Genomic DNA, 227,959 nt, shown 5'->3' with positions numbered 1-227,959 from the left:
CAGCCGGCCCAGCTGGAACAGCTCGCCGCGGAAGTGCCGGACGAGCCAGCCCCGCACCGACACGCCGGTCGTGCCGTGCCGGCTGCGGTGCAGTGCCATGTGCCGGCCCAGGTCGGCCAGGGTGCGCCGGGAGACCTCGGGCGGAATACCGCGTTCCCGGTGCCGGGCGAGGGTGCGCGGGACCGCGGCGATGAAGACGTACGCGGGGAAGACCTGGCTCAGCTCGGCCGGTGCCGCATCGAGGAGCCCGGCGAGGTCAGGGGCGCGGCCCGGCTCCGCCGGGTCGTGGAACAGTTCCTCCACGCACTCCCTGAGCAGCCGCAGCACGCCCGGGTCGCCGGTGATCCGGCTGCGTCGTGCCACCAGGACGTTGATGTCCTCGTGCGGCACGGCCAGGTCGAGGAGCAGTTCGGGCAGGTCGTCGGCGTCCGGCAGCACTGGATCCCCCTTCGGCGAACGTCGGACGAGGGGCGTTGGTGAACGTCGTCACCGAAGAGTACGTTGCAAGGAGGAGTGGTGATCCCATGCGTACGGGCAGTGAACCGACGACCGCGCGCAGTGCGCTGCGGGCGCGTTTCTGGCTGAGCGTGTGGGGGCTGGTCTGGTCGATCTTCGGCACGGCGGCGTTCGCGCTCGCCGGACGCCCCGGCTGGGCGGCGGCCTGCGCGGTGCTGTGGCTGGTGGTCACCGCCGACCTGACCATGATCGTTCGCCACATGCGGCAGGGCCCGCACTACCAGCCGGGCCGTGACATACCGCCGTATCAGCCGCCGGACGACGGGCCGCCGTACCGGCCGCGGGAGACGCGACCGCCGTTCCGGCGCCCGCCGAGGCACCGGCATCCATGACCGGCCCGCAGCGCCGGCGCACCGGCACCCGGGAAGGCCTGCTCGGTCGTCACCCGTGACGGGCCGCTCAGTCGTCGAAGCGTGCCGCCTTCAGATACTCCGGGTTGGGGTCGAGCGCGGCCGCCAGCCGGAAGTGGCGTCTGGCCTGCTCGGGGCGGCCCTGGCGTTCGTAGGTGCGGGCCAGCGCGAAATGGGCGAACGCGTTGTCCGGCTCGCGCTCCAGCACGATGGTGAACTCCAGCTCGGCGGGCCGCAGTTGCGCCGCCGCGAAGAAGGCACGCGCGCGCAGCAGGCGGGCGGCGGTGTTCTCGGGGTGCGCGGCGATGACTCCGTCGAGCAGTTTCACCGCGCCGCGTGGGTCCCGTGAGTTGAGCAGATGCTCGGCTGCACGGAAGTCGATCACATGCGTTTCCGGAGTACGTCCGGTGGAACCGCTGGTCTCGGGCACGGCTGAGTCCTTCCCTCACTCCGGCAGTTCAACGCGCGGACAGCGGGCCGCTATTCCGTGGATGATCCCGCGGACGACTCCGCGGACTCCTCGCGGGCCCGGCGTACGAGCTCGTCCCACACCTGCGCGACCCGCTTGTGCAGCGTGTCCAGGGGGACGTCGTTGTCGATCACGATGTCCGCGATCTCCCGGCGCTGTGCGCGCGTGGCCTGCGCGGCCATCCGCGCGCGTGCGTCCTCCTCGGTCATCCCGCGCAGCCGCGTCAGCCGGTCGAGCTGGGTCTCGGGGCTCGCGTCCACGACGATCACGAGGTCGTAGCGGGGCGCCAGGCCGTTCTCGGTCAGCAGGGGTACGTCGTGGATCACGACGGCGTCGGCGGCCGCGGCCTCCTCCAGCTCACGGGAGCGCACGCCCACCAGAGGGTGCACGATCGAGTTGAGGACGGCGAGCTTCTCGGGGTCGGCGAAGACGATCGAGCCGAGCCGGGGCCGGTCCAGGCTGCCGTCGGTGGCGAGGACGTCCGTACCGAAGGCCTCGACCACGGCCGCGAGGCCCGGGGTGCCCGGCGCCACGACCTCGCGCGCGATGCGGTCCGCGTCGATCAGCACGGCCCCGTGCTCCACGAGCAGCCGCGACACCTCGCTCTTGCCGGCACCGATGCCACCGGTCAGGCCTACTCTCAGCATGAGCGGTAGCTTAGGCCCTGCCGCTGACAGCGGAACCGGCTGAGGTCAGTTGTCGCCTTCCCGCTCCGCCAGGAACCGCTCGAACTCCCGCCCGATCTCGTCGGCGGACGGAATGTCCACCGGCTCGGCGAGCATGTTGCCCCGGGTCTCGGCGCCCGCCGCGGCGTCGTACTGGTGCTCCAGGCCCTGGACGAGCGCGGTGAGCTCCTCGTCGCCCTCCTGGATCTGCCGGTCGATCTCCGTCTGCGTGCGGTGCGCGTCGGTGCGCAGCGCGTGCGCGACGCCCGGGAGGACCAGTCCGGTGGCGGCCGTGATGGCCTCCAGGACGGTCAGGGCGGCGTCCGGGTACGCGGACCGGGCGATGTAGTGCGGGACGTGGGCGGCGACGCCCAGGACGTCGTGCCCGGCCTCGCTGAGGCGGTACTCCACCAGCGCCTCGGCGCTGCCGGGCACCTGGGCCTCGTCGAAGGGGCTGCGGTGGCCGGGGACGAGATCGGTGCGGTTGCCGTGCGGGGTGAGGCCGACCGGGCGGGTGTGCGGGACGCCCATGGGGATGCCGTGGAAGTTCACGGACAGGCGCACGCCGAGCCGCTCCACGATCTGCTGGACGGCCGCCGCGAAGCGCTCCCACTCCACGTCCGGCTCGGGTCCGGACAGCAGCAGGAAGGGGGCGCCCGTGGTGTCCTGGACGAGGCGGACCTCGATGGCCGGGACCTCGTACTCGGTCCAGCGGTCGCGCTTGAAGGTCAGCAGCGGCCGGCGGGCCCGGTAGTCCACGAGCCGGTCGTGGTCGAATCGGGCGACGAGCTGGTGGGGCAGTGAGTCGAGCAGCCGGTCGACGATCTGGTCGCCGGTCTCGCCCGCGTCGATGTATCCGTCGAAGTGGTAGAGCATGACAAGGCCGGCCGACTCCTGGGCGAGCGCCATGTCGACAACGGCGAGGCCCTTCGGCTCCCATGCGTACAAACCCTGCGGATCAAGCACTGTGACCGCTCCTCCTCGTGTTCCTCTTGGTCAACGCGCCCTGGAACACGGGCATTCCCATGACACGCCGCTGATCAGCGATCTCGAACACCCCGGAAGACGGCTGAGGGGCCGCACCTCGAAAGGTACGGCCCCTCAGGACCAGCTATCGGCTAAGCCCAGCGGCTAGCGTTCAGCTCTGGCCACCGGCGAGCTTCTCGCGCAGCGCGGCCAGCGCCTCGTCCGAGGCCAGCGCACCGGAGGTGTCCGCGCCCTCGGAGGAGTACGAGCCACCGGTCGCGGCCGGAGCCGCGGCCTCGCCGCCACCCTCGGCGGCAGCGGCAGCGTCGGCCTCGCGGGACTTGATGACCTGCTGCTGGTGCTGCTCGAAGCGGGCCTGCGCCTCGGCGTACTGGCGCTCCCACTCCTCGCGCTGCTTCTCGTAGCCCGGCAGCCAGTCGTTGGTCTCCGGGTCGAAGCCCTCGGGGTAGATGTAGTTGCCCTGGTCGTCGTACGACGCGGCCATGCCGTAGAGGGTCGGGTCGAACTCGACCTCCTCCGGGTGCGCACCGAAGGACTCGTTGGCCTGCTTCAGCGAGAGGCTGATGCGACGACGCTCCAGGTCGATGTCGATGACCTTGACGAAGATCTCGTCGTTGACCTGGACGACCTGCTCCGGGATCTCCACGTGGCGCTCGGCCAGCTCGGAGATGTGGACCAGACCCTCGATGCCCTCGTCCACGCGGACGAACGCACCGAACGGCACCAGCTTCGTGACCTTACCGGGTACGACCTGGCCGATCTGGTGGGTGCGGGCGAACTGCTGCCACGGGTCTTCCTGGGTCGCCTTCAGCGACAGGGAGACGCGCTCGCGGTCCATGTCGACGTCGAGGACCTCGACGGTGACCTCCTGGCCGACCTCGACGACCTCGGACGGGTGGTCGATGTGCTTCCAGGACAGCTCGGAGACGTGGACCAGACCGTCGACGCCACCCAGGTCCACGAAGGCACCGAAGTTGACGATCGAGGAGACCACACCGGAGCGGACCTGACCCTTCTGGAGGGTCGTGAGGAACGTCTGGCGGACCTCGGACTGGGTCTGCTCCAGCCAGGCACGGCGGGACAGGACCACGTTGTTGCGGTTCTTGTCCAGCTCGATGATCTTGGCCTCAAGCTCCTTGCCGACGTACGGCTGGAGGTCGCGGACGCGGCGCATCTCGACCAGGGAGGCCGGGAGGAAGCCACGGAGGCCGATGTCGAGGATGAGACCACCCTTGACGACCTCGATGACGGTACCGGTGACGATGCCGTCCTCTTCCTTGATCTTCTCGATGGTGCCCCAGGCACGCTCGTACTGGGCGCGCTTCTTCGAGAGGATCAGGCGGCCTTCCTTGTCCTCCTTCTGGAGGACCAGGGCCTCGATCTCGTCGCCGACGGCGACGACCTCGTTCGGGTCGACGTCGTGCTTGATCGAGAGCTCGCGGCTCGGGATGACACCTTCGGTCTTGTAACCGATGTCGAGCAGGACCTCGTCCCGGTCGACCTTCACGATGACGCCGTCGACGATGTCGCCGTCGTTGAAGTACTTGATCGTCTCGTCGATCGCTGCGAGGAAGGCTTCCTCGTTACCGATGTCGTTGACCGCTACCTGCGGGGTGGTGGCGGTGGTCTCGGTGCTGCTCGTCATGTGGGAAAGGGCTCCGGTACGGACATTGAAGTCGTAGGTACTGCTTACGCCGGGAGCCCGTTTCGCTCTGATGAAGCCGGACAGCCAAGGAAGCGCCACACAAAACCGCTGGTGGCGCCTCGACAACCGAGGGGACATACAACAGATGCGAGCGCAGCCTGCTACGTCTGAGGTGCGCAGGCCCGCAGCGCAACTTGTAGCATACGGGGGCAGGCGGGCATGGTCAATGCGCGAAGGCGCACGACGAGGGCGGATCGCCGCATTCCCGGCAGAAGAAACGTCCCACGAGGCCACGCGTGCCTGAGGGGACCCCGTCCATGACGGACCCCCTGACGGGTTGGACGGAAGAGTACGACGAGGGAGCCGATCATCCAAGAGCCGGAAGCCTACGACCCCGACAACGCGGTGGACTCCTCTTCGGAGGCCACGCGGCGTGACGCCGGAGTCGCGGAGAGCGCGCGGGCCAACCGGGGCTGGTGGGACCGCAACGCGGACGAGTACCAGGTCGAGCACGGCACCTTCCTCGGTGACGACCGCTTCGTGTGGGGCCCGGAGGGCCTGGACGAGGTGGAGGCGGAGCTGCTCGGCCCGCCGGAGGAGCTGAAGGGCAAGGAGGTCCTGGAGATCGGCGCGGGCGCGGCCCAGTGCGCGCGCTGGCTGGCCGCCCAGGGCGCCCGTCCGGTGGCGCTAGACCTCTCGCACCGCCAGCTCCAGCACGCCCTGCGGATCGGCGGATCGTTTCCCCTGGTCTGTGCGGACGCCGGCGCGCTGCCCTTCGCGGACGGCTCCTTCGACCTGGCGTGCTCGGCGTACGGGGCGCTGCCGTTCGTCGCCGACCCGCGGCTGGTGCTGCGCGAGGTACGCCGGGTGCTGCGGCCGGGCGGCCGGTTCGTCTTCTCGGTGACGCATCCGATCCGCTGGGCGTTCCCGGACGAGCCCGGCCCCGAGGGCCTGTCGGTGTCCGGTTCCTACTTCGACCGCACGCCCTACGTCGAGCAGGACGAGCAGGGCCGCGCGGTGTACGTCGAGCACCACCGGACCATCGGCGACCGCGTACGGGACATCGTCGCCTCGGGCTTCCGGCTGGTGGACCTGGTGGAGCCGGAGTGGCCGGTCTGGAACACCTCCGAGTGGGGCGGCTGGTCCCCGTTGCGCGGCGGTCTTATCCCGGGCACGGCGATCTTCGTGTGCGAGCGAAGCGAGATGGCGGTCCCCCCGGCCGAAGGCTGGAGGAGGGACTGACCCCTGACGTCTTCCTTCGCGTACGCGCGCGTGGGGTGCGTTTCGCGTCGTACGACACTGGGGGCGTGATCCGTTACGACGCCCTGGACGCGCTGCCCGTGCGTGCCGCCCTGCCCGCCCTGATCGACGCCCTGGAGAGTGACGGTACGGCCGTCCTGGTGGCGCCGCCCGGCACCGGCAAGACGACGTTGGTGCCGCTGGTGCTGGCGGGGCTGGTGGGCGGCGGTCCGGCGCGGCGGGTCGTGGTGGCGGAGCCGCGGCGGATCGCGGCGCGGGCCGCGGCCCGGCGCATGGCGTGGCTGCTGGGCGAGAAGCCCGGCGAGAGCGTGGGCTTCACGGTGCGCGGCGAGCGGGCCGTGGGGCGGCACACGCGCGTGGAGGTCGTGACGACCGGTGTGCTGCTGCAGCGGCTGCAGCGCGACCAGGAGCTGCCGGGCGTCGACGCCGTCGTGCTCGACGAGTGCCATGAGCGGCATCTGGACGCCGACACGGCGGCCGCCTTCCTGTGGGACGTACGGCAGACGCTGCGGCCGGAGCTGCGGCTCGTGGCGGCGTCCGCGACCACGGACGCGGAGGGCTGGGCACGGCTGCTCGGCGGGGCGCCGGTGGTGGAGGCGGCGGGTGTGTCCCATCCGGTGGAGGTGGTGTGGGCTCCCCCGCCGCGTCCGCTACGGCCGCCGCACGGGATGCGGGTCGATCCGGCGCTGCCGGCGCACGTGGCGTCGGTGGTGCGGCGGGCGCTGGCCGAGCGGGCGGGCGACGTGCTGTGCTTCCTGCCCGGCGTCGGCGAGATCGCGCGCGTGGCCGGGCAGCTCGGGGAGCTCGGGGACGTCGAGGTGCTCCAGGTGCACGGGCGGGCGCCGGCCGCCGTGCAGGACGCGGTGCTGGCGGGCGGACGGCGGCGCCGGGTGGTGCTGGCCACGTCCGTCGCCGAGTCGTCGCTGACCGTGCCCGGGGTGCGGGTGGTCGTCGACTCGGGGCTGGCGCGCGAACCCCGGGTGGACCACGCGCGCGGGCTGAGCGGGCTGACGACGGTACGGGCGTCGCGGGCGGCCGGACGGCAGCGGGCGGGGCGTGCGGGGCGTGAGGCGCCAGGTGCGGTGTACCGGTGCTGGACGGAGGCCGAGGACGGGCGTCTGCCGGCCTTTCCGGCGCCCGAGATCAAGCTGGCCGATCTGACCGCGTTCGCCCTTCAGGCGGCCTGCTGGGGCGATCCCGACGCCTCCGGGCTGGCGTTGCTGGATCCGCCGCCGGGCGGGGCGATGGCGGCGGCGCGCTCCGCGCTGGCGGCGGTGGGAGCGGTCGACTCCGTCGGGCGGGCCACGGAGGTCGGTGTGCGGCTGGCTCGGCTGGGTGTGCACCCTCGGCTGGGACGGGCGTTGCTGGACACGGCCGGGGAGGGGGCGGAGGTGGTCGCCCTGCTCTCTGAGGAGGTGCCGCGGGATTACGGGGATGACCTCGGCGGAGCTTTGCGGCGGGCTCGGCGTGGGGGTGACGCCTACGCGGGGCGGTGGGCCGCGGAGGTACGGCGCCTGCGGGCCGTCTCCACGGAGTTTTCCCACCCGCCCGCCCAGGTGAACGCAGAACCCCCTTCGGCCCGGCGCGCTGACGACACAGCCGCTTCCACCCCGGGATCGACCGACGCCGCCGCTTCCTCCTCGGCCGCAACGCCCGGCAGGGCCGGTGCCGGTTCCGGTGCCGGTTCCGGTGCCGGGGAGGACAGGGTGGTCGGGCTCGTCGCCGCGCTCGCCTTTCCCGAGCGGGTCGCCAAGTTCGACGGTGGGTCGTATCTCATGGCCTCCGGGACCCGGGCCGAGTTGGCGGGCGGGTCCGCGCTGCGGGGCGCTGCGTGGATCGTCGTCGCCGTTGCCGATCGGCCCACCGGGAACGGGCACGCGCGCGTGCGGCTCGGGGCGGCCGTGGCGGAGGACGTGGCCCGTGCCGCCGCCCGGTCCCTGCTGAGTGAGCGGGACGAGGTGCGCTGGGCCGACGGGGACGTCGTGGCCCGGCGGGTCGAACGGCTGGGCGCCGTCGAGCTGGCCGTACGGCCGCTGCGGGACGCCGACCCCGCTCTCGTACGCGGTGCCCTGCTTCGAGGGCTCCGGCAGGAGGGGCTGGAGCTGTTGCGGTGGTCGCCGGAGGCGCGGGTACTGCGGCAGCGGCTGGCCTTTCTGCGGGCGCGGCTCGGGGATCCGTGGCCGGACGTGTCCGACGACGCGCTCCACGCGCGCGTGGACGAGTGGCTGGAGCCGGAGCTGGGCAGGGCCCGACGGCGGGCGGATCTCGCGCGGATCGACGCCGGGCAGGCGCTCGCACGGCTGCTGCCCTGGGCGAGCGGGGAGGCCGGGCGGCTCGACGAGCTGGCGCCGGAGCGGATCGCCGTACCCAGCGGGTCCAGGATCCGGATCGACTACGAGGACCCCGAGCAGCCGGTGCTCGCCGTCAAGCTCCAGGAGATGTTCGGGCTGGACACGACGCCGGCCGTGGCCGGGGTGCCGCTGCTGGTGCACCTGCTCTCCCCCGCCGGCCGGCCCGCCGCCGTCACAGCCGACCTCGCCTCCTTCTGGAAGGACGGCTACAAGGGCGTACGGGCGGAGCTGCGCGGGCGGTATCCGAAGCACCCGTGGCCCGAGGACCCGGCCGCCGCCGAGCCCACCCGGCACACCAACGCGCGGCTCAGGCGCTGACCGGTTCGGGTTCCGTCGCCTCCGCGGGGGCCGGGTCCTCCGGGTGGCGGGAGCGGGCCTCCAGGTAGAAGGAGAGAGCCAGGAGGAGCAGACCCAGGATCAGCGAGCCCCAGGGGATGTACGAGGTGAGCAGCAGGACCAGGGTGCGGTTGTGTTCGACCAGGGCGACCGTGTGCTCGATGTAGTCCTCGCGCATCTTCACGTCCCCGGCGAACGCCGTGACCCTGTCCCGGCTGCCGAGGAGGGTGCCCCCGCGCAGTTCCTCCTTGTGGTCCTCCTCGCCGTAGACGGGCGCGCCGGTGACGGGCTCGACCCAGAACGTGCGGACCGTGCTGTACCAGCGGGTGGTGCCGGTCTTGGCGACCGTCTCCGGTGTGATGCCCTGGACCGGCATGGTCTTCGGCATGGGGACCTTGGTCCAGGGGACGGTCTGCTCGAAGCAGTAGACCGTCAGGCCGCGGAAGGTCCGGGTGCCCTTGTAGTGGATGGGGCTGGTGGTGCGGGTCTGCGCGTCGAAGTACTCGTAGTCGCGCTTCTGCGTCAGGAAGGGCCACTTGAACTCGATGCCCTGGCGGGTGACCGGGTCGCCGTCGACCGTCTCGCCGGTGGCGTGCACGGGGTCCTGGGTGTGGGCGTCGAAGATGTAGCGCTCGGGGACCTTGGAGACCATCTTGCCGTCGGGGCCCTGGACGTAGGACAGGCTGTCCCAGACGACGACGGGCCGCCCCGCGGTCTTCTCGATCTTCTTCGCGGCCTCCACGTTCCCCTTGAGGGTCTGCACGATGGTGACCTCGGGGACCTTCTTCGCCCGCATGGTGCCGTAGTCGAGGAGAGTGGCGTCCTTGGCCTCCAGGACCATGTCCTGGTACTGGTTCGCGGGGATCCTGGCCAGGCGCGGGAAGGCGTACCAGCGCATGAGCGGGGACAGCGCCGCGCAGAAGACGGCGCAGGCGAGCAGGACCAGGCTTGCCTTGCGGCGCATGGAGGGCCTCCCTCCCGGTCGGGCGCGGCTACGGGTGCGCGGGCACCGTCGTCAGCAGCGGCTTGGGGGACGTCCCGCCCGTCGGCGTGCCCATGGCGGTCATCGCCAGGACCAGGGCGAGGGCGAGGGCGAGACCGGTCGCGGCGGCGATCAGGGCGCGCATACGGGCCTCCCGGCGGACGGACGGTTCCTGACGGTCGTTGCCGTAAGAGAGTTCTGATGGAGCGTCAGGTTCGGCACCGTAGCAACGGGACGGTGAGATGAGAACAGCGGTGCACGCACGAACGAGGGCGCCCTCCCCGCCGGTGCGGGAAGGGCGCCCTGCTGGTCCGCGTGCGGTCAGGACGAGGGGGACGGGCTCGGGGACGGGCTCGGCGAGGTGTCGGCGGCGGCGACCTTCAGCTCGACGGTGAGCGTCGCGCCGCCGGTGGTGGTGATCCGGAGCAGGAAGGTGCCGGTGGTGTCGTCGGCGTACAGCTTCGGCAGCGTGAGCAGGCCCTTGTCGTCGGTGGTGAGGCCGGTGAGGGTGCGTACGGGCTTGCCGTCGGCGTCCTTGAAGTAGGGGCCCTTGTCGTTCTCCGTGGCGTCGGTGTCCGACTTGATCAGGGCGGCGGTGGCGGCGACCTTGTCCGCGACGGCGCCCTTGTACGTCGCCTTCACCTGGACCTGGTCGGCGAACTCGCCGCCGGGGGTGCAGGTCAGCGGGGTGTCGCTGGTGCGGGCCAGGGCGTCGGCGGCGCGTGCGGTGACGGTGGCCGGGTAGTCCACGCCCTTGACCAGGCGGCCCACGACGGCCGCGGTGACCTTGAAGGCGCCGGTCTTCTCGCCCGCCTGGAGCGCGGGGGCGAGGGCGACGCCCTGGGCGTCGGTGACGACCGTGGCCACGGTCTCGCCGCCGGTGAACGTGGCGTCGGTGTCGCCGCTGATCATGAACCGGATCCGCACCTTGGCCACGGACTTGCCGGCCTTGGTCTCGGCGCGGGTGGAGATCCGCTCGGTGAAGGCGTGGCCGGCCATCGTGGTGAGCTGGGCCGTGCCCGCGTCCTGCAGGTGGTCCACCGTGTCGGTGGGCGTCGGCGAGGGCGTCGGGGCGGGCGGCTTCGGCGGGGTCGGGGTGGGGCTCCCGCTCCCGCCGCCGGGCTTGCCGGGCTTCGGGTCCGGCTTCGGAGCGGGCGTGTTCTTCGGCGGGTCCGAAGGCGTCGGCGTCGGCGCCTGGGCGTGCTTGGTGCCGTCGTCGCTGCGGTGGCTGGGCACGCTGCCGGAGCCGTCGGGCACGGAGTGGGTGCCCTTGCGGTAGTACTCCAGCCAGCTCAGGACCGTGTTCAGGTAGTCCTGCGAGTTGTTGTAGCTGAGGATCGCGCTGTGCAGGTCGTCCTCGTGCGAGAGGTCCCAGCCGTTGCGGCACAGGTAGTGACCGGCGGCGAGGGCGGCGTCGTAGACGTTGTTGGGGTCCTTCTTACCGTCGCCGTTGCCGTCGCGGCCGGCCCAGGCCCAGGTCGACGGGATGAACTGCATCGGGCCGACGGCCCGGTCGTACTCGGCGCTGCCGTCGTACTCCCCGTGGTCGGTGTCCTTGATGAGGGCGAAGCCGTTGCCGTCGAGGACGGGGCCCAGGATGGGGGTCAGCGTGGTGCCGTCGGCGGTGACCCGGCCGCCGTCGGCCTGGCCGGACTCGACCTTGCCGATGGCCGCGAGCAGTTGCCAGGGCAGGTTGCAGCCGGGCTTGGAGGAGCGCAGTTCGGCCTCGGCCTTCTTGTAGGCGTCGAGGACGGTCGCCGGGATGCCGGCCTCGGTGTCGCCCTGGGCGGCCGGGGCACCGGCGGTCGGCGAGGAGCTGGGGCTCGGGCTGGGGTTGGGGCTGTTCAGCGGCGGCAGGTCCGTGTAGTACGGCGAGTTGCCGGTGGCGTTGCCGTCGGAGGCCGTGCCCGGTACGGGGGTGGAGGCGCCGGCCGTCGTCTGTCTGCCGTGGTCCTGGCCGGCCGCTCCCGGAGCCTGGGACGCGGACAGAGCCGCGACCGCTGCCGCGGCCACGGCGGTGGTCGCCGCCCCCTTGCGCAGCCGCTTGCCGAAATGCGCCGCCATAGAGTGAACCCCTCCTGTGGACGCCCCTGCGTCCGTCTCCGTCCGGCTGTCTCGCTCTGGTCTGACGGTTGACCCGGTGTTCCGGTTGCCCTTGGTGCGCCGTTCCCTCTGTGCGAAGTGTGTTCGGCCGGGCACCGGCCGGCGCCGCAGGTGACCCTACGGCAACTCACCTGACACAGGCACCCGTTCACGTCCGATTTTTACCAGTTGGCCAACTCTCGTTGTCGCCCGGGGACCCTGGTGGGGTCCCGCATACTGAACGGGCCTGTCCGCCGGGCCCCGGTGGCCCGGCCGACGACCGTTCGAGGGAGCCCTGTTGCCGTTCACACTCAGCCATGCGGCGGCCGTCCTGCCCGCGGTCCGCCGGGACGGGACCGGCCACGGCCCGCTGCTGCCGGCGGTGCTCGTCGCGGGCTCCTTCGCGCCCGACATGCCCTTCTATGCGGCGAGTGTCCTGCCCGGTGGGATGGAATTCGGCGCGGTCACGCACGCGTTCGCCGGAGTCGTCACGGTCGACGTGCTCATCGCCTGGGTGCTGGTGGGGCTGTGGCTGCTGGTCCGGGAACCGCTGCTCGCACTGCTGCCCCGGCCCTGGCAGGGGCGGCCGGCGGAGCTGCTGCGCTGCGGTGCGGCACGCGCGCGCGTGCGGGCCGCCGCGGTGGGGTGGTGGTACGTCTGCGCGGTGCTGGGCGCGCTGACCCACGTGGTGTGGGACGCGTTCACGCACGACGGGCGGTGGGGGACGCGGCTGATTCCGGCCATCGAGCGGGACCGGCTGCTGGGCGTGCCGCTGTTCACGTGGCTGCAGTACGGCTCGTCCGTGGCGGGCGCGGCCGTGGTCGCGGTGTTCGTCGTACGGGCGCTACGGCGGCTGCCGGGCCGGGAGCAGGTGGGGGTGCCGGTGCTGTCCGTGCGGGACCGGTGGTGGGCCGGTGCGGTCATCGGCGGTTGTGCGGTGGCCGGGGCGGTGCAGCGGGTGGCCGCGGAGGGGGCGGGCGGGGGCGGTCCGGTCCGGCTATGGGATCTGGTGCCGGCCCTGTGCTTCGGGGCGGGCGCGGGGCTGGTCCCTGGGCTGCTGCTGTATGCCGCCGGGGTCAGGGTGTGGCGTCGGAGCCCGGCTCCGCCGGCCGGTCATGGGGGTCCCGGTGAGCAGGTCGCCGCAGATGAGGGGCGGTCGGCCGCTCGCGCTCGCTGAGGGAGGCGACGAAGACCGTGAGGGTCTGGCGGGGGCGGGATCTCGGGATCAGGCTGAGCGCGAGGGCGAGGTAGCCGCGGGCGAGGTCGGCCCACTGGCGCCAGTCCGGGGCGTGGTCGGACCGGGCGGTCAGGCCGGCGAGGCCGCGGCGCAGGCCCGTGGCGGCCGTGCGGACGGTCTCGGCCAGGTCGGCAGGGATGCGGGCGGTGCTGGCGCGGGCCGCGAGGGCCGGAACCGGCGAGGCGGGCATGGTGGCCCGCGCCGAGGTGATGTCCGCCCAGGCCCGGGTGTCTGCGTCGGGCGTCCGGCGGTGAAGCATGCGTATACCCATGCCCGCAGTGTTGCGGCTGCGGGGGGTGGGGGGCGTTTTGGCGGGGGCCACGTGAGTGACGGGCCCTGCGGGGGTTCGGCCGGTTGCGTCGTGCTGGGGCCGGTGGGTCGGGCGGGTGGGGTGAGGGGACGCAGGGGGCCCGGCGCCGCCGGGATGCGCCGTTTCGGCTGAGCGCCGCTTCGGCGGAACGACTTCTGCGTGCGTGGGTGAACTGTGCGGGGGTGGAGGAGGCGACGCCCGTCCACCCCCGCGCCGCGGGCTAGGGGGTGTCGTTTGGATCATCCCGGCGTCGCGGGCCCTGGCACGCACATCTGCGGTGTTGTCGTCACTCGCCGGCTCCCCCACGCTCGGCTTCTCCCCCACGCTCGGCTTCTCCCCCACGCTCGGCTTCGCTCGCGCGGGAGGGACCCCCAGCGCGGGAGGGACCCCCATCGCGGGGGGACCCCCAGCGCGGGGGGACCCCATCGCGTCGCCCGCCGCGGCAGCGGCTGATGTCACGGCCTCCTCCGCCGTGCAGCTGCACGCACCAGACCCCGCTCGGGTCGGCCGGTCCGCACCGTTCGTCACGGCCGGCCTGATCCAAACAACACCCCCTAGTGCGCCGCCGACTCCCAGTCCTCGCCCGCGCCCACCGAGACGTCCAGGGGGGCCTTGAGGTGGACGGCGTTGGTCATTTCACGGCGGACGATCTCCTCCGTGGCCTGGCGCTCGCCGGGGGCGATCTCCAGGACGATTTCGTCGTGGACCTGCAGGAGCATGCGGGACTTCAGGTCGGCCGCGCGCAGCGCGCTGTCCACCTTGAGCATGGCGATCTTCACGATGTCCGCCGCCGTGCCCTGGATGGGCGCGTTGAGGGCCATGCGCTCGGCCGCCTCGCGGCGCTGGCGGTTGTCGCTGTTGAGGTCCGGGAGGTAGCGGCGGCGGCCGAAGAGGGTCGCGGTGTAGCCCGTCGCCCGTGCCTCGTCGACCGCGCGGCGCAGATAGTCCCGGACCCCGCCGAAGCGCTCGAAGTACGCGTCCATCAGGGCGCGCGCCTCTCCCGCGTCGATGTTCAGCTGCTGGGAGAGGCCGAAGGCGGACAGGCCGTAGGCCAGGCCGTACGACATGGCCTTGATCTTGCGGCGCATCTCGGCGTCCACGGCGGCGGGCTCGACACCGAACACCTGGGAGGCGGCCGTGGTGTGCAGGTCCTCGCCGGAGGTGAACGCCTCGATCAGGCCCTCGTCCTCGGAGAGGTGGGCCATCACGCGCAGCTCGATCTGGCTGTAGTCGGCGGTCATGAGCGACTCGAAGCCCTCGCCGACCACGAAGCCCCGGCGGATCGCCCGGCCCTCGTCGGTGCGCACCGGGATGTTCTGCAGGTTCGGGTCCGTGGAGGACAGGCGGCCGGTCGCGGCCACCGTCTGGTTGAAGGTGGTGTGGATACGGCCGTCGCCCGCGATCGTCTTGATCAGGCCCTCGACCGTGACGCGCAGCTTCGCCTGCTCGCGGTGGCGGAGCATGATGACCGGCAGTTCGTTGTCGGTCTGGGTGGCGAGCCAGGCCAGGGCGTCGGCGTCCGTGGTGTAGCCGGTCTTGGTCTTCTTGGTCCTGGGCAGGGCCAGCTCGCCGAAGAGGACCTCCTGGAGCTGCTTGGGCGAGCCCAGGTTGAACTCGTGGCCGGCGGCGGCGTGGGCCTCCTTCACGGCCTGCTGGACGGCGCCCGCGAAGGTCTGCTCCATCGTCTCCAGGTGCGCGCGGTCGGCGGCGATGCCGTGGCGCTCCATGCGGGCGAGCAGGGCGGAGGTGGGCAGCTCCATGTCGCGCAGCAGGTCGGCCGCGCCGACCTCCGCCAGGCGGGCCTCGAAGGCCTCGCCCAGGTCGAGGACCGCGCGGGCCTTGATCATCAGTGCTTCGGCCTCGGCGCCGTCGTCCGCGCCGAAGGCGAGCTGGCCGTCGGCCGCGGCGGCGGGGGCCAGCTCGCGGTGCAGGTACTCCAGGGACAGCGCGTCCAGGTCGAAGGAGCGGCGGCCCGGCTTGACCAGGTAGGCGGCGAGCGCGGTGTCCATCGTCACGCCCTCGACGCTCCAGCCGTGCTCGGCGAAGACGCGCATGGCGCCCTTGGCGTTGTGGAACACCTTGGGGCGGTCGGCGCCGGCCAGCCAGGCCGCGAACGCGTTCTCGTCGGCCTCGTCCAGCTCGGCCGGGTCGAACCAGGCGGCCGCTCCCCCGGGCGCGGCGAGGGCGACCTCGGCGACCGAGCCGGTGCCCAGCGCCCAGGTGTCGACCGTGGCGACGCCCAGGGGCCGGTCGGCGTGCTCGGTGAGCCAGGGGGCCAGCTCGCCGGTGCCCAGGACCGCCCCGTCGATCTCCACGCCCTCCGCCGCGACCGGGGTGGTCTCGGCCTCCTCGGAGCCGGGGTCGACGGCGTAGAGCCGCTCGCGCAGGGACGGGTTGCGGATCTCCAGGGTGTCCAGGACCATCGCGACGGCCTTGCGGTCGTACGGCGCGCGCTCCAGGTCGGCGACCGCCTTCGGCAGCTCGACCTCGCGCTCCAGCTCGGTCAGGACGCGGTTGAGCTTGACCGACTCCAGGTGGTCGCGGAGGTTCTGCCCGGCCTTGCCCTTGACCTCCTCGACGCGCTCGACCAGCTCGGCGAAGGAGCCGAACTGGTTGATCCACTTCGCGGCGGTCTTCTCGCCGACGCCGGGGATGCCGGGGAGGTTGTCGGACGGGTCGCCACGCAGGGCCGCGAAGTCCGGGTACTGGGCGGGGGTCAAGCCGTACTTCTCGAAAACCTTCTCCGGAGTGAACCGGGTCAGCTCCGAGACGCCCTTCGTCGGGTAGAGCACCGTGATGTTCTCGGTGACCAGCTGGAAGGAGTCGCGGTCGCCGGTGACGATCAGCACCTCGAAGCCCGCGGCCTCGGCCTGCGTGGCGAGGGTGGCGATGACGTCGTCCGCCTCGAAGCCCTCGACGGCGAAGCGCGGCGCGTGCATCGCGTCGAGCAGCTCGCCGATCAGCTCGACCTGGCCCTTGAACTCGTCCGGGGTCTTGGAGCGGTTCGCCTTGTACTCGGTGAAGCGCTCGGCGCGCCAGGTCTTGCGCGAGACGTCGAAGGCGACCGCGAAGTGCGTGGGCGCCTCGTCACGCAGGGTGTTGGCAAGCATCGACGCGAAGCCGTAGATCGCGTTCGTCGGCTGGCCGGTCGCGGTGGTGAAGTTCTCCGCGGGCAGCGCGAAGAACGCGCGGTAGGCCAGCGAGTGCCCGTCCATGAGCATCAGCCGGGGACGGGTGCCGCCGGGGGTCTTGTCGGTCTTCTTCGATGCTGTCTCTGCCACGCCCCCGATCCTGCCACGCCGCACTGACACTCCGATCCGGGTCGGCCGAGGGTCGTCGATCCGTTACTCACTGTGCGGGCGTCGGCCGTGGGGTGCTGTGTCACTGGCCCGTGGGAGGATCGTCGGCGTACATCTCACACGCAGTCGAAGGGGAGCGTGCGATGGCGACGAAGCCGCCCAAGGGTGATCCGGTTCAGGACGCGCCGCAGGTCGCGGAGCCGAAGCACGCGGCCGCGGGGCTGCCTGCCATCGGCCACACGCTGCGCATCGCCCAGCAGCAGATGGGTGTGCGGCGCACCATGCTGACGCTGCTGCAGGTGAACCAGAAGAAGGGGTTCGACTGCCCGGGCTGCGCCTGGCCGGAGCCCGACCACCGGCACACGTTCGAGTTCTGCGAGAACGGTGCGAAGGCGGTGGCCGAGGAGGCCACCTTGCGCCGGGTCACGCCGGAGTTCTTCGCCGCGCACCCCGTCGCCGATCTGGCCGGCCGCAGCGGCTACTGGCTGGGACAGCAGGGGCGGCTCACGCACCCCATGTATCTCCCCGAGGGCGGCACGCACTACGAGCCGGTCACCTGGGAGCGTGCCTTCGACATCGTCGCCGAGGAGATCGCCGCCCTCGGCTCCCCCGACGAGGCCGTCTTCTACACCTCGGGCCGCACCAGCAACGAGGCCGCGTTCCTGTACCAGCTCTTCGCGCGCGAGCTGGGCACGAACAACCTGCCGGACTGCTCCAACATGTGCCACGAGTCGTCCGGCTCGGCGCTCAGCGAGACCATCGGCATCGGCAAGGGCAGCGTCCTGCTGGAGGACCTCCACCAGGCCGACCTGATCATCGTCGCGGGCCAGAACCCCGGCACGAACCATCCCCGGATGCTCTCCGCGCTGGAGAAGGCCAAGGCGAACGGCGCGAAGATCATCAGCGTCAATCCGCTGCCCGAGGCCGGCCTGGGGCGGTTCAAGAACCCGCAGACCCCGCAGGGCCTGCTGGAGGGCGCCGCCCTCACCGACCTGTTCCTGCAGATCCGCATCGGCGGCGATCAGGCGCTCTTCCGGCTCCTCAACAAGCTCGTCCTGGAGACGGACGGCGCGGTCGACGAGGAGTTCGTCCGCGAGCACACGCACGGCTTCGAGGAGTTCGCCGAGGCCGCCCGCGCCGCCGACTGGGACGAGACCCTCAGGGCGACCGGCCTCACGCGCGCGGAGATCGAGCAGGCGCTCGGCATGGCGCTCGCCTCGCAGCGCACGATCGTCTGCTGGGCCATGGGCCTGACCCAGCACAAGCACGCGGTGCCGACCATCCGCGAGGTGGTCAACTTTCTGCTGCTGCGCGGCAACATCGGCCGTCCGGGCGCGGGCGTGTGCCCGGTGCGCGGCCACTCCAACGTGCAGGGCGACCGCACGATGGGCATCTTCGAGCGGCCGGCCCCGGCCTTCCTGGACGCGCTGGAGAAGGAGTTCGGCTTCGCGCCGCCGCGCGCGCACGGCTTCGACGTCGTACGGGCCATCCGCGCGCTGCGCGACGGAGAGGCGAAGGTGTTCTTCGCCATGGGCGGCAACTTCGTCTCCGCCTCCCCCGACACCGAGGTCACCGAGGCCGCGATGCGGCGCGCGCGGCTGACCGTGCACGTGTCGACCAAGCTCAACCGCTCGCACGTGGTCACCGGCGCGCGGGCGCTGATCCTGCCCACGCTGGGCCGCACCGAGCGGGATCTCCAGGCCGGCGGCGAGCAGTTCGTGACCGTCGAGGACTCGATGGGCATGGTGCACGCCTCGCGCGGGCGGCTCGCGCCCGCGAGCCCGCGGCTGCGCTCCGAGCCCGCGATCATCTGCGGCCTCGCGCGCCGGGTGCTGGGCGAGGACAGCGTCGTGCCGTGGGAGGAGTTCGAGAAGGACTACGCGACGATCCGTGACCGCATCGCGCGCGTGGTCCCCGGTTTCCAGGACTTCAACGCGCGCGTGGCCCGCCCCGGAGGGTTCGCGCTGCCGCACGCCCCGCGCGACGAGCGCCGTTTCCCGACGGCCACGGGCAAGGCGAACTTCACGGCGGCGCCGGTGGAGTATCCCGAACTGCCCGAGGGCCGGCTGCTGCTGCAGACCCTGCGCTCGCACGACCAGTACAACACCACGATCTACGGCCTCGACGACCGCTACCGGGGCATCACGGGCGGCCGCCGGGTGGTGCTGGTGCATCCCGAGGACGCCCGGACGCTCGGGTTCGCCGAGGGGTCGTACGTCGACCTGGTCAGTGAGTGGAAGGACGGCGTGGAGCGGCGCGCGCCCGGCTTCCGTGTCGTGCACTATCCGACGACCCGGGGCTGCGCGGCGGCCTACTACCCCGAGACGAACGTCCTGGTCCCGCTGGACGCCACCGCCGACACCAGCAACACCCCGGCCAGCAAGTCCGTCGTCGTACGTCTCGAAGATCACACCGGGAGCACGGTGGGCCGTCTGGAACAATCGGCGACCGACTGAGCGTTTGCTCAGCGAGCAGACAGCGCGAGCAGGCAGCTGTGAGCGGACAGCTGGACGACGAACGGAGCCGGGCCCATGGGTGAGCAGCAGCACGTGAAGTTCCCGCAGGAGGTCATCGACGAGTACGCGGCGCTCGGTGTCGATCTGCCCGCCCTGTTCTCGGCCGGACACCTGGGCACGCGGATGGGCGTGCAGATCCTGGAGGCGTCGGCGGACAAGGTCGTCGGGACCATGCCGGTGGAGGGCAACACCCAGCCGTACGGGCTGCTGCACGGCGGCGCCTCCGCGGTGCTGGCGGAGACGCTGGGCTCGGTCGGCTCCATGCTGCACGGCGGCAGCTCGAAGATAGCGGTGGGCGTGGACCTGAACTGCACGCATCACCGCGGGGTCCGCTCGGGCCTGGTGACGGGTGTGGCCACGCCCGTGCACCGGGGCCGCTCGACGGCGACGTACGAGATCGTGATCAGCGACGAGGAGGGCCGCCGGGTGTGCAGCGCCCGGCTGACCTGCCTGCTGCGGGACGTGCGCACGGGCGACGAGGCGCACGCCCGGCCCGCCGCCGACTGATCCGCGCGCTCCGGGCCGTTGCTCCCCGCCGCCTTGCCCCTTAGCTTCGGACCATGGGACGGCGAGGGGAGCCCCGGCCGGGGGTGAGGTTCCTGGTGCTCGGGCTGGCGCTGCCCGCGCTCCTGCTCACACCGTCCTGCGCCCGGCCCGCCGACACAGGGCACCCCTCCCCCAACCCCACCTCCGCCTCCACCTCCGCCTCCGCCGCCGACCTGTGCACCCGCCTCGTCTCCCACTGGTCGCGCGAGGTGCTCGACGGCACCACCTACGGCGACTACCAGTCGATGGGCCTGTCCACCGGCCAGTTCGAGATCCTGCGCACCGTCGTGGACGCGGCACGCGTCGTACAGCGGCGCCAAGGCACGTCCGCCGCAGACGAGTTGATCGGCCGTCAGGCGCGCCAGGCCTGCGCCGAGCGCTACCGGCACGGGACCCCGAGCGGAGGCTCCTGGCAGTGAGCGGCATCGGCCCCCTGGAGCCCGGCGAGGGCACGCGCGCGTGGGACACCGGAGAGCAGCCTGAAGCAACTCCGAATCACCTACGCCGAGTTCGCAGCGCGTTCGCCGTCCGGTACGCCCGTCACCGGCGCGCCACGCTCGCCCTCGCCGCCGCTGCCGTACTCCTGGGCGGTGGCGGCTATCTCTACGCCACCCGGCCACAGCGACCGGCACAGCCCCCGCCGCCGCCAACACCCTTCCCGGCACAGACGGTTGAGGTGGTGTACGCGGGCGGGCTGCCCACCCCGGCCGGCGCTCCACCCCGGAGCTTCAGCTTCGCCGTGCTACTGAGCGTGGAGTCCGGGCCGCCGGTCACCGTGACCCGGGTGACCCAGCCGTACGCGGGACTGTCGCTGGTGACAGACCCGCGGACCCCTTTCCGGACAGCGGAGGGATCCGCCCGCAAGATCACCATAACCATGCACGTGACGGAATGCGGAAAAGTGCCTAAGGACGCCGGACTCCCTTTCCTGGATGTAACTCTGCGTAATACGCGCGCAATGCAGATTCAAAGCTTCATCCTCGGTACGCGCTACGCGCAACACCTCTCCCAGGCTCTGAAAGAGGCCTGCGGCAACAAGATCACGTCATCACCAAAACCCGCGAGACACCTGAATTGATCATGGAGGATCCTGCGGGTTCTCATCATGCGGACAGGGCGAATCGGCCGTAATTCCGCCCTTTCCCCCAGGGCGTACCGCTCTGCATTACGTCGTGTCATAACAAGAGAGTCACAGCCTTGGTCAGACTCTCCTCCACGTTCCCTGCACACGCTTAGAGTCACGGCCAGTCACCGCGCCGACCGATTGCTCTGCGACCCGTCTTTTTTGGGCTTGTCGCTTCGGGCCGGCGCGCGGCTCGGCCGTTTCCAGGGGGAGACGGTCGTCCAGGGGAAAGGACTGATCGTGCGTCAACGTTCGCTCATCGCCATCACCGCCGCGCTGGCAGCGGGAGCACTCACCCTCACCGCCTGCGGCTCGCGCGACAGCGGCGGCGACAAGGGTTCCGACTCCGGAAAGGGCGGCGGCACCACCGTCACCATCGGCATCGACGCCCCGCTGACCGGCGACCTGTCCGCGCTCGGCCTGGGCATCAAGAACTCCGTGGACCTCGCGGTCAACACGGCCAACAAGCAGAACCTGGTCAAGGGCGTCACCTTCAAGATGGTGGCCAAGGACGACCAGGCGCAGCCCTCCTCCGGCCAGCAGAACGCCTCCGCGTTCGTGTCCGACTCCTCCGTCCTCGGTGTCGTCGGCCCGCTGAACTCGTCGGTCGCGCAGTCGATGCAGAAGGTCTTCGACGACGCCAAACTGGTGGAGGTCTCGCCCGCCAACACCAACCCCGCGCTGACGCAGGGCACCGACTGGCAGAAGACCAAGTCGCGCCCGTACAAGTCGTACTTCCGCACCGCGACCACGGACGCCATCCAGGGCCCGTTCGCCGCGCAGTACGTCTTCAACAAGGCCAAGAAGACCAAGGTCTTCGTCATCGACGACAAGAAGACCTACGGCGCCGGTCTCGCCGCGACCTTCACCAGCGAGTTCACGAAACTCGGCGGCAAGGTGGTCGGCACCGAGCACATCAACCCCGACACCAAGGACTTCTCCGCGGTCGCCACCAAGGTGAAGAACTCCGGTGCCGAGGTGGTCTACTACGGCGGCGAGTACCCGCAGGCCGGCCCGCTCAGCAAGCAGATCAAGGCCGCCGGTGCCAACATCCCGCTGATCGGCGGCGACGGCGTCTACGACCCGACCTACATCAAGCTGGCCGGCTCCTCCGCCACCGGCGACCTCGCCACCTCGGTCGGCGCGCCGGTCGAGACGCTGGCCTCCGCCAAGGAGTTCGTCGCCAACTACAAGGCGGGGGGCTACAAGGAGGACTACGCGGCCTACGGCGGTTACTCCTACGACTCGGCCTGGGCGATCATCGAGGCCGTGAAGAAGGTCGTCGACGACAACGGCGGCAAGCTGCCGTCCGACGCCCGCGCGAAGGTGACGGCCGCGGTGCAGAACGTGTCCTTCGACGGTGTGACCGGCAAGGTCTCCTTCGACGAGTACGGTGACGCGACGAACAAGCAGCTCACCGTCTACTCCGTGACGGGCGGAGCCTGGAAGGCCGTGGAGTCCGGCACCTACGCCGGCGGCTGACCCCACTCCCGCACCAGCCGAGCCGCGGGGGGCGCTGTTCCAGGGCGCCCCGCGCGGACTCGCATCCGGCCCCATCCGTCGCACTTTCCGTACGTCTCGGAGGACATGCGGTGAACGAACTGCCGCAGCAGCTGGTCAACGGCCTGCTCCTAGGATCCATGTACGGGCTGGTCGCCATCGGCTACACAATGGTCTACGGCATTGTCCAGCTCATCAACTTCGCCCACGGCGAGATCTTCATGACCGGCGCGTTCGGCGCGCTCACGGTCTACGCGTACATCCTTCCCGACGGCACCTCGATGTGGGTGGCGCTGCCGCTGATGCTGATCGGCGCGATCGTCGTCGCCGTCACGGTCGCCGTCGGGGCGGAACGGTTCGCCTACCGTCCGCTGCGCACCGCACCCCGGCTCGCGCCCCTCATCACGGCCATCGGTCTGTCGCTGGCGCTGCAGCAGGCGGTGTGGGCCTGGTACCCCGAGGCGAAGTCCGCCCGTACCTTCCCGACCATTCCGGGCGGCCCCTTCACCATCGGCAACGTCACCATCCAGACGGGTGACATCTTCCTGGTGGTCGCGGCCCCGCTCAGCATGGCCTTTCTCGCCTACTTCGTGATGCGCACCCGCACCGGCCGCGGCATGCAGGCCACCGCCCAGGATCCGGACACCGCGAAGCTGATGGGCGTCAACACCGACCGCATCATCGTGATCGCGTTCGCCCTCGGTGCCGCGTTCGCCGCCGTGGGAGGGGTCGCCTACGGCCTGAAGTACGGTCAGATCGACTTCAAGATGGGCTTCCTGCTCGGCCTGAAGGCCTTCACCGCGGCCGTCCTCGGCGGCATCGGCAACATCTACGGCGCCATGCTCGGCGGCCTCGTCCTCGGTGTGGCCGAGGCGCTGTCCACCGCCTACATCGCGGACATCCCCGGCATGGACAAGTTCGGCAGCCAGTCCTGGGCAGACGTCTGGGCCTTCATCCTCCTCATCCTCGTACTGCTGTTCAGGCCACAGGGCCTGCTCGGCGAGCGCGTCGCGGACAGGGCGTGACAGCGATGACCACACAGACCACACCGTCCGAGTCCCCCAAGTCCCCCGAGACCCCGGAGACTTCGAGCACCCTGGCGGCTGCCCCGGCCGGCCTGATCCCGCTGCCGGCCCCGCTCGGCCGAGCCCTCGCCACCGGCGGCGGCGCCCTCGCGATCGTCTCCACGTTCATGTCCTGGACCTGGACCACCGACTTCCCCGGCGACCTCACCGTCTACGGCTACCCGGGCGGACTGCAGGTCCTCGTGCTGATCGGCGGCATCCTCACCGTCCTGTTCGGCCTCGCCTCCTACGGCGTCAAGGGCCTCGACCGGCTGACGCCGGGCAGCGCCGACGCCGCCCTGAAGATGGCCGCGCTCGCCGCCTTCGGCACCGCCTGGTACACCGTCATCGCCATCAGCGTGGAGCTCGGCGGCCTGGTGAACCTGGACCCCGGCGGCTTCGTCGTCGCGGTCGCCACGCTGCTCGCCCTGCTCGGCGCGCTGGCCCAGCCGTTCACGCGGCCGGAGCCGGACCCGGTCGACCCGGACGACGCCGGCTGGGAGCTGTTCAAGCACAACGCCCGGCAGAACTGGAACACGTTCCGCGCGGCCTTCGCCTCCGAGACCCCGGCTCCGGCCCGCCCGCTGCCGTCCTGGGCCGAGATCCTCGTCATCGTCGCCGTCATGGCCGTGGGTCTGATCGTCTTCAGCTACGGCGTCGGCACGCCGTACGACGAACTGTTCGTCGGCTTCCTGATCACCGCCGGCTTCGGTTTCGCCGCGGCCGCCAAGGCCGGGCTCGTGGCGCGTGTCTCGGCGCTCACCGCGAAGCACCGGAACATCACCATGACCGGCGCCTTCGTCGCGGCCGCGGCCTTCCCGTTCACCCAGACCAACGACCAGTACGCGACGATCGGCGTCTACATCCTGATCTTCGCGACCGTCGCCCTCGGCCTGAACATCGTCGTCGGCCTCGCCGGCCTGCTCGACCTCGGTTACGTCGCCTTCCTCGGCGTCGGCGCCTACACCGCGGCCCTGGTCTCCGGCTCGCCGTCCTCGCCGCTGCACGTGCACTGGCCGTTCTGGGCCTCGGCGCTGCTCGGCGCGGTGGTCGCCATGATCTTCGGCGTGATCATCGGCGCCCCGACCCTGCGGCTGCGCGGCGACTACCTGGCCATCGTGACCCTCGGCTTCGGTGAGATCTTCCGGATCACCGTGCTCAACATGGACGGCACCTCGGGCCCGGACGTCACCAACGGCTCCAACGGCATCTCCTCGATCCCGAACCTGAACATCCTCGGCTTCGACTTCGGCGCGCAGCACCAGATCCTCGGCACCACCATCGGCCGGTTCGCCAACTACCTGCTGCTGATGCTGATCATCACGCTCATCGTGGTCGTCGTGTTCCGGCGCAGCAGCGAGTCCCGCATCGGCCGCGCCTGGGTCGCCATCCGCGAGGACGAGACCGCCGCGCTCGCCATGGGCATCAACGGCTTCCGGGTCAAGCTCATCGCCTTCGCCCTGGGCGCCTGCCTCGCCGGTCTGTCCGGCTCCGTCCAGGCCCACGTCACCTACACGGTGACCCCGGAGCAGTACCAGTTCGCCTACGCCGTACCGCCCAACTCGGCCTTCCTGCTGGCCGCGGTGGTCCTCGGCGGCATGGGCACCATCTCCGGTCCGCTGGTCGGCGCGTCCCTGCTGTACCTGATCCCGGCCAAGCTCCAGTTCCTGGGCGACTACCAGCTCTTCGCCTTCGGCGTCACCCTCATCCTGCTGATGCGCTTCCGCCCGGAGGGCCTCATCCCCAACCGGCGCCGTCAGCTCGAATTCCACGAGGACACCGAAGCTCCCGCCGTCCTCAGCAAGGCAGGGGTCTGACCACGATGACCACCGACACCACCACCCAGGACACCGCCCCCGGCGCCGCCGCCTCCGGCGAGACCGTCCTCGACGCCCGCGGCGTGACCATGCGCTTCGGCGGTCTGACGGCCGTACGGGGTGTGGACCTGACCGTCAACAGCGGCGAGATCGTCGGCCTGATCGGCCCCAACGGCGCCGGCAAGACGACCTTCTTCAACTGCCTGACCGGCCTGTACGTCCCCACCGAGGGCGAGGTCCGCTACAAGGGCCAGGTGCTGCCGCCGAAGTCCTTCAAGGTCACAGCGGCCGGCATCGCCCGCACCTTCCAGAACATCCGGCTGTTCGCGAACATGACGGTCCTGGAGAACGTCCTCGTCGGCCGGCACACCCGCACCAAGGAGGGCCTGTGGTCGGCGCTGCTGCGCGGCCCGGGCTTCCACCGCGCCGAGGCCGCCTCCCGCGCACGGGCCATGGAGCTGCTGCAGTTCGTGGGCCTGGAGCACAAGGCCGAGCACCTCGCCCGCAACCTCCCCTACGGTGAGCAGCGCAAGCTGGAGATCGCCCGCGCGCTCGCCAGCGAGCCCGGACTGCTGCTGCTCGACGAGCCGACGGCCGGCATGAACCCGCAGGAGACCCGGGCCACCGAGGAACTGGTCTTCGCCATCCGGGACAAGGGCATCGCCGTCCTCGTCATCGAGCACGACATGCGGTTCATCTTCAACCTCTGCGACCGGGTGGCCGTTCTGGTGCAGGGCGAGAAGCTGATCGAGGGCGACAGCGCGACCGTCCAGGGCGACGAGCGGGTGATCGCGGCCTACCTCGGCGAGCCCTTCGAGAACGCGCCCGGTGACGAAGAGGTGGCCGAGGTCGAGGCCGCCGAGGCACACGCCGAGGCCACCACGGATGCCGCGTCCGGCAAGGAGAACGACCGATGACCGCACTGCTCGAAGTCGAGGACCTCAGGGTCGCCTACGGCAAGATCGAAGCCGTCAAGGGCATCTCCTTCACGGTCGAGGCCGGTCAGGTGGTCACCCTCATCGGCACCAACGGCGCCGGCAAGACCACGACGCTGCGCACGCTGTCCGGTCTGCTGAAGCCGGTCGGCGGGCAGATCCGGTTCAACGGCAGGTCGCTGAAGAAGGTCCCGGCCCACCAGATCGTCTCCCTCGGCCTCGCCCACTCCCCCGAGGGGCGGCACATCTTCCCGCGCATGACCATCGAGGACAATCTGCGCCTCGGCGCGTTCCTGCGCAGCGACAAGGCGGGCATCGAGAGGGACATCCAGCGCGCCTACGAGCTCTTCCCCATCCTCGGGGAGCGCAGGAAGCAGGCCGCGGGCACCCTCTCCGGCGGTGAGCAGCAGATGCTGGCGATGGGCAGGGCGCTGATGTCCCAGCCGAAGCTGCTGATGCTGGACGAGCCGTCGATGGGTCTGTCGCCGATCATGATGCAGAAGATCATGGCGACCATCGCCGAGCTGAAGGCCCAGGGCACGACGATCCTGCTGGTCGAGCAGAACGCCCAGGCAGCCCTGTCGCTGGCCGACCAGGGGCATGTGATGGAGGTCGGGACGATCGTCCTGTCGGGCACCGGGCAGGACCTGCTGCACGACGAGTCGGTGCGGAAGGCGTATCTCGGCGAGGACTGATCGTCGTGCACGACGAGGCCCGCACCCCGAAGGAGGGGGCGCGGGCCTCGTGGTGCGAGAGGGGGCTCAGCCCTTCTTGCTCGCCTTCTTCTCCTCGCTGTCCGCGATGACGGCCTCGGCGACCTGCTGCATCGACATGCGGCGGTCCATGGACGTCTTCTGGATCCAGCGGAACGCGGCCGGCTCGGTCAGGCCGTACTCGGTCTGGAGGATGGACTTCGCGCGGTCGACCAGCTTGCGGGTCTCCAGGCGCTGGGTGAGGTCGGCGACCTCCTTCTCCAGCTGCTTCAGCTCGGTGAAGCGGGAGACGGCCATCTCGATCGCCGGGACGACGTCGCTCTTGCTGAACGGCTTCACCAGGTACGCCATCGCACCGGCGTCCCGGGCGCGCTCCACGAGGTCGCGCTGGGAGAAGGCGGTGAGCATCAGGACCGGCGCGATGGACTCCTCGGCGATCTTCTCGGCCGCGGAGATGCCGTCCAGCTTGGGCATCTTCACGTCCATGATGACCAGGTCCGGCTGATGCTCGCGGGCCAGTTCGACGGCCTGCTCGCCGTCCCCGGCCTCGCCGACGACCGTGTACCCCTCTTCCTCCAGCATCTCCTTCAGGTCGAGCCGGATCAGGGCCTCGTCCTCGGCGATGACGACACGGGTCGTCAGCGGAGGCACGTGCGACTTGCCGTCGTCGGGCGCGTCTACGGGCTGGGGCGACTCGGCGGTCACAGGGGCTCCTCGTTCAGGGCAGGGGTACTGCTGACAAGAGCCTACCTAGCTACGGTATGGTGGACGCGCGGAGGGTCGGGGGAAACCTTGGATTCTGCGAGCCCCGGTAGCCCAATTGGCAGCAGGCAACGGATTCAAAACCCGTACAGTGTCGGTTCGAGTCCGACCCGGGGCACTTTTCCTTGGATTCCAAGGTCGGCAATCGGCAAGGCCCCTCCGGTAAGAGGGGCCTTTTCTCATCCCCTGGGACTGTCGTCCTCGCCGATGTGGTGGACCCGGACCATGTTGGTCGCGCCGGAGACCCCGGGCGGGGAGCCGGCTGTGATCACCACGATGTCACCCTTCCGGCAGCGGCCGTATTTCAGCAGCAGCTCGTCCACCTGGTCGACCATGGCGTCGGTGGAGTCGACGTGCGGGCCGAGGAAGGTCTCCGCGCCCCAGGTGAGGCTGAGCTGGGAGCGGGTGGCCGGTTCCGGGGTGAAGGCCAGCAGGGGGATCGGGGAGCGGTAGCGCGACAGCCGGCGCGCCGTGTCTCCCGACTGGGTGAACGCCACCAGGAACTTCGCGCCCAGGAAGTCGCCCATCTCCGCCGCCGCGCGGGCGACCGCGCCGCCCTGGGTACGCGGTTTGCTGCTCTCGGTCAGCGGCGGCAGGCCCGCCGCGAGCATGTCGCGCTCGGCCGCCTCGACGATCTTCGCCATGGTGCGCACGGTCTCGATCGGGTACTTGCCGACACTGGTCTCGCCGGAGAGCATCACCGCGTCCGTGCCGTCGAGGACCGCGTTGGCCACGTCGGAGGCCTCGGCGCGGGTCGGGCGGGAGTTGTCGATCATCGAGTCGAGCATCTGGGTGGCGACGATGACCGGCTTGGCGTTGCGCCGGGCGAGCTTGACCGCGCGCTTCTGCACGATCGGCACCCGCTCCAGCGGCATCTCCACGCCCAGGTCGCCGCGGGCCACCATGATCCCGTCGAAGGCGGCCACGATGCCGTCGAGGTTCGCCACGGCCTGCGGCTTCTCGACCTTGGCGATCACCGGCAGCCGGCGGCCCTCCTCGGCCATGATCCGGTGCACGTCCTTGGCGTCGTCGCCGCTGCGCACGAAGGACAGGGCGATGACGTCGAAGCCGGTGCGCAGCGCCCAGCGCAGGTCGTCCTGGTCCTTCTCGGAGAGGGCGGGGACGGAGACGGCGACGCCGGGGAGGTTCAGGCCCTTGTGGTCGGAGACCATGCCGCCCTCGACCACCCGGGTGTGCACGCGGGGGCCGTCGACGGCGGTGACCTCCAGGCAGACCTTGCCGTCGTCCACGAGGACGCGCTCGCCGGGGGTGACGTCGTCGGCGAGGCCGGCGTAGGTGGTGCCGCACCGGTGGCGGTCGCCGGCGACACCCTCCTCGACGGTGATGGTGAACTCGTCGCCGCGTTCAAGGAGTACGGGTCCTTCGTCGAAGTGGCCGAGCCGGATCTTCGGGCCTTGAAGGTCGGCGAGAACGCCGACGCTGCGGCCGGTTTCGTCGGCCGCCTTTCGCACGCGTCGGTAGCGCTCCTCGTGCTCGGCGTGTGTGCCGTGGCTGAGGTTGAAGCGGGCGACGTCCATTCCGGCCTCGACCAGTGCCTTGATCTGGTCGTACGAGTCGGTGGCGGGCCCCAGAGTACAGACGATCTTTGCTCGGCGCATACGTCGAGCCTAGGCCTTACCGGTGGGTAGACAATCGGCCGCACATGACCACTCAACAACCTTTGAGCAAAGGGTTGTTGACAAGTGTTGAAGTGTGCGACCACTCGCTCCGATGAGCGAATTTCCGCCTCCTGGAGGCTGGCATATCGGGTCATGTTCAGGTCAGAATCTACGCGCGTCGTTGACCCTTTCTCGACCATTCCCTCAGGAGACCATGAGATGCCGTTGAACCGCCGGAAGTTCCTGAAGCAGTCCGCCGCCACCGGGGCGGGGGTGGCGGTCGCCGGCGCGGCGGCGGCTCCGGCGGCCGCGGCCGCGCAGCCCCACCGGCCCGTCCACCCCGTCAAGCGGTACTCGCTGACCGTGATGGGCACCACCGATCTGCACGGCCATGTCTTCAACTGGGACTACTTCAAGGACACGGAGTACTCCGACAAGGCCGGCAACGCGATGGGCCTGGCCCGCATCGCGACCCTGGTCGAGCAGGTACGCAAGGAGAAGGGCCGCCGCAACACCCTGCTGCTGGACGCCGGTGACACCATCCAGGGCACCCCGCTGGCCTACTACTACGCCAAGGTCGACCCGATCACCGCCCAGGACGGCCCGGTGCACCCGATGGCGAAGGCGATGAACGCGATCGGGTACGACGCGGCGGCGCTCGGCAACCACGAGTTCAACTACGGCATCGAGACGCTTCGGACGTTCGAGGAGCAGCTCGACTTCCCGCTGCTCGGCGCCAACGCGGTCGACGCGAAGACATTGCGGCCCGCGTTCCCGCCGTACGTCATGAAGACGTTCCACGTGCCCGGCGCCAGGCCGGTCAAGGTAGCCGTGCTCGGGCTGACCAACCCGGGCATCGCGATCTGGGACAAGGCCTATGTGCAGGGCAGGCTGGCGTTCCCGGGGCTGGAGGAGCAGGCCGCGACGTGGGTACCGAAGCTGAGGTCGATGGGCGCCGACGTGGTCGTGGTCTCCGCGCACTCGGGCACGTCGGGCACGTCGTCGTACGGCGACCAGGTGCCGTACGTGGAGAACGCGGCGGCGAATGTGGCGCGGCAGGTGCCGGGCATCGACGCGATCCTGGTCGGGCACGCGCACGTGGAGATCCCCGAGCTGAAGGTCGTCAACGAGCGGACCGGGAAGACGGTCGTGCTCTCCGAGCCGCTGTGCTACGCCGAGCGCCTCACCCTCTTCGACGTCGAACTCGTCTTCAGCAAGGGCCGCTGGACGGTCGAGTCGGTCTCCGCGTCGCTGCGCAACGCCAACACGGTCGCCGACGACCCGGAGATCACACGGCTGTTGAAGGACGAGCACCAGAAGGTCGTCACGTACGTCAACCAGGTCGTGGGCCGGGCCACCGAGACGCTGACGACGGTCGAGGCCCGCTACCGGGACGCCCCGGTCATCGACCTGATCACCAAGGTGCAGGAGGACGTGGTCAAGGCCGCACTCGCGGGCACGCCGTACGCCTCGCTGCCGGTGCTCGCGCAGGCCTCGCCGTTCTCCCGGACCTCCGAGATCCCGGCCGGCGATGTGACCATCCGGGATCTGTCGGGCCTGTACGTCTACGACAACACCCTGGTCGCCAAGCTGCTGACGGGCGCCCAGGTGCGGGCCTACCTGGAGTACTCGGCGGCGTACTACAACCAGACGGCCGCCGGCGACCCCGTGGACGTCGACAGGCTCACCAACGCGGGCGGCCGCCCGGACTACAACTACGACTACGTATCGGGCCTGTCGTACGACATCGACATCGCCCAGCCCGCCGGGTCCCGGATCAGGAACCTCACCTTCCAGGGCGCCCCGCTGGACGACGCCCGGCAGTTCGTGCTCGCCGTGAACAACTACCGCGCCAACGGCGGCGGTGCCTTCCCGCACGTCGCCGACGCCAAGGAGCTGTGGTCGGAGTCGACGGAGATCCGTACCCGGATCGCGGAGTGGGTCACCGCGAAGGGCGTGCTGGACCCGAAGGACTTCGCCTCGGCGGACTGGAAGCTGGTGCGGAACGGCACCCCCGTGTTCTCGGGGGTGCCGTTTGGATCAGCGTGGCCGTGACGAACGGCGCCTTGTGGCCGACCCGAGCGGGGTCTGGTGCGTGCAACTGCACGGCGGAGGAGGCCGTGACATCAGCCGCTGCCGCGGCGGGCGACGCGATGGGGGCCCCTCCCGCGCTGGGGGTCCCTCCCGCGCTGGGGGTCCCCCGTGCGAGCGAAGCCGAGCGTGGGGGAGAAGCCGAGCGTGGGGGAGTCGGCGACCGACGACAACGCCGCAGATGTGCGTGCCAGGACCCGCGACGCCAGGATGATCCAAACGGCACCCCCTGGCCGCCTGCTAGAGGTCCAGCAGGCTCAGGTCCACGGCGTCGGCGATCGCCTTCGCGCCGGCGTCGTTGACGTGCAGTCCGTCGCCGCTGTTGAACTCCTCGCGGATCCGCTCGGGTTCGGCCGGGTCCGCGACGGCGGCGGCGACGTCCACGATGCCGTCGAAGGGGTGGTCCCCGCTCAGCAGCCAGGCGTTCACCTCGCGCCGCACGGCCTGGCCGGCCTCGCTGTCGTAGCCGTCGTAGACCGTGCCGCGGTACGGGCCGACGGTGGAGCCGAGGACGGTCAGCCCGGCGGCGTGCAGCCGGTCGGCCAGGGCGGTCAGACCGGCGATGAACGCGGCGGCCGTGGGCGGCGTCCCGGGCTCGGGGAAGGCGATGTGGCCGGGCAGACCGAAGTCGTTGAGGCCGATGTGGATCAGGACATGGCTGACCCCGGGCACCGCGAGGACGTCCCGGTCCACGCGGGCGAGGAGGTGCTCGCCGATCTCGTCGGTGAGCAGACGGTTGCCGGAGATGCCCTGGTTGACGATCCAGCCGCGGGTCAGACGGCGGCCGAGCTGGGCCGGGAAGCTGTTGTCGAGGCCGGGCGTGGTGGCCGCGCCCTCGATCCAGGAGTCTCCGAAGGCGACCGCGATCCGGGTGCCCTCGGGCGCGCGGACGTCGGCGCCGATCCCGAAGTGGCCGGTGGGCACCTCCTCGGCGTCCCGCAGGGCCGGTGCGGTCAGCTGGTCGCCGGGGGCCGCGTGACCGGTGTCGTAGGGCACCGCGGAGTACGTGGTCAGGCCGGTGTCGCCGGGCAGGTAGAGGCCGACCGTGAGGACCTGGCCCGCGGTGACGGGCTGCTCGACCGGGTCGGAGACGAGGTCCGCGCCGGCCGGCACCGTGACGGCCTTGGCGCCGTCGAAGGTGAGCGGGGTGTCGATCCCGTCGCCTCGGAGGTGCGCGCCGCCGATCTCCAGGGGCTCCTTGCCGTATCGGTTGCTGAGGATGATCCGTACCGCCTCACCTTCTCCGGCGAGCCGCAGGGTCTGGCGCAGGGTCTGATCGGCGAAGCCTCTGCTCTCGAAGAGCTGGAAACCCTCGTACGGGTCGATGACGGCGGTGCGGTGGGCGGCGATCCATGTCGTTGTCATGGCAACCGCCAACACCGCCGTCAGCGGACTTCTTCCGCTTTTGCCGCCTTATTGCCTTCCCTCGACGAGCGGAGTGAGCTGCTTCGCCTGCCGGGTCTGCGGCACCCGGGTGGGCTGGTGGTGAAGTCCGAAGGTGGTGAAGGCGGTTCGGACCGGTAGCGGGTAAGGGTCCTTCCCCGTGAGCGAGTTGACGATGGTGGCGCTGCGCCAGGCGGCGAGGCCGAGGTCGGGGGCGCCGACGCCGTGGGTGTGCAGCTCGGCGTTCTGGACGTAGATGGAGCCGGTGACGGAAGGGTCGAGGACGAGGCGGAACTCCTCGTCGATGCGCAGGCGTTCGCTGCTGTCGCGGCGCATGTAGGGGTCGAGTCCGGCGAGGATGCGGTCGAGCGAGTGCTCGCGGTAGCCGGTGGCGAGGACGACGGCGTCGGTGGTGAGCCGGGAGCGGCTGTCCTGCTGGAGGTGCTCCAGATGGAGTTCGACCTTGGTGGTCGCGATCCGGCCGGCCGTGCGGACCCGGACGCCGGGGATGAGTACGGCGTCGGGCCAGCCGCCGTGCAGGGTGCGCCGGTACAGCTCGTCGTGGATGGCGGCCAGGGTGCCCGCGTCGATGCCCTTGTGCAGCTGCCACTGGGCGGCGACGACCCGGTCCCGGACGGGCTCGGTGAGGGCGTGGAAGTAGCGCGTGTAGTCGGGGGTGAAGTGCTCCAGGCCCAGCTTGGAGTACTCCATCGGCGCGAACGCCTCGCTGCGGCCGATCCAGTGCAGCTTCTCGCGCCCCGCGGGGCGGTGGCGGAGCAGGTCCAGGAAGACCTCGGCGCCGGACTGTCCGGAGCCGACGACGGTGACGTGTCCGGCGGCGAGGACGCTGTCGCGGTGGCCGAGGTAGTCGGCGGCGTGGATGACGGGCACGCCGGGGGCGTCCACGAGGGGCTGGAGCGGGTCGGGCACATAGGGGGTGGTGCCGACGCCGAGGACGACGTTGCGGGTGTGGGTACGGCCCAGGGCCTCGGCCTCGCCCTCGGCGTCGAGCTGGGTGAAGTCGACCTCGAACACGTCCCGTTCGGGATCCCAGCGCACCGAGTCGACCTGGTGGCTGAAGCGCAGCCCGGGGAGGTGCTGCGCGACCCAGCGGCAGTAGGCGTCGTACTCGGCGCGGTGGATGTGGAAGCGCTCGGCGAAGTAGAAGGGGAAGAGCCGTTCGCGGGACCTGAGGTAGTTCAGGAAGCTCCAGGGGCTGGTCGGGTCGACGAGGGTCACCAGGTCGGCGAGGTACGGCACCTGGATGGTGGCGCCCTCGATGAGCAGGCCGGGGTGCCAGTCGAAGCCGGGGCTCTGTTCGTAGAAGACGGCGTCGAGTTCGGCGAGCGGGTGGGCGAGGGCGGCCAGGGAGAGATTGCTGGGGCCGATGCCGATGCCGACCAGGTCACGGGGGGCGGCGGGCTCGCGGGGTGGGGGGTTGGTCATGCGGGGGTGCCTTCTTCTACGAGTTTCAGGAGCTGGGCCAGGGCGTCCGGCCGGGTGTGGGGATTGAGGAGGGTGGCCTTGAGCCAGAGCCGGCCGTCGAGCCGGGCCCGCCCGACGACGGCCCGGCCCTCGTGCAGCAGCCGGCGGCGTACGGCGGCCACGGCGTCGTCGTCGGCGCCCGCCGGCCGGAACAGCACCGTGCTGATCACGGGCCGGTCGTACAGCTCGAAGCCGGGGTGCTCGTCGATCAGCGCCGCGAACTCGCGCGCGCGGGCGCAGACCTGGTCGACCAGGTCGCCGAGCCCGCCGCGGCCCAGGGTCTTCAGCGTGACGGCGATCTTGAGGATGTCGGGGCGGCGCGAGGTGCGCAGGGAGCGGCCGAGCAGATCGGGGAAGCCGGCCTCGGTGTCGTCGTCGGCGTTCAGGTAGTCGGCGCGCTGCTGGAGGGCGGCGAGTTCGGCGGGGCGGGCGACGGCGAGGAGGCCCGCGGCGACCGGCTGCCAGCCGAGTTTGTGCAGGTCCAGGGTGACGGTGTGGGCGGCTTCGAGTCCGGCGAGCTTGTCGCGGTGCCGGTCGCTGAACAGCAGGCCCCCGCCGTAGGCGGCGTCGATGTGCAGCCGGGCGCCGTGGGCGGCGCACAGGCCGGCGATCTCCGGCAGCGGGTCGATGAGGCCGGCGTCGGTGCTGCCGGCGGTGGCGGCGACCAGCAGCGGGCCGGAGAGCGCGGTGAGGGCCTCGTCCAGGGCGGCCGGATCGAGGACGCCGCTCGGGGTGGGCACGACGACCGGTTCGGGCAGGCCGAGCAGCCAGGCGGCGCGCGGCAGCGAGTGGTGGGCCTGGGCCCCGCAGACCATCCGGACGCCAGCGCCGTGCGTCTCGCGGGCCAGCAGCAGGGCCAGTTGGTTGGACTCGGTGCCGCCGGTGGTGACCAGGGCATCGGCGAGCCCTGCCGTGTGGGCGAGCGCGCGGGTGACGGCGGCTTCCAGGGCGGAGGCGGCCGGGGCCTGGTCCCAGGAGTCCAGGGACGGGTTGAGGGCGCTCGCCGCGAGGTCGGCGGCGGTGGCCACGGCGAGCGGCGGGCAGTGCAGATGAGCCGCGCACAGCGGGTCGGCGGGGTCGGTCGAGCCCTCGGCGAGGGCGTGTACGAGGGCGCGCAGCGCGCCGGGGTCGCCGTCGTCCGGCAGGGCGTCCCCGAGCACGTCGGCGATCCGCGCGGCGACGGCCTCGGGCCCCCCGGCGGGCAGCGGCCCGCCCCGTGCCCGGCCACCGTCCGCGAGCGCGTCGAGGACGGTGCCGAGCAGCGGGCGCAGGGCGTCGGCGCCGTGGGGGCCCGAGGCGAGGGGCGGGGCGGGCGGAGGGACGGGGCGAGAGGCGGGCGGAGGGACGGGGCGAGAGGCGGGCGGAGGGGCGTCACCGGTCATCGGCTGTCCTCCGCTCTCGGGTTGGCCGCGGCTGTCGGGTTGGCCGGCCGGCTTCCAGTTTGGACTGGAAGAGGCCCGTGTGTCCCGAAAGATCGGCGATCAGAACCCGAAAGTGGGTACTGCCGAGCAGGGAAAATGCGTCGGGACTATGCCCGTCCCCCGAAGTCCTCGACGTGGTCCCGGGCCCACTGGGTGAAGGGGCGGGCCGGGGTGCCCGTGAGCTTCTCCACCACGTCGTTGATCTCCGGTGCCACGCCGACGGTGTCCGCGAAGGTCTGCAGCAGCCGCTGAAGCATCTGCGGCGGAACGTGCGGGAACAGCTCCGGGCCCGCCTCGCGGGGGTCCGTCTCCACGAACGTCAGCTCCCGGCCGAGGGCCGCGCCGATCGCCGCGACCTGCTCGGCGTTGCTGATCGCCGCCGGTCCGGTCAGCCGGTACACGGCGCCCTCGTGCCCGCCGTCGAGCAGGGCACGCTCGGCGACCGCCGCCATGTCGTCCTCGTGGATGGGCGCGCTCAGGCCGTCCGCGTAGACGCCGCGGACAGTGTTCCCGGCACGGATCTGCGGGGCCAGCGAGAGCGCGTTGGTGGCGAAGGCGCCCGGCCGCAGGAAGGTCCAGGCGAGCCCGCTGTCGCGGATCTGCCGCTCGGCGGTGGCGTGCATGATGTGGATGGGGTGGGTCTCGTCGGCGCCCTCTTCGATGACGGCGCTGGAGAGCAGGACGACATGCCGGACGCCCTGGGCGCGGGCCGCCTCCAGCAGCGCGGGTGTGGTGGCCTGCGCGTAGAGGTAGAGGGCCGTCGCCCCGTCGAACAGGGCGGCCGGGTCGTCCTGCTGGAACCGCACGACCTCGGCCGCCTCGGGCAGTGCGGCCCGCTGCGGGTCGCGGGTCAGCGCGCGCACGGGCCGGCCCGTGGCGAGAAGACGCTCGACGAGGGCACGGCCGACGTTGCCGGTCGCTCCGGTCACTACGATCACGGTGCTGCCTCTCAAAGGTTCACTCGATCAGTCGTGACCGAGCCTAGGAAGGCGGCCGCCCCCGCCGCATCGTCGGCAGGGAGCAGCCGTGTCCTGGGTCTCCCGTCCTACGCCCCCTGCGCCCCCTGTGCCTCCACCGCCTCCTGCCGCGCTTCTTCCTCTCCGCGCACCCGCAGGGCGCGGGCGAGGTCGTCGAGGCGGTCGGCGAGGGTGCGGCGCAGGGCCGGGGTGGGGTCGGCGTCGCGCAGGCAGGCCTCGCCGAGGCGCAGGTTCTCGGCGTCGACGGCGTGGGCGGGGAAGGCCCAGCGGCCGACGGCCTGCGCGATGGCGGGGCCCCGGCGGGCGCTGACGGCGACCGCGTCCGCGTAGAAGCGCGGCACGTACTGCCGTACCAGCTCGGCCTGTTCGGGCTGCCAGAAGCCCTGTGCGGTGGCCGTGAAGAGGTAGTTCGACAGGTCGTCGCCGGCGAACATCGCCTCCCAGGCCGCCCGCTTGGCCTCCGGGTCGGGCAGGGCGGCGCGGCAGCGGGCGGCGCCTTCCTGGCCCGTGGCGCTGGGGTCGCGCTCCAGCTCGGCGGCGATGGCGGCCTCGTCGGTGGCGCCGAGCACGGCGAGCCTGCCGAGTATGCGCCAGCGCAGCTCGGGGTCGAGTTCCGGCCCGCCGGGCACCGTGCCGTCGGCGAGCCAGGCGGCGATGGTGTCGGGGTGGGCGGCGGCGCTGATCAGATGCCGTACGGCGATCAGGCGCAGGCCGGGGTGGTCGCCGTCCTCGGTGCGGCGCAGCAGGTCGCGGCAGAGGGAGGTGAGGGTGGACAGGGCCGCCGAGCGCTCCTGCGCGCTCAGGTACTGGACGGCGATCTGGCCGGAGGCGAAGGCGAGGACGCCCTGGACGAGGGCCAGGTCGGTCTCGCGCGGGAGGTGGGCGCGGGCCGTCTCCAGGTAGGCGGCGGGCGGCAGTTCGCCGTCGCGCACGGCGTCCCTGAGGGCGTTCCAGACGACCGCGCGGGTGAGCGGGTCGGGCAGGCCGGACAGTCCGGTGCGCACCGCCTCGAAGGACTCGGCGTCGAAGCGGACCTTGGCGTAGGTGAGGTCGCCGTCGTTGAGCAGGAGCAGCGCCGGGCGCTTGCCGATGGGCTGCGGGACGCTCTGCGGGACGTCGAGGCCGAGGCGCTCGCGCAGTACCAGGCGGCCCTCGTCGGCGAGGTCGAGGTCGTACAGGCCGGCGGTGAGGTGGTGCGGGCGGCTCCCCGCGCGGTCGACGGTCAGGGTCCAGGTGCCGTCGGCGGTGGCCACCTGGGGCGTGAGCGTGTCGACGCCGGTGGTGCGCAGCCAGCTGTCGGCCCACGCGGGCACGTCGCGGTCGGTGGCCGAGGCGAGGGAGTCGATGAAGTCGGCGAGGGCGGCGTTGCCGAACTTGTGCCGGGCGAAGTGGGTGTTGATGCCGGCGAGGAAGTCCTTCTCGCCGAGCCAGGCGGCGAGCTGGCGCAGTGCGGAAGCGCCCTTGGCGTAGGAGATGCCGTCGAAGTTGAGCAGCGCGGAGGCCGTGTCGTCGACGTTCTCGGGGGCGACCGGGTGGGTGGTGGGCCGCTGGTCGGCGTCGTAGCCCCAGGACTTGCGGGTGACGCCGAACTCGGTCCAGGGGTCGGCGAACCGGGTGGCCTCGGCGGTGGTCTGGTAGCCCATGTACTCGGCGAAGGACTCGTTCAGCCAGATGTCGTCCCACCACTTGAGGGTGACGAGGTCGCCGAACCACATGTGGGCCATCTCGTGCGCGATGACCATGGCGCGGGTCTGCCGCTCGGTGTCGGTGACGGCGGAGCGGTAGACGAACTCGTCGCGGAAGGTGACCAGGCCCGGGTTCTCCATCGCGCCCGCGTTGAACTCCGGGACGAACGCCTGGTCGTAGGAGTCGAAGGGGTACGGCTCCTCGAACTTCTCGTGGTAGCGGTCGAAGCACGCGCGCGTGACGTCGAAGATCTCCTCGGCGTCGGTGTCGAGGTGGGGCGCGAGGGAGCGGCGGCAGTGGATGCCGAAGGGCAGGCCGCGGTGCTCGGTGCGCACCGAGTGCCAGGGGCCGGCGGCGACGGCGACGAGGTACGTGGAGATCAGCGGGGTGGGCGCGGCCTGCCAGACGCCGTCGGCGCGCCGCTCGGTGACGCTGTTGGCGAGGACGGTCCAGCCCTCGGGTGCCTTGACGGAGACCTCGAAGAGGGCCTTCAGGTCGGGCTGGTCGAAGGCGGCGAAGACGCGCTGGACGTCGTCCATGAACATCTGCGTGTAGACGTACGTCTCACCGTCGCTGGGGTCGGTGAAGCGGTGCATGCCCTCGCCGGTGCGGGAGTAGCGCATGACCGCGTCCACGCGCAGCTCGTGCTCGCCCGAAGTGAGGTTCTTCAGCGGCAGCCGGCCGTCGTCGAGCGACTCCGGGTCGAGGGGCTGTCCGTCGAGCGCGACCGCGCGGAGCTCGGCGGGCTTCAGCTCGACGAACGTGTCCCCGGCGGAGCGCGCGGTGAAGCGGATCACGGTGCGGGAGTCGAAGGTCTCGTCCCCGGTGGTGAGGTCCAGTTCGACCGTGTAGCGGTGGACGTCGAGGAGCTGTGCTCGGAGCTGCGCTTCGTCGCGCGTGAGTACGGACATGCAGGACATGCTGCCTGATAGCACTGACAGCGCACAGGGGGTGGACGACTTCACGATATATGTCCGCCTTGTCGGCCGCCCTTCCGGAGCGGGCGTCAACCGCCCTTCGGGTCCGGCTCAGTCGTCCGCCGACTGCGCGTTGGCGGTGTCCTCGGCGATGCGCTCATGGTGCCGGATCACCTCGGCGATGATGAAGTTCAGGAACTTCTCGGCGAAGGCCGGGTCGAGCTTGGCGTTCTCGGCGAGGCGGCGCAGCCGCTCGATCTGGCGGGCCTCGCGGCCCGGGTCGGCGGGCGGCAGCTGGTGGACGGCCTTGAGCCGGCCGACCTGCTGGGTGGCCTTGAACCGCTCGGCGAGCAGGTGGACGACGGCCGCGTCGATGTTGTCGATGCTGTCGCGCAGCCGCTCCAGTTCCTGGCGGACCCCGGGGTCCATGTCACCGGTGCCGGTGTTGCTGGTGGTCATGGCCCTCAACCCTATGCGGTCGTCGGCCCGCGTCTACGGGGTGTCCGGAGAGTGGATCATCGGAGGGGCGGCGGGGTCCGGGACCTGGTCGCTCCAGCCGCCGGGGACGGTGCGGCCCTGCTGGGCCCGGAAGCGGACCGGGGCGAGCCCCACGCGGCGCGTGAACAGCCGGGAGAAGTAGGCGGGGTCCTCGTAGCCGACGCGGCGGGCGACGGCCGCGACGGGCAGCTCGGTGGCGGCGAGGAGTTCCTTGGCGCGGGCGAGGCGGATGCCGAGCAGGTAGTCCTTGGGGCTGCACCCGGCGGCCCGGCGGACGGCGCTGCGCAGCTCGGCGGGAGTCATGCCGTGCACGCGCGCGTGGTCGGCGACGCTCATCGGGGTGCAGGCGTCGCGGGCGAGGGCCTGGAGCACCTGGTCGCCGTCCGGGGCGAGGTCGGCGCGGGCCCGGCGCAGGGCGACCAGGAGCTCGTGCACGGCGGCGCCGGTCTCCACCTCCAGCAGGGGGTTGCCGCGGCGGGCGGCGCGCACGATACGGGCGACCACCGCGCGGGGCCCGGAGGCGTCGGAGAGCGGGACGACGGGCCGCTCGGGCTCGATGTAGCCGAGTTCGGTGTACGTCGTGGCGGCGGGCCCGGCGAAGTCGACGAAGCCCTCGTCCCAGCCGGTACCGGGGTCGGGCGCGTAGTGGTGGGGCACGCCGGGGGTGAGCCAGAGCAGCGCGGGCGCGGTGACGGTCGTACGGCGGCCGTCGGCGCCCCGGTACCAGCCGCCGCCCGAGCTGATCACCACGGCCACGTGGTGGTCGAGGGTGCGCGGGCCGACCGTGGGCAGCGCGCCGTGCTGGAGACCGACGCCGAGACAGACCAGGCCGAGGCGGTGGTGGGCGGGGCCGGGGCTGAAGAACCGCATCCAGGTCTGGTACATCGGCGCTCCTCCCGGTGTCGGGGACGGCGGACTTTTGTCCAAGCAGCAACGATCTTCGTCCATGGCGCAGGTCGCCGGAAGAGGTGAGGCTTGGGCGCATGAGCGAGTTCACGGTGGGGGAATCCGACTTCCTGCTGGACGGGCGGCCGGTGCGGCTGCTGTCCGGGGCGCTGCACTACTTCCGGGTGCACGAGGCGCAGTGGCGGCACCGGCTGGCGATGCTGCGGGCGATGGGCCTGAACTGCGTGGAGACGTACGTCCCGTGGAATCTGCACGAACCGCGCCCCGGCGCCTTCCGGGACGTGCGGGCGGTCGGCCGTTTCCTGGACGCCGTCCGCGAGGCCGGTCTGTGGGCGATCGTGCGGCCGGGCCCGTACATCTGCGCCGAGTGGGAGAACGGCGGCCTGCCCGCGTGGCTGACGCACGAGGTGGGCACGCGCGCGCGTACCCGCGACGAGCGCTGTCTGCGAGCCGTGCACAGCTGGTTCGGCCGGCTGCTGCGGGAGGTCGTCCCCCGGCAGATCGACCGCGGTGGCCCGGTGCTCATGGTGCAGGTCGAGAACGAGTACGGCAGCTACGGCAGTGACACCGGCCAGCTGACCGCCCTGGCCGAACTGCTGCGGGCCGAGGGGGTCACGGTCCCGCTGTTCACCTCGGACGGGCCCGAGGACCACATGCTGACCGGCGGTTCGCTGCCCGGGGTGCTCGCCACGGTGAACTTCGGCTCGCACGCGCGCGTGGCCTTCGACACGCTGCGCCGCCATCGCCCGGCCGGCCCGCTGATGTGCATGGAGTTCTGGTGCGGCTGGTTCGACCACTGGGCCGGCGAGCACGTCGTACGGGACCCGGCCGAGGCCGCGGAGGCGCTGCGGGAGATCCTGGACTCGGGGGCGTCGGTGAACCTGTACATGGCGCACGGCGGCACGAGTTTCGGCGGCTGGGCGGGCGCCAACCGGGGCGGCGGCGCACTCCACGAGGGCCCCCTGGAGCCGGACGTGACGTCGTACGACTACGACGCGCCGATCGACGAACAGGGCCGCCCCACCGAGAAGTTCTGGCGCTTCCGCGAGGTCCTGGCGGGCCACTGTTCGGTTCCGCTGCCCGAACTGCCGCCGCATCCGCCCGTGTTGGACACACCGGTGGAGGCGGCTCTCACGGCATGGGCGCCTTTGGCCGACGTGCTGGAGGCGCTGGGCGGCGAGGAGACGGTGACGCCGATGCCGCCGTCCTTCGAGGAGCTGGGGATCACCCGGGGTCTGGTGCGCTACGCGGTGGAGGTGCCGGGTCCACGGCAGCCGTACCCGCTCACCGCACGCGGGCTGCGGGACCTGGCGGTGGTGTACGTCGACGGGGCGCGGGCCGGGGTGCTCACCGAGGAGGAGCCGGAGCTGAAGGAGCCCGTCGCGGGCCCCGCGCGCGTGGAGCTGTGGGTGGAGTCCCTGGGGCGGGTGAACTACGGCCCGCGCCTCGGCGAGGCCAAGGGCGTCACCGGCGGCCTCCTGCACGAGCGGCAGTATCTGCACGGGATACGCGCGCGTGGGCTGGATCTGGACGCCTTCGAGGCCGGTGTGGACGCGGTGCCCTTCGGCGCGCCGCCCGGGGAGGGCACGCCGGGCCTGTACCGGGGCACGCTCATGGTCCGCGGGGCCGGGGACGCCCGGCTGGAGCTGCCCGGCTGCACGCGCGGCTTCGTCTGGATCAACGGTTTCGGACTGGGCCGCTACTGGTCGGTGGGCCCGCAGCGGTCCCTGTACGTCCCCGGGCCGGTGCTGCGGGAGGGCGAGAACGAGCTGTGGGTGCTGGAACTGCAGGAAACCGCGCCGGACGGCCCGGCGCCCCGCCTGCTGCCCGCGTGACCGGGTCCCCGCCGCTGCCCGTGTGACCGGCGGTCCGCCGCGCCTACAGTGGAGAGGAGTTCCGGCGTCGATGGGGGTGCGGACGTGGCGAACGGCGGACCGGTCGAGCACGGCTTCCCGCACCTGGAGACGGTGCGGGCGGCGGTCAACGCGCTGTACCGGCGCGTGTCCCGCGACACCGTCGAGACGTTCTCGGCCAGCGTGGCCCCCGCCGACGTGGCCTTCTGCGACACCGACGACCTGTATCTGGGCGCGCAGCGCGTGGCCCGCGAGATCGTGCGGCACTTCCGGCTGCCGGACGCGCGGCTGATCGTCGGCTTCCGGGAGATGAGCCATGCGGCCAACGTCGAACTGGCGGCGGGCCCCGAGTACTTCGTCGAGCTGAACGACCGCTTCCGCACCCACCGCAGGGACATCGGCGCGGCGCTCGCCCATGAGGTGGCCCACGTCTATCTGCACCGCCTGGACCTCGCCTTCCCCACGACGGCCGAGAACGAGATCCTGACGGACACGGTGACGACCTACCTGGGCGCGGGCTGGCTGCTGCTGGACGCCTACCGGGAGGACGCGGTCTCCTCGCAGAAGCTCGGCTATCTCACCCCCGAGGAGTTCGGCTACGTCCTGGCCAAGCGGGCGCTGCTGTTCGGTGAGGACCCCTCGGTGTGGTTCACCAGCCCGCAGGCCTACACCGCGTACGCCAACGGGCTGGCCCGGGCCCGCCGGGACGAGCAGCAGCCGCCGCTGACGGGCGCGGGCTGGGCGGGCCGGCGCCGCTACGCCCACGACCGCCGCCACGCGCCCTCAGCCGCCCCGGACGCCCCCTACACCTTCACCCCCGACCCCGCCGGCCACCTCCGCGTCACCTTCCCCTGCCCGACCTGCCACCAGCGGATCCGGGTACCGGTACGGGGGCGCGTGCGCGCGCGGTGCGGGGTGTGCCGGAGGGTGCTGGAGTGCGACACCTAGGGGGTGTCGTTTGGATCACCCCGGCGTCGCGGGCCCTGGCACGCACATCTGCGGCGTTGTCGTCGCTCGCCGACTCCCCCACGCTCGGCTTCTCCCCCACGCTCGGCTTCGCTCGCGCGGGAGGGACCCCCAGCGCGGGGGGACCCCCAGCGCGGGGGGACCCCCAGCGCGGGGGGACCCCATCGCGTCGCCCGCCGCGGCAGCGGCTGATGTCACGGCCTCCTCCACCTTGCAGCCGGACGCACCAGCCCCCGCTCACCGGTATTGATGAGGCCCCCTTGCCTTGAGCCAGCCTGATCCGCCGGACAGGCTCTAGCAGCCGTACACCGCCCCCGGCGGCTCCGCCCGTGCCAGCAGTGCGCGGGCTGTCTCCCCCGCCTCGGCCGGGGTCCAGCGCGCCCCCTTGTCCGCTGTAGGACCCGGGCGCCAGCCCTCCATGACCGTGATGCGGCCGCCTTCCGCCTCGAAGACCCGGCCCGTCACGCCCGCGCTCGCGGCCGAGCCCAGCCAGACCACGAGCGGGGAGACGTTCTCGGGTGCCATGGTGTCGAAACCGGTCGCCGGCGCCGCCATCGTCTCGGCGAAGGTACGTTCCGTCATCCGTGTACGGGCGGCGGGCGCGACGGCGTTGACCTGGACGCCGTAGCGGGCCAGCTCGGCCGCCGCGACCAGGGTCAGCCCGACGATCCCGGCCTTGGCGGCGCTGTAGTTGCCCTGCCCGACCGAGCCCAGCAGACCGGCGCCGCTGCTGGTGTGCACGACCCGGGCCACCGGGGCACGCCCGGCCTTGGCCTCGGCCCGCCAGTGCGCGGCGGCGTGCTTCAGCGGCAGGAAGTGGCCCTTGAGGTGGACGCGGATCACGGCGTCCCAGTCGTCCTCGCCGAGGTTGACCAGCATGCGGTCGCGCAGGAAACCGGCGTTGCTGACGAGCGTGTCGAGCCGACCGTACGTCTCCACGGCGGCCCGGACCAGGGACGCGGCGCCCTCGGCCGTGGCGATGTCGCCGCCGTGCGCGACCGCCTCGCCGCCGGCGGACCGGATCTCGGCGACGACGGATCCGGCCGGGCTGTCCGAACAGACGCCGGGTGCGCCGTCCGGCCCGACACCCAGATCGTTGACGACCACCCGGGCGCCCTCGGCGGCGAAGGCGAGGGCATGGGCGCGGCCGAGCCCGCGGCCGGCGCCGGTGACGACGACGACCCGGCCGTCGCAGATCGCACTCATCTCACGTACCCCTTCTCACTTCTCGCGGTTGGCTGTCGTGGCGTCCAGGAAGGCGGGCCGCTCCCCGCCGCCGTGCACGTGCAGGCTCGCCCCGCTGATGTAGGCGGCCGCGTCGGAGGCGAGGAAGACGGCCGCGGCACCGACGTCGGCGGGGACGGCCAGCCGGCCGAGCGGGACGGTGCGGGAGACGGAGGCGACGCCGTCCGGGCCGCCGTAGTGCAGGTGCGACAGCTCGGTGCGGACCATGCCGACCACGAGCGTGTTGACGCGGACCTCGGGGGCCCATTCCACGGCCATGGAGGCGGCCAGGTTCGCCAGGCCCGCCTTGGCGGCGCCGTAGGCGGCCGAACCGGGCGAGGGCCGGGTGCCGCTGACGCTGCCGACCATCACGACCGAGCCCCGGCTGCGCCGCAGGTGTTCGTAGGCGGCGAGGGAGGCGGTCAGCGGGGTGATCAGGTTCAGCTCGACGACCCTGGCGTGCCGTTCGGCGTCGGCTTCGGCGAGCAGCCGGTACGGGGTGCCGCCGGCGTTGTTGACGAGCACGTCGAGCCGGGGCAGAGCGGCGAAGAAGGCGCGTACGGCGGGCGGGTCGCGCAGGTCGAGGGGGGCGAACTCCACGCCGTCGAGGGGGCGTTCGGGCGGTCGGCGGGCGCAGGACAGCACGCGCGCTCCGGTCCCGGCGAAGGCCTGGGCTATCCCGGCTCCGACTCCCCGGGTGCCGCCGGTGACGACCACGGTTCTGTCGCGCGACGAGTTGTCCACAGGGCGCGCCGTCGAGTTGTCCACAGGGCCTCCCGCTTGTCCGCGCAGGCTGCTAGCTTCGAAGCCATCGCACCTAACAAATGTTTGGTGGAAAGGTAGCTGATGCGCCCATGGGTGTCTCCCGTTCGTCCCCGGAAAAAGGGATTTCCGTCGTCACGGTCGACTTCCCGCCGGTGAACGCGCTGCCGGTGCGCGGCTGGTCCGACCTGGCCGAGGCCGTGCGCGCGTCCGGCCGCGACGCGGAGGTCCGCTGCGTCGTGCTGGCCGCCGAGGGCCGGGGGTTCAACGCGGGCGTGGACATCAAGGAGATACAGGCGTCCGGGCAGGAGGCCCTGATCGGCGCCAACCACGGCTGCGCCGAGGCCTTCGCCGCGGTGTACGAGTGCGCGGTCCCGGTCGTCGCGGCGGTGCAGGGCTTCTGTCTGGGCGGCGGGATAGGCCTGGTGGGCAACGCGGACGCGATCGTGGCGAGCGAGGACGCCACCTTCGGGCTGCCCGAGCTGGACCGGGGCGCGCTGGGTGCAGCGACCCATCTGGCCCGGCTGGTCCCGCAGCACGTGATGCGCGCCCTGTACTACACGGGGCGCACGGCGAGCGCCGCCGAGTTGCACCGGCACGGCTCGGTGTGGCGGGTGGTGCCGCGCGCGGAGCTGCGGGCGGCGGCGCTGGAGCTGGCCCGGGAGATCGCCGCGAAGGACGGACGGCTGCTGCGCATGGCGAAGGCCGCGATCAACGGCATCGACCCGGTCGACGTCCGCCGCAGCTACCGCTTCGAGCAGGGCTTCACCTTCGAGGCCAACCTCAGCGGCCTGGCCGACCGGGTCCGCGACACGTTCGGGAAGGAGGGCTCATAGGTGGGCGACAAGACGATGACTGCCGACGAGGTGGTCTCCCGGCTGGAGAGCGGAATGACCCTGGGCATCGGCGGCTGGGGTTCGCGGCGCAAGCCGATGGCGCTGGTCAGAGCCCTGCTGCGGACGGGCGTCACGGATCTGACGGTGGTGTCGTACGGCGGCCCGGACGTCGGCATGCTGGCCGCGGCCGGCCGGATCCGCCGGCTGGTCACCGCCTTCGTCACCCTCGACTCCATCCCGCTGGAACCGCACTACCGGGCGGCGCGCGAGCGGGCCGGGTTCGAGCTGACGGAGGTCGACGAGGGGATGTTCCTGGCGGGCCTGCGGGCGGCGGCGCACCGGCTGCCCTTCCTGCCGGTGCGGGCGGGGATCGGGTCGGACGTGCTGCGGATCAACCCGGAGCTGCGGACGGTCACGTCGCCGTACGAGGACGGGGAGACCCTCGTGGCGATGCCGGCTCTGCGGATGGACGCGGCCCTGGTGCACGTGGGCCGCGCCGACCGGCTGGGCAACGGGCAGTGTCTGGGCCCGGACCCGTACATGGACGACCTGTTCTGCGAGGCGGCGGACGCGGCCTATGTCTCCTGCGAACGGATCGTGGACACGGCCGAGCTGACGAAGGAGGCGCCCCCGCAGTCGCTGCTCCTGACCCGCCTCGCGGTGACGGGCGTGGTGGAGGCCCCGCACGGCGCGCACTTCACGTCCTGCGCCCCGGACTACGGCCGGGACGAGGAGTTCCAGCGGCTCTACGCGGCCACGCCCTGGCCGGAGTTCACCGAGCGGTTCCTCGGCGGGGACGAGGCGGCCTACCGGTCGGCGGTGCGTGAGTGGCGGAAGGAGCAGACGGGATGAGCACACCGGAGACGGCGGTCACGCGGGCTGCCCTCCCCCCGCCCACCCGCGCCGAGTACTGCGTGATCGCCTGCGCCGACGCCTGGCGCGGGGCCGGGGAGATCCTGGCGAGCCCGATGGGCCTGATCCCCTCGCTGGGGGCGCGGCTCGCCCGGCTCACCTTCGCGCCGGACCTGCTGCTCACCGACGGCGAGGCCCTGCTGGTCGGCCCGGACGGCGCCCCCGAGGGCTGGCTGCCGTACCGGCGGCATCTGGACCTGGTGGCGGGCGGGCGCCGGCACGTGATGATGGGCGCGAGCCAGCTCGACCGGTACGGCAACCAGAACATCTCCTGCATCGGGGACTGGGCACGGCCTCGCCGGCAGTTGCTCGGGATGCGCGGGGCGCCGCTCAACACGCTGAACAATCCGACGAGTTACTGGATCCCGAGACACTCCCGGCGGGTGTTCGTGGAGCGGGTGGACGTGGTGTGCGGGGTGGGGTACGACCGGGCGGCCGGGCTGGGCGGCGCGGCCCGCTTCCACCACCTGGCCCGGGTGGTCTCCGACCTCGGCGTCTTCGACTTCGCCACGCCGGACCGCACGATGCGGCTGGCCTCGCTGCACCCGGGGGTGAGCGTGGAGCGGGTGCGGGAGGCGACGGGCTTCGCGCTCGCGGTGCCGGACGAGGTGCCCCGCACCCGGGAGCCCGAGGCGGCGGAGCTGCGGCTGATCCGCGAGGTGCTGGACCCGCAGGGGGCGCGCACCCGTGAGGTGCCCGAGAAGGCGAGGGGGTGAGGGACGGATGGAGACCGCGCTGACCCGGCTGGTCGGCGTACGGCGTCCGATCGTGCAGACCGGGATGGGGTGGGTGGCCGGCCCCCGGCTGGTCTCGGCGGCGGCGAACGCGGGCGCGCTCGGCATCCTGGCCTCGGCCACGATGACACCCGATCACCTGCGGGACGCGATACGGGAGGTGAGGTCGCGCACGGACGCGCCGTTCGGGGTGAACCTGCGGGCCGACGCGGGCGACGCGGCCGACCGGGTGCGGATCATGCTGGAGGAGGGTGTGCGGGTGGCCTCCTTCGCGCTGGCGCCCTCGCCGGAGCTGATCGCCCGGCTGAAGGAGGCGGGCGTGGTGGTCATCCCGTCCGTCGGGGCGCGCCGGCACGCCGAGAAGGTGGCCGCGTGGGGGGCGGACGCCGTGATCGTCCAGGGCGGCGAGGGCGGCGGGCACACCGGGGAGGTGGCGACGAGCGTGCTGCTGCCGCAGGTGGTGGACGCGGTGGACATACCCGTGGTGGCGGCGGGCGGCTTCTTCGACGGTCGGGGCCTGGTGGCGGCGCTGGCGTACGGGGCCGCCGGCGTGGCGATGGGGACGCGGTTCCTGCTCACCTCCGACTCGACGGTGCCGGACGCGGTGAAGGCCCGCTATCTGGCCGCGACGGTCCGGGACGTCACGGTCACCCGGGCGGTGGACGGTCTGCCGCACCGGATGCTGCGCACGGAGCTGGTGGACGCACTGGAGCGGTCGGGCCGGATCCGGACGCTGGCCCACGCGGCGCGCAGGGCAGCCGGTTTCCGCCGGCTGTCGGGCCTCACCTGGCGGCAGCTGATCCGGGACGGCCTGGCCACGAGACACGGAAAGGAGCTGACCTGGAGCCAGGTGCTGCTGGCGGCGAACACGCCGATGCTGCTGAAGTCGGCGATGGTGGACGGCCGTACGGACCTGGGGGTGATGGCGTCCGGGCAGGTCGCCGGGGTGATCGACGACCTGCCGTCGTGCGCGGAGCTGGTGGAGCGGATCGAGAAGGAGGCGGAAGAGGCGCTGGCGCAACTGGCGGAGCTGACGGACTGACGGACTGACGGACTGACGGGCCCGGGCGAGCTCAAAGGCGTTCGATGATCGTCACGTTCGCCTGACCCCCGCCCTCGCACATGGACACCACCCCCAACGGCCCCCTCGCACCGCTCGGCCCCAGGGGGCCTCCCAGGCTTCGGAAGCCTGCGCCGGACTCCGTCCGCCGAACCGCGTGGCCACCCACCGCCAGTCCGGTCACACACGCTCGATGATCGTCACATTCGCCTGACCCCCGCCCTCGCACATGGACACCACCCCCAACGGCCCCCTCGCACCGCTCGGCCCCAGGGGGCCTCCCAGGCTTCGGAAGCCTGCGCCGGACTCCGTCCGCCGAACCGCGTGGCCACCCACCGCCAGTCCGGTCACACACGCTCGACGATCGTCACATTCGCCTGACCCCCGCCCTCGCACATGGACACCACCCCCAACGGCCCCCTCGCACCGCTCGGCCCCAGGGGGCCTCCCAGGCTTCGGAAGCCTGCGCCGGACTCCGTCCGCCGAACCGCGTGGCCACCCACCGCCAGTCCGGTCACACACGCTCGACGATCGTCACATTCGCCTGACCCCCGCCCTCGCACATGGTCTGGAGGCCGTAGCGGCCGCCGGTGCGTTCCAGTTCGTGGAGCAGGGTGGTCATCAGGCGGACGCCGGTCGCGCCGAGGGGGTGGCCGAGGGCGATCGCGCCGCCGTTGACGTTGACCTTCTCGGGGTCGGCGCCGGTGTCCTTCAGCCAGGCCAGGACGACGGGTGCGAAGGCCTCGTTGATCTCCACGAGGTCGATGGCGTCGATGGTCAGTCCGGTCCGGTCCAGGGCGTGGGCGGTGGCCGGGATCGGGGCGGAGAGCATGCGGATGGGGTCCTCGCCGCGCACGGAGAGGTGGTGGACGCGGGCGCGGGGGCGCAGCCCGTGGTCGCGTACGGCCCGCTCCGAGGCGAGCAGCAGGGCCGCGGCGCCGTCGGAGACCTGGGAGGAGCAGGCCGCGGTGATGGTGCCGCCGTCGAGGACGGGTTTCAGCGCGGCCATCTTCTCCAGGGAGGTGTCCCGGCGGGGGCCCTCGTCGACGGTGACCTCGCCGTAGGGGACGGTCTCGCGCGCGAAGCGGCCGGTGTCGATGGCCCGCAGCGCGCGCCGGTGCGAGCGGAGGGCGAACTCCTCCTGGTCCTCGCGGCTGATGCCCCACTGGGCGGCGATCAGCTCGGCGCCGGCGAACTGGTTGACGGGCTGGTCGCCGTAGCGGGCGCGCCAGCCGGTGCTGCCGAGGAAGGGGCCCTCGGTGAGGCCGAGGGGGGCGGCGGCCTGTCGGGAGGCGAAGGCGATGGGGATCTGGGACATGTTCTGCACCCCGCCGGCGATCACCAGGTCCTGCGTGCCGGAGAGCACGGCCTGCGCGGCGAAGTGCACGGCCTGCTGCGAGGACCCGCACTGCCGGTCGACGGTCACGCCCGGCACCTCCTCCGGGAGGCCCGCGGCCAGCCAGCAGGTGCGGGCGATGTCCCCGGCCTGCGGTCCCACCGCGTCCAGACAGCCGAAGACCACGTCCTCCACGGCGGCCGGGTCGATCCCGGCCCGCTCCACCAGCGCCGTCAGCACATGCGCGCCCAGGTCGGCCGGGTGGACCGCGCTGAGTCCTCCCCCGCGCCGCCCGACGGGCGTGCGAACCGCTTCGACGATGTAGGCCTCGGCCATGGCAACTCCCTCACAGGAAAGGGGTGTTATGCGAACGGTGTCACTCGCGTACGGCGATCCCGTCGAGCACCATCGACAGGTACTGGCGGGCGATCTCCTCCGGGCTGTGCTGTCCGCCGGGCCGGTACCAGGACGCGGCGACCCACACGGTGTCGCGGACGAACCGGTAGGTGAGGCGGACGTCCAGGTCGGCGCGGAAGACGTGCTCGGCGACCCCGCGCTCCAGCGTGGACAGCCAGGCCTTCTCGAACCGGCGCTGGGACTCGGCGAGGAACGCGAACCGGTCCTGGGCGACGAGTTGCCGGCTCTCCTTCTGATAGATGGCGACGGCCGCGCGGTGCCGGTCGATCTCGCGGAAGGACTCGGTGACGAGCGCCTCCAGCGTCTCGCGGGGCCCGCGCCCGGAGGCGAGGACGGTGTCGTAGCCGTCCCACAGCTCGTCGAGGAAGGTCCGCAGGATCTCCTCAAGCATCGACTCCTTGGAGTCGAAGTGGTAGTAGAGGCTGCCCGCGAGCATCCCGGCGTGGTCGGCGATCTTGCGGACGGTGGTGGCGTTGTAGCCGTGCTCGGCGAAGACCTCGGCGGCGGTGGTCAGGAGTTCGCCGCGCCGGGCCGCTGCCGGGGTCACCTGGGGCTTCTTCTTGGTCGGCACGGACCCATTGTGGTCCCCGCCCCGATCGGCCTAGGCATGCTGGCTGCTGACGGCCACGACCTCGCCGGTCATGTACGAGGAGTAGCCGGACGCGAGGAACACGATCACGTTGGCCACCTCCCAGGGCTCGGCGTACCGCCCGAAGGCCTCCCGCTCGGTCAGCCGCTCCAGCAGCCCGGCCGAGGTGACCTTCACCAGGTGAGGGTGCATGGCGAGGCTGGGGGCGACCGCGTTGACCCGGACGCCGTAGGCGGCGGCCTCGATCGCCGCGCACCGGGTCAGCGCCATCACCCCGGCCTTGGCGGCGGCGTAGTGCGCCTGCCCGGCCTGGGCGCGCCAGCCGACGACGGAGGCGTTGTTGACGATCACCCCGCTCCCGGTCTCCCGCATGGCCCGCAGCGCGGCGCGCGTGCACCGGAAGGTGCCGTTCAGGGTCACGTCCAGCACCCGGGACCACTGCTCGTCGGTCATGTCGACGAGGTCCGACGTCCCGCCCAGGCCCGCGTTGTTGACGACGACGTCGAGTCCGCCGTGCTCCCGTACGGCCGTGTCGAACAGGGTGCGCACCTGTGCCTCGTCGGTCACGTCGCAGGGCACCGCCGCCACCCGGCCCGGGAACTTGCGGCCCAGCTCGGTCTCGTACTCCTTCAGCCGGCGTGTGTGCGCGTCGCTGATCAGCACCCGCGCGCCCTCTTCCAGGAAGCGGTGCGCGGTCGCCCCGCCGATGCCGGCGCCGGCCGCCGCGGTGATGACGGCGGTGCGGCCCCGGAGCAGTCCGTGCCCGGCTACGTAGGCCGGGCTCTCGACGCCTGTCATAGGGCCACGCTAACCTACCAAACACTTGTTAGGGAAGCGGTGGGAGTGAGCGACGGAAGGAAGGCGACGGCGGTGGACCTGACGCACTCTCCGGCCGACGAGGAGTTCCGCGCCGAGGCCCGGTCCTGGCTCCGGGCGCATGTGCCGCGTACGCCGCTGCCGTCCCTGGAGACGGCGGAGGGCTTCGCGGCCCACCGCGCGTGGGAGGCCGAACTGGCCGCGGACCGCTGGTCGGTGGTGTCCTGGCCCGAGCGGTACGGCGGCCGGGACGCCGGTCTGCTGCGCTGGCTGGTCTTCGAGGAGGAGTACTGGGCGGCGGGCGCGCCGGGCCGGGTCGGGCAGAACGGCGTCAGCCTGCTCGCGCCGACGCTCTTCGACCACGGCACGGAGGAACAACGCGCGCGCGTGCTGCCTCCGATGGCCACGGGAGAGGTGGTCTGGGCGCAGGCCTGGTCCGAGCCAGAGGCCGGCTCGGACCTGGCCTCGCTCACCTCCCGCGCGGTCAGGACGGACGGCGGCTGGCGCTTGCGCGGCCAGAAGACCTGGTCCTCGCGGGCGGCCTTCGCGGACCGGGCCTTCGGACTGTTCCGCAGCGAGCCCGAGGCGCCGAAACCCCACCAGGGGCTCACCTACCTGATGTTCGACCTGCGGGCGCCCGGTGTCACCGTCCGCCCGATCGGCCGCCTGGACGGGAAACCGGCCTTCGCGGAGCTGTTCCTGGACGACGTGTTCGTCCCGGACGAGGACGTGATCGGCGAGCCCGGCGAGGGCTGGCGGATCGCGATGTCCACGGCGGGCGACGAACGCGGGCTCACCCTGCGCTCACCGGGCCGCTACCTCGCCTCGGCCGCCCGGCTGGCCGGGCTGTGGCGGGCGCGCGGCTGCCCGGAGCACGCACGCGCGCGCGTGGCCGATGCCCTGATCGGCGCCCGCGCCTACCAGCTGTTCACCTACGCGGCCGCCTCCCGCTTCCTGGACGGCGCCCGGATCGGCCCGGAGTCCAGCATGAACAAGGTGTTCTGGTCCGAGCTGGATCTCGCCCTGCACGAGACGGCGCTGGATCTGCTGCACGGCGAGGGCGAGCTGGCGGACACGGAGTGGGCCGAGGGGTATGTGTTCGCGCTCGCCGGGCCCATCTACGCGGGCACCAACGAGATCCAGCGTGACATCGTCGCCGAGCGGCTGCTCGGCCTGCCGAAGGGACGCCGCTGATGCGCTTCCTGCCCGACGCCGACCAGCGCGCCTTCGCCGGCTCGCTGCACGCGATGCTGACGGCCGCGGACACCCCGGCGGTGATCCGTGACTGGAGCGACGGCGACTCCAGGCGCGGGCGTGCGCTGTGGCGCAGGGTCGCGGAGGCGGGGGTGTTCGGACTCGCGGTGCCGGAGGAGCAGGACGGGCTGGGCCGACATCCGGTGGAACTGACCCTGGCTTTCGTGGAGTTGGGTCGGCATGCGGTGCCGGGCCCACTGGTGGAGACGGTCGCGGCGGCGGTGCTCCTTGCCGAGGCGCCACTCGCGAAGCGGTTCCTGCCGGGGCTCCTGGCCGGTGCGGATCTCGCCACCCTCGCGGCACCCGCCCCCCTCCCCCTCGACACCGGCCCCGCCCGCGTCACCCCGGACGCGGACACAGCCGCCGTCCCGCTCCCCCTCGACACCGACCCCGCCCGCGTCACCCCGGACGCGGACACAGCGGCCGTCCCGCTCGCCCTGGACGCCGACGCGGCCGACCTCCGCCTCGCCCTCGCCCCCGACGGACTCCACCTCGCGTCGCCCGTGGGCCAGGTGCGCCGGTCCCTCGACCCCGCCCGCCGTCTGACCCCGCTCACCCCGGACGGCGAACTCCTCGCTGCCCACCCCTCGTTCGACCTGGCCCTCACCTGGGCCCGGCTGGCCACCGCCGCCCAGGCCCTCGGCGTCGGGCTCGCGCTGCTCGACCGCACGGTGGACCACGTCCGGCGGCGCACCCAGTTCGGCGTCCCGATCGGCTCTTTCCAGGCGGTCAAGCACCGCCTGGCCGATGCCGCGACGGCCCTGGAGTTCGCGCGTCCGCTGCTGTTCGGCGCGGCGCTGTCCCTGCGCCCGGCGGACGTGGCCGCCGCCAAACTCAAGGCGTGCGAGGCGGCGTACACGACGGCACGCGCGGCGCTGCAGCTGCACGGCGCGATCGGCTACACGGCGGAGTACGACTTGTCCCTGTGGCTGACCAAGGCCCGCGCCCTGCGCACCGCCTGGGGCACGCCCGAGGAGTGCCGGGAGCTGTTTCTGGAGGACACGCTCACGGGACGAGCAGGCGCGTGAGCGCATCAAGGCCGGGGCGTGACTCAGGCGGGCGGCCGTACGATCCCGGCGGCGCGTGCGGCGGTGAGCCACTGCGGGAACTCGCCGACGAGCCGGTCGTACAGCTCGGTGTCGGACATGCGCCGGGGGTCCTGGCCGGCGTGGAAGAAGCCGGCGTTGTCCACGATCCGTGCGCCGGGCACGGGCAGCTCGTCCAGCTTCCGCAGGAAGTCGAACTGCCGGCTGTCCGGGTCGCCGAAGCCGACGAACTGCCAGAACAGCGGGAGTTTCGCCGCCTTGCACAGATAGCGCTCGGCGGCGGGCCTGCTGAGGGGGCCGCCGTCGGTCTGGAAGACGACCAGGGCGGGGGCGGTGGCGCCGCTGTCCAGGTAGTGGTCGATGACGGCGTCCATCGCCAGGTGATAGCTGGTCCTGCCCATGTGCCCGAGCCCGGCCACGATCCGCTCGACGCTGCCCTCGTGCCGGTCGAGGGCGATGTCGGTGACCGCGTCGACGTCCGTGGAGAAGAACACCACCGGCACCCGCCCGTCGTCGTCCAGGTGCGCGGACAGCCCCAGCACCCGGTCCGCGAGCGTCTGCACGCTGCCGTCCTGGTAGTACGGCCGCATGGAGCCGGAGTGGTCGACCACGAGATAGACGGCGGCGCGCAGCCTGTCCAGGCCGTGCTTGCGCAGGGACACCCCGGCGCTCTTGTACAGGCTGACCAGCGCGGGCGCGGTCTCCTCCACCGTGCGCAGACCGATCGCGGCCATGATCCCCCCTCGTGCTCGTGCCGGTGGCCGAGCCTACGTGAGGAAGGACTGCGCGCGGACATGCGACGACGCCTGCCCAGGCGTCCGGTCGGGGACAGGGCAGGCGTCGTTCAGTGTTCCGTACGCCTTTGTACGGGACGTCTGTGGCGGGACCTCAAGGTCCCTGGGGTGCCGTCAGACCGCCAGGGCGCGGTCCGTCGGGCGGATCGGGGCCGGCAGGTCGCTGGCACCGGTGAGGTGGCGGTCGACTCCGCGGGCCGCCGAGCGGCCTTCCGCGATCGCCCACACGATGAGGGACTGCCCGCGGCCGGCGTCACCGGCGACGAACACACCCGGCACGTTGGTCTGGAAGTCGGCGTCGCGGGCGATGTTACCGCGTTCGTCGAGCTCCAGGCCGAACTGCTCCACCAGGCCGTTCTCCCGGTCGGTGCCGGTGAAGCCCATGGCGAGGGTGACCAGCTGGGCCGGGATCTTGCGCTCGGTGCCCGGCTTGGAGGTCAGCTTGCCGTCGACGAACTCCACCTCGGTCAGGTGCAGCCACTGCACGTTGCCGTCCTCGTCGCCCTCGAAGTGGGTGGTGGAGACGGAGTAGACCCGCTCGCCGCCCTCCTCGTGGGCCGAGGTGACCTTGTAGAGCATCGGGAAGGTCGGCCAGGGCTGGTTGGTCGGGTGCCGCTCGTCGTTCGGGCGGGGCATGATCTCCAGCTGGGTGACGGAGGCCGCGCCCTGGCGGTGGGCGGTGCCCACGCAGTCCGCACCGGTGTCGCCGCCGCCGATGACCACGACGTGCTTGCCCTCGGCCGAGATGGGCGCCGCCACGTAGTCGCCCTCCTGGACCTTGTTCGCCAGGGGCAGGTACTCCATCGCCTGGTAGATGCCCTTGAGCTCGCGGCCCGGCACCGGCAGGTCGCGGGCGGTCGTCGCGCCGACGGCCAGGACCACGGCGTCGTACCGCTTCTTCAGGTCGGTCGCCTTGAGGTCGCGGCCGATCTCGATGCCGGTGCGGAAGCGGGTGCCCTCCGCGCGCATCTGCTCGATACGGCGGTTGATGTGCCGCTTCTCCATCTTGAACTCGGGGATGCCGTACCGGAGGAGGCCTCCGATGCGGTCCGCGCGCTCGTAGACGGCGACCGTGTGGCCGGCCCGGGTCAGCTGCTGGGCGGCGGCGAGGCCCGACGGGCCCGAGCCGATGACCGCGACGGTCTTGCCGGACAGGCGCTCCGGGATCTGCGGGGCGACGTCCCCGGTCTCCCACGCCTTGTCGATGATCGAGACCTCGACGTTCTTGATGGTGACCGGCGCCTGGTTGATGCCGAGCACACACGCCGACTCGCAGGGGGCCGGGCAGAGGCGACCGGTGAACTCCGGGAAGTTGTTGGTCGCGTGCAGCCGCTCCTGGGCGGCCGCCCAGTCCTCGCGGTAGGCGTAGTCGTTCCACTCGGGGATCAGGTTCCCCAGCGGACAGCCGTTGTGGCAGAACGGGATGCCGCAGTCCATGCAGCGGCTGGCCTGCTTGCTGATGATCGGCAGCAGGGAGCCGGGGACGTAGACCTCGTTCCAGTCCTTGACGCGCTCACCGACGGGACGGGTCTCGGCGACCTCGCGGCCGTGGTTCAGGAAGCCCTTCGGGTCAGCCATTGATCGCCGCCTCCATCATCTTCTCGGTGATCTCGGTCTCGGAAAGACCGGCTCGCTCGGCGGCGTCCTTGGCGGCGAGCACTGCCTTGTACGTGCTGGGGATGATCTTGCTGAACCGCGCCACGGCCGCGTCCCAGTCGGCGAGCAGCTTCTCGGCGACCGTCGAGCCGGTCTCCTCGGCGTGGCGGCGCACCACGTCGTGCAGCCACTGCTTGTCCGTGTCGTCCAGCGCCTCGACCGAGCCGGCGTTGCCGACGTTGACGTTGTCGCGGTCGAGGTCGATGACGTAGGCGATGCCGCCGGACATGCCCGCCGCGAAGTTGCGGCCGGTCGGGCCGAGGACGACCGCGCGACCGCCGGTCATGTACTCGCAGCCGTGGTCGCCCACGCCCTCGGAGACGACCAGCGCGCCGGAGTTGCGCACGCAGAACCGCTCACCGGTACGGCCGCGCAGGAACAGCTCGCCGCCGGTGGCGCCGTAGCCGATGGTGTTGCCCGCGATGGTCGAGTACTCGGCGAGGTGGTCGGCGGCCCGGTCCGGGCGGACGACGACACGGCCGCCGGACAGGCCCTTGCCGACGTAGTCGTTGGCGTCGCCCTCCAGGCGCAGCGTGACACCGCGCGGCAGGAACGCGCCGAAGGACTGGCCGGCCGAACCGGTGAAGGTGATGTCGATGGTGTCGTCGGGCAGGCCCGCACCGCCGAACTTCTTCGTCACCTCGTGGCCGAGCATGGTGCCGACCGTGCGGTTGATGTTGCGGATGGCGACCTGGGCGCGCACCGGCTGGGCCTCGGTGGCGTCGCCGGCGGCCAGGGCGTCGGCGGCGAGCTTGATCAGCTCGTTGTCCAGCGCCTTCTCCAGGCCGTGGTCCTGCTCGATCAGCTGGTGGCGCGCCGCGCCCTCGGGCAGGTCGGGCACGTGGAACAGCGGCTCCAGGTCCAGGCCCTGCGCCTTCCAGTGGTCGACGGCACGCTCGACGTCCAGCACCTCGGCGTGGCCGACGGCCTCCTCGATGGAGCGGAAGCCCAGCTCGGCGAGCAGCTCGCGGACCTCCTCGGCGATGAACCGGAAGAAGTTCACGACGTACTCGGCCTTGCCGGCGAAGCGGTCGCGCAGCACCGGGTTCTGGGTGGCGATGCCGACCGGGCAGGTGTCCAGGTGGCAGACGCGCATCATCACGCAGCCGGAGACGACGAGCGGCGCGGTCGCGAAACCGAACTCCTCGGCGCCGAGCAGCGCGGCGATGACCACGTCACGGCCGGTCTTCAGCTGGCCGTCGGTCTGGACGACGATCCGGTCGCGCAGCCCGTTGAGCAGCAGGGTCTGCTGGGTCTCGGCGAGGCCCAGCTCCCAGGGGCCGCCCGCGTGCTTCAGCGAGGTGAGCGGCGAGGCGCCCGTACCACCGTCGTGACCGGAGATGAGCACGACGTCCGCGTGCGCCTTGGAGACACCGGCGGCGACCGTGCCGACGCCGACCTCCGACACCAGCTTCACGTGGATACGCGCGGCCGGGTTGGCGTTCTTGAGGTCGTGGATCAGCTGAGCCAGGTCCTCGATGGAGTAGATGTCGTGGTGCGGCGGCGGGGAGATCAGGCCGACACCCGGCGTCGAGTGACGCGTCTTCGCGACCCACGGGTAGACCTTGTGCCCGGGCAGCTGGCCGCCCTCGCCGGGCTTGGCGCCCTGGGCCATCTTGATCTGGATGTCGTCCGCGTTGACCAGGTACTCCGAGGTCACGCCGAAGCGGCCGGAGGCGACCTGCTTGATCGCCGAGCGGCGCGCCGGGTCGTACAGGCGCTCCGGGTCCTCGCCGCCCTCACCGGTGTTGGACTTGCCGCCCAGCTGGTTCATGGCGATGGCGAGGGTCTCGTGCGCCTCCTTGGAGATGGAGCCGTACGACATGGCGCCCGTGGAGAAGCGCTTGACGATCTCGCTCACCGGCTCGACCTCGTCGACGGAGATCGACGGGCGGTCGGACTTGAAGCCGAAGAGACCGCGGAGCGTCATGAGCCGCTCGGACTGCTCGTTCACCCGCTCGGTGTACTTCTTGAAGATGTCGTAGCGAGCGGAGCGCGTGGAGTGCTGGAGGCGGAAGACCGTCTCCGGGTCGAACAGGTGCGGCTCGCCCTCGCGGCGCCACTGGTACTCGCCGCCGATCTCCAGCGCGCGGTGCGCGGGAGCGATGCCGGAGGCCGGGTAGGCCTTGGCGTGGCGGGCGGCGACCTCCTGGGCGATGACGTCGATGCCGACGCCGCCGATCTTGGTGGCCGTGCCGTTGAAGTACTTCTCGACGAAGGCCTCGTCCAGGCCGACGGCCTCGAAGACCTGGGCGCCGCGGTAGGAGGCGACGGTGGAGATGCCCATCTTCGACATGACCTTCAGCACGCCCTTGCCCAGGGCGTAGATCAGGTTCTTGATGGCCTTCTCGGGCTCGATGCCGTTGAGGAAGGTGCCGGCGCGCAGCAGGTCCTCGACCGACTCCATCGCCAGGTACGGGTTGACGGCGGCGGCGCCGAAGCCGATCAGCAGGGCGACGTGGTGGACCTCGCGGACGTCACCGGCCTCGACCAGCAGGCCCACGTGGGTGCGCTGCTTGGTGCGGATGAGGTGGTGGTGGACGGCCGCGGTGAGCAGCAGCGACGGGATCGGCGCGTGCTCGGCGTCGGAGTGGCGGTCCGACAGGACGATCAGGCGGGCGCCGTTGTCTATGGCGGCGTCGGCCTCGGCGCAGATCTCGGCGATGCGCGCGGCGAGGCTGTCACCGCCGCCGCTCACCCGGTACAGACCGGACAGGGTCGCGGCCTTGAAGCCGGGCATGTCGCCGTCTGCGTTGATGTGGATGAGCTTGGCCAGCTCGTCGTTGTCGATCACCGGGAAGGGCAGGGTGACCGAGCGGCAGGAGGCGGCCGTCGGGTCCAGCAGGTTGCCCTCCGGGCCCAGCGAGCTGCGCAGCGAGGTGACCAGCTCCTCGCGGATCGCGTCCAGCGGCGGGTTGGTGACCTGCGCGAACAGCTGGGTGAAGTAGTCGAAGAGCAGCCGCGGGCGCGCGGAGAGAGCGGCGATCGGGCTGTCGGTGCCCATCGAGCCGATCGGCTCGGCGCCCGTCTTGGCCATCGGCGCGAGGATGACGCGCAGCTCCTCCTCGGTGTACCCGAAGGTCTGCTGGCGGCGGGTGACCGAGGCGTGGGTGTGGACGATGTGCTCGCGCTCGGGCAGGTCGCCCAGCTCGATCTCGCCGGCCTCCAGCCACTCGGCGTACGGCTTCTCGGCGGCGAGGGTCGCCTTGATCTCGTCGTCCTCGATGATGCGGTGCTCGGCGGTGTCGACGAGGAACATCTTGCCGGGCTGCAGGCGGCCCTTGCGGACGACCTTGGCCGGGTCGATGTCGAGGACGCCGACCTCGGAGCCGAGGACGACGAGGCCGTCGTCGGTGACCCAGTAGCGGCCGGGGCGCAGACCGTTGCGGTCGAGCACGGCGCCGACCTGGGTGCCGTCGGTGAAGGTGACGCAGGCCGGGCCGTCCCAGGGCTCCATCATCGTGGAGTGGAAGTTGTAGAAGGCGCGGCGGTCCGGGTCCATGGAGTCGTGGTTCTCCCACGCCTCCGGGATCATCATCAGCACGGAGTGCGGCAGCGAACGGCCGCCCAGGTGCAGCAGCTCCAGGACCTCGTCGAAGGAGGCGGAGTCGGAGGCGTCCGGGGTGCAGACCGGGAAGATGCGGTCGAGGGCGCCGTCGCCGAACAGGTCGGAGACCAGCTGCGACTCACGGGCGCGCATCCAGTTGCGGTTGCCCTTGACGGTGTTGATCTCACCGTTGTGCGCGACGAAGCGGTACGGGTGCGCGAGCGGCCACGACGGGAAGGTGTTCGTGGAGAAGCGCGAGTGGACGAGCGCGACCGCGGAGCCGAAGCGGCGGTCGGACAGGTCCGGGAAGAAGGGCTCCAGCTGGCCGGTGGTCAGCATGCCCTTGTAGACGATCGTGCGGGCGGAGAGCGACGGGAAGTAGACACCGGCCTCCCGCTCGGCGCGCTTGCGCAGCACGAAGGCCTTGCGGTCCAGCGTGATGCCCTCGCTGGCGCCGTCGGTGACGAAGATCTGCCGGAAGACCGGCATGGTGGAGCGGGCGGTGGCGCCCAGCAGCTCCGGGGCGACCGGGACCGTGCGCCAGCCGAGGACCGTCAGGCCCTCCTCGCCGGCGATCGTCTCGATCTTCGAGACGGCGTCCTCGGTGCCCTCCTCCGGCAGGAAGGCGATGCCTACCGCGTACGAGCCCGCCGCGGGAAGGTCGAATCCGGCCACCTCACGGAAGAAGGTGTCGGGCACCTGGGAGAGGATGCCGGCGCCGTCGCCCGAGTCGGGCTCGGAGCCGGTGGCACCGCGGTGCTCCAGGTTGCGCAGGACCGTGAGGGCCTGTTCGACCAGCGTGTGGGACGCCTCGCCGGTGAGGGTGGCGACGAAACCGACACCACAGGCGTCGTGTTCGTTGCGGGGGTCGTACATACCCTGCGCAGCAGGGCGAGCATCCATGAAGGACCAGTTCTGGCCATTCGCGGAGTGCTGGGACGGCTGGCGCGGCGTACGCATCGGCTCTCCCGTCGTCGTCATGTGGCATGTGGCAGGTGCCGAGGGACGACGTTGGCCCTCTGCGTGTGACTCAAAATTTCGTGCAGGTTACATGATGGAGCGGTTCTCGGGAACCGGATACTCCGTTCCAACATGCGGACGCCACGGGGTACATGGCAGAGGCGCCGCACGGTGACGGCGGGTGCCGCGCGCGGCGGCGGGGTGCCGCGCGTGGCGGCGACATAGGTGGGGACCGTCGGGGACAAGATCGGTCAGATCGGCGTCCGACGGCCCGAGGGGGCGGGGGGAGCGTCGTCACTCACCCCGCGGGGGTGCGGCAGGCGTCATTGCCCGCAGCGCTTACGGCTCATGCCCGGTCGTCAAGCACTCGAAACCAGGGGGTAACGGGTATTTATGCGGCCCATCGCATAAGTACCGGTCGCGCTATCCTACGGCCGTTCCGAACAGGCTGCCCAGGGCGTACGTCACACCGGCCGCCGCCCCACCGAGCGCGAGCTGACGCAATCCGCTGTACCACCAGGTCCGCGCGGTCACCTTGGCCACCACGGCACCGCAGCCGAAGAGGCCGGCGAGGGCCAGCAGCAGGGCCGGCCACAGCGCGGTCGCGCCGAGCAGGTACGGCAGCACGGGCAGCAGCGCGCCGAGGGCGAAGGACCCGAAGGACGACACGGCGGCGACCAGCGGCGACGGCAGGTCGCCGGGGTCGATCCCCAGCTCCTCGCGGGCGTGGATCTCCAGCGCCTGCTCGGGATCCTTGGACAGCTGCCGGGCGACTTCACGGGCCAGCTCGGGCTCCACGCCACGGGCGACGTACAGTGCTGCGAGCTCGTCCTCCTCGTCCTGCGGGTGCTTGCGCAGCTCACGGCGCTCGACGTCGAGCTCGGCCTCGACCAGCTCGCGCTGGGAGGCGACGGAGGTGTACTCGCCGGCGGCCATCGAGAAGGCGCCGGCGGCGAGTCCCGCGAGCCCGGTGATGACGATGGTCTGCTGGCTCACGGCCCCGCCGGCCACCCCGGTCATCAGGGCGAGGTTGGAGACGAGGCCGTCCATGGCGCCGAAGACGGCGGGGCGCAGCCAGCCGCCGTTGACGTCGCGGTGCGTGTGGTTGTCGCGGTGCGCCACGTGCAGCGCGGCCTCGGTTTCGATAATGGCCATCGGAGCCCCCGGGATAGCTTAGCCAAAGCTAACTTTGGACGAGTTCTACTTTTCGACAACACAGAAGGTACGCCGCCGCTTCCCTTCCCGCCAGCAAGGAGAGGCTGGGCTAACCTGCGGCTTTACTTACTTTGCTCATCCGTGCCTGTCTCTGCTCAGATGCCAAGTGGGTGACACGGACGGCCGGGAGGCACGCGGGGCGACGCTCCGGGGGACAGATCCGCAAAGGATCCGCGTGATCCCGCTGAAGGATCCGCGTGATCCCGCTGAAGGATCCGTGTGATCCCGCTGGAGGATCCGCGTGATCCCGCTGGAGGAGGCTGAGGAGGCCGCCCATGGCATCGATCGCCCGAACTCCCCCGGTCCCCGCACCCGGCGACGCCAGGGCCGGACTGCGCGAACGGGCACGCGGCGCGCTGCTCGGCCTCGCCGTGGGCGATGCGCTGGGCGCGCCGGCGGAGAACCTCAAGCCCTCCGAGATCCGCGCCCGCTGGGGCCGCATCACCGGTTACGTCACCGAGGACCCCTGCGGCACGGACGACACGGAGTACGCGATCTTCTCGGGCCTCCTCCTGGCCCGGCACGGCTCGGCGCTCACCCCGGCCCAGGTGGAGGCGGCCTGGCACGAGTGGATCGCCGACCGGGCCGAGGGCCCCTTCCGGGGCGCGGGCTTCAGCGAGCGCGGCACGCTGGAGAACCTGCGCCGCGGTCTGGCGGTCCCCATCTCCGCGCAGCACCGCCACGCGTGGAGCGACGGCCTGGCGATGCGGGCGGCCCCCTTCGGCGTCTTCGCCGCCGGCCGGCCCGCCGAGGCGGCCCGGCTGGTCGCCATCGACGGCCAGGTCAGCCACGAGGGCGAGGGCATCTACGGCGGCCAGGCGGTGGCGGCGGGCGTGGCGGCGGCGATGGCGGGAGCGCCGGTGGCCGTGGTGATCGCCTCCGCCCTCGCGGTGGTCCCGGACGACTCCTGGACGGCCCGCTCCCTGCGGCGCGCGGTGGCCGTGGCCCACCGTGGCGAACGCGCGGTCCGCTCCGCGGTGGTCATCGGCGGCTACCCCTGGACCGACCTGGCCCCCGAGGCGGTCGCCCTCGCCTTCGGCGCGTACGCGGCGGCCGACGGCGACTTCCGGGAGGCGGTGCTCACGGCGGTCAACATGGGCCGGGACGCGGACACGACGGCGGCGGTGGCAGGCGCCCTCTCCGGCGCAACCCAGGGCGTCTCGGCGATCCCCCCGGCCTGGGCCGCCGCCATCGGCCCGGCCCGCGGCCGCTGCCTGCCGTCGATGGCGGGCCATCACGTACTGGAGGTGGCGGAGCTGCTGGTACCGGAGGAGGGCGGGAAGTGGCGGGCAGGGGTCGTACTCCCGGGCTCGCTGCCGGACGGAGTGACGCGGGCGGAGGCCGTCACAGGGACGCGCCGGGAGCCGACGGCGGAGGCGGGTCAGAGGGGTGCGGGGCTGGGACATGCGGCACCGCAGGCCGACCGTCCGGAGGCAGGCCAGGCGGCAACAACACCGGAAGCCGGCCGACCGAAGGCAGGACAGGCGGCAGCAACACCGGAAGTCGACCGTCCGCAGGCAGGACAGGCGGCAGCAACACCCGAGACCGCCCAGCCGCAAGCGGAACAGGTGGCAACAACACCGGAAGCCAGCCGGCCGGCAGCGGAACAGGGCAGAACAGCACCGAAGACTGGCCGGTCGGGGGCACCGCCGGGAAGCCGGCCGAACCGGAAAACCGGACAAGCTCCGGCGGGCGTGGCCATGTGGCCATCAGCGGCCCGCATCACCGGCGCGCCCCAAACGCCCACCCCACACCCCACCGAAACCACCCCACCGCAAACGGAGACCCCACACCCCACCGAAACCACCCCACCCCCGAAACCCGCCTCCGACCCCACACCGGCCCAGCCCCACCCGCCCACCTCCCCACCGACCGAGTCGGGCAGGCGGGCGGACAGGCGGAATCGGCTGGTTGGTGCGGGGAACCCCGGGTACGCGGAAGCGGAGGGCCGGAAATGACAGGACGTCGTATCGAGGGGCTCCTGCTCGGGCTTGCCGCAGGTGACGCCGCGGGCTGGCCTGCCGCCCGGCACCGGGCCGGCCGGATGCCCGAGTGGACCCGCCGCCTCACCCGTGAGCTGGACACCTTCGCGGAGCAGAACGCCACCACCACACTCCCGGTGCCGATCGCCCTCAACCAACCGCCCGAACCCCTCCGCCTCGGCCCCTCCGACGACGCCGAGTGGGCCGCCTTCGCCGCGGAGGCGGTGCTGCGGGCCGGCGACGACGACGTCCTCGGCGACCTCAGCCGAGAGCGCCGTACCCGCGCGGCCATCGACCTCACCTGGACCGCCGTGGCCGCGGAAGTCGCCGCCGCGGCGGACCGCGCGCCCGAGATCGAGTCGGCCGTCCTCCCGCTGCGCGCCCGCATCTCCGTCCGGGCCGGCCTCGGCAATCTCGCCGCCGGCCTGCGCCCGCCCGCCACCGGCCACGACAACCCGCACTACTTCGACGACGCGGCCTGCGTGCGCGCCTGTGTGCTCGCCGTCGCCCACCCCGGCGACCCCGAACGTGCCGCCGCCCTCGCCGAGTTCGACGCCCGCTACACCCAGGACGGCGACGGCGTGCACGGCGCCCGCGCGATGGCCGCGGCACTCGCGCTCGCTCTCACCGGCGCCGGCACCGACACCTGCGTGGCCGCCGCGCTCGCCGAACTCCCGGCCGACACGGAGATCGGCCGCAACACCCGCCACGCGCTCGCCCTCGCCGAGGACACCGACTCCGCCTTCGCCCTCGTCCCGCTCCTGGAGCACCAGATCGTCGACCACGTCTACAGCTACGGCATCGCCGCCGCCGAGACCGTCCCGGTCGCCCTCGCCCTGGCCACCGCGTCCGGCGGCCGGATCGAGGCGGCCGTACCCGCCGCCGCCTGCCTGTCCCGCGTCGCCGACTCCGCCCCCGCCCTCGCCGGCGCGCTCACCGGAGCGCTCGGCGGCGCCGCCGCCATCCCGCAGACCTGGCGGGACGCCTGCCGCACCCTCTCCGGCTGCACCCTGCCCCGCCTCACCGGCACCGACCTGGTGGAACTCGCCGGACTCCTGGAAGCCGCACAACCGGCCCGCCCAGGAGGATGATTCGGGGCATGACGCCCAAGGGTCCCCATGCGCCCACAGAAGATGAGCTGAGCCGCAAAACAGCCGCAAGCAGCGAAAGCTGCCCCGTCGGCCTCGACGAACGCATCACCCGCGCCCTCGTCGGAGCCGCCGTCGGCGACGCCCTCGGCGGCCCGGTCGAGGGGTACTCCCCCGAGCAGATCGCCGAGCGCCACGGCGGCCGGGTCCACGGCATCGTCAGCCCCTGGCACGGCGAGGACTGGCGCACCGCCCGCCCGATCGCGCCGTATCACAAGGGCGACGGCCATGTCACCGACGACACCCTGATGACGCATGCGCTGATCCGGGTCTACGACCGCGTCCGCGACCACCTCGACGCGTACGCCGTCGCCGAGCACCTGGTCCCGGACCTGATGACCAACCCCCGCTGGATCCCGGAGCTCCAGGCCGAGGCCCTGCCCCTGCACCGCCTCTTCCTCGCCGAGAAGTGGCTGGTCGCCCGGCTCGCCTACGGTCACGCCGACCCCCGGGAGGCCGGCGTCGGCAACATCGTCAACTGCGGTGCGGCGATGTACATGGCCCCCGTCGGCCTGGTCAACGCGGCCCACCCGGCCGCCGCGTACGCCGAGGCACTGGACATCGCCGGTGCGCACCAGTCGTCGTACGGCCGGGAGGCGGCCGGAGTCCTCGCCGCGGCCGTCGCCGCCGCGGCCGCCCCGGGCGCGACCCCCGACTCGGTCGTCGCCGCCTGTCTGAGCCTGGCGAAGGACGGCACGCGCGAGGCGATCGAGAAGGTGTGCGAAGTCGCCGTACGGCACCGGGACTTCGAGTCGGCTCTACAGCCGCTGCGCGCGGCGGTCGCCCCGTACGACACCGTCGGCCCGGACTACCGCGCGCCCTCCCTCGCCGCCCGCCGCCCCTCCCGGCTGCACGCCATCGAGGAACTGCCCGTCGCGCTCGGCATGGTGCTGGTCGCCGGCGGCGACTACCGGCACGCCGTGCTCGGCGCGGTCAACTACGGCCGGGACTGCGACTCGATCGCCACGATGGCCGGTGCCCTCGCGGGCGCCCTCGGTTCCCCTGTCCCGGAGGAGTGGGCGAAGACGGTGGCCGAGGCCAGCCGCCTGGACCTGTGGACGCCGGCCCGCACACTCACCGAGGTCACGCGGGAGATCTTCGCGGCGGACGTGCGCCGCCGCCGCGCCCACGAGCGGGCCTTCGCGGCACTCGGAGGCACCGCATGCTCCGACTGACCTGGGTCCAGCCGGAGGACCTGCTGGGGCACGAGCTCCGCCAGGCCCGTCTGGACGGCCGCGAGCCGTCGGCGATCGAGGCCCGCTGGCGCGCGGCGGGCGGCCCGGACGCGCCCGAGCGGGCGGGGGCCTCCCCGCACCGCGCGTCCCGCTATCTGCGTCTGCTGGCAGAGGATCTGCTGGACGAACTGGCCGATCTGCCGAGCAGGTTGATGGAGGACGAGCCGACGGACCTGGAGAAGATCAAGTCCCTGTGCGCCCACTGGCCGGCCACCCCTGTGCGCCGCCGCGGCCCCGACCCGACCGCCCTCGAAGCCGCCTGGCTCGGCCGGGCCATCGGCTGTCTGCTCGGCAAGCCCGTCGAGAAACTGTCCCTCGACGGCATCCGTGCCCTCGCGGGGGCCGCCGGCAACTGGCCGCTCACCACCTACTTCACCGCCGTCGGCGTACCCGGAGACCTCCTCGCCGCCCACCCCTGGAACCGCCGCTCGGCCGCCACCTCCCTCGCCGAGAACATCGACGGGATGCCGGAGGACGACGACCTCAACTACCCCCTCCTCAACCTCCTGCTCCTCCAGCGCCACGGAAGGTCCTTCACGACCATGGACGTGGCCCGGCTCTGGCTGGACGAGCTTCCGCCCGGCCGCGTCTTCACGGCCGAGCGCATCGCCTACCGCAATCTCCTGACCGGCATCGAGCCCCCGCACACGGCCCGGCACCGCAACCCCTTCCGCGAGTGGATCGGCGCCCTGATCCGCGCCGACGTGCACGGCTGGACCAACCCCGGCGACCCGGCTGCGGCGGCCGAACAGGCGTACCGCGACGCGGTGTTGACCCACACCGCCAACGGCGTCTACGCGGCGATGTTCACGGCCGCCGTCATCGCCGTCGCGGCCACCGGCAGTCACGACGTCCACGCCTGCCTGCGCGCCGGCCGCGGGGTGATCCCGCCTCGCTCCCGGCTCGCGAAGGCGATCGACCGCGCCATTCAACTGGCCACGCATCACAGCGACTTCACCGACGTCGTCGATGAACTCCACGCCACCTACGCCCCCGCCCATCACTGGGTCCACGCGATCCCCAACACCGCCCTGACCGTCGCCGCCCTCACTCACGCGGACGGCGACTTCGGCGGGTCCATCTGCCATGCGGTGTCGGGGGGTTGGGACACCGACTCGAACGGTGCCACGGCCGGCAGCGTCGCCGGTCTGCTCGCGGGCGGCCCGGCGGCGCTCCCCGAGCACTGGCGAGCCCCGCTGAAGAACCGGCTCGCCAGCACCGTCGCCGACTTCGACGGCACCGGCTTCGACACCCTCGCCCACCTCACCCATCTGGAGACGGCCCGCCCATGACCCACATCGTCGTCCTCGGCAGCACCAACATGGACCTCGTCACCTACGTCACGAAGGCCCCGCAGCGCGGCGAGACCGTGACCGGACGGGAGTTCCGTACGATCCCCGGCGGCAAGGGCGCCAACCAGGCGATCGCCGCGGCCCGCGCCGGCGCAACCGTCTCGATGATCGGCGCGGTCGGCAACGACGCCTTCGGCCAGCGCATGCGCGAGACCCTCGAACACTCCGGCGTGGACACCGACTTCCTGCGCACGGTCGAGGGCCACTCCGGGACCGCGCACATCGTGGTGGACGACGAGGGTGGCAACGCGATCGTCGTGATCCCCGGCGCGAACGGCACCGTCGACCATCTCTCCCCCGGCGACGAGGGCGTGATCGCCTCCGCCGACGCGCTGCTGCTGCAGCTGGAGATCCCGATGGCGGCCGTCGTCGCGGGCGCGCAGGCGGCCCGCCGGCATGGGGTCCGTACGGTCCTCACCCCGTCCCCCGCCCAGCCGCTGCCGCCCGAACTCCTCGCCGCGACCGAGCTGTTGGTGGCCAACGAGTACGAGGCGATCACCCTCACCGGCCGCACCGACCCGCGCGAGGCCGCCGCCGCCCTGCTGGACCTGGTGCCGGAGATCGTCGTCACCCTGGGCGCGACCGGCAGCCTGTACCGGGCCCGGGGTGCCGAGCCACTCGTGGTCCCGGCGCCGCGGGTGACCGCCGTCGACTCCACGGGTGCCGGGGACACCTTCGTCGGCGCGCTCGCGGTGGCCCTCGCCGAGGAGAAACCGGTGCGGGAGGCCCTGTCCTGGGCGGCCGCCGCCGCGGCGATCTCCGTCCAGCGGGAAGGGGCATCGGCGTCGATGCCGTACCGCCCGGAGATCGAGGCCCAGTACCACGCATGAGTACGACGGCTTCGCCGCTGACCGTTCTGCGGGTGCTGGACCTCGCGGCCCTCTTCGCCGGCCCGACCCGTCCCGGGGACACGGTCCGGCCCGGCATGGGGTCGGGATGTGGTGGAAGCTGCTCGGCCGCACCAGGCGTGCCCCCACCCTCGCCCTGTCCACGCCCGGCGGTCGGGCCACCCTGCTCCGGCTCGTCCAGAGCGCCGACGTGGTGATCGGGAACTTCCGCCCGGGGACCCTGGAGACGTGGAACCTGGGCTGGGACGAAGTGCCGGCCGCCGAGTCACGGTCGGCCCGACCGAACGGCTGACCCGGCCCCCGGACGTCACGAGACCCGGCGGAACCGTGGTTCGCGACCGGCGCGGGCCGGGCCGCCCACGCCGGCGTCCTGGACGAGGCGGTCGGCTCCGCGATCGCCGCCCGTCCCCGTGGCGAGGTGCCGGCGGCCTTCGAGCAGACGGAGGCCGCCGTCGCCCCGGTCCAGGACATCCGGGAGGTCCGGGCCGACCCCCGGTACCAGGTGCTGGGCGCGATCACCACGGTCCCCGATCCCGAAGTGGGCCCGCCGCGCATTCGGAACGTGATCTTCCGGTTCTCCGCGACCCTGGGCGCGATCCGCTGGACCGGCCGTCATCGAGCACACCCACGCCGTCGCCACCGCGCACCCCGCCCTGCGGGGCATCGCCCTCGGCGAGGCGGATCTCCGGGCCGGCCTCGGGCTACGAGCCGACGCGGGCCTCGACCGGCCGCGCTCCCGGTGCCGGCGGAAGCCGGCGCCGACTTGCGAGAGCTGAGCACATATGCCAAGGGCGCCCGGATCTTCCGGGCGCCCTCGCGTCGCACAAGCAGCCGTCAGGTCTTCGTCGTCCCCGACTCGGCCTCGTCCTTCGCCTCCACGGCATCGGGCTCGGCCTTGTCCTCGCCCTCGCCCTCGGCGGCAGCAGCGTCCGCATCGGCACCGGGTGTCTCGGCAACAGCCTCGGGAGCCTCGGGTTCGACCACGGCTTCCCTGCCGGGCCGCATCCTCGACGACACCACCATGTACGTCACCGCCAGCAGGAACACGATCATCGCGGTCCAGTCGTTGAGGCGGAGGCCCAGGATGTGGTGGGCGTCGTCCACGCGCATGTACTCGATCCAGCCGCGGCCCACGCAGTACGCGGCGACGTACAGGGCGAACGCCCGGCCATGGCCCAGCTTGAAGCGGCGGTCGGCCCAGATCACCAGGAAGCCCACGCCGATGCACCACAGGGACTCGTACAGGAAGGTCGGGTGGTAGTAGCCCGGCACCCGGCCGCCCTCGGAGGAGGTGATGTGCAGTGCCCACGGAACGTGCGTCTCGCGGCCGTACAGCTCCTGGTTGAACCAGTTGCCCCAGCGGCCGATGGCCTGTGCGAACGCGATGCCGGGCGCGACGGCGTCGGCGTACGCGGGCATCGGGACGCCCCGGCGGCGCGCGCCGATCCACGCGCCGAGCGCGCCGAGCGCGATGGCGCCCCAGATCCCCAGGCCGCCCTGCCACACCTTGAAGGCGTCCACCCAGTCACGACCCTGGCTGAAGTACAGCTCGTAGTCCGTGATCACGTGGTACAGCCGGCCGCCGACCAGGCCGAACGGTACGGCCCAGACCGCGATGTCGGCGACCGTGCCGGCCCGCCCGCCCCGGGCGATCCAGCGCTTGTTGCCGAGCCAGACGGCGACGAAGACGCCGATGATGATGCAGAAGGCGTAGCCGCGCAGCGGGATGGGGCCGAGGTACAGCACCCCGCGCGACGGGCTGGGAATGTAGGCAAGTTCCATGGCAAGTCCGACGCTACCGTGCCGGGCCGTGGGGACGGCAAGCAGCCCGGCTACGGGTCCATAACGGGGGCGCACGGAAAGGGCCGGTGGGGCGCCTATTTCCGGTCGGCCGCCTCCACCATCTGCTTGAGCTTGGCCGGGGTCATGCTCTGGTCCTGGGCGATGTTCTTCCCGCCGAACAGGACCGTGGGTGTGCCCGTCAGGCCGGCGGACTGGAAGGCCTTGTGGGACTTGTTCACCCAGGCGTCGTGGGTGCCGTCGTTCACGCACTTCTGGAAGGCGGACGTGTCGAGACCGCCCACCTTGCCGGCGAGATCGATCAGCTTGGCGTTGTCGCTGTACGCGTCGTCGGTCTCTTTCGGCTGGTTCGTGTACAGCACGTCGTGGTAGTCGCGGAACTTTCCGGCGTCCTGGGCGCAGGCCACGGCGTTGGCGCCGCGCAGGGAGCCGGTGCCGCCGAGGTTGCCGTCGATCAGGCGGACCAGGTGGTACTCGATTCTGAGCTTGCCCGCGTCGACCAGTTCGTGGAGCGTCGGGCGGTAGGCGATCTCGAAGGCCTGGCAGGCCGGGCAGCGCATGTCCTCCCAGACGGTGAGCGTCGACTTGGCGCTGTCCTTGCCGACCGGGATCGCGAGGCTGTCCTTGCCCTGCGCGCCCGAGGGCGCCACGACCGGGCCCGCCTTCTCGCCGCCCTTGTTCTTGCCGGCATTCGCGGCGAGCACACCGATCACCGCCGCGAGGCCGAGGACGCAGACCACGCTCGCGCTCACGATCAGCGTGCGCCGCCGCCTCTCCGAGGCCTTCTGCTTCTCGCGCTCGACCGCCAGCCGCTCCCGGGCGCTGCGCTTTCCGTCATGGTTCTTCTGGCTCACACCCCCAGAACGAACCGGGGAGGCGCAGCGCGCCTCCCCAGCCTGAGGTCCACCCGTTCGAGTGACCGAATGTTCCGTATTACTGACGGTTCACGAAAGGCTCACCGACGGTTACGCCTGTCCGCGCACACCCTTCGCCAGCTCCCCGGCCAGCTCGCGGACCGCCGTGAGGCCCGCCGCGTGGTCGGAGGCGTCCAGCATCCGCTTCACGAACGCCGAGCCGACGATGACACCGTCGGCGAAGCCGGCCACCTCGGCGGCCTGGGCCGCGTTGGAGACGCCGAGGCCGACGCAGACGGGCAGCTCGGTGCCGGTGGCGCGGGTGCGCTCGACCAGGTTCTGTGCCTGCGCGCCGACCGACTCGCGGGTGCCGGTGACGCCCATCAGCGAGGCGGCGTAGACGAAGCCGCTGCCCGCCGCGGTGATCTGGGCGAGCCGCTCGTCCTTGCTGCTCGGCGCCACGACGAAGACCGTCGCGAGGCCGTGCTTCTCGGCGTGCTCCCTCCACAGCGCCGACTCCTGCACGGGCAGGTCGGGCAGGATGCAGCCCGCGCCGCCCGCCTCGGCCAGCTCGGCGGTGAAACGCTCGACGCCGTAGCGGTCGATGGGGTTCCAGTACGTCATGACGAGGACGGGCTTGCCGGTGGCCTCGTGGGCCTCCTTGACCGTCCGCATGACGTCCGCGATCTTGACGCCGCCGCGCAGGGCGATGTCGTCGGCGGTCTGGATGACGGGGCCGTCGAGGACGGGGTCGCTGTGCGGCAGACCGACCTCCACGACGTCCGCCCCGCCGTCGAAGACGGCCTTGATCGCCTCGATGCCGCCGTCCACGGTCGGGAACCCGGCCGGGAGGTAGGCGATGAGCGCGGAGCGGCCCTCGGCCTTGGCGGCCGCGAGGGTGTCCGACAGCAGCTGGATCTTCCCGCTCACTTGGCGTCCCCCTCGATCTCGGCGGTGTCGGCCGCGTCGGCGGCGACCGCGGCGTCGGTGTCGTACAGCCCGAAGTAGCGCGCGGCGGTGTCCATGTCCTTGTCGCCGCGGCCGGAGAGGTTGACGACGATCAGGCCGTCCTTGCCCAGCTCCTTGCCGACCTCCAGGGCGCCGGCCAGGGCGTGGGCGCTCTCGATGGCCGGGATGATGCCCTCGGTGCGCGACAGCAGGCGCAGGGCCTGCATGGCCGCGTCGTCGGTGACCGCGCGGTACTCGCCGCGGCCCGAGTCCTTCAGGTAGGAGTGCTCGGGGCCGATGCCCGGGTAGTCCAGGCCCGCCGAGATCGAGTACGGCTCGGTGATCTGGCCTTCCTCGTCCTGGAGCACGTAGGACCGGGAGCCGTGCAGGATGCCGGGCTCGCCGGCGGTGAGGGTGGCCGCGTGCTCGCCGGTCTCGATGCCGTGCCCCGCGGGCTCGCAGCCGATGAGGCGGACGGAGGTGTCCGGGAGGAAGGCGTGGAAGAGGCCGATGGCGTTGGAGCCGCCGCCGACGCAGGCGATCGCGGCGTCGGGCAGCCGGCCGGCGCGCTCCAGGAGCTGCCGGCGGGCCTCCACACCGATCACGCGGTGGAAGTCGCGGACCATGGCCGGGAAGGGGTGCGGGCCGGCGACGGTACCGAAGAGGTAGTGGGTGTGGTCGACGTTGGCGACCCAGTCGCGGAACGCCTCGTTGATGGCGTCCTTCAGCGTGCGGCTGCCGGACTTCACCGCGACGACCTCGGCGCCGAGCATGCGCATGCGGGCCACGTTCAGGGCCTGGCGCTTGGTGTCGACCTCGCCCATGTAGATGGTGCAGTCGAGGCCGAACAGGGCGCAGGCGGTGGCGGTGGCGACGCCGTGCTGGCCCGCGCCGGTCTCCGCGATCACGCGGGTCTTGCCCATCCGCTTGGTGAGCAGGGCCTGGCCGAGGACGTTGTTGATCTTGTGGGAGCCGGTGTGGTTGAGGTCCTCGCGCTTGAGGAAGATCCGGGCGCCGCCGGCGTGCTCGGCGAAACGGGGGACCTCGGTGAGCGCCGACGGGCGGCCGGTGTAGTTGACCATCAGGTCGTCGAGCTCTCGGGCGAACTCGGGATCGTGCTTGGCCTTGTCGTACTCGACGGCGACCTCGTCCACGGCGGCGACGAGGGCCTCCGGGATGAACTTGCCGCCGAACACGCCGAAGTAGCCTTCGGCGCTCGGCACCTGGCCGGTGGGGTCAGGGAAGAAGAAATTGCTGGGCATGCCAGAACCTCACGGTGAGTGTGCGTGAAAAGACACTGTTCGCCGTGGGGGCGGAGCTTGTCGTACGACCTCAGGCCGTGTGTGGGTCGCGCCCACGCGACGGAGTCGCACCGTCGGATACAGCCCCGCGCCCCTTCGGGGCGCGCTGCCATCGACGTCCGTTCACCTGCCCAGGCTCGTCACCGATGACATAACGCACGCGACGACCGTGAACGCGCCTCGCCGGCGCTCGGCAGCCCCTTGGGCGGCAGCCGCGCGCCAGGCGGGCGTAGCGGTCCACGGTCGTCACGGTGAGAGTCATCGGTGTCAGCCTACCGGGTGATCAGCTCCGGCCGTGGCGCAGTGCGGGGTGTTCGCCCGCGGCGACCAGGTCGGCGACGGCGGTCTTCGGGTCGCGGCCGGTGACGAGGGACTCGCCGACCAGGACCGCGTCGGCGCCCGCGTTGGCGTAGGCGATCAGGTCGTGCGGGCCGCGGACGCCGGACTCGGCGACCTTGACGATGTGGTCCGGGATCTCCGGGGCGACCCGCTCGAAGGTGGTGCGGTCGACCTCAAGCGTCTTCAGGTTGCGCGCGTTGACGCCGATCACCTTGGCGCCCGCGTCCACGGCCCGCTCGACCTCGTCCTCGTCGTGGACCTCGACGAGCGGGGTGAGGCCGATGGAGACCGCGCGCTCGATCAGCGACTCCAGGGCCGGCTGCTCCAGGGCGGCGACGATCAGCAGCGCGAGGTCGGCGCCGTACGCGCGGGCCTCCCACAGCTGGTACGACGTGACGATGAAGTCCTTGCGCAGCACCGGGATGTCCACGCGCGCGCGGACGGCCTCCAAGTCGGCGAGCGAGCCGCCGAAGCGGCGCTGTTCGGTGAGGACGGAGATGACGGCCGCACCGCCGGCCTCGTAGTCCGCGGCGAGCCCCGCCGGGTCGGCGATGGCGGCCAGCGCGCCCTTGGAGGGGCTGGAGCGCTTGACCTCGCAGATCACCTTGACGCCGTCGCCCTTGAGCGCGGCCACCCCGTCCTTCGCGGCGGGTGCCTTGGCCGCGCGCTCCTTGAGCTCGTCGAGGCTGACGCGTGCCTGCCGCTCCGCGAGGTCGGCACGGACTCCGTCGATGATCTCGTCGAGCACACTCACGCGAGCGGCCCCCTTCCAGACGGTGGTTCCTTCAGGTTCCGGGTTCCAGGTTCTTCAGGTCTGAAAACCCGTGGTCAATGCGATGGTATCCGCAGCGGGCCGGTGCCCCCGCATCCGGTGGACGCCGGTCCCACTACCTGGACGTTCCCCAAGTGATCAAGGATGCAGCCAGCCACCCCAGGGCAGGTTACGGACAGCCGTGAACACCAGCAGCAACACGCCGATCCCCCAGAGGTGGACCCGTCCGAGGTCCGGTCGCAGCGGCCGGCCGCGCACCGTGCGGACCACCCAGACGGCCCACAGCACCGTGAAGCCCAGGTAGCCGGCCACGGCCGGCGCGTTGTCGCGCAGCGCGGTGAGCAGGTCGCCGTGGACAAAGGCGTGCGCGCTGCGCAGCCCGCCGCAGCCGGGGCAGTACAGGCCGGTGAGGCGGTACAGCGGGCAGACGGGGTAGTGGCCGGATTCGTTCGGGTCGACGGCACCGACGTACGCGAAGGCGCCGGCGACGACCGCGAACAGCGCGCCCGGGACGGCGAGCCGTCGCAGGACGGGGGCTGTCGGCGCGGGCGCGGGCAGGGGCACGCGGCTGTCGGCGTTCACCCTGGCATTGTGCAACGCGGCCCGGCCGTCCGCGCGGCGCCGCTGGTGGCGGAAGAAGCGGGGAAAACCCGAGGGGCGGCCCGCACCTGTCCGGGTGCCGGGCCGCCCCTCGCGGGCGGTGTGGTGGCGCTCAGCTCTCCGCGGTCGCCGGCTCACGGGTCGCGACGGGCGCGCCGACCATCTTGAGGGGCTTGGGGTTCTGGCCGAGGCCCATGGCGCGCATGACCCCGCCGACCACCGCGCCGGCGCCGATGAGCACCATGCCGGCCCAGAAGCCGACGGAGTTGGCCATCACCATGAAGGCGCCCGCGACCAGGAAACCGATGAAGGAAATGATGACGCCGGTCCAGGCGGCCGGGGTGTGACCGTGGCCGTGGCTGCTGCCCGCCATGTCTGTGCTCCTCGTTGCTGTGTACGTGTCCCAGGAGAGCGGCGTACGTGTCGTACGGCTCCGAGCCCGCCCGTCACCGTCCGAGCCGGACGCTCGCGGTCCATTGTCCCGTACGCACGCGCGTGCCGGACGCGGGGGTGGCGTCTGGTTCGCCACACCCGCCGCGCCTTGACCGGTGCTTGACCGGCCCTGGGCGGCGGCTCAGGACCCGGTCGGGTCCTCGCCCCGGTCCAGGGCCTTCCAGATCTCCTCGGGCCGCTCCGGGTCGGCCGGCCTGGCCTTGCGGCGCGGGCGGTCGGTACCGCGCTCGTAGCGGCCGGACATGGCGGGCCACAGGCTTCCGTAGCGCAGCGCGAGCAGGCCGGCCAGCAGGATCAGCGCACCGCCGGCGACCGCCACGTAGGGCCAGCCGGTGTGGCTGAGCGAGGCGACCGTGGCGGAGGTGTCTCCGCTCGCCTGGGCCGCCTTGTCGTCCAGCGCGGAGCTGTCGGAGGCGGACACCAGGGCGGCGGCCGCGATCCCGGCGCCGGACAGCGCGAGCAGCCCGGCGACGACGAGGCGGCCGGCCCTGCGGACGGCGAAGACGGCGACGAGCGCGGCGAGGCCCACTATCGCGAGGGCCGCGGGGACGCCCGTGACGTCGCTGCCCTTGGCGGTGAGCGGGAAGGAGCCGCCGGCCACCGTCGCGGTGCCCTCCGCCCAGCGCTGCCGGGTCGCGAGCAGCGTCACGGCCGAGCCGAGCGCACCGCACAGAAGAGCGAGGGCGAGGCTCCGCCGGCCGGACCGGGCGGGTCCGGCCGGGCTGGGGTGAGGTACGGCAGCAGTCATGTACTCCACTATCGCCTGAACCCCGGGCGAACCCTCACCCGGGTCCGTCAACCCATGAGCCGCCCAGGTTTCCATCATGGCCATGCCAGGAACGGGACATGAATTCCTCATGAAAGGCAAAGCAACGTTCCTGCTTCAACAATGACCTTGTTGACGTGGTCCCGACATCCGTACGTTCTCCGCGTCCCTGGCGTACACCACGCGCCGGGGTGGCACCGCGCACCCCCCACAGCCCTTCCCGGTCACCCACTTCGTGGAGGACGTACGTTGCGCAGAACCGCTTCCCTCGCCGCCGTGGCCACGCTCGCCACAGCCGCCCTCGCCCTGGCCGCCCCCGTCGGCCAGGCCGCGCAGGCCACCCACTCCCCCGGCCTCAGCGTCGCCCGCGCCTGCGCGGCCCCGACGCAGAAGGACGTGATGGCCTGCAACGCTCTTCAGGTCACCGCCGGCACCCCGGCGTCGGCGCACGCCGAGAGCGCCCTGACGGCCGCCGCCGCCCCCTCCGGCTTCGGCCCCGCCTCACTCCAGTCGGCATACAACCTGCCCTCCGCGACCGGCGGTTCGGGCCAGACCGTGGCGATCGTCGACGCCTACGACGACCCCAACGCCGAGTCCGACCTCGCCACCTACCGCTCCCAGTACGGCCTGTCCGCCTGCACCACGGCCAACGGCTGCTTCAAGAAGGTCGACCAGAGCGGCGGCACCAAGTACCCGCGCGGCAACTCCGGCTGGGCCGAGGAGATCTCCCTCGACCTCGACATGGTCAGCGCCGCCTGCCCGAACTGCAAGATCCTGCTGGTGGAGGCCAGTTCGGCCAGCATGACCAACCTGGGCGCGGGCGTGAACACCGCCGTCAGTCTGGGTGCGAAGTTCGTCTCCAACAGCTACGGCGGCTCCGAGTCCTCCAACGACGCCACCTACGACTCCACCTACTTCAACCACCCGGGCGTCGCCATCACCGTCTCCTCCGGTGACAACGGCTACGGCGTCGAGTACCCGGCGGCCTCCAAGTACGTGACGGCGGTGGGCGGTACGTCCCTGAAGACGGCCTCCAACACGCGCGGCTGGACCGACACGGTGTGGAGCGGGGCCGGCTCCGGCTGCTCCGCGGACGACGCCAAGCCCAGCTGGCAGAAGGACTCCGGCTGTGCGAACCGCACGGTCGCGGACGTCTCGGCCGTGGCCGACCCCAACACCGGTGTCGCGGTGTACGACACCTACGGCCAGGGCAGCGGCTGGATGGTCTTCGGCGGCACCAGCGCCTCCTCGCCGCTGATCGCGGCGACGTACGCGCTGGCCGGCGCCCCGTCCTCCGGCTCCTACCCGTCGTCGTTCCCGTACGCCCACACCTCGGCGCTGAACGACGTCACCAGCGGCTCCAACGGCAGCTGCTCCGGCTCGTACCTGTGCACCGGCACCACCGGGTACGACGGGCCGTCCGGGCTCGGCACGCCGAACGGCACCGCCGCGTTCACCGGCTGAACCTCCCTATGAGGTAAGCCGGTTGGCCGTGTGCACCGCGCGGAGGACCGCCGCCGCCTTGTTGCGGCACTCCTGGTCCTCCGCCACCGGGTCGGAGTCGGCGACGATGCCGGCTCCGGCCTGGACGTAGGCCGTGCCGTCGCGCAGCAGGGCCGTACGGATGGCGATGGCCGTGTCGGAGTCGCCCGCGAAGTCGAGATAGCCGACGCAGCCGCCGTACAGACCGCGGCGGGACGGCTCCAGCTCGTCGATGATCTGCATCGCGCGCGGCTTGGGGGCGCCGGAGAGGGTGCCCGCGGGGAAGCAGGCGGTGAGCACGTCGAAGGCCGTGCGGCCCGGGGCGACCGTGCCGGTGACGGTCGAGACGATGTGCATCACGTGCGAGTAGCGCTCGATGGACATGAAGTCGACCACCTCGACCGTGCCCGGCCGGCAGACCCGGCCGAGGTCGTTGCGGCCGAGGTCCACCAGCATCAGGTGCTCGGCGCGCTCCTTGGGGTCGGCGAGCAGCTCCTCGGCGAGGGCCTGGTCCTCCTGCGGGGTGGCCCCGCGCGGACGGGTGCCGGCGATGGGGTGGACCATGGCCTGCCCGTCCTCGACCTTCACCAGGGCCTCGGGGGACGAGCCCACGACGTCGAACCCGTCGAAGCGGAACAGGTACATGTACGGCGAGGGGTTGGTGGCCCGCAGGACGCGGTAGACGTCCAGCGCGCTCGCCGTGCACGGGGTCTCGAAGCGCTGGGAGGGCACGACCTGGAAGGCCTCGCCCGCGCGGATGCGCTCCTTGATGTCCTCGACCGCGGTCTGGAAGTCGGGGCCGCCCCACAGCGCGGTGTACTCGGGCAGCTCCGAGGGCGGCAGCACGGCGGGCGGCTGGGCCACCGCGCGCGTGAGGTCGGCCTCCATCGCGTCGAGCCGGGCCACGGCGTCGGCGTAGGCCTCGTCCACCCCGGTGTCGAGGTCGTTGTGGTTGATCGCGTTGGCGATCAGCAGGACCGAGCCCTCCCAGTGGTCCATCACGGCGAGGTCGCTGGTCAGGAGCATGGTCAGCTCGGGCAGCCCCAGGTCGTCGCGCTCGCCGGGGCCGATCTTCTCCAGGCGGCGGACGATGTCGTAGCCGAGGTAGCCCACCATGCCGCCGGTGAAGGGCGGCAGGCCCTCCTGATGCGGGGTGTGCAGGGTCTGCAGCGCGGCGCGCAGCACCTGCAGCGGGTCGCCGTCGACCGGGACGCCGACGGGCGGGGTGCCCTGCCAGTGGGCCTGGCCGTCGCGCGTGGTGAGCGTCGCGGCGCTGCGGACGCCCACGAAGGAGTACCGGGACCAGGAGCGGCCGTTCTCCGCGGACTCCAGGAGGAAGGTGCCGGGGCGCTCGGCCGCGAGCTTGCGGTACAGCGCGACCGGGGTGTCGCCGTCGGCGAGGAGCTTGCGCGTGACCGGGATGACGCGCCGGTCGGCGGCGAGCTTGCGGAAGGTCTCAAGGTCCATGGCCGCTGACCTTACTGATCCGTGCCCGGGGCGCCCGAATCGGCGTCCTTGAGCAGCACGCCCTCGTCGAAGCAGGTGCGCGCGCCGGTGTGGCAGGCGGCGCCGACCTGGTCGACCTGGACCAGCACGGTGTCGGCGTCGCAGTCCAGCGCGACCGACTTCACCCACTGGAAGTGGCCCGAGGTGTCGCCCTTGACCCAGTACTCCTGGCGGCTGCGCGACCAGTAGGTGCAGCGGCCGGTGGTCAGCGTGCGGTGCAGCGCCTCGTCGTCCATCCAGCCGAGCATGAGCACCTCTCCGGTGTCGTACTGCTGGGCGATGGCGGGGACGAGTCCGTCGGGGCTGCGCTTGAGGCGCGCGGCGATCTCCGGGTCGAGGCTGCTGGGCCGGGGCGTGCCGGTCGTGCTGGTCATGGGGCCATTGTGCCGCGCGGCAGTGACAGTCCGAACGGACCGTCCGGTGTGCGGACTGCGCGCCCGGTCGTACGCTGACTCCATGTCGACCTTCGCCAAGCGTGAACGGCTGCTGCTCGCAGACCTGCTGGAGACCGTCGGACCGGACGCCGAGACCCTTTGCGAGGGGTGGCGGGCCCGGGATCTGGCCGCGCATGTGATCGTGCGCGAGCGCCGCCCGGACGCGGCCGGTGGCACGCTGATCAAGCAGCTGGTGCCGCGCCTGGAGAAGGTGATGGCCGAGTACACGGCGAAGCCGTACGACGAGCTGATCCAGCTGATCCGCACCGGCCCGCCGCGCTTCTCACCGTTCCAGCTGAAGCAGGTGGACGAGGCGGCCAACATCGTCGAGTTCTACGTCCACACCGAGGACGTCCGCCGCGCCCAGCCGGACTGGAGCCCGCGCGAGCTGGACCCGGTGTTCCAGGACACCCTGTGGTCCCGGCTGGAGCGCACCGCGCGGCTGCTGGGCCGGGGGATTCCGACGGGTCTGGTGCTGCGCCGCCCGGACGGGCAGACGGCGGTGGCGCACCGGGGCACGCCGGTGGTCACGGTGACCGGTGAGCCGTCGGAGCTGCTGTTGTTCGCCTTCGGCCGGCAGGGCGCGGCCCGGGTGGATCTGGCGGGCGACGCGGACGCCGTCGAGAAGCTGCACGAGACCAAGCAGCTGGGGTTCTGACCCAGCTCGTCCGGGACGGGAGCCACGCCGTGATCAAGGTCGCGATGACGGGTGTGTACGTGGACGACGTGGCGGCGGCGCACGCCTTCTACACGGACGTCCTGGGCTTCGAGACGCGGCTCCACATGGACCTGGGCGACGACACCCTGCTGGTCACGGTGGGCGCGCCCGGCGGGGCCCAGCCGGAGCTGCAGTTGGTGCTGGAGCCCGGGCGGGGCCCGATCGCGCAGTCGTACCGCGGCGCGCTGTACGACGCGGGCATCCCGTGCATCGTCTTCTCCGTGGACGACCTCCGGGCGGAGTACCACCGGCTGCGCGGCCTGGGCGTCCGGTTCACCCACCCGCCGCAGCGGCAGGGTCCGGTCCTCGCGGCGGTGTTCGACGACACCTGCGGCAATCTGGTGCAGCTGATCCAGTCGGAAGGGTGACCCTCAGCGGGGCAGTTCGGCGGTGCGCAGGGCCGGCACGGCGAGGGCGACGACCCCGCCGAGTCCGCAGACGGCTGCGCTGACGACGTAGACCGGGCGCAGCCCCCAGGCTCCGATCGCGGCGGCCGCGAACGGCATGCTGAGCGGGGTCAGGCCGAGGCTGACCAGGCTGGAGACGGCGGTAACCCGGCCGAGGTACGCGGAGTCGGCCTGGGTCTGGAGCAGCGCGCCGCACATGGCCCCGCTGAGCCCGGTGAGCAGGCCGACCAGCAGGGCCGTGTCGACGGCCGCGACCAGGGTGGGCGTGTAGGCGAGGGCGCCGACGGCCACCGAGCCCACGGCGATCGTGCACCCGGCGACGAGCCCGGCGCGCGGCAGCCGCCCCCGTACGGCCAGCAGCAGCGAGGCGGCACCCGCGCCGACGCCGAACCCGGCGAGCACCCAGCCCATGCCGGAGGCACCCCAGCCGCGCCGGTCGGCGAGCAGGGTCAGTCCGACGTTCAGCGGTCCCACGAACCCCAGGTCGCCGAGGGCGATGGCGAGCATCAGCGGGGCGAGGACGCGGTGGCCGCGGATGTGGCGCAGGCCGGCCTTCAGGTCGCTCCACGCGCTTCCGGGTGCCTTGGGCGCGTCGTCCGGCGGCAGGTCCCGTACCCGTACGGAGACCAGCAGCGGCACGGACACGGCGATGAGCAGTCCGGCGAGGGCGAAGGCGGCCGGGGCGCCGCCGAAGGCCACGCCGAGCCCGCCGAGCGGGGCGCCCACGACGGCGGCGAAACGGATGGCGAGGCCGCGCATGCCCTGGACGCGGCCGAGCTGGTCCTTGCCGGTGAGCCGGCGCGGAAGCGCGCCCACGGCGGGCACGAAGACGGCGTCGACCGCCCCGAAGACCAGTGCCAGCACGGTGAGGAGCCACAGTCCGGGGCGGGTGAGGGAGAGCAGGGCGGCCACGGCGAGGACGGCCGCGCAGCGGACGGCGTCGCTGCCGATGACGACCCGGCGCGGCCCGAACCGGTCGGCGACCACTCCCCCGCCCAGCATCAGGACGGCCCGGGGCAGCGCGCTCGCCGACATCACGAGCCCGGCCTGCGCCGGGGTCCCGGAGCGGACGGCGGCCCAGGACAGGGCGAGGTAGTAGATGTTGTCGCCCAGCATCGAGGAGGTGTAGGCGGTGAGCCAGCGGCGGATGTTGCCGTCGCGGTGGGCGGGGAGCGCGGGCGTCGTCCCCGCCCGGGAGACGGCTGTGCCGGAGTCGGTCACCGGGTCAGGCGGCCCACTCGCGCAGCAGTCGGGCGACCTCGGCCAGGTCGGCTTCGTCGCTGCGGATGTCTGCGACGAGTTTCGCCATTTCACCGTACGGCAGCTCGAACGGCATGTCGGACTGCTCCATGTACTCCCAGGCACACGCCACGCCGATCGATGCGTTGTAGTCGCTGAACGGCCTCAGCCTCAAGGCGGTGTGCAGGAACGTCGCGGCCCGCGAGGGCACCTCCTCGTAGTACGGCTCGCCTGCAACGCGCTCGTACTTGTGCCGCTCGACCATGCAGTGGAGGGCACCCCAGTCGCGGATCGGCGTATTCGCCGGGGAGACGTTGACTTGGATGTTGAGGATCCACCCGGCGTCCACGTAGAGCGTCACCGGAGCCCCACCGGGAATCGCTCCTCGAAGTCGGCCATGATCTCGCGAGCCTTCTTCGTGGCCCCCTCGACGAACCGCTGCTTCTGCCGCCGCCGCACGACATCCTCGGTCAGTATGTCGTGCGCCAGCCTCTTGATCGCGACGCCCTGCTCCTTGGCCTCCGCGCGCAGTTCGGCCAGCTCTTCCTCGGTGAACTCGATCGTGATTCCAGGCATATGAGCACCCTAGAGGGACCGCCACCATGATCACTACCACATTCGCTACCAGGGGTGATCTATCGAACTAGCGCACGGGATGCCCCGCCTCCCTCAGCGCCCGCTTCACCTCGCCGATCCGCAGATCCCCGAAGTGGAACACCGAGGCCGCCAGGACCGCGTCCGCGCCCGCCGCGACGGCCGGCGGGAAGTCGGCCAGCTTGCCGGCGCCGCCCGAGGCGATGACCGGGACCGTGACGTGCTTGCGGACAGCGGCGATCATCTCCAGGTCGTAGCCGTCCTTGGTGCCGTCGGCGTCCATGGAGTTCAGCAGGATCTCGCCGGCGCCCAGCTCGGCGGCCCGGTGCGCCCACTCGACGGCGTCGATGCCGGTGCCCTTGCGGCCGCCGTGGGTGGTGACCTCGAAGGACCCCGACTCGGTGCGGCGGGCGTCGACCGACAGCACCAGGACCTGGCGGCCGAACCGCTCGGCGATCTCCCGGATCAGGTCGGGCCGGGCGATCGCGGCGGTGTTCACGCCCACCTTGTCGGCGCCCGCCCGCAGCAGCTTGTCCACGTCCTCGGCCGTACGGACGCCGCCGCCGACCGTCAGCGGGATGAACACCTGCTCGGCGGTGCGGCGCACCACGTCGTACGTCGTCTCCCGGTTGCCCGAGGACGCGGTGATGTCCAGGAACGTCAGCTCGTCGGCGCCTTCGGCGTCGTACACCTTCGCCATCTCGACGGGGTCGCCCGCGTCGCGCAGGTTCTGGAAGTTGACGCCCTTGACGACCCGGCCGTTGTCGACGTCCAGGCAGGGGATGACTCGGACCGCCAGGGTCATGACTGCTCAGGCTCCTCTGAATGCTTCAAGCTCTACTTCGACCAGGATGCGCGGGTCGACGAAGCCCTCGACCACGAGAAGGGTCGTGCACGGGCGCACGGAGTCGAACAGCTCCTTGTGGGCCCGTCCGGCCTCGTCGACGTCGCGCACATGGCTCAGGTACATACGGGTGCGGATCACGGACTCGACGCCGAGCCCGAACTCCTTCAGCGCGTCCAGGGCGTTGCCGAAGGCGACCCTGGTCTGCTCGTACGGATCGCCCTCGCCGTACAGCACCGTGCCCTTGAAGGACGTGGTGCCGCCGACGGACACCCGGTCCCCCGCCGCGACGGCGCGCGCGAATCCGAAGCTCTCTTCCCAGGGACTTCCGCTCTGCACGCGCCGTACGGCATCGGACGTCATGACGACACAGCCTCCAAGGCCTCTTCCAGGGTGAACGCCTTCGCGTAGAGGGCCTTCCCGACGATGGAGCCCTCGACACCGAGGGGTACCAGCTCGGCGATGGCGCGCAGGTCGTCCAGCGACGACACGCCGCCGGAGGCCACGACCGGGCGGTCCGTGGCGGCACACACATTGCGCAGCAGCTCCAGGTTCGGGCCCTGGAGCGTGCCGTCCTTGGCGATGTCGGTGACCACGTAGCGGGCGCAGCCCTCGCGGTTGAGGCGGTCCAGCGTCTCGTAGAGGTCGCCGCCGTCGCGGGTCCAGCCGCGGCCGCGCAGGGTCGTGCCGCGCACGTCCAGGCCGACCGCGATCTTGTCGCCGTGCTCGGCGATGACCTTGGCGACCCACTCGGGGGTCTCCAGGGCGGCCGTGCCGAGGTTCACCCGGGTGCAGCCGGTGGCGAGGGCGGCGGCCAGCGAGGCGTCGTCGCGGATGCCGCCGGACAGCTCGACCTTGATGTCCATCGCCTTCGCGACCTCGGCGATCAGCTCCCGGTTGTCGCCGGTGCCGAACGCGGCGTCCAGGTCGACCAGGTGCAGCCACTCGGCGCCGGAACGCTGCCAGGCGAGGGCGGCCTCCAGCGGGGAGCCGTACGAGGTCTCCGTGCCGGACTCGCCGTGCACGAGGCGGACGGCCTGGCCGTCCCGGACGTCGACGGCGGGGAGCAGTTCGAGCTTGGCCATGGTCTACAGGGTTCCGATCCAGTTGGTGAGGAGCTGGGCGCCGGCGTCGCCGGACTTCTCGGGGTGGAACTGGGTGGCCCACAGGGCGCCGTTCTCCACCGCGGCCACGAACGGCTTGCCGTGTGTCGACCAGGTGATCCTGGGGGCCTCGATCAGCGGGTTGTTCGTCTCCAGCTGCCAGTCGTGGACGGCGTAGGAGTGCACGAAGTAGAAGCGGGCGTCGGCGTCGAGGCCGGCGAACAGCTCCGAGCCGGCGGGGGCGTCGACGGTGTTCCAGCCCATGTGGGGCACGATCTCGGCCTGCAGCGGCTCGACCGTGCCGGGCCACTCGTCCAGGCCCTCGGCCTCCACGCCGTGCTCGATGCCGCGCGCGAAGAGGATCTGCATGCCGACGCAGATGCCCATCACCGGGCGCCCGCCGGACAGGCGCCGGTCGATCACCCAGTCACCGCGGGCGGCCCGCAGGCCCTGCATGCAGGCGGCGAAGGCACCGACACCGGGCACGAGGAGCCCGTCGGCGTTCATGGCCTTGTCGAAGTCACGCGTGATCTCGACATCGGCGCCCACGCGCGCGAGGGCGCGTTCGGCGGAGCGGACGTTGCCGAAGCCGTAGTCGAAGACGACCACTCGCTTGAGAGCGCTCAATTCCACACCTCCAGCCGCAGGACGCCCGCGACGAGGCACATGGCCGCCCCGATGGAGAGCAGCACGATGAGGCTCGTGGGCATCTTCTGCTTGACGAAGGAAATGATGCCGCCGACCAGGAAGAGGCCGACGACGATCAGGATCGTGGACAGACCGTTCATGGGTTTACAGCGCGCCCTTCGTGGAGGGGAGGATGCCGGCCGCGCGCGGGTCGCGCTCGGAGGCGTAGCGCAGCGCCCGGGCGAGGGCCTTGAACTGGCACTCCACGATGTGGTGCGCGTTGCGCCCGTACGGCACGTGCACGTGCAGCGCGATCTGCGCCTGGGCGACGAAGGACTCCAGGATGTGCCGGGTCATCGTGGTGTCGTACTCGCCGATCATCGGCGCCATGTTCTCGGGCTCGGTGTGCACGAGGTACGGGCGGCCGGACAGGTCGACGGTCACCTGGGCGAGGGACTCGTCCAGCGGGACCGTGCAGTTGCCGAAGCGGTAGATCCCCACCTTGTCGCCGAGCGCCTGCTTGAAGGCGGCGCCGAGCGCGAGGGCGGTGTCCTCGATGGTGTGGTGGGAGTCGATGTGCAGATCGCCGTCGGTCTTCACGGTCAGGTCGAACAGACCGTGCCGGCCGAGCTGGTCGAGCATGTGGTCGTAGAAGCCGACGCCGGTGGCGATGTCGGTGCGTCCGGTGCCGTCGAGATCGATCTCGACCAGGACCGAGGTCTCCTTGGTGGTGCGCTCCACGCGTCCAACGCGGCTCATGCCTCAAGCTCCTTCTTGACTTCACGTACCGCGTCGAGGAACGCGTCGTTCTCCTCCGGGGTGCCGGCGGACACCCGCAGCCATCCCGGTACGCCGTTGTCCCGGACCAGGACGCCCCGGTCGAGGATCTTCCGCCAGGCCTCGTGGGCGTTCTCGAACCGGCCGAACTGCACGAAGTTGGCGTCGGACTCGGTGACGTCGTAGCCGATCGCGCGCAGTTCGGCGACGAGCCGGTCCCGCTCCGCCTTCAGTTGCTCGACGTAACCGAGCAGGGTGTCGGTGTGCTCCAGGGCGGCCAGGGCGGTCGCCTGGGTGATCGCCGACAGGTGGTACGGCAGCCGGACGAGCTGGACGGCGTCCACGACCGCCGGGTCGGCGGCGAGGTAGCCGAGGCGCAGGCCCGCCGCGCCGAACGCCTTCGACATCGTGCGGGAGATGACGAGGTGCGGCCGGCCCTCAAGCAGCGGCAGCAGCGAGTCGCCGTGGCTGAACTCGATGTACGCCTCGTCCACGATCACCATCGACGGCTTGGCCGCCTGGGCCGCCTCGTACAGCGCGAGGACCGTCTCCGGCGGGACCGCGTTGCCGGTGGGGTTGTTGGGGGTGGTGATGAAGACGACGTCGGGTTTGTGCTCGGCAATGGCCTCGACGGCCGCCGCGAGGTCGATCGTGAAGTCCTCGTTCCGCGGACCCGAGATCCAGCCGGTGCCCGTCCCGCGCGCGATGAGCGCGTGCATCGAGTACGACGGCTCGAAGCCGATCGCCGTACGACCCGGTCCGCCGAAGGTCTGCAGCAGCTGCTGGATGACCTCGTTGGAGCCGTTGGCGGCCCAGACGTTCTCGATGCCGAGGGGGTGCTTGCCCGTCTTCGTCAGGTAGGCGGCCAGCTCGGTGCGCAGCTGGACCGCGTCCCGGTCGGGGTAGCGGTTCAGGTCGCGGGCGGCCTCCCGGACCCGCTCCGCGATCCGCTCGACCAGCGGTTCGGGCAGCGGGTAGGGGTTCTCGTTGGTGTTCAGCCGTACGGGGACGTCCAACTGGGGCGCGCCGTAAGGGGACTTGCCGCGCAGCTCGTCCCGTACGGGGAGATCGTCGATGCGTGTCACTTGCTCGTCGGAACCTTCCACCCGCTGCGTCCGATTTGTTCGCCTCCGGCAAAACGTGCCTTGATCGCCGCGCCGTGCGCCGGCAGGTCCTCCGCCTCCGCCAGCGTCACCACGTGGTGGGCGACGTCGGCGAGCGCGTCCTTCGTGTAGTCCACGATGTGGATGCCGCGCAGGAAGGACTGGACGGACAGGCCCGAGGAGTGGCAGGCGCAGCCGCCGGTGGGCAGGACGTGGTTGGACCCGGCCGCGTAGTCGCCGAGCGAGACGGGGGCCCAGGGGCCGATGAAGATCGCGCCCGCGTTCCTGACCCGGTCGGCGACCGCCACGGCGTCGGCGGTCTGGATCTCCAGGTGCTCGGCGCCGTACGCGTCGACCACCCGCAGGCCCTCCTCCAGGCCGTCCACGAGGACGATCGCGGACTGCCGGCCCTTGAGGGCGGGCACGACCCGGTCCTCGATGTGCTTGGTGGCCGCCACCTGCGGCTCCAGCTCCTTCTCCACCGCGTCCGCCAGCTCCGGGGAGTCGGTGACGAGGACGGCGGCGGCCAGCGGGTCGTGCTCGGCCTGGCTGATCAGGTCCGCGGCCACATGCACCGGGTCGGCGGTGTCGTCGGCGAGGATCGCGATCTCGGTCGGGCCGGCCTCGGCGTCGATGCCGATCTTGCCGGTGAAGAAGCGCTTGGCGGCCGCCACCCAGATGTTGCCGGGGCCGGTGACCATGTTGGCGGGGGCGCAGGACTCGGTGCCGTACGCGAACATCGCGACGGCGGTGGCGCCGCCCGCGGCGTAGACCTCGTCCACCCCGAGCAGGGCGCACGCGGCCAGGATCGTCGGGTGCGGCAGACCGCCGAAGTCCGCCTGCGGCGGGGAGGCGAGCGCGATGGACTCGACGCCGGCCTCCTGGGCCGGTACGGCGTTCATGATCACGGAGGACGGGTACACCGAGCGGCCGCCGGGCGCGTACAGCCCGACACGCTCGACCGGCACCCACTTCTCGGTCACCGAGCCGCCGGGCACCACCTGGGTGGTGTGCGTGCTGCGGCGCTGCTCGCGGTGGACCAGGCGGGCGCGGCGGATGGACTCCTCCAGCGCGGCACGCACGGCGGGGTCGAGAGCCTTGAGGGCGTCGGTGAGGGCCTGAGCCGGCACGCGGACGGATTCCAGCCGTACTCCGTCGAACTTCTCGGCGAAGTCGATCAGCGCCGCGTCGCCACGATGATGCACGGCCTCGCAGATCGGACGCACCTTCTCCAGGGCGGCCTGAACGTCGAAGTCGGCTCGGGGCAGCAGGTCGCGCAGGGCGGGGCCCTCGGGAAGGGCGTCGCCGCGCAGATCGATTCGGGAGATCACGGACTCAATTCTCTCAGACCGGGGTCGGGAGCCGTGCGCGCGTATCAATGGCTGATACAGAACGTGGCCGAATTCGGAAGATCCCCTTCACCACTGGTGTTCCATCCGTCACTGAACGGGCATGAACGGTTGTACGAAAAGTCCTGATCGGTGAGGGGAGGGGGTACGACGGTGACCGAGGGGGCCGGCTTCGTCGCAGCGGACGCCGGGGACGTGCCGGACGAGCTGACCGCGGCCGAGGCGGGCATGTGGCAGGCCTTCCGTAACGGCAGCGTGTACGACCTGAGCAGCGGGGACGCCGTCGTGGACGATCCGCACGGCGGGCATCCGTGGGGTCCCGAGCGGACCGTGCGGGCGCGGATCGTGTGCTGGCTGCTGTTGGACGGGCCGCCCGCGCTCGCGGGCCGGGTGTCCGCGCTGAAGCTCGTCGGCGTGCGGATCACCGGCACGATCGAGCTGGCGGGCGGCACGGTCACGCCGTACGTGGAGCTGCGCGACTGCCGCTTCGACGACGAGGTACGGCTGCCGGAGGCCCGGTTCACCACCCTGCGACTGGTGGACTGCGCGGTCCCGCGGCTGGAGGCGGCCCGGGTGCACACCGAGGGCGATCTGCATCTGCCGCGCTGCCGCTTCCAGAACGGGATCCGGCTGACCGACGCGCACATCGGCACCGATCTGCTGCTCAACCAGGCGATCGTGTACCGCGACCGCAGCGGACGGTCGATCGCGGGGGACGGCATGACCGTCGGCCAGGACCTCCAGGCGGAGCTGCTGGAATCGCACGGCGAGCTGAGCCTGCGCGGCGCCAAGGTCGGCGTGTCGCTCAGCCTGCGGGGCGCGAAACTCGCCAATCCCTACGCCCGGCTCGCCCTGAACGCACCCCAGCTGACCGTCGAGCGCACCCTGTACCTGACCCCGGCCGGCGTGGGCAGCCCGCTGCTGAGCGGCACGACTCCCGCGCGCGGCACACGGATCCAGCGCTTCGAATGCCGGGGCGGGATACGCCTGGACGACGGGCGGTTCGGGGACGCCGTCGACCTGGAGCGGGCCCGGTTCACCCTCACCGACGACCAGGAGCTGTCGCTGCGCCGGGTGCACTCGCCCGAGCTGCGCTTCCTCGGGGACAAGCCGCAGCGCGGCAAGGTCGTGCTGTCCGGGGCACGGATCGTCAACCTGGTGGACCGCGCGGGCGCCTGGCCGGACGCCGGCAATCTGCACATGGGCGGCTTCGTCTACGAGAACCTGGTGCCGCAGGGTCCCTTCCCGCTGACCCGGCGGCTGGAGTGGATCACGGCGGCCACCGCGGAGTACGCCCCGGAGCCGTACGAGCGGCTGGCGGCGGTGCTGCGCGCGGCCGGCGAGGACGAGGACGCGCGCGAGGTGCTGCTCGCCAAGCAGCGCCGGCGCCGCGAGACGCTGCCGCCGGCCGCCAAGGTCCTGGGGTATGTCCAGGACTGGACGGTCGCCTATGGCTACCGTCCGGGCCGGGCCGCGGTGTGGATGGCGGTGCTGTGGGCGGCCGGCACGCTCGCGTTCACCCACGCGGACCACGCACCGGCGAACCACGACGGGCGTCCGTACTGGAGCCCGGCCCTGTTCACACTGGACCTGCTGCTGCCCGTGATCGACCTGGGCCAGGCCGGCGCGTGGCAGCTCCACGGCGTCTGGGAGTGGCTGGAGAGCGCGATGATCCTGCTGGGCTGGATACTCGCGACGACGGTGGCGGCGGGGGCGACGCGGCTGCTGCGGCGGAACTGAGCGGACGGCACGGCCGGGCCGGGTGGGGCTGCGGCGCACGGTCGATGCGCTGCCGCGCTTTCGCCTTTACCGCTCCTTGACCACGCACCGTACAACTTTCCACGACTTGCCCGAACCCTCTGGCGCGCCCCCGACCTGCGGACTTTCAATGGTCGGCACCATGGTTCCGCTGCCCTCGTTCATCCGCTGCGCCCGGATGAACAAACGCTTCGCGCGCCCGGCCGGACGGACCCCGGCCGGGGACGAGGTCGTGCTCGACGCGCCCGACGACCGCCTCTCCCCCGCGCTGGTCGCGGCCGGCCGGGGCGAGTACGACGCGGCGGCCGGCCTGCTGGCCGCCACCCGCGCCACGGCCGCCTGGGAGAACCACGACCGGTACGTACGGCACCTGGCCGCATTCGCCCGCTCGCGCCCCGAGTGGTTCGAGGCCTGGCGTACGACCGCTCCGCAGGACCCCGGCGCGCTGCTGGTCGGGGCGCAGCTCGCGGTGGACCGCGTCTGGCCCTCGCCGGCCCGCGCCGAGCTGCTGCGCGAGGTGAGCCCGCTCATCACGGCGGCCGCCCGCGCCGACGACCGCGATCCGGTGCCCTGGCGGATCGCGCTGGACCACGCGCGTGGTTCCCGGGCCGGGCACCGCTATGTCGAGGAGCTGTGGGAGGCGGCGGTCCGGCGGGCCCCGCACCACCACGGCTGCCATGTGGCCGCCCTGCGCTATCTGGCCGCGTCCTGGCACGGCGCGCACCGCGAGTGCCTCGACTTCGCCGACCGGGCCGCGCAGGACGCCCCGGCCGACTCGCTGCTCCAGGCACTGCCGGCCCGCGCGGCCTTCGGCTATCTGACCGACGGCTGCGGCCCCGAGGTGCCGCGCGCCCGGCTGGACGCCGCGGCCGACCGCGCGCTCGCCCTGTCGGCGCACTTCCCCGCGGGCGACCCGTGGCCGGCCGGGATCCGCAACAAGCTCCTGTACGTCCTGATCCGCCTGGAGCGCTGGGAGGACGCGCGCGCCCAGCTCGCGCTGATCGGCCCGTACGCCACGTCGTTCCCCTGGGACCGGTTCTCCGACGATCCGCTCGGGCACTTCCTGCGGCTGCGCGAGCATCTGCTGTCGCCCGGTCCGTTCCCGCTCCCCGCGGGGCTCACGCCCCTGCTCCCCGCGCCGCCCGGCGGGCACGGCGGACACGTTCACGCCGGTGACCACTAGGCTGGGGCGCCGTGACCACCGTCCGTCTCCCGCTCTTCCCGCTGAACACAGTGCTGTTCCCGGGACTCGTGCTGCCGCTCAACGTCTTCGAGGAGCGCTATCGCGCCATGATGCGCGAGCTGCTGAAGACCCCTGAGGACACGCCGCGCCGGTTCGCCGTCGTGGCGATCCGTGACGGCTACGAGGTGGCGCCGAGCGCCCCCGGCATGCCGGACCCCACCGCACAGCCCGACCGCGGCCCGGCCGCGGGCTTCGGCCCGGAGCCGCGGGGGGCCTTCCACTCGGTGGCCTGTGTGGCGGACGCGGCGACGATCCGGGAGCGGGCCGACGGCACCTTCGAGGTGCTGGCGACGGGCACGACCCGGGTACGGCTGCTCTCCGTCGACGCCTCGGGCCCGTTCCTCACGGCGGAGCTGGAGGAGCTGGCGGAGGAGCCGGGCGACGAGGCGGGCGCCCTCGCCGAAGGGGTCCTGCGCTCCTTCCGGCAGTACCAGAAGCGCCTGGCCGGCGCCCGGGAGCGCTCGCTGTCCTCGGGTGCGGAACTGCCGGACGACCCCAGCGTGGTGTCGTATCTGGTGGCGGCGGCGATGGTCCACGACACACCGACCAAACAGCGGCTGCTGCAGGCCCCGGACACCGCCTCGCGCCTGCGCGACGAGCTGAAACTGCTGCGCGCCGAGACGGCCATCATCCGTAGTCTGCCGTCGCTGCCCGCGTTCGAGCTGACGCGGACGCCGACAAGCCTGAACTGAGGAAGCCGGATGGCGAAGAAGCAGAAGAAGCAGCAGTCCGGGGGCACGCCCGCGACGGTCGCCCTGACCGCGGCCGGCGTCGACTTCACCGTCCACGCCTACGACCACGACCCCGCCCACCCCTCCTACGGCGAGGAGGCGGCCGAGGCGATGGGCGTCTCCCCGGACCGCGTCTTCAAGACCCTGGTCGCGGACGTGGACGGCACCCTGACCGTGGCCGTCGTCCCGGTCTCCGGCTCCCTGGACCTGAAGGCCCTCGCGGCAGCGGTCGGCGGCAAGCGGGCGACCATGGCCGACCCGGTCCTCGCGGAACGGACGACCGGCTACGTCCGCGGCGGCATCTCCCCCCTGGGCCAGCGCAAACGCCTGCCGACCGTACTGGACGACTCGGCGGAGGCCCACGAGACCATCTGCGTGTCGGCGGGCAGGCGGGGGCTGGAGGTGGAGGTGTCGCCGAAGGACCTGGCGACACTGACGGGGGCGGTGCTGGCGCCTGTCGGACGAGGCTGACGGCCTCTCGGCGGGGTTACGCCGGCGGTGCCCCGTAAGGATCCCGGGCCACCGGTCCCGGCGGGTACGGCGGCTCGGGGTCGCGAGGCCCGAACAGTGCCGTGAGCCCGAGGTGAACGACCAGTGCGGCAAGCGGCCAAGCCAACAGCGCGCCCTTCGCTCCGAGCTTCAGCGGCGCCGAGCCGGACGAGGCCGACGGCCTCACGGCGGGGTTACGCCGGCGGTGCCCCGTAAGGGTCCCGGGCCACCGGTCCCGGCGGGTACGGCGGCTCGGGGTCGCGAGGCCCGAACAGTGCCGTGAGCCCGAGGTGAACGACCAGTGCGGCAAGCGGCCAAGCCAACAGCGCACCCTTCGCTCCGAGCTTCAGCGGCGCCGAGAAGGTGACCCCCTTCCCCGCTGCCTTCGCGTGCGCGATCACGTCGGAGGTGGGCCCGAGCGTCATCCCGAGCCACCAGGCCAGCAGCGACCCGAGCAACGCGCCGACACCCAGCGCCACCACGAGCGGTACACCCCCGCGCCGCCGCAGCAGAAACACGATCAGCCCGCTGACCAGCCCGAAGCCCAGCGCCAGCAGGGTGAACGTGCCGTCCACCCCGATGGCCTGCTCACCCTCGCTGTCCTTGAGGTAGACCACCCAGCTCTTGTCGATCTCGTCGCCGACCAGCGGCACATGCGGGGCCAGCCACCACCACAGCAGCCCCAGCAGCACACCGCCCAGCGCCACGGCCACCGTGATCACGGCGGCCTCCCGCAACTCGGTCTTCATCCCGGGGCCGTCCTGTTCGTACGTGCCCACGCCCGGCGCCCCGGCGGGCGGGGCCTGCCGGACCTGGTGCGCGGAGTCGTCGTGCGGTGGCGGTGGCGGAGTCAGCGGTGCGGTCACCCTGACATCGTGCCAGGTCGCGCTGTGCGCCGCGTCACCGGACGGCGGCCCTGCGATACGCCCAGGTCGCCACGGCCAGCGAGACCACCCCGACCCCGGCGCACACCCCCAGGTCGGCGAGGACGACGGCCCAGTCCGGACGGTCGCCGAACGTCCGGGCGTACGCCTCCACGCCGTACGTCGACGGCAGCAGATCGCGCGCCAGCCGGACGATCTCCGGCATCCGGTCGGCCGGCAGCACCCCGAGCAGCAGCGCCGCCGACATGCCCAGCTGCCCGAGCAGCGTGGCCAGCTCGGGCCGGGGCGCGAGCAGCCCGCAGGCGGCGCCGAGCCCGGACAGCGCGGCTCCGGCGAGCGGGATCACGACCAGCAGGATCCACAGGTTGGACAACGGCAGCCCGAACAGCACACACCCGAAGACGGCCGTCACGAGGGTCCCGGGCACGGTGAAGGAGGCGTAGGCGGCTGCCGCGCCGAGCACCACCGCGGCCGGCGGCACCGGCAGGGTGGCGTAGTGGTCGAGCCCGCCGCTGGCCCGCAACTGCCCGAAGTACTGCGACAGCAGGTTCAGCGCGACGTACGCGACGACCAGCACCGACGACCCGGCCACCACGGACTGGGCCTCGCTCCCGCTGCCGACGACCCCGCGCATCATCACCGTGATGCCCACGGACTGGAAGGTCGCCACGAACAGCAGCGGGATCCTCGCCACCCGGGCCCGGGACAGCTGCGCCCGGTAGACGGCCGCCAGCGACGGCCACAGCCGCGCGGACGGGCCGAGTCCGTCCGTGTCCCGTGCCGTCTCGGGCACGGCCGGGGCACCGCCCGGCAGAACCTCGGCGGGTACGACACTCACGTCGAGCTGCTCCTCTTCCCTACAGCCGGCTTCCCCACGGCCGTCCTCGCCACGGCCGTCGCGTACACCCCGTACACCCCTACGACCGATACGCATTCCGCGGCCCGTGCGCTCATGCCTTCACCAGCCCCTGCCGGGCCGCACCGCCGAGCGCCAGGTAGACGTCCTCCAGACTGGGCGTGGCGAGCGTGAAGTCGTCCAGGGCGGCGAAGGCGGCCCCGCCGGTCACGGTCGCGACGGCGGCGCGGGCCTCCTCGGGCGCGAGCCGCAGCGTCCAGCGCCGGCCGGACTCCACCGCGCGCTCGCGCAGCGCGGCCACCTCGGGCACCTCCAGCGGCGCCCGCTCCCGCCACACCAGCTCGACCCGCACCTCGCCGGCGACCTGTTCCTTCAGCCCGGCCGGGGTGTCGCAGGCGATGACCCGGCCCCGGTCGATGACGGCGACGCGGTCGAGGACGGTCTCGGCCTCGATGACGTTGTGGGTGACGAGCAGCACGGTCGTGCCGCGCTCGGCGCGGCGCCGGTCCACGGCCGCCCACACCGCGCGCCGGGCCACCGGGTCCATGCCGGTGGTCGGCTCGTCCAGCACGAGCAGCGGGCGCTCCCCGACGAGGGCGGCCGCGAAGCAGGCGAGCCGCCGCTGCCCGCCGGACAGCTTCTTCAGCGCCCGCCCGGCGATCGGCGTGAGCCCCAGCTCCTCCAGTACGGCGTCCCGCTCGGCCCGCGCCCGCGGCACGTCCAGGCCGCGCAGGCGTCCGGTGGTCTCGGCGGCGAGGGAGACGGTGAGCTCGTCCAGCGCGGAGGACTCCTGGCCGAGGTAGGCGAGCAGGCGCGCGGCGCGCTCGGGGTGCCGCACGATGTCGTGGCCGAGGATCTCGACGCTGCCGGAGTCCGGCCGCAGCAGTCCGGTGAGCTGCCGGACGAGGGTGGACTTGCCGGCGCCGTTCGGCCCGAGCAGCCCAAAGACCTCGCCGCGCCGGACCGTCAGCTCGACCTCGTCGGTGGCCCGGACCTCGGGCGTGCCGGGCGTACCGCGCCGTCCCTTGACGGCCGGATAGGTCTTGGCGAGTCCGCGCACGCGTACGACCTCGTCATGCCGAAGGGCCTGTACCGCGCGCGTGTTCACAAAGGACGAGGGTACGGGGTCCGGGGCCTTTACTCGCCTTTGGGGCCACTTCCGTACGTGAACGGTAAGCGGACCCCCGGCTCACTCCCCCGCCGAAGCACTCTCGGTGGCCGCGGGCACGTCGATCTCCCGCCAGAAGCCCGCCCGGATGGCGTAACGGTCGTGCTCGTCGATCTGGTCGTCCTTGTGGGCGAGCAGTCCGAACCGGGCCGCGTAGCGCAGCAGCTCCCCGTCGATGCGGTGCGGGACGCGCGGATACATCTGCGACAGCTTCTGCAGATGGCCCTGGTCGCCGAGCCGGGAGATCCAGCGCCGGGCGAAGACCTGGCCCACCTCGTACGGGTCGCCGCCGACGGTGGTGATGTCCTCCTCCCGGTCGGCCCAGCGCTGCTCGGCCGTGGTGAGCTGGGCCAGCGTCGGCATGGCGGCGGCCTCGGGCGGCTCGGGGACCACACCGGGCCGGTCCACCCAGCCCTTGTCGGAGGACCAGCGCAGGGTCGCGGTCGCGGGGTGCTGGACGGGCTGGGCGCCGGGGGCGCGCAGGGCGGCGAGGTCCTTGGGGGTGGGTACGCCCTTGGGTGCGGCGGCCCGCTCCTGGGTGCCGTTGGCCGACCCGGCGGCGTTCTGCGGTGCGCCCTGCCCGGCCGGGCGTTCGGCCGCCGCGGCGAGCGCGGACTCGGGCAGCGGCGCGGAGAGGATCGCGGCGATCTCGGGGCGGGGCGCGGGCGGCGGGGCGCAGACGCCGGTCAGCTCCTTGGCGCGGACGGCCTGGGTGATCCAGGCCCGGTCCAGCACGCGCCGCTCGTCGGCCTCGGCGACCAGGTCCTCGGACTGGTTGTAGTCGCCGTCGGCGGCCTGGACGGCCCACAGGTGGACGGCGACGCCGTGCTCCTTGGCGGCCATCATGCCGGGCAGCAGGTCGCCGTCGCCGGTGACGAGGACGATGTCGGAGCAGGCGCGGTTGCGGGCCAGCTCGGTCAGCTCGGCGTGCATGGCGGCGTCCACGCCCTTCTGTGCCCAGCGGCCGTCGCTGCGGGTGAGGGCGCCGAGCCGGACGGTGACCCGGGGCATCACGCGCAGTCGGCGGTGCTCCGGCTGGGGGACGCGGTCGGGGGCGCCGTCGAACCAGTAGATGCGCAGCAGCGGGCGCTCGGTCTCGGCCTCCGCGCGGTCGCGCAGCGCCTGGATCAGCGCGGTGTGGTCGACGGTGATCCGGGATCGCGAGGGCTCACCGGCGAGGAGGCTGGCGGCTGCGCCCAGCAGATATCCGGCGTCCACCAGGACGATGCAGCGGTCCACGCGACTCACCCTCTTCCCGGGAGGCTTTGCTCAGTGACTTCCTTCGAGTCTGCCCGACCACGCGGAGGTTAACGGTCGGAACTCGATCTTCGGCGTGGCGCTGGCGGAGCGCGTGCCTCCAGCTGCCCTGTCACACACGGTAATTATCCGACATGCGATGGATGTCAGCGTATGTGAATCTGATTCCGGCCCTGGCCCCTAGATCCCCCACAGGAGGCAGATCACCATGGCCAAGAACAAGAAGCAGGACCGCAAGCAGCAGGCCCCGCAGACCGAGCGCAGCCACCAGGAGGCCCAGCATTCCTCCCTGGAGCAGCAGGCGGAGCAGCGGATATCCCACATGTCGACGCCTGCGGACGTGGCGCGCAAGGGCCGGCAGAAGCGGTTCGGCCACAACTGACATCTGCATAAAGGGCGATTGAGCCCAGGCACATGACGAGGGGCGCACCCGTTGCGGGTGCGCCCCTTGTCCGTCTCTGTCGCCTCAGCCCGCCAGGCAGGAGGGGCCGAGCAGCACCTTCAGGTCACCGAAGAGCGCCGGGTCGGGCTTGACCCGGTGCCGGTCCAGGCGCAGCACGGTCGTCTTGCGCGGGCCCTGGAGCTTGATCCGGACCTCGCTGTCGCCCTTGTGGTGGCTGAGGATCTCGCCGAGCCGGCTGACCATGGGCGGAGTGACCCTGGTGGCCGGGATGGTGAGGATCACCGGCGCGTTGGTGCCCGCGTTGGACAGGTCCGGGACCATCAGCTCCATGGCGACGAGCCGGGGCACGTCCTCGCGCTTGTCGAGGCGGCCCTTGACGAACACCACGGCGTCCTCGACGAGTTGGGTCGAGACGAGCTGGTAGGTCGCCGGGAAGAACATGCACTCGATGGAGCCGGCGAGGTCCTCGACGGTGGCGATCGCCCAGGCGTTGCCCTGCTTGGTCATCTTGCGCTGGAGGCCCGAGATGATGCCGCCGATCGTCACCACGGCCCCGTCGGCGTGCTCGCCGCCCGTCAGCTGGGCGATGCCGGCGTCCGCCTTGTCGGACAGTACGTGCTCCAGGCCGAAGAGCGGGTGGTCGGAGACGTACAGACCGAGCATCTCCCGCTCCTGGGCGAGCAGATAGGTCTTGTCCCACTCGTCGTCGGTGAACTGCACGTCGAGCCCGAAGCCGGGCTCGCTGCTGGTCTCCTCGCCCATGCCGCCGAAGAGGTCGAACTGCCCCTCGGCCTCCTTGCGCTTGACCGCCACGACGTTGTCGATCATCGGCTCGTACTGCGCCATGAGGCCCTTGCGGGTGTGGTTCATGGTGTCGAAGGCGCCGGCCTTGATCAGCGATTCGGTGGTGCGCTTGTTGCAGACCACCGCCTCGACCTTGTCGAGGTAGTCGGGGAAGGAGGCGTACTTCCCCTTGGCCTTGCGGCACTTGATGATCGACTCGACGACGTTGGTGCCGACGTTGCGGACGGCGGAGAGGCCGAAGAGGATCACGTCGTCGCCCTGGGCGGCGAAGTTGGCCTCGGACTCGTTGACGTTCGGCGGGAGCACCCGGATGCCCATGCGGCGGCACTCGTTGAGGTAGACGGCCGACTTGTCCTTGTCGTCCTTGACGGACGTGAGGAGGGCGGCCATGTACTCGGCGGGGTGGTTCGCCTTCAGGTAGGCGGTCCAGTACGACACCAGGCCGTACGCGGCGGAGTGCGCCTTGTTGAACGCGTAGCCGGCGAAGGGGACCAGCACGTCCCACAGGGCCTGGATGGCCTCGTCGCTGTAGCCGTTCTTGCGGGCGCCGGCCTGGAAGATGACGAAGTTCTTCTCCAGCTCCTCCGGCTTCTTCTTGCCCATCACGCGGCGCAGGATGTCGGCCTCGCCGAGCGAGTAGCCCGCGATGATCTGGGCGGCCTTCTGCACCTGCTCCTGGTAGACGATCAGGCCGTAGGTGACCGCCAGGACCTCTTCGAGGGGCTCCTCCAGCTCCTTGTGGATCGGCGTGATCTCCTGCTGCTTGTTCTTGCGCAGCGCGTAGTTCGTGTGGGAGTTCATGCCCATCGGGCCCGGGCGGTACAGGGCCGACACGGCGGAGATGTCTTCGAAGTTGTCGGGCTTCATCAGACGCAGCAGCGAGCGCATGGGGCCGCCGTCGAACTGGAAGACGCCGAGGGTGTCGCCGCGCTGGAGCAGATCGAAGGTCTGCGGGTCGTCGAGCGGGAGGGCCAGGAGGTCGATGTCGATCCCCTTGTTGGCCTTCACCATCTTGACCGCGTCGTCCATGATCGTGAGGTTGCGCAGGCCCAGGAAGTCCATCTTCAGCAGGCCGAGCGACTCACAGCTCGGGTAGTCCCACTGCGTGATGGTCACGCCGTCGGTGTGCCTCACCCACACCGGGACGTGCTCGGTGATGGTCTCGCTGGACATGATGACGCCGGCGGCGTGCACGCCCATCTGCCGGACCAGGCCCTCCACACCGCGCGCGGTGTCGATGACCTTCTTCACGTCCGGCTCGTTCTCGTACATCCCGCGGACCTCGCCGGCCTCGCTGTAGCGCGGGTGGCTGGGGTCGGTGATGCCGGACAGCGGGATGCCCTTGCCGAGGACGTCGGCGGGCATGGCCTTGGTGATGCGGTCGCCCATCGCGTACGGGTAGCCCAGCACGCGCGCGGAGTCCTTGATCGCGTTCTTGGCCTTGATGGTGCCGTAGGTGCCGATCATGGCGACCTTGTCGGCGCCGTACTTCTCGGTCACGTACCGGATCACCTCGACGCGCCTGCGCTCGTCGAAGTCGATGTCGACATCGGGCATCGAGATGCGCTCGGGGTTGAGGAACCGCTCGAAGATCAGGCCGTGCGGGATCGGGTCGAGGTCGGTGATGCCCATGGCGTAGGCGACGATCGAGCCGGCCGCGGAGCCTCGGCCGGGGCCGACCGCGATGCCGTTGTTCTTGGCCCACATGATGAAGTCGGCGACGACGAGGAAGTAGCCGGGGAAGCCCATCGAGATGATGACGTCCATCTCGTAGTCGGCCTGCTTCTGGCGGTCCTCGGGGATGCCGCCGGGGAAGCGGCGCTCCATGCCGCGGCGGACCTCCTCCTTGAACCAGGTGACCTCGGTGTAGCCCTCGGGGATGTCGAACTTGGGCATGAGGTCGCGCTTCTCGAACATGCCGTCGGTGTCGACCATCTCGGCGACGAGGAGCGTGTTGGCGCAGCCCTCCTGCCAGGCGTCCGAGGAGTCGATGGCGTACATCTCGTCCGTGGACTTCAGGTAGTAGCCGGTGCCGTCGAACTTGAAGCGGTCCGGGTCGGAGAGGTTCTTGCCGGTCTGGATGCACAGCAGGGCGTCGTGGGCGCCGGCCTCGTGCGCGTACGTGTAGTGCGAGTCGTTGGTGACCAGCGGGGGGATGCCGAGCTTCTTGCCGATCTCCAGCAGGCCGTCGCGGACCCGGTGCTCGATGTCGATGCCGTGGTCCATCAGCTCCAGGAAGTACCGGTCCTTGCCGAAGATGTCCTGGTAGTCGGCGGCGGCCTTGAGTGCCTCGTCGAACTGGCCGAGGCGCAGGCGGGTCTGCACCTCGCCGGAGGGGCAGCCGGTGGAGGCGACGATGCCCTCGGACCACTGCGCGATGGTCTCCTTGTCCATGCGCGGCCACTTCTGCAGCCAGCCCTCGGCGTAGGCGTCGGAGGAGAGACGGAAGAGGTTGTGCAGACCGGTCTTGTTCACCGCCCACATCGTCTTGTGGGTGTAACCGCCGGAACCGGAGACGTCGTCGCGCTTCTGGTGCGGCTGGCCCCACTGGATCTTGCGCTTGTTGCGCCGGGACTCGGGGGCGACATACGCCTCGATCCCGATGATCGGGGTGATCCCGGCCTTCTTCGCGGAGTGGAAGAAGTCGTACGCCCCGTGGAGGTTGCCGTGGTCGGACATGGCGATGTGGGTCATGCCCATCTCGTTGCAGGCGTTGAACATGTCCTTGAGCCGCGCGGCACCGTCCAGCAGCGAGTACTGCGTGTGGACGTGCAGGTGCGTGAAGGGCGGCTTTGACACGGTATGGCCTCCGACGGAAAACACTGGGCATGGGGCGGGCGAACAGTTCTGGGGTCAGCGGGAAGTCTATGCCTCGCCACTGACACTCGGCGGGCACTCCCGCGTACCTTCAGGCGGGAACCGGGCACTCCCGCGTGGCGTCGCCCGTTGAAGACGACAGAAACGCTGTCGTACAGATAATCGCTCCAGGAGGCACCCCGCGATGTCGGTCCACCCGCTCGACGACGAGCAGCGCGGCGAGGAGATCCTCGCCGTCTTCGACACCGCCTTCGGCCGGCTCCTGGCCGCCGACCCGGCCGCGTTCCGGGTGAAGTTCCGGAAGATGGCGGCCTCGGCGTTCGCGTTCTACCGGGGCACGGCGTGCCTCTTCTACCACGACCTGGACGCGGAGAAGCGCGGTGGTCCATTCCTGGACGACCGCACCTCGCGCGTGTGGATCCACGGCGACCTGCACGCGGAGAACTTCGGCACGTACATGGACTCCAACGGCCGCCTGGTCTTCAACGTCAACGACTTCGACGAGGCCTACGTCGGCCCGTTCACCTGGGACCTGAAGCGCTTCTCGGCGTCGATCGCGCTCATCGGGTACGCGAAGGCGCTGAGCGACGAGCAGATCACCGAGCTGGTGCGGATCTACGCGGGCGCGTACCGCGAGCGCATCCACGCCCTGGCCACGGGCGCCAAGAGCGACGAGGTGCCGCCGTTCACGCTGGACACCGCGGAGGGTCCGCTGCTGGACGCGCTGCGTGACGCCCGCTCGCTGACCCGCTTCGGGCTGCTGGAGTCGATGACGGAGATCCGCGACTTCGAGCGCCGCTTCGCGCCGGACGGCGGCTCCATCGAGCTGGACGCCGCGACCCGCTACAAGGTGCTGGCCGCCTTCGACGGCTATCTGGAGACCCTGCCGGACTCCTCGCTGGCCCGGCCCGACTCCTACCGCGTGAAGGACGTCGTCGGCCGCCGCGGCATCGGCATAGGGTCGGCCGGGCTGCCGTCGTACAACATCCTTCTGGAGGGCCACAGCGACGCCCTGGAGAACGATGTCGTGATCTACGTCAAGCAGGCCCAGACCCCGGCCGTCTCCCGGCACATCACGGATCCGGCCATCGCCGGGTACTTCCAGCACGAGGGCCACCGCACGGTGATCTCCCAGCGCGCTCTGCAGGCGCACGCCGACCCGTGGCTGGGCTGGACCGAGCTGGACGGCGCGGGCCAGCTGGTCGCCGAGGTCTCGCCGTACGCCGTCGACCTGGGCTGGGGCGACATCGACGACCCCGAGGAGATCGCGCAGGTCGTCGCCGACCTGGGCCGGGCCACGGCGACCATGCACGCGGCGGCGGACGACACCTCCGGCGAGTCCCTCGTGCCGTTCTCCACCGAGCGGGCCATCGACGCGGCCCTCGCGGCCGACGAGGAGGGCTTCGCACCGCTCCTGGTGGACTTCGCGCACGGCTACGGCGCACGCGCGCGTGCCGACCACCAGATCTTCGTCGACCTGTTCCGCAACGGCCGGATTCCGGGGCTGTAACCTTCGCGTACTCACAGGCACTCTTTAGGGGTCGCTTACTCACGTACGTGACAGACTCTTCTCTCGCTATGGACATATCCGGGACCCAGCTCAGAGCCGTGCGCGCGGCGCTGTTCACGGCCTTCGTCGTGACGCTCAGCACCGCGTCGCACGTGCTGCTGTCCCAGGCTCCGCTGCCGGTGGGCACGGTGCTGGCGGTCTTCGCCGGTGTGTTCGCCGCCGCGTACGCGCTGGCGGGCCGCGAGCGCGGCTTCGGCCGGATCGCGGCCCTGCTGATCCCGCTGGAGCTGACCGCCGACACGGTGTTCACCACGGGCCAGCACGCCTGCTACGGCCGGGCCGGCGGCCCGGTCGCGGGCCCGTTGCGCGCCTTCGGCTTCGACGTGCTGTGCCAGGGCGGTGCCGTCGGCAGCCCGCTGGCCCGGATGGCCGGGGCTCAAGGCCGCCCCGAGGCGCTGCTCGCGCACGCGAGCCCGGCGGCCGCCTGGCTGCTGCTCGCCACGCACGTCGGCGTGGGCCTGCTGGCCGCCGCCTGGCTGCGCCGGGGCGAGCGGGCGCTGGTGCAGCTGCTGCGCGCGGTCGCCGCCACCACCTTCCGGCCGCTGCTGCTGGCGGTGGCCTCGGTCGCCGTACGGCCGGCCCCGGTCCGCCGGCTGCCGCGCCCGGCCCCGCGCCGGACCGCCGCCCGTGACCGGCTTCTCGTTCACTCCCTGGGACGGCGTGGACCGCCGTGCTCCCCCGCCCTCGCCGCCGGCTGAGCGGCGAGACCTAAGCACACCCAGTCCCCCACACGTATCCCGCGTACGGCATGTGCGCGTCCCACACGGAGATCACCACCATGAGCAAGCGGAACAGCCAGTCGGCGAAGACGGCGGCAAGGGAGCGGCTGCGCCAGGAGCGCGAGCGGCAGGCCAAGCGCGACAAGGCCAGGCGGCAGGTCATCGTGGCCGCCTCGGTCGTGGCCGTGCTGGCCGCGGCCGGCGGCATCGGCTACGCCGTCGTCCAGGCCAACAAGCCCACCGGGTGGGACGCCGCGAAGACCAAGCCGCTCGTGAAGCCGGCCAACACCACGGGTTCGGACGGCACCACCGTCGTCATAGGCAAGAGCACCGCCAAGAAGACCCTCACCATCTACGAGGACCCGCGCTGCCCGGTCTGCGCGCAGTTCGAGCAGACGGTCGGCACAACGGTGAAGAAGGGCATCGACGACGGCACGTTCAAGCTCCACTACGTCGGTGCCACCTTCCTCGACAAGAACCTGCCGGGCGTGGGCTCCAAGAACGGGCTCAGCGCCCTGGGCGCCGCCCTCAACGTCAGCCCCGAGGCCTTCCTTGAGTACAAGGCCGCGATGTACTCGACGAAGTGGCACCCCGACGAGCAGGACGACAAGTTCAAGGACGACGCCTATCTGATCAAGATCGCCGACACGGTGCCCGCTCTGAAGGGCAACGCGGCGTTCCAGAAGGACGTGAAGGACGGCACCTTCGACCGGTGGGCGCTGGAGGAGTCCAAGATCTTCGACAAGGACGGCATCAAGGGCACCCCGACCCTGAAGATGGACGGCAAGACGCTGACAGGCCCCGACCACCAGAACCCGCCCATGACCGTGGCCGATTTCAACACGGCGCTCGACGCGGCCCTCAAGGGCTGACGTCCGGGCGGAATCCGGCATTCACATGAAGAGCGGGCGAACATCGGGAGTTCGCCCGCTCCGTCGTTCGTACCGATCAGTAACCTGATCGGTCGTGACCAGTCGATCAAGATCATTTCCGGCCGCCGAAGGCCTCGGCTCCTGCTCTCCCCGCCGCCGTACGGTCGTCAAGGCCGCGGCGGCGTCCGCTGTGCTGGCCGGCCCGCTCGCCGCCCTCCCGGCGCGCGCCGCCGACCGGGCCCCCGCCTTCCTGCACGGCGTCGCCTCCGGTGACCCCCTGCCCGACGGCATCTTGCTGTGGACCCGGATCACTCCGAGCCCGGAGGCGGTACCGGGCTCCGGGCTCGGTCCGGACACCGAGGTGAGCTGGGTCGTCGCCAGGGACAAGGCGCTGACGGCCGTCGTCGCCAAGGGATCCACCACGGCGACCGCCGCCGGCGACCACACCGTGAAGGCCGACATCCGCGGCCTGGAGCCGGCGACCGACTACTGGTTCCGCTTCTCGGCCGGCGGCACCGACTCCCCGGTCGCCCGCACCCGCACCGCCCCGGCGGCGGACGCGGCCGTGTCCGGGCTGCGGTTCGGCGTGGTCACCTGCGCCAACTGGGAGGCCGGCTACTTCACCGCCTACCGCCACCTCGCCGCCCGCAGCGACCTGGACGCCTGGCTGCACCTCGGCGACTACATCTACGAGTACAAGACCGGCGAGTACGCGGCCCGCGGCACGGTCGTCCGCCCGCACGCACCCGCCCACGAGATCATCACACTCGCCGACTACCGGACACGGCACGGCGAGTACAAGACCGATCCCGATCTGCAGGCCCTGCATCTGAAGGCGCCGGTCATCGCGATCTGGGACGACCACGAGTTCGCCGACAACGCCTGGTCGGGCGGTGCGGTCAACCACACCGAGGGCGCCGAGGGCACCTGGACCGCCCGCAAGGCGGCCGCCAAGCAGGCCTACTTCGAGTGGATGCCGGTCCGCCCCGCCGTCGAGGGCACCACCTACCGGCGGCTGCGCTTCGGCAAGCTCGCCGAGCTGTCCCTGCTGGACCTGCGCTCCTTCCGCTCTCAGCAGGCGTCCACGGGCAGCGGCTCGGTGGACGACCCGGACCGGACCATCACCGGGCGCGCCCAGCTCGACTGGCTGAAGGCAGGTCTGAAGGCCTCCGACACGAAGTGGCGGCTGGTCGGCAACTCGGTGATGATCGCCCCCTTCGTCGTCGGCTCCCTCACCGGCGACCTCCTCAAGCCGCTCGCCAAGCTGCTCGGCCTGCCGCAGGACGGCATAGGCGTCAACACCGACCAGTGGGACGGCTACACCCACGACCGCCGCGAACTCCTCGACCACCTCCGCTCGAACGCCATCGGCAACACCGTCTTCCTGACCGGTGACATCCACATGGCCTGGGCCAACGACGTGCCGGTGGACGCGGGCACCTACCCGCTGTCGCCGTCGGCGGCCACCGAGTTCGTGATCACCTCGGTGACCTCCGACAACCTCGACGACATCGTCAAGGTCCCCGAGGGCACGGTCTCCGCGGTCGCCGCGCCGCTCATCGAGGTGGCCAACCGGCACGTCCACTGGGTCGACACCGACCGGCACGGCTACGGCGTGCTGGACATCACCGCCGACCGCGCGCAGATGGACTACTACGTGCTGTCCGACCGCACCGACCCCGACGCGACCTCGGCGTGGGAGCGTTCGTACCGCACCCGCAGCGGCACCCAGAAGGTCGAGCGGACCTACGACCCCGTGTAGGGCGTGCGCCTGCGCGTGATCCCTACGCGTTCTCCAGGCTGTCGAGGAAGCCGAGCGCCACCCGCCAGGTGGCCTCGGCGGCCTCGGCGTCGTAGTCCGGCAGCTCGGGGTCGGTGTACAGGTGTCCGGCGCCGGCGTACCGGTAGACCTCCACGTCCGCGCCCGTCCGGCCCATCTGGAGATACCAGGCGCTCAGCCAGTCGTCCGTCTCGAACGGGTCCGGCTCCGCCACGTGCAGCTGCACCGGCAGCTCGTCCGCCTGCGCGTTCGGCGCGATGTCCGACGTGCCGTGCAGGAGCAGCAGCCCGCGCGCCTTGTCGTCGCCGAGAGCCAGGGTCTGGGCGATCGAGGCGCCGAGCGAGAAGCCCGCGTACACGAGCCCGCGCTCGGAGTACGGCGCCGCCGCCAGCACGGCCCGCTTCAGCAGCTCGTCCTTGCCGATCTCCTCCCGGTACGCCATGCCCTCCTCGACGGTGTCGAACGTGCGCCCCTCGAAGAGGTCCGGCGTCCACACCTCGTGGCCCGCCGCGCGCAGCCGGTCCGCGGCCTCGCGCACCGCGGGCCTGAGGCCGTAGGTCGAATGAAAGAGCATGATGTTCATGAGGCCATGGTGCCAGCCGGTGCCGGTGCGACCGCGCCCGAGCCGCCGCGGACGGGCCCGCGCCGCGTCAGTGACCGCGCTCCGCGCCTCCGTTGACCTGGATCACCTGTGAGGTGACGTGCCCGGCGCCGGGCGAGGCCAGCCAGTGCAGGGTCGCCACCACGTCTCCCGGTCTCCCGGCCCGGCCGGTCAGCGTGTCACCGATGAGCCGCGCCCGCCGGGCCTCGTCCATGGTGTCCCCGAAGAACTCAGTGTCCTCCACATACCCCGGCGCGACCACGTTCACGGTGATGCCGCGCGGGCCGAGCTCCCGGGCCAGGTCGTGGGCGTACGGATGCAGCCCGGCCTTGGCCGCCGCGTAGGCGCCGGTTCCCGAACCGCGGTAGGCGGCGATGGAGCTGACGAACAGCACCCGTCCGCCGGGCTCGGCGAGCCGGCTCTTCAGAGCCTCGGTGAGGAGCGCGGCCGTCAGGGCGTTCTGTCTGAAGTTGACCGTCCAGTCATGGGCCACGCGGTCCAGGGGGTCGTCGCTGCCCGCCGGCGGCTCCAGATGTCCGGCGCCGCCCGCGCCGTGCACCAGGACATCGACCGTACCCAGCTCCGCTGCCACGAACCGGGCCACCCCGCGGACCTGATCGGGCTCGGAGAGGTCAGCCGCATACGTAAGCGCACCGGGCACCCCTGCCTTCTCCAGCACCTCGGCCCGCCGCCCGAGCATCAGCACCCGGTCCCCGTCCGCCGCGAAGGCCTGGGCGGTCGCCAGCCCGATGCCCGTACCGCCCCCGCTGATCACGATGTTGCGCGTCATGATCCGAGAGTAGGCACGCTTCGCCGAGCGGCGCCGGAGTTTTCCACAGGCACCACACATTCGTACGACGAATACGCCACCCCTGCGCGCAAGCGCTTGCGCCCGCTGCCCTCGGACTCGGAACGGCTCACCGCAGGCTCCGTACGTCCAGATGCCGCAGCACCCGGTCCACGATCTCCGGATCCGCCCCCGGCTCGCTGCGCGCCGCCAGTACCTCGTGCCGGGCCGCGCTCATCATCTCGTTCTGGATGCGCCGGATCCGCTTGAGCCGCCTGGCCCGCTGGTGCTGTGCCTCCCGCCGTTCCTCCTCGCCCATGTCCGGGCTGATCCGGATGCCGATGTCGAAGGCGCGCCGCAGCATCTGCTCCGCCAGGTCCTCGGGCAGGTCCTCCACCTGCTCGATCTCCCGCAGCCTGCGCTTCGCCGCCTTCGCCGCGCGCACCGCCAGTTCCTTCTCGAACTCCTTCTCCCGCTCGGAGTCGGCCCGCACCCCGAGCCCCTTCACCAGCGACGGCAGGGTGAGTCCCTGGAGCACCAGCGTGACGATGATGACCCCGAAGGCGATGAAGATGATCTCGTCACGGTCGGGGAAGGGCGAGCCGTCGTCGGTCTTCAGCGGGACGGCCAGCGCCAGCGCCACCGAGGCCACCCCGCGCATCCCGGACCACCACATCACGACGGTCTCCCGCCAGCTGACCGGGATCTCCTCGTCGTAGTCCCGCCGGGCGTGCAGCCGTTTGGTCAGCCAGGTCGCGGGCAGCAGCCACAACAACCGGACGACGATCACCACGCCCACGACGGCGGCGGCCCAGCCGAGCAGCTCGCCCCAGCGGCCCTGGGCGGTACGGATGGCGTTGTGCAGCTCCAGACCGATGAGCCCGAAGGCGACCCCCGTGACGAGGGTGCCGATGATGTCCCAGAAGGTGTGCCCGGCCAGCCGGGTCATCACGTCGTCGGCGCCGGTGGCGTACTCGGAGAGGAAGAGCGCCGTGGTGAGCACCGCGAGCACCCCGGAACCGTGCAGCTTCTCCGCGAGCACGTAGGAGGCGTACGGCACCAGCAGGGTCATGCCGATCTGCAGGGTCGGATCGCCCAGCAGGTCCATCAGCTTGTTCGCGCCCCAGCCGAGCAACAGCCCGACGACCACCGCGACCACGCCGGACAGCACCAGGTCCAGCCCGGCCTGCCAGGCCGAGAAGTTGCCGCTCACCGCCGCGGCGACGGCCACGTGGTACAGCACGATGGCCGTGACGTCGTTGAAGAGCCCCTCGCCCTCCAGGATCGACACCAGTCGGCGCGGCAGCCCGAGTTGTCCGGCGACGCTGGTCGCGGCGACCGGGTCGGGCGGGGCGATAAGCGCGCCCAGGGTGACGGCGGCGGCGATCGACAGCCCGGGCACGATCGCGCCTGCGACGTACGCCACGCACACCGTCGTCACGAAGACCAGGGCGACGGCCAGCAGGAGGATCGGCCGGATGTTGGCCGCGAACTGCCGCCAGGAGGTACGGCGCACGGCGGCGTAGAGCAGCGGGGGCAGCAGCCCGGGCAGGATCAGCTCGGGCGGGATGCTCACATCGGGCACGAAGTCGGCCACCGCGAGGGCCCCGCCGAACAGCGTCATCAGCACCGGCGCCGGCACCCCGAACCTGTCCCCCACCGGCACGCTCACCAGGGCCCCGAGCAGCAGGACGAACAGCAGGGCCAACTGATCCACGGCCGGCGCTCCGGGGTCGACGCTCACACGGCAGACCTCAAGCCTGCCATCCGCCCGCCGGGAGCGCGCGCCGCGCTACAGGGCGCGGCGCATCGCCCGGTGGGGTATCCCGGCGTCCGGGAACTCCGGGCCGTACAGCACGTACCCGAGGCGCTCGTAGAAACCCAGCGCATGGGTTTGTGCGTGCAGGTCGATCGCGGTGAGACCCCGCGCGCGTGCCGCGTCCTCGATGGCCCGGACCAGGGCCACACCGACCCCGAGCCCGCGCGCCGCCCGGGAGACGGCGAGCCGCCCCAGGGAGCCCACCGAGGCGTCCGCGCCGGTCTTCGCCAGGGCCGCCGCGCCGTGCAGCAGCCGGCCGGTGCCGAGCGGCACGCCGTCCTCGCGGACCGCGAGCACATGCACGGCGCCCGCGTCGTAGGCGTCGTACTCCAGATCCTCGGCGACGCCCTGCTCGACGACGAAGACCTCCTTGCGGACCGCGAAGCAGGCCTCGCGGTCGGCGGGATCCTCGGCGACCCGGAGGGTGTACGGCGGCACGCTCACGCGTACGACTCCTCACGGACCTGGTCGAGGGCCTTCTGCAGGTCCTCGGGGTAGTCGCTGCGGAACTCCACCCACTGCCCGTCCGCGGGGTGCTCGAAGCCGAGCCGCACGGCGTGCAGCCACTGGCGGGTCAGGCGCAGCCGCTTGGCGAGGGTCGGGTCGGCGCCGTAGGTGAGGTCGCCGACGCAGGGGTGGCGGTGGGCGGACATGTGGACGCGGATCTGGTGGGTGCGGCCGGTCTCCAGCTTCACGTCCAGCAGCGAGGCGGCGCGGAAGGCCTCGATGAGGTCGTAGTGGGTCACGGAGGCCTTGCCGTCGGCCGTGACCGCCCACTTGTAGTCGTGGTTGGGGTGGCGGCCGATCGGGGCGTCGATCGTGCCGCTCGTCGGGTCCGGGTGGCCCTGGACCAGTGTGTGGTAGCGCTTGTCGACCGTGCGCTCCTTGAACTGGCGCTTGAGCGAGGTGTACGCCCGCTCCGACTTGGCGACCACCATCAGGCCCGAGGTGCCGACGTCGAGGCGGTGCACGATGCCCTGGCGCTCGGCGGCGCCGGAGGTGGAGATCCGGTAGCCGGCCGCGGCGAGGCCGCCGATGACGGTGGGGCCGCTCCAGCCGGGCGAGGGGTGCGCGGCCACGCCGACCGGCTTGACGATCACGACCACGTCATCGTCGTCGTACACGATCTCCATGCCCTCGACCGGCTCGGCGACCACCTGCACCGGCGCGGGCGCCTGCGGCATCTCGACCTCCAGCCAGGCGCCGCCGCGCACCCGCTCGGACTTGCCGACCACCGCGCCGTCGACCTGGACCTTGCCGGCCGCGGCCAGCTCGGCCGCCTTCGTGCGGGAGAAGCCGAACATCCGGGAGATGGCGGCGTCGACGCGCTCACCCTCCAGGCCGTCGGGCACGGGCAGGGTACGGATCTCGGGAATCGTGCTCACCCGTCGAGTATGCCGGACCGGCCGGACGCCCCCGCACGGGCCTGTGGACAACTCGGGAGAACTCCCGGGCGGTCAGTCCTTGTGGACCGTGCCGTCCGGGTCCAGGCCGCGGAAGGACAGCAGCACGATCAGGATGCCGCCGCACACGATCGCCGAATCGGCCAGGTTGAACACCGCGAAGCCCTTCGGCGCGATGAAGTCCACGACCTGGCCCTCGAAGACCCCGGGGGCCCGGAAGACCCGGTCGGTCAGATTGCCGAGCGCGCCGCCGAGCAGCAGGCCGAGGGCGACCGCCCAGGGGAAGCTGTACAGCTTGCGGGCCAGGCGGATGATCACCACGATCACCGCCGCGGCGATCAGCGTGAAGATCACCGTGAACGCGCCCCCGAAGCCGAAGGCGGCGCCGGGGTTGCGGATGGCGTGCAGCTCCAGCAGGTCCCCGACCAGCTTGATCGGCTCGTGGCCCTCCAGCTTGGCGACCACGAGCGTCTTGCTGATCAGGTCGAGGGCGTACGCGAACGCGGCCACCGCGAACAGCACGGCGATCCGGCGCCCCCGGCCGACGCGCGCCTGCGCCGGGGCCTGCTGTGCTCCGGCCGCCGCCGTGTGCTCGCCGCTGTCGTCCGGGGTGTCCGGCGTACCGATGATGCGTTCCGCCTCTGCCACGTGAGTCCCTCAACCTAGGTGCCTGACTGAGGACGAGACTACGGCACGCCCGCCCGGCCCCTCACGCTCAGGAGCGACGTTCCTGCTTCTGCTTGCATTCCACGCACAGAGTGGCCCGCGGGAAGGCCTGCATCCGGGCTTTGCCGATGGGGTTGCCGCAGTTCTCGCACAGACCGTAGGTGCCCGCGTCCAGCCGTTCCAGGGCGTGCTCGTTCTGGATCAGCATCTCGCGCGCGTTGGCGGCCAGCGCCAGCTCGTGCTCGCGCGTGATGTTCTTCGTCCCGGTGTCGGCCTGGTCGTCGCCCGCGCCGTCCCCGGAGTCGCGCATCAGACCCACGAGGGAGGCCTCGGCGGAGCTGATCTCGGTGCGCAGCCGCTCCACCTCGGACAGCAGCTCGGCACGGGCCTCAGCGACCTCTTCCGGCGTCCAGGGTTCCTCTCCGGGACGCACCGCCAGCTCGCCGGGCTCCGCCGCGGCGATCCGTGCCTTGGGAACGGCGGTCTGTGCGGCCGTGGCCGTGCCAGGAGTCTTCTTCGCAACCACTGTCGTGGCTCCCGTCTGCTTCGCGGCCCGCGCCGCGCCCGCTTTCTTGGCCGTGCTCTTGCCGGCCGTCTCCGAGGAGACGCCGGCGGCAGCCGCCTTGACGGCCGCCTTGTCCACCGCCACCCCCTTCACCGCCGCCTTCTTCCCGGCCGCCGGCTTCCTGGCCACCGTCTTCTTCCCGGCCGTCTTCTCGGCAGGCTTCCTGGCCGACTTCTCGGCCGGCTTCCTGGCGTCCGCGGCCTTCGCCGCGGCCTTCGCGTCGGCCTTCCGCACAGCCGTCTTCTTCGCGGCCGTCTCCTTGGCGGCCACCTTCTTGGTGGCCGTCTTCTCGGTGGCCGTCTTCTCGGTGGCCGCCTTCTTCGCAGTCGTCTTCTTGGCGGCCGCGCCCCTGGCCCGGCCGGTCGCCGGATGCTCTACGGCGGTCTTTTTCGCCACCATGGCCGCGGCCCCTTCACATATTGTGATCTTGCTCGCGAATCGTGCTGGGACGATAAATCGACTTGAGTCCCGCGGCAACGGGGCACACCGCCCGATTCGCCCGCCCGCACCCCCCGAGCAGCGGGCCTGCATCCGTTGTGCCCAGCTCCCCGCCGGGTAATCCGCCCCGGCAGACCCCGCCGGACACACGCGCGCGTGCCCTCGCCATTCGGGTCATCCCGCCGGGTCGCCCGGCGCACGGCGGCACCCCGCGGACCACGGGCCCGGAGAAAACCGGTCAGCCACTGTCCGCGCGGCGCCGTACACTGGGCGGAGCGAGAAGCGTGGATGGGGACGAGTAGCGGCGTACGCAGCCCAGAGCGACCCGGGGACGGTGGGAGCCCGGGGGCGAGCGCGACGTGAAGATCACCCCGGAGCCGCCGGAAGAAAGCCCGCACCGGGCGAGTAGAACCGGCTTCGCGACCCCAATGAGGGGGCTCACCGGAGCACAGGGCGCACCGGCGGGCCAAGGAGGGTGGTACCGCGGGAGCGCGCCGCACACGGCGTAGACAGGATCGAAGGCTCTCGTCCCTCCGACGGAAGGCAGCAAGTCCGTTGGAGGATGCTCGCAGATGACAGCGCCGACGTACCGCCAGGTGCCCGCACAGGTCGACCTGCCCGCTCTTGAGCACGCCGTGCTCGACTTCTGGCGCGAGCAGAAGATCTTCGCCAAGAGCCTGGAGCAGTCCGAGGGCCGCCCGGAATGGGTGTTCTACGAGGGCCCGCCCACCGCCAACGGCATGCCCGGCGCCCACCACATCGAGGCGCGCGTCTTCAAGGACGTCTTCCCGCGCTTCCGCACCATGCGCGGCTACCACGTGGCCCGCAAGGCCGGCTGGGACTGCCACGGCCTGCCCGTCGAGCTGGCCGTCGAGAAGGAGCTGGGCTTCTCCGGCAAGCAGGACATCGAGGCGTACGGCATCGCCGAGTTCAACGCCAAGTGCCGCGAGTCCGTGACCCGGCACACCGACGCCTTCGCCGAGCTGACGACCCGCATGGGCTACTGGGTCGACCTGGACGACGCCTACCGCACCATGGACCCCGAGTACGTGGAGTCCGTGTGGTGGTCGCTGAAGGAGATCTTCAACAAGGGCCTGCTGGTCCAGGACCACCGGGTCGCCCCCTGGTGCCCGCGCTGCGGCACCGGCCTGTCCGACCACGAGCTGGCACAGGGCTACGAGACGGTCGTCGACCCGTCCGTGTACGTCCGTTTCCCGCTCACCTCCGGTCCGCTCGCCGGCGAGGCCGCGCTCCTGGTGTGGACGACGACCCCCTGGACCCTGGTGTCCAACACGGCGGTCGCCGCGCACCCGGAGGTCACCTACGTCGTCGCCACCAACGGCGAGGAGAAGCTCGTCGTCGCCGAGCCGCTCGTCGCCAAGGCGCTCGGCGAGGGCTGGGAGAGCACGGGCCAGACCTTCACCGGCGCCGAGATGGAGCGCTGGACCTACCAACGTCCGTTCGAGCTCGTGGAGTTCCCGGCTCCGGCGCACTTCGTGGTGAACGCGGACTACGTCACGACCGAGGACGGCACGGGTCTGGTCCACCAGTCCCCCGCCTTCGGTGAGGACGACCTCAAGGTCTGCCGCGCCTACGGCCTGCCCGTGGTCAACCCGGTCCGCCCGGACGGCACCTTCGAGGAGGAGGTCCCGCTGGTCGGCGGCGTCTTCTTCAAGAAGGCGGACGAAAAGCTCACCGAGGACCTCCAGCAGCGCGGCCTGCTCTTCAAGCACGTCGCGTACGAGCACAGCTACCCGCACTGCTGGCGTTGCCACACCGCGCTGCTCTACTACGCACAGCCCTCCTGGTACATCCGCACGACGGCGATCAAGGACCGCCTGATCCAGGAGAACGAGAAGACCAACTGGTTCCCGGAGACGGTCAAGCACGGCCGGTACGGCGACTGGCTGAACAACAACATCGACTGGGCGCTGTCCCGCAACCGCTACTGGGGCACCCCGCTGCCGATCTGGCGCTGCGAGGACGACCACCTCACCTGCGTCGGCTCCCGCGCGGAGCTGACCGAGCTGACCGGCACGGACCAGTCGGACCTCGACCCGCACCGGCCGTACATCGACGAGGTCACCTTCGCCTGCCCGCACGAGGGCTGCGGCGAGACGGCCACGCGCGTGCCCGAGGTCATCGACGCCTGGTACGACTCGGGCTCGATGCCGTTCGCGCAGTGGGGCTACCCGTACAAGAACAAGGAGCTGTTCGAGAGCCGCTACCCGGCGCAGTTCATCTCCGAGGCGATCGACCAGACCCGCGGCTGGTTCTACACGCTGATGGCCGTCGGCACGCTGGTCTTCGACAAGTCGTCGTACGAGAACGTCGTCTGCCTGGGCCACATCCTGGCCGAGGACGGCCGCAAGATGTCCAAGCACCTGGGCAACATCCTGCAGCCGATCCCGCTCATGGACGCCAACGGCGCGGACGCGGTGCGCTGGTTCATGGCGGCCGGCGGCTCCCCGTGGGCGGCGCGCCGCGTCGGTCACGGCACCATCCAGGAGGTCGTCCGCAAGACCCTGCTGACGTACTGGAACACGGTCGCCTTCCAGGCGCTGTACGCCCGTACGTCCCAGTGGGCACCGAGCGCGGCGGACCCGGCCCCGGCCGAGCGCCCGCTGATCGACCGCTGGCTGCTGTCCGAGCTGCACGCCCTCACCGACCAGGTGACGCAGGCGATGGAGGCGTACGACACCCAGCGCGCCGGCAAGCTGCTGTCCGCGTTCGTCGACGACCTGTCCAACTGGTACGTCCGCCGCTCGCGCCGCCGGTTCTGGCAGGGCGACAAGGCGGCGCTGCGCACGCTGCACGAGGTGCTGGAGACGGTCACCCGGCTGCTGGCGCCGATCGTCCCGTTCATCACCGAGCGGGTGTGGCAGGACCTGGTCGTGCCGGTGACCCCCGGTGCCCCGGAGTCCGTGCACCTGGCGGCCTGGCCGGAGGCGGACCTGTCCGCGATCGACCCGGAGCTGTCGAAGCAGATGGTGCTGGTGCGCCGGCTGGTGGAGCTGGGCCGTGCCACGCGCGCGGAGTCGGGCGTCAAGACGCGTCAGCCGCTGTCCCGCGCGCTGATCGCGGCGACCGGTTTCGAGACGCTGGACCCGGAGCTGCACACCCAGATCACGGAGGAGCTGAACGTCTCCTCGCTGGCCTCGCTCTCCGAGGTGGGCGGCTCGCTGGTGGACACCACCGCGAAGGCCAACTTCCGGGCGCTGGGCAAGCGGTTCGGCAAGCGGGTGCAGGACGTGGCCAAGGCGATCGCGAACGCCGACGCCGCCGCGCTGTCGCTGGCGCTGCGTGCGGGCACGGCCTCCGTGGACGTCGACGGCGAGACGGTCACGCTCGCCCCGGACGAGGTGATCATCACCGAGACCCCGCGCGAGGGCTGGTCGGTGGCGTCCGACTCCGGTGCCACGGTGGCGCTGGACCTGGAGATCACCGAGGAGCTGCGGCAGGCGGGTCTGGCCCGTGACGCGATCCGGCTGATCCAGGAGGCCCGCAAGAACAGTGGGCTGGATGTGGCCGACCGGATCGCTCTGCGGTGGGTGTCGACGGATGCCACGGTGGTCGCTGCGCTGGCTGAGCATGCCGAGCTGATCGCCGACGAGGTCTTGTCGACCGACTTCGGCCAGGGTGAGGCCGACGGCACCTATGGCGAGGCGTTCACCGATGAGGGGCTGTCTCTCACGTTCCGGCTGCGGAAGGCGTAAGCGCCGAGTGGTGTGAGAAGGGCCCGGTCTCCAGGCAGGAGGCCGGGCCCTTCTTCATCGGCTCGGTCGGCCTGAGTACGGTGCGCGGTTCTCCGCAACCCGCGTAAAAAGGGCGCGGCCCCGGACCGAAGTCCAGAGCCGCGCCCTTGAACGCTGCCGACGCCTACGGCGTACTACCCACCGTGCCCGGTGCTCAGTTGTCGTCCTCGTCGATCAGGAACCCGCGCATCGGCGAGGGAGCCTGGCCCATCGGGGACGGGCCCTGCGGGCGGACCGGAGCCATGGGCTGGGTCATGGCCGGGGTCATCTGCTGCTGGCCGCCGTAGGACGGGGCGGACGGAGCGGGGTTGCCGCCCATCGTCTGGTTGCCGCCGTAGGACGGGGCGCTCGCGCCGGCCGGGGCCATGGAGGGCGCCGGGGACGGGGGCAGGGAGGGGGCGGACGAGGTGCGCGGCGGGGCCAGGGAGTCGTCGGCCTGGGTCTCCAGCTGGCGCAGCTGGGACTCAAGGTACGACTTCAGGCGCGTGCGGTACTCGCGCTCGAAGCCGCGCAGGTCCTCGACCTTGCGCTCCAGCGTGGCGCGGGCGGACTCCAGGGAGCCCATGGCGACGCGGTGCTTCTCCTGCGCGTCCCGCTCCAGGGCATCGGCCTTGGCACGGGCGTCACGCTCCAGACCCTCGGCGCGGCTGCGGGCCTCGCCGACGATCTTGTTGGCCTCGGAGCGGGCCTCGGCGATCGCCTGGTCGGCGGTCTGCTGGGCCAGCGAGAGGACACGGGCGGCGCTGTCGCCGCCGGGGCCCTGACCGGGCATGCCGGGGCCGCCCATCGGACCGCCCATGGGGCCACCCATCTGCTGCTGCATGGGCTGGCCACCCATCGGGCCCTGACCCATGGGGCCCTGACCCATGGGGCCCTGGCCCATCGGACCCTGGCCCATCGGGCCGGGACCCTGCGGGCCACCCTGACCGCCGGGGCCGGCGGGCAGCTGCGGGGCACCGCTCGGCAGCTGGGGCGGGCCTCCCATGGGGCCGCCCATCTGCTGCTGCGGCGGGCCCGATATGCCGGCGGGCACCGGCGCGCCGGGGCCTCGCATGCCCTGCTGAGGCATGCCCTGCTGAGGCATGCCCTGCTGCTGCGGATGCTGCTGATCCTGCTCCGGCGGGCCCTTGCGCATGTTCTGCTGGTTCTGCGCGGCCGCACGGGTCGCCGCGGCCAGCTTGGCACGCAGGTCCTCGTTCTCGCGGAGCAGACGGGTCAGTTCGGCTTCGACCTCGTCGAGGAAGGCATCGACCTCGTCCTCGTCATAGCCTTCTCGGAGGCGGACGGTCGTGAACTGCTTGTTCCGCACGTCCTCGGGGGTCAACGGCATCTCTTCACCTCAGCGTAGTCATCGGCAGTCGGCAAGACCGTATCGTCCACCCTCATTACACGAAGCTCCCCGTGATGGAGATGAGGATGTAGACGATGATCATCAGTACGAAGAAGGACAGGTCGAGCGCCACGCCCCCGAGACGCAGCGGCGGGATGAACCGCCGCAGAAGCTTCAGCGGTGGATCGGTGACAGTGTAGGTGGCCTCCAGTACGACCACCATCGCCTTGCCGGGTTGCCACGAGCGGGCGAACTGGAACACGTAATCCATGACGAGCCGGAAGATGAGCACGGCGAGAAACAGCAATAGCGCGATGTGGACCACCTGTGCGAACACGCTCATGGCCTGCGCTTCCCTCTCCCCTGTTCCGTGCTCTTCCGAACGTCGATCTGGTTGTGCGTCTCAGCTCTGGTTGAAGAACCCGCCCTCTGCGATGCGGGCCTTGTCCTCCGCCGTGACATCGACGTTAGCAGGAGACAACAGGAACACCTTCTGCGTCACCCGCTCGATGCTGCCGTGAAGACCAAACACCAAACCGGCCGCAAAGTCGACAAGTCGCTTCGCGTCTGTGTCATCCATCTCAGTCAGATTCATGATCACCGGGGTGCCCTCACGGAAGTGTTCCCCGATGGTACGGGCTTCGTTGTAGGTCCGCGGGTGAAGCGTGGTGATCCGGTAAGGCTCTCGTTCCGACACGACCTTGGGCATGATCACCGGTGCGTTCTTCTCCAGGGACTGACGTTCTTGTGTGATGGATGCCACGGGCGCGATGCGCGCCGGACGTCCGGATTCCGCGGCGAGCGAAGTCGATCGGGCCACCGGCTCGCGGGGTGCGGGCGGTTGGACGATTCGCACCTCTTCGTCCCTTTGGGACTGATGTGCACTGTGCGACTGATGTGACGATTCATGCCGTCGGTGATCCCGCTCGGGCTCCGGGTCCAACTCGGGCTCGAAGTCGTCGTCGGGGTCGAATCCGCGGCCGTCGTACCCATCGTCCTCCACGAGGCCGAGGTAGACCGCCATCTTGCGCATCGCGCCGGCCATGCTCTGAGTCCTCCGCTCTGTGGTGGATCGGCTGACGACTGCCAAGTGCCCGCGATCCACGCGGTCGTTGTGCTCGCCTTCGCGGGCATTGACCATATTTTCTGCTGTGGTCCGACTTCCTGGCGACGTTACCCGAGCCTGGGGCGGACTCCGAGTACCGCAGTGCCGACGCGCACGTGTGTCGCCCCGGCTGCCACGGCCTGTTCGAGGTCCGCACTCATCCCTGCCGACACCATGGTTGCAGCCGGATGAGCTCGGCGCAGGTCGGTCGACAAATCCATGAGCCGCTCGAACGCCGCCTGTTCGCGTCCCGCGTACTCCCCGGTGAGCGGAGCGACGGTCATCAGTCCGTCGAGCCGCAGTCCTGGAGACGCCGCGACGAGGTCGGCCAACTCTTCGATTCCTTCCGGGGCCACACCGCCGCGCTCGCCCCGCCCGCTCGCGCCCGCATCCAGCGCGACCTGGATCAGACAGCCCACCTCGCGCCCCGACCGCACCGCCTCCTTCGACAGAGCCGTGACGAGCCGGGAACGGTCCACGGACTGCACGACATCGGCATAACCGACCACGGAACGCACCTTGTTGGTCTGCAACTGACCAACAAAATGCCATTTCAAGGGCAGATCCGCACACGCGGCGGCCTTCGGTGCCGCGTCCTGGTCGCGGTTCTCGGCGACATGGCGCACACCGAGTTCCGACAGGATCCGCACATCGCTCGCCGGGTAGGTCTTGGTGACCACGATCAGGGTCACCTCCTCCCGCTCACGCCCGGCCGCGACACACGCGGCGGTGATGCGCTGCTCCACTTGCGCCAGATTTGCGGCGAGTTCGGTCTTACGGTCCGTCATGCCCCATCAGTCCAGCCAGACATAGCCCGCGAGCCGCCCGGTGGTGCGGTCGCGGCGGTACGAGAAGTGATCCCCCGACTCCAGCGTGCACACCGGCGACTGCGCCCGGTCGCACACCCCGAGCCGGTCGAGCTGCGCGTGCACCCCGGCGCTCACGTCGACCGCCGGTGTACCCCAGCTCGTCTCGGCGTGCGCCGCCGGCTCGACGGCGGCCACCTCGGCGCGCATCGCCTCCGGCACCTCGTAACACCGGCCGCACACGGCCGGCCCGGTGCGGGCGACGATCCGGCCCGGCTCGGCGCCGAGTTCGGCCATGGCCCGTACGGCGGCGGGGACGACCCCCTTGACCATGCCGGGTCGGCCCGCGTGTGCCGCGGCGACGACCCCGGCGACCGGGTCGGCCAGCAGCACCGGCACGCAGTCGGCGGTGAGGACGGCGAGGGCGACGCCGCGCGTGGCCGTCACGATTCCGTCGGCCTGCGGGGGCCGCTCGACGTGCCACGGTCCGTCGACCTCGACCACGTCGTTGCCGTGCACCTGGTTCATCCAGACCACCAGGCCGGGGTCCAGACCGAGCGACGTGGCCACGAGCTCCCGGTTGGCCCGTACGGCCTGCGCCTCGTCACCGACCGCGCCGCCGAGATTGAGCTCCTCATACGGAGCGGCGCTCACCCCGCCCCACCGGTCGGTGAAGGCGAAGTGCGCGCCGCTCACGCTCTCGCGCCGTCCTATCACTTCAGGAAGTCCGGGACGTCCAGCTCCTCGGCGGCGCTGTCCGCGTAGGTCCGCGACGACGGCAGCGGCGGGGCCGGGATGTCGGCAACCGGCTCGGGCGCCGGCTCCGGCTCCTCCTTCGGCGTCACACTGCCGAGCGAGCCGAAGGTCGGCCGGCTGGGCTCGGACTGCCGTACCGGAGCGGGCTCGTCGCGGCGGGTCGACGTCGAGGCCGAGCCGAGGACGTTGTCCCGGCGGGCCGGCGGCTGACCGCCGTCGAAGCCGGCCGCGATCACCGTGACCCGCACCTCGTCACCGAGGGCGTCGTCGATGACCGCGCCGAAGATGATGTTGGCCTCGGGGTGGGCGGCCTCGCTGACCAGCTGGGCGGCCTCGTTGATCTCGAACAGGCCGAGGTCGGAGCCGCCGGAGATGGAGAGCAGCACGCCCCGGGCGCCGTCGATGGACGCCTCCAGCAGCGGCGAGGAGATCGCCATCTCGGCGGCGGCCACCGCGCGGTCGTCGCCGCGGGCCGAGCCGATGCCCATGAGGGCCGAACCGGCCTCGGACATGACCGACTTGACGTCGGCGAAGTCGAGGTTGATCAGGCCGGGGGTGGTGATGAGGTCGGTGATGCCCTGGACACCGGAGAGCAGGACCTGGTCGGCGGACTTGAAGGCGTCCAGGACCGAGACCTGGCGGTCCGAGATGGACAGCAGCCGGTCGTTGGGGATGACGATGAGGGTGTCGACCTCTTCGCGCAGTTCGGCGATGCCGTCCTCGGCCTGGTTCGCGCGGCGCCGTCCCTCGAAGGTGAACGGACGCGTGACCACGCCGATGGTGAGGGCGCCGAGCGAGCGCGCGATGTTGGCCACGACGGGTGCGCCGCCGGTGCCGGTGCCGCCGCCTTCACCGGCCGTCACGAAGACCATGTCGGCCCCCTTGAGGACCTCCTCGATCTCCTCGCGGTGGTCCTCGGCGGCCTTGCGGCCGACCGCCGGGTTGGCGCCGGCGCCGAGTCCGCGGGTGAGTTCGCGGCCGACGTCGAGCTTGACGTCGGCGTCGCTCATCAACAGCGCCTGCGCGTCGGTGTTGATGGCGATGAACTCGACGCCCTTGAGACCGACCTCGATCATCCGGTTGATGGCATTGACACCACCGCCGCCGACACCGATGACCTTGATGACTGCGAGGTAGTTCTGCGGTGCTGCCACGTCGAAGGCCTCTCGCCTCGAATTACGTTGCCGTCGTCGTGCGGTGCCCCGCGCCGGGACGGCAGATGCCGAATGGGACGGTCCGTAGCGCCGACCCGAACCCTAACCCTGAAGTTTAGGGTTACCAGTGTGTCTGTTCCTTGAAGTCTTCTGAACAGGACACTAAGTCGACAAGTGGCGCCCGTTCAACGAACACGCCGAACCTCCCGTTTTTCTTTTCACCCTATGTGATCAGCCGTAGCAGTGCCCAACCAGGGTGCTGGCCTGCGCTGATGTGCGTCAACTCCCCGATGACGCAGGGGCGGTGGGAACGCTGACGTCGAAGTGCCGCGCGCCGGGAGCTGCTTTCATGAGAGCTGTGAGGGCCCGTGCCTTGGCGCGGCCGCTCTCGCCGCTTCCCCATGCCACCGTGCGGCCGTCGGCCAACTCCAGCGAGATGTCGTCGTAGGAACGGACTTGGACGGTCCGGGCGTCCCGGGCGACGGCGGCCGGCAGATCACCGGCGACCCCGACCGCCTCGCGCACCAGCCGGTCGGTGCCGAAGCGCCGCAGGCTCGCGGCTCCGGAACCCGTGCGGGATACGGACAATTCCAGCGCGGGAACGCTTTTCGGGGCCTGCGAAACCGTGGCGAACCGGACACCTTCGCGGTCGACTTCGGTGAAGTTCCGGCCGTTTCGGAGCAGCAGAACCGGAGTCCGCTCGGTCACTTTCAGACCGATTCCATGGGGCCAGGAACGCACCACGTCAACTGTGTCAATTCGGGGCAATTTCTGGCGGAGTCGGGCTTCGATGCCGTCGGTGTCGACGGAAATCATCGGCGCCCCCACCGGTACGGCCGCCGCGTCGCGCACCTCGTCGGGGGTCAGCACATCCGTGCCGGACACCGAGACATGCTCGACGCGCAGCCAGGTGGAGCCGTACAACAGCCAAGTGACACCGGCCCCGAGGAGTACGGCGGCCACCGCCAGAATGACGATCGTACGAAGGCGCGCTCTTCCGAGCCGCCGGGCGGACGGCGGGCCGGACGACTCCTGCTGGCGTTTCCCGCGCTCGGCGGTAGTCGGTCCGGCCACCCTCACTGCCCTTTCGTCATACGGTCCTAACGGCGCGAGGCGATCGCCTCGTACACCATGCCGACGAGCAGCTCGTCGGCGTCCCGGCGGCCGAACTCGCTTGCCGCGCGGGACATCTCGTACAGCCGGTGCGGATCGGCGAGCACGGGCAGGACGTTCTGCTGTACCCACTCGGGCGTCAGTTCCGCGTCGTCGACGAGGAGTCCGCCGCCGGCCTTGACCACCGGCTGGGCGTTGAGCCGCTGTTCGCCGTTGCCGATGGGCAGCGGGACGTAGGCGGCCGGGAGTCCGACGGCGGAGAGTTCGGCGACGGTCATCGCGCCCGCGCGGCAGAGCATCATGTCGGCCGCGGCGTACGCGAGGTCCATCCGGTCCAGGTAACTTACCGGGATGTAGGGGGGCATCCCCGGCATCTGGTGCACCTGCGGCAGTTCGTTCTTCGGGCCGACCGCGTGCAGGATCTGGATACCGGCCTGCTGGAGCCAGGGCGCGACCTGCTGGACGACCTCGTTGAGGCGGCGGGCGCCCTGCGAGCCGCCGGAGACCAGCAGCGTGGGCAGGTTCGGATCGAGGCCGAAGCGGTGCCGGGCCTCGGGGCGCGCGGCGGCGCGGTCCAGGGTGGCGATGGAGCGGCGCAGCGGGATGCCGATGTAGCGCGCGTCACGCAGCTTGCTGTCCGGGGTGGAGACGGCGACCCGGGCCGCGTAGCGCGAGCCGATCTTGTTGGCAAGGCCGGGGCGGGCGTTGGCCTCGTGGATCACGATGGGCACACCGAGGCGCTTGGCCGCGAGGTAGCCGGGCAGCGCGACATAACCGCCGAAACCGACGACACAGTCCGCCTTGGTGCGCTCCAGGATCTGCTCGGCGGCCTTGATCGTGCCGCGCAGCCGGCCCGGGACGGTGATCAGCTCGGGCGTGGGCTTGCGGGGCAGCGGCACGGCCGGGATCAGCGCCAGCTCGTAGCCGCGCTCCGGGACGAGCCGGGTCTCCAGGCCGCGCTCCGTGCCCAGGGCCGTGATCCCCACGGTCGGGTCCTGCCTGCGCAGGGCGTCCGCGAGGGCGAGCGCGGGCTCGATGTGGCCGGCGGTCCCCCCACCGGCGAGTACGACATGCACCGAAATTCACCGCTCTCCGGACGGACGCGCCACCGAGGCACGCCGTCGCATCGTTTTCCATCTCCGGGGACTCCGACCGGACCCGGAGCCCCCGGCACCCCGTTTTCTACCAAAGCGAGGTTGCCGCATCGCAAGCGCCGCCCGCGCAGCGGGCTCGTCGCGTGCGAAGGCGATCAGCAGCCCGATGGCGAACATGGTCGGCAGCAGGGCGGACCCTCCGTAGGAGAACAGCGGGAGGGGGACACCGGCGATCGGCAGCAGACCGAGCACCGCACCGATGTTGATCACCGCCTGGGCGGTGATCCAGGTGGTCACGCCTCCCGCGGCGTACCTCACGAAGGGGTCCTCCGTGCGTCCGGCCACGCGGATACCCGCATAGCCTAGAGCCGCGAACAGGGCGACCACCGACAGTGTCCCCGCGAGGCCCAGTTCCTCACCGGTGACCGCGAAGATGAAGTCGGTGTGGGCTTCCGGGAGTTGGCCCCATTTTTCCACACTTGCACCGAGACCGGAGCCGAAGAGTCCGCCGGAGGCCAGTGCGTAGATGCCGTGGGCGCCCTGCCAGCACATGTCACCCGGGCCGGGGTCGGTGGCCGCGATGCAGTTGAGGCGGGCGAGGCGATGCGGGCTGGTCTCGATGGCGATGGCGGCGAGGACGACGGCGACGCCCAGCACCCCGGAGAACAGCCGGGTCGGCGCCCCCGCGAGCCACAGCAGCCCGAACAGGATCGCCGTCAGGATGATCGTCGTACCCATGTCGCCGCCCAGCATGATCAGCCCGAGCAGCAGGAAGGCGACCGGCACCAGCGGCACCAGCATGTGCTTCCACTGGGTCAGCAGCTTCTTCTCCTGTTTGCGGGCGATCAGGTCCGCGCCCCACAGCACCAGGGCGAGCTTGCCGAACTCGCTGGGCTGGATCTGGAAGGAGCCGCCGAGGGAGATCCAGTTCTGGTTGCCGTTGACCGCGTGCCCTATCCCGGGGATCTGCACCAGGACCATCAGGAAGACGGCGCCGGCGAGGATCGGGTAGGCCAGCGCCCGGTGCAGTTTCACCGGCATGCGGGAGGCCGCGAGCAGCAGGGCGCCGCCGATGAGCGCGGCGAGGAACTGCTTGCGGAAGAAGTACGACCCCGGCAGCGACAGCTGGAGCGCGGTGATCTGGGAGGCCGAGTAGACCATCACCAGGCCCAGCACGATGATCAGCACGCTGCCGCCGGCGATCAGGTAGTAGGCGGTCAGCGGCCGGTCCCAGGCCTTGCGCGCGCGCGTGTAGAGCCGCTGGAACGGGTTCTCGCGCGGCGGGCGGGAGACCGCGGGACGGCGGGACGCCCGCTGTACGGGCGGCCTTCCGGTACGGCTACTGGGCATCGGCGCCTCCACTGAACGTCGACCGTCCCACGCGTCCCTCCCAAGATCCGCCCGGCGGGCGGCCGGGGTCAGGCGCCGAGTTCGCGGACCGCCGCCGCGAACGCGTCACCGCGCTGGTTGTAGTTGGTGAACATGTCCATGGAGGCACAGGCCGGGGCCAGCAGCACCGTGTCGCCGGGCTGAGCGAGCCGCTTCGCTTCCGTCACCGCCTGGAGCATCGCCCCAGTGTCGGTCCGGTCGAGGTCGACCACGGGTACTTCCGGGGCGTGTCGCGCGAGGGCGTCGCGGATCAGCTCCCGGTCGGCGCCGATGAGGACCACCGCGCGCAGCCGCTTCGCCGACCTGGCGACCAGTTCGTCGAAGGTCGCACCTTTCGCCAGACCACCCGCGATCCATACAATCGGCTCATATGCCGCCAACGAGGCTTCGGCGGCATGGGTGTTGGTCGCCTTGGAGTCGTCCACGTACGCGACACCGTCGAGATCGGCGACGTGCTGGATGCGATGGGCGTCGGGGCGGAAGGCGCGCAGTCCGTCGCGTACGGCGGTGGCGGGCACCCCGAAGGCGCGCGCGAGGGCCGCCGCGGCAAGGGCGTTGGCGATGTTGTGGGGGGCCGGCGGATCCACGTCGGCGACCTCGGCGAGCTCCTGGGCGTTCTTCTGCCGGTTCTCGACGAAGGCGCGGTCGACCAGGATGCCGTCCACGACGCCGAGTTGAGAGGGCGCGGGGGTGCCGAGGGTGAACCCGACGGCCCGGCAGCCCTCCTCGACGTCGGCCTCGCGGACCAGGTCCTCGGTGGCCTTGTCCTCGACGTTGTAGACGCAGGCGACCCGATTGCCCTCGTAGATACGGCCCTTGTCGCGCGCGTATCCCTCCATGGAGCCATGCCAGTCGAGGTGGTCCGGCGCGAGGTTCAGCACGGCGGCGGAGTGGGCGCGCAGGGAGGGTGCCCAGTGCAGCTGGTAGCTGGAGAGCTCGACGGCGAGGACGTCGTACGTCTCCTCGCCGAGGACCGCGTCCAGCAGGGAGACGCCGATGTTGCCGACGGCGGCCGTGCGCAGGCCCGCCGCCGTGAGGATGGCGGCGAGCATGCGGACGGTGGTCGTCTTGCCGTTGGTGCCCGTGACGGCCAGCCAGGGGGCGGCGTCGGGGCCGCGCAGGCGCCAGGCCAGCTCGACATCGCCCCAGACGGGCACGCCCGCCTGCTCGGCCGCCAGGAACAGCGGCTTGTCCGGCTTCCAGCCGGGCGCGGTGACGATCAGCTCGGTGCCCTCCGGCAGGGAGGCGCCGTCGCCGAGGCGCACGGTGATGCCCAGCGCCTCCAGCTCCGTGGCCTGCTCGCGCGCGCGTGCGTCGTCGCCGTCGTTGACGACCGTGACGATCGCCCCGCGCGCGTGCAGCACCTTGGCCGCCGGGACGCCGGAGACACCGAGCCCGGCGACGGTGACGTGCTTGCCCTGGAAGTCGAAGAGCTCCGAGGTGGAGGTCACTTTTCCGCTGCCCATCCCGCATAGAAGAGGCCTAGTCCGACAATCACACAGATACCCTGAATGATCCAGAATCGGACCACCACCAGGACTTCGGACCAGCCCTTGAGTTCGAAGTGGTGCTGGAGTGGCGCCATCCGGAAGACGCGCCTGCCGGTGAGCCGGAAGGAGCCGACCTGGATGACGACCGACATGGTGATCAGGACGAACAGGCCGCCCATGATGGCCACCAGCAGCTCCGTACGGGAGAGGATGGCCAGACCGGTCAGGACACCGCCGAGGGCGAGCGACCCGGTGTCGCCCATGAAGATCTTCGCCGGCGAGGTGTTCCACCACAGGAAGCCCAGGCAGGCACCCATCAGCGCGGAGGCGACCACCGCGAGGTCGAGCGGGTCGCGCACCTCGTAGCAGGCGGCCGGGTTGGTCAGGGTCTGCGCGTTGGCGCAGGACTCCTGGAACTGCCAGACCCCGATGAACGTGTAGGCGCCGAAGACGAGCACGGAGGCGCCGGTGGCCAGACCGTCCAGACCGTCGGTCAGGTTCACGCCGTTCGACATCGCGAGGATCATGAACAGCGCCCAGACGACGAACAGCACCGGGCCGATGGTCCAGCCGAAGTCCGTGATGAACGACAGCTTGGTGGAGGCCGGGGTGTTGCCGCGCGCGTCGGCGAACTGCAGCGAGAGCACCGCGAAGGAGATGCCGACGATCAGCTGGCCGGCCATCTTCGCCTTGGCCCGCAGACCCAGCGAACGCCGCTTGACGATCTTGATGTAGTCGTCGAGGAAGCCGACCAGGCCCATGCCGAACATCAGGCCGAGCACCAGCAGGCCGGAGTAGGTGGGCGGGTAACCGGTGATGAGCTTGCTCAGGAAGTACGCCGCGATCGTCGCCAGGATGAAGGCGATACCGCCCATCGTCGGCGTACCGCGCTTGCTGGCGTGCTCGCGCGGACCGTCGTCACGGATGTACTGGCCGTAGCCCTTGCGCGCGAGGAGCTTGATCAGCAGCGGGGTGCCGATCAGTGTCAGGAAGAGGCCAATGACTCCTGAGAACAGGATCTGCTTCATCATCGGGCGGCAACCTCACCCTCGGCACCGGTCTCGACGAGCGCCTGGGCAACGCTCTCCAGACCCACCGAACGGGACGCCTTCACGAGCACGACGTCCCCCGGGCGCAACTCGCTGCGCAACAGGTCGATCGCCGCCTGTGCGTCGGACACGTGCACCGACTCCTCACCCCACGAACCCTCGTTATATGCGCCCAGTTGCAGCCAGGAGGCCTCAATCCCCCCGACGGCGACGAGCTTGCTGACGTTGAGCCGGACGGCGAGCCGTCCGACGGCGTCGTGCTCGGCGAGCGCCTCGTCCCCCAGCTCGGCCATCTTGCCGAGCACCGCCCATGTGCGCCGCTCCTTGCCCATGGCCGCGAGCGCCCGAAGGGCGGCCCGCATGGACTCGGGGTTGGCGTTGTAGGCGTCGTTGACGATGGTCACGCCGTCCGGGCGCTCGGTGACCTCCATGCGCCAGCGGGAGAGGGAGCCCGCCTCGGAGAGCGCGGTGGCGATCTCTTCCGCGGACATGCCCAGCTCATGGGCGACGGCGGCCGCGGCGAGCGCGTTCGACACGTGGTGCTCACCGTACAGGCGCATGGTCACATCGCTTGCACCGGAGGGTGTGTGAAGCCTGAATGAGGGCTGTCCACTGTCCGTGAGTCGCACGTTCTCGGCGCGTACGTCCGCTTCGGCCGACTCTCCGAAAAGGACCACCTTCGCCTTGGTACGGGAGGCCATGGCCCGGACCAGCGGGTCGTCGGCATTGAGGACGGCGGCACCGTCCTCAGGAAGGCTCTCGACGAGCTCGCCCTTCGCCTGGGCGATCTGTTCCCGGCCGCCGAACTCGCCGATGTGGGCGGTGCCGACGTTGAGGACGAGGCCGATCTTCGGCGGGGTGAGGCCGGTGAGGTAGCGGATGTGCCCGAGGCCGCGGGCGCCCATCTCCAGCACGAGGAACCTGGTCTCCTCGGTGGCGGACAGTGCGGTCAGCGGCAGCCCGATCTCGTTGTTGAGCGATCCGGGCGTGAACACCGTCGGCGCCTTGCGCCGCAGGACCTGCGCGATGAGGTCCTTGGTGCTGGTCTTGCCGGCCGAGCCGGTCAGCGCGACGAGGGTCGCGCCGAGCCGGCGTACGACGTGCCGGGCGAGGGCGCCGAGGGCGGTCTGCACGTCCTCGACGACGATCGCGGGTACCCCGACCGGGCGTGCCGCCAGTACGGCGACCGCGCCCGCCTCGACGACCCGCGGTGCGAAGTCGTGGCCGTCCACGCGCTCGCCGACGAAGGCGGCGAACAGGCTGCCGGGCACCACCTCGCGGGAGTCCCGGACCACCGGGCCCGTGACCTGGACGGACGGATCCGGTATGTCGTGCGTCTGCCCGCCGACGACTGCTGCGATCTCGGCGAGGGAGAGGGCGATCACAAGTTCATCCCTGGGTCTTCTGGATAGCTTCGCGAAGCACCTGGCGGTCGTCGAAGGGACGGATCACGCCGGCGATGTCCTGGCCCTGCTCGTGACCCTTGCCCGCGACCAGCACGGTGTCGCCGGGCGCGGCACGGCCGACGGCGGCGGCGATCGCGGCGGCGCGGTCCTCGAAGAGGAGCACCTCGCCGCGCTCGTGAGCGGGCACGGAGGCCGCGCCCTGGAGCATGGTCGCGAGGATCGCGAGCGGGTCCTCGGAGCGGGGGTTGTCGGAGGTCAGTACGGCCGTGTCGGCGAACCGGGCCACGGCGGCGCCCATCGGGGCCCGCTTGGTCCGGTCGCGGTCGCCGCCGCAGCCGAGGACCACGTGCAGGCGGCCCTTGGTGACCTTGCGCAGCGCCTTGAGCACGGACTCGACCGCGTCGGTCTTGTGGGCGTAGTCGACGACCGCGAGGTAGGGCTGCCCTGCGTCCACGCGCTCCAGGCGGCCGGGGACGCCCGGTACGGCGGCGATGCCGTCGGCCGCGGTCTGCGGGTCGAGGCCGGCCGCGGCGAGGGCGACGAGGGCGGCGAGGGTGTTCGCCACGTTGAAGGGACCGGCGATCGGCGACCTGGCGTGGATCCGCTCACCGTTCGGGCCGACGACGGTGAACGTCGAGTCCATGGGGCCGATCTGGACGTCCTCGGCACGCCAGTCGGCGTCGGGGTGGCCCTCGGCGGAGAAGGTGACGACGGGGACCGTGGCCTCCTTCGTGAGCCGGCGGCCGTACTCGTCGTCGATGTTGATCACGCCGAGTTTGCTGCGTTTCGGTGTGAACAAGTGTGCTTTGGCCCGGAAGTAGTCCTCCATGTCGGAGTGGAACTCCATGTGTTCCGGGCTGAGGTTGGTGAACACGGCGATGTCGAAGACGCAGCCGTCGACCCGGCCGAGGACCAGGGCGTGGCTGGAGACCTCCATGGCGACCGCCTCGACGCCGCGCTCGCGCATGACGGCGAAGAGCGCCTGGAGGTCGGTGGCCTCGGGGGTGGTGCGCTCGGACTTGATGCGCTCGTCGCCGATGCGCATCTCGACCGTGCCGACGAGACCGGTGGACTTCACGGTCCGCAGCCCGCCCTCGACCAGGTAGGCGGTGGTGGTCTTGCCGGAGGTGCCGGTGATGCCGATCTGGAGCAGGTCGCTGCCGGGGCGGCCGTAGATGGTGGCCGCGAGTTCGCCCATCCGCGCGCGCGGGTCGTCGACGACCAGGACCGGCAGTCCGGTCGCGGCGGCGCGCTCGGCGCCCGTCGGGTCGGTGAGCACGGCGGCCGCGCCGAGGCCGGCGGCCTGGGTTACGAAGTCGGCGCCGTGCAGGCGGGCGCCCGGGAGGGCGGCGTACAGGTCGCCGGGGCGGACGGCGCGCGAGTCATGGGTGATCCCCGTGATCCCGGCGGCGGCGTCCGGAGCGGCGGCACCCAGCTGATCGGCCAGTTCCGCGAGGGGTGTGGCGGAGACCTGAACCGGTCGCGGCGGTCCCGGATATGTCACGGAAGCGCCCTTCTGGGTGGTTTGGGACTGATCGGCGTGTGGCACGGCGGTGAGCGTACCGGGCGCACCCGCTCCGGAGCGAAGCGAGGGGCTGGGGACGCCTTGGTTCCCGGGATCCGGGGTGATCGTTGTCACGGTTCGTTCCTGGTGGTCTTACCGCGGTGCCGAAGCGGTGCGGGCGGTGCGGGCGGTGCGGGCGGTGCGGGCGGTGCGGGGGGCTGTGCCGATCAGGGCTTGTAGTCGACGGGCAGGTTGGGGGCCGGCGCCCCGGTCGGCGGGATCTGGAGGGTCTTGAGGGCGAACTCCATCACCTGCTTGTAGATGGGTCCACAGATCTGACCGCCGAAGTAGCTGCCGGAGGTGGCGTTCTGGATGGCGCAGTAGACGGTGATGCGGGGGTTGTCCGCGGGCGCGAAGCCGGCGAACGACGACGTGTATCCGTGGTACTTGCCGGTGGCCGGATCCACGCGATTCGCCGTGCCGGTCTTGCCGGCGACGTTGTAGCCGGGGATGCGCGCCTTGATGCCGGTGCCCTGCTCGTCGTCCACGACGGACTCCAGCATCTGGGCGAGCGCCTTCGCGGTCTTCTCGCTGACGACCCGGGTCTCCTGGGGCTTGGGCGCCGGGGTGAAGCGTCCGTCGGCACCCTTGGTGCCGCGCACCAGGGTCGGCTCGACGCGGACCCCGCCGTTGGCGATGGTCGAGTACACGGAGGCGGCCTGCATCGCGTTGATGGAGAAACCCTGTCCGAAAGGGATCGTGTACTGCTGCGAAGTGGACCACTTCTGGTACGGCGCGAGGATGCCCGGGGTCTCGCCGGGGAAGCCGAGCCCGGTGTAGCCGCCGATGCCGAACTTGCGCAGGTACGAGTAGAGGACCTTGTTGGCCTCCTCCTGGGTCTTGCCGAGCTGGCCGGTGGCCAGGATGGTGCCGATGTTGCTGGACTTGGCGAGGACGCCGTTGAGCGTGAGGTACCAGGTGGCGTGATCGACGTCGTCGGAGAAGAGCCGGTCGCCGCGGTGCAGCCGGTTGGGTACGACGACGTGGGTGAGCGGCGCCGCCGCGTTCTCCTCCAGCACGGCCGCCATGGACATCACCTTGGCCGTGGAGCCGGGTTCGTAGGCGTCCTGGATGGCCGGATTACCCAGGGCCGCGGAGTCGGCCTTCGACAGGTCGTTGGGGTCAAAACCGGGCGAGTTGGCCATGGCCAGGATCTGCCCGGTCCGGGTGTCCTGGACGATGACGTAGCCGCGGTCGGCCTTGGACTTCTTCACCTGCTCGGTGATGGCGTTCTGCGCGGCCCACTGGATGTCGCGGTCGATGGTGAGCTCGACGTCGGAGCCGGGCACGGCGGGCGTCTCGTTGGACCCTGCCGTGGGCACCTCGCGCCCGCCGGACTGGGCGTAGCGGATCTTGCCGTCCTTGCCCGTCAGCTGCTTGTTCAGCTCCTGCTCGATGCCGCCGCCCCCGGTGCCCGCGGCGTTGACCCAGCCCAGTATCCCGGCGGCGAGATCGCCGTTGGGGTACACACGCTGGCTGCTCGGGTCGGCGAAGACGCCGGCGAGCACGTTGACGGTGGTGTGATCCGTTCCCGCCTTCTTGGTGAGCGCGCTCTTGAGGTCCTTGATCTGCTTCCAGACCTGCGGGGTCTGGCGGACGGCGAGCCGGGCGTAGCGGGACTTCCTGTTCGCCGGCCGCAGCTTCTTCACCAGCGTGGCCTGGTCCTGCCCGAGGATGGGCGCGAGCAGCGCGGCGGCCTGCTCCGGCCCGTCGGAGATCTTCAGCTGCTCGGGGCTGAACATCGTCGGGTCGGCCGTGATGTCGTACGCGTCCTCGCTGACGGCGAGCGCGACACCGTTGCGGTCGGTGATCCCGCCGCGCTCGGCGGCCAGGGTGTGCACGACGTACCGGTTCAGCTCGGCCCGCGCCGCATAAGTGCCGGCGTCGACGCCCTGGACCTGGAGCAGCCGCACGACGAAGGCGATCATCACCAGGGTCAGGGTGAGGCTGACCATGCGCAGCCGGGGCCGCGGGCTGCCGAGCCGGAGCGGACGCTGGAGCGGCGGCCGTGCGCCGCTCGGCCGGCGCGCCGGGCGCGCACCGGGCCCGGCCTGCTGCCGCACGGCGCTCCTGGGCCGCTGCGGCCTGGCGGGCCCTGGCACGCGTCGGCGCGGCGGTTCCCTGTCGGACACTTCCGTCACCTGCCGGAGGTCGGGGTGGAGGCGGGCTGGGGGGTGAGCGGTGGCGGTACGGCCGCCGCCGGGGCGGACGGGGCGGGGCGGGTGCCCTGGGGCTGGACCGGGGCGGAGGGGGCGGGGGTGGCCTGGGCCGGGGTCGAGGGTGACGGGGAGACGGGGGCCGGGGTCGCCGCCGGGGGTGCGGAGCGGGCGGCCGGGGTCATGACCTCGGGGGCCACCGGGTCGGTGAAGGCGGCCGACTCGGGGGTGGCGGCGCTCGGGACGCCCTTGACCCTGCCGTCGGGGCCGAGGAAGGCCGGGTCGCCGCCGGGGACCATGCCGAGTTCGCGGGCGCGGCGCTGGAGGGCGTCGGGCGAGGAGTAGGCGTCGATGTCCCGCTGGAGGGACTGCTCCTCGTCAGTGAGGTTCTTCGTCCGCTTCTGCAGGTCGGCGAGTTTGAACGAGCCTTCGCTGAGGGCGGAGTTCAGCACCAGCAGCCCGATGAGGCCGCCGCCGAGGATCAGGACGACGAGGAGGACGAACGGAGTGCGGGCCGCCCGTGCGCGGCCGGCCGGGAAGAGCTGGGCGAGCCGCGCCGCCCGCCCCCTCAGTGCGGGTTTCCTGCTCACTGCTCCCCCGGTGCGTCCGGGAAACCGGCCGGCTTCCCGTGCGAGTGCGGAAGGCCGACCGGTTTCCCGTGCGAGTCCGGGCAACCGGCGGACTCCCTGTGTGAGTGCGAGAAGCCTGCCGACTCCCCGTGCGAGTCCGGGAAGCCGGCCGGTTTCCCGTGCGAGTCCCGGAAGCCGGCCGGCAACCCCTGGTGAGTCCGGAGGTCCGACCAGACTCCTCGCTGAGTCCGGAGGTCCGGCCGACCCTCTCGGTGAGTCCGGAGTGCGACCGGCCCCCTCCGTGGGTTCGGGAATCCAACCGACCCGTCTTCGCTCACTCGGCGTCCTCCCTGATGCGCTCGGCGCCGCGCAGCCTGGCCGGTGCGGCGCGGCGGTTCTCGGCGACCTCTTCCTCGGTGGGAAGTTCGGCACCCCGGGTGAGCAGCTTGAGCCGCGGCTGGTAGCGCTCGGGCACGACCGGGAGGCCGGGGGGCGCAGTGGAGGCGGCGCCGGCCGCGAACACCTGCTTGACCAGGCGGTCCTCCAGCGAGTGGTACGACAGCACGGCGACGCGTCCGCCGACGTCGAGGGCCTTCACCGCGGCCGGGATCGCCCGTTCCAGGACGGACAGTTCGCCGTTGACCTCGATGCGCAGGGCCTGGAAGGTGCGCTTGGCCGGGTTGCCGCCGGTGCGCTTGGCGGCCTGCGGCAGGGCGTCCCGGATCAGCTCCACCAGCCGGGCGCTGTTGCTGAACGGCTCCTTCTCGCGCTCGCGGACGATCGCGGCCACGATGCGCTTGGCCTGCTTCTCCTCGCCGTACGCGCGCAGGATGCGTACGAGTTCGCCCGCCGGGTAGGTGTTGAGGACCTCGGCGGCGCTGATGCCGGTCGTCTGGTCCATACGCATGTCCAGGGGCGCGTCCTGGGCGTAGGCGAAGCCGCGGTCGGCCTCGTCCAGCTGCATCGAGGAGACCCCGAGGTCGAACAGGACGCCCTGCACGCGCGCGAGGCCGAGCCGGCGCAGCACCTCGGGCAGTTCGTCGTAGACGGCGTGCACGAGGGTGGCGCGCTCACCGAAGGGCGCCAGCCGCTCCCCGGACAGCCGCAGCGCCTCCTTGTCCCGGTCGAGTCCGATCAGCCGGGCCTCGGGGAACCGGGTCAGCAGCGCTTCGCTGTGCCCGCCGAGGCCGAGGGTGCAGTCGACGACCACCGCTCCCGGCCGCTCCAGGGCGGGTGCCAGCAGGTCCAGGCACCGCTGGAGCATCACCGGGACGTGTCGACTCTCTCCCTCCCGTCGCCCACCGCCACCCTCATTCGAATGCGCTTCGCGCCCCATTTGATTCCGGGCCTCTCAGATCCCGCGGGCCCTACGCACCGCCGGGTCCCCTCCTGCTCGTGAAGAGGGAGGCCTGCCGGCGCCGGAAGCGTCAGCCGACCGGGAGCGGGAGGAGGCCGAGCCGTACGTACGCGCCGCGCACGTGAGGAGACGGCCCGGGTGCGGTCCGGGGTCTCCGGGGGTTTCACCAGCAGGGAGAGTCAGGTCTCCCGCTTCGCGTCACTTTAGTCCACGCTGTGTCGCGGTCAATCAACCGGCCTGCGCGTCGCGTACCGCATCGCGACGGAAGCCGCAATACGAAGGTTTCACCCGCATGGCCCATGTTTGCCGTCCGTGTGGGTTAGCTCACAACAAGCCACGATGACGTTCTTTGTCCGCTCTCACAGCAGGCCAGGACCGTGGGTGACCAGTAACGTCATGAGTATGACGACTTCCGCAGCAGCTCCCACTGGATCCGAAGACGCCATAACCGACGGCGGCACCGTCACGGACCGCCTGGTGGATGCCAACCAGCGGTACTCCGCCGCGTTCACCGACCCCGGCATGGACGCGCGCCCCGTGCTCCGCGTCGCCGTCGTGGCCTGCATGGACGCCCGCCTCGACCTGCACGCCGCGCTCGGCCTGGAGCTCGGCGACTGCCACACCATCCGCAACGCGGGCGGGGTCGTCACCGACGACGTCATCCGCTCCCTGACCATCAGCCAGCGCGCGCTCGGCACCCGCAGCGTCGTCCTGATCCACCACACCGGATGCGGCATGGAGTCCATCACCGAGGACTTCCGGCACGACCTGGAGATGGAGGTCGGCCAGCGCCCGGCGTGGGCGGTGGAGGCCTTCCGGGACGTCGACCAGGACGTGCGCCAGTCCATGCAGCGCGTGCGGACCTCGCCGTTCCTGGTGCACACCGACGACGTGCGCGGCTTCGTGTTCGACGTGCGCACGGGCCGGCTGCGCGAGGTCGACCCGGCCTGACGCGGCCCCACCGACCGGCCGCCCCGGCAGCACGGCACCCTTTCCCCGCCGTTCCCGTATCGAAAACAGGGTCGAAAAAGCCGTAAGACCGACATCGTTCGGGCAGTTGTCCACAGGCGAGTGACACGAATCGGTAACGGCGGCAAGAATGCGGGGTGTGACAGCACGCGGAACTTTTCCCGCGTGGTGTCCGTGTTTCGGGGTGGGCCGGTTTCGCGCCGTAGAGCGCCGGCCCGGAATGAACGGGCCGAGGAGGGCCGGGTGACGACCTATGACGATCGAGCGAGCCTCACTGATCTGACCGCCACGGTGGAACGGGTGCGCGGTTCGGTGGAGAGCGTGATCGAGGGCAAGCCCGAGGTCGTACGGCTCGCGCTGACCGTGCTGCTCGCCGAGGGCCATCTGCTGATCGAGGACGTCCCCGGAGTGGGCAAGACGATGCTGGCCAAGGCGCTGGCGCGGTCCATCGACTGCTCGGTGCGGCGCATCCAGTTCACGCCCGACCTGCTGCCCTCGGACATCACCGGGGTGTCCATCTGGGACCAGCAGCGCCGTGACTTCGAGTTCAAGCCGGGCGCCATCTTCGCGCAGATCGTGATCGGCGACGAGATCAACCGCGCCTCGCCCAAGACCCAGTCGGCGCTGCTGGAGTCCATGGAGGAGCGCCAGGTCACCATCGACGGGCAGACGTACGAACTGCCCAGCCCCTTCATGGTGGTGGCCACGCAGAATCCGGTCGAGATGGAGGGCACCTACCCGCTGCCCGAGGCCCAGCGCGACCGCTTCATGGCCCGCGTCTCCGTCGGCTACCCGAGCGTGGAGGCCGAGTTGCAGATGCTCGACATCCACGGCGGGGTGAGCCCGCTGGAGGACCTCCAGCCGGTGGCGCACGCGCACGAGATCGTCAAACTGGTCGAGGCGGTGCGCGGGGTGCACGTCTCCGAGCCGGTCCGGCGGTACGCGGTGGAGCTGGTCGCCGCCACGCGCACACACCCCGACCTCAGACTCGGTGCCTCCCCGCGCGCGACGCTGCATCTGCTGCGCGCGGCGAAGGCGACCGCGGCCCTGGCCGGGCGGGAGTTCGCGCTGCCGGACGACGTCCAGGCGCTCGCCGTCGCCGTCCTCGCCCATCGCCTGCTGCCCACCGCCCAGGCCCAGCTCAACCGCCGTACGGCCGAGCAGGTCGTGCAGGAGATCCTCCAGCGCACCCCGGTCCCGGCGGCGCAGGGCCCGCAGAGCGGCTTCGGCGGCCTCGGCCGTGCCGTCCCCGCGTATCCGCAGCAGCCCCCGCGGAGTCTGTGATGAGCGCCGGGGGGACCGGGCCGGCGGAGCCCGACCGGGGGGAGACGGGCGGTGTCCGTACGGCCCTGTCGGGGCTGACCACCCGCGGCCGCTCCTTCCTGGCGGCCGGTATCGCGGCCGCGATCTGCGCGTACGTCCTCGGCCAGAGCGATCTGCTGCGGGTCGGTCTGCTGCTGGCCGTGCTGCCCCTGCTCTGCGCGACCGTGCTCTACCGCACGCGCTACCGGGTGGCCGCCACCCGCCGGCTCGCCCCCGCGCGCGTGCCGGCCGGCAGCGAGGCCCGGGTCCATCTGCGGATGGACAACGTCTCCCGGCTGCCCACCGGTCTGCTGATGCTCCAGGACCGGGTGCCCTACGTCCTCGGGCCGCGCCCCCGGTTCGTGCTGGACCGCGTGGAGCCGGGCGGCCGCCGCGAGGTCTCCTACCGGGTCCGCTCCGATCTGCGCGGCCGCTATCCGCTGGGCCCGCTCCAGCTGCGCCTCACCGACCCCTTCGGGATGTGTGAACTGACCCGCTCCTTCTCGGCGTTCGACACGCTCACGGTCATCCCGCGCGTGGAGCCGCTCCCCCCGGTCCGCTTCAGCGGCGAGGCCAAGGGCTACGGCGACAGCCGGCAGCGCTCGCTGGCCCTGGCGGGCGAGGACGATGTGATCCCGCGCGGGTACCGCCACGGCGACGACCTGCGCCGGGTGCACTGGCGGTCCACCGCGCGCTACGGCGAGCTGATGGTCCGCCGCGAGGAGCAGCCGAGGCGCTCCCGGTGCACCGTGCTGCTGGACACCCGGGGCGGTGCCTACGAGGGCGCGGGCCCCGACTCGGCCTTCGAGTGGGCCGTCTCCGGCGCCGCCTCCGTGCTGGTGCACATGCTCGAACGCGGTTTCTCCGTACGGCTGCTGACCGACAACGGCAGCGCGGTGCCCGGCGAGGGCGGCGACGGTTTCGCGGGCAGCGGCGCGGAGACCGCGGACGCGGCCGGGCTGATGATGGACACCCTCGCGGTCATCGACCACTCCGACGGCTCGGGCCTGTCCCGGGCGTACGACGTGCTGCGCGGCGGCAACGAAGGGCTGCTGGTCGCCTTCCTGGGCGACCTGGACGAGGAGCAGGCCGCGACGGTCGCCAAGATGAGCCGGCGCGCCGGCGGTGCCGTCGCCTTCGTCCTCGACCCGGACACCTGGACACGGGAGGCGACCGCCGTGCCACGGCCCGGTGACCGGCACGCGGAGCGGCTGCGGCTGCTGCGCGAGGCGGGCTGGACGGCGCTGAGCGTGCCGCGCGGCGGCGCGCTGAACGCGCTGTGGCAGCAGGCGGACCGGGAGCGTTCGGGTCTGGCCGGGGTGAGCGGGGAGGCGACGGCATGAGCGGGCGGGCACGACTGGCGCTGTGCGCCGCCGCGGCCACGCTGATGACCTCCTGCGCGCTGCTGCCGCTGGTGGCCGAGCCGACCTGGCTGCTGCAGCTGATCCCGCTGATCGCCGTGCAGACCGGGGTGGGCGCGGCGGCCCGCCGGGTGCCGCTCGGCCGGCCGCTGACCGTGATCGCGCAGGTGCTGGTCACCGTGGTCCTGCTGACCCTGGTCTTCGCACGGCAGCAGGCGGTCCTCGGGCTGATCCCCGGCCCGGGGGCCTTCCGGCATCTGACCGACCTGCTCCAGCAGGGCTCCACCGACGTCAGCGAGTACGCGATACCGGCGCCGCTCACCGAGGGCATCAAGCTGATGCTGATCGGCGGCGTCCTGGGTATCGGGCTGCTGGTGGACACGCTCGCGGTGACCTTCCGCAGCGCGGCCCCGGCCGGTCTGCCGCTGCTCGCGCTGTACTCGGTGGCCGCCGGGCTGTCCGACGGCGGGGCCGACTGGCTGTGGTTCCTGGTGGCAGCGGCCGGCTATCTGATGCTGCTGCTCGCCGAGGGCCGGGACCGGCTGGCGCAGTGGGGCCGGGTCTTCGCCGCCGGGCCCGGCTCACCCGGCGCCCCGGACGGCGGCGCGGTGGCCCCGGTGCGCACCGGACGCCGGATCGGCGCGGTCGCGCTCGGGGTGGCCCTGCTGGTGCCGCTCGCCCTGCCCGCGATGAGCGGCGGCCTGCTGGGCGTCGCCGGCACCGGAATCGGCAGGGGCGACGGCAACGGGGGCACGATCTCCGCGGTCAACCCGCTGGTGTCGCTGCGCGACAGCCTGAACACGAACAACGACCGCCAGGTGCTGTCCCTGAAGACCAGCTCGAACGACGTCTCGGACCTGTATCTGCGGATCGTCTCCCTGGACGACTTCGACGGGACCACCTGGAAGCCGACCCAGCGGCGCATCGTCGGCGTGCCGGACACGTTCCCCTCGCCCCTCGGCCTGAGCCAGGACGTCAGGCGGGACACGGTGACGACGACGATCTCGGCGGCGGACGACTACGCCCAGGACTGGCTGCCGATGCCGTACCCGCCGAGCGGTGTCAACATCGCCGGCCGCTGGCGCTACGAGCCCGTGGGCATGACCCTCGTGGGCGACCACGGCCAGACCACGCGCGGTGAGACGTACCAGGTGACCAGCCTGAACGTGCAGCCGACGGCCGAGCAGCTGGCCTCGGCGCCGGAGCCGCCGGCGGACCTGAAGCGCGCGTACACCCAGGTGCCGTCCGCGGTGCCGAAGGTCGTGGCCCAGACCGCCCGGCAGATCACCGCGGGCGCCCGCAACCACTACGAGGAAGCGGTCAAGCTCCAGGACTACTTCGCGGTCACGGGCGGCTTCCAGTACGACACCCGGGTCGAGGTCGGCCGCGGGCCGGGCGCCATCGCGACCTTCCTGAAGAAGAAGCAGGGCTTCTGCGTCCACTTCTCGTTCGCCATGGCGGCGATGGCCCGCACCCTCGGCATCCCGGCCCGCGTCGCGGTGGGCTTCGCCCCGGGCACCCCGCAGGGCGACGGCACGGTCACGGTGAACCAGAAGGACGCGCACGCCTGGCCCGAGCTGTACTTCGAGGGGGTGGGCTGGACCCGCTTCGAGCCGACCCCGACCCGGGGCACCACCCCGTCGTACACGGTGTCGGACACGCCGGGCACCTCGCTGCCGGACCAGGAACTGCCGTCACACCAGACGTCCACGGCGCCCTCGGCGGCGGCCTCCCCGAGCCAGAGCTGCACGGCCCAGCCGGCCGAGCCGGCCGGCTGCGACACCGCGTCCGCAGCGGCTGCCCCGCACAGCGGCGGCGGGGGCACGGGCCCCTGGTGGGCCGTGCTGATCGGGCTGGCCGCCCTCGTGGTGCCGGCCCTTCCCCTGTCGCCGCTGCTGTGGCGGGCGCGGGTACGCTCGGTGCGGCTGGGGGCGCACGCCCGGACCGAGGAGGGCGCGGCGGCGCACACCCTGGCCGCCTGGCAGGAGCTGACGGACAGTGCCTGGGACCACGGCATCGTGCCGGACGAGTCGCTGACTCCGCGCAGAGCGGCCGACCGGATCGTCCGGCTCGGCGAGCTGGATCCGGCCGCCGGTGCCGCGGTGCACCGGGTGGCGGACGCGGTGGAGCAGGTGCTGTACGCACCGCGACCGCGCCCGGCGGCGGGTGCGGCGGAGGATGTGCGCCGGGTGATCGAGGGGCTGCGCGGCGCGGTCGGTACGGGGGCGCGGCTGCGGGCGCTGTTCCTGCCCCGCTCGTCGGTGCGGGTGCTGTGGGCGCTGTCGGCCCGCTGGTCGGCGCTGCGGTCCCGGGTGGCGTCGGCGAGGCCAAGCCTGCGGCGGCCGTCCGAGCAGCAGAGCTGAGACGCGACAACGTGTGAGGGGCGACCACTTCGGGTGGTCGCCCCTCACACGTTGTCTGTCGGTGTCGGCGGAAATCCGCCGGACGGCGCTAGTGGCCCTGTTCGTCGCGGCGGCGCTGCCAGCGCTCCTCGATCCGGTCCATCATGGAGCGCTTCGGACGCGCCTGCCGGCGAACGGCGCCCGCGGGCTGCTCGCCCGGCTTCGGCGCCTTGCGCCAGCCGGTGACGGCGAGTACGGCGCAGCCCAGCATGACGAGGAAACCCACCACACTGACCCAGATCAGCTGCGCGACCATTCCGGCCATGAGGAGCGCGATACCCACGAGGAAGCCTGCGACCGCCTGGTAGACCCGACGCCGGGTATACGTCCGCAGCCCGCTTCCCTCAAGCGCCGACGCGAACTTGGGATCTTCGGCGTACAGCGCTCGCTCCATCTGCTCAAGCATTCGCTGCTCGTGCTCCGAGAGCGGCACGGAGTCCTCCTCATCGTGCAGTCGCCGGGGCGACCCGGGGGGTCCCTTCAGGATAGGCAGGGAATCGCCCCCGTGAAACCCGCCCCTCTACGCCAGTTGGCCAACCGGAGTCCGTCATGGCCGTCCCGGCTCGCTGAGGCTTCCATTCCCCTGCGGCCGACCCGTCATGCCGGGTGGTGCACCTCGATCATACGGCGCAAACCCCTCGATCGGGGGGTCTTGTGTCGTACTCCATCCGCCGTCGATGCCCTGATCAGCGGCGGATCCCGGCCGTGTGTTCAGGCCCTGGCGGCACCCGGTGTCTCGCCGAGCACATGGAGCTGGGTGGCGACGGAGTGGAACGCGGGCAGCTCGGCCGCGGCGGCCTCCAGCTTGAGGAGGGCGTCGAGGGCGCTGGGCTCGGTGTCCACCAGGACGCCGGGCACGAGGTCGGCGAAGACCCGCACGCCGTGCACGGCGCCGACGGTCAGGCCCGCGCCCTCGACCAGCGCGGTGAGCTGCTCGGCGGTGAACCGGCGCGGCATCGGGTCGCCGGTGCCCCAGCGGCCGTCGGGGTCCTGCAGCGCCTGCCGGGCCTCCGTGAAGTGCCCGGCGAGGGCGCGGGCGAGCACGGCGCCGCCGAGGCCGGCGGCGAGCAGGCTGAGGACGCCCTCGGAGCGCAGTGCGGCGACCGCGTTGCGCACGCCCTCGGCCGGGTCGTCGACGTACTCCAGGACGCCGTGGCACAGCACGACGTCGTAGCCGCCGCGCTCCACCACGTCGAACAGGCCGTGCGCGTCGCCCTGGACGCCCCGGACCCGGTCGGCGACGCCGGCCTCGGCGGTCCGGCGCTCCAGTGCGAACAGCGCGTTGGGGCTGGGGTCGACCACGGTGACGTGGTGGCCGAGCCTCGCGAGGGGCACGGCGAAGTTGCCGCTGCCGCCCCCGGTGTCGAGGACGTCCAGCGACTCCCGTCCCGTGGCCTTGACCCGGCGGTCGAGGGCGTCCTGGAGGACCTCCCAGACCACGGCGGTACGGAGAGAGGCGCGGGGGCGCAAGGGGTCCGACACGGCAGTTGACTCCTCGGCGGGACGGAAGGCTTCAGGCATCTCCACCCTATTGCCTCCGGCGCCCTGCCGGTCACCGTGGCCGGGTAGGTCGCGGTACGTCTCGCCCGCCGGGCAGCCCTTTGGATCGTTCGCCTCCGGGGCGCTCTCAGCCGGTGTCGAGAGCCCGACCGTGCTCAACCCTTCGGGCCTCCGCGCACTCGCGCTCTCGGCACCGGCGCACCCCTCCGGCTCACTCCGGCCCGTGGTCAGCCCGCGTCCGGAAGGTCACCCGGGGCATTCGCACCCGGCGGTTCCCCCGTGTCCCTGCGGGGCTGGGGCAGGACGGGCTGGAGGACGAGCAGCCGCTCCACGATGCGCAGGAACATCTCGACGTCGCGTATCAGGTCGTCGGCGTCGCGCTGTCCCGCCGCGCCCTGGATGCCGGCCTCCGCGCGGGCGCGGCGGGCGGCCCCGGCGGCGAACAGGGCGCTCCACTCGGTCAGTTCGGGGGCGATCTCGGGCAGTACTTCCCAGGCGCTGCGGATCCGGGCACGGCGGCGCGGGTTGGTCTCGGGCCGGCCCCGGGCGGCGAGCACGGCGGCGGCGGTGCGCAGGGCGGCGAGGTGGGCCGTGGCATAGCGCTCGTTCGGCGTGTCCAGCACGGCGGCCTCCGCCAGTCCGGCGCGGGCCTGGGCGAGCAGGTCGAGGGCGGCGGGCGGGGCCGTGGTCCGGCGGAGCACGGGGTGCACGTCGCTCGCCGGGCCGGTCAGTGAGGGGGCAGGGCCGGTGGCGCGGCGCCGGCGGGCGGCGGCGGACGGGTTGGCCATGACGAACCTCCTGTCGTCTGGGTGACGGCACGCCCTCACACGGGGTGTGCCGTATGTGCTCATCGTGCGGTATGCCACTGACAATCCGATCTGACCTGCGGTTTTGCCTCGCTCGTAGGTTCGGGCGTACTTTTGCACTGACCAGTCAGTTCAAAAACACGGGGATCAGGCAGGGGGCCTGTGGACGGCATGAAAGGCATGGCGGACGGCATGGACGGCGCGCACGGCGTGGACGTCACGGTCGAGGGCCTCGGGCTCAGGGGACCGCGGGGGTGGGCCTTCCGCGGTATCACCCTCGGCGCGAGGCCCGGCTCGCTCATCGCGATCGAGGGACCGTCCGGCTCCGGCCGCACGAGCCTGCTGCTCGCACTCACCGGGCGGATGAAGCCCACCGAGGGCACGGCCGCCGTCGGCGGGCTCGCCCTCCCGAGGCGCATGGCCGCTCTGCGCCGGACCAGCGCCGTGGCCAACGTGGCCGGGGTGACGGACCTGGAGCCGGCCCTGACCGTCGGCGAGCATCTGCGTGAACGCGCGCTGCTGCAGAGCCGGTTCGGCGACTCCCTGCGCGATCTGCTGCGCCCCCGCACCCAGCGCGTGCACGAGGCGCGGCTGCGCGTCGACGCCGCCCTGGCCGCCGCCGGGCTCGACCTGGAGACGCTGCCCAAGGGCTCCCGCACGGCCGTACGCGACCTGGAGCGGCTCCAGGAACTGCGCCTGTCCATCGCGCTGGCCCTGCTCGGCCGGCCCGGCCTGATCGGTGTCGACGACATCGATCTCGGGCTCTCGGACGCCGAACGCGCCGAGGCCTGGGACCTGCTGCGCTCCCTCACGCGCGCGGGGACGACGGTGGCGGCCGTCTGCCGCACCGCGCCCGCGGACTGCCTGGCCGTACGCATGGGCGGGACGGACGGGACCAGTGCCGAGCGGAGCGGCCCGAAGGAGGACGCCGATGCGCTCGCCTAGGCTGGCCGCCCTCGAACTGCGCCGCTTCGGGCGCGGGAAGCTGCCCCGGGCCGCCCTGGTCGCGCTGCTCGTGCTGCCGTTGCTCTACGGCGCCCTGTACCTGTGGTCGTTCTGGGACCCGTACGGCCGCCTGGACCGCATCCCGGTGGCCCTGGTGAACGACGACAAGGGCGCCACGGCAGGCGGGAAGAAGATCAGTGCCGGGGACGACATCGTCGCCGGGCTGCGCGACAGCCGGACCTTCGACTGGCACGAGGTGAGCGACGCGCAGGCGCGCGCGGGCGTGGAGAACGGCACGTACTACCTGTCGCTGACCATGCCGGCCGACCTCAGCAGGCGGATCGCGTCCAGTTCCGGCGACGCCCCCGAGACCGGCGCCCTTCAGGTGCGCACCAACGACGCGAACAACTACATCGTCGGCCAGATCTCCCGGACCGTCTTCAACGAGGTGCGCTCGGCCGCCTCCAGCAAGGCCTCCCGCACCTTCCTGGACAAGATCTTCGTCTCGTTCACCGACATCCACGGCAGGACCGTCACCGCCGCCGAGGGCGCCGACCGGCTGAACACCGGCATCGGGAAGGCCGAGAAGGGCTCCAAGGACCTCGCCGACGGGCTGAAGGACGCCAAGAGCGGCAGCGGCAGGCTGGCCAAGGGCCTGAAGAAGCTGGACACGGGCGCCGGTGACCTCCAGGACGGGTCCCGGCAGGTCGCCGACGGCACACAGGCACTCGCCGACAAGGTCGACGGCGTCCACGACAAGGCCGGACCGTTCCTGAGGGACAACGGCAGGACCATCGGGGACACCGCGCGCCTGCTCTCCGACTCGGCGAAGACCGTCAAGGACAACCTCGACGTCCTGATGAAGCTCGCGCCCGCCGCCGACCGGACCGCGCACGGCTCCTCCGCCGTCCTGGACGCGGTCTACCGGGCACGCTGCGAGACCGCGACGCTCCCCGACCCGGCCTGCGCGGACCTGAAGCGCGCCAGGACCGCCGCCGCCGAGGTGGCCGGCGTCGCCGACGACCTCGGCACGCTGGTCGCCGACCAGAACGGCGACCTGAGGACGATGAGAGCCAACCTCGGCACGCTCCAGAAGCAGGCCGACGCCCTCGCCGCGAGCGCACCGCACCTCGCCGAGGACGTCGACGACGCCGTCAAGAAGATCGACAAACTGAACGCCGGCGCCCAGAAGGTCGCGGCCGGGGCGAAAGAGCTGCACGCCGGGCTGGGCACCGCCCGGACCGGCGCCGACACCCTGGACCAGGGCATCGGTACGGCGGCCACGGGCGCCCAGACCCTGAACGGCGGCCTGTACAAGCTGTCCGACGGCTCCGGGAAGCTCGCCGGCGGGCTGCACGACGGCGCGAAGCGGATCCCGGACTACGACAAGCGGGAGCGGGACGCGCGCACCGGCGTGATGGCCGACCCGGTCCAGCTGGCCTCCCATGACCTGCACAAGGCGCCGAACTACGGCACCGGGTTCGCCCCGTACTTCATCCCGCTGTCCCTCTGGGTCGGCGCGATGGTGGCCTACATGCTGATCCAGCCGCTCAACCGGCGCGCCCTGGCGGCCGGTTCGCCGGCCTGGCGGATCGCGCTCGCCGGCTGGCTGCCGGTGGTCGCCGTGGGCGTGCTCCAGGTGGCGGCGCTGATGGCCGTACTGCACTGGGCGATCGGCCTGCAGATGCTGCGTGCGGCCGGCACGATCGGCTTCCTGTTCCTGGTCACCGCGTGCTTCGGGGCGATCGTCCAGTGGCTGAACGCCCGCTTCGGCGCGGCGGGCAGGATCCTGGTGCTGGCCTTGCTGATGCTCCAGCTGACCTCGGCGGGCGGCACGTACCCCGTGCAGACCAGCCCGGGTTTCTTCACCGCGATCCACCCGTTCCTGCCGATGAGCTACATCGTCGAGGCGCTGCGCCGGCTGATCACCGGCGGCGGCCTCGGCCCGGTCTGGCAGGCGTGCGCCGTGCTGGCCGCGTTCACGGCGGGGGCGCTCACCCTGACCGCCCTCGCGGCCCGGCGCCGCCAGGTGTGGACCCTGGACCGGCTGCACCCGGAGCTGAGCCTGTGATCCGGCAGAAGACCCGGCACGCGCGCGTACCTGTGAGAATCGGGGCCATGGAAAGCAGCAGCGCCAGGTCCGGCGGCAGCACGCGCCGCGAGGCCACCCGGCAGAAGCTCTACGAGGCGGCCGTCACACTCATCGCCGAGCAGGGCTTCTCCGCGACGACGGTGGACGAGATCGCCGAGCGGGCCGGGGTCGCGAAAGGCACGGTCTACTACAACTTCGCGAGCAAGTCGGTCCTCTTCGAGGAGCTGCTGCGACACGGGGTGGGCCTGCTCACCGCCTCCCTGAAGGAGGCCGCGGAGCGCACCGCGCGCGAGGGCGGCAGCAAGGTGGACGCGCTGGACGCGATGGTCCGCGCGGGCCTGGTCTTCATCGACCGCTACCCCGCCTTCACCCAGCTGTACGTGGCCGAGCTCTGGCGCACCAACCGGGCCTGGCAGTCCACGCTGATGGTGGTCCGGCAGGAGGCCGTCGCGGTGGTCGAGGGGGTGCTGCGCGAGGGCGTGGCGGCCGGGGAGTTCAGCGACGAGATCGATGTGCAGCTGACAGCGGCCGCGCTGGTCGGCATGGTCCTGGTGGCCGCGCTGGACTGGAAGTCCTTCCAGCCGGAGCGCTCCCTGGACGACGTCCACGCGGCCCTGTCACGGCTGCTCCAGGGGCGGGTCAGCGGAAGGGGCTGAGACACGAGGAGGGCGCCGGCCCGCTGTGGACCGGCGCCCTCCCCCTCCCCGTGCTCCCCGTGCATCCCCGTACTCCCCTGTACGGTTCTCCCCCGTTGGTCCCCCGTGGGTGGTCGTTCCCCCGGGTCCCCCGTCTCGCTTCCGCCGACGGATCGGCGGAAGGAGCGGCCAGGTGGCGGGCGCCGTTCCGCCGCCCCGTGTCGGCGGTGCCGGGCCGCGCCCCCTTGCCGTGCCTCCACTCTCCCGTCCGCGCGGGTCGCGCCCCATCCGCGCGCGTACTCATCTCGCCGCCTAGGTACGGATACTCAGTCCTGCGCACGTGTGCCCCCACAGCGCTCCGCACGGTCGCACGGACCCGCCCCCGGCTCCGGTTGTCAGTGGCGGTCGATAAAGTCGCAGGCATGGCACGGATTGTGGTGATCGGCGCCGGGATGGGCGCGATGGCGGCCGCCGCCCGGCTGGCCGTCGCGGGCCACCGGGTGACGGTGTACGAGCGGACGGACACGTACGGCGGTGCGGTGCGCCGGTTCGAGCGGGACGGGTTCGCGTTCGACACCGGTCCCGGCCTGCTGACGCTGCCCGCCGTGTACCGCGATCTGTTCGTCAAGACCGGCAAGGAGCCGCTGGAGGACTGCGTCGAGCTGGTGCAGGTCGACCCGTCCTCGCGGCATGTCTTCGCGGACGGCACCGAGGTGTCGGTGCCGAACGCCTCGCGCGCGGGCGTGGTCGCGGCCCTGGACGAGGCGCTGGGTGCGAGCGCGGGCGAGCGCTGGGGCGAGTTCCTGGTGCGGGCCCGGGAGGCCTGGGACCGCACCCGCAGACCGCTGCTGGAGGAGCCGCTGTGGCCCAACTGGCGGGTGCTGGCCGACAAGGAGCCGTATCCGGGCGTCCCGCACAAGCGTCTGCTGCGCACCCGGCGCGCGAGCACGCTGGCCGAGGTGGGTGACTGGGAACTGCGGGACGAGCGGCTGACGGCCCTGCTGGAGAGCCACGCCCTCGCTCACGGCCTCGATCCGCGGACCGCTCCGGCGAGCGCGGCCGTGCTGCCGTACATGGAGCACGCCTTCGGCACCTGGTATGTGCGCGGCGGCATGAGGGAGTTGGCGCGCGCGGTGTACGAGCGGTGTGTGCGGCGCAGGGTCGAGTTCGTCTTCGGCGCCGAGGTCGCCCGGGTCCTGGAGAAGGACGGCCGGGCGGCCGGGGTGGAGCTGACCGACGGGACGGTGGCGGAGGCGGACCATGTCGTGGCGGACGTGGACCCGGTACGGCTGCGAGCCCTGACGGAGCATCCGCTGGACGAGGACGGCGATGTACGGGCCGACCTGGTCCAACCCCTGCCCGGTCGGTTCACCCTCCTGCTGGCCCTGCGCGGCGGACGCGGGGCCGGGGCCGCACACCGCACGGTCGTGCACCCGCCCGCCCCCGAGTCGGAGCTGGACTTCCTGGTCTCTCCCGGCGGTGACGAGCCGCCGTTGCCCACGGTGACGGTGCTGCGCCCCGACGACCCCGCTCTCAAACCGGACGAGGAGCACGAGTCCGTGGTGGTCTCCGCCGTGGTGTCGAGCGAGGTCGGCTGGGAGGACGAGGGCACGGTCCGGCGCTACACGGATCTGCTCCTGGAAGCCGCCCGGCCCGCAATACCCGGACTGGCCGAGCGCCTGCTGTGGCACGAGGTGCGCACACCGGAGCACGTCGAGGACGAGACGGGCGCGCGCTTCGGAGCGGTGCCCGCGCCTGCCCTGGCCGCCGGCCGAGGCAGGTTCCTGCACCCGGCGAACACCACGCGGCTGCCCGGTCTGTACCGGGTGGGCGGCTGGTCCCACCCCGGCGGCGGTCTGCCGCACGCGGGCATGTCGGGCGCGCTGGTGGCGGGGCTGATCGTGGAGGGCCCGGAGTTCCGCGGCTCCCAGTGACGGGAGTCCGTCAGAAACGGTACTGCTCGTCGTACCCGGCGCCGGGCTGCGCCTGCTGCGCCTGGCCGTGCTCCTGGCCCTGGTACGGGTAGGGGTACGGCTGCTCGGGCGGGAGTTCGCCGCCGTAGGTCTCGTCGGTGCGCTGCTGCGGCACCCACACCCCGCCGGGCGGGGTCTCGCCGTAGCCGCCGGCGTACGGCTCCTGTGCGTAGCCCTGCTGGCCGTACTGCCCCGCGTAGCCGGTGTCGTACGCGCCGCCGCCGTAGGACTGGGTGCCGATGTACGGGTCGGAGTAGTTGGCGTAGCCCTGCTGGCCCCCGGCGTCGTAGCCGTAGCCCTGCTGGCCGTAGCCGGAGTAGTCGTAGGCGTAGGCCTGCTGCCCGGCCCCCTGGGGCTGGGCCGCGGTCGCGTGGGTGGCGGTGTCGCCGTAGACGCCGTAGGAGCCGGTGTCCTCGGGCAGCGGCTGGGGCTCGTAGACGGTGGTGGGCTCGACGGGGCGGGCCGGGGTGAAGACGTCGTCGCGGTCGTAGTCGTCGTAGTCCTCATGGCCCTGGGCGTAGACGGGCTGTTCGGGCTGCCCGTCCTCCTCGGGGCCGGTGGGCTCCGGGTCGGCCGCCTCCAGTGCCGGGTCCTGCCGCTCCGCCTTGCCGCGACGGCGCTTGCTGCCCCCGCCGCCCGCTCCGGGGTCGGCGCCGCTCTCGTCGTCGGGGCGCTTGACCGCCCAGCCGGCGGCGAAGCCGCGGCGGAACGACAGGGTGACGTAGGTCTGGCCGACGGCGAAGGCGATGGCGCCGATGCCGATGACGATCACGGACGGCAACAGCACACCGATCACGACACCGAGGAACCCGGCGAAGGCGAGCAGCCGCCAGCGCAGCCGCGCCTTGTACTGAAGCAGCACCTCGCCCAGCAACCACAGCGCGACGATGCCGAACGCGATGTAGAGGACCGTCCAGCCCATGTACGCCCCTCTCCCAGTGACCGCTACGCAGTGTGTCGTATCACGGTGCGGCCGGTCTAGGCCTGCGGGGGGTGGTGCAGGCCCAGGTTCTCGTAGATTTCCAGGGTCGCCGTGGAGTTGTTGAGCGTGATGAAGTGCAGTCCGGGCACTCCCTCGGCGAGCAGCCGAGCGCAGAACTCCGTGGCGAAGTCGATTCCGATGGAGCGTACCGCCGCCGGATCGTCCTTGGCTGTGAGGATCCGCTCTTTCAGGGCGTCCGGGAAAACCGCATTGCTGAGTTTGGGCAGGCGTTCCAGCATCTTCACGCTGGTGACCGGCAGGACCTCGGGAATCACCGGGGTGTCACAGCCCGCGGCCACCACGCGGTCGCGCAGCCGGAGATACGACTCCGGCTGGAAGAACATCTGTGTGATGGCGTAGTCGGCGCCCGCGCGGCACTTGTCCACGAAGTGGGAGACGTCGGTGTCCCAGTCCACGGAGCGCGGGTGCATCTCCGGGAACGCGGCGACGCCCACGCAGAAGTCGCCCGACTCCTTGATGAGCCGGACGAGCTCGGCCGCGTAGGTCAGGCCCTTGGGATGCCGGACCCACTCGCCCATGGGGTCGCCGGGCGGGTCGCCGCGCACGGCGAGCATGTTGCGGATGCCCGCGTCCGCGTACTGGCCGATGATGTTGCGCAGTTCGGCGATGGAGTGGTCGACCGCGGTGAGGTGGGCGACCGGGGTGAGCGTGGTGTCGGCGACGATCTGCTGGGTCTCCTTGACCGTGCCCGCCCGGGTGGAACCGCCGGCGCCGTAGGTCACGGAGACGAAGTCGGGCGCGACCGCCTCGACCCGCCGGAGCGCGCTCCACAGGTTCCGCTCACCCTTGGGGGTCTTCGGCGCAGAGAACTCGAACGAGTACGTCTTTTTCCCGGTGGCGAGAATGTCGCGCACGGTGCGTGCGCGATCAGTCCTGGTGGAGGGGGTTCCGAGGGCCATACGGGCAGGTTAGCCAGGGGTGGGCGGTCACCCAACCGGATGCCGGGAATTTGCCCGAATTGTCGGCTTGATGTCCACCCCTTGGACAGAACCCCGGACGGAAACCCGGGCGACGGCGTGTCGCTACGCCTGTCGCAGCCGCTTCGCGAACTCGACGGCGGCCGCTCCCGGGTCGTCGGCCTCGGTGATCGCGCGGACCACGACCACCCGGCGGGCGCCCGCGTCCAGCACCTCGTCGAGGTTGGCGAGGTCGATGCCGCCGATGGCGAACCAGGGGCGCTCGGTGCCCAGGCCCGCCGTGTACCGCACCAGGTCCAGGCCGGGGGCGTGGCGGCCGGGCTTGGTGGGGGTGGGCCAGCAGGGGCCGGTGCAGAAGTAGTCCACGCCGTCCTGCACGGCGGCCGCCGCGGCCTCGGACTCGGCGTGCGTGGAACGGCCGACCAGCACCTCGTCGCCGAGGATGGCGCGGGCCGCCGGGACCGGCAGGTCGCCCTGCCCGAGGTGGAGCACATCGGCGCGGGCGGCGTGGGCGACGTCCGCGCGGTCGTTGACCGCGAGCAGCTTGCCGTGCCGGGCGCAGGCGTCGGCGAAGACCTCCAGGTGCGCCAGCTCCTCGGCGGCCTCCATGCCCTTGTCCCGCAACTGCACGATGTCGACACCGCCGGCCAGCACCGCGTCCAGGAACTCGGGCAGGTCGCCCTGGCGCCTGCGCGCGTCCGTGCACAGGTACAGACGGGCGCCGGCGAGCGCGGTGCGTGCGGTGTCGGACATGCGTGGGTCCCCCCGGGGTGGGTGTCGCTGGCGGCTTTCGCGGGCGGCGTACGGGCTCCTGCTGTGGCTGTGGCCCGTACGCCACCCCTCGTGGTGCGGGTCGGCTCAGACGGCGAGCGCCTGGGCGCGGCGCTTCACCTCCGTGCCGCGATTCTCGCTCAGGGCCTGCGCGGGGGTGCCCGGCAGGGTCGGATCGGGGGTGAAGAGCCACTCGATCATCTCTTCGTCCGTGAAGCCGTCGTCCCGCAGCAGCGTCAGGGTCCCGGACAGGCCCTTGACGACCTTGTCCCCGTCGATGAAGGCGGCGGGGACGTGCAGCGCCCGGTTCTCACCTCGGCGTACGGCGATGAGCTGGCCCTCCTTGACCAGCTGCCGCACACGCGTCACCTCGACGTCGAGCATCTCTGCGATGTCGGGGAGGGTGAGCCAGGCGGGGACGAGAGCATCGATCTTTGCGTCAATCTCGGTCACAGGGACAAGCCTGCCATCCCTCACTGACAGTCGGAAGTCAGGCAGGTCCAGCTGGGAGGGTGTGCTAGTCGGCGGTTGCGTCCTTCAGGGGTTTGCCCGGGTCCGCCAGCGCCTGCGCGTCCATGGCGCGGCCCGCCTCGATCAGCTTCCGGCCCTGGGCCAGATCGCGCGGCCGGCCGACGGCCAGCACGGCCACGAGGCGGTCCTCGCGCAGCCAGCACACCGTCCAGGCGGGGCCCGCCGGGTCGCCGCGCCAGACCAGCCGGTCGGCGGCGGCGTGATGCCCGGCGTACTGCACGAAGCGGCCGAACTGCTCGGACCAGAAGTACGGCACCGGGTCGTACACCCGCGGGGTCTCCCCCAGGATGTTCGCGGCGACCGTGCGCGGGCCCTGCAGGGCGTTGTCCCAGTGGTGGACGAGCAGCCGTTCGCCGTAGCGGGCCGAGGGGAAGGAGGCGCAGTCGCCGACCGCGTACACGTCCGCCACACCGGTGCGCAGGTGGGCGTCGGCGAGGACGTCCCCGTGCGGGCCCAGCTCGATGCCGGAGCCGGCCAGCCAGCCGGTGGCGGGGCGGGCGCCGATGCCGACGACGACGGCGCCCGCGGGCAGCCGTGTGCCGTCGGCGAGCACCACCGCGCCGGGCTCGACGCGCTCCACGCGCGCGTGGGTGCGCAGTTCGGCACCCGCGTCGGCGTACCAGGCGGCCATGGGGGCCGCGACCTCGGCGGGCAGGGCGCCGGCGAGCGGCCGGTCGGCGGCCTCGACGACGGTGACCGCGCAGCCCGCCTCGCGCGCGGCCGTGGCGAACTCGGCGCCGATCCAGCCGGCGCCGACGACCACGATCTCGTGCTGCCGGGCGAGCACCGGCCGCAGCCGTTCGGCGTCGTCCAGGGTGCGCAGCAGATGCACGCCGGGCACGCCCTCGGTGCCGGGCAGGGTGATCGGTTCGGCGCCGGTGGCGAGGACCAGGACGTCGTACGGCACCGGGCCCGCCTCGGTGTCCAGCTCGTGCTCGTCGGTGCGCACGCCCAGCACCTCGCAGCCGAGCCTCAGCTCGACGCCGAGCGAGTCGAAGTCCACCTCGAAGGCGGAGTCCTCGGCCTTGCCGAGCAGCACGGCCTTGGACAGCGGCGGCCGGTCGTACGGCTGGTGCGGCTCGGCGCCGAGCAGGGTGACGGCGCCCTTGAAGCCCTGTTCCCGCAGCGCGACCGCGGTCTGCACCCCGGCCATGCCCGCGCCGACGACGACCACGCGCCGCCCCTGTGCCGTGCCCTCCTGGGCTGTGTGCTCGCTCACCTGATCACCATAGACACGTGACGCAGGGTGAGTCACCGGGCGTACTCGGTGACCTGCTCCACACCGCCCGTACGCCGGGCGGCGGGCGGGGGCTCTCTTACGGGTGGCGGGCGCGGCGGGCTAGGGTGGCCCCCGTACACGCACTCGCGGGAGCCCGGCGCACCGGGCTGAGAGGGAGGCTGGCGGCCTCCGACCGTACGAACCTGATCCGGGTCATGCCGGCGAAGGGAGGGGCTGGACGCCCATGTCGTCACGTACGTCCGACGTCCTCGTCATCGGGGGCGGAATCATCGGCCTGGTCACGGCCTGGCGCGCGGCGCAGCGCGGGCTCACCCCGGCCGTGGTGGACCCCGAACCCGGCGGCGGGGCCGCGCGGGTCGCGGCCGGGATGCTGGCCGCGGTCACCGAACTGCACTACGGCGAGGAGACCCTGCTCGCCCTGAACCTGGAGTCGGCCCGCCGCTATCCGGCCTTCGCGGCGGAGCTGACCGAACTGACCGGCCACGACCTCGGCTACCGCCGCTGCGGCACCCTCCAGGTCGCGCTCGACGCCGACGACCGCGCCCACCTGCGCGAACTGCACGCCCTGCAGCAGCGCTCCGGCCTGGAGTCGGAGTGGCTGTCCGGGCGGGAGTGCCGGCGTCTGGAGCCGATGCTGGCGCCCGGGGTGCGCGGCGGGCTGCGGGTCGACGGCGACCACCAGATCGACCCGCGGCGGCTGGCCGCGGCCCTCGTGGTCGCGTGCGAGCGGGCGGGGGTGGTGTTCCACCGCGCGTGGGCCGAGCGGCTGGACGTCGTGGGCGGCCGGGCCGCCGGGGTCACCACGGCGGACGGCACACAGCTGCGCGCGGGGCGGGTGGTGCTCGCGGCCGGGAGCCTGAGCGGCCGGCTCGCCGGAGTGCCCGAGGGGCTGCTGCCGCCGGTGCGGCCGGTCAAGGGAGAGGTGCTGCGGCTGACGGTGCCGCGCCGGTACGCGCCGTTCCTGAGCCGGACCGTGCGGGCCATGGTCCGCGGCGGCCATGTGTATCTGGTGCCCCGGGAGAACGGCGAGCTGGTCGTCGGCGCGACCAGCGAGGAGCTGGGCTGGGACACGACGGTCACCGCCGGTGGCGTGTACGAGCTGCTGCGCGACGCCCATGAGCTGGTGCCGGGCATCACCGAGCTGCCGCTCACCGAGACCCGCGCCGGGCTGCGGCCCGGTTCGCCCGACAACGCGCCGCTGCTCGGCCCGTCCGGGCTCGACGGGCTGCTGCTGGCCACCGGGCACTACCGCAACGGGGTGCTGCTCACGCCGGTCACCGGCGATGTCATGGCACAGCTGCTGGCCGACGGCGAACTGCCGGAAGAGGCCCGTCCGTTCACCCCGCAGCGCTTCGGCGCCGACGCCGTCCTCCAGGAGCAGTCCGCATGAGCACCTCCGTCACCGTCTCCATCTCCGTCAACGGTGAGCGCCGGGAGGTCGCCGCGGGTACCGCGCTCAACTCCGTCGTACGCTCCCTGGTCGCCGCGCCCGCCGGGGTGGCCGCGGCCGTCAACGAGACCGTCGTCCCGCGCGCGCAGTGGGCGGCCACCGCGCTGGCCGAGGGCGACCGGGTCGAGGTCCTCACCGCAGTGCAGGGAGGCTGAGCCATGGCCGACGATTCCTTGGTCCTCGGGGGTACGGCGTTCTCGTCGCGGCTGATCATGGGCACGGGCGGTGCGCCCAGCCTGGAGGTGCTGGAGCGGGCGCTGCTCGCCTCCGGCACGGAGCTGACGACGGTCGCGATGCGGCGGGTGGACCCTTCCGTGCACGGCTCGGTGCTGTCGGTGCTGCAGAAGCTGGGCATCCGGGTGCTGCCGAACACGGCGGGCTGTTTCACCGCCGGGGAGGCGGTGCTGACCGCGCGGCTGGCCCGGGAGGCGCTGGGCACGGAGCTGATCAAGCTGGAGGTCATCGCCGACGAGCGGACGCTGCTGCCGGATCCGGTGGAGCTGCTGGAGGCGGCGGAGACGCTGGTCGACGACGGGTTCACGGTGCTGCCGTACACGAACGACGATCCGGTGCTCGCGCGGAAGCTGGAGGATGCCGGGTGTGCGGCGGTGATGCCGCTGGGGTCGCCGATCGGGTCGGGGCTCGGGATCCGCAATCCCCACAACTTCCAGCTGATCGTGGAGCACGCGCGCGTACCGGTGATTCTGGACGCGGGGGCCGGTACGGCGTCGGACGTCGCGCTGGCGATGGAGCTGGGGTGTGCCGGGGTGATGCTCGCCTCCGCGGTGACACGGGCGCAGGAGCCGGAGCTCATGGCCGCCGCGATGAGGCATGCGGTGGAGGGGGGCCGGCTGGCCCGGCTGGCGGGGCGGATTCCGCGCCGGCACTTCGCGGAGGCCTCCTCCCCCACCGAGGGACGCGCCCGCCTGGATCCCGAGCGCCCGGCCTTCTGATCGCGCGCGCGTCACAGCTGTGCTGCATTCCGTCGCCGGAATCAGCGCACCGTGCGGCACTGTCGGTCGGTCCTCGTAGACTCCCCTTTCGTGGATACGACCCTTCAGGACCCCCTCGTCGGGCAGGTGCTCGACGGCCGTTATCGCGTCGACGCGCGGATCGCCGTCGGCGGGATGGCCACGGTCTACCGGGCCCTGGACACCCGGCTGGACCGCGTTCTCGCGCTGAAGGTGATGCACCCGACGCTCGCGGCCGACGGTTCCTTCGTCGAGCGGTTCATCCGGGAGGCGAAGTCGGTCGCCCGGCTGGCGCACCCGAATGTGGTGCAGGTCTTCGACCAGGGGGCCGACGGGTCGTACGTGTACCTGGCGATGGAGTACGTCGCCGGGTGCACCCTGCGGGACGTGCTGCGCGAGCGCGGGGCACTGCAGCCCCGCGCGGCCCTCGACATCCTGGAGCCCGTCCTCGCCGCGCTCGGCGCCGCGCACCGGGCCGGGTTCGTGCACCGGGACATGAAGCCCGAGAACGTGCTGATAGGCGACGACGGGCGGGTCAAGGTCGCCGACTTCGGACTCGTGCGGTCCGTGGACACCGTGACCAGCACCACCGGTGCCGTGCTCGGGACCGTGTCGTATCTCGCGCCCGAGCAGATCGAGCAGGGCACCGCCGACCCGCGCGTCGACGTCTACGCGTGCGGTGTCGTGCTCTACGAGATGCTGACGGGCGGCAAGCCGCACTCCGGGGACAGCCCCGCGCAGGTGCTCTACAAGCACATCCACGAGGACGTGCCGCCACCCTCGGCACTGGTGCCGGGGCTGGCGCGAGAACTGGACGGGCTGGTCGCGGTGGCCACCGCGCGCACCCCGGAGGGCCGGCCGGAGGACGCCGTGGCGCTGCTCGCCCGGGTGCGGGAGGCGCACCAGGGACTGAGCGATGCACAGCTGGACGCGATGCCGCCGCAGGCGCTGTCCGCCGAGCACGACAACGCCGGCGACCGTACGAGCGTGATACCGCGCTCGCTCACCGTGCCCCGGCCGCTGCCCGTCAACGAGGACGAGTCCGACGGGGGCGCCGTCCGGCACACCAGCCGGCTCCAGGCCCCGCCGGTGCCGCCCCGGCGGCCGAAGCGGCTGGTGCTGACGGTCGTCGCCGCCGTCCTCGTCATATTCGGCGTCGGCGCGGGGGTCTGGTACATCAACTCCGGCCAGTTCACAAAGGTCCCGCCGCTGCTGTCGAAGACGGAGGCGCAGGCGCGCGAGCGGCTGCGGGCGGCCGGGCTCGACGTCGGCCAGATCAAGCGCGAGTACAACGACACCGTCAGGCGCGGCACGGTCATCGGCACCGACCCGGCGCCCGGCGCCCGCATCCGCGGCCATGACGCGGTGACGCTGACCGTGTCGCTGGGCCCCGAGACGGTGAACGTGCCGGATGTGGCGGGCAAGCCGCTGGCCGAGGCGCGCAGGCTGCTGAGGGCGGACGGGCTGGAACCGGGCATGGTGACCCGGGAGTTCAGCGAGGACGTCGGCGCGGGCTCCGTGATCGGCACGACCCCGCAGGCGGGCACCAAGCGGCACGCGGGCTCGGCGATCGCGCTGACCGTCAGCAAGGGCAGCCCGATCGACGTCCCGGACGTCACCGGAGACGATCCGGCCGACGCCCAGCAGACGCTGACGGACGCCGGGCTGAAGGTGGTCATCGCCCCGGACCAGGTCAATTCCGAGTACGACAAGGGCAAGGTGGCCCAGCAGAGCCCGGGCAACGGCAGCCAGGCCGCCGCGGGCGACACGGTGACGCTGACGCTGTCCAAGGGTCCGCAGATGGTCCAGGTGCCGGACGTGACCGGCGACAGCGTGGACGACGCCCACAAGGCGCTGGAGGGCGCGGGCTTCAAGGTGAGCGACGACCGCGGGATCCTCGGGCTGTTCGGGGACACCGTGAAGAAGCAGTCGGTGAAGGGCGGCGACATGGCGACCAAGGGTTCGACGATCACGATCACCATCCGGTGACCGGGGTCACCGGGGAGCGTGCTCGGCGGCAGGGGCGGACATGACACCCTGAACGGGTGAGCCCCGTTCAGCCGTCCCCTCAGTCGTCCTCCCGGCCGTCCCCCCGGTCGTCCCTCCCCCGCAATCCCGTCGGCGGCCATGTGCCCGTGGCCGGCGGTCTGCACTCGGTCGGGCTGTCGTACGCCCGTGCGCTGCGGGCGGAGACCGTGCAGGTCTTCGTGGCCAACCCGCGCGGCTGGGCCACCCCGGCCGGGAACCCGAAGCAGGACGAGGCGTTCCGCACGGCCTGCGCCGAGGAGTCGATCCCGGCGTACGTCCACGCGCCCTACCTGATCAACTTCGGCTCCCACACCGAGGCGACCGTGGAGCGGTCGGTGGAGTCGCTGCGGCACTCCCTGCGGCGCGGGCGGGAGATCGGCGCGCTGGGTGTCGTCGTCCACACGGGCAGCGCGACCGGCGGACGCGAGCGGTCGGTGGCGCTGCGGCAGGTACGGGAGCACGTGCTGCCGCTGCTGGACGAGCTGACCCACGACGACGATCCGTTCCTGCTGCTGGAGTCGACCGCGGGGCAAGGGGCCTCGCTCTGCTCCCGGACCTGGGACTTCGGACCGTACTTCGCGGCGCTGGACGCCCATCCGAAGCTGGGCGTGTGCCTGGACACCTGCCACATCTTCGCCGCCGGGCACGATCTCACCGGCCCGAGCGGCATGCACCAGACCCTCGATCTGCTGGTGGACACCGTCGGCGAGGGCCGGCTGAAGCTGATCCACGCCAACGACTCCAAGGACGTGGTCGGCGCCCACAAGGACCGGCACGAGAACATCGGCGCCGGCCACATCGGCGAGGACCCGTTCCGCGCCCTGATGACCCACCCCGCGACCGAGGGCGTCCCGCTGATCATCGAGACGCCGGGCGGGCAGGCCGGGCACGCGGCGGACGTGGAGCGGCTGAAGAAGCTGCGGAACGGCTGACCGGCGGGGTGACCGGAGAGCTACAGCTCCGGTCCCTCCCCCGGTTCCTCCTGGTAGGAGTACCGCTGTTCCTTCCAGGGGTCGCCGACGTTGTGGTAGCCGCGTTCCTCCCAGAAGCCGCGGCGGTCGGCGGTCATGTACTCCACGCCGCGGACCCACTTCGGGCCCTTCCAGGCGTAGAGGTGGGGCACGATCAGGCGGACCGGGAAGCCGTGCTCGGCGGTGAGGAGTTCGCCGTCCTTGTGGGTCGCGAAGATCGTGCGGTCGGAGGCGAAGTCCGACAGGCGGAGGTTGGAGCTGAAGCCGTACTCCGCCCAGACCATCACATGGGTGACGTCCGGGGCCGGCGGGGCCAGGTCCAGGATCGCGGCGGCCGGGACACCGCCCCACTCGGCGCCGATCATGCTGAACTTCGTCACGCAGTGCAGATCGGCCACCACGGTGGTGTACGGCAGCGCCGTGAACTCCTCGTGACCCCAGGTGTGCTTGTCGCCGTCGGCGGTGGCGCCGAAGACCCGGAAGTCCCAGCGCTCGGGGCGGAACTTCGGCACCGGCCCGTAGTGCGTGACCGGCCAGCCACGCTGGAGCCGCTGACCCGGCGGAAGCTCGGACCCTGCCGACGCTCCAGACTCTCGCTCCACCGGATGACCCATGTATCCATCCTGACAGACCTCGGGCAGTGCCCTTGACCACCTTGTCCCGAAACGGACAAGGCATATCAACTCTGCCCGTACCTACTAAGTACGCACTTACTGGACGATCTTCCCCACCGGTGCAATCATGCCGCCGCACGCCTCCCTGTCTTTTCCCCGTCTTCCCGTCCGGAAGGAGCCGTTTCGATGCAGGGCGACCCCGAGGTCATCGAATTCCTCAACGAGCAGCTCACCGGCGAGCTGACCGCGATCAACCAGTACTTCCTGCACGCGAAGATGCAGGAGAACTCCGGCTGGTACAAGCTCGCCAAGTACACGCGCCACGAGTCGTTCGACGAGATGAAGCACGCGGAGGTGCTCACCGACCGGATCCTGTTCCTGGAGGGGCTGCCGAACTACCAGCGGCTCTTCCACGTCCGGGTCGGGCAGACCGTGAAGGAGATGTTCGAGGCGGACCGGCAGATCGAGGTGGAGGCGATCGACCGGCTCAGGCGGGGCATCAAGGTGATGCGCGAGAAGGGCGACATCACGTCCGCGAACATCTTCGAGGACATCCTCGCCGACGAGGAGCACCACATCGACTACCTCGACACCCAGCTGGAGCTGCTGGAGAAGCTCGGCGAGGCGCTCTACCTCGCCCAGGTCATCGAGCAGCCGGAGACCTAGGCCGCCCTCGGGATGCCGGGCGCCTCGGATTCCCCGGGCAGCTCCGCCAGCACCGGCCGGCCCTGGTCAGCCAGCTCGCGGCGGGGGCAGGCGCCGCGGCCGAGGAGGGCCTGGATACGGCGGACGCACGAACCGCAGTCCGTGCCCGCCTTGCAGGCGGAGGCTATCTGGCGGGGGGTGCAGGCACCGTCCTCCGCGTGCTGCTTGACCTGGGCCTCGGTGATGCCGAAGCAGCTGCAGACGTACACGCGGATTCACCTCCCGACGGGATTGCCGTATGAGCGCCATCCCCTTGATCGGTGAGGCAAACCTAACCTTACCCGCCGCACGGGGCCCGTAAAAGGGGCGAGGGGCGCGGATCGGGTGTGATCCGCGCCCCAGATCGGCCCAGGGGCGCTTACTGGTCCCGGTACATCTCCGCCACGAGGAAGGCCAGGTCGAGCGACTGGCTGCGGTTCAGCCGGGGGTCGCAGGCCGTCTCGTAGCGCTGGTGCAGATCGTCGACGAAGATCTCGTCGCCGCCGCCCACGCACTCGGTGACGTCGTCGCCGGTCAGCTCCACGTGGATGCCGCCCGGGTGGGTGCCGAGGGCCTTGTGGACCTCGAAGAAGCCCTTGACCTCGTCGAGCACGTCGTTGAAGCGGCGGGTCTTGTGCCCGGAGGCCGCCTTGAAGGTGTTGCCGTGCATCGGGTCGGTCACCCAGGCCACCGTCGCACCGGACGCCGTGACCTTCTCGACCAGCTCGGGCAGCTTGTCGCGGATCTTGTCGGCGCCCATGCGGACGATGAAGGTCAGCCGGCCCGGCTCCCGCTCGGGGTCGAGGCGGTCGATGTACTTCAGCGCCTCCTCGGCCGTCGTGGTCGGGCCGAGCTTGATGCCGATCGGGTTGCGGATCTGCGAGGCGAACTCGATGTGCGCGTGGTCCAGCTGCCGGGTGCGCTCACCGATCCACACCATGTGCGCGGAGACGTCGTACAGCTTGCCGGTGCGCGAGTCGACCCGGGTCAGGGCGGACTCGTAGTCCAGCAGCAGCGCCTCGTGCGAGGAGAACAGCTCGACGGTCTTGAACTCCTCCGGGTCCGTGCCGCAGGCCCGCATGAAGTTCAGCGCGTTGTCGATCTCCCGCGCGAGCTGCTCGTAGCGCTGGCCCGACGGCGAGGTCCGCACGAAGTCCTGGTTCCAGGCGTGCACCTGGCGCAGGTCGGCGTAGCCGCCGGTGGTGAAGGCGCGCACCAGGTTCAGCGTGGACGCCGAGGCGTTGTACATGCGCTTCAGCCGCTCGGGGTCCGGGATCCGGGACGCCTCGGTGAAGTCGAAGCCGTTGACGGAGTCGCCCCGGTACACCGGAAGCGTTACGCCGTCGCGGGTCTCGGTCGGCTTGGAGCGCGGCTTGGAGTACTGCCCCGCGATGCGGCCCACCTTCACCACGGGCACGGCGGCCGCGTAGGTGAGGACGGCACCCATCTGGAGCAGCGTCTTGAGCTTGTTGCGGATGTGGTCGGCGGACACCGCGTCGAAGGCCTCGGCGCAGTCGCCGCCCTGGAGGAGGAACGCCTCTCCCTTGGCGACGGCAGCCATCCGGGCGCGCAGCTGGTCGCACTCGCCCGCGAAGACGAGCGGCGGATACGACTCAAGGTCCGCGATCACTGCGCGCAGAGCCTCGGGGTCGGGGTACTCGGGCTGCTGCGCCGCGGGCAGGTTTCGCCAGGTGTTGCCAGCGCTCGCGCTGGTCTTAGCGTTCACGGTCACCTCGTAAACATTACGGGGTCGTGCGGCATGGGGTTGTTTCCGGCTCGAAGGGTGAGACGCACGGTTTGCCCCCTGGACGGGCGGCGGGTGCGGTAGGGTTCCTCGCATGTTCGCGCTTTCCCACCAGAACTGGTGGTGGACCGCTCCTTCGGCGGCCCACTGACTGCGCGTACCCAGACTTCGCGAAGGCCGCCCGAGGGGCGGCCTTCGGTGTTTCCGGGGCCGTTCCTCCCGTACCTGGCAGAGGAACCATGGACCTGACACAGCTGCTCCACGACGATCGCCCCTTCGCCCTGCTCCGCCGCCGCACGCCCGGCCACGACGAGAGCACGGTGGAGGTCCTGCTCGGCCCGGTCACGCGCCGCGACCGCCTGGCGGACCTGCCCGACGAGGGGCTCGCGCTCATCCCGTTCCGGCAGATCCGCGAGCGCGGCTTCGACGTCCGGGACGACGGCACCCCGCTGCTGGTCCTCACCCCCGAGGAGTCGTACGAGATCCCGCTCGACAGGGCGCTGTCCCAGCTCCCCGCGCACGCCGTGCGGGTCGAGGGCGGCGGCTTCGACGTCGACGACGAGGAGTACGGCGAGATCGTCGGCCGTGTACTGCGCGAGGAGATCGGCCGGGGCGAGGGCGCGAACTTCGTGATCCGGCGCACCTACGAGGGCGAGATCCCCGGGTTCAGCCGGGCCGACGCGCTCGCGCTGTTCCGGCGGCTGCTGGCGGGTGAGCGGGGGGCGTACTGGACGTTCGTCATGCATACCAAGGAGCGCACGCTGGTCGGCGCGAGCCCTGAGGTGCACGTACGGATGTCCGGCGGGACCGTCGTCATGAACCCGATCAGCGGGACGTACCGGTATCCGGCTGAGGGCCCGACGCCCGAGCACCTGCTGGATTTCCTCGCCGACGGCAAGGAGATCGAGGAGCTGTCGATGGTCGTCGACGAGGAGCTGAAGATGATGTGCACCGTCGGCGACATGGGCGGGGTCGTCGTCGGACCGCGGCTGAAGGAGATGGCCCACCTCGCGCACACCGAGTACGAGCTGCGCGGGAAGTCGTCCCTGGACGTGCGCGAGGTGCTGAGGGAGACCATGTTCGCGGCGACCGTCACCGGCTCGCCGGTGCAGAACGCGTGCCGGGTGATCGAGCGGTATGAGCCCCTCGGGCGGGACGGTGTCGGGCGGGGGTACTACGCGGGCGCGCTGGCGCTGCTCGGCCGGGACTCGGGCGGCGCGCAGACCCTCGACTCCCCCATCCTCATCCGCACCGCCGACATCGATGCCGACGGCCGGCTCCGCGTCCCGGTCGGCGCAACCCTCGTCCGCGGCTCGGACCCGGCGGGCGAGGTCGCGGAGACACACGCGAAGGCGGCGGGTGTGCTGGCGGCTCTCGGGGTACGGCCGTCCCGGCCGCGTGAGGAGCACGCGCGCGTGCGTCTCGCCGACGACCCACGCGTGCGTGCCGCGCTCGACGGGCGCCGGGCCGCCCTCGCCCCCTTCTGGCTGCGGATGCAGGAACGGTCCGCGGAGCTCGACGGACACGCCCTGGTCGTCGACGGCGAGGACACCTTCACGGCGATGCTGGCGCACGTACTGCGCTCCGGCGGCCTCGACGTGACCGTCCGGCGGTACGACGAGCCGGGGCTGCGGGACGCGGTGCTCGCGCACGAGGGGCCGCTCGTGCTGGGCCCCGGGCCCGGCAACCCGTCCGACCTGGCCGATCCGAAGATGCGGTTCCTGCGGGAGCTGACGGCGTCCGTGCTCCGGGAGCACCGGCACGGGGTGCTCGGGGTGTGCCTCGGGCATGAGCTGATCGCGGCCGAGCTGGGGCTGGAGATCGTCCGCAAGGAAGTGCCGTACCAGGGGGCGCAGACGACCGTGGACCTGTTCGGGCGGGAGGAGACCGTCGGGTTCTACAACAGCTTCGTGGCCCGGTGCGACGACGAGGCGGCCCGGGAGCTGGCCGCGCACGGGATCGAGGTGAGCCGGGCGGCGAACGGGGAGGTGCACGGGCTGCGCGCGGATCGTTTCGCATCGGTGCAGTTCCACCCGGAGTCCGTGCTGACGCTGAACGGCCGGGCGATCGTGGCGGAACTGCTGAAGGGAGCACTTCTCCAGCAGCCGTGACGCCTGCTGTGGGCCGGGCGTCCGGCCCACAGCTCCGGCGCCGTTCAGCCGAAGAAGACCCCGACCTCCTCGTACCGCTTCGGGTCCACCGTCTTCAGTCTGGCCGTGGCGTCGGCGAGGGGGACGCGGACGATGTCGGTGGCGCGCAGGGCGACCATCGTGCCGAAGTCGCCGTCGTGGACGCAGTCGATGGCGTGCAGGCCGAAGCGGGTGGCGAGCCAGCGGTCGAAGGCGCTGGGCGTGCCGCCCCGCTGGACATGGCCGAGGACCGTGGTGCGTGCCTCCTTGCCGGTGCGCCGCTCGATCTCCTTGGCCAGCCACTCCCCGATCCCGGAGAGCCGGACGTGCCCGAAGGAGTCCAGCGAGCCGTCCTTGAGCACCAGGTCGCCGTCCTTCGGCATGGCCCCCTCGGCGACGACCACGATCGGCGCGTACGACGCCCGGAAGCGCGAGGTGACCCAGGCGCAGACCTGCTCGATGTCGAAGCGCTGCTCGGGGATGAGGATGACGTTGGCGCCGCCGGCGAGGCCCGAGTGCAGGGCGATCCAGCCGGCGTGCCGGCCCATCACCTCCACGACCAGGACCCGCATATGGGACTCGGCGGTGGTGTGCAGCCGGTCGATGGCCTCGGTGGCGATGTTGACGGCGGTGTCGAAGCCGAAGGTGTAGTCGGTGGCCGACAGGTCGTTGTCGATGGTCTTCGGTACGCCGACGCAGGGGACGCCGTACTCGTCGGACAGGCGCGCGGCGACGCCCAGGGTGTCCTCGCCGCCGATCGCGATGAGGGCCTGGACGTCCAGCTTGGCCAGGTTGTCCTTGATCCGGCGGATGCCGTTCTCCGCCTTGAGGGGGTTGGTGCGCGAGGAGCCGAGGATGGTGCCGCCGCGGGGCAGGATGCCGCGCACCGCGGGGATGTCGAGGTGAACGGTGCGGCCCTCCAGTGGACCCCGCCAGCCGTCCCGGAAGCCGGTGAAGTCATAGCCGTACTCCTGCACGCCCTTGCGGACGATGCCCCGGATGACGGCGTTGAGCCCGGGGCAGTCGCCGCCTCCGGTCAGTACTCCGACCCGCATGGAAAAGTCCCTTCGCCGCGGTTTCCTGACATTTGGTCACGCTAACGGTGACCCAGGTCACACCGGGAGGGGCGGGACGGGTGATTCCGGGGCATTCGCGGGGACTTCAGGCCGCGTTCGGGCTCACTCGTCGTCGAGGCCGCGCTCGATGGCGTAGCGCACCAGCTCGACCCGGTTGTGCAGCTGGAGCTTGCCGAGGGTGTTCTGGACGTGGTTCTGCACCGTGCGGTGCGAGATGACGAGGCGTTCGGCGATCTGCTTGTAGCTCAGTCCCTTGGCGACCAGCCGCAGCACCTCGGTCTCCCGGTCGGTCAGCCGGGGTGCGCCGGGTTCGTCGGTGTCCGGGGCGGGGGCCGGTTCGGAGGCCAGGCGGCGGTACTCGCCGAGGACCAGTCCGGCGAGGCCCGGCGTGAACACCGGGTCACCGACGGCGGTACGGCGCACGGCGTCCAGCAGTTCCTCGGTGGAGGCCGACTTCAGCAGATAGCCGGTCGCGCCGGACTTCACCGCCTCCAGGACGTCGGCGTGCTCGCCGCTCGCGGACAGCACGAGGACGCGCAACGCCGGGTTGTGGCCGACCAGTTCCTTGCACACCTGGACGCCGGGCTTGGCCGGCAGGTTCAGGTCCAGCACGAGGACGTCGGGGGCGGTGGCCCTGGCGCGGCGCACGGCCTGCTCGCCGTCACCGGCGGTGGCGACCACCTCGAAGCCGGACTCGGCCAGGTCCCGGGCGACCGCGTCGCGCCACATGGGGTGGTCGTCCACCACCATGACCTTGATCGGGTCCTGCCGCTCGCTCATCGACGCCCTGCCTTCGCCTTCTTCGGTACCTTCAGTTCGACTTCCGTGCCCTGCCCGGGGACGGAGCTCAGCTCGGCGCTGCCGCCCAGGTCGCGCAGCCGGCCCCGGATCGACTGGGCGACCCCGAGCCGCCCCTCGCCCTCGGCCTCGGCGAGCCGGCCCGCGGGGATGCCGGGGCCGTCGTCCCGGACGCTCACGATGATCCCGTCCGGCTCGTCCTCGACCAGGATCCAGGCCCGCGCCTCCTCGCCCGCGTGCACCCGGACATTGTCCAGGGCGGCGCCGACCGCCGCGGCCAGCTCCCGCGCCACCAGGGCCGGCAGCGGCACCGGGGCGCCGGGCTCGGCGAGGCTGACCCGCCCGGACGCATAGGGGGCGAGCAGGGAGCGCAGATCGACGGGACCGTCGTCCTCCGGCTCCTCGACTGCCCGTACGACGGCTCCGGCGGCCGCGTCCTGCGACACCCGGGACACCGGCACCAGGCCGCCGGAGACCAGCGTGCGCAGCGCCACCTCCTGCTCCCCGGCCAGCCGGCCCAGCTCGGCCGCCTCGCCACCGAGGGCCGTGCCCCGGCGCTTCACCATCGCCAGCACCTGGAGCACGCCGTCGTGGATGTCCCGGGCGAGCCGCTCCCGCTCCCGGGTCGCGGCCTCGATCTCCAGGGCGCGGGCCAGGGTGCGCTCGGAGGCGCGGGCGACCTCGACGACGTAGCCGATGGCGATGGAGGCGACCCAGACGAGGATCACGTTGTGCACGGTGTCCCGGGCGGGCCGGCCGCGCTCGACCAGGTTGACGGCGGCGACGGCGGTGGATGCGACGGCGGCCCAGCGCCAGCCGCCCTTGATGGCGAAGGCCAGCACCGAGCCGGCGGTCCATATCGACGGCAGGGTGGGGCCGCCGGTCGCGATCCGCTCGTGGTTGTCGGCGAGCGGGGTGAGCAGGATGCCGGTGAGGGCGACGGCCAGGTCGGCGGCGAGGAAGCGCTTGGTGCAGGCGGCCTCGTTCGCCACCCTGGGCAGGGTGGCGAGGGTCCACACGACCAGGACGGCGTAGTAGGCGACGGCGACCCAGGGGCGCACGAAGTGGGAGTACGCGGTCGCGCACAGGCCGATGGCGTACAGCATGGTCAGGACGCGGTAACCGGCGAGCGCGCGCCACAGCGGCAGCTCGACCGACATCCGCATGACGCCCCTTTGCCTGGCTCGTCCGCCTCCGGGCGCTCCAGCCATTGGCGAGAGCCCGACCGTGCTCAACCCTTCGGGCCTCCGCGCGCCCGGGCTCTCGCCACCGGCGCGCCCTGCGGCTCCCTCGCGTTCACGCTTGGGCATCTCCCCCGGTCCCCCCACAGCCCCTCTGCTAAGCCCCTTGAGACTCCGGCTTCTTCTCGGCCTTCTCGGCCTTCTCCGCCTTGTCGGCCTTCTCGGCCTTCTCCGCCTTGTCGGCCTCCTTGGCCGCCTTCGCCGCCTCCGCGATCTGCCGCTTGGCGGCGGTCGCGTACATGTCGACGTACTCCTGGCCGGAGAGCTTCATGATCTCGTACATGACCTCGTCGGTCAGGGCGCGCAGTACGAAGCGGTCGTGCTCCATGCCGGCATAGCGGCTGAAGTCCAGCGGCTTGCCGATCCGGATGCCGGGCCGCATCAGCTTCGGCATCACCTTGCCGGGCGGCTGGATCTTCTCCGTGTCGATCATGGCGACCGGGATGACCGGCGCGCCGGTGGCCAGCGCCACGCGCGCGAGGCCGCCGGGCTTGCCCCGGTAGAGCCGGCCGTCGGGCGAACGCGTGCCCTCGGGGTAGATGCCGAAGAGCTCGCCGCGCTCCAGCACCTCTATGCCGCTCTTGATCGCGGCCTCGCCGGCGCCGCGCGCCCCGGAGCGGTCCACCGGGAGCTGGCCGACGCCCTTGAAGAAGGCCGCCGTCAGCCGGCCCTTCACGCCCGGGGTGGTGAAGTACTCGGCCTTGGCGATGAAGGTGACCTTGCGGTCCAGGACCGCGGGCAGGAAGAACGAGTCCGAGAAGGACAGGTGGTTGCTCGCCAGGATGGCCGGCCCCTCGGCCGGGATGTTCTCCAGCCCCTCCACCCAGGGCCTGAAGGCGACCTTCAGCGGTCCTCCGATGGCGACCTTCATCGTGCCGTACAACACCCGTGTGCCTCCCGTTTCCGTCGAACAGACCTTAACCCTTCAGGACCGTCAAAGAGCCCGACGACCCTGGTCGGTGTCAGTGCGGTCGCGTACGGTGAAGCACATGCCACTTCTCCCCGGAGCTGAGCCGTACCGCCACGAGGGCGGGGAGGTGGGGGTTCTCCTCTGCCACGGCTTCACCGGCTCGCCACAGTCGCTGCGCCCCTGGGCGGAGCACCACGCGGCCCACGGTCTGACCGTGTCGCTGCCGCTGCTGCCCGGCCACGGCACCCGCTGGGAGGACATGCAGGTCACCGGCTGGCACGACTGGTACGCGGAGGTGGACCGCGAGCTGCGTCTGCTCTCCGAGCGCTGCTCCCGGGTGTTCGTCGCGGGCCTGTCGATGGGCGGTGCGCTGGCCCTGCGGCTCGCGGCCCGGCACGGCGCGCGGGTCACGGGCGCGGTGGTCGTCAACCCGGCGAACAAGGTGCACGGCCTGTCGGCGTACGCCCTTCCGGTGGCCCGGCATCTCGTGCGGACGACGCGGGGCATCGCCAGCGACATCGCCAAGGAGGGCGCGGCGGAGCTGGGTTACGACCGGGTGCCGCTGCACGCGGCGCACTCGCTGCGGGTGTTCCTGCGCCGGCTGGACGGCGAGCTGCCCCAGGTCACCCAGCCGTTGCTGCTGCTGCGCAGCGCCCAGGACCACGTCGTCCCGGCGGCCGACTCGGCCCGGGTGCTGAGCCGGGTGTCGTCCAGGGACGTATCGGAGATCGTGCTGGAACACAGCTACCACGTGGCGACGTTGGACGAGGATGCGGACCGGATCTTCGAGGAGAGCCTCGCCTTCATCGGCCGGCTCGCACCCGGTGCCGGCCAGGACGGCGCCGGGCAGGACAGCGAGGAAGGGACGGCCTCAGTTGGCTGAGCACGACTCGGACCGCGAGGGTCGCGAGCCGGACGAGCAGGGGGTGCCCTTCGACGAGGACGCCGCCTGGCGGGCCATCGTCGCCGGGTACGGCGAGGAGCCGCCGGACCCGCCGGGCGCGAAGCCCTTCAAACCGGTGCAGGACCTCGCGCTGCCGGCGACGGACGCCGGGCCGGACATCGCCAAGGACACGGCGAAGGACGCGGCGAAGGACGGTACGGCCGAGCGGGACGAGTCGGCGGGGGCGCCGCCCGTGCGCCCGCTGGGCAGTTCGGTCTCCTTCGCGCCCGGCATCGGCCCGCGCGACTACACGGCGCCCGAGCCCACAGAGGACGACTTCGACGAGGACGACGAGGGCCACTTCGTCCCGCCGGAGCCGCCCCCGCTGCCGACCGCGGACACCACCGCCAAGTTCGCCTGGCTGGGCGTCGTCGGCGGCCCGGTCCTGCTCCTGCTGGCCGTGCTGCTCGGCTGGGACATGACGTGGTGGCTGACCACCCTGGGCATCGGCGGCTTCCTCGGCGGTTTCGCCACGCTGGTGATGCGGATGCGCACGGACGACGACGAGAACGACGACCCGGGGCGCGGAGCCGTCGTCTAGCGGGGCTTCAGCCGGCCGGGATCCTGAGGGCGGCCAGGACCGGGAGGTGGTCCGTGGCCGCGATCAGGTCGGCGCGGGAGACGCCCGGCTGGTCCAGGGGCACGCCGCAGCCGAGCACCTCGATGCCCTTCGTGGCGAGGACGGCGTCGATACGGCGGTGCGGCTCGCTGTACCGCCAGGTCTCCTCGCCGCCCCAGGGGGCGACGGCCCGGCAGTCCTGGAGGGTGCCGGAGAGCAGGCGGAACGTGCGGCCGTCCGGGCCCTCGTTCAGATCACCGCCCGCGATGGCGTGCTCCACGCCGAGTCCGGCGACGCGGTCGAGGAGCATGCCGCCCTGCTCGTACCGCTCGTCCTTGTCCAGGCTCAGATGGCAGCTGATCACTCCCAGGCGGGCCCTGCCGATACGGACCACCGCCGTGGCGAAGCCGCGCCGGTGCCGGCCGGGGGTGAGCGGGAGGAGGACGTCTTCCGTGCGCTCGACGGTGGCCCGGAGCGAGCAGAGGATCGCCGGGCCGGCGGCGGTGGCTCCGCCGGTGAGGATGACCTGGCCGGAAGCGGCGGCCAGCCGGGCGAGCTTCTTGCGCCAGCGGAAGAAGCGGGGCGCCTCCTGGACGAGGACCAGGTCGGGGGCGCAGGCGGTGATGATCCTGGCCAGGGCGTCGGTGTCGTCGCGCATCGAGCGGATGTTGTAGCTCAGGACGCGGATGACGGCGGAACCGTCGGATTCCGTACGGGAGTTGGGAAGCAGCGTGCTGGTCGCCATACCGATCAACATACGACGATGCCCGCCCGTCCCGGGACCGGACGCGGCGGGCACACAGTCGTACGACCTCGCTACATGATCGGGTCGGGCTCCCGCGCCAGGTCCGCCGCGCCCACCAGGCCCGCCTTGTTGCCCAGCTGGGCCGCGATCACGTCGGCCACCGGGCGCCAGTTGCCGCCGACCAGCCAGCGCTTGTAGGACTTGCGGATCGGGTCGAGGACCAGTTCGCCCTCGTCGGAGAGACCGCCGCCGACGATGAAGGCGGACGGGTCGAAGAGGGAGGCCAGGTCGGCGAGGCCCGCGCCGGCCCAGCGGGCCAGCTCGCGGTAGGAGTCGACGGCGACCGGGTCGCCCTGGCGGGCGGCCATGGAGATGTGCTTGCCCTCGATGCCGTCGGGGGTGCCGTCGCCGAGCGAGAGCAGCAGCTCCGCGTTCTCCGGGGTGGCGTTGGCGCGCTGCTTGGCGTAGCGCACCAGGGCGCGGCCGGAGGCGTACTGCTCCCAGCAGCCCTGCGAGCCGCAGCCGCACAGCAGGCCGTCCGGGACCATCCGGATGTGGCCGAACTCGGCGGCCACGCCGAAGTGGCCGCGGCGCAGCTTGTTGCCGATGATGATGCCGCCGCCGAGGCCGGTGCCGAGCGTGATGCAGATGACGTTGCGGTGGCCCTTGCCGGCGCCGAACTTGTACTCGCCCCAGGCGGCGGCGTTGGCGTCGTTCTCGACCACGACCGGGAGGCCCACGCGAGCCTCGACCTTCTCCTTCAGCGGTTCCTGGCGCCAGTCGATGTTCGGCGCGAAGTACACCGTCGAGCGCTGCCGGTTCACGTAACCGGCCGCGCCGATGCCCACGCCGACGATCTCGTGCCCGGCGCGCGCGCCCTCCACGGCCGAGGCGATGGCGTCCACGATCGCCTCGGGCGTGCCCGGGGTCGGCACCTTGTGGGTCGAGAGGATGTTGCCTTCCTCGTCGACCACGCCGGCCGCGATCTTGGTGCCGCCGATGTCGACGCCGATGGTGAGTCCCATGAATCCCTCAGTTTCGGTCGAGCCCCGCTACGGCCAACCGTACCCGAGGCCCTGCCGGGAAAGCGCTTCAGTCCAGGTCGATCCGCTCCCCGGGACCCGTGCCCTCGCCCCCGTCGCGCCGGCCGTCGCGGTCCTCGCGCCCCTCACGGGTCAGGTCCTCGGCCGTGCGGGCGGTCCAGCGCTGTTCCTGGGCCTGGACGGCGGAGCGGTAGGCGGCCAGCAGCTCGCCGCCGGCCGCGGCCAGGTGGTCGAAGACGTCCGGGTTGCGCTCTATGACGGGCTCGACGGCGGCCTTGGCCTGCTGGACGACCTGCCGTACCACCTGCTGGGCGCCGGGTCCGGCGAGGCCGCCGAGCAGGGGGGACTGGAGGCCGGACAGCTTGTCGGCGACCGTGTCCACGAACTTCTTCAGTTCCTCGGCGGCCGAGCCCGGCCGCGGGCCGTACTCGGCGCGGCGGCGGGCCTTCTCGGCGGCGAGGTCCTCGGCGCAGGCCGTGGCCCAGGCGTCGGCGTCGGTCGCCCTCGCCGGCTCCTCGTACGGATCGCTTACGGGGCGCTCTTCGCTCATGGCGGACTCCTGACTACGGTTCGCCCGTACGACGTTACCCGAACGGGCGTGCCCGTTCACCGTCCGGCGACGGGCCACAGGTCGGGGTCCGGGGCGAACCGGATGCGCAGTTCGCCCTCGCGCAGAGCGGCCCCGGCGACGGTGCAGCGGCGCAGCGCAGAGGGCAGCGGGACGATGCGGCGGAACGGGCCCACGGTGATCACGAGTTCGTCGCCGCGCCGGATGAGGTCCAGCTCGTCCCGTATCGCGCCGGGCAGCGGGATGTGCCAGACCAGCACGCCGTCCTCGGCGATCCGGTCGCCGACGGGCCACCCGACCGGGGCGGGCGCCGGGTTGACGGGCGGTACGGCGAGGGCGGCGAGGTCGTCCTCGCCGCGGGGGTCGCGGCCCAGGTGGGGGACGGGGTGGACGTCGTACGGCAGCTCCTGCCAGTCGGCGAGGGTCTTGCGCTGCTGGGCGAGCAGTCCCGCGAGCCAGCTGTCGGGCGCGGTCTCGGGCAGGGTGCGGTGGGCGATCAGGGCCTCGACGGGCAGGCCGCGCAGGGCGAGGCCGAGGCCGGCGGTGCGGACGGCGTCGGCGCCGGCCGGACCGGGCTCGGCGACCAGGCGTACGGCGGTCGCGCGGTCGGTGAGGACGGCCTCGACGGCGGCCAGCTCGACGTCCCAGCGGGCCGCCGTCTCGTACAGCCAGTCGGCGGGCATGGGCACCCCGGCCAGCCGGCCGAGGACCGGCCGCAGGGCGCGGGCCGCCTGCCGCTCGGGCGGGAGCAGGCGGCGCAGGTAGCGGCGCAGCTCCTCGGGCAGGCCGAGCAGGGCGAGGGCCTGCGGGAGGGGCGGGAGGTCGACGACGAGGACGTCGTAGCGTTCGCAGAGGGCGGCGTCCCGCAGGGCGCGCAGAAAGGACAGCTCCTCGGCGCCGGGCAGCGGGGTGACCTCCTCGGCGTCCAGCCGGGACGCGCCGAGCAGGTCGAGGACGTTCGCGGCGCGGGTCTGGAAGGCGGTGAGATCGTCGCGGAAGCGGTCGGCCGCGTCGGGCCGCCAGACGGTGAGCTGCGGCGCCGCCTCGTGCGGGGCCGGTCCTGTCGGGGAGCCCAGGGCCGCGCCGGGGGTGTCGGTGCGGTCGGCGCTGAGCAGCAGCGTGCGGGTGCCCGCACGCGCCGCGCGCTGTGCGGTCGCGGCCGCGATGGTGGTACGACCGCTGCCGCCGGGGCCCATGATCAGGATGGTGCGCATGAGGGTGAACGGTACCGTCGTGCGCGGGTGGTGTACGGGGCGACTACTTCTCCCCCGACGCCTCCCCTGACGCCTCTCCCGACTCCACCCTCTTCTTCAGACCGGCCAGCGCCCGGTCGATGATGACCTTCTCCGCCTTGCGCTTGATCATGCCGAGCATGGGGATCTTGACGTCGACGGTGAGCCGGTAGGTGACCTCAGTGGCGCCCTGACCGGCCGGCTTCAGCACGTAGGAGCCGTCCAGGGAGCGGAGCATCTGGGACTTCACCAGGCTCCAGGAGACCTCGCCACCGCCGGTCCAGGTGTAGGCGAGGGTCTGGTCGTCCTTGATGGCGCCGGCGTCCATGACGAGGCGGACCTGCTCGGCGCGGCCCTGGTCGTCGGTCTTGAGGACCTCCGCCTCCTTCACCTCACCGGTCCAGTCCGGGTAGCGGGCGAAGTCGGCGATCACCGCCATGACGTCGGCCGGGGCCGCCTCGATCGTGATGGTCGAGCTGGTGTGTTCCGCCATCGCCGTGGCTCCTCCAGATGCGGGCCGTACTGAGGTAGTCGTGCGCACGTGTGTGCAGCGTGAAGGCTACCGCGCCACCGGTCCGCAGCCTTCACCCCGTCCCGCGCCCCGGGACACCGGTCGTCGCCCCGTCACCATTCGAGCGCCCAGGGCTTGCCCGTCCCGGCGAAGTGGCCCACGTTCACGCATTCCGTGGAGCCGATCCGCATCCGGCGGGCGAGCGGCTGATGGACGTGCCCGAAGAGCGCGTACCGGGGTTTCGTGCGGCGGATGGCGGCCAGCAGGGCGCGGCTGCCGCGTTCGAAGCGGCGGGCGACGGTGTCGTAGACCAGTTCGGGGACCTCCGGCGGGATGTGCGTGCACAGCACGTCGACCTCGCCGACCGCCTCGATCTTCGCCGCGTACTCCTCGTCGTCGATCTCGTACGGCGTCCGCATGGGTGTCTTCAGGCCACCTCCGACGAAGCCGAAGACGCGGCCGCCGATCTCCGCCCGCTGGCCGTCGAGGATCGTGGTGCCGGGGCGGGCGTACTCGCTCCACAGCGGCGGCATGTCGACATTGCCGTACGTGGCGTACGTCGGGGTGGGGAACGCGGCGAACATCTCGGCGTACTGCTTGCGCACGGCCTTCTCGATGGCGGCGGCCCGGTCGGTGCCGATGCCGCCCCACAGCCGGGCGCCGAACTCCCGGGCCTCCTCGAAGCGGCGGGCGGTGCGCAGCTCGACGATGCGGTCGGCGTTCTCCTTGCCGAACAGGTCGGGGAAGATGCCGCGCGAGTGGTCGGCGTAGTCGAGGAAGAGGACGAGGTCGCCCAGGCAGATCAGGGCGTCGGCACCCTCGCCGGCCCGGGCCAGGTCCCGGGCGTTGCCGTGCACGTCGCTGACCACGTGGACGCGGGTCCTGCGGCCCGGGGCGGCTCGGTCTGCGGCGGGCGGTTCTGCGGGCGGTGTGGATGCCATGGCGATCAAGCGTAGGCGTGTGCGATGTGCGTGAACAGTGCCGGTCCGGCCTGGGGTTACTCGCCGGTCGGTTCAGCCGTGGACTACTGTGCGCAAAAGGAACGCCAACGTGTGTGACGCAGCGAACATCTGGCTCGAACCCCCTGTCGGGAACGCCATACCGGCGGGTAACGTCCGGGCAGTCCAGTCGTGCTCCGGATTTCAGCCACCGAAAGCCCGAGCATCAGCCCGAGCCTTGGACCACACCGTCGCATCACACAGTGTCGTGGCGCCGGCGCCCTATGAGGAGCAGCAGTCTTGCGCGAGTTCAGCCTTCCGGCTTTGTACGAGGTCCCTGCGGACGGCAATCTGACCGATATCGTCCGCAGAAACGCCGCGCAGCATCCCGACGTCGCCGTCATCGCCCGCAAGACCGGCGGTGCCTGGCAGGACGTGACGGCCCGGCAGTTCCTGGCCGAGGTGCACACCGCCGCCAAGGGCCTCATCGCCGCCGGGGTGCAGCCGGGCGACCGGGTGGGCCTGATGTCCCGCACCCGGTACGAGTGGACACTGCTGGACTTCGCGATCTGGAGTGCGGGCGCGGTCACCGTGCCGGTGTACGAGACCAGCTCGCCGGAGCAGGTGGGGTGGATCCTGTCCGACTCGGGCGCGACCGCGTGCATCGTGGAGCAGGCGGGTCACGCGGCGGCCGTGGAGTCGGTGCGCGAGTCGCTGCCCGCCCTCAAGCACGTCTGGCAGATCGACGCCGGCGGTGTGGAGGAGCTGGGCCGGCTCGGGCAGGACGTCTCCGACCAGACGGTGGAGGAGCGCAGCTCGCTCGCCCGCGCCGACGACCCGGCGACCATCGTCTACACGAGCGGTACGACGGGCCGCCCCAAGGGCTGTGTGCTCACCCACCGCAGCTTCTTCGCCGAGTGCGGCAACGTCGTCGAGCGGCTGCGCCCCCTCTTCCGTACCGGCGAGTGCTCGGTGCTGCTCTTCCTGCCGCTCGCGCACGTCTTCGGGCGGCTGGTGCAGGTCGCGCCGATGATGGCGCCGATCAAGCTGGGCTGTGTCCCGGACATCAAGAACCTCACGGACGAACTGGCCGCGTTCCGGCCGACGCTGATCCTCGGTGTCCCGCGCGTCTTCGAGAAGGTCTACAACTCCGCGCGCGCCAAGGCGCAGGCGGACGGCAAGGGCGCGATCTTCGACAAGGCGGCGGACACCGCGATCGCCTACAGCAAGGCGCTGGACAGCGCCTCCGGCCCGTCGTTCGGCCTGAAGGTCAAGCACAAGGTCTTCGACAAGCTGGTCTACAGCAAGCTGCGCGCGGTGCTCGGCGGCCGGGGCGAGTACGCCATCTCCGGCGGCGCCCCGCTCGGCGAGCGGCTCGGCCACTTCTTCCGGGGCATCGGCTTCACGGTGCTGGAGGGCTACGGCCTGACCGAGTCCTGTGCGGCGACGGCGTTCAACCCGTGGGACCGGCAGAAGATCGGCACGGTCGGCCAGCCGCTGCCGGGTTCGGTGGTGCGGATAGCGGACGACGGCGAGGTGCTGCTGCACGGCGAGCACCTGTTCAAGGAGTACTGGAACAACCCGGGCGCGACGGCCGAGGCGCTGGCCGACGGCTGGTTCCACACCGGTGACATCGGCACCCTGGACGAGGACGGCTACCTCAGGATCACCGGCCGCAAGAAGGAGATCATCGTCACGGCGGGCGGCAAGAACGTGGCCCCGGCGGTGATCGAGGACCGGATCCGGGCGCACGCGCTGGTCGCGGAGTGCATGGTGGTGGGCGACGGGCGGCCGTTCGTGGGCGCGCTGGTGACCATCGACGAGGAGTTCCTGGGCCGTTGGGCCGAGGAGCACGGCAAGCCGGCGGGCTCCACCGCGGCGTCGCTGAAGGACGACCCGGATCTGAACGCGGCGATCCAGGCGGCGGTCGACGACGGCAACGCCGCGGTGTCGAAGGCGGAATCGGTGCGGAAGTTCCGCATTCTGTCCTCCCAGTTCACGGAGGAGTCGGGCCACCTCACCCCGTCGCTGAAGCTCAAGCGGAACGTGGTGGCGAAGGACTACGCGAACGAGATCGAGGCCATCTACGCCAAATAGCCAGGCAGTTGTCTCATGGCGCGGTGTCCTCGGCGAGGACCCGCGCCATCGTGCGTTCGGCGAGCGCGGTGATGGTGACGAACGGGTTCACACCGATGTTGCCGGGCACGAGCGAGCCGTCGGTGACGTAGAGACGGTCGTATCCCTTCACCCGGCCGTAGTCGTCGGTGGCCTTCCCGAGGACGCAGCCGCCCAGCGGGTGATAGGTGAAGTCGTCGGCGAAGACCTTGCTCGTGGAGCCGAAGAGGTCGTAGCGGTAGATGGTGGCGTTGGCCAGGTTGATCCGGTCGAACAGCTTCTTGGCCATGGCCACCGAGACCGCGCTCTGGGCGGGCGTCCAGCCGAGCTTCACCGTCCCGGACGAGGAGTCGTACGAGAAGGACGCCCGCTCGGGGTTCTTGGTGATCGCCAGATAGAGGCTGACCCAGTGCTCGAAGCCCATGGGCAGCGGGGCGATCTCGGCGAAGACCGGGTTGTCGGTGTTGGCCCAGTCGTCGATGCCCATCACGGGCATGGTGGCCTGGTCGGCGCCGACGGTGTCCCAGACGTGGTTGGCGCGGCCGAGCATGGTGTTGCCGTTGGTGCCCCAGCCGGCGCCGACGTCGGCGGTCAGGTCGGGCAGGGTGCCGGTGTCCCGGGCGCGGACGAGGAGTTCGGTGGTGCCGAGGCTGCCGCCGCCGAGGAAGAGGTACGTGCAGCTGTACTGCTTGGTCTCCACGACCGTGCCGGTGATGTCGATCCGGTCGGCGCTCAGCACGTACGACCCGTCGCTCGCCCGGCTGACCGACGTGACCCGCTCCAGGGTGTTGACCGTGACGTTGCCGGTGCCGAGGGCGGCGGCCAGATAGGTCTTGTCGAGGCTGCGTTTGCCGTGGTTGTTGCCGTAGATGACCTCACCGGCGAGCGCGGACCTGGTGGCGGTGCCGGCGGCCTCCTGCTGCATGTAGCCGAAGTCGTAGACGTTCGGCACGAAGGTGGTCTTCAGGCCCGCGTTGCCGGCGGCCTTCCGGGAGGTGCGGGCGAACCGGTACCACTCGGTGGACTCGAACCAGGTGGGGTCGACGGTGTTGACGCCGAGCATGGCGCGGGCGCGCGGGTAGTAGGTGCCGTACATCTCGTCGGCGTCGACGGTCGGGAACTGCTCGGCGAAGTACGACTTCACGGGGGTGACCGCCATGCCGCCGTTGACGAGGGAGCCGCCGCCGACGCCCCGGCCGACGAAGACGGACATGCTGTCGTAGTGCACCCGGTCCAGGACGCCGGGGTAGGCGCTGATGTCCTTGTTGACGACGTCCAGCCACAGGAAGGTGGCGAGCGGGGCCTCGGTGCGGGTGCGGAACCACATGGAGCGCTGGTCGGGGGCGAGGGTGGAGCAGAACACCTTGCCGTCGCCGCCGGCGGTGTTCCACAGCCGGCCCATCTCCAGCACGAGGGTACGGATGCCGGCCTGGCCGAGCCGGAGGGCGGCGACGGCACCGCCGTAGCCCGAACCGACCACGATGGCCGGGGAGTTGTCGACGGAGTCGGGTTCGGCGGCGTGGGCCGACTTCAGGCCGATGCGGGTGAAGCCGAGGGTGGCGGCCGTCTGGAGGGCGACCATACCGAGGATGTGACGTCTCGTCAGCTGACGCTGCATCAGTTGTGCTGTCATGCGCGCAGCATGGGCGGATTTTTCCGTTCCGCCTAGAGCCCCCGGGACGTTTTAGAGGAGGGCTTTGAGCTTCTCCGCGAGCAGGTCCCAGCGCCACTTCTCCTCCACCCACCGCCGGCCCCGCTCCCCCATCCTGCGCCGCAGCTCCGGGTCCTGGAGCAGGGGGACGATGCGGTCGGCCGTCGCGGCCGGGTCGCCGCCCCGGACCACCCAGCCGGTCTCGCCGTCCAGGACCGCGTCCGGGGCGCCGCCGGAGTCGCCCGCCACGACCGGGAGGCCGGTGGCGGAGGCCTCCAGGTACACGATGCCCAGGCCCTCCACGTCCAGGCCGCCGCGCCGGGTGCGGCAGGGCATGGCGAAGACGTCGCCGGCGCCGTAGTGGGCGGGCAGCTCGGACCAGGGGACCGCGCCGGTGAAGCGGACCGAGTCCGCGACGCCGGTCTCCCGGGCCAGACGGCGCAGGTCCTGCTCGTAGGGGCCGCCGCCGACGACGAGGAGCACGGTGTCGGGCTCGGCGGCGAGGATGCGGGGCATGGCCTGGATCAGGGTGTCCTGGCCCTTGCGCGGGACCAGCCGGGAGACGCAGACCACGACCGGGCGGTCGGTGAGGCCGAGGCGGGCGCGGACCTCGTCCCCGCCGGAGCCGGGGTGGAAGGTCTTCTCGTCGACCCCGGGCGGCAGCTGGACCATGCGCCGGGCGGCCGCCGGGGTGAGGGCGGTGGCGATCCTCGACCGCGTGTAGTCACCCAGATAGGTGATCGTGTCCGTGGACTCCCCGATCCGGCGCAGCAGCTGCCGGGCGGCGGGCAGCTGGGCCCAGCCGGCCTCGTGCCCGTGGGTGGTGGCCGCCAGCCGCTCGGCGCCGGCCTTGCGCAGCGCGGGTGCCATGAGGCCGAGCGGGGCCGCCGCCCCGAACCACACCGACGTACAGCCGTGTTCGCGCAGCAGCCCGGCCGCCCGCCGGGTGGTCCGCGGGGTGGGCAGCAACATGGTCGCCCGGTCGCGTACGACGGTGAAGGGCTGCTCGGCGTCGAAGGCAGCCGTGGCCTCGGCACCCTCCCGGCCGCGCTTCCAGGTGGAGGCGTAGACGACCAGCCGGCCGGGCTCCAGGCGCAGGGCCATGTTGTGCAGGAAGGCCTGGATGCCGCCCGGCCGGGGCGGGAAGTCGTTCGTGACGATCAGGGTCTTGCGCATCACCGCCGACCCTACCGAATCGGCCGTCCGGAGCCGGGTACGGCCGAGTCTGTGGCAGGTACACAGCCAGACACGACATCATGGTGACCGACCTGAATGCGAACGGCAGGGGATCACGTGGAGACGAAGGGTGCCGGGCGGTCCCTGGCATGGCTGCTCACGGTCTGGGGCGTCACCCGTCTGGTCCTCCTGCTGTTCGTCTTCCAGGTGTGGGTCTTCCCGGGCCCGGACGTCACCTCCGACGTGTCGGTGATCTACCGCGGCTGGTACGAGGTCCTGCGGCACGGAACGTTTCCGCTGGACGACGTGACCTGGCAGTACCCGCCCGCCGCGGCCCTGCCGGTCCTCGCCCCCGCCGCCCTGCCCTTCCTGTCGTACGCGCACGCCTTCTTCATGCTGGCGTTCCTCGCCGACGCGGTCGTGCTCCAGCTGCTGCTGTACCCGGCGGGGCGCAGCGGCCGGTCGCTGCGCGGGGCCTGGGTGTGGGTGGCGGGCGTGCCGCTGCTCGGCCCGACGGTGTTCGCCCGCTACGACGTGATGGTGACCGCGGTGGCCGTGGCGGCGCTGCTCGCGGGCGTCCGCCATCCGCGGGTGATGGGCGCGCTGACGGCGTTCGGGGCACTGCTGAAGGTGTGGCCGGCGCTGCTGCTGGTGGGCTGCTTCCGGCGCCGGGCGTGGGCGTCGGCGGCGGTGACCGCGGCCGGGCTCGCCGCGCTGTTCGCGGTGTCCATGCCGGGCGCCTTCGCCTTCCTGACCTTCCAGCGGGACCGGGGCACCGAGGTGGAGTCGCTGGGCGCCCTGGTCTTCCATGTGGCCCGGCACTTCGGCTGGGACGGACAGGTGCTGCTGAACTACGGCTCGGTCGAGTTCGTCGGCCCGCATGTGGAGCAGGTCAGCACGGCGGCGCTCGCGCTCACCGGGGCCGCGTTCGGCTGGCTGCTGCTGTGGCGGCTGCGGGTGACGCGCCGGCCGCCGCACACCCTCGCGGACGCGGCGTTCACGGCGGTGCTGGTGTTCACGGTGACCAGCCGGGTGATCAGCCCGCAGTACCTGGTGTGGCTGGTCGGACTGGCCGCGGTCTGCCTGACGTTCCGGGCGAGCCGGATGGGCGCGCCCGCGCTGCTGGTCGTGCTCGCGTCCTTCGTGACGGTCCTGGAGTTCCCGCTCGGCTTCGTGCACGTGGTGACGAGCGACCGGTACGGCGTGCTGCTGCTGGCGGTCCGCAACGGCCTGCTGGTCGCCGCCTCCGTCATGGCGGCCCGCCGCCTGTGGCGCGCGACCGTCCCCCCGGCCCCCGCCGCACCACTGCCGCCCGAACCGGCCCGGCCCCGGGAGACCCCGGTCTCGTCCTGACCCGGCCGGCCCACGCCGGGAGATGACGGCCGGCCCACGACACCCGGCAGACCGCGGCAGCCCGCGGCCGCCGGGGAGACCTCGGCCGCCGCAGCACACCGGACCGACCGCGACGCGGCCCCGGTCCCTCCCGGCTCATCCGGCGCGGGCCAGGGACATCCCGGCCTTCTCGCGGTGGCCGGCCCTGCGCAGCAGCGCTGTCACGGCCGCGCACTGCACGCCCATCGCGAGCGCCAGCGCCAGGCAGACGCCGGGCAGTCCGAGCCCGGTCAGGGCGTACGCCAGCGGCAGCTGGACGGCCGTGCCGAGCAGGGTGACCCGGAGCAGGGCGGGCGCTCCCCCGCTGCCCTCGAAGACCCCGCCGAGCGCGATGAAGCAGGCCATCAGCAGCAGGTAGGGGCCGATGCAGCGCAGGAACAGCACGCCCTGGCGGGCGACTTCGGGTCCGGCGCCGAAGGCGGCCATGATCCAGGGGGCCGAGACGGCGAACAGGGCGGTGGCGGTGAGCCCCAGGAGCCCGGCGAGCAGCACCGCCTGCCGGCCGATCTCCCGCCGCGCGTCCGTGCCGGCGCCCCGGGTGTGCGCGGTGTGGATCGCGGCGGCCTGGCGTACGGCGTAGAAAGCCATGGTGGCGACATACATGACCTTGTAGGCGATGGCGTAGGCGGCCACCACGGTCACCCCGAGCCGGGCCACGATCGCGACCAGGACCAGCGCTCCGCCCTGGCGCACGGTGAAGTCGGCGGACATGGGCAGACCGGTGGCGAGGGTGCGGCGCAGGGCGCCCGTGACCGGTCCGGTGGGCGGGGCCCCGGCCGCCGTCCGCAGCAGGGCGTCACGGCGCAGGGCGCGCAGGCCCACGGTGAGGGCGGCGCAGCGGCACAGCACGGTGGAGGCGGCGGCGCCCGGGACGCCGTAGGCGTGGATGAGGACCGGGTCGCACACCAGGATCAGGCCGTTCGCCAGCAGCGCGAGCCGCATCGGCGTGCGGGTGTCGCCGGCGCCCTTGAGGATGCCGTCGACGAGCTGCTGGGCGAAGAAGACGGCCATGCCGGGCAGGGAGATCGCGAAGTAGGCGCCGGCCAGGCGCAGGGCCGCGCTGTCGTCGCCGCCGAGGACCAGCCCGGCCAGCGGCCCGCGCAGCAGGAAGCCGCCGGCCGCGACCACGGGGGTGACCAGCGCGCACAGCGCCCAGCCCCCGCGTACGGCGGCCCGTACGACAGCCGGGTCCCGGGCGCCCCGGGCATGCGCGACCAGCACCGTCGTACCGGAGGCGAAGACCAGCGCGACCCCGAGCAGCACGTTCTCGGTGTTGGTGGCGACGGCCACGGCGGCGACGGCGGCTCCGCCGAGCCGGGAGACCCAGACGGTGTTGATGATCCCGGACGCGACCGAGGCGAGCAGCGAGAGGTAGACGGGGTGGGCGAGCGCTATGAGCTGTCTGCGGTGGGCGTTCACGAGATTCCCCCTCGTAGCGAGCTACCACGAATCGAGGTAGCTCGATAAGAGGTAACATGGCGTCCGAGGCCGCCGCAAGGGGTCGCCACACGCTGAGGAGAACCGGTGCTGGAGTTGTCGATCCTGGGGTTTCTCGCCGAGGAGCCGCTGCACGGCTATGAGCTGAAGGAGCGGATCAAGGCGCTGAGCGGGCATGTCCGCCCGGTCAGCGACGGTGCGCTCTACCCGGCCATCAACCGGCTGGTCGCCGCCGGACTGCTGGACCAGCACACCGAGGAGGGCGCGAGCGCCGCCCCGCGCCGGGTGCTGTCCCTGACCGGGAAGGGACGCGCGGAGCTGCTGGAGCGCCTGCGCAGCCCCAAGCAGGCGGAGATCACCGACCACGTCCGCTTCAACACCGTGCTGGCCTTCCTGCGGCACCTGGACGATCCCGCCGGGCAGGCCGCCGTACTGCGCCGCCGGCTGGACTTCCTCCAGACTCCGGCGAGCTTCTTCTACCGGCAGGGCGAGCCGGTGCGGGCCGAGGAGGCCGGGGACCTGTTCCGGGAGGGGATGCTGCGGGTGGCCCGGGCCACCGGGCAGGCCGAGCGGGCCTGGCTGCGCGAGGCCCTGGAGACGCTCAGCCGAGCTGACTCCTGACGTACGCCCGCCACCGCTCGGTGAACGCCTCCGGGGTGGTCCCGAGCACGGTCTTCAGCGCCGCCTCGACCGCGCCCGCCCGCTGCTGACGGTCGCCGACGGCCCGGTAGAAGGCGTCGAGCCGGGCCGTGCCCCAGTGACCGGCGATCATCCGGCAGGCCAGCCAGCCGCTCTCGTAGGCCTGGGCCAGCTTGGCCGGGTCGCTGGTGAAGCCGAAGTCCTTGTCGGTGGGCAGGTCGGCGGGGGTGAGACCGTCCCGGACGGCGCGGGTCAGTTCCGGCGCGACCTCGGTGGGGGTGCGGCCGGTGCCGAGGTAGCCGATCCAGTCCGCATACCCCTCGGAGAGCCACAGCGGGGTCGCGGCGGTGGTGTGGGCACGGGTCGCCACATGGGTGGTCTCGTGCGTGAGGACGACCTGTTTGCCGAGGTCACCGAGGACGGCGTACGCCTCCGGGTTGACCACCACCCGGTCCGCGGGCGCCTTCCCGGAACCCCCCACCTCACCGGTGGTGACGGCCGCGATGCCCCGGTAGTTCGCGGCGGGCGAGCCGAGCAGCCCACCCATGCCGGCCAGCGAACGCGGCACGAGCACGACGACCCGGCGGCTCCAGTCACCGCCCCACGCCCGGGAGACGGCCGGCACGGCCCGGTCGGCGAGCCCGGCGTAGGCACGCAGCTCGGCCTGCGTCCGGCCGGTGCCCAGCACCAGACTGTGCGCACCCCGGACGACGGTCACCGGACCCTGGTCCCACAGCTGCTGCCCGGCCTGCCGCGCGGGCTCGTCGGCGGTGACGTACCACTTCCCGTCCGCGGTACGGCCGAGGGTGAGGGTGCGCTGGGCGTCGACCGGGGCGGTGTCGTACCCGGCGACGCGATAGTTCAGCTCGGCGTCGGCCGTGGCGCCGGTGGCGGTACGGCGTACGCCGGTGACCTGATAGGCCCAGGAGGCCAGCGGCAGCGCCCGTAGCCGGGTGTACTCGGCGCGGGTGCCGGTGGCCGCGTACGCCGGCTCGTCGTGCCGGAGGAGGGCGGCCGAGCGCTGGTCGAGCAGGTGCTGCACCTCGGTGCGGGCGGTGTCGGCCGTCGCGCCGCTGCCCGCGCATCCGGTCAGGGGCAGCAGCAGGGCGAGGCCGGCGGCCCCGAGCCACCCCACTCTTCCGCGACCGGTCATTTCCCGATCGTAACGGCGGCCGACACCGTCAGGGCCGGGTCACCGAGGAGATCGGCATCATCCCGACGGGGTCGTACCGCACCGCCGCCCCCGGGTAGGGCGCGTGGATGACCTGGCCGTTGCCGACATACATGGCCACATGGCTGGCGTCGGACCGGTAGACCACGAGGTCGCCGGGCCGGGCCTGGGAGAGCGGGACGTGCCGGCCGGCGAAGCGCTGTTCCTGCGAGGTGCGCGGCAGATGGATGCCGGCATGCGCGTACGACCACTGCATCAGGCCCGAGCAGTCGAAGCCGGAGGGGCCGTTCGCACCCCAGACGTAGGGCCGGCCGAGGGCGGACTGCGCGGCGGCCACGGCGGCCGCGGCACGGGCGTCCGGGGCGACCACGCCGGACAGGTCGGGCAGGTCGGCGCGGGTGTCCCGGGAGGCGCGGTCGTAGGCGGCGCGGGCGGCGGCCGGCAGGGAGTCGATCAGCTGCCGGGCCTTGGCGAGCTTCTGCTCGACGGTCTTCTTGTGCACGGCCACGGCCTTGCGGCTCTTGTCCAGCTCGGCGAGTTTCCCGGCCGCCTCGGAGCGCTCCTGGGCGAGCTCCCGCAGCGCCGACCTCAACTCCCGCAACTGGCCCGCCTGTTGGGTGGTGATGCGGTCGAGGGTGGAGGCCTTGTCGAGGTAGTCGTCGGGGTCGTCGGAGAACAGCAGCGCGACGGCCGGGTCGATGCCGCCGGCCCGGTACTGGGCGCCGGCCAGCGAACCGAGGTGCTCGCGCAGGGTGTTGATGCGCTGCTGCTGGCGGGCCATGTGGTCCTGGGCGCCCTGCACCTCCCGGCGCAGCGAGTCGGCCTGCTCCTCGGCCTTGTCGAAGGCCTGGGTCGCCTGCTCGGCCTCCTGGTAGAGGCGGTCCACCTCGGCGCGGGTGCCGTCGTGCGGCGCCGCCTGCGCGGGTACGGCGCCGAGCGCGGCGGCCGCGGCCGACAGCACGCACAAAGCGGTGGCGCCCCGGTTGAATCCGGTGAATCCAAAGGAGGCAAGGCGGCGGTGAGACCCCACGGCGGTCCTTCTGCTGGCGGACAGATACCGCTCCCCCGGCGCCTGGGGACGGGGAGGCCCCGGCGCCGGGGGAGCGGGCCAGACAGTAGCCGTCCGCGAGGGCCCGGACCAAAGACCGTGACGGCAACACACAGTGACGCCCCGCCGCTGACGCAGGTCATCGGCGGGGCGTGGCGTCAGTTCCGGTTCCCGGGATTCGCCCGTTCGGGCGCCCCGTGTCCGCGTTTCGCGCGTGGTCCGCGGGGGTCCTACCGGTGGGGTCAGACCCGGACGCCGAACTGGAACGGCATGTCGGAGATGGCTTCGTAGCGGACCACGGCGCCGGTGTGCGGGGCGTGCAGCACCTGGCCGTTGCCGGCGTAGAGGCCGACGTGGTGGATGTCGCCGTAGAAGAAGACCAGGTCGCCGACCTGCAGGTCGTTGATGGAGTTGATCCGGGTGCCGATGGTCGCCTGCTCCTGCGAGGTGCGCGGGATGGAGACACCGGCCTGGGCGTAGGCCCAGGAGGTCAGGCCCGAGCAGTCGAAGGAGGAGGGGCCGGAGGCGCCGTAGACGTACGGCGAGCCGATCACGCTCTGGGCGGCGGCGAAGGCGGCACCGGCGCGGCCGGAGGCCGGGGTGCTGTTGCCGAGGTCGACGCGCGAGCTGGAGGAGCGGTCGGCGCGCGCCTGCTGGGCGGCCAGGTCCGCCTTCTCCTTGGCGGTCAGGGTGTTGAGCAGCTTCTGCGCGTCGGCGAGCTTGCCCTGGACGTCCTTCTTGTTCTGCGCCAGCTGTGCGCGCGTGGCGGAGAGGTCCTTGAGCTTCGCCTGGGCCTCCGCGCGCTCCTGGGCCAGTTCGCGCTGTTTGTCCTGGATCTTCTTCAGCGCGTCGACCTGCTGGGCGCTCAGCTGGTCCAGCGTGGAGGCCTTGTCGAGGAAGTCGTCCGGGTTGGAGGACAGGAACAGCTGGACCGAGGGGTCGATGCCGCCGGTGCGGTACTGCGACGTGGCCAGCGAACCCAGGCTGTCGCGCAGCTTGTTGAGGTCCTGCTGGCCTCGGGCGACGTTGTCCTGGATGGTGGAGATTTCCTTCTGCAGCTTCTGCTGCTTGGCCTGCGCCCCGTCGAACTTCTCGGTGGCCTGCTCGGCCTGCGAGTAGAGGTCGTCGACCTTGGCCTTGACCTGGTCCTTGCTGAGCTTCTGGCTCGGCGCGGCGTTGGCGGCGTTCGCGCTCAGCACGACAGCGGCGGCTGCTGCGGTGGTCAGCACGGTCACGCGGGCGCGACTCTGCTGCTTGGGTCGACGGTGGGACGCCACGAGGGACGAACTCCTTCGTGTGAGTGAGTGACTGATCACCCGTTCGGAGGTTCGAGCCCAGACCTTAGTGACCCAGTTGTGATCAGTTCAAATCCTCACACCAGAAAATCCCATCACGCAATGCATTCTTTGCACAGAACTCACATGCAGTGATCCGCGATCGACACTACGTTGCGTGACGATACGGCCAATTCGGGCATTGCATATGCCCGTTGGGCCTTCAGGACAGTCGCTTGAGAAGCACCGCAGAGGCGACGGGACGGGCACCCGCCCTGGCGACCCCGTCGGCCACCTCACGGTCGGTGGAGGCGACGATGACCGGACGGCCCGGCGGCTCCGCGCGCACCAGCTGGCGGATCAGCTCGTCGGCCGTGACCCCCGGCTTGGAGAACAGCACCCGCACCCCGCGCGGCGGCGCGAGCAGCACCGGCGCGGCCAGTTCGGCGCCGTCGAAGACACAGGTCACCTCGGCGCCGGTCTGCGCGGCGAGCGCCGAGAGCTGGCCGAGCAGCCTCAGACGCTGCTTCTCCAGCGGCATCTGCGGATAGCCGGTCTTGGTGACGTTGTAGCCGTCGACCACCAGATGTGCCTGCGGCAGCGCGAGCAGCTGGTCGAGGATGGCCGGATCGTGCTCGGACAGGGCGCGCGCCGCGATGTCCTTCGGGGTCATCCGGCCCGGCTCGACGGCGTCCACGGTCTCCGCCGGCCGCACGGACACCGGCGGCAGGGCCAGCTCGCGCCGCAGGCCCTGGGTGGCGTCCAGCAGGGTGTCCAGCAGCAGCCGTACCCGCATGTCCTCCACGCTGCGGCCCTCGCGGGCGGCGCGGCGGGTGGCCTCCAGCGCCGCCTCGGCCTCACCGAGCCGGGACTTGAGCCGGCGGGACTCGCTCTCGGCGGACGACACCTGCGCCTGCGCCTCGGCCCGTACGGCGTCCATCTCGCCCTGGGCCTTGCGCAGCGCGGCCTCTCCCCGCTTGACGTCGCTGAGGGCGGCACGGAGCTTACGGTGCAGCGATTCCGCTTCCCTGCGCGCCGACTCCAGCTCCGCGCGCAGCCGTTCGGTCTCGGCGCGGGTGTGCTCACGGGCCTGGGCCAGCTCGGCGCGCAGCCGCTCCAGCTCGGCCCGGCTCTCCTCGTCGGCCCGCTCGGCGTCCGCGCGCTGGGCCTCCTCGCCGGCCGCGGCGACCAGCTTCACCCAGCCCGCCGGGCGCAGTACGTAGGCCGCGGCCGCCACGTCGAGCGGGTCCGCGGCCGGGGGCGGGGAACCGGAGTCGAGGGCGCCGGTCAGTTCCGGCTGCGCCTCTCTGAGCTTCTCCCCGATCCGCTGCCGGAACAGCGGATCGGTCTCCAGCGCCGCCGCCATCGCGTTCCCGGCGAACTTCGCCCGGCGACTGGGGGTGAACCGGGCGTACTGCCGCAACTGGGCGGGCAGTTCGGACACGGTCAGCCCGCCGAAGCCGTCCGAGACGATCTGCACGACCCGGCGGCGCACACCGTCGGGCAGCGGACGGTCAAGCACCTCAGCGGTGCCGTCGCCCGGCCCCCCGCCTGCGGTCTCCACCATCCGTCACACCCCACTAGTCCACTTCTTCGGGACCGCTCCGCTCAGGAGTCGGCGCCCGGCCTGTCCACGAGTTCCACCTGGTCCACCGCGTTGCACCAGCGGCAGCGCACCGATTCGATGGTCTCACTGACCACCTCGCGCTCCTCCACCGTGGGCTCTCCGGCCAGATCGAGGTGGACGTACTCGACGACCTTCGACGAACGGGTCACGTCGAACCGGGTCAGGTTGCCGCACAGAGTGCAGCGCCACCGGGTGGTCGCGGTCGGCAGGGGAACCGTCATCGTGGCAGTCCGCTTCCTTCTCGTCTCTGTCCGCGCCGTCGGCCGACGCGTGTGGCTCGTAACCCTACGGCCTGGCGGGTACTCGCCGCCCGTCCGTCCATGACGGCGAGGCGGTCTGTTGGCATGCGTCCCGTTACGTCATGCTCTGTATTCATGATCAGCGAGTGGAGCACCGCGGCCGGCCGGACCCTCAGAGCGGTGCGGAGCACCTCGGCGCCCCTCACCTACGGCCTCATCGCCCTGTGCTGTCTGCTCTTCGTCCTCGGCCCGGCCTCCGGACTCACCCCGGCCTACGGCTCCGGGGACGCCCTCGCGGCCGCGCAGCGGGCCTACTTCCGGCACTGGGGCGTGGTGCCGGCCGAGCTGTTCCACAGGCCGGCCCGCGAGGCCCTCACGCCTGCCACGGCCCTGTTCGTGCACGGCAGCTGGGTCCATCTGCTCGGCAACATGCTCTTCCTCTTCGTCTTCGGGGCGATGACCGAGGAACGCATGGGCCGCGTCGAGTTCACGCTCTTCTACACCGGCTGCGGCTACCTGGCCCTGCTGGGGTACGCGGTCGCCAACGCCGGCTCCGAGCAGTCGCTGGTGGGTGCCTCCGGGGCGATCTCGGCGGTCCTCGGTGCCTTTCTGTATCTCTTCCCCCGGGCCCGGGTGACCAGCCTTCTGCCGTTCCTGCTCTTCCTGCCGCTGCGGTTCCCCGCATGGGTCGTACTGCCGTTCTGGGCGGCGGTGCAGTGGGCGGCGGCCGAGCAGGCGTCCGACGGACCCGGGGTGGCGTATCTGGCGCATCTGGTGGGGTTCGGTCTGGGGTTCCTCTACGCGTGGGTGCGTTACGGGCGTGGGACTAGAGTGAAGTGCACCGCAGCTCCGGCACCCGAGGGAGAGAACCAGCCGTGATCACCGCGATCGTCCTCATCAAGACCAGCGTGGACCGGATCCCCGAGATCGCGGAGCAGATCGCTTCGCTGGAGTCGGTGAGCGAGGTTTTCTCCGTCACGGGCACCTATGACCTGATCGCGATGGTCCGGGTCCGCCGGCACGAGGACCTGGCGGACGTCATCCCCGGCCGGATCAGCAAGATCCCCGGCGTGGAGGCCACGGACACACATGTGGCGTTCCGGACGTACTCGCAGCACGACCTTGAGGCGGCCTTCGCGATCGGGCTGGACTCCTGATCGGCTGAAAGCCGCCTCGAACGGGGGTTCAGTCCCTCACACCGCCGGGACGCAGCGGCCGTCCTCCGTGCGGTACGTCCACTTGGCGCCCTCGGTCACCAGTTCCCGCACCGCGGTCACGAAGCGGTCCACGTGCTCGTCGGGGGTGCCCGCGCCGAAGCTCACGCGGATGGCGTTGAGGGACTTCTCCCCCGGCGCCGCCTCGGGGGCGCCGCACTCGCCCTGGGTCTGCGGGTCGCTGCCGAGCAGCGTGCGGACCAGGGGGTGGGCGCAGAAGAGGCCGTCGCGGACGCCGATGCCGTACTCGGCGGAGAGCGCGGCGGCGAAGTGGGAGCTGTTCCAGCCCTCCACCACGAAGGAGATCACGCCGACGCGCGGGGCGTCGTCCCCGAACAGCGACAGCACCTTCACCTGCGGGACCTCGGCCAGACCCGCCCGGACCTTGCCGATCAGGTACTGCTCGCGGGCGACCAGGGTGTCCCAGCCGGCCTCGGTGAGCGCCTTGCAGGCCGACGCGATGGAGTAGGCGCCGATGACGTTCGGCGAGCCCGCCTCGTGCCGGGCGGCGCTCTCGTGCCACTCCACGGCGACTCCCCCGTCCGGGCGCCGGGTCACCTTGCGGCTGGCGCCGCCGCCCGCGAGGTACGGCTCGGCCGCGCGCAGCCAGTCGGCGCGGCCCGCGAGGACTCCGGAGCCGAAGGGGGCGTACAGCTTGTGCCCGGAGAAGGCGACCCAGTCGACGTCCAGGTCGCGGACGTCCACCGGGTGGTGCGGGGCGAGCTGGGCGGCGTCCAGGACGATCCGGGCGCCGTGGGCGTGCGCGGCGGCGGTCAGCTCGCGCACCGGCCACAGCTCGCCGGTGACATTGGAGGCGCCGGTGACGCAGACCAGGGCCGGGCCGTGCCCCGCTTGAACAGATGCAGTGCGGTCGGCGAGGGCCCGCTCCAGGGTCTCCACGGCCTGCCGCGGGGTGCGCGGGGCGTCGAGGTAGGTGACGTTCGCGTCCTGCCAGGGCAGCAGGGAGGCGTGGTGCTCGGTCTCGAAGACGAAGACCTCGCAGCCGGCCGGGATCGCCCGGGCCAGCAGGTTCAGGGAGTCGGTCGTGGAGCGGGTGAAGACCACCTGGTCGTCGGCGCGGCAGCCGAGGAACTCGGCGACCGTCCGGCGGGCGTTCTCGAACAGGTCGGTGGAGAGCTGCGAGAGGTAGCCGGCACCGCGGTGGACGCTGCCGTAGTACGGCGCGTAGGCGGCGACGTCGTCCCAGACGCGCTGGAGGGCGGGGGCGCTGGCCGCGTAGTCGAGGGCCGCGTAGGTGACCTCGCCACCGGTGACGAGCGGGACCGTGACATCCCGGCCCAGAACGGGCAACGGGGAGCAGACGGACTGGTCGGCGGCAGCGGTGAAGACAGACATGGGGGAACTCCCGTGAGAACGTACGGCGAGACGGCGTACGGAGAAGAGAAAAGGGTGTGCGGAGGCGGGGCTCTGCGGCCCTATCGCATTCGCTTGCTCACGGAAGGCTCCTCGACGACCAGGACCCCTGGCTGATCGAGGGGTCCGCGCTTGCCGTAGACCTCTCTGCCTACGACCTGGTCTTCACCCGGGGCACCCCGCCACGGACGGAGGGTTGCCGGACAGCCGGCCGGGGCCTGAAGGCTGTCACTCATGACCTGATCAGGAAGCTAGCCGAGCTGATCACCGTCACGCAAGTCGTGTCCGTATGCCGGGCACGTTTCTCCGCCGCGACGGCGATCAGCCACGACGGCGCGGTCCGGCGGTGCCGAACTCGCCGTCACCCATGTGTGGCCGGCTAGCGATTCGTGGCGGCCACCCACCGCTCCAGCGCCTGCTTCGCCGCACCCGAGTCGATCGACTCGGCGGCCTGGGCCATGCCGGCCCGGATCTGTTCGGTCAGCGAGGCGTCCACCGGGTTCAGGGCGACCAGGGCCGCCGCCGAGTTCAGCAGCACGGCGTCCCGGACCGGGCCCCGCTCGCCGTCGAGGAGGCGGCGGGCCACCTCCGCGTTGTGGGCCGGGTCGCCGCCGCGCAGGGCCTCCAGGGGGACGAGGTCGATGCCCGCCTCGCGCGGGTCGAAGACCTCCTCGGTGACCTTACCGTCCCTGACGACCCAGACATGGGAGGTGGCCGTGGTCGTCAGCTCGTCCAGGCCGTCGTCGCCACGGAAGACCAGCGCGGAGTTGCCGCGCTCCGCGAGCACGCCCGCGACGATCGGCGCCTCCCGCGCGACGGCCACGCCGACCGCCTGGGAACGCACCTTCGCCGGGTTGGTCAGCGGACCGAGCAGGTTGAACACCGTCCGGATGCCCAACTGACCGCGGGCGGCGCCCACATGACGCAGCGCCGGGTGGAACTTGACCGCGAAACAGAAGGTGATGCCGGCCTCGTCGGCGACCTCGGCCACCCGCCGGGGCGTGAGGTCGAGGTTGACGCCCAGCCTCTCCAGGACGTCGGAGGCCCCGGAGGCGGAGGAGGCGGCGCGGTTGCCGTGCTTGACCACCTTGGCGCCCGTACCGGCGACGACCAGCGAGGACATCGTGGAGATGTTCACCGTCCTCGCCCCGTCACCGCCGGTGCCGACGATGTCGACGGTGCGGCCCGGCACCTCGATCACGTTCGCGTGCTCGTACATCGTGCGGACCAGACCGGTGATCTCCTCGACCGTCTGGCCCTTGGCCCGCAGCGCCACCGCGAACCCGGCGATCTGCGCGTCGGTCGCCTCGCCGCGCATGATCCGGTCCATCGCCCACGCGGTGTCGTCGGCGGACAGGTCCTGGCCGCCGAGCAGGCCGTTCAGCAGGGCGGGCCAGGAGCGGCCCGCCGCGGTGTCGCCTCCAGCGGGGGTCACAGCGCTCATAGCCGCTCCTGGGGTGTCGTACCGGTAAAACCAATGGCTGTTCCCAGCCTATCGGCCCCGGCACACGGCGAAGGGCCCCGTCCGCAAGCCGGACGGGGCCCTTCAGCGTGGCGTGGCGACGCGTGGATCAGTGGTGGCCGTGGCCGCTCGTGATCTCCTTGTATTCCTCGACGGTGGCCTTCGGGATCTGGTTGTCCTCGCCGTAGTAGGCGCTGGACAGCTTCACCCGCAGCTTCTCCGAGGCCGGGATCTTGCGCTCGACACCGTTCTCGTCGACCGCCGGGCCGACCTGGGCCGGCTCGTACTGGTGGTGAGCCGTGAGGGTGTGCAGCTGCTCCTGGCTGAGCGGCTCGTGCACCTCGATGAACTCACCGTGCGGCAGGCGCTTGATGATGCCGGTCTCGCGACCGTGCAGCACCTTCTCGCGGTCCCGGCGCTGCAGACCCATGCAGATCCGCTTGGTGACGATGAACGCGATGACCGGGCCGACGAAGAAGCCGATCCGGACGAACCAGGTGACGTCGTTGATCGACAGGTGGAAGTGGGTGGCCCACAGGTCGTTGCCACCGCCGACCAGGCCGATCATGTAGACCGTCACCCAGGCGACACCGAAGCCGGTACGGGTCGGGGCGTTGCGGGGGCGGTCCAGGATGTGGTGCTCGCTCTTGTCGCCGGTGACCCAGGACTCGATGAACGGGTAGACCGCGATCGCCGCCAGGACGAGACCGAAGAGCACCAGCGGGATGAACACGCCCAGGACGAGCGTGTGACCCCAGAAGTTGATCTCCCAGCCCGGCATGTAGCGGATCAGACCCTCGGCGAAGCCCATGTACCAGTCGGGCTGGGCGCCGGTGGACACCTGGTCCGGACGGTAGGGGCCCATGGCCCAGATCGGGTTGATCTGAGCGACCGCCGCGATGGCCGCGATGACACCGAAGACCAGGAAGAAGAAGCCTCCGGCCTTGGCCATGTACACCGGCAGCAGCGGCATGCCGACGACGTTCTTCTCGCTCTTTCCGGGGCCCGCGAACTGCGTGTGCTTGTGGTAGAAGACCAGGATCAGGTGCGCCACCATCAGGCCGAGCATGATGCCCGGCAGCAGCAGGATGTGGATCGAGTAGAACCGGGCGACGAAGTCGTGACCGGGGAACTGGCCGCCGAAGAGGAACATCGAGATGTACGTGCCGACGATCGGGATCGACAGGATCGCACCCTCGGTGAAGCGCACACCGGTGCCGGAGAGCAGGTCGTCCGGGAGCGAGTAACCGGTGAAGCCGGTGAACATGCCGAGGACGAACAGCAGGAAGCCGAACAGCCAGTTGATCTCACGCGGCTTGCGGAACGCGCCGGTGAAGAACACGCGCATCATGTGCACGAACATGCCCGCGAGGAAGATCAGCGCGGCCCAGTGGTGGATCTGCCGGATGAGCAGACCACCACGCACGTCGAAGGAGATGTGCACGGTCGAGTTGAACGCCTCGGACATCAGCTGTCCCTGGAGCGGGACATACGAGCCGTGGTACACGACCTCGTTCATCGACGGGTGGAAGAACAGCGTCAGATAGACACCCGTCAGGATGATGATGATGAAGCTGTACATGCACACTTCGCCCAACATGAACGACCAGTGGTCGGGGAAGATCTTGCGCATGTTGCTCTTGGCCAGGGAGTAGATCCCCAGGCGGCCGTCGACCCAGTCGGCGACGCGCTCGCCGGCCGGGGCGTTCCCGCGAGAGCGGCCCGCCGCGGCAGCGGCAGATGGGTTCGTGTCGTTCGCGTTAGTGCTCATCCGCGCTCCCAGAATGCAGGACCGACGGGCTCCTCGAAGTCGCCGAGCGCCTGGAGGTAACCGTCACTGTCCACGCCGATGCGCAGCTGCGGCAGGGCGTGGCCGGCGGGACCGAAGATCACTCGGGCACCGTCGGAGAGGTCGAAGGTGGACTGGTGGCACGGGCACAGCACGTGGTGCGTCTGCTGCTCGTACAGCGAGATCGGGCAGCCGACGTGGGTGCAGATCTTCGAGAAGGCGACGATGCCCTCGTGCGACCAGTCGAGCTCGCGCTTGTCCTTGATGTTGCCCGGCTGCAGCCGGACGATCATCAGGGCGGCCTTGGCGATCTCGTTCTGGAAGTCCTCGTTCGTCTCCTCCAGGCCGTCGGGCTTGGCGAAGGTGAGCGAGCCGACCATGACGTCCTCGGGACGCAGCGGCTGGTTCGTGTTCATGTTGACCAGGCGCTTGCCCTTGGCCCACATGGTGTGCCGCAGCTTGGACTTCGGCGCCGGGCCGAGACCGCCGAGCAGGAAGACGGCGGAGAGCGGCATCAGGGTCAGCGCGCCGAACATCGTGTTGCGGATCAGCTTGCGCCGGCCGAGACCGGACTCCTCGGCACCCTGGCGGAAGTCCGCCATGACCTTCGCCTTGAGCTCCGGCGGGGCCTCGATCGCGTGCCGCTCGTCGGCCATCTCCACGTCGGACATCAGGGTGCGGGCCCAGTGGACCGCGCCCGCGCCGATGCAGAACAGCGCCGCACCGAGGGTCAGACCCAGCGCGAAGTTCAGCGCGCTGATGTGCCCGATCGGGAAGACGAAGATCGACTTGTCGTGCGGGATGGCCAGGTAGGAGGCGATGAAGCCGACGGTGGCCAGCATCGACACCGTGAACAGCAGGGCGACGACGCGCTCGGACCGCTTGGCGGCCCGCTCGTCGATGTCCTGGATACGGTGCTCGTGCGGGGGCAGGCCCGGGTCGGCGAACGGGTTCTTCTCGTCCGCCACGCTCACGGCGCCGTGCGCGTGCTCCTGCTCAGCGGGCAGGTTCTCTTCTGGAATGTCTTGGCTACTCATGACTTCTTGGCCTTTGCGGTCCGAGCGGCGACCCAGACGGCGACCGCGATCAGCGCGCCGAGGCCGAAGATCCAGGCGAACAGACCCTCACTGACCGGCCCGATGCCGCCCAGCTCCAGACCGCCCGGGTTCTCCGTCTTGTCGCCGTTGACCGCGTTCAGGTACGCGATGATGTCCTTCTTGTTCTTCGACGTCATCGTGGTGTCGGGGAAGGACGGCATGTTCTGCGGGCCCGTCTGCATGGCCTCGTAGATGTGCTTCGGAGCGACACCCTCCAGGCTGGGCGCGAACTTGCCCTTGGTCAGGGCACCGCCCTTGCCGGTGAAGTTGTGGCACTGCGCGCAGTTGGTGCGGAACAGCTCGCCACCCTTGGCGATGTCCGCCCCGTCCGGGCCGTACTGGTCCTTGGTGGGGATGCTCGGGCCGGCGCCCAGCGAGGCGACGTACGCGGCGAGCTGGTCGATCTGCGTCTGGTTGTAGATGACCTTCTTGCGCGGGACCTGGGCGCCCTGCGAGGTGGCGGCCGGCATACGGCCCGTGCCGACCTGGAAGTCGACGGCCGCGGCGCCCACGCCGACCAGGCTCGGCCCGTCGGAGGAGCCCTGGCCACCGGTGCCGTGGCAGCTGGCGCAGCCGACCTCGTAGAGCTTCTTGCCCTCCTTGATGGTCAGGGACTGGGAGGTTTCATCGGCCTGCGCCTTGCCCGCGGGTGCGAACGCGGCGTACAGCCCCCCAGTGGCCGCCAGCGCGAGGAGTAGGACGACGACCGCCGCCAGCGGATGGCGTCGTCGTGCGGAGAGCTTTTTCACGGATTACCCCGGTGTCAGGATCTTCTGCGTCGATGCTTCTGGATGTGCGGGAGCCGGTCCCGCTACTTGATCAGGTAGATCGTGGCGAAGAGGCCGATCCAGACCACGTCGACGAAGTGCCAGTAGTAGGACACGACGATGGCGGCGGTCGCCTGCTCGTGAGTGAACCTCTTGGCCATGTAGGTGCGGCCGAGGACCAGCAGGAAGGCGATGAGACCGCCCGTCACGTGCAGGCCGTGGAAGCCGGTGGTCAGGTAGAACACCGAGCCGTACGGGTCCGAGGACAGCGAGATGCCCTCGTCCTTCACCAGGCTCGTGTACTCGTAGATCTGACCGCCGATGAAGATCGCACCCATGATGAAGGTGACGATGAACCACATGCGGAGCTTCTTCACGTCACCGCGCTCGGCCGCGAACACGCCGAGCTGGCAGGTGAGCGAGGAGAGCACCAGGATCGTGGTGTTCGTCGCCGAGAAGGGCACATTGAGCGCGTCGGCCATGTGCTTCCAGTGCGCCGGACCCGTCACCGATCGCAGGGTGAAGTACATCGCGAAGAGGGCCGCGAAGAACATCAGCTCGGAACTCAGCCAGATGATGGTTCCGACGCTGGTGAGGTTCGGTCGATTGACCGACGGGTGCGCGTGCCCGGTTTCTACTGTCGTTGCTGTCGCCACGACCGACATTATGTCGGTCGCTTATCCCGCCCTCACTCCGGGGGGTGCCGTTCGGAGTGTTGCTGCCCGCCGAACCAGTGTTGACGTGGTGTTCATGGGGACTTCGACGGGAGTAACATCCGGCCGAACGGCCCTGTCCGTCCCGTCCGTACGACGCTGACGTCCCGGAGGAACCATGCAGCCGACCGCCACCGTGCTGGTCTACAGCGACGACTCCAACACCCGCGAGCAGGTACGGATGGCCGCCGGCCGCAGGCCGGCTCCCGACGTCCCCTTTGTCGAGTTCGTGGAGTGTGCGACGCCCGACGCCGTGCTGCGTGAGCTGGACAAGGGCGGGATCGACGTCTGTGTGCTCGACGGTGAGGCCGTGCCGATGGGGGGCATGGGGGTGTGCCGGCAGATCAAGGACGAGGTGTTCAACTGCCCGCCGGTGCTGCTGCTCATGGGCCGCCCTCAGGATGCGTGGCTGGCCACGTGGAGCCGGGCCGATGCCGCGGTGACCCTTCCGGTGGACCCTGTCGAGTTCGCCGCCTCGCTCGCTTCTCTGTTGCGGCACAAGCGGTTGTTGAGCGCGTAGGAGCTCGGGGCGCCTCACAGTGCCGTCGGCTGAAGGCGTACCGCCTGTCCGGGCGCCTGGCCGTCCGGCGTGGCCTTGGTCAGGGCGCTGCCGGTGCCCCACTTCTTCCAGTCGACGTTCCAGTCGCCGAAGCCGTTGCCGAAGGGCTCCATCTGCCGGCCGCCCGAGTTGACGACCTTGACGATGTCGCCCAGACGGACAGTGTTGAAAAGCCACTCGGCGTTCGCCGTACTCATGCCGATGCAGCCGTGGCTGACGTTCGCATAGCCCTGGGAGCCCACGGACCAGGGGGCGGCGTGGACGTACTCGCCGGACCAGGTCTCCCGGATGGCGTAGTAGACCGACAGGTCGTAGGAGTCCGAGGTGCCCTCGGCGATGCCGACCGTGGTGCCGCGCATCCGTACGAAGTACTGCTTGTCCATGATGACCTTGACACCGTTGCGGGTCTCCCATCCGGGCCTGCCGGTGGTGACCGGGATCTGGTTGATCGCCTGGCCGTTCCTGTAGACCGTCATCCGGTGCGCGGCGGCGTCCGTGACGGCCTCGATCCGGTCGCCGATGGTGAGCTTCAGCGGCTTGGAGGCGCCGCCCCACAGCCGGTCGCCGATCTTGATGCCGTCGAGGTTGCTGTGCACCGAGACGGTGGCGTGGACGGGCCAGTACTCCTTGGGCCGGTAGTGGAGTTCCTTGTCGCTCACCCAGTACCAGGAGCCCTGCACGGCCGGCGTGGAGTCCACCCGGAGGGCGCGCTCCACGACGGCGCGCTGCGCCTTGTCCTTCACCGCCTGGTCGAGTTCGGCGGTGATGGGCTGTCCGACCCCGTACTGGCCCGAGTTCGGGCCGAGCGTGATGTTCAGCCGTTTCTGGGCGGTGGGCTTGCCGGTCTCGAACGTGAGGACCTTGCGGCCGGGCGCGCCGTCGCCGTCCTCGGTGCTCACCGTGACCGTGTAGTGGGCGTTGGCGGCCAGCGGGGAGGTGCTGTGCCAGCGGCTGCCGTCGGCGGCGAGTTCGCCCGCCACATAGCGCCCTGCGGCGTCCTGGACGGTCACGTCGGTGATCCGGTCGTCACTGTCGTTGACGGTGATCTCCAGGGGCTTGTCCGGGTCGGCCTGCTTTCCCGCACCGGTGGGGCCGTTGAAGGAGATCAGGTCCGCCGCGTCGTACGGCTTGGCCGCGAGGGGGTTGCCGCCGTCCGAACCGCAGGCGGTGACGCACGTGCCGAGGGCGGTCAGCAGCAGCGCGCAGCTGACGACGGTGCGGGTCCGCGGAGTGTGGTTCATACGATCACGCTATGAGGCGTTGATCCCATTTGCGCGCCACGTAACCCGTACGAGGGACCGGCACTGCGCCACTTGCGGAAAAACAGGAAGCCCGGACTCTCCTGACGGAGTGTCCGGGCTTCCGGTGCGCTCTCACGTGCTACTGGGTGCGGTTCTCACCGTGGTAGTACTCGAACACCCAGCCGAACAGGCCGATCACGATGAACGGCGCGGAGAAGTAGATCAGCCACCAGCCGACCGCGATGCTGAGGAAGGCGATCGCACCGCCGAAGCCCAGCATGAGCGGCTGCCAGCTGTGCGGGCTGAAGAAGCCCAGCTCGCCCGCGTCGTCCGCGACGTCGGCCTCCTTGTCGTCCTGGGCGCCCGCGTCGACCCGCCGGGCGGTGAAGCCCAGGTAGAAGCCGATCATGACGCTCAGGCCGAAGGCCAGGAAGAGTGCGGTGGTACCGGCCGGCTCCTTCGACCACACGCCATAGACGATCGCCATGACGAGGATGAAGACGCTCAGCCAGATGAACATCCGGCCCTGGATCTTCACTTGCCGGCCTCCTTGCTGCCCGCGATGGCGCCGTGGCCGGCGTGCTCAAGCTGCTCCAGGGCAGCGATCTCGGGGTGGTGCAGGTCGAACGCCGGGGATTCGCTGCGGATCCGCGGCAGGGTGAGGAAGTTGTGCCGCGGCGGCGGGCAGGAGGTCGCCCACTCCAGCGAGCGGCCGTAGCCCCACGGGTCGTCGACCTCGACCTTCTTGCCGTACTTGGCCGTCTTCCACACGTTGTAGAGGAACGGCAGGATCGACAGGCCGAGCAGGAAGGAGCTGATGGTCGAGACCGTGTTCAGGGCGGTGAAGCCGTCGGCCGCCAGGTAGTCGGCGTAACGACGGGGCATGCCCTCGGCGCCCAGCCAGTGCTGGACCAGGAAGGTGCCGTGGAAGCCGATGAACAGCGTCCAGAAGGTGATCTTGCCGAGCCGCTCGTCCAGCATCTTGCCGGTCATCTTCGGCCACCAGAAGTGGAAGCCGGAGAACATCGCGAAGACGACCGTACCGAAGACCACGTAGTGGAAGTGGGCCACCACGAAGTACGAGTCGGAGACGTGGAAGTCCATCGGGGGCGAGGCCAGGATGACACCGGTCAGACCACCGAACGTGAAGGTGATCAGGAAGCCGGTCGCCCAGAGCATCGGCGTCTCGAAGGACAGCGAGCCCTTCCACATCGTGCCGATCCAGTTGAAGAACTTCACACCGGTCGGTACGGCGATCAGGAAGGTCATGAAGGAGAAGAACGGCAGGAGCACACCGCCGGTGACGTACATGTGGTGGGCCCACACGGTCACGGACAGACCGGCGATCGAGATGGTCGCGGCGATCAGACCCATGTAGCCGAACATCGGCTTACGGGAGAATACCGGGATCACTTCGGAAATGATTCCGAAGAATGGCAGCGCGATGATGTACACCTCTGGATGTCCGAAGAACCAGAAGAGGTGTTGCCATAGCAAGGCTCCGCCATTTGCCGCGTCGAACACATGGGCACCGAACTTGCGGTCCGCCTCCAGGGCGAACAGCGCGGCGGCCAGCACCGGGAAGGCGAGCAGGACCAGGACACCGGTCAGCAGCACGTTCCACACGAAGATCGGCATGCGGAACATGGTCATGCCCGGGGCGCGCATGCAGATGATCGTGGTGATGAAGTTGACCGAGCCGAGGATCGTACCGAAGCCGGAGAAGGCCAGACCCATGATCCACATGTCGGCGCCGACGCCCGGCGAGCGGACCGCGTCCGACAGCGGGGAGTAGGCGAACCAGCCGAAGTCGGCCGCGCCCTGCGGGGTGAGGAAGCCACCCACCGCGATGAGCGAGCCGAACAGGTACAGCCAGTAGGCGAACATGTTCAGCCGCGGGAACGCCACGTCGGGCGCGCCGATCTGCAGCGGCATGATCCAGTTCGCGAAACCGGCGAACAGCGGCGTCGCGAACATCAGCAGCATCACGGTGCCGTGCATCGTGAACGCCTGGTTGAACTGCTCGTTCGACATGATCTGCAGGCCCGGCCGGGCCAGCTCGGCGCGCATGAGGAGCGCCATCACGCCGCCGATCAGGAAGAACGCGAACGACGTCGTCAGATACAGCGTTCCGATGGTCTTGTGGTCGGTGGTCGTCAGCCACTTCACCACGACATTGCCGGGCTGCTTGCGCCTGACCGGCAGCTCGTTCTCGTACGAGTCCTCAGCTGCCGCGGCACCCTGGGGTTCGTTGAGGATGCTCACAGGTTGTTCGTCTCCCGGTTCTTCTCGTGGCTCGTCTGCGCGATGCCGGCGGGAATGTAACCGGTCTGCCCCTTCTTGGCGAGGTCCTTGAGGTGCTGCTCGTACGCCGCCGGGGAGACGACCTTCACGTTGAACAGCATCCGGGAGTGGTCGACGCCGCAGAGCTCGGCGCACTTGCCGAGGAAGGTGCCCTCCTGGTTGGGGGTCACCTGGAACGCGTTGGTGTGGCCCGGGATGACGTCCTGCTTCATCAGGAACGGCACCACCCAGAAGGAGTGGATGACGTCACGAGAGGTGAGGACGAAGCGGACCGTCTTGCCCTTGGGGAGCCAGAGCGTCGGACCGGGGTTGCCTGTCTGCGGGTTCCGCGTGGCGGGCGTGCCGGCGTCGTAGACACCGCCGGCGTTCGCCGGGAAGTCCTTCTTGAACCGGTCCGGAATGGCGTCCAGGTTCTTGTCGGTCTTGGCGTCGCCGGGGACACCGGGGACGTTCTCGACGTAGTTGAAGCCCCAGCTCCACTGGTAGCCGACCACGTTGATGGTGACGTCGGGCTTCTTGGAGAGGTCCAGAAGCTTCGACTCGTCCCGTGCCGTGAAGTAGAAGAGCACCGAGATGATGATGATCGGGACCACCGTGTACAGGGCCTCGATCGGCATGTTGTACCGGGTCTGCGGAGGTACCTCGACCTTGGTGCGGCTGCGCCGGTGGAAGAAAGCACTCCACAGGATCAGGCCCCACACCAGCACGCCGACGGCGAGCGCGGCAGCCCAGGAGCCCTGCCACAGGGAGAGGATCCGCGGAGCCTCTTCCGTGGTCGGGGTGGGCATGCCAAGGCGGGGGAAGTCCTTGTATGTGCAACCGGTTGCGGTCGCCAGGACCAGGCCCGCGGTCAGTGCCTGCAGCAGCTTCCGCCGCATCGGGCGCCGCGGCGAGCGGTCGGAGCCGTTGGGACTCACGTAGCGCCTTCCCGAGAGTCTCGCCCGCGCGGTCGGCTGCGGCCTTCTCGCTGGTCGGTCGCCGCCCTGCGTCGGGCAGGGGTTTGGATGTTTATGCGGACCAAACCCTAGCCGACGCCCTCCGGGGGTTCGCGGGGAGGGGGGCCTACTGGAGTGGCTGGTTAGCTGGATTGGCGGCCGCGGGTCCGTTGTGGCTGGTCGCGCCCCGCGGCGGAGCCGCAATGGAAACAGCCCCGCGCCCCTGGGTTTGCTGCCTCCGCCAGGGTCTTAACGTTGCCGTATGGCCTACTTCGACGCTGCCTCCAGTGCTCCTCTACACCCCGTCGCCCGTCAGGCTCTGTTGGCCTCCCTGGACGAAGGATGGGCCGATCCCGCGCGTCTTTACCGGGAGGGCCGTAAGGCTCGGATGCTGCTGGACGCCGCCCGGGAGGCGGCTGCCGAGGCGGTCGGGTGCCGGGCCGACGAGGTGGTGTTCACCTCGTCCGGGACACGGGCCGTACACATGGGTGTCGCGGGGGCGTTGGCCGGGCGGCGGCGGGTGGGACGCCACCTGATCGTGTCATCCGTAGAACACTCCTCCGTACTCCATTCGGCCGACATGCACGAGTCCGACGGCGGGACGGTCACCCGGGTGCCGGTGAACCGGGCGGGCGCCGTGGACCCGTCGGGCTATGCGGCGGCGCTCCGCGAGGACACCGCGCTGGCCGTGCTCCAGTCGGCCAATCACGAGGTGGGGACCGTGCAGCCGGTGGCCGGGGTGGCCGAGGTGTGCCGGGCGGCCGGGGTGCCGCTGCTGGTGGACGCGGCGCAGTCGCTGGGGTGGGGGCCGGTCGAGGGCGACTGGTCGCTGCTCACAGCCAGTGCGCACAAGTGGGGCGGGCCGTCGGGCGTCGGGCTGCTCGCCGTGCGCAAGGGGGTACGGTTCGCCGCTCAAGGGCCGGTGGACGAGCGGGAGTCGGGACGGGCGCCCGGCTTCGAGAACATCCCGGCGATCGTGGCGGCCGTGGCCTCGCTGCGCGCGGTACGGGCCGAGGCGGCCCAGGAGGCGGTACGGCTGCGGGAGCTGACGGCACGGATCCGGGCACGGGTGCCGGAGCTGGTGGCCGATGTGGAGGTGGTGGGCGACCCCGAGCGGCGGCTGCCCGGGACCGTCACCTTCTCGTGTCTCTATGTCGACGGAGAGGCTCTGCTGCACGAGTTGGACCAGGCGGGCTTCTCCGTCTCGTCCGGCTCGTCCTGCACGAGCAGCACGCTGACGCCCAGCCATGTGCTGAAGGCGATGGGCGTGCTGAGCGAGGGCAACGTGCGGGTGTCCCTGCCGGCGGGGACGGCGGAGGAGGACGTGGAGCGCTTCCTGGCGGTGCTGCCGGGGGCCGTGGCGGGGGTCAGGGAGAAGCTGGGCGCACCGGCCCCCGAGACGGCCGTGCACGCCGAGGAACTCGTCGTGGACTCCCTCGGCAGACGCTGCCCCGTCCCGGTCATCGAACTGGCCAAGGTGTTCGACCAGGTCCCGGTGGGCGGCACGGTCCGGGTCCTCTCCGACGACGAGGCCGCCCGCCTGGACATCCCGGCGTGGTGCGAGATGCGGGGGCAGGAGTACGTCGGAGAGGAGCCGGCGGAACGGGGTACGGCGTACCTGGTACGCCGGGTGAGCTGAGGGGCCCTCGCCCCGGCGTCAGCTCAGGTGCGCCTGCACCTCGGCCGCGGCCTCGTCCCCGTACGCCTTGGTGAACCGCTCCATGAAGTGCGCCCGCTGCAACTGGTACTCCTGCGTCCCCACCGTCTCGATGACCAGCGTGGCGAGCATGCAGCCCACCTGGGCGGCGCGCTCCAGCGAGACCCCCCAGGCCAGTCCGGACAGGAAGCCCGCGCGGAAGGCGTCGCCGACACCCGTGGGGTCGGCCTTGCGCTCCTCGTCGGGGCAGCCGACCTCGATCGGGTCGTCGCCGGCCCGCTCGATGCGCACGCCCCGCGAGCCGAGCGTGGTGACGCGGTGGCCGACCTTGCCCAGGATCTCGGCGTCGCTCCAGCCGGTCTTGGTCTCGATGAGGCCCTTCTCGTACTCGTTGGAGAACAGGTACGTCGCCCCGTCCATCAGCACACGGATCTCGTCGCCCTCCATGCGGGCGATCTGCTGGGAGAAGTCGGCGGCGAAGGGGATCGACCGGGAGCGGCACTCCTCCGTGTGGCGGAGCATGCCCTCCGGGTCGTCGGCGCCGATGAGGACCAGGTCGAGGCCGCCCACGCGGTCCGCGACGGTCTTCAGCTCGATGAGGCGGGCCTCGCTCATCGCGCCGGTGTAGAAGGAGCCGATCTGGTTGTGGTCGGCGTCGGTGGTGCACACGAAGCGGGCGGTGTGCAGGGTCTCGGAGATCCGGACCGACTCGGTGTCCACGCCGTGGCGGTCGAGCCAGGCGCGGTACTCGTCGAAGTCGAAGCCGGCGGCGCCGACCAGGATCGGCTTCGTGCCGAGCTGGCCCATGCCGAAGGCGATGTTGGCGCCGACGCCGCCGCGGCGCACGTCGAGGTTGTCGACGAGGAAGGAGAGCGAAACCGTGTGCAGCTGGTCCGCGACGAACTGATCGGCGAAGCGGCCGGGGAAGGTCATGAGGTGGTCAGTGGCGATGGAGCCGGTGACTGCGATGCGCACGACGGGGAAACTCCTGCGGGAGGCTGGATTGACAGTTCACGCTACCGGTTCGGATGCCGGCGCTGTAGGTGGCAAAACTACCCGATAGTAGATCTTTCTTCGCGCACTCGACCATGCTTACGGTGCCGTCATGACGAACCTCAAGGTCCACTCCCCCGCCCCGGCCGACCCGGAGGGCGACCTCGCCGCGCTGCGCGTCGACTGCGCCCGGATGGCACCGCACTGGGCGGCTCCGGCGCACGCCGAGTCACGGCCGGTGCCGCCGTCCCTGATCCACGGCGTGACCGTGCCGGTGCGCTCCGCGCGGCTGCTGGACGCGATGTCCGACTACGGCGACTGACACGCGGGGCGCATGCCCCGGGAACCGCGCGCTCCCCTCCCGCGTCCCATCGCCGTCCCCCACGCGGGGGAGGCGGGATACGACCAGCGAGGAGCGATGCGGTGAACACCGAACGACCCGAGGACCGCGAGCCGGCGACCGCAGCGGCGGACGGTGCGGACAGTGCGCAGGATGCTGACCGTGATGCGCAGGGTGCCGACGGTGAGCGGGGTGCCGACGGTGAGCGGGGCGGGTGGCGTCGGTCCCGGTTCGCCGTCGTCTCCGTGGCCGCCGCCGTGCTGCTGGTCGGCGGTGGTGGCGCCTTTCTCGCGGCGAGCGCCGGCACGGGCGGCCGTACGGAGGGAGCCGGCGCGAGCGGCAGGAACGGCACTCCCCCGCCACTCGCCCTGGACGGTGTCGCCTCCGCCCCCTACGGCGCGACGTACGTCGCCCACGGCGACCTGCCGGCCGGCCCCGGCTCCGCCCCGGTGTACGTGCCGCAGGGCGAGGTCGGCAAGGACGCGGTGGCCCGCCTCGCCCGCGCGCTCGGTGTCGACGGGACGCCGGTGGCCGAGGGCCGGATCTGGCGGGTCGGCGGCAAGGACGGCACCGGCCCGAGCCTCACGGTGAACCGGGACGCCCCGGGCAGCTGGACCTTCAGCCGGTACGCGCCGGGCACCGACAACTGCAAGAAGGGCGTGCTGTGCGCGCACGACCCGATGGGCCCGACGGGCAGCCCGGTGAGCGTCTCCACGGCGACCGCGGCCGCGGCTCCGGTGCTGAAGGCGGCCGGGCTGGACGACGCGAAGATCGACGCGAGCCAGATCATGGGCGTCCAGCGGGTGGTCAACGCCGAGCCGGTGGTCGGCGGGCTGCCGACGTACGGCTGGACCACCGGACTGACGGTCAGCGGGCAGGGTGAGGTGGTCGGCGGGCACGGGCTGCTGGGGACGCCGGTGAAGGGGGCCACGTACCCCGTCCTGAGCGCGGCGAAGACGTTGAAGCTGATGAACGCGGCGCCGAAGAGCGACCACCGGATGGGGATCGGCGGCTGCACGCGTCCGGTGCCGGTGAAGGACCGGTTCGAGCAGCCCTGCGGCGCGTCCACGCCCGGACCCGGGACGGGGGCGGACGCCGGCGCGGACGCGGTCACCGTCGGCAAGGCGGTGTTCGGGCTGGCCGCGCACTCCGTCGCCGGGCGGCAGACGCTGGTGCCGTCCTGGCTGTTCTCGGTGCGCAGGGACGCGGCGGGCGGCGCGTACACGGTGACGTATCCGGCGGTCGATCCCGCCTACCTGGGCTCGGCGACGGCTCCTTCCGGCGGGCCGACCTCGGCGCCGAAGCCGCACAGCGTGAAGGTCGAGGGCTATACGGCCGACGGGCGGGAGCTGACCGTGAGCTTCTACGGCGGGGTGTGTGCCGACTACTCGGCGGCGGCGCAGGAGAGCGGCGACAAGGTGACCGTCACCGTCACCGCGCGGCCCTGGCCGGACAAGGTCTGCGTGATGATCGCCAAGGAGTATGTGAGGGCCGTTCAGCTGAACGCACCGCTGGATGGGCGGACAGTGGTCGGCGCGGACGGGGAAAAGATCCCCCAGGGGAAGCCCGGGGCGCTGCATCCGGGCGCATCGGCGCTGACACGCTGACGCGGCGAGACACGACGAAGACCGCGGCGAGACACGACGAAGGCGGCGGCCCCCGTGGGGGAGGCCGCCGCCTTGTGCGTCAGGCTTTTATGTCAGGGCCGTCGGCTCAGCTGAAGGAGTCGCCGCAGGCGCAGGAGCCGGTCGCGTTCGGGTTGTCGATCGTGAAGCCCTGCTTCTCGATGGTGTCCACGAAGTCGACGGTGGCGCCGCCCAGGTACGGAGCGCTCATGCGGTCCGTGACGACCTTGACCCCGCCGAAGTCCTTCTCCACGTCGCCGTCGAGCGAGCGCTCGTCGAAGAAGAGCTGGTAACGCAGGCCGGAGCAGCCGCCGGGCTGGACGGCGACGCGCAGCGCGAGGTCGTCGCGGCCTTCCTGGTCGAGCAGGGCCTTGACCTTGGCCGCGGCGGCGTCGGTCAGGATGATGCCGTCGGTGACGGTTTTGGTCTCGTCCGATACGGACATCTACATCTCTCCCGGGTTGTACGGAGACTGCTTGCCGACGAGTGCAACCGGCAAGGCCGCGGATTCATTCCGGGCCGGCGCCTGTCTTTCGGCTCCTTCTTCATGCTCGCACATGGTCTCCGGAGCGGAAAACGCCTCAGGGGGATTCATGTCACATCGACGTTATGGCCATCGTCAAAGTGACGTGAAGCAGATATGATAGATAGCGTCAGTTAGACGAAAAGTAGAAAGGGTGCGTGTCGTGACCACCGCCCAGACCCCGGAGCTCGACGTGCAGCCGACTCCGCTCGCCCTGCTGCTGCTCGGCCGTGAGGCCGACCCGAAGAGCGAGCGGGGCGTCGAGTGTCCCGGTGACCTGCCTTCGCCGTCCGACCCCGACCTGGTGATGCGCGCCCGCGCGGCCAAGGAGAAGCTCGGCGACAAGGTCTTCGTGCTCGGCCACCACTACCAGCGCGACGAGGTCATCCAGTTCGCCGATGTCACGGGCGACTCCTTCAAGCTGGCCCGGGACGCGGCCGCGCGCCCGGAGGCCGAGTACATCGTCTTCTGCGGTGTGCACTTCATGGCCGAGTCGGCCGACATCCTCACCTCCGACGCCCAGAAGGTCGTCCTGCCCGACCTCGCCGCCGGCTGCTCCATGGCCGACATGGCGACGGCCGAGCAGGTCGCGGAGTGCTGGGACGTGCTGACCGAGGCGGGCGTGGCCGAGCAGGTCGTGCCGGTCTCGTACATGAACTCCTCGGCCGACATCAAGGCGTTCACCGGCAAGCACGGCGGCACGATCTGCACCTCGTCCAACGCCAAGCGCGCGCTCGACTGGGCCTTCGAGCAGGGCGAGAAGGTGCTCTTCCTGCCGGACCAGCACCTCGGCCGCAACACCGCCGTCCGGGACATGGGGATGTCCCTGGACGACTGCGTGGTCTACAACCCGCACAAGCCGAACGGCGGTCTGACGGCGGACGAGCTGCGGGCCGCGAAGATGATCCTGTGGCGCGGCCACTGCTCGGTCCACGGCCGCTTCAGCCTGGACTCGGTCGACGACGTCCGCGCCCGCATCCCCGGGGTGAACGTCCTGGTCCACCCGGAGTGCAAGCACGAGGTCGTGGCCGCGGCGGACTACGTCGGCTCGACGGAGTACATCATCAAGGCCCTGGAGGCGGCTCCGGCCGGTTCCAAGTGGGCCATCGGCACCGAGCTGAACCTGGTCCGCCGCCTGGCGAACCGTTTCGCTCCCGAGGGCAAGGAGATCGTCTTCCTCGACAAGACGGTCTGCTTCTGCTCGACCATGAACCGCATCGACCTGCCCCACCTGGTCTGGACCCTGGAGTCCCTGGCCGAGGGCACCCTGGTCAACCGGATCGAGGTCGACAAGGAGACGGAGGCGTTCGCCAAGCTGGCGCTGGAGCGGATGCTGGCACTGCCGTAGGGCTCGCGCCGGCATACGCGGTGATCGCGGTGAGGGGCACCCCCTGGGTCAGGGGGTGCCCTTCGTCGTGGGGCTACTCCCCGTCCAGGCCGGGGATGTCGTGATCGAGGTGGGTCGCGATGGCGTCGGTCACGCGCCGGAGGTCGACGCCCAGGCGGGTCAGCCGTCGGACGAGTTCGGGGATCGGCATGCGGGCGCCGTCGATCGTGGGGGCATGGCGGACGATGGTGAGGAAGTCGGCGACGGGGTAGCGGAGGTTCAGGGGCAGGGGCGCCGGTCCGAGGGCCGCCTCGAAGGTGTCCACGCACAGTCGGTGGTCGAGTTCGTCCACGGTCAGTTCGCCTGCGTCAGGGAGCCGGCAGCCGAAGGCACGAAGGCGTTGTGCGACCTCCTCCGGCTCCGTCTCCGCCTCTTCCGCAGCCAGGAACAGATGGTGCAGCGGTACGGGCGTTTCCGTGTTCAGCCACCGTTCCTCCTCCGTCCAGTCGTCCTCCTGCTTCCGGCGCAGGTCGAACAGCCTCACATCGTCCCCGTCGACCGTTCCGGGGAGCGGGCTGGGCAGGATGAGGCCGTAATCGCGCAGCCGGGCCGGCGCGTCCTCTGGTGGCCCGTCGTCCGCAGCCACCAGAAGCACGTGGTGCAGGGGGACCGAGCCGGCCGCCGGAAGCCAGTGACCGCCGTCGGCGGCGGACCAGAGAATCTCCTCATCGCCAGGTTCGGCGCGCTCCGGCAGCGTCGCGGGCGGGGTGAAGCCCAGTTCCCGAAGTCGCTCGGCGATGACACTGAGGAGGACGGGCTCGTCGCCCGAACGAGAGCCCGCAAGCGAAGCGACAGCGAGGAGGCCGGGCGGAACCGGTTCACGGTACGTGAGTCCCACAAGGCGGTCCGTCTTCGGCCCGGTGTCCTCCTCCACGATCCAGCCCCACTCCCGGACCTGTGCCAGGAGGTCGTCGTCCTGCCGCTGCCCATGGCTGTCGTCGAGCTCCGTGCTGAATCCGAACGTTCCCAGGCTCGCCACCACCTCGGTCACCGACCGGTGCAGCTCCGCGGCCGCGCGCAGGAGGTGGCCGACCCGGACCGGCTCGGCTGGATCCAGCCAAGGAGCCGCGCAGTCCAGATCACGGCTGAGCAGCTTGAGCACCTCCGTCTGCTCGTCCTCCGTGCTGCCCGCCAGGAACCGAGCCAGCGTCTCCGGCGAGGGTTCGGACCTGATGGTGAAGCCGAACCTGCCCATCCGCTCGGCGGCTTCACGGACACTGATGTCCAACATCAGCTGAGCCTTGATGAGATGCCCCGGCGGCACCGGGCTGCCGACGTCGATCCAGGCCGACCGCAGGGCGCCTTCCCTGTCGAGCCCGCGCAGATCCGCGCTGAGGAGCGCGAAGTCGACATCGTCGACCGGAGAGTCGCCATCCACTGGGGGCAGGGGCGGCAACCGCAGCTCCCGCATCCGCGACACCGTGTCCGCATAGGACATCCCACAGGCAGCGGTGAGGAACAGCGCGTGGCCCGGGGAAGCGAGCTTCTCGAACGGGTCCTCTCTGTCGGACCAGTACCTGTCCCTCCAGCTGGTTGACCGAGGTCTGGTGCGGAAGAGGACGTCGGACGGCAGGGCGGGCAGCACCTGCTGGCCCACGGCCAGCCGACCGTCCAGCTCCCCCTCGTCCAGTTCCCGGGCGAGCTCGCGGAGCATCTCCAGCTCCGCGTTGGGCTGGTGGGCCAGCAACCGCCACAGCAAGGTCGCGCCATCAGGGATGCCGAAAACGCTCCCTGCCGGGGTGTCGCCCCCGTACACGCGGGCTTCGTGGATACCCGAGTCATCGCGGTGGATCATGTGGATGTCCGGCGGGAAGAACCCGGCCCTGGCGACAGCCGAGAAGCAGGCGTGCCCCCGGCGCGCGTCACCGGTGGTGTGCAGCGGCAGTCGATACCCCTGCGCGGTGGCCGCCTCGGTCACGATGTCGGCGAGCCGCGGACTGCCGCCCGCGACCGCGGCCAGCCAGTCGGCGTCGAGCAGGGGCGGGTCCGCCGCCAGCAGTGCCGGGAGAGCGCTGCGGATGAGCTTCTCCACCCGGTCGCAGACGTCGTCGTCCAGGATCTCCGTGCGGTCGAGGGAGAGGCGCCTGGGGCTGGTCCCGCCGGTGAGGTTCACCACGGCGCCGCGCAGCCTGCGGGAGCCGCCCGGGTCGGCCAGGATGCCGCGCCGTACGCGGGGTTCGGTGAAGATGCCGTCCACGAGGACACCTCCGCCGTGCCGGCACCAGATCACCTGGCCGTCGGTTCGTTCGGTGTCGTCCGGCCAGGGGACGAAGGTGCCGTGCGCCACGAAGCCGTCGTCCCTGAAGCCGGTCGACTCCCTCGGCCTCGGCACGCGGGGCTCCCACCTCGCGTCCCGTCCGTCGTGCTTGGCGATGGTCTCGAACTCGGCGATCCCCAGAAGTCTGCGCAGTTCCGTGACGCAGGAGGGCGCCGGCCGGTCTTCGCGCAGGTACAGCCGGACCGTGGTGCCCGGGGCTGTCCGCACCCGGCCGGTGGGGCGGACCCGGAAGTAGTGTCCGGGGCCGGTGATGAGCACGGACAGCTCCGTCAGCCCGCGGGCGTCGGCGGGGTCCATGTGGCAGGTGGTGACCTCGATCTCGTCGGCGATCATGAAGTAGCTGAACACGCCGACACCGAACCGGCTGTTGGGGCGCATGGTGTCGCTGTGCCGCTCCCGGTACCGGGACATGTGGGTGAAGCGCATACCGGCCCGGGAGAAGATCTCCGACAGCACGGTCTCGTCCATCCCGACGCCGTTGTCCTCGCACTCCAGGAAGGCGCGGCCGTTCTCGCTCCCCTGGCGGAATTGGATCAGGCCGTCGTACGTCACACCCGGGCGCTCCCGGTCCCGGCGCCAGCGGCAGGCGTCCAGGGCGTTCTGGTACAGCTCCCGAACGGCCAGGGCGCGGTCGTGGTACAGAGTCTCGTCCGTCAGGAGTTCCAGGACGCTCTCCTCGTCGACCCGGAAACGGATCGCCCTGCCGCTCAGCGCGGAGCTGGCGCCGGCGTCGGCGGCGCGCACCCGGTCGGCGTCGACGTACACGGGCAGCGCCCGCAGGGCCGTCACGTCGGCCTGCCGCGGGGTGCGCAGCAGGGACTCCAGCCGCTGGGCGTGGTCGATCAGGGCGGCGGCGACGGCGGGGTGCCGGCAGTCAGCGGCTTCCAGCCGGAACGCCTCCCCTTCGCGGGGCCACGACACCTTCTTCAGTGTGGCGATCAGCTCAGCGGGGACGAGTGCCTCCGGAATGCCCACATGCCAGACGATCTCCGGGGACAAGGCGGTGATCTCCACTGCCATCGCATGGGCGATCGCGAACAGCACTCCCACCAGACGCTCCCGCACCGGCGCGTCCCGGTACGGCCCCAGACGAACCTGGAACTCGCCGGGGCGTAGACCGCCCGCCGCGGTACCGACGGCGCACAGCTCGGTGGGCGCCACGTCGACACAGGACAGCAGGCGGGCGAGCGGTTCCGGTCCGGGCAGGCCCGCCACCCATGGCTCGCCGCGGTCCGGTCCCGCGCCGAGGGCGGTGGACAAGTCCTCGACGAGGAGCGCCGTGTGGTCCTCGTGGTCCTGCCGCTGCTGTTTCGCCCACTGGTGGAACAGCCACCAGCCGATCTCCTGGGTGCCGTCCTCGCGGCCGTGGCCGTTCAGTTCCCGGCTGCGGACCGCCTGCCGGACCAGGCGGTCCTGGTCGCGCAGATGTCTGTCGTAGCTCTCCCGCCGTGCCACATCCTCCTCGTCGAGCCGCTCCCGGTCCCCGCGGCCGAGTCGGTCCAGGCGCGTCGGGTCGACGCGGGACAGGTCCGCGGCCGTACGGGACCGATGGGCCTGGTAGAGGAAGGGAAGCAGGGCGAGAAGGGTGGCTTCGGCAGGCCTCAGGAGCAGGCCGCCGCTCAGGATCCCGAGCACCTCGTTGGTCTTCCGGGCGATACGCCGCCCGAGATCAGGGTCCTGCCACGGGTCGCCGGCGAGCGCGAGCCGTGCCTGGTCGTCCGCTTCCAGCAAGTGGCCGACGAGCCGCAGGGCCTGCTGCTTGAGCGGTTCGGCCTCCCCCGGGTCGGTCTCCTCCACCACGTGCCACGCCAGGGACTCCGAGACGCCGAGCGCCCAGTCATCGGGCCGTGTCCCCACCGCGTCGCACCTGGCCCGCGGATCCAGGGGCTTGCGGCGGCTCGGCGGCAGCAGGCCCGCGATCGTCTGCATGGACGGTGCGCGTACGGCCGGGTCCCGCGGCTCGCGCCCGTACTCCACCGGTTCGCCCATGGTCTGTCGTCCCCCCGTCCGCATCGCCCCTGGCTCACGCCCGCTGAGGCAGCAGACTAGCCAACGTGACCTGGGGAGAAGGGGAGTTGACTGATCTCGCGGGGGTGCGGGACAGGCCCGGTCCGAACTGCCGTACGGACCGGGCCTGTCGACCGATTGCTCGACTACACGCCTGCCGGCTCCGGCACCTCCGCCTTCGTCTCCTTCTTCGCCGCCCGCTTCTTCGCCCGGCGCTCCTTGCGGAGCTCCAGCATGGCGTAGAGCGTCGGGACGAGGAGCAGGGTCAGCAGGGTGGAGGTGATCAGGCCGCCGATGACGACCACCGCCAGGGGCTGGGCGATGAAGCCGCCCTCGCCCGTGACGCCCAGGGCCATCGGCAGCAGGGCGAAGATCGTCGCCAGGGCGGTCATCAGGATCGGGCGGAGCCGGTGGCGGCCGCCTTCGATCACGGCCTCGACCACGCCGTAGCCCTGCCCGCGGTACTGGTTGATCAGGTCGATCAGCACGATCGCGTTGGTCACCACGATGCCGATCAGCATCAGCATGCCGATCATCGCCGGGACGCCCATCGGGGTGCCGGTGGCGACCAGCAGGCCGATCGCGCCCGTCGCCGCGAAGGGGATGGAGACCAGCAGGATCAGCGGCTGGGCGAGAGAGCGGAAGGTCGCCACCAGGAGCATGAAGACGATCGCGATCGCCGCCAGCATCGCCAGGCCCAGGTTCTTGAACGCGCCGTTCTGGTCCGACGTCACGCCGCCGATCTGAGCGGTCGCGCCCGCGGGGAGCTTCAGCGCCTTGATCTTCGACTGGAGCTTGGTGCTGATCGCACCGGTGTTGTCACCGGTCGGCTTGGCCGTGATCGTCGCGGCGCGCTGCCCGTCGATCCGGGTCAGCGACACCGGGCCGTCCACCAGCTGCACCGTGGCGATGTCACCGAGCTTGGCCGGGCCGACGCGCAGGTTCTTCAGCTGGTCCAGGGTGGTGGCGGGCTCGGCCGACCGCACCACGACATCGCGCTCGGTGTCGTCGAGGGTCGCCTTCGCCGCCGTCGTACCGCGCACCGCCTCGGTGACCAGCGCGCCGAGCTTCTGGTCGTCGAGGCCCGCGGCGGCCGCCTTGGCGCCCGCCTTGACCGAGATCCGCGGCACGCTCGTGGCGAGGTCGCTGGTGACGTCGGTGACGTTGCTCAGGCCGGCGACCGTGGAGCGGACCTGTTCGGCCGCCGTGCGCAGGGCCTGCGGGTCGGCGGCCTTCACCACGACGCTCAGGTCCTGGTTGCCGAAGCCGTCACCGGCCGACACGGTGGTCGTGCCGATGCCCTGGAGCTTCTTCAGGCCGTCCTCCAGGTGCTTCTGGACGTCGTCGTACGACTTCGAGTCCGTCAGCATGACCTGGTACGAGGCCTGGTTGGTGTCCGTGCCGCCGCCGAAGGCCGCCATGAAGCCGGAGGAGCCGACGGTGACCTGGTAGTCCTTGACGCCCTTGGTGGAGGCGATGAGCCGCTCGACCTTCTTCGCCTGCGCGTCCGTGGCCGCGAGGCTGGTGCCGGGCTTCAGCTCCTGCTTGACGGTGAGGACCTCCTGCGCCCCCTGGTCGAAGAAGTTGGTCTTCAGCAGGCCGCCCATGCCGAACGTGACCACCAGGACCACAACCGCGATCAGCAGGCTGGTCAGACGGCGGCGGGTGGCGAAGCGCAGGACGGGGACGTAGGCGCGCTGGAGACGACTGTTCGCCTCCTTCTCCTCGGCCCGGCGGCGGGCCTCCGCCGCGTCGTCCGGGGTGCCCTTGGGTGCGCGCAGGAACCAGAACGACAGGACCGGGACGACCGTCAGCGACACCAGCAGGGAGGCCAGCAGGGCCGCCGTCACGGTGATGCTGAACGAGCCGAACAGGGCGCCCACCATGCCGCCGACCAGGCCGATCGGCAGGAACACGGCGACCGTGGTGAGGGTGGAGGAGGTGACCGCGCCGGCCACCTCGCGCACGGCGGTGATGATCGCCGTCTGCCGCTCCTCGCCGTAGCCGAGGTGCCGCTTGATGTTCTCCAGGACCACGATCGAGTCGTCCACGACCCGGCCGATGGCAATGGTCAGCGCGCCCAGCGTGAGCATGTTCAGGGACAGGCCGCGCGTCCACAGCACGATCAGGGCGAGGACGACGGACAGCGGGATGGACACCGCCGTCACCAGCGTCGAGCGGATCGACGCCAGGAAGACCAGGATGACCAGGACCGCGAAGAGCAGGCCGAGCGCGCCCTCCGTCGTCAGGCCCTTGATGGACTTCGACACGGCCGGGCCCTGGTCGCTGACGACCGTGAGCTTCGCGCCGGAGCCGAGCTGCTCGCGCAGGCCGGGCAGCTTGTCCTTGACCGCGCCGGAGATGGTGACCGCGCTGCCGTCGTGGTCCATGGTCACGTTGACGGCGAGGCTGGGCCTGCCGTCGGTGCGGGTGAGGGAGTCGGCCGGGGCCGGCTCCTCCTTGACGGAGGCCACGTCACCGAGGCGTACGGGCTTGCCCCCGCTCTGGCCGGTGACCATCAGGTCCTGGATCTGCTGCAGCGAGGTGAAGCCGCCGCCGACCTGGACCGTGTGGTTGGCGCCGTTCTCGTCGAAGGAGCCGGCCGGGACGGTCACGCCGCCCGCCTGGAGGGCCTGGCCGAGGGCGGCGGGGGTGAGCCCGGCCCGGGCGAGCTTCGCGTCGTCCGGGGTGACCGTGACCTGGACGTCGCGTACGCCGGTGACCTGGACGCGGCCGACGCCGGAGATGTCCTTCAGGGCCGGTACGACGGTCTTGTCGAGTTGGTCGGCGAGGGCCTGCTGGTCCTTGTCGGAGCTGGCGGCGAGGACCACGGTCGGCATGTCGTCGGTCGAGCCGGAGATCACCTGCGGGTCGACGCCGGACGGGAGCTGGTTACGGGCCCGGTTGACGGCCTGCTGCACGTCGGAGACGAGCTGCTTGGTGTCGTTGCCGTAGTCGAAGGACGCCATGATCACGGCGTTGCCCTCGCTCGCGGTCGAGGTCACCGACTTGACGCCGGAGACGCCCTGGAGGTTGTTCTCGATCGGCTCGACGATCTGCTTCTCGACCACGTCGGGCGAGGCGCCCTGGTACGGCGCGATCACCGAGACCATGGGCAGGTTGATGGTGGGCAGCAGCTGCTGCTTGATCTGGGGTATCGCGATCAGCCCGAAGACGAGCGCGATGAGCGACATCAGGCCTATGAGGGCCCGTTGGCGCAGGCTGAATCTCGACAGCCAGGACATGGATCGGGGTCTCTCAATCTGTGAGCGGCAGACCCTCTCACCCTGGCCCATCACCGAGGGCCGGACTGTAGGCCCAGAGTCCATTTCCTTATCCGGGCCCTACTCCCCTCGCAGTACGCCGGGGTGGAGACCGGAGTACGCCGGGGGTGGACCCGGGTGGAGATCCGGGAGGGGCCTCGGGACGGTCAGTCCGTCCTCGGCCGGACCAGACCCGACTCGTAGGCGATCACCACGAGCTGCGCCCGGTCGCGCGCGCCGAGCTTGGCCATGGCCCGGTTGACGTGCGTCTTCACCGTCAGCGGGCTGACCTCCAGGCGCTCGGCGATCTCGTCGTTGGAGTGGCCGCCGGCGACCTGGACCAGCACCTCCCGCTCCCGTCCGGTGAGCGTGCCGAGCCGGTCGGAGCGGGCGGGGTCGCGGCCGTCGTCGCCGTCGCCCTGGGCGAGGAAGCGGGCGATCAGCCCCTTGGTGGCGGCCGGGGACAGCAGGGCCTCGCCGCCCGCCGCGACCCGGATGGCGTTCAGCAGTTCCTCCGGCTCGCTGCCCTTGCCGAGGAAACCGGAGGCGCCCGCGCGCAGGGCCTGGACCACGTAGTCGTCGACCTCGAACGTCGTCAGGATGACCACGCGGACCTGCGCCAGGGACGGCTCGGCGCTGATCATCCGGGTGGCGGCGAGCCCGTCGGTCCCCGGCATCCGGATGTCCATGAGGACGACGTCGGCGGCCTGCTCCCGGGCCAGCCGGACCGCCTCCGCGCCGTCGGAGGCCTCCCCGACCACCTCCATGTCGGGCTCGGAGTCGACCAGCACCCGGAACGCGCTGCGCAGCAGGGCCTGATCGTCGGCGAGCAGGACACGGATCGTCATGCGGGCTCCCCCGGTGCCGTCGTACGGCTCTCAGTGCGCGTCATCGCGGGTCTCGGTACGGGTCTTGACGGGCAGGATCGCATGGACGCGGAAGCCGCCGCCGTAGCGGGGTCCGGTGGTGAGGGTGCCGCGGAGGGCGGTGACCCGCTCCCGCATGCCGAGCAGCCCGTGCCCGCCGCCGGTCCCGGGCGCGCTCTCCCCTCCCGGGCCGTCGTCCAGCACGGTGACCTCGATGTTCGGGCCGACCCGTACGACACTGACCTCGGCCTTGGCGCCGGCCCCCGCGTGCTTCTGCACATTGGTCAGCGCCTCCTGGACGATCCGGTAGGCGGCCAGGTCGACGGCGGCGGGCAGATCGGAGTCCGGCCCGGCACGGGCCACCTCCACCGGCAGCCCGGCGCTGCGGAAGGTGCCCGCGAGGTCCTCCAGCCGGCTCAGTCCGGGCGCGGGCTCGGTGGGGGCCTCGGGGTCACCGGACTGGCGCAGCAGACCGACGGTGGCACGCAGTTCGTCCAGCGCGCTGCGGCTGGCCTCGCGGACGTGCGCCAGGGCCTCCTTGGCCTGGTCGGGCCGCTTGTCCATGACGTGCGCGGCCACCCCGGCCTGCACGTTCACCAGGGCGATGTGATGGGCGACGACGTCATGCAGATCGCGGGCGATGCGCAGCCGCTCCTCGGCGACCCGGCGGCGGGCCTCCTCCTCACGGGTGCGTTCGGCTCGCTCGGCCCGCTCCCGGATGGCCTGCACGACCGCGCGCCGGCTGCGTACGGCGTCCCCGGCGGTGGCACCGATACCGGTCCAGGCCAGCACGCCCAGGTTCTCCTGCGCGTACCAGGGCAGCGGGCCGCCGAGCATGGCGGCGGCCGTCAGCACGGTCATGGTGAGCAGGCCGATGCGCAGGGTGGTGGTGCGGTCGGTGGTCGCGGCGACGGTGTACAGGGCGATGACGGCCGCCATCGTGACCGGGGCGCGCGGGTCACTGGTGACGCACTCGACGACGGAGAGGGTGCCGGTGACGGCGAGGACCGGCATGGGGGCGCGGCGCCGGAAGACGAGCGCGGCCGCGGCGAGGAGCATGAGCAGCAGGCTGAGCGGGTCGGGGGTGCGGATGCCCCAGGTGACGCCGTTGGTCCCGCGCGGGGTCACGAAGGATCCCGCGATCATGCACACCAGCACGGCTGCGGCGATGGCGGCGTCCAGGGCCCACGGGTGGGCCTTGAGGCTGCAGCGGGCGCGGTCGAGAGTGCTCACGGGATGAACAGTACGGGGGCTGTGCGGTGCCCTGTGCCCCGAAGGGGCGCGGGGCTGCATCGATATGCGGCTCCGCCGCGATGGGGGTACCTCCCTGCTCGAACGAAGTTGAGAGCTTGGGGGAGCGACAAGCCACGACGGACCCACACCCGGCAACGGCGAGCACCCCGACGGCGCTACCCCGGAATCAGCCCCTCATCCCCGAGCATCGCCCGGACCTGGTCCAGCGACGCGTCCGGCGCTGGAAGGATCAGCTCCGACGGTTCCAGGGAGTCGTCCGGCAGAGGCGTGCCGAGCTCGCGGACGGAGTCGAGGAGGGCGTGGAGGGTGTGGCGGAAGCCCGCCTCGTCGCCGCCCTCCATCTCCTCCAGCAGCTCGTCGTCGAGCTTGTTCAGCTCGGCGAAGTGGGCGTCGGCCAGCTGCCACTGGCCCTCCCCCATGATCCGTACGATCACGTCGGCCTCCTCGGCTCGGCCCCCGGCGCCGGGCTCACTGCTTGTCGAAGCGCGGGGTGTCCTGCGGCTGCTGCTGGGTCTGCCCCTGGCCCGTACCGCCCTCGATGGCCTGCTGCGGGGAGCCTCCGGCCAGCTCGGCCTTCATGCGCTGCAGTTCCAGCTCCACATCCGTACCACCGGAGAGGCGGTCCAGCTCGGCGGCGATGTCGTCCTTGGCCATGCCCGTCGGGTCGTCCAGGGCGCCGGAGGCGAGCAGCTCGTCGATGGCGCCGGCGCGGGCCTGGAGCTGCTGCGTCTTGTCCTCGGCACGCTGGATGGCCAGGCCGACGTCGCCCATCTCCTCGGAGATGCCGGAGAAGGCCTCGCCGATCCGGGTCTGGGCCTGGGCGGCGGTGTAGGTGGCCTTGATGGTCTCCTTCTTCGTACGGAAGGCGTCCACCTTGGCCTGCAGGCGCTGGGCCGCGAGGGTGAGCTTCTCCTCCTCGCCCTGGAGGGTCGCGTGCTGCGTCTCCAGGTCGGTGACCTGCTGCTGGAGCGCGGCGCGGCGGGAGAGCGCCTCGCGGGCCAGGTCCTCGCGGCCGAGCGCGAGCGCCTTGCGGCCCTGGTCCTCCAGCTTGGAGGACTGCTGCTGCAACTGGTTGAGCTGGAGTTCCAGGCGCTTGCGGCTGGTCGCCACGTCGGCGACGCCCCGGCGCACCTTCTGCAGCAGCTCCAGCTGCTTCTGATACGAGTAATCGAGGGTCTCGCGCGGGTCCTCGGCCCGGTCAAGGGCCTTGTTCGCCTTCGCGCGGAAGATCATCCCCATACGCTTCATGACACCGCTCATGGGCTTCGCGCGCCCCCTTCTGACGGACTCCAGCTCACAGATCCTGCGACAGGACCCACAGTACGGGCCCTGACTCCATTACCGCACTGTTCCGGGACCGATGCGCTCATCCCCAAGGACGACTGCGGACCGTACCGCTCCGGCGCAAGGAGTAGGTGATCCCCTGCCGGAACGTCCCCTCTGTCCCCCTACAGACGAACGGTGTTGCCGGATCGTTCCCCGCCTGGCTGGGGTCCATGCGGGTGGAGCGCTTACCCTTGGGTTTTGTGTTCCGTAGCCGTGCCAAGGAAGAGAAGGCCCCCGCCGACAAGGCGCAGGCAGCCGACTCCAAGCAGCCCCGTGACCCGCAGGCCCCGAAGGGCAGGCCCACGCCCAAGCGCAGTGAGGCCCAGTCCCAGCGCCGCAGCGTCGCCAACACGCCGATGACCCGCAAGGACGCCGCGAAGCGTCAGCGCGAGGACCGGCGCCAGGCGCTGGAGCGCCAGCGCCAGGCCCTGGCCACCGGCGACGAGCGGTATCTGCCGGCCCGGGACAAGGGCCCGGTGCGCCGCTTCGCCCGGGACTGGGTGGACTCGCGGTTCAACGTGGCGGAGTTCTTCCTGCCGCTGGCCATCGTGATCCTCGTGCTGAGCGTGGTCCGGGTGGGCGCGATCCAGAGCATCGCGCTGCTGCTGTGGCTGGTCGTGATCGTGCTGATCGTGGTGGACGCGGCGGTCAGCGGCTTCCGCCTGAAGAAGCGCCTCAAGGAGCGCTTCCCCGACCAGAACACCCGGGGCGCGGTCGCCTACGCTCTGATGCGCTCCCTCCAGATGCGCCGGCTCCGGCTGCCGAAGCCGCAGGTCAAGCGCGGAGAGAAGCCCTGAGCGCAGACGCCTTCACCGGGGATGCGGCGGATGCCTGGCTGCGCAAGCTGGGCGGGCTGCGTGATGTCGTACGGCAGGAGCTGGTGGCCCGGCAGCTGGACGAGCAGATAGCCGGGCGGTTCCCGGTCGGGCAGCGGCTGCGGGTGCTCGACGTCGGCATGGGCCAGGGCACGCAGGCGCTGCGGCTGGCCCGGCTCGGCCATCAGGTGACCGGTGTCGAGCAGGACCCGACGATGATCGACGCGGCGCGTACGGCACTGGCCGCGCAGCCGGAGGGCATCCGCGAGCGGGTCCGGCTGGTGCAGGGCGACGGGCGGGACACCGGCGTGCACTTCCTGCCGGGCAGCTTCGACGTGGTGCTGTGCCACGGGGTGCTGATGTACGTCGAGGAGCCCGATCCGCTGGTGGCGGGGCTGGCCCGGATGCTGGCCCCCGGCGGCCTGCTCTCCCTGCTGGTCCGCAACGGCGACGCGCTCGCCATGCGGCCGGGCCTGTCCGGGGACTGGGCGGGCGCGCTGGCGGCGTTCGACACCACCGCGTACCGCAACCGCCTCGGCCTGGACGTGCGGGCCGACCGGCTGGCCACGCTGACCGCGACGCTCGCCGGGATCGGGGCCCCGCTGCACGCCTGGTACGGCGTCCGGGTCCTCTCGGACACGGCCGCGGACGACGCGCCGGTCCCGGACGACGTCGAGACCCTGCTGGCAGCCGAGGAGCGCGCCGGACGCACGGACCCCTACCGCGGGGTGGCGGCGCTGCTGCACCTGTGCGGCGTACGCGGCTGAGCCACGCGCCGGTGCCCGTTCGGGGCAACATCGCGGGCCGGACGATCACCCTCCGGTGAGACTCGGGACATGGACGCTTCCCGTACCCGTGCCCGTACCCGTGTCCTCGGCAGGGCCGTGCCCGCCACCGCGCTGGTGTGCTGCGCGCTCCTGGCCGCCGGGTTCGCCGCCGGCTGCTCGCCGACCGCCACACCGGCCACCCAGGACACCGCGACGGCCGCACGGACGGCCGTGCCGATGGCGGCGACCGACCTGCAGAACCAGTACCAGAAGGTGATCAAGGAGGTGCTGCCGTCGGTCGTGCAGATCCAGGCGAGCCACGAGCTGGGCTCCGGGGTGGTGTACGACGACCGGGGGCACATCGTCACCAACGCGCACGTGGTCGGGCGGGAGAAGACCTTCAAGGTGACGACGGCCAACAACGAGGAGCCGCTCACCGCGACGCTGGTGTACTCCTATCCCGACCAGGACCTGGCCGTGGTCAAGCTGGACAAGGTGCCGTCCGGACTGAAGCCGGCGGCGTTCGGCGACTCCGAGAAGGTGGAGGTCGGCCAGATCGTGCTGGCGATGGGCTCGCCGCTCGGGCTGTCGTCCAGCGTGACGCAGGGCATCGTCTCGGCGGTCGGACGGACCGTCAGCGAGAACAGCACCGGCGGGGGCACGGGCGCGACGATCGCGAACATGGTGCAGACCTCGGCCGCCATCAACCCCGGCAACAGCGGCGGCGCCCTGGTCAACCTGGCCGGGCAGGTCATCGGCATCCCGACGCTCGCCGCCGCCGACCCCTCCCTCGGGGGCAGCGCGGCGCCCGGCATCGGGTTCGCCATCCCGGCGTCGATGGTGAAGACGATCGCGGGTCAGATCGTCAAGGAGGGCAAGGTCACCGACTCGGGGCGGGCCGCGCTCAACATCGCCGGGCGGACGGTCGTGGACGAGAGGTACCAGCCGGCCGGGGTGGCGGTGGTCAGCACCAAGCCCGGCGGCGCGGCCGACAAGGCGGGCCTGCGCGCCGGCGACATCATCACCAAGCTGGGCGACCGGTCCATCACGACCATCACCTCCCTCTCGGTGGCGCTGGCGGCGGACCAGCCGGGCCGGCGGACGACGGTGACGTACCAGAGGAACGGCACCGAGAAGACGGCGGACGTGACGCTGGGCGCCCAGTGAGCGGGGCACGAGGGGTACGACCGTACGGCCGTACCCCCGGGGGGACCGGCCGGCGGTTCAGTCCTCCGCGGCGGCGCGCAGGCTCATCGGCGCGGCGTAGATCTCGGTGCCCTCCTCGAACAGCCGCACCTGGTCGGTGCCGCCCTCCAGCAGCGCCCGCCAGTTCTCGCCGATCCAGGACTCGGCATCCCCCTGCGTGGTGAACTCCTCGGGCTGCACGGCGGGCTGGACCTCCGTCCCGTCGGCCTTCTCGAACCGCCACGTCCATGCCGTCATGTGGGCCTCCTTTGATCCAACACGTGCTGGCAGACTAGCCGGAAGCGCAAGACCTGATCAGACGGGCGAAAATCGATTCCGTGGAAGTGACTCTGCTCGGTACCGGCGCCCCGGCCGGACTGCCCCGCCCCGACTGCCCCTGTGCCGCCTGCGCGACCGCGCTCGGGCCGGACGCGCGGGCGGCGACCGCCGTGCTGGTGGACGGGGCGCTGCTGCTCGATCTGACGCCGGGCGCGGCGTTCGCGGCGGCCCGGGTCGGGCATTCGCTGGGCGGGGTGAGGCAGGTGCTGCTGTCGCATCCGCACGACGGCCCGGCGGTGGAGGTGCCGGCCGGGCTGCCGCAGCCCGGGCGGGTGCCGGACGGGCGGGAGTTGGCGCTGCTGACGGGGCATCGGGTGCGGGCGGTCGCGATGGACGCGGGCGGCACCGGGTACGCGGTGACGGGCCCGGACGGGCAGCGGCTGCTGTATCTGCCGCCGGGCGGGGCGCCGGCGGGTCTGGAGGAGGCGCGGGCGGAGTCGTACCACATGGTCCTCGCGGACGTGGCGGGCCGCCCGGACGCGCTGGCGCGGCTGCGCGCGGTGGGTTCGGTCGGCCCCACGACGGACGTGATCGCCGTCCACCTCGACCACGACGTCCCGCCGGGCCCGGAGTTGCGGCGCCGGCTGGCGGCGGCCGGGGCGCGGGCGGTGCCGGACGGTACGACACTGACGGTCGGGGTGTACGAGGACGTGCCGGACGTGCCGCGCCGCACACTGGTGCTGGGCGGGGCGCGCTCGGGCAAGTCCGTGGAGGCCGAGCGGCGCCTGGAGTCCTTCCCGGACGTGCTGTACGTGGCGACCGGCGGGTCGCGCGGCGGGGACACCGAGTGGGCGGCGCGGGTGGCCGCGCACCGGGAGCGGCGGCCGGGTTCGTGGCGTACGACGGAGACGACGGACCTGATCCCGCTGCTGGGCCAGGACGGGCCGCCGCTGCTGATCGACTGCCTGTCGCTGTGGCTGACGGACGCCATGGACGCCGTGGGGGCGTGGGACGACGCGGAGTGGGCGGACGGCGGCGAGAAGCTGCTGCGGGAGCGGGTGCGGGAACTGACGTCCGCTGTGCGCGCCACCCGGCGGACGGTGGTGGCGGTGTCGAACGAGGTGGGGTCGGGGATCGTCCCGGCGACCGCGTCCGGGCGGCGGTACCGGGATGAACTGGGGCGGCTGAACTCGGCGTTCGGGGCGGAGTGCGAGCAGGTGCTGCTGGTGGTGGCGGGGCAGGCGCTGGTGCTGCGGGGGTGAGCCCCGGTCACGAGGGTTCCGTGGGCTTGCGCGCCACGATTCTGTAGGTGTGCGAGGAGAGCGTCCGGCGGTCGGTCGTGAGGATGTCGCAGCCCTGGTTCTCCAGCTCCGCGCACAGGTTGGCGAGGGGTGGTAGGTGCAGGTGGCGGGGTTGGCGGTAGGGGGGCCAGCGCCGGCCCAGGAGGAGTGCGAACGCGCTTTGGGGATTGGGGAGTTCGAGGAGGAGGTGGCCGCCGGGTCGTAGGGCGGTCAGGGCCGCGCGGAGTTCGGCGCGCGGGTCGGGGATGTGCTCCAGGTGGCGGAACATGCTGACCACGTCGTAGCGGGCGTACAGGTGGGGCAGGATCCAGGGGTTCGTGAGGTCGCCGATGTGGGCTTCCTCGACGCGGCCCGCCAGCCTCGCCTGTTCGACCCTCGGCGTCGGGTCCAGGCCGTCGAAGGACGTGTACGGGAAGACCTCCCGGGCCGCCTCCGGGAAGCCGGCGTGCCCCGTGCCCACGTCCAGCCAGCTCTCCGGCTCGGCCAGCGGCAGCACCGTACGGGCCGCCGCGCGGTGCCGGCGCCGGACCGCCCGGGGGGAGGGATTCCGGGCCGCGCGGAAGTCCCGGTGGTACAGGGCGAGGCCCTCCACCGTGAACCGGGGGTTCTGGAAGGCGTGCCCGCAGTCGCGGCACTCGTCCATGACACAGGTGCCCGGACCGCGCCGGCCGGGCGCGGCGGCCCGCGCCCGGGTGCGCAGGCGCTCGCCGCCGCACCAGGGGCAGTTCTCGCGGCGTGGCTCGTGGTACGGGTCGGCGGCCTGAGGGGTGGTGGTCCGGGGCGAGGTCGGCATGGGCGGCTCCCTGAGCGACATTCCGCTGCAAAACGGAACGTATGGGATACCGATCTTGGGTGCAAAGACGTCGGGCGGGTGTGGTGGCGATGTGACGCGGAAGCACGCGTTCGCCGGCTGTACTGTTCGGCGAATGAGCAGGCTTAATCTGGACGACTTCACCGATCTGATCGAGCGCCCGGACGGGGGCGTGCGCCGTGACGCCGAGGCCCGGCGGGAGCGCCAGATCGTGCCGCCCGGGGCGCTGGGCCGCCTCGACGAGCTGGGCGAGTGGCTGGCCGCCGCGCAGGGCGCCGTACCGGTACGGCCCGTCGAACGGCCCCGCGTGGTCCTCTTCGCCGGTGACCACGGCATCGCCGAGCTGAACGTCTCGGCGCGGCCCGCGGGCAGCGCGGAGCAGCTGGTGCGGGCGGTGCTGGAGGGTGCGAGCCCGGTGTCCGTGCTCGCACGGCGCTTCGAGGTTCCGGTACGAGTCGTGGACATGGCCCTGGACTGCGCACCGGACGCCTTCCCCGAGGACGTCGTACGGCACCGGGTGCGGCGGGGCAGCGGCCGTATCGACATCGAGGACGCGCTCACCCTGGAGGAGGCCGAGGCGGCCCTGCGGGCGGGGATCGCGATCGCCGACGAGGAGGCCGACTCGGGTACCGACCTGGTGGTGCTCGGCGACATCAGCGTGGGCGGGACCACGGCGGCGTCGGTGCTGATCGCCGCGCTGTGCGGGACCGACGCGTCGGTGGTGACCGGGCGGGGCGGGCTCGCGATCGACGACCTGGCGTGGATGCGCAAGTGCGCGGCGATCCGGGACGCGCTGCGGCGGGCGCGGCCGGTGCTCGGTGACCAGACGCAGCTGCTGGCGACCGTGGGCGGGGCGGACCTGGCCGCGATGACCGGGTTCCTGCTGCAGTGCGCGGCGCGGAAGCTGCCGGTGATCCTGGACGGCGTCGTGGCCGCGGCCTGCGCGCTGGTCGGCCAGCGGGTCGCGTTCCGGGCGCCGGACTGGTGGCTGGCCGGGCACGACAGCGGGGAGCCGGGGCAGGCGAAGGCGCTGGACCGGATGGCACTGGAGCCGCTGCTGGAGCAGGGCCTGAGGGTCGGCGAGGGAGCGGGCGCGCTGCTGGCCCTGCCCCTCGTCCGCTCCGCGGCGGCCCTGGCGGCGGAACTCCCCGAGAAGCCGCAGGAGCCGGCCGAGAAGGAGCCGGAGGAGCCCTCGGAGAAGACAGAGGAGTCCTCGGAGGAGACAGAGGAGTAGTCGGGTTTCGGCCGGTTCGGCACCGCCGTGATCCACCGTCCCGGCCGAGTGCCGTCGCGACGGAGAAAGGGAACCGGCGGAAAAGAGGGAACCCTGTGGAGAAAGGGGCGCCCCGGCGGAAAAGTGCGGTTCGTCGGGGCGGCGCCCATATGATCCTGCCCCATGGGAGATGCCCGAATTGCCGTGCCGCCGCAGCAAGCCGAGCCGGGGCGCTTGGACGAGGAGGGGCGGCGGTCGACCGGGGCCTCCCGACGGGCCGCCGCCTTCGCCGTCTGGTATCTGCGGACCGTCGCCTTCATCAACTTCCTGAGCGCGGTCTGGGTCTCGCTCGGCCAGGACGTGCGCCGGCACAACCAGGACGACTACTTCACCCCGTACCTGCTGACGGCCGGCTTCGCCTCGGGCGTGTTCACCGCGTTCCTGGCCATCACCATGCGCCGGCGCAAACGGGCCGCATGGATCCTCAACCTGGTGATGAGCGGGGCCTTCCTCGCCCTGTTCGCGTTCGCGATGGCGTTCCCGGAGATCCGGCGGTACGCGCAGAACTGGATCTCGCTGGGCCTCACCGCCGCCTTCGTCGGCGCGCTGCTCGTGGGCCGGCGGGAGTTCTACGCCAAGGGCGACCGCTCCAACCCCCGGCTCGCCGCGACGGTCGCCGTCGGCGGCGGGGTCGCCGCCTCCCTGCTCGCCGGGCTGGTCATCACCGTCACCAACCAGGCGCCGGACGCGGCCCGTTCGACCTTCCTGGAGCGCTGGCACTACGGCGCCCTGCGCCTGGTGTCGGTCGCCGCCGACGAGAACCGCTTCCCCGGCATCGACCCGCCGAACTGGGCGAACGTCGCCATCAACGTGCTCAGCACGGCCCTGGTCCTGGCGGTCTTCTACGCCGCCTTCCGCAGCCGGCGTGCCGTGGACCCCCTCACCGGGGACGACGAGAAGCGGCTGCGGGCCCTGCTGGAGCGGCACGGCGAGCGGGACTCGCTGGGCTACTTCGCGCTGCGCCGGGAGAAGAGCGTGGTGTGGTCGCCGACCGGGAAGGCCGCCGTCGCCTACCGCGTCGTCGGCGGGGTCTCGCTCGCCTCCGGGGATCCGATCGGGGACCCGGAGGCCTGGCCGGGGGCGATCACCCCGTGGCTGGCCGAGGCGTGGGCGCACGGCTGGATCCCGGCGGTGATGGGGGCGAGCGAGGAGGCGGGGACCGTCTATGCCCGGCACGGGCTCGACGCGCTCGAACTCGGTGACGAGGCGATCGTGGAGGTCGCCGACTTCACCCTGGAGGGCCGGGCCATGCGCACCGTACGGCAGGCCCACAACCGGGTGAAGCGGGCCGGGTACGAGGTGCGGATCCGGCGGCACGCGGAGATCCCGGCCGACGAGATGGCCCAGCTGGTGAAGCGGGCGGACGACTGGCGGGACGGGGCGTCCGAGCGCGGGTTCAGCATGGCGCTCGGCCGGCTCGGGGACCCCGAGGACGGGCAGTGCGTGATGCTGGAGTGCACCGACGCCGAGGGCCGGCCGCGGGCGCTGCTCTCCTTCGTGCCCTGGGGGCCGCACGGGCTGTCCCTGGACCTCATGCGCCGGGACCGGGACTCCGACAACGGGCTGATGGAGTTCATGGTCATCGAGCTGCTGCGGCGGGCCCGCGAGATCGGGATCACTCAGGTGTCACTCAACTTCGCGATGTTCAGGTCGGTCTTCGAACGTGGCGCGCGCCTCGGTGCCGGACCGGTGCTGAGGCTGTGGCGGTCGCTGCTCAGCTTCTTCTCCCGCTGGTGGCAGATCGAGTCGCTGTACCGCGCCAACGCCAAGTACCGGCCCATCTGGGAGCCGCGGTTCCTGCTCTTCGAGAAGAGCGCGGACCTGCTGCGCATCGGCCTCGCCTCGGCCCGCGCGGAAGGCTTCCTGGAGGCGCCGGGACTGCCGAGGTGGCTGCACCGCAGGCACCTCGACACGCACCGATGACCGTACGGGGATGAGGAACACCAGATGAGAACGCTCGCCCGCTGGGCCCGCGCCGAGTGGGGGCTGCTGCACGTCACCGTGCGCGAGGCCACCCTGAAACGGCGCCTGCGGGCGATCCCCATGACGCTCGCGGCGGTGGGTCTGACAGCCCTGCTCCAGTGGGTGCAGAACCAGCCGTGGGGCTTCCAGTTCGTGCAGAACGTGGGCGCGGTACGGGCCGAGGACCACCTGTGGCTGGCCCTGCTGCGCACCCCGCTCTCCCTGTTCGTGCCCGCGCTGGACCTGCCGGTGTGGGGTGCGCTGGTGCAGATCCTGCTGGTGTTCGGAATCGCCGAGATCTGCATCGGCTGGTGGCCGACGCTGGCCATCGCGTACGTCGCCACGCTCGCCGGGACCCTGTACGCGCGCGTGGGCATCTCGCTCGGCACGCACGCCCCCTTCGGCCTGCCCTGGACGGACGCGCAGGTGGTGGACACCGGCCCGTCTGCGGCCGTGGTGGGGCTCGCCGTGTACGTGGCCTGGCGGTACGGC

General features: G+C 71.6%; 202 protein-coding genes, 1 tRNA gene, 3 pseudogenes and 2 riboswitches (2 of these 208 only partly in view). Of the genes and pseudogenes, 78 read left to right on the top strand and 128 right to left on the bottom strand.

Going from position 1 to position 227,959, the window contains the following annotated elements; genetic code table 11:
* Positions 1 to 438: the 5' portion of an acyltransferase domain-containing protein gene (locus tag O1G22_RS31350; protein ID WP_270084390.1), read on the bottom strand. Its footprint begins 471 nt before the window's first position; 438 of the gene's 909 nt are visible here — the first part of the coding sequence; its start codon is at positions 436 to 438; its stop codon lies off the left edge, out of view.
* Between the two features lie 86 nt (positions 439 to 524).
* Here O1G22_RS31350 and O1G22_RS31345 point away from each other — a divergent pair, with 86 nt between their 5' ends.
* Positions 525 to 848, top strand: a complete 324-nt coding sequence (locus tag O1G22_RS31345) for a DUF6343 family protein (RefSeq protein WP_270084389.1) — start codon at positions 525 to 527, stop codon at positions 846 to 848.
* A gap of 67 nt (positions 849 to 915) precedes the next feature.
* Here O1G22_RS31345 and O1G22_RS31340 read toward each other — a convergent pair whose 3' ends face one another.
* From O1G22_RS31340 to rpsA, 4 genes are all read right to left on the bottom strand, one after another.
* Positions 916 to 1,296, bottom strand: coding sequence for a tetratricopeptide repeat protein (locus tag O1G22_RS31340; RefSeq protein WP_270084388.1), 381 nt, complete (start codon positions 1,294 to 1,296; stop codon positions 916 to 918).
* Positions 1,297 to 1,346: 50 nt separating this feature from the next.
* Positions 1,347 to 1,982 (bottom strand): dephospho-CoA kinase, encoded by a 636-nt coding sequence (gene coaE, locus O1G22_RS31335; RefSeq protein ID WP_270084387.1) that lies wholly within the window; start codon positions 1,980 to 1,982, stop codon positions 1,347 to 1,349.
* A 45-nt stretch (positions 1,983 to 2,027) separates the two neighbouring features.
* A complete protein-coding gene (locus O1G22_RS31330; protein WP_225096578.1) occupies positions 2,028 to 2,966 on the bottom strand; it encodes a PAC2 family protein in 939 nt (312 codons plus the stop codon).
* 172 nt (positions 2,967 to 3,138) lie between these two features.
* Entirely contained in the window at positions 3,139 to 4,632 is a 1,494-nt protein-coding gene (gene rpsA, locus O1G22_RS31325; protein WP_055707059.1) for a 30S ribosomal protein S1, read from the bottom strand.
* A 366-nt stretch (positions 4,633 to 4,998) separates the two neighbouring features.
* Here rpsA and O1G22_RS31320 point away from each other — a divergent pair, with 366 nt between their 5' ends.
* Positions 4,999 to 5,874 carry a class I SAM-dependent methyltransferase gene (locus tag O1G22_RS31320; RefSeq protein ID WP_270086599.1) on the top strand — a complete coding sequence of 292 codons (876 nt, stop codon included), beginning with the start codon at positions 4,999 to 5,001 and terminating at the stop codon, positions 5,872 to 5,874.
* Positions 5,875 to 5,939: 65 nt separating this feature from the next.
* Complete coding sequence (locus O1G22_RS31315; protein WP_270084386.1) at positions 5,940 to 8,561, top strand: ATP-dependent RNA helicase; 2,622 nt, start codon at positions 5,940 to 5,942, stop codon at positions 8,559 to 8,561.
* Here the strand turns inward: O1G22_RS31315 and pgfA are convergent.
* From pgfA to O1G22_RS31300, 3 genes are all read right to left on the bottom strand, one after another.
* Complete coding sequence (gene pgfA, locus O1G22_RS31310; protein WP_270084385.1) at positions 8,551 to 9,543, bottom strand: cell envelope lipid trafficking protein PgfA; 993 nt, start codon at positions 9,541 to 9,543, stop codon at positions 8,551 to 8,553. The genes O1G22_RS31315 and pgfA overlap by 11 nt on opposite strands.
* A gap of 28 nt (positions 9,544 to 9,571) precedes the next feature.
* On the bottom strand, positions 9,572 to 9,706 hold the full coding sequence (locus O1G22_RS31305) for an SPW_0924 family protein (protein WP_225096581.1): 135 nt from the start codon (positions 9,704 to 9,706) through the stop codon (positions 9,572 to 9,574).
* A 176-nt stretch (positions 9,707 to 9,882) separates the two neighbouring features.
* The gene (locus O1G22_RS31300; RefSeq protein ID WP_270084384.1) at positions 9,883 to 11,625 is read right to left on the bottom strand and encodes a lytic transglycosylase domain-containing protein; all 1,743 of its coding nucleotides are present in this window, start codon (positions 11,623 to 11,625) and stop codon (positions 9,883 to 9,885) included.
* Between the two features lie 316 nt (positions 11,626 to 11,941).
* Here O1G22_RS31300 and O1G22_RS31295 point away from each other — a divergent pair, with 316 nt between their 5' ends.
* Positions 11,942 to 12,820 (top strand): DUF4184 family protein, encoded by an 879-nt coding sequence (locus O1G22_RS31295; RefSeq protein WP_270084383.1) that lies wholly within the window; start codon positions 11,942 to 11,944, stop codon positions 12,818 to 12,820.
* On the opposite strand, the gene O1G22_RS31290 is transcribed toward O1G22_RS31295, so the two are convergent.
* Together O1G22_RS31290 and polA are read right to left on the bottom strand one after the other, a co-directional pair.
* Positions 12,720 to 13,151, bottom strand: a complete 432-nt coding sequence (locus tag O1G22_RS31290; protein WP_270084382.1) for a hypothetical protein — start codon at positions 13,149 to 13,151, stop codon at positions 12,720 to 12,722. The genes O1G22_RS31295 and O1G22_RS31290 overlap by 101 nt on opposite strands.
* A 593-nt stretch (positions 13,152 to 13,744) precedes the next feature.
* Positions 13,745 to 16,471: a DNA polymerase I gene (gene polA / locus O1G22_RS31285; RefSeq protein ID WP_270084381.1), complete on the bottom strand. Its 2,727-nt coding sequence runs from the start codon at positions 16,469 to 16,471 to the stop codon at positions 13,745 to 13,747.
* 161 nt (positions 16,472 to 16,632) lie between these two features.
* Between polA and O1G22_RS31280 the strand changes: the two genes are divergently transcribed.
* The 9 genes from O1G22_RS31280 to O1G22_RS31240 all read left to right on the top strand — a co-directional run bounded on the left by O1G22_RS31280 (position 16,633) and on the right by O1G22_RS31240 (position 26,685).
* The gene (locus tag O1G22_RS31280) at positions 16,633 to 18,945 is read left to right on the top strand and encodes an FdhF/YdeP family oxidoreductase (protein WP_270084380.1); all 2,313 of its coding nucleotides are present in this window, start codon (positions 16,633 to 16,635) and stop codon (positions 18,943 to 18,945) included.
* A 75-nt stretch (positions 18,946 to 19,020) separates the two neighbouring features.
* Positions 19,021 to 19,512, top strand: coding sequence for a hotdog fold thioesterase (locus O1G22_RS31275; protein WP_225096587.1), 492 nt, complete (start codon positions 19,021 to 19,023; stop codon positions 19,510 to 19,512).
* A 53-nt stretch (positions 19,513 to 19,565) separates the two neighbouring features.
* Positions 19,566 to 19,970, top strand: a complete 405-nt coding sequence (locus tag O1G22_RS31270) for a hypothetical protein (protein ID WP_270084379.1) — start codon at positions 19,566 to 19,568, stop codon at positions 19,968 to 19,970.
* Positions 19,967 to 20,629: a Tat pathway signal sequence domain protein gene (locus O1G22_RS31265; protein WP_270084378.1), complete on the top strand. Its 663-nt coding sequence runs from the start codon at positions 19,967 to 19,969 to the stop codon at positions 20,627 to 20,629. The genes O1G22_RS31270 and O1G22_RS31265 overlap by 4 nt, the downstream gene beginning before the upstream one ends.
* Positions 20,630 to 20,914: 285 nt before the next feature.
* Positions 20,915 to 22,156 carry a branched-chain amino acid ABC transporter substrate-binding protein gene (locus tag O1G22_RS31260; RefSeq protein WP_270084377.1) on the top strand — a complete coding sequence of 414 codons (1,242 nt, stop codon included), beginning with the start codon at positions 20,915 to 20,917 and terminating at the stop codon, positions 22,154 to 22,156.
* Positions 22,157 to 22,266: 110 nt separating this feature from the next.
* Entirely contained in the window at positions 22,267 to 23,199 is a 933-nt protein-coding gene (locus tag O1G22_RS31255; RefSeq protein WP_270084376.1) for a branched-chain amino acid ABC transporter permease, read from the top strand.
* A gap of 5 nt (positions 23,200 to 23,204) precedes the next feature.
* On the top strand, positions 23,205 to 25,055 hold the full coding sequence (locus O1G22_RS31250) for a branched-chain amino acid ABC transporter permease (RefSeq protein ID WP_270084375.1): 1,851 nt from the start codon (positions 23,205 to 23,207) through the stop codon (positions 25,053 to 25,055).
* Positions 25,056 to 25,060: 5 nt separating this feature from the next.
* Entirely contained in the window at positions 25,061 to 25,972 is a 912-nt protein-coding gene (locus O1G22_RS31245) for an ABC transporter ATP-binding protein (protein ID WP_270084374.1), read from the top strand.
* Positions 25,969 to 26,685 (top strand): ABC transporter ATP-binding protein, encoded by a 717-nt coding sequence (locus O1G22_RS31240; RefSeq protein WP_270084373.1) that lies wholly within the window; start codon positions 25,969 to 25,971, stop codon positions 26,683 to 26,685. The genes O1G22_RS31245 and O1G22_RS31240 overlap by 4 nt, the downstream gene beginning before the upstream one ends.
* 66 nt (positions 26,686 to 26,751) lie before the next feature.
* Here O1G22_RS31240 and O1G22_RS31235 read toward each other — a convergent pair whose 3' ends face one another.
* A complete protein-coding gene (locus O1G22_RS31235) occupies positions 26,752 to 27,408 on the bottom strand; it encodes an ANTAR domain-containing response regulator (RefSeq protein ID WP_270084372.1) in 657 nt (218 codons plus the stop codon).
* Positions 27,409 to 27,508: 100 nt separating this feature from the next.
* Between O1G22_RS31235 and O1G22_RS31230 the strand changes: the two genes are divergently transcribed.
* Positions 27,509 to 27,583, top strand: a tRNA-Leu gene (locus tag O1G22_RS31230).
* Positions 27,584 to 27,644: 61 nt separating this feature from the next.
* Here the strand turns inward: O1G22_RS31230 and pyk are convergent.
* The gene (gene pyk / locus O1G22_RS31225) at positions 27,645 to 29,084 is read right to left on the bottom strand and encodes a pyruvate kinase (RefSeq protein WP_270084371.1); all 1,440 of its coding nucleotides are present in this window, start codon (positions 29,082 to 29,084) and stop codon (positions 27,645 to 27,647) included.
* Between the two features lie 219 nt (positions 29,085 to 29,303).
* Here pyk and O1G22_RS31220 point away from each other — a divergent pair, with 219 nt between their 5' ends.
* Positions 29,304 to 31,139: a bifunctional metallophosphatase/5'-nucleotidase gene (locus tag O1G22_RS31220; RefSeq protein WP_270084370.1), complete on the top strand. Its 1,836-nt coding sequence runs from the start codon at positions 29,304 to 29,306 to the stop codon at positions 31,137 to 31,139.
* 276 nt (positions 31,140 to 31,415) lie between these two features.
* Here O1G22_RS31220 and O1G22_RS31215 read toward each other — a convergent pair whose 3' ends face one another.
* From O1G22_RS31215 to O1G22_RS31185, 7 genes are all read right to left on the bottom strand, one after another.
* Positions 31,416 to 32,540 carry a GDSL-type esterase/lipase family protein gene (locus tag O1G22_RS31215; RefSeq protein WP_270084369.1) on the bottom strand — a complete coding sequence of 375 codons (1,125 nt, stop codon included), beginning with the start codon at positions 32,538 to 32,540 and terminating at the stop codon, positions 31,416 to 31,418.
* Between the two features lie 48 nt (positions 32,541 to 32,588).
* The gene (locus O1G22_RS31210) at positions 32,589 to 34,004 is read right to left on the bottom strand and encodes a lysine N(6)-hydroxylase/L-ornithine N(5)-oxygenase family protein (RefSeq protein ID WP_270084368.1); all 1,416 of its coding nucleotides are present in this window, start codon (positions 34,002 to 34,004) and stop codon (positions 32,589 to 32,591) included.
* Positions 34,001 to 35,425: a pyridoxal phosphate-dependent decarboxylase family protein gene (locus O1G22_RS31205; RefSeq protein ID WP_270084367.1), complete on the bottom strand. Its 1,425-nt coding sequence runs from the start codon at positions 35,423 to 35,425 to the stop codon at positions 34,001 to 34,003. The genes O1G22_RS31210 and O1G22_RS31205 overlap by 4 nt, the downstream gene beginning before the upstream one ends.
* Positions 35,426 to 35,571: 146 nt before the next feature.
* Positions 35,572 to 36,402: an NAD(P)H-binding protein gene (locus O1G22_RS31200; RefSeq protein WP_270084366.1), complete on the bottom strand. Its 831-nt coding sequence runs from the start codon at positions 36,400 to 36,402 to the stop codon at positions 35,572 to 35,574.
* Between the two features lie 107 nt (positions 36,403 to 36,509).
* Positions 36,510 to 39,038: an aminopeptidase N gene (pepN, locus tag O1G22_RS31195; RefSeq protein ID WP_270084365.1), complete on the bottom strand. Its 2,529-nt coding sequence runs from the start codon at positions 39,036 to 39,038 to the stop codon at positions 36,510 to 36,512.
* Positions 39,039 to 39,155: 117 nt separating this feature from the next.
* Entirely contained in the window at positions 39,156 to 39,503 is a 348-nt protein-coding gene (locus O1G22_RS31190) for a chorismate mutase (protein WP_270084364.1), read from the bottom strand.
* 33 nt (positions 39,504 to 39,536) lie between these two features.
* The gene (locus O1G22_RS31185) at positions 39,537 to 40,427 is read right to left on the bottom strand and encodes a helix-turn-helix domain-containing protein (RefSeq protein WP_270084363.1); all 891 of its coding nucleotides are present in this window, start codon (positions 40,425 to 40,427) and stop codon (positions 39,537 to 39,539) included.
* A 98-nt stretch (positions 40,428 to 40,525) separates the two neighbouring features.
* Between O1G22_RS31185 and O1G22_RS31180 the strand changes: the two genes are divergently transcribed.
* Both O1G22_RS31180 and O1G22_RS31175 read left to right on the top strand, forming a co-directional pair.
* Complete coding sequence (locus O1G22_RS31180) at positions 40,526 to 42,283, top strand: glycoside hydrolase family 35 protein (protein WP_270084362.1); 1,758 nt, start codon at positions 40,526 to 40,528, stop codon at positions 42,281 to 42,283.
* 84 nt (positions 42,284 to 42,367) lie between these two features.
* Positions 42,368 to 43,249 (top strand): hypothetical protein, encoded by an 882-nt coding sequence (locus tag O1G22_RS31175; RefSeq protein WP_270084361.1) that lies wholly within the window; start codon positions 42,368 to 42,370, stop codon positions 43,247 to 43,249.
* A 312-nt stretch (positions 43,250 to 43,561) separates the two neighbouring features.
* Here O1G22_RS31175 and O1G22_RS31170 read toward each other — a convergent pair whose 3' ends face one another.
* Both O1G22_RS31170 and O1G22_RS31165 read right to left on the bottom strand, forming a co-directional pair.
* Positions 43,562 to 44,473 carry an SDR family oxidoreductase gene (locus O1G22_RS31170; protein ID WP_270084360.1) on the bottom strand — a complete coding sequence of 304 codons (912 nt, stop codon included), beginning with the start codon at positions 44,471 to 44,473 and terminating at the stop codon, positions 43,562 to 43,564.
* Positions 44,474 to 44,488: 15 nt separating this feature from the next.
* Entirely contained in the window at positions 44,489 to 45,259 is a 771-nt protein-coding gene (locus O1G22_RS31165) for an SDR family oxidoreductase (RefSeq protein WP_270084359.1), read from the bottom strand.
* Positions 45,260 to 45,345: 86 nt separating this feature from the next.
* Here O1G22_RS31165 and O1G22_RS31160 point away from each other — a divergent pair, with 86 nt between their 5' ends.
* From O1G22_RS31160 to O1G22_RS31145, 4 genes are read left to right on the top strand one after another with little or no spacing between them, the layout of a single operon-like run.
* Positions 45,346 to 46,089 (top strand): enoyl-CoA hydratase family protein, encoded by a 744-nt coding sequence (locus tag O1G22_RS31160; protein ID WP_270084358.1) that lies wholly within the window; start codon positions 45,346 to 45,348, stop codon positions 46,087 to 46,089.
* On the top strand, positions 46,090 to 46,941 hold the full coding sequence (locus O1G22_RS31155; protein ID WP_225096618.1) for a CoA transferase subunit A: 852 nt from the start codon (positions 46,090 to 46,092) through the stop codon (positions 46,939 to 46,941).
* Entirely contained in the window at positions 46,938 to 47,717 is a 780-nt protein-coding gene (locus O1G22_RS31150) for a CoA-transferase subunit beta (protein WP_270084357.1), read from the top strand. Before O1G22_RS31155 ends, O1G22_RS31150 begins: the two co-directional genes overlap by 4 nt.
* A 7-nt stretch (positions 47,718 to 47,724) precedes the next feature.
* Positions 47,725 to 48,777 (top strand): NAD(P)H-dependent flavin oxidoreductase, encoded by a 1,053-nt coding sequence (locus O1G22_RS31145; RefSeq protein ID WP_270084356.1) that lies wholly within the window; start codon positions 47,725 to 47,727, stop codon positions 48,775 to 48,777.
* Positions 48,778 to 49,309: 532 nt separating this feature from the next.
* On the opposite strand, the gene O1G22_RS31140 is transcribed toward O1G22_RS31145, so the two are convergent.
* Genes O1G22_RS31140 through O1G22_RS31130 form a run of 3 tightly spaced genes read right to left on the bottom strand, consistent with a single transcriptional unit; the run spans position 49,310 to position 51,935 of the window.
* Positions 49,310 to 50,467 carry an acetyl-CoA C-acetyltransferase gene (locus tag O1G22_RS31140; RefSeq protein ID WP_270084355.1) on the bottom strand — a complete coding sequence of 386 codons (1,158 nt, stop codon included), beginning with the start codon at positions 50,465 to 50,467 and terminating at the stop codon, positions 49,310 to 49,312.
* A gap of 40 nt (positions 50,468 to 50,507) precedes the next feature.
* Positions 50,508 to 51,119 (bottom strand): TetR/AcrR family transcriptional regulator, encoded by a 612-nt coding sequence (locus tag O1G22_RS31135; protein WP_270084354.1) that lies wholly within the window; start codon positions 51,117 to 51,119, stop codon positions 50,508 to 50,510.
* Between the two features lie 30 nt (positions 51,120 to 51,149).
* Positions 51,150 to 51,935, bottom strand: a complete 786-nt coding sequence (locus tag O1G22_RS31130; protein ID WP_270084353.1) for an SDR family oxidoreductase — start codon at positions 51,933 to 51,935, stop codon at positions 51,150 to 51,152.
* A gap of 72 nt (positions 51,936 to 52,007) precedes the next feature.
* Here O1G22_RS31130 and O1G22_RS31125 point away from each other — a divergent pair, with 72 nt between their 5' ends.
* Both O1G22_RS31125 and O1G22_RS31120 read left to right on the top strand, forming a co-directional pair.
* Positions 52,008 to 53,147 carry an acyl-CoA dehydrogenase family protein gene (locus tag O1G22_RS31125; protein ID WP_270086598.1) on the top strand — a complete coding sequence of 380 codons (1,140 nt, stop codon included), beginning with the start codon at positions 52,008 to 52,010 and terminating at the stop codon, positions 53,145 to 53,147.
* A complete protein-coding gene (locus O1G22_RS31120) occupies positions 53,147 to 54,235 on the top strand; it encodes an acyl-CoA dehydrogenase family protein (RefSeq protein WP_270084352.1) in 1,089 nt (362 codons plus the stop codon). The genes O1G22_RS31125 and O1G22_RS31120 overlap by 1 nt, the downstream gene beginning before the upstream one ends.
* A 23-nt stretch (positions 54,236 to 54,258) precedes the next feature.
* On the opposite strand, the gene O1G22_RS31115 is transcribed toward O1G22_RS31120, so the two are convergent.
* The 4 genes from O1G22_RS31115 to O1G22_RS31100 all read right to left on the bottom strand — a co-directional run bounded on the left by O1G22_RS31115 (position 54,259) and on the right by O1G22_RS31100 (position 62,365).
* Positions 54,259 to 54,987, bottom strand: a complete 729-nt coding sequence (locus O1G22_RS31115) for a vWA domain-containing protein (protein WP_270084351.1) — start codon at positions 54,985 to 54,987, stop codon at positions 54,259 to 54,261.
* A gap of 174 nt (positions 54,988 to 55,161) precedes the next feature.
* A complete protein-coding gene (locus tag O1G22_RS31110; protein ID WP_270084350.1) occupies positions 55,162 to 56,625 on the bottom strand; it encodes a glutamate synthase subunit beta in 1,464 nt (487 codons plus the stop codon).
* Positions 56,618 to 61,210, bottom strand: coding sequence for a glutamate synthase large subunit (gene gltB / locus O1G22_RS31105; protein ID WP_270084349.1), 4,593 nt, complete (start codon positions 61,208 to 61,210; stop codon positions 56,618 to 56,620). Before gltB ends, O1G22_RS31110 begins: the two co-directional genes overlap by 8 nt.
* A gap of 423 nt (positions 61,211 to 61,633) precedes the next feature.
* On the bottom strand, positions 61,634 to 62,365 hold the full coding sequence (locus O1G22_RS31100) for a VIT1/CCC1 transporter family protein (RefSeq protein WP_270084348.1): 732 nt from the start codon (positions 62,363 to 62,365) through the stop codon (positions 61,634 to 61,636).
* A 335-nt stretch (positions 62,366 to 62,700) separates the two neighbouring features.
* Between O1G22_RS31100 and O1G22_RS31095 the strand changes: the two genes are divergently transcribed.
* The 7 genes and pseudogenes from O1G22_RS31095 to O1G22_RS31065 form a co-directional block, all read left to right on the top strand.
* Positions 62,701 to 64,383 (top strand): ADP-ribosylglycohydrolase family protein, encoded by a 1,683-nt coding sequence (locus O1G22_RS31095; protein ID WP_270084347.1) that lies wholly within the window; start codon positions 62,701 to 62,703, stop codon positions 64,381 to 64,383.
* Positions 64,380 to 65,498, top strand: coding sequence for an ADP-ribosylglycohydrolase family protein (locus tag O1G22_RS31090; RefSeq protein WP_270084346.1), 1,119 nt, complete (start codon positions 64,380 to 64,382; stop codon positions 65,496 to 65,498). The genes O1G22_RS31095 and O1G22_RS31090 overlap by 4 nt, the downstream gene beginning before the upstream one ends.
* An 8-nt stretch (positions 65,499 to 65,506) precedes the next feature.
* Positions 65,507 to 66,730 (top strand): ADP-ribosylglycohydrolase family protein, encoded by a 1,224-nt coding sequence (locus O1G22_RS31085; RefSeq protein WP_270084345.1) that lies wholly within the window; start codon positions 65,507 to 65,509, stop codon positions 66,728 to 66,730.
* Positions 66,718 to 68,082, top strand: coding sequence for an ADP-ribosylglycohydrolase family protein (locus tag O1G22_RS31080; protein WP_270084344.1), 1,365 nt, complete (start codon positions 66,718 to 66,720; stop codon positions 68,080 to 68,082). Before O1G22_RS31085 ends, O1G22_RS31080 begins: the two co-directional genes overlap by 13 nt.
* Entirely contained in the window at positions 68,079 to 68,972 is an 894-nt protein-coding gene (gene rbsK, locus O1G22_RS31075; protein WP_270084343.1) for a ribokinase, read from the top strand. Before O1G22_RS31080 ends, rbsK begins: the two co-directional genes overlap by 4 nt.
* Positions 68,969 to 69,603: pseudogene (locus O1G22_RS31070) on the top strand (CoA transferase); the annotation flags it as partial. The gene rbsK and the pseudogene O1G22_RS31070, both read left to right, overlap by 4 nt.
* Before the next feature lies 1 nt (position 69,604).
* Positions 69,605 to 69,730 (top strand): annotated as a pseudogene (locus tag O1G22_RS31065) (CoA ester lyase); the annotation flags it as partial.
* 94 nt (positions 69,731 to 69,824) lie between these two features.
* On the opposite strand, the gene lgt reads toward O1G22_RS31065, so the two are convergent.
* The 9 genes from lgt to O1G22_RS31025 form a co-directional block, all read right to left on the bottom strand.
* The gene (gene lgt / locus O1G22_RS31060; protein ID WP_270084342.1) at positions 69,825 to 70,772 is read right to left on the bottom strand and encodes a prolipoprotein diacylglyceryl transferase; all 948 of its coding nucleotides are present in this window, start codon (positions 70,770 to 70,772) and stop codon (positions 69,825 to 69,827) included.
* A gap of 95 nt (positions 70,773 to 70,867) precedes the next feature.
* Positions 70,868 to 71,644 (bottom strand): DsbA family protein, encoded by a 777-nt coding sequence (locus O1G22_RS31055; protein ID WP_270084341.1) that lies wholly within the window; start codon positions 71,642 to 71,644, stop codon positions 70,868 to 70,870.
* A 111-nt stretch (positions 71,645 to 71,755) separates the two neighbouring features.
* The gene (gene trpA / locus O1G22_RS31050; protein WP_270084340.1) at positions 71,756 to 72,574 is read right to left on the bottom strand and encodes a tryptophan synthase subunit alpha; all 819 of its coding nucleotides are present in this window, start codon (positions 72,572 to 72,574) and stop codon (positions 71,756 to 71,758) included.
* Positions 72,571 to 73,854 (bottom strand): tryptophan synthase subunit beta, encoded by a 1,284-nt coding sequence (gene trpB, locus O1G22_RS31045; protein WP_270084339.1) that lies wholly within the window; start codon positions 73,852 to 73,854, stop codon positions 72,571 to 72,573. The genes trpA and trpB overlap by 4 nt, the downstream gene beginning before the upstream one ends.
* 70 nt (positions 73,855 to 73,924) lie before the next feature.
* Positions 73,925 to 74,155 carry a tryptophan biosynthesis modulator TrpM gene (gene trpM, locus O1G22_RS44940; RefSeq protein WP_428986420.1) on the bottom strand — a complete coding sequence of 77 codons (231 nt, stop codon included), beginning with the start codon at positions 74,153 to 74,155 and terminating at the stop codon, positions 73,925 to 73,927.
* A gap of 21 nt (positions 74,156 to 74,176) precedes the next feature.
* A complete protein-coding gene (gene trpC, locus O1G22_RS31040; protein ID WP_270084338.1) occupies positions 74,177 to 74,986 on the bottom strand; it encodes an indole-3-glycerol phosphate synthase TrpC in 810 nt (269 codons plus the stop codon).
* 156 nt (positions 74,987 to 75,142) lie between these two features.
* Entirely contained in the window at positions 75,143 to 75,586 is a 444-nt protein-coding gene (locus O1G22_RS31035; protein ID WP_270084337.1) for a DUF2752 domain-containing protein, read from the bottom strand.
* Positions 75,587 to 75,716: 130 nt separating this feature from the next.
* Positions 75,717 to 75,977, bottom strand: a complete 261-nt coding sequence (locus tag O1G22_RS31030) for an HGxxPAAW family protein (RefSeq protein ID WP_270084336.1) — start codon at positions 75,975 to 75,977, stop codon at positions 75,717 to 75,719.
* A 201-nt stretch (positions 75,978 to 76,178) separates the two neighbouring features.
* The gene (locus tag O1G22_RS31025) at positions 76,179 to 76,814 is read right to left on the bottom strand and encodes a TIGR02234 family membrane protein (protein ID WP_270086597.1); all 636 of its coding nucleotides are present in this window, start codon (positions 76,812 to 76,814) and stop codon (positions 76,179 to 76,181) included.
* 258 nt (positions 76,815 to 77,072) lie between these two features.
* Here O1G22_RS31025 and O1G22_RS31020 point away from each other — a divergent pair, with 258 nt between their 5' ends.
* Entirely contained in the window at positions 77,073 to 78,287 is a 1,215-nt protein-coding gene (locus O1G22_RS31020; RefSeq protein WP_270084335.1) for a S53 family peptidase, read from the top strand.
* Between the two features lie 6 nt (positions 78,288 to 78,293).
* Here O1G22_RS31020 and O1G22_RS31015 read toward each other — a convergent pair whose 3' ends face one another.
* Positions 78,294 to 79,772 carry an anthranilate synthase component I gene (locus O1G22_RS31015; protein WP_270084334.1) on the bottom strand — a complete coding sequence of 493 codons (1,479 nt, stop codon included), beginning with the start codon at positions 79,770 to 79,772 and terminating at the stop codon, positions 78,294 to 78,296.
* A gap of 11 nt (positions 79,773 to 79,783) precedes the next feature.
* Complete coding sequence (gene hisI, locus O1G22_RS31010) at positions 79,784 to 80,185, bottom strand: phosphoribosyl-AMP cyclohydrolase (protein WP_270084333.1); 402 nt, start codon at positions 80,183 to 80,185, stop codon at positions 79,784 to 79,786.
* 82 nt (positions 80,186 to 80,267) lie between these two features.
* Between hisI and O1G22_RS31005 the strand changes: the two genes are divergently transcribed.
* Positions 80,268 to 80,903, top strand: a complete 636-nt coding sequence (locus O1G22_RS31005; protein WP_270084332.1) for a TIGR03085 family metal-binding protein — start codon at positions 80,268 to 80,270, stop codon at positions 80,901 to 80,903.
* Between the two features lie 29 nt (positions 80,904 to 80,932).
* Positions 80,933 to 81,331 carry a VOC family protein gene (locus O1G22_RS31000; RefSeq protein WP_225096649.1) on the top strand — a complete coding sequence of 133 codons (399 nt, stop codon included), beginning with the start codon at positions 80,933 to 80,935 and terminating at the stop codon, positions 81,329 to 81,331.
* A 3-nt stretch (positions 81,332 to 81,334) separates the two neighbouring features.
* Here O1G22_RS31000 and O1G22_RS30995 read toward each other — a convergent pair whose 3' ends face one another.
* From O1G22_RS30995 to hisD, 11 genes are all read right to left on the bottom strand, one after another.
* Positions 81,335 to 82,591, bottom strand: coding sequence for an MFS transporter (locus tag O1G22_RS30995; protein WP_270084331.1), 1,257 nt, complete (start codon positions 82,589 to 82,591; stop codon positions 81,335 to 81,337).
* A gap of 4 nt (positions 82,592 to 82,595) precedes the next feature.
* On the bottom strand, positions 82,596 to 82,970 hold the full coding sequence (locus tag O1G22_RS30990; protein WP_270084330.1) for a hypothetical protein: 375 nt from the start codon (positions 82,968 to 82,970) through the stop codon (positions 82,596 to 82,598).
* Positions 82,967 to 83,185, bottom strand: coding sequence for a hypothetical protein (locus tag O1G22_RS30985; RefSeq protein WP_189947500.1), 219 nt, complete (start codon positions 83,183 to 83,185; stop codon positions 82,967 to 82,969). Before O1G22_RS30985 ends, O1G22_RS30990 begins: the two co-directional genes overlap by 4 nt.
* Before the next feature lie 67 nt (positions 83,186 to 83,252).
* Positions 83,253 to 84,008: an imidazole glycerol phosphate synthase subunit HisF gene (hisF, locus tag O1G22_RS30980; protein WP_270084329.1), complete on the bottom strand. Its 756-nt coding sequence runs from the start codon at positions 84,006 to 84,008 to the stop codon at positions 83,253 to 83,255.
* A gap of 6 nt (positions 84,009 to 84,014) precedes the next feature.
* Entirely contained in the window at positions 84,015 to 84,410 is a 396-nt protein-coding gene (locus tag O1G22_RS30975; RefSeq protein ID WP_225096655.1) for a RidA family protein, read from the bottom strand.
* The gene (gene priA, locus O1G22_RS30970; protein WP_225096656.1) at positions 84,407 to 85,132 is read right to left on the bottom strand and encodes a bifunctional 1-(5-phosphoribosyl)-5-((5-phosphoribosylamino)methylideneamino)imidazole-4-carboxamide isomerase/phosphoribosylanthranilate isomerase PriA; all 726 of its coding nucleotides are present in this window, start codon (positions 85,130 to 85,132) and stop codon (positions 84,407 to 84,409) included. Before priA ends, O1G22_RS30975 begins: the two co-directional genes overlap by 4 nt.
* Positions 85,133 to 85,135: 3 nt before the next feature.
* Complete coding sequence (gene hisH / locus O1G22_RS30965; protein WP_270084328.1) at positions 85,136 to 85,777, bottom strand: imidazole glycerol phosphate synthase subunit HisH; 642 nt, start codon at positions 85,775 to 85,777, stop codon at positions 85,136 to 85,138.
* Positions 85,774 to 85,938, bottom strand: a complete 165-nt coding sequence (locus tag O1G22_RS30960) for a hypothetical protein (RefSeq protein WP_270084327.1) — start codon at positions 85,936 to 85,938, stop codon at positions 85,774 to 85,776. The genes hisH and O1G22_RS30960 overlap by 4 nt, the downstream gene beginning before the upstream one ends.
* A gap of 4 nt (positions 85,939 to 85,942) precedes the next feature.
* Complete coding sequence (hisB, locus tag O1G22_RS30955; RefSeq protein ID WP_030783530.1) at positions 85,943 to 86,536, bottom strand: imidazoleglycerol-phosphate dehydratase HisB; 594 nt, start codon at positions 86,534 to 86,536, stop codon at positions 85,943 to 85,945.
* Complete coding sequence (locus O1G22_RS30950; RefSeq protein WP_270084326.1) at positions 86,533 to 87,639, bottom strand: histidinol-phosphate transaminase; 1,107 nt, start codon at positions 87,637 to 87,639, stop codon at positions 86,533 to 86,535. Before O1G22_RS30950 ends, hisB begins: the two co-directional genes overlap by 4 nt.
* Entirely contained in the window at positions 87,636 to 88,988 is a 1,353-nt protein-coding gene (gene hisD / locus O1G22_RS30945; protein ID WP_270084325.1) for a histidinol dehydrogenase, read from the bottom strand. Before hisD ends, O1G22_RS30950 begins: the two co-directional genes overlap by 4 nt.
* A 171-nt stretch (positions 88,989 to 89,159) precedes the next feature.
* Between hisD and O1G22_RS30940 the strand changes: the two genes are divergently transcribed.
* From O1G22_RS30940 to ybaK, 4 genes are all read left to right on the top strand, one after another.
* A complete protein-coding gene (locus tag O1G22_RS30940; RefSeq protein ID WP_270084324.1) occupies positions 89,160 to 90,746 on the top strand; it encodes an oxidoreductase in 1,587 nt (528 codons plus the stop codon).
* Between the two features lie 148 nt (positions 90,747 to 90,894).
* On the top strand, positions 90,895 to 91,947 hold the full coding sequence (locus O1G22_RS30935) for a hypothetical protein (protein WP_270084323.1): 1,053 nt from the start codon (positions 90,895 to 90,897) through the stop codon (positions 91,945 to 91,947).
* A gap of 11 nt (positions 91,948 to 91,958) precedes the next feature.
* Entirely contained in the window at positions 91,959 to 92,699 is a 741-nt protein-coding gene (locus tag O1G22_RS30930; RefSeq protein ID WP_270084322.1) for an LON peptidase substrate-binding domain-containing protein, read from the top strand.
* A gap of 9 nt (positions 92,700 to 92,708) precedes the next feature.
* Positions 92,709 to 93,209: a Cys-tRNA(Pro) deacylase gene (ybaK, locus tag O1G22_RS30925; RefSeq protein ID WP_270084321.1), complete on the top strand. Its 501-nt coding sequence runs from the start codon at positions 92,709 to 92,711 to the stop codon at positions 93,207 to 93,209.
* A gap of 16 nt (positions 93,210 to 93,225) precedes the next feature.
* On the opposite strand, the pseudogene O1G22_RS30920 reads toward ybaK, so the two are convergent.
* The 5 genes and pseudogenes from O1G22_RS30920 to O1G22_RS30900 form a co-directional block, all read right to left on the bottom strand.
* A pseudogene (locus O1G22_RS30920) lies at positions 93,226 to 93,390 on the bottom strand (DUF2567 domain-containing protein); the annotation flags it as partial.
* A 31-nt stretch (positions 93,391 to 93,421) separates the two neighbouring features.
* Entirely contained in the window at positions 93,422 to 94,093 is a 672-nt protein-coding gene (locus O1G22_RS30915; protein WP_270084320.1) for an AAA family ATPase, read from the bottom strand.
* Between the two features lie 34 nt (positions 94,094 to 94,127).
* Positions 94,128 to 94,949: an ABC transporter permease gene (locus O1G22_RS30910; RefSeq protein WP_270084319.1), complete on the bottom strand. Its 822-nt coding sequence runs from the start codon at positions 94,947 to 94,949 to the stop codon at positions 94,128 to 94,130.
* A gap of 112 nt (positions 94,950 to 95,061) precedes the next feature.
* Positions 95,062 to 96,075, bottom strand: a complete 1,014-nt coding sequence (locus O1G22_RS30905) for an ABC transporter ATP-binding protein (protein WP_270084318.1) — start codon at positions 96,073 to 96,075, stop codon at positions 95,062 to 95,064.
* A gap of 81 nt (positions 96,076 to 96,156) precedes the next feature.
* A complete protein-coding gene (locus O1G22_RS30900) occupies positions 96,157 to 97,374 on the bottom strand; it encodes an NYN domain-containing protein (RefSeq protein WP_270084317.1) in 1,218 nt (405 codons plus the stop codon).
* A 226-nt stretch (positions 97,375 to 97,600) separates the two neighbouring features.
* On the opposite strand from O1G22_RS30900, the gene O1G22_RS30895 reads away from it, so the two are divergent.
* Positions 97,601 to 97,774: a hypothetical protein gene (locus O1G22_RS30895; protein WP_270084316.1), complete on the top strand. Its 174-nt coding sequence runs from the start codon at positions 97,601 to 97,603 to the stop codon at positions 97,772 to 97,774.
* 84 nt (positions 97,775 to 97,858) lie between these two features.
* Here O1G22_RS30895 and dnaE read toward each other — a convergent pair whose 3' ends face one another.
* A complete protein-coding gene (gene dnaE / locus O1G22_RS30890; RefSeq protein ID WP_270084315.1) occupies positions 97,859 to 101,398 on the bottom strand; it encodes a DNA polymerase III subunit alpha in 3,540 nt (1,179 codons plus the stop codon).
* A 202-nt stretch (positions 101,399 to 101,600) separates the two neighbouring features.
* Here dnaE and O1G22_RS30885 point away from each other — a divergent pair, with 202 nt between their 5' ends.
* The 4 genes from O1G22_RS30885 to O1G22_RS30870 all read left to right on the top strand — a co-directional run bounded on the left by O1G22_RS30885 (position 101,601) and on the right by O1G22_RS30870 (position 106,339).
* A complete protein-coding gene (locus O1G22_RS30885) occupies positions 101,601 to 102,926 on the top strand; it encodes a DUF2252 domain-containing protein (protein ID WP_270084314.1) in 1,326 nt (441 codons plus the stop codon).
* Positions 102,927 to 102,994: 68 nt separating this feature from the next.
* Positions 102,995 to 103,684, top strand: coding sequence for a hypothetical protein (locus O1G22_RS30880; RefSeq protein ID WP_270084313.1), 690 nt, complete (start codon positions 102,995 to 102,997; stop codon positions 103,682 to 103,684).
* A gap of 80 nt (positions 103,685 to 103,764) precedes the next feature.
* On the top strand, positions 103,765 to 104,577 hold the full coding sequence (locus O1G22_RS30875; RefSeq protein ID WP_270084312.1) for a DsbA family protein: 813 nt from the start codon (positions 103,765 to 103,767) through the stop codon (positions 104,575 to 104,577).
* A 94-nt stretch (positions 104,578 to 104,671) separates the two neighbouring features.
* The gene (locus O1G22_RS30870) at positions 104,672 to 106,339 is read left to right on the top strand and encodes an alkaline phosphatase D family protein (protein WP_270084311.1); all 1,668 of its coding nucleotides are present in this window, start codon (positions 104,672 to 104,674) and stop codon (positions 106,337 to 106,339) included.
* Positions 106,340 to 106,361: 22 nt separating this feature from the next.
* On the opposite strand, the gene O1G22_RS30865 is transcribed toward O1G22_RS30870, so the two are convergent.
* The 7 genes from O1G22_RS30865 to O1G22_RS30835 all read right to left on the bottom strand — a co-directional run bounded on the left by O1G22_RS30865 (position 106,362) and on the right by O1G22_RS30835 (position 112,597).
* Positions 106,362 to 106,940 (bottom strand): dienelactone hydrolase family protein, encoded by a 579-nt coding sequence (locus O1G22_RS30865; RefSeq protein ID WP_225096682.1) that lies wholly within the window; start codon positions 106,938 to 106,940, stop codon positions 106,362 to 106,364.
* Between the two features lie 67 nt (positions 106,941 to 107,007).
* Positions 107,008 to 107,748, bottom strand: coding sequence for an SDR family NAD(P)-dependent oxidoreductase (locus O1G22_RS30860; protein ID WP_270084310.1), 741 nt, complete (start codon positions 107,746 to 107,748; stop codon positions 107,008 to 107,010).
* 127 nt (positions 107,749 to 107,875) lie between these two features.
* Entirely contained in the window at positions 107,876 to 109,462 is a 1,587-nt protein-coding gene (locus O1G22_RS30855; protein ID WP_270086596.1) for a Na+/H+ antiporter, read from the bottom strand.
* Between the two features lie 75 nt (positions 109,463 to 109,537).
* A complete protein-coding gene (locus O1G22_RS30850; protein ID WP_270084309.1) occupies positions 109,538 to 110,008 on the bottom strand; it encodes a GNAT family N-acetyltransferase in 471 nt (156 codons plus the stop codon).
* The gene (locus O1G22_RS30845) at positions 110,005 to 110,949 is read right to left on the bottom strand and encodes an RluA family pseudouridine synthase (RefSeq protein ID WP_270084308.1); all 945 of its coding nucleotides are present in this window, start codon (positions 110,947 to 110,949) and stop codon (positions 110,005 to 110,007) included. Before O1G22_RS30845 ends, O1G22_RS30850 begins: the two co-directional genes overlap by 4 nt.
* 72 nt (positions 110,950 to 111,021) lie before the next feature.
* Entirely contained in the window at positions 111,022 to 111,615 is a 594-nt protein-coding gene (gene lspA, locus O1G22_RS30840; protein WP_270084307.1) for a signal peptidase II, read from the bottom strand.
* A gap of 67 nt (positions 111,616 to 111,682) precedes the next feature.
* On the bottom strand, positions 111,683 to 112,597 hold the full coding sequence (locus O1G22_RS30835) for a TraR/DksA family transcriptional regulator (RefSeq protein WP_270084306.1): 915 nt from the start codon (positions 112,595 to 112,597) through the stop codon (positions 111,683 to 111,685).
* Between the two features lie 611 nt (positions 112,598 to 113,208).
* On the opposite strand from O1G22_RS30835, the gene ileS reads away from it, so the two are divergent.
* On the top strand, positions 113,209 to 116,352 hold the full coding sequence (gene ileS / locus O1G22_RS30830; RefSeq protein ID WP_270084305.1) for an isoleucine--tRNA ligase: 3,144 nt from the start codon (positions 113,209 to 113,211) through the stop codon (positions 116,350 to 116,352).
* A 193-nt stretch (positions 116,353 to 116,545) separates the two neighbouring features.
* Here the strand turns inward: ileS and O1G22_RS30825 are convergent, their stop codons facing one another.
* The 16 genes from O1G22_RS30825 to rsmH all read right to left on the bottom strand — a co-directional run bounded on the left by O1G22_RS30825 (position 116,546) and on the right by rsmH (position 134,708).
* On the bottom strand, positions 116,546 to 117,721 hold the full coding sequence (locus O1G22_RS30825) for a DivIVA domain-containing protein (protein ID WP_270084304.1): 1,176 nt from the start codon (positions 117,719 to 117,721) through the stop codon (positions 116,546 to 116,548).
* 55 nt (positions 117,722 to 117,776) lie between these two features.
* A complete protein-coding gene (locus O1G22_RS30820) occupies positions 117,777 to 118,064 on the bottom strand; it encodes a YggT family protein (protein WP_225096692.1) in 288 nt (95 codons plus the stop codon).
* 60 nt (positions 118,065 to 118,124) lie between these two features.
* Positions 118,125 to 118,766, bottom strand: a complete 642-nt coding sequence (locus O1G22_RS30815; protein ID WP_023551436.1) for a cell division protein SepF — start codon at positions 118,764 to 118,766, stop codon at positions 118,125 to 118,127.
* Between the two features lie 128 nt (positions 118,767 to 118,894).
* Positions 118,895 to 119,614 (bottom strand): YggS family pyridoxal phosphate-dependent enzyme, encoded by a 720-nt coding sequence (locus tag O1G22_RS30810; protein ID WP_270084303.1) that lies wholly within the window; start codon positions 119,612 to 119,614, stop codon positions 118,895 to 118,897.
* A gap of 6 nt (positions 119,615 to 119,620) precedes the next feature.
* On the bottom strand, positions 119,621 to 120,349 hold the full coding sequence (gene pgeF, locus O1G22_RS30805) for a peptidoglycan editing factor PgeF (RefSeq protein WP_270084302.1): 729 nt from the start codon (positions 120,347 to 120,349) through the stop codon (positions 119,621 to 119,623).
* The gene (gene ftsZ, locus O1G22_RS30800; protein WP_270084301.1) at positions 120,346 to 121,542 is read right to left on the bottom strand and encodes a cell division protein FtsZ; all 1,197 of its coding nucleotides are present in this window, start codon (positions 121,540 to 121,542) and stop codon (positions 120,346 to 120,348) included. The genes pgeF and ftsZ overlap by 4 nt, the downstream gene beginning before the upstream one ends.
* Before the next feature lie 279 nt (positions 121,543 to 121,821).
* Positions 121,822 to 122,616: a cell division protein FtsQ/DivIB gene (locus O1G22_RS30795; RefSeq protein ID WP_270084300.1), complete on the bottom strand. Its 795-nt coding sequence runs from the start codon at positions 122,614 to 122,616 to the stop codon at positions 121,822 to 121,824.
* A 26-nt stretch (positions 122,617 to 122,642) separates the two neighbouring features.
* On the bottom strand, positions 122,643 to 123,731 hold the full coding sequence (gene murG / locus O1G22_RS30790; RefSeq protein ID WP_069781397.1) for an undecaprenyldiphospho-muramoylpentapeptide beta-N-acetylglucosaminyltransferase: 1,089 nt from the start codon (positions 123,729 to 123,731) through the stop codon (positions 122,643 to 122,645).
* 6 nt (positions 123,732 to 123,737) lie between these two features.
* Positions 123,738 to 125,099 (bottom strand): putative lipid II flippase FtsW, encoded by a 1,362-nt coding sequence (gene ftsW, locus O1G22_RS30785; RefSeq protein WP_270084299.1) that lies wholly within the window; start codon positions 125,097 to 125,099, stop codon positions 123,738 to 123,740.
* Between the two features lie 68 nt (positions 125,100 to 125,167).
* On the bottom strand, positions 125,168 to 126,604 hold the full coding sequence (murD, locus tag O1G22_RS30780) for a UDP-N-acetylmuramoyl-L-alanine--D-glutamate ligase (RefSeq protein WP_270084298.1): 1,437 nt from the start codon (positions 126,602 to 126,604) through the stop codon (positions 125,168 to 125,170).
* Positions 126,586 to 127,659 carry a phospho-N-acetylmuramoyl-pentapeptide-transferase gene (gene mraY, locus O1G22_RS30775; protein WP_225096701.1) on the bottom strand — a complete coding sequence of 358 codons (1,074 nt, stop codon included), beginning with the start codon at positions 127,657 to 127,659 and terminating at the stop codon, positions 126,586 to 126,588. Before mraY ends, murD begins: the two co-directional genes overlap by 19 nt.
* Complete coding sequence (locus tag O1G22_RS30770) at positions 127,656 to 129,062, bottom strand: UDP-N-acetylmuramoyl-tripeptide--D-alanyl-D-alanine ligase (RefSeq protein WP_270084297.1); 1,407 nt, start codon at positions 129,060 to 129,062, stop codon at positions 127,656 to 127,658. The genes mraY and O1G22_RS30770 overlap by 4 nt, the downstream gene beginning before the upstream one ends.
* Before the next feature lie 4 nt (positions 129,063 to 129,066).
* On the bottom strand, positions 129,067 to 130,587 hold the full coding sequence (locus O1G22_RS30765; RefSeq protein WP_270084296.1) for a UDP-N-acetylmuramoyl-L-alanyl-D-glutamate--2,6-diaminopimelate ligase: 1,521 nt from the start codon (positions 130,585 to 130,587) through the stop codon (positions 129,067 to 129,069).
* 227 nt (positions 130,588 to 130,814) lie between these two features.
* Positions 130,815 to 132,779 (bottom strand): peptidoglycan D,D-transpeptidase FtsI family protein, encoded by a 1,965-nt coding sequence (locus tag O1G22_RS30760; RefSeq protein WP_270084295.1) that lies wholly within the window; start codon positions 132,777 to 132,779, stop codon positions 130,815 to 130,817.
* 5 nt (positions 132,780 to 132,784) lie between these two features.
* Entirely contained in the window at positions 132,785 to 133,393 is a 609-nt protein-coding gene (gene ftsL / locus O1G22_RS30755; protein ID WP_270084294.1) for a cell division protein FtsL, read from the bottom strand.
* A gap of 313 nt (positions 133,394 to 133,706) precedes the next feature.
* On the bottom strand, positions 133,707 to 134,708 hold the full coding sequence (gene rsmH / locus O1G22_RS30750; RefSeq protein ID WP_270084293.1) for a 16S rRNA (cytosine(1402)-N(4))-methyltransferase RsmH: 1,002 nt from the start codon (positions 134,706 to 134,708) through the stop codon (positions 133,707 to 133,709).
* Positions 134,709 to 135,131: 423 nt separating this feature from the next.
* Between rsmH and O1G22_RS30745 the strand changes: the two genes are divergently transcribed.
* The 4 genes from O1G22_RS30745 (at position 135,132) to O1G22_RS30730 (ending at position 140,724) form a co-directional block, all read left to right on the top strand.
* The gene (locus O1G22_RS30745; RefSeq protein WP_270084292.1) at positions 135,132 to 135,680 is read left to right on the top strand and encodes a beta-class carbonic anhydrase; all 549 of its coding nucleotides are present in this window, start codon (positions 135,132 to 135,134) and stop codon (positions 135,678 to 135,680) included.
* A gap of 261 nt (positions 135,681 to 135,941) precedes the next feature.
* Positions 135,942 to 136,982 (top strand): AAA family ATPase, encoded by a 1,041-nt coding sequence (locus O1G22_RS30740; protein WP_270084291.1) that lies wholly within the window; start codon positions 135,942 to 135,944, stop codon positions 136,980 to 136,982.
* Positions 136,982 to 138,343, top strand: a complete 1,362-nt coding sequence (locus O1G22_RS30735; protein WP_270084290.1) for a DUF58 domain-containing protein — start codon at positions 136,982 to 136,984, stop codon at positions 138,341 to 138,343. Before O1G22_RS30740 ends, O1G22_RS30735 begins: the two co-directional genes overlap by 1 nt.
* On the top strand, positions 138,340 to 140,724 hold the full coding sequence (locus tag O1G22_RS30730; protein ID WP_270084289.1) for a transglutaminase TgpA family protein: 2,385 nt from the start codon (positions 138,340 to 138,342) through the stop codon (positions 140,722 to 140,724). The genes O1G22_RS30735 and O1G22_RS30730 overlap by 4 nt, the downstream gene beginning before the upstream one ends.
* A gap of 88 nt (positions 140,725 to 140,812) precedes the next feature.
* Here O1G22_RS30730 and O1G22_RS30725 read toward each other — a convergent pair whose 3' ends face one another.
* From O1G22_RS30725 to O1G22_RS30715, 3 genes are all read right to left on the bottom strand, one after another.
* The gene (locus tag O1G22_RS30725) at positions 140,813 to 141,196 is read right to left on the bottom strand and encodes a DUF3040 domain-containing protein (RefSeq protein WP_053653797.1); all 384 of its coding nucleotides are present in this window, start codon (positions 141,194 to 141,196) and stop codon (positions 140,813 to 140,815) included.
* A gap of 278 nt (positions 141,197 to 141,474) precedes the next feature.
* Positions 141,475 to 142,245, bottom strand: coding sequence for a methyltransferase (locus O1G22_RS30720; protein WP_270084288.1), 771 nt, complete (start codon positions 142,243 to 142,245; stop codon positions 141,475 to 141,477).
* A gap of 245 nt (positions 142,246 to 142,490) precedes the next feature.
* The gene (locus O1G22_RS30715) at positions 142,491 to 143,051 is read right to left on the bottom strand and encodes an SAV_6107 family HEPN domain-containing protein (protein WP_270084287.1); all 561 of its coding nucleotides are present in this window, start codon (positions 143,049 to 143,051) and stop codon (positions 142,491 to 142,493) included.
* A gap of 189 nt (positions 143,052 to 143,240) precedes the next feature.
* Between O1G22_RS30715 and O1G22_RS30710 the strand changes: the two genes are divergently transcribed.
* The 4 genes from O1G22_RS30710 to O1G22_RS30695 all read left to right on the top strand — a co-directional run bounded on the left by O1G22_RS30710 (position 143,241) and on the right by O1G22_RS30695 (position 148,675).
* Positions 143,241 to 144,014: an ATP-binding cassette domain-containing protein gene (locus tag O1G22_RS30710; RefSeq protein WP_270086595.1), complete on the top strand. Its 774-nt coding sequence runs from the start codon at positions 143,241 to 143,243 to the stop codon at positions 144,012 to 144,014.
* On the top strand, positions 144,001 to 146,085 hold the full coding sequence (locus O1G22_RS30705) for a YhgE/Pip family protein (protein WP_270084286.1): 2,085 nt from the start codon (positions 144,001 to 144,003) through the stop codon (positions 146,083 to 146,085). Before O1G22_RS30710 ends, O1G22_RS30705 begins: the two co-directional genes overlap by 14 nt.
* A gap of 47 nt (positions 146,086 to 146,132) precedes the next feature.
* Positions 146,133 to 146,762, top strand: coding sequence for a TetR/AcrR family transcriptional regulator (locus tag O1G22_RS30700; protein WP_225096723.1), 630 nt, complete (start codon positions 146,133 to 146,135; stop codon positions 146,760 to 146,762).
* A 401-nt stretch (positions 146,763 to 147,163) separates the two neighbouring features.
* Complete coding sequence (locus tag O1G22_RS30695; protein ID WP_270084285.1) at positions 147,164 to 148,675, top strand: phytoene desaturase family protein; 1,512 nt, start codon at positions 147,164 to 147,166, stop codon at positions 148,673 to 148,675.
* A 10-nt stretch (positions 148,676 to 148,685) separates the two neighbouring features.
* Here the strand turns inward: O1G22_RS30695 and O1G22_RS30690 are convergent, their stop codons facing one another.
* The 5 genes from O1G22_RS30690 to O1G22_RS30670 all read right to left on the bottom strand — a co-directional run bounded on the left by O1G22_RS30690 (position 148,686) and on the right by O1G22_RS30670 (position 153,155).
* Positions 148,686 to 149,636 (bottom strand): SCO2102 family sporulation regulator, encoded by a 951-nt coding sequence (locus O1G22_RS30690; protein WP_270084284.1) that lies wholly within the window; start codon positions 149,634 to 149,636, stop codon positions 148,686 to 148,688.
* Between the two features lie 56 nt (positions 149,637 to 149,692).
* On the bottom strand, positions 149,693 to 150,616 hold the full coding sequence (gene metF / locus O1G22_RS30685; protein WP_270084283.1) for a methylenetetrahydrofolate reductase [NAD(P)H]: 924 nt from the start codon (positions 150,614 to 150,616) through the stop codon (positions 149,693 to 149,695).
* A gap of 123 nt (positions 150,617 to 150,739) precedes the next feature.
* Positions 150,740 to 151,387 (bottom strand): thiamine phosphate synthase, encoded by a 648-nt coding sequence (gene thiE / locus O1G22_RS30680; protein ID WP_270084282.1) that lies wholly within the window; start codon positions 151,385 to 151,387, stop codon positions 150,740 to 150,742.
* A gap of 105 nt (positions 151,388 to 151,492) precedes the next feature.
* Positions 151,493 to 151,858 (bottom strand): Rv2175c family DNA-binding protein, encoded by a 366-nt coding sequence (locus tag O1G22_RS30675; RefSeq protein WP_094220178.1) that lies wholly within the window; start codon positions 151,856 to 151,858, stop codon positions 151,493 to 151,495.
* 64 nt (positions 151,859 to 151,922) lie between these two features.
* Positions 151,923 to 153,155 (bottom strand): NAD(P)/FAD-dependent oxidoreductase, encoded by a 1,233-nt coding sequence (locus O1G22_RS30670; RefSeq protein WP_270084281.1) that lies wholly within the window; start codon positions 153,153 to 153,155, stop codon positions 151,923 to 151,925.
* 136 nt (positions 153,156 to 153,291) lie between these two features.
* A riboswitch (TPP riboswitch) is annotated at positions 153,292 to 153,402 on the top strand.
* Here O1G22_RS30670 and thiO point away from each other — a divergent pair.
* The 5 genes from thiO (at position 153,400) to O1G22_RS30645 (ending at position 158,557) form a co-directional block, all read left to right on the top strand.
* On the top strand, positions 153,400 to 154,566 hold the full coding sequence (thiO, locus tag O1G22_RS30665) for a glycine oxidase ThiO (RefSeq protein ID WP_270084280.1): 1,167 nt from the start codon (positions 153,400 to 153,402) through the stop codon (positions 154,564 to 154,566). Its footprint overlaps the riboswitch before it by 3 nt.
* Entirely contained in the window at positions 154,563 to 154,781 is a 219-nt protein-coding gene (gene thiS / locus O1G22_RS30660) for a sulfur carrier protein ThiS (protein ID WP_270084279.1), read from the top strand. Before thiO ends, thiS begins: the two co-directional genes overlap by 4 nt.
* A 3-nt stretch (positions 154,782 to 154,784) precedes the next feature.
* Positions 154,785 to 155,579: a thiazole synthase gene (locus O1G22_RS30655; protein WP_270084278.1), complete on the top strand. Its 795-nt coding sequence runs from the start codon at positions 154,785 to 154,787 to the stop codon at positions 155,577 to 155,579.
* Between the two features lie 90 nt (positions 155,580 to 155,669).
* Complete coding sequence (gene pknB, locus O1G22_RS30650; RefSeq protein WP_270084277.1) at positions 155,670 to 157,586, top strand: Stk1 family PASTA domain-containing Ser/Thr kinase; 1,917 nt, start codon at positions 155,670 to 155,672, stop codon at positions 157,584 to 157,586.
* A gap of 56 nt (positions 157,587 to 157,642) precedes the next feature.
* Complete coding sequence (locus tag O1G22_RS30645) at positions 157,643 to 158,557, top strand: deoxyribonuclease IV (protein WP_270084276.1); 915 nt, start codon at positions 157,643 to 157,645, stop codon at positions 158,555 to 158,557.
* A gap of 20 nt (positions 158,558 to 158,577) precedes the next feature.
* Here the strand turns inward: O1G22_RS30645 and O1G22_RS30640 are convergent, their stop codons facing one another.
* Complete coding sequence (locus O1G22_RS30640; RefSeq protein ID WP_270084275.1) at positions 158,578 to 159,210, bottom strand: sulfite oxidase-like oxidoreductase; 633 nt, start codon at positions 159,208 to 159,210, stop codon at positions 158,578 to 158,580.
* A gap of 186 nt (positions 159,211 to 159,396) precedes the next feature.
* Between O1G22_RS30640 and bfr the strand changes: the two genes are divergently transcribed.
* Positions 159,397 to 159,876, top strand: a complete 480-nt coding sequence (gene bfr / locus O1G22_RS30635; protein WP_270084274.1) for a bacterioferritin — start codon at positions 159,397 to 159,399, stop codon at positions 159,874 to 159,876.
* Here the strand turns inward: bfr and O1G22_RS30630 are convergent.
* Together O1G22_RS30630 and O1G22_RS30625 are read right to left on the bottom strand one after the other, a co-directional pair.
* Positions 159,873 to 160,124: a (2Fe-2S)-binding protein gene (locus O1G22_RS30630; RefSeq protein ID WP_225096747.1), complete on the bottom strand. Its 252-nt coding sequence runs from the start codon at positions 160,122 to 160,124 to the stop codon at positions 159,873 to 159,875. The genes bfr and O1G22_RS30630 overlap by 4 nt on opposite strands.
* A gap of 149 nt (positions 160,125 to 160,273) precedes the next feature.
* On the bottom strand, positions 160,274 to 161,626 hold the full coding sequence (locus O1G22_RS30625) for a class II 3-deoxy-7-phosphoheptulonate synthase (protein ID WP_270084273.1): 1,353 nt from the start codon (positions 161,624 to 161,626) through the stop codon (positions 160,274 to 160,276).
* Positions 161,627 to 161,732: 106 nt separating this feature from the next.
* Between O1G22_RS30625 and O1G22_RS44935 the strand changes: the two genes are divergently transcribed.
* Both O1G22_RS44935 and O1G22_RS30620 read left to right on the top strand, forming a co-directional pair.
* Entirely contained in the window at positions 161,733 to 161,789 is a 57-nt protein-coding gene (locus O1G22_RS44935; protein WP_428986522.1) for a trp operon leader peptide, read from the top strand.
* Between the two features lie 88 nt (positions 161,790 to 161,877).
* Positions 161,878 to 163,749, top strand: coding sequence for an anthranilate synthase family protein (locus tag O1G22_RS30620; RefSeq protein WP_270084272.1), 1,872 nt, complete (start codon positions 161,878 to 161,880; stop codon positions 163,747 to 163,749).
* 44 nt (positions 163,750 to 163,793) lie between these two features.
* On the opposite strand, the gene O1G22_RS30615 is transcribed toward O1G22_RS30620, so the two are convergent.
* The 4 genes from O1G22_RS30615 to O1G22_RS30600 form a co-directional block, all read right to left on the bottom strand.
* Positions 163,794 to 164,822 carry a 6-phosphofructokinase gene (locus O1G22_RS30615; RefSeq protein WP_270084271.1) on the bottom strand — a complete coding sequence of 343 codons (1,029 nt, stop codon included), beginning with the start codon at positions 164,820 to 164,822 and terminating at the stop codon, positions 163,794 to 163,796.
* A gap of 123 nt (positions 164,823 to 164,945) precedes the next feature.
* A complete protein-coding gene (locus O1G22_RS30610; protein ID WP_270084270.1) occupies positions 164,946 to 165,623 on the bottom strand; it encodes a response regulator in 678 nt (225 codons plus the stop codon).
* Positions 165,620 to 166,807, bottom strand: coding sequence for a MacS family sensor histidine kinase (gene macS, locus O1G22_RS30605; RefSeq protein ID WP_270084269.1), 1,188 nt, complete (start codon positions 166,805 to 166,807; stop codon positions 165,620 to 165,622). Before macS ends, O1G22_RS30610 begins: the two co-directional genes overlap by 4 nt.
* Positions 166,808 to 166,979: 172 nt before the next feature.
* A complete protein-coding gene (locus O1G22_RS30600; protein WP_428986521.1) occupies positions 166,980 to 167,753 on the bottom strand; it encodes a lysophospholipid acyltransferase family protein in 774 nt (257 codons plus the stop codon).
* A 118-nt stretch (positions 167,754 to 167,871) separates the two neighbouring features.
* Between O1G22_RS30600 and O1G22_RS30595 the strand changes: the two genes are divergently transcribed.
* The gene (locus tag O1G22_RS30595; RefSeq protein WP_270084268.1) at positions 167,872 to 168,675 is read left to right on the top strand and encodes an alpha/beta hydrolase; all 804 of its coding nucleotides are present in this window, start codon (positions 167,872 to 167,874) and stop codon (positions 168,673 to 168,675) included.
* Positions 168,668 to 169,276: a hypothetical protein gene (locus tag O1G22_RS30590; RefSeq protein WP_270084267.1), complete on the top strand. Its 609-nt coding sequence runs from the start codon at positions 168,668 to 168,670 to the stop codon at positions 169,274 to 169,276. Before O1G22_RS30595 ends, O1G22_RS30590 begins: the two co-directional genes overlap by 8 nt.
* Positions 169,277 to 169,283: 7 nt before the next feature.
* On the opposite strand, the gene O1G22_RS30585 is transcribed toward O1G22_RS30590, so the two are convergent.
* The 6 genes from O1G22_RS30585 to O1G22_RS30560 form a co-directional block, all read right to left on the bottom strand.
* Positions 169,284 to 170,039 carry an endonuclease/exonuclease/phosphatase family protein gene (locus O1G22_RS30585; protein ID WP_270084266.1) on the bottom strand — a complete coding sequence of 252 codons (756 nt, stop codon included), beginning with the start codon at positions 170,037 to 170,039 and terminating at the stop codon, positions 169,284 to 169,286.
* Between the two features lie 71 nt (positions 170,040 to 170,110).
* Positions 170,111 to 171,064, bottom strand: a complete 954-nt coding sequence (locus tag O1G22_RS30580) for an ROK family glucokinase (protein WP_225096762.1) — start codon at positions 171,062 to 171,064, stop codon at positions 170,111 to 170,113.
* Positions 171,065 to 171,131: 67 nt separating this feature from the next.
* Positions 171,132 to 171,632, bottom strand: a complete 501-nt coding sequence (locus tag O1G22_RS30575) for a DUF5304 domain-containing protein (RefSeq protein WP_270084265.1) — start codon at positions 171,630 to 171,632, stop codon at positions 171,132 to 171,134.
* 56 nt (positions 171,633 to 171,688) lie between these two features.
* The gene (locus O1G22_RS30570) at positions 171,689 to 172,864 is read right to left on the bottom strand and encodes an ArsA family ATPase (RefSeq protein WP_270084264.1); all 1,176 of its coding nucleotides are present in this window, start codon (positions 172,862 to 172,864) and stop codon (positions 171,689 to 171,691) included.
* Positions 172,865 to 172,907: 43 nt separating this feature from the next.
* Positions 172,908 to 173,375 carry an SRPBCC family protein gene (locus tag O1G22_RS30565; RefSeq protein WP_270084263.1) on the bottom strand — a complete coding sequence of 156 codons (468 nt, stop codon included), beginning with the start codon at positions 173,373 to 173,375 and terminating at the stop codon, positions 172,908 to 172,910.
* Positions 173,376 to 173,506: 131 nt separating this feature from the next.
* Positions 173,507 to 174,262 carry a metallophosphoesterase family protein gene (locus tag O1G22_RS30560; protein WP_270086593.1) on the bottom strand — a complete coding sequence of 252 codons (756 nt, stop codon included), beginning with the start codon at positions 174,260 to 174,262 and terminating at the stop codon, positions 173,507 to 173,509.
* Positions 174,263 to 174,631: 369 nt separating this feature from the next.
* Here O1G22_RS30560 and O1G22_RS30555 point away from each other — a divergent pair, with 369 nt between their 5' ends.
* Positions 174,632 to 176,428 (top strand): AMP-dependent synthetase/ligase, encoded by a 1,797-nt coding sequence (locus O1G22_RS30555; protein ID WP_270084262.1) that lies wholly within the window; start codon positions 174,632 to 174,634, stop codon positions 176,426 to 176,428.
* Positions 176,429 to 176,441: 13 nt separating this feature from the next.
* Here the strand turns inward: O1G22_RS30555 and O1G22_RS30550 are convergent, their stop codons facing one another.
* Entirely contained in the window at positions 176,442 to 178,064 is a 1,623-nt protein-coding gene (locus O1G22_RS30550; protein ID WP_487416692.1) for a GMC oxidoreductase, read from the bottom strand.
* Between the two features lie 66 nt (positions 178,065 to 178,130).
* On the bottom strand, positions 178,131 to 179,273 hold the full coding sequence (locus tag O1G22_RS30545; RefSeq protein WP_270084260.1) for a glycosyltransferase family 4 protein: 1,143 nt from the start codon (positions 179,271 to 179,273) through the stop codon (positions 178,131 to 178,133).
* Positions 179,274 to 179,390: 117 nt separating this feature from the next.
* Here O1G22_RS30545 and O1G22_RS30540 point away from each other — a divergent pair, with 117 nt between their 5' ends.
* Positions 179,391 to 180,626: a glycosyltransferase 87 family protein gene (locus O1G22_RS30540; RefSeq protein ID WP_270084259.1), complete on the top strand. Its 1,236-nt coding sequence runs from the start codon at positions 179,391 to 179,393 to the stop codon at positions 180,624 to 180,626.
* A 135-nt stretch (positions 180,627 to 180,761) separates the two neighbouring features.
* Here the strand turns inward: O1G22_RS30540 and O1G22_RS30535 are convergent, their stop codons facing one another.
* Entirely contained in the window at positions 180,762 to 182,084 is a 1,323-nt protein-coding gene (locus O1G22_RS30535; RefSeq protein ID WP_270084258.1) for an MATE family efflux transporter, read from the bottom strand.
* Between the two features lie 105 nt (positions 182,085 to 182,189).
* Here O1G22_RS30535 and O1G22_RS30530 point away from each other — a divergent pair, with 105 nt between their 5' ends.
* Positions 182,190 to 182,723, top strand: a complete 534-nt coding sequence (locus O1G22_RS30530; protein ID WP_270084257.1) for a PadR family transcriptional regulator — start codon at positions 182,190 to 182,192, stop codon at positions 182,721 to 182,723.
* On the opposite strand, the gene O1G22_RS30525 is transcribed toward O1G22_RS30530, so the two are convergent.
* The 5 genes from O1G22_RS30525 to O1G22_RS30505 all read right to left on the bottom strand — a co-directional run bounded on the left by O1G22_RS30525 (position 182,704) and on the right by O1G22_RS30505 (position 188,082).
* On the bottom strand, positions 182,704 to 183,894 hold the full coding sequence (locus O1G22_RS30525; protein ID WP_270084256.1) for a hypothetical protein: 1,191 nt from the start codon (positions 183,892 to 183,894) through the stop codon (positions 182,704 to 182,706). The genes O1G22_RS30530 and O1G22_RS30525 overlap by 20 nt on opposite strands.
* Before the next feature lie 28 nt (positions 183,895 to 183,922).
* Positions 183,923 to 184,942: a C40 family peptidase gene (locus tag O1G22_RS30520; protein ID WP_270084255.1), complete on the bottom strand. Its 1,020-nt coding sequence runs from the start codon at positions 184,940 to 184,942 to the stop codon at positions 183,923 to 183,925.
* 260 nt (positions 184,943 to 185,202) lie between these two features.
* Positions 185,203 to 186,237, bottom strand: a complete 1,035-nt coding sequence (locus tag O1G22_RS30515) for a C40 family peptidase (RefSeq protein WP_270084254.1) — start codon at positions 186,235 to 186,237, stop codon at positions 185,203 to 185,205.
* Between the two features lie 220 nt (positions 186,238 to 186,457).
* A complete protein-coding gene (locus O1G22_RS30510; RefSeq protein WP_225096774.1) occupies positions 186,458 to 187,801 on the bottom strand; it encodes an NYN domain-containing protein in 1,344 nt (447 codons plus the stop codon).
* A 41-nt stretch (positions 187,802 to 187,842) separates the two neighbouring features.
* Positions 187,843 to 188,082: a hypothetical protein gene (locus O1G22_RS30505; RefSeq protein WP_225096775.1), complete on the bottom strand. Its 240-nt coding sequence runs from the start codon at positions 188,080 to 188,082 to the stop codon at positions 187,843 to 187,845.
* 153 nt (positions 188,083 to 188,235) lie between these two features.
* Here O1G22_RS30505 and O1G22_RS30500 point away from each other — a divergent pair, with 153 nt between their 5' ends.
* Both O1G22_RS30500 and O1G22_RS30495 read left to right on the top strand, forming a co-directional pair.
* Positions 188,236 to 188,979, top strand: coding sequence for a rhomboid family intramembrane serine protease (locus O1G22_RS30500; RefSeq protein WP_270084253.1), 744 nt, complete (start codon positions 188,236 to 188,238; stop codon positions 188,977 to 188,979).
* Positions 188,976 to 189,257: an Lrp/AsnC family transcriptional regulator gene (locus O1G22_RS30495; RefSeq protein WP_225096777.1), complete on the top strand. Its 282-nt coding sequence runs from the start codon at positions 188,976 to 188,978 to the stop codon at positions 189,255 to 189,257. Before O1G22_RS30500 ends, O1G22_RS30495 begins: the two co-directional genes overlap by 4 nt.
* Before the next feature lie 36 nt (positions 189,258 to 189,293).
* Here the strand turns inward: O1G22_RS30495 and O1G22_RS30490 are convergent, their stop codons facing one another.
* The 6 genes from O1G22_RS30490 to ctaE form a co-directional block, all read right to left on the bottom strand.
* Entirely contained in the window at positions 189,294 to 190,670 is a 1,377-nt protein-coding gene (locus tag O1G22_RS30490; protein WP_270084252.1) for an aminotransferase class V-fold PLP-dependent enzyme, read from the bottom strand.
* 141 nt (positions 190,671 to 190,811) lie between these two features.
* Positions 190,812 to 190,928, bottom strand: a riboswitch (SAM riboswitch).
* Positions 190,929 to 191,067: 139 nt separating this feature from the next.
* A complete protein-coding gene (gene trpD, locus O1G22_RS30485; protein WP_270084251.1) occupies positions 191,068 to 192,132 on the bottom strand; it encodes an anthranilate phosphoribosyltransferase in 1,065 nt (354 codons plus the stop codon).
* Between the two features lie 127 nt (positions 192,133 to 192,259).
* The gene (gene qcrB, locus O1G22_RS30480; protein WP_270084250.1) at positions 192,260 to 193,921 is read right to left on the bottom strand and encodes a cytochrome bc1 complex cytochrome b subunit; all 1,662 of its coding nucleotides are present in this window, start codon (positions 193,919 to 193,921) and stop codon (positions 192,260 to 192,262) included.
* Complete coding sequence (qcrA, locus tag O1G22_RS30475) at positions 193,918 to 194,976, bottom strand: cytochrome bc1 complex Rieske iron-sulfur subunit (protein ID WP_270084249.1); 1,059 nt, start codon at positions 194,974 to 194,976, stop codon at positions 193,918 to 193,920. The genes qcrB and qcrA overlap by 4 nt, the downstream gene beginning before the upstream one ends.
* On the bottom strand, positions 194,973 to 195,785 hold the full coding sequence (qcrC, locus tag O1G22_RS30470; protein ID WP_270084248.1) for a cytochrome bc1 complex diheme cytochrome c subunit: 813 nt from the start codon (positions 195,783 to 195,785) through the stop codon (positions 194,973 to 194,975). The genes qcrA and qcrC overlap by 4 nt, the downstream gene beginning before the upstream one ends.
* A gap of 62 nt (positions 195,786 to 195,847) precedes the next feature.
* On the bottom strand, positions 195,848 to 196,468 hold the full coding sequence (gene ctaE / locus O1G22_RS30465; protein ID WP_225096783.1) for an aa3-type cytochrome oxidase subunit III: 621 nt from the start codon (positions 196,466 to 196,468) through the stop codon (positions 195,848 to 195,850).
* Between the two features lie 166 nt (positions 196,469 to 196,634).
* On the opposite strand from ctaE, the gene O1G22_RS30460 reads away from it, so the two are divergent.
* Complete coding sequence (locus O1G22_RS30460; RefSeq protein WP_270084247.1) at positions 196,635 to 197,036, top strand: response regulator; 402 nt, start codon at positions 196,635 to 196,637, stop codon at positions 197,034 to 197,036.
* A 14-nt stretch (positions 197,037 to 197,050) separates the two neighbouring features.
* Here the strand turns inward: O1G22_RS30460 and O1G22_RS30455 are convergent, their stop codons facing one another.
* The 4 genes from O1G22_RS30455 to ctaC form a co-directional block, all read right to left on the bottom strand.
* Positions 197,051 to 198,316 carry a L,D-transpeptidase gene (locus O1G22_RS30455; RefSeq protein ID WP_270084246.1) on the bottom strand — a complete coding sequence of 422 codons (1,266 nt, stop codon included), beginning with the start codon at positions 198,314 to 198,316 and terminating at the stop codon, positions 197,051 to 197,053.
* A 139-nt stretch (positions 198,317 to 198,455) separates the two neighbouring features.
* Positions 198,456 to 198,854 (bottom strand): cytochrome c oxidase subunit 4, encoded by a 399-nt coding sequence (locus tag O1G22_RS30450; protein ID WP_225096786.1) that lies wholly within the window; start codon positions 198,852 to 198,854, stop codon positions 198,456 to 198,458.
* Positions 198,851 to 200,581 carry an aa3-type cytochrome oxidase subunit I gene (gene ctaD / locus O1G22_RS30445; RefSeq protein WP_225096787.1) on the bottom strand — a complete coding sequence of 577 codons (1,731 nt, stop codon included), beginning with the start codon at positions 200,579 to 200,581 and terminating at the stop codon, positions 198,851 to 198,853. The genes O1G22_RS30450 and ctaD overlap by 4 nt, the downstream gene beginning before the upstream one ends.
* Positions 200,578 to 201,537: an aa3-type cytochrome oxidase subunit II gene (gene ctaC, locus O1G22_RS30440; RefSeq protein WP_270084245.1), complete on the bottom strand. Its 960-nt coding sequence runs from the start codon at positions 201,535 to 201,537 to the stop codon at positions 200,578 to 200,580. Before ctaC ends, ctaD begins: the two co-directional genes overlap by 4 nt.
* 280 nt (positions 201,538 to 201,817) lie before the next feature.
* On the opposite strand from ctaC, the gene O1G22_RS30435 reads away from it, so the two are divergent.
* Entirely contained in the window at positions 201,818 to 203,194 is a 1,377-nt protein-coding gene (locus O1G22_RS30435) for a cysteine desulfurase/sulfurtransferase TusA family protein (RefSeq protein ID WP_270084244.1), read from the top strand.
* An 18-nt stretch (positions 203,195 to 203,212) separates the two neighbouring features.
* On the opposite strand, the gene O1G22_RS30430 is transcribed toward O1G22_RS30435, so the two are convergent.
* Positions 203,213 to 204,187 carry a carbohydrate kinase family protein gene (locus tag O1G22_RS30430; protein ID WP_225096790.1) on the bottom strand — a complete coding sequence of 325 codons (975 nt, stop codon included), beginning with the start codon at positions 204,185 to 204,187 and terminating at the stop codon, positions 203,213 to 203,215.
* Between the two features lie 130 nt (positions 204,188 to 204,317).
* Here O1G22_RS30430 and O1G22_RS30425 point away from each other — a divergent pair, with 130 nt between their 5' ends.
* Together O1G22_RS30425 and O1G22_RS30420 are read left to right on the top strand one after the other, a co-directional pair.
* The gene (locus O1G22_RS30425) at positions 204,318 to 204,527 is read left to right on the top strand and encodes a hypothetical protein (RefSeq protein WP_270084243.1); all 210 of its coding nucleotides are present in this window, start codon (positions 204,318 to 204,320) and stop codon (positions 204,525 to 204,527) included.
* A gap of 101 nt (positions 204,528 to 204,628) precedes the next feature.
* Entirely contained in the window at positions 204,629 to 206,152 is a 1,524-nt protein-coding gene (locus tag O1G22_RS30420; protein WP_270084242.1) for a hypothetical protein, read from the top strand.
* Between the two features lie 106 nt (positions 206,153 to 206,258).
* Here the strand turns inward: O1G22_RS30420 and O1G22_RS30415 are convergent, their stop codons facing one another.
* Entirely contained in the window at positions 206,259 to 206,615 is a 357-nt protein-coding gene (locus tag O1G22_RS30415) for an iron-sulfur cluster assembly accessory protein (RefSeq protein ID WP_225096793.1), read from the bottom strand.
* Between the two features lie 241 nt (positions 206,616 to 206,856).
* Here O1G22_RS30415 and nadA point away from each other — a divergent pair, with 241 nt between their 5' ends.
* Complete coding sequence (nadA, locus tag O1G22_RS30410; protein WP_270084241.1) at positions 206,857 to 208,041, top strand: quinolinate synthase NadA; 1,185 nt, start codon at positions 206,857 to 206,859, stop codon at positions 208,039 to 208,041.
* 73 nt (positions 208,042 to 208,114) lie between these two features.
* Here nadA and O1G22_RS30405 read toward each other — a convergent pair whose 3' ends face one another.
* From O1G22_RS30405 to O1G22_RS30380, 6 genes are all read right to left on the bottom strand, one after another.
* Entirely contained in the window at positions 208,115 to 212,347 is a 4,233-nt protein-coding gene (locus O1G22_RS30405) for a wHTH domain-containing protein (RefSeq protein ID WP_270084240.1), read from the bottom strand.
* A gap of 164 nt (positions 212,348 to 212,511) precedes the next feature.
* Positions 212,512 to 215,610 carry an efflux RND transporter permease subunit gene (locus O1G22_RS30400; RefSeq protein WP_270084239.1) on the bottom strand — a complete coding sequence of 1,033 codons (3,099 nt, stop codon included), beginning with the start codon at positions 215,608 to 215,610 and terminating at the stop codon, positions 212,512 to 212,514.
* Positions 215,611 to 215,795: 185 nt separating this feature from the next.
* Positions 215,796 to 216,476 carry a response regulator gene (locus O1G22_RS30395; RefSeq protein ID WP_270084238.1) on the bottom strand — a complete coding sequence of 227 codons (681 nt, stop codon included), beginning with the start codon at positions 216,474 to 216,476 and terminating at the stop codon, positions 215,796 to 215,798.
* A 30-nt stretch (positions 216,477 to 216,506) separates the two neighbouring features.
* Complete coding sequence (locus O1G22_RS30390; RefSeq protein ID WP_270084237.1) at positions 216,507 to 217,727, bottom strand: sensor histidine kinase; 1,221 nt, start codon at positions 217,725 to 217,727, stop codon at positions 216,507 to 216,509.
* Between the two features lie 176 nt (positions 217,728 to 217,903).
* The gene (gene pspAA / locus O1G22_RS30385) at positions 217,904 to 218,182 is read right to left on the bottom strand and encodes a PspA-associated protein PspAA (protein WP_270084236.1); all 279 of its coding nucleotides are present in this window, start codon (positions 218,180 to 218,182) and stop codon (positions 217,904 to 217,906) included.
* Between the two features lie 34 nt (positions 218,183 to 218,216).
* Positions 218,217 to 219,008 (bottom strand): PspA/IM30 family protein, encoded by a 792-nt coding sequence (locus tag O1G22_RS30380; RefSeq protein WP_225096800.1) that lies wholly within the window; start codon positions 219,006 to 219,008, stop codon positions 218,217 to 218,219.
* Positions 219,009 to 219,244: 236 nt separating this feature from the next.
* On the opposite strand from O1G22_RS30380, the gene O1G22_RS30375 reads away from it, so the two are divergent.
* The 3 genes from O1G22_RS30375 (at position 219,245) to O1G22_RS30365 (ending at position 221,823) form a co-directional block, all read left to right on the top strand.
* Positions 219,245 to 219,871, top strand: coding sequence for a DUF3043 domain-containing protein (locus tag O1G22_RS30375; protein WP_270084235.1), 627 nt, complete (start codon positions 219,245 to 219,247; stop codon positions 219,869 to 219,871).
* Positions 219,872 to 219,954: 83 nt separating this feature from the next.
* Positions 219,955 to 220,656, top strand: a complete 702-nt coding sequence (locus O1G22_RS30370; protein ID WP_225096802.1) for a class I SAM-dependent methyltransferase — start codon at positions 219,955 to 219,957, stop codon at positions 220,654 to 220,656.
* Between the two features lie 69 nt (positions 220,657 to 220,725).
* Positions 220,726 to 221,823 carry a S1C family serine protease gene (locus O1G22_RS30365; protein ID WP_270084234.1) on the top strand — a complete coding sequence of 366 codons (1,098 nt, stop codon included), beginning with the start codon at positions 220,726 to 220,728 and terminating at the stop codon, positions 221,821 to 221,823.
* Between the two features lie 57 nt (positions 221,824 to 221,880).
* On the opposite strand, the gene O1G22_RS30360 is transcribed toward O1G22_RS30365, so the two are convergent.
* Complete coding sequence (locus O1G22_RS30360) at positions 221,881 to 222,099, bottom strand: hypothetical protein (RefSeq protein ID WP_225096804.1); 219 nt, start codon at positions 222,097 to 222,099, stop codon at positions 221,881 to 221,883.
* 80 nt (positions 222,100 to 222,179) lie between these two features.
* Between O1G22_RS30360 and O1G22_RS30355 the strand changes: the two genes are divergently transcribed.
* Positions 222,180 to 223,382, top strand: coding sequence for a bifunctional adenosylcobinamide kinase/adenosylcobinamide-phosphate guanylyltransferase (locus O1G22_RS30355; protein ID WP_270084233.1), 1,203 nt, complete (start codon positions 222,180 to 222,182; stop codon positions 223,380 to 223,382).
* Between the two features lie 7 nt (positions 223,383 to 223,389).
* Here the strand turns inward: O1G22_RS30355 and O1G22_RS30350 are convergent, their stop codons facing one another.
* A complete protein-coding gene (locus O1G22_RS30350; protein ID WP_270084232.1) occupies positions 223,390 to 224,214 on the bottom strand; it encodes a class I SAM-dependent methyltransferase in 825 nt (274 codons plus the stop codon).
* 133 nt (positions 224,215 to 224,347) lie between these two features.
* Between O1G22_RS30350 and cobT the strand changes: the two genes are divergently transcribed.
* The 3 genes from cobT to O1G22_RS30335 all read left to right on the top strand — a co-directional run.
* Positions 224,348 to 225,466, top strand: a complete 1,119-nt coding sequence (gene cobT / locus O1G22_RS30345) for a nicotinate-nucleotide--dimethylbenzimidazole phosphoribosyltransferase (RefSeq protein WP_270084231.1) — start codon at positions 224,348 to 224,350, stop codon at positions 225,464 to 225,466.
* Between the two features lie 162 nt (positions 225,467 to 225,628).
* Complete coding sequence (locus O1G22_RS30340) at positions 225,629 to 227,428, top strand: phosphatidylglycerol lysyltransferase domain-containing protein (protein WP_270084230.1); 1,800 nt, start codon at positions 225,629 to 225,631, stop codon at positions 227,426 to 227,428.
* A 24-nt stretch (positions 227,429 to 227,452) separates the two neighbouring features.
* Positions 227,453 to 227,959, top strand: the 5' portion of a protein-coding gene (locus tag O1G22_RS30335; RefSeq protein WP_270084229.1) for a hypothetical protein. It continues 261 nt past the right edge of the window; the window shows 507 of its 768 coding nt (coding positions 1-507); its start codon is at positions 227,453 to 227,455; its stop codon lies off the right edge, out of view.

This window comes from Streptomyces camelliae, from assembly GCF_027625935.1.
GTDB lineage: Bacteria > Actinomycetota > Actinomycetes > Streptomycetales > Streptomycetaceae > Streptomyces > Streptomyces camelliae.
Note: the sequence above shows the minus strand (reverse complement) of the source record. Positions and strands in the feature narration are given on the sequence as shown.

What these genes read in the sequence shown, in the direction of transcription:
- O1G22_RS31345 (WP_270084389.1), top strand. Translation starts at nt 525, where the DNA reads ATGCGTACGGGCAGTGAACCGACGACCGCGCGCAGTGCGCTGCGGGCG.
- coaE (WP_270084387.1), bottom strand. Translation starts at nt 1,982, where the DNA reads ATGCTGAGAGTAGGCCTGACCGGTGGCATCGGTGCCGGCAAGAGCGAG.
- rpsA (WP_055707059.1), bottom strand. Translation starts at nt 4,632, where the DNA reads ATGACGAGCAGCACCGAGACCACCGCCACCACCCCGCAGGTAGCGGTC.
- pgfA (WP_270084385.1), bottom strand. Translation starts at nt 9,543, where the DNA reads ATGCGCCGCAAGGCAAGCCTGGTCCTGCTCGCCTGCGCCGTCTTCTGC.
- O1G22_RS31305 (WP_225096581.1), bottom strand. Translation starts at nt 9,706, where the DNA reads ATGCGCGCCCTGATCGCCGCCGCGACCGGTCTCGCCCTCGCCCTCGCC.
- O1G22_RS31300 (WP_270084384.1), bottom strand. Translation starts at nt 11,625, where the DNA reads ATGGCGGCGCATTTCGGCAAGCGGCTGCGCAAGGGGGCGGCGACCACC.
- O1G22_RS31290 (WP_270084382.1), bottom strand. Translation starts at nt 13,151, where the DNA reads ATGGGTATACGCATGCTTCACCGCCGGACGCCCGACGCAGACACCCGG.
- O1G22_RS31280 (WP_270084380.1), top strand. Translation starts at nt 16,633, where the DNA reads ATGGCGACGAAGCCGCCCAAGGGTGATCCGGTTCAGGACGCGCCGCAG.
- O1G22_RS31275 (WP_225096587.1), top strand. Translation starts at nt 19,021, where the DNA reads ATGGGTGAGCAGCAGCACGTGAAGTTCCCGCAGGAGGTCATCGACGAG.
- O1G22_RS31270 (WP_270084379.1), top strand. Translation starts at nt 19,566, where the DNA reads ATGGGACGGCGAGGGGAGCCCCGGCCGGGGGTGAGGTTCCTGGTGCTC.
- O1G22_RS31250 (WP_270084375.1), top strand. Translation starts at nt 23,205, where the DNA reads ATGACCACACAGACCACACCGTCCGAGTCCCCCAAGTCCCCCGAGACC.
- O1G22_RS31245 (WP_270084374.1), top strand. Translation starts at nt 25,061, where the DNA reads ATGACCACCGACACCACCACCCAGGACACCGCCCCCGGCGCCGCCGCC.
- O1G22_RS31240 (WP_270084373.1), top strand. Translation starts at nt 25,969, where the DNA reads ATGACCGCACTGCTCGAAGTCGAGGACCTCAGGGTCGCCTACGGCAAG.
- pyk (WP_270084371.1), bottom strand. Translation starts at nt 29,084, where the DNA reads ATGCGCCGAGCAAAGATCGTCTGTACTCTGGGGCCCGCCACCGACTCG.
- O1G22_RS31220 (WP_270084370.1), top strand. Translation starts at nt 29,304, where the DNA reads ATGCCGTTGAACCGCCGGAAGTTCCTGAAGCAGTCCGCCGCCACCGGG.
- O1G22_RS31215 (WP_270084369.1), bottom strand. Translation starts at nt 32,540, where the DNA reads ATGACAACGACATGGATCGCCGCCCACCGCACCGCCGTCATCGACCCG.
- O1G22_RS31210 (WP_270084368.1), bottom strand. Translation starts at nt 34,004, where the DNA reads ATGACCAACCCCCCACCCCGCGAGCCCGCCGCCCCCCGTGACCTGGTC.
- O1G22_RS31205 (WP_270084367.1), bottom strand. Translation starts at nt 35,425, where the DNA reads ATGACCGGTGACGCCCCTCCGCCCGCCTCTCGCCCCGTCCCTCCGCCC.
- pepN (WP_270084365.1), bottom strand. Translation starts at nt 39,038, where the DNA reads ATGTCCGTACTCACGCGCGACGAAGCGCAGCTCCGAGCACAGCTCCTC.
- O1G22_RS31190 (WP_270084364.1), bottom strand. Translation starts at nt 39,503, where the DNA reads ATGACCACCAGCAACACCGGCACCGGTGACATGGACCCCGGGGTCCGC.
- O1G22_RS31185 (WP_270084363.1), bottom strand. Translation starts at nt 40,427, where the DNA reads ATGTACCAGACCTGGATGCGGTTCTTCAGCCCCGGCCCCGCCCACCAC.
- O1G22_RS31180 (WP_270084362.1), top strand. Translation starts at nt 40,526, where the DNA reads ATGAGCGAGTTCACGGTGGGGGAATCCGACTTCCTGCTGGACGGGCGG.
- O1G22_RS31170 (WP_270084360.1), bottom strand. Translation starts at nt 44,473, where the DNA reads ATGAGTGCGATCTGCGACGGCCGGGTCGTCGTCGTCACCGGCGCCGGC.
- O1G22_RS31160 (WP_270084358.1), top strand. Translation starts at nt 45,346, where the DNA reads ATGGGTGTCTCCCGTTCGTCCCCGGAAAAAGGGATTTCCGTCGTCACG.
- O1G22_RS31150 (WP_270084357.1), top strand. Translation starts at nt 46,938, where the DNA reads ATGAGCACACCGGAGACGGCGGTCACGCGGGCTGCCCTCCCCCCGCCC.
- O1G22_RS31145 (WP_270084356.1), top strand. Translation starts at nt 47,725, where the DNA reads ATGGAGACCGCGCTGACCCGGCTGGTCGGCGTACGGCGTCCGATCGTG.
- O1G22_RS31140 (WP_270084355.1), bottom strand. Translation starts at nt 50,467, where the DNA reads ATGGCCGAGGCCTACATCGTCGAAGCGGTTCGCACGCCCGTCGGGCGG.
- O1G22_RS31130 (WP_270084353.1), bottom strand. Translation starts at nt 51,935, where the DNA reads ATGACAGGCGTCGAGAGCCCGGCCTACGTAGCCGGGCACGGACTGCTC.
- O1G22_RS31120 (WP_270084352.1), top strand. Translation starts at nt 53,147, where the DNA reads ATGCGCTTCCTGCCCGACGCCGACCAGCGCGCCTTCGCCGGCTCGCTG.
- O1G22_RS31115 (WP_270084351.1), bottom strand. Translation starts at nt 54,987, where the DNA reads ATGGCCGCGATCGGTCTGCGCACGGTGGAGGAGACCGCGCCCGCGCTG.
- O1G22_RS31110 (WP_270084350.1), bottom strand. Translation starts at nt 56,625, where the DNA reads ATGGCTGACCCGAAGGGCTTCCTGAACCACGGCCGCGAGGTCGCCGAG.
- gltB (WP_270084349.1), bottom strand. Translation starts at nt 61,210, where the DNA reads ATGCGTACGCCGCGCCAGCCGTCCCAGCACTCCGCGAATGGCCAGAAC.
- O1G22_RS31100 (WP_270084348.1), bottom strand. Translation starts at nt 62,365, where the DNA reads ATGGCCATTATCGAAACCGAGGCCGCGCTGCACGTGGCGCACCGCGAC.
- O1G22_RS31095 (WP_270084347.1), top strand. Translation starts at nt 62,701, where the DNA reads ATGGCATCGATCGCCCGAACTCCCCCGGTCCCCGCACCCGGCGACGCC.
- O1G22_RS31090 (WP_270084346.1), top strand. Translation starts at nt 64,380, where the DNA reads ATGACAGGACGTCGTATCGAGGGGCTCCTGCTCGGGCTTGCCGCAGGT.
- O1G22_RS31085 (WP_270084345.1), top strand. Translation starts at nt 65,507, where the DNA reads ATGACGCCCAAGGGTCCCCATGCGCCCACAGAAGATGAGCTGAGCCGC.
- O1G22_RS31080 (WP_270084344.1), top strand. Translation starts at nt 66,718, where the DNA reads ATGCTCCGACTGACCTGGGTCCAGCCGGAGGACCTGCTGGGGCACGAG.
- rbsK (WP_270084343.1), top strand. Translation starts at nt 68,079, where the DNA reads ATGACCCACATCGTCGTCCTCGGCAGCACCAACATGGACCTCGTCACC.
- lgt (WP_270084342.1), bottom strand. Translation starts at nt 70,772, where the DNA reads ATGGAACTTGCCTACATTCCCAGCCCGTCGCGCGGGGTGCTGTACCTC.
- trpB (WP_270084339.1), bottom strand. Translation starts at nt 73,854, where the DNA reads ATGCCCAGCAATTTCTTCTTCCCTGACCCCACCGGCCAGGTGCCGAGC.
- trpM (WP_428986420.1), bottom strand. Translation starts at nt 74,155, where the DNA reads ATGACTCTCACCGTGACGACCGTGGACCGCTACGCCCGCCTGGCGCGC.
- O1G22_RS31030 (WP_270084336.1), bottom strand. Translation starts at nt 75,977, where the DNA reads ATGGCGGGCAGCAGCCACGGCCACGGTCACACCCCGGCCGCCTGGACC.
- O1G22_RS31015 (WP_270084334.1), bottom strand. Translation starts at nt 79,772, where the DNA reads ATGGACCTTGAGACCTTCCGCAAGCTCGCCGCCGACCGGCGCGTCATC.
- hisI (WP_270084333.1), bottom strand. Translation starts at nt 80,185, where the DNA reads ATGACCAGCACGACCGGCACGCCCCGGCCCAGCAGCCTCGACCCGGAG.
- O1G22_RS31005 (WP_270084332.1), top strand. Translation starts at nt 80,268, where the DNA reads ATGTCGACCTTCGCCAAGCGTGAACGGCTGCTGCTCGCAGACCTGCTG.
- O1G22_RS30985 (WP_189947500.1), bottom strand. Translation starts at nt 83,185, where the DNA reads ATGCCTGGAATCACGATCGAGTTCACCGAGGAAGAGCTGGCCGAACTG.
- hisF (WP_270084329.1), bottom strand. Translation starts at nt 84,008, where the DNA reads ATGACCCTGGCGGTCCGAGTCATCCCCTGCCTGGACGTCGACAACGGC.
- O1G22_RS30975 (WP_225096655.1), bottom strand. Translation starts at nt 84,410, where the DNA reads ATGACGTCCGATGCCGTACGGCGCGTGCAGAGCGGAAGTCCCTGGGAA.
- priA (WP_225096656.1), bottom strand. Translation starts at nt 85,132, where the DNA reads ATGGCCAAGCTCGAACTGCTCCCCGCCGTCGACGTCCGGGACGGCCAG.
- O1G22_RS30960 (WP_270084327.1), bottom strand. Translation starts at nt 85,938, where the DNA reads ATGAACGGTCTGTCCACGATCCTGATCGTCGTCGGCCTCTTCCTGGTC.
- hisB (WP_030783530.1), bottom strand. Translation starts at nt 86,536, where the DNA reads ATGAGCCGCGTTGGACGCGTGGAGCGCACCACCAAGGAGACCTCGGTC.
- O1G22_RS30935 (WP_270084323.1), top strand. Translation starts at nt 90,895, where the DNA reads ATGGTCGGCACCATGGTTCCGCTGCCCTCGTTCATCCGCTGCGCCCGG.
- ybaK (WP_270084321.1), top strand. Translation starts at nt 92,709, where the DNA reads ATGGCGAAGAAGCAGAAGAAGCAGCAGTCCGGGGGCACGCCCGCGACG.
- O1G22_RS30895 (WP_270084316.1), top strand. Translation starts at nt 97,601, where the DNA reads ATGGCCAAGAACAAGAAGCAGGACCGCAAGCAGCAGGCCCCGCAGACC.
- O1G22_RS30885 (WP_270084314.1), top strand. Translation starts at nt 101,601, where the DNA reads ATGTCGGTCCACCCGCTCGACGACGAGCAGCGCGGCGAGGAGATCCTC.
- O1G22_RS30880 (WP_270084313.1), top strand. Translation starts at nt 102,995, where the DNA reads ATGGACATATCCGGGACCCAGCTCAGAGCCGTGCGCGCGGCGCTGTTC.
- O1G22_RS30875 (WP_270084312.1), top strand. Translation starts at nt 103,765, where the DNA reads ATGAGCAAGCGGAACAGCCAGTCGGCGAAGACGGCGGCAAGGGAGCGG.
- O1G22_RS30865 (WP_225096682.1), bottom strand. Translation starts at nt 106,940, where the DNA reads ATGAACATCATGCTCTTTCATTCGACCTACGGCCTCAGGCCCGCGGTG.
- O1G22_RS30860 (WP_270084310.1), bottom strand. Translation starts at nt 107,748, where the DNA reads ATGACGCGCAACATCGTGATCAGCGGGGGCGGTACGGGCATCGGGCTG.
- O1G22_RS30835 (WP_270084306.1), bottom strand. Translation starts at nt 112,597, where the DNA reads ATGGTGGCGAAAAAGACCGCCGTAGAGCATCCGGCGACCGGCCGGGCC.
- ileS (WP_270084305.1), top strand. Translation starts at nt 113,209, where the DNA reads ATGACAGCGCCGACGTACCGCCAGGTGCCCGCACAGGTCGACCTGCCC.
- O1G22_RS30825 (WP_270084304.1), bottom strand. Translation starts at nt 117,721, where the DNA reads ATGCCGTTGACCCCCGAGGACGTGCGGAACAAGCAGTTCACGACCGTC.
- O1G22_RS30820 (WP_225096692.1), bottom strand. Translation starts at nt 118,064, where the DNA reads ATGAGCGTGTTCGCACAGGTGGTCCACATCGCGCTATTGCTGTTTCTC.
- O1G22_RS30815 (WP_023551436.1), bottom strand. Translation starts at nt 118,766, where the DNA reads ATGGCCGGCGCGATGCGCAAGATGGCGGTCTACCTCGGCCTCGTGGAG.
- O1G22_RS30810 (WP_270084303.1), bottom strand. Translation starts at nt 119,614, where the DNA reads ATGACGGACCGTAAGACCGAACTCGCCGCAAATCTGGCGCAAGTGGAG.
- ftsW (WP_270084299.1), bottom strand. Translation starts at nt 125,099, where the DNA reads ATGCCCAGTAGCCGTACCGGAAGGCCGCCCGTACAGCGGGCGTCCCGC.
- murD (WP_270084298.1), bottom strand. Translation starts at nt 126,604, where the DNA reads ATGGGCAGCGGAAAAGTGACCTCCACCTCGGAGCTCTTCGACTTCCAG.
- mraY (WP_225096701.1), bottom strand. Translation starts at nt 127,659, where the DNA reads ATGATGAAGCAGATCCTGTTCTCAGGAGTCATTGGCCTCTTCCTGACA.
- rsmH (WP_270084293.1), bottom strand. Translation starts at nt 134,708, where the DNA reads ATGGGGCGCGAAGCGCATTCGAATGAGGGTGGCGGTGGGCGACGGGAG.
- O1G22_RS30745 (WP_270084292.1), top strand. Translation starts at nt 135,132, where the DNA reads ATGACGACTTCCGCAGCAGCTCCCACTGGATCCGAAGACGCCATAACC.
- O1G22_RS30735 (WP_270084290.1), top strand. Translation starts at nt 136,982, where the DNA reads ATGAGCGCCGGGGGGACCGGGCCGGCGGAGCCCGACCGGGGGGAGACG.
- O1G22_RS30730 (WP_270084289.1), top strand. Translation starts at nt 138,340, where the DNA reads ATGAGCGGGCGGGCACGACTGGCGCTGTGCGCCGCCGCGGCCACGCTG.
- O1G22_RS30715 (WP_270084287.1), bottom strand. Translation starts at nt 143,051, where the DNA reads ATGGCCAACCCGTCCGCCGCCGCCCGCCGGCGCCGCGCCACCGGCCCT.
- O1G22_RS30710 (WP_270086595.1), top strand. Translation starts at nt 143,241, where the DNA reads ATGAAAGGCATGGCGGACGGCATGGACGGCGCGCACGGCGTGGACGTC.
- O1G22_RS30705 (WP_270084286.1), top strand. Translation starts at nt 144,001, where the DNA reads ATGCGCTCGCCTAGGCTGGCCGCCCTCGAACTGCGCCGCTTCGGGCGC.
- O1G22_RS30700 (WP_225096723.1), top strand. Translation starts at nt 146,133, where the DNA reads ATGGAAAGCAGCAGCGCCAGGTCCGGCGGCAGCACGCGCCGCGAGGCC.
- O1G22_RS30695 (WP_270084285.1), top strand. Translation starts at nt 147,164, where the DNA reads ATGGCACGGATTGTGGTGATCGGCGCCGGGATGGGCGCGATGGCGGCC.
- O1G22_RS30690 (WP_270084284.1), bottom strand. Translation starts at nt 149,636, where the DNA reads ATGGGCTGGACGGTCCTCTACATCGCGTTCGGCATCGTCGCGCTGTGG.
- metF (WP_270084283.1), bottom strand. Translation starts at nt 150,616, where the DNA reads ATGGCCCTCGGAACCCCCTCCACCAGGACTGATCGCGCACGCACCGTG.
- thiE (WP_270084282.1), bottom strand. Translation starts at nt 151,387, where the DNA reads ATGTCCGACACCGCACGCACCGCGCTCGCCGGCGCCCGTCTGTACCTG.
- thiO (WP_270084280.1), top strand. Translation starts at nt 153,400, where the DNA reads ATGTCGTCACGTACGTCCGACGTCCTCGTCATCGGGGGCGGAATCATC.
- thiS (WP_270084279.1), top strand. Translation starts at nt 154,563, where the DNA reads ATGAGCACCTCCGTCACCGTCTCCATCTCCGTCAACGGTGAGCGCCGG.
- O1G22_RS30655 (WP_270084278.1), top strand. Translation starts at nt 154,785, where the DNA reads ATGGCCGACGATTCCTTGGTCCTCGGGGGTACGGCGTTCTCGTCGCGG.
- O1G22_RS30640 (WP_270084275.1), bottom strand. Translation starts at nt 159,210, where the DNA reads ATGGGTCATCCGGTGGAGCGAGAGTCTGGAGCGTCGGCAGGGTCCGAG.
- bfr (WP_270084274.1), top strand. Translation starts at nt 159,397, where the DNA reads ATGCAGGGCGACCCCGAGGTCATCGAATTCCTCAACGAGCAGCTCACC.
- O1G22_RS30620 (WP_270084272.1), top strand. Translation starts at nt 161,878, where the DNA reads ATGGACCTGACACAGCTGCTCCACGACGATCGCCCCTTCGCCCTGCTC.
- O1G22_RS30615 (WP_270084271.1), bottom strand. Translation starts at nt 164,822, where the DNA reads ATGCGGGTCGGAGTACTGACCGGAGGCGGCGACTGCCCCGGGCTCAAC.
- O1G22_RS30610 (WP_270084270.1), bottom strand. Translation starts at nt 165,623, where the DNA reads ATGAGCGAGCGGCAGGACCCGATCAAGGTCATGGTGGTGGACGACCAC.
- macS (WP_270084269.1), bottom strand. Translation starts at nt 166,807, where the DNA reads ATGCGGATGTCGGTCGAGCTGCCGCTGTGGCGCGCGCTCGCCGGTTAC.
- O1G22_RS30600 (WP_428986521.1), bottom strand. Translation starts at nt 167,753, where the DNA reads ATGAAGGTCGCCATCGGAGGACCGCTGAAGGTCGCCTTCAGGCCCTGG.
- O1G22_RS30595 (WP_270084268.1), top strand. Translation starts at nt 167,872, where the DNA reads ATGCCACTTCTCCCCGGAGCTGAGCCGTACCGCCACGAGGGCGGGGAG.
- O1G22_RS30585 (WP_270084266.1), bottom strand. Translation starts at nt 170,039, where the DNA reads ATGGCGACCAGCACGCTGCTTCCCAACTCCCGTACGGAATCCGACGGT.
- O1G22_RS30580 (WP_225096762.1), bottom strand. Translation starts at nt 171,064, where the DNA reads ATGGGACTCACCATCGGCGTCGACATCGGCGGCACCAAGATCGCGGCC.
- O1G22_RS30575 (WP_270084265.1), bottom strand. Translation starts at nt 171,632, where the DNA reads ATGAGCGAAGAGCGCCCCGTAAGCGATCCGTACGAGGAGCCGGCGAGG.
- O1G22_RS30570 (WP_270084264.1), bottom strand. Translation starts at nt 172,864, where the DNA reads ATGCGCACCATCCTGATCATGGGCCCCGGCGGCAGCGGTCGTACCACC.
- O1G22_RS30565 (WP_270084263.1), bottom strand. Translation starts at nt 173,375, where the DNA reads ATGGCGGAACACACCAGCTCGACCATCACGATCGAGGCGGCCCCGGCC.
- O1G22_RS30550 (WP_487416692.1), bottom strand. Translation starts at nt 178,064, where the DNA reads ATGCAGCGTCAGCTGACGAGACGTCACATCCTCGGTATGGTCGCCCTC.
- O1G22_RS30545 (WP_270084260.1), bottom strand. Translation starts at nt 179,273, where the DNA reads ATGCGCAAGACCCTGATCGTCACGAACGACTTCCCGCCCCGGCCGGGC.
- O1G22_RS30525 (WP_270084256.1), bottom strand. Translation starts at nt 183,894, where the DNA reads ATGACCGGTCGCGGAAGAGTGGGGTGGCTCGGGGCCGCCGGCCTCGCC.
- O1G22_RS30510 (WP_225096774.1), bottom strand. Translation starts at nt 187,801, where the DNA reads ATGGTGGAGACCGCAGGCGGGGGGCCGGGCGACGGCACCGCTGAGGTG.
- O1G22_RS30505 (WP_225096775.1), bottom strand. Translation starts at nt 188,082, where the DNA reads ATGACGGTTCCCCTGCCGACCGCGACCACCCGGTGGCGCTGCACTCTG.
- O1G22_RS30500 (WP_270084253.1), top strand. Translation starts at nt 188,236, where the DNA reads ATGATCAGCGAGTGGAGCACCGCGGCCGGCCGGACCCTCAGAGCGGTG.
- O1G22_RS30490 (WP_270084252.1), bottom strand. Translation starts at nt 190,670, where the DNA reads ATGTCTGTCTTCACCGCTGCCGCCGACCAGTCCGTCTGCTCCCCGTTG.
- trpD (WP_270084251.1), bottom strand. Translation starts at nt 192,132, where the DNA reads ATGAGCGCTGTGACCCCCGCTGGAGGCGACACCGCGGCGGGCCGCTCC.
- qcrB (WP_270084250.1), bottom strand. Translation starts at nt 193,921, where the DNA reads ATGAGCACTAACGCGAACGACACGAACCCATCTGCCGCTGCCGCGGCG.
- qcrA (WP_270084249.1), bottom strand. Translation starts at nt 194,976, where the DNA reads ATGAGTAGCCAAGACATTCCAGAAGAGAACCTGCCCGCTGAGCAGGAG.
- ctaE (WP_225096783.1), bottom strand. Translation starts at nt 196,468, where the DNA reads ATGTCGGTCGTGGCGACAGCAACGACAGTAGAAACCGGGCACGCGCAC.
- O1G22_RS30460 (WP_270084247.1), top strand. Translation starts at nt 196,635, where the DNA reads ATGCAGCCGACCGCCACCGTGCTGGTCTACAGCGACGACTCCAACACC.
- O1G22_RS30455 (WP_270084246.1), bottom strand. Translation starts at nt 198,316, where the DNA reads ATGAACCACACTCCGCGGACCCGCACCGTCGTCAGCTGCGCGCTGCTG.
- O1G22_RS30435 (WP_270084244.1), top strand. Translation starts at nt 201,818, where the DNA reads ATGGCCTACTTCGACGCTGCCTCCAGTGCTCCTCTACACCCCGTCGCC.
- O1G22_RS30425 (WP_270084243.1), top strand. Translation starts at nt 204,318, where the DNA reads ATGACGAACCTCAAGGTCCACTCCCCCGCCCCGGCCGACCCGGAGGGC.
- O1G22_RS30415 (WP_225096793.1), bottom strand. Translation starts at nt 206,615, where the DNA reads ATGTCCGTATCGGACGAGACCAAAACCGTCACCGACGGCATCATCCTG.
- O1G22_RS30405 (WP_270084240.1), bottom strand. Translation starts at nt 212,347, where the DNA reads ATGGGCGAACCGGTGGAGTACGGGCGCGAGCCGCGGGACCCGGCCGTA.
- O1G22_RS30400 (WP_270084239.1), bottom strand. Translation starts at nt 215,610, where the DNA reads ATGTCCTGGCTGTCGAGATTCAGCCTGCGCCAACGGGCCCTCATAGGC.
- O1G22_RS30395 (WP_270084238.1), bottom strand. Translation starts at nt 216,476, where the DNA reads ATGACGATCCGTGTCCTGCTCGCCGACGATCAGGCCCTGCTGCGCAGC.
- O1G22_RS30380 (WP_225096800.1), bottom strand. Translation starts at nt 219,008, where the DNA reads ATGAGCGGTGTCATGAAGCGTATGGGGATGATCTTCCGCGCGAAGGCG.
- O1G22_RS30375 (WP_270084235.1), top strand. Translation starts at nt 219,245, where the DNA reads ATGCGGGTGGAGCGCTTACCCTTGGGTTTTGTGTTCCGTAGCCGTGCC.
- O1G22_RS30365 (WP_270084234.1), top strand. Translation starts at nt 220,726, where the DNA reads ATGGACGCTTCCCGTACCCGTGCCCGTACCCGTGTCCTCGGCAGGGCC.
- O1G22_RS30360 (WP_225096804.1), bottom strand. Translation starts at nt 222,099, where the DNA reads ATGACGGCATGGACGTGGCGGTTCGAGAAGGCCGACGGGACGGAGGTC.
- O1G22_RS30350 (WP_270084232.1), bottom strand. Translation starts at nt 224,214, where the DNA reads ATGCCGACCTCGCCCCGGACCACCACCCCTCAGGCCGCCGACCCGTAC.
- cobT (WP_270084231.1), top strand. Translation starts at nt 224,348, where the DNA reads ATGAGCAGGCTTAATCTGGACGACTTCACCGATCTGATCGAGCGCCCG.
- O1G22_RS30340 (WP_270084230.1), top strand. Translation starts at nt 225,629, where the DNA reads ATGGGAGATGCCCGAATTGCCGTGCCGCCGCAGCAAGCCGAGCCGGGG.